The sequence below is a fragment of the Leptolyngbya sp. CALU 1928 genome (assembly GCF_056784215.1).
In genome coordinates this window covers 57,085-287,770 of the sequence record NZ_JBXBCE010000018.1, presented here as the reverse complement: position 1 = coordinate 287,770, position 230,686 = coordinate 57,085, and the positions used below count along the sequence as shown (strand labels likewise).

Genomic DNA, 230,686 nt, shown 5'->3' with positions numbered 1-230,686 from the left:
TGGGGATGGCTGGCATCCCACCAGCGTTCAATATTAAACTTGACCGCTTCGGCATTAAAGGGCGTGCCATCTTGAAACTTCACCCCTTGCCGCAGTTTGAATGTCCAGGTTTTGCCATCGGCTGAGGCGTTCCACTCTGTAGCTAAGGCAGGCTGTATGTCAGTTGTTCCCGGCTTAAACTCCATCAGGCGATTGTAAATTTGGTTTTGCACAATCACCGAGTTGCCGTCGGTCACATTTCCCGGCTCCAGGTTTACGGGCTGTCCCGTCGATCCATAAACCAAAGCGGATGACGAGGAGGCAGCAGTTCCACTAGAAACGGGTGCAGACGATTGATTCTTCGCGGTGCAGTTGGTTAAGGCGATCGCGACGATGAATGCGATCGCCAGCCACCAACCCCGCCATTGTTGCAGCCGCCATTGTTGCCAAATCATTGTTTCCCTTTCCACGCCGTGCCAGCAAAGAACCTTACTTAATATAAGTCCTGATGCGGAATTCGTCTGACACAGGATTGATTTGGTTTAGCTACCTTTTTTTATGCGATCGATTTCCTGCTGGAGTTGATCAATTTCGTCGCGCAAAACATCCACTTCTGTTTGCTTTGGGGAGGGTGCAGTAGGCGATTCAACGGGCACTTCGACTGAGCCTGCGGCACCCGCACGGGCATAGTTCCCCTGGCGGATTTGGCGATAATCATTGGAAACTGACCATTCGCGCAAATAGTGAACTCGCTCAACGGTGAACGGATGGCTGAGAAAAACACCTGCCGACAGGTTGTTGTAGAGCAAAAACTTATAGATTTGGTTGAGTCCGTCGGCATCTAAGTTCTGGTAGCGCTCCGATTGCTGAATAAACTCATCTGCGCTTAACTCGTGAGCGTATTTGCTGCTGCCGCCAGCAATTCGCATCATATTCGTCAAAATAGGCTGGAGATCATCGGTAACCAACAGGGCAGCGCGATCGGCAGAGAGTTCTGCTTTTCTGAGCCATTCAAAAAACGCCGCAACCAACCCCGTGCTGATTAAAGTACTTAGCCCAAAGGTGCGATCGGCTAGCCCAGACACCACCTGAGTCGTCCAAATTGCCATCTGAATCAGAATCGTGTGTTCACATTTGAGATGACCCAGTTCGTGGGCAATCACCGTTCGTAGTTCGGCTTCGCTAACCAAATCGAGTAAGCCAGAGTTGAGCACAATAAACGGAAAATCTCGCCCTAGCGCAAAAGCATTTACGGCAGGGTTTTGGGAGATGAATAGGCTTGGCTCTGGGTAAATATCTAAATCCCGCAGGCATTCTCGAAAAATTTGGTGAATCGAGGCATATTGGCGGGGACCCACCTGGATGCTGTTGCCTAACTGATAAACAAACTGAGGGCGCTCAGTCAAATATTCAACAAACTTACTGGCAACCAAATCAAAGCCTGGAACACTGCGAAGAGCTTGTTCTGCTTGGCGATCGAGGGGATGTCTAAAGGCTTCACTCGAAATTCCGGGATAAGTTGGCATAAAGCAAAGGCGCTAGGATTTTTGGGATATTGACTCGATGGTGGGCGTTAGTTTTTCATCGATCTTGTTCTTTTGTAGCGTATGCACCGGATTATTGACGGCAGCTAGATAATAATTTGCAACAATACAGATTTTCTGGAGCGTCCTTGATTTCTGTTATCTAAGTTTCCCTTGGTTGTGTGCGGAACAAACCCTTTGGCGTAAAGCTGGAGGGTTTTTTGTGAGAAAAATTAGAGCAAGCGATCGCGGGATTATTGATGGATCAATCAAGTCGCCACCTGATTCTGAATACCAGCCTGTGAGTCAGAATCAAGATAAGTGGGAATGCTGAGCTATCGTCCAGGGGACTTTTCAGACATCCTCTTAGCTCGACTTTATCCAATTCAGGCAGCGTAACACAGCAAGCTGAACCAGCAGTCCAATAAGGGTTTAGGTATTTTCACCATATCGGTTGTTGAGCTAGAGATCTGAAAAAGTCGGGTTTGCCAAAAGCGCTGACGAACCAGCGCTAATGCATCGACAAACGTTGGGAGAGACTTGTCGTACCAAGCAGAGTGCGGAAGTGAGAACTCGATGTGAGATTGAAGTTGATGAGCCCACAACACCACAAGGGAGAACAGAGCGAATAAAGCAGGAGTCGTTCGTAGGATCGCTAAATCAGACCATTGCCTTTGGGTTTCCACGCCTCAATGAGCACGGACTTCCTCAAAGGTCACTTCCACCTGCCAACGTTGACGAAACCATAACAAGATTTGCTCAGCGGTGGCATGGATGTCTGTTGAGAGAAAGGCTTGAGGCTCCAACTTACCCGTTGGGTCTGTGACCAGTACCCAACGAATCGGAACCGCAGGCAATCCAGTGTGATACCAAACAGCCGTGTCAGAGGTCACCTGAAGTTCACACGTGCGCCCACCGTACCACGCCTCCATTGTTACAGTTCGCCAAGTCGTCTCAGGCGTGTCGAGCATTGATTTGAGGGTAGGTAAGCGTTTACCCACTTTGCGGGGGCGACCTAGTTGTTTGGGTTGACGCTCAGGTGCAGGTTCATAGAGCGCCGCATCCAGCCGTAAGCGGGTAACGACAGAAACTGCCATCGGCAGTTCTCGGAGGTCATCGAGAAACTCTAGAGCCGCAAAGCTACTATCAGCAACCAGGACAATTGCTCGCTGTGGTGTCCATCGCCTCACTTGGGTGAGCATCTGACGGGTCCAATCCAGCAGGGTTTTGTGGCGTTGTTTGCGAGTTTGGTGGTAACGCTCAGACGGTGCTAGAACCGTGAAAAACGGTAGGACCCAAACCCGTTGTGCCCAGGGGATCTCGACTAACAGCATCAGCGATAACCACCGTAATCCACTGGTTTTGACAAAATGGCTATCGCTAGAACGCACGGGGTCACGGTAGATCCCTCTTGCGGCAATGCGTTTCCCCCAGCGACGCTCAATGGTGTCATCAATGCCCATGACTAACACTCCAGTGGGGGCAAAAACGGTGACCAGTTGGTGTAGCAGGATTCGACTGGCCTGACGACTCGACCAAAGCGCCCGACTCAAGACGCGATGATAGTTCTGAAAGTGGGACTCATGCTGCCTTCCCATCACCCGTAACATGGCACTGACGGTGCGTTTGCCGGGTGCTACAATGGCACCCACAAGCAGGACAAGCGCCGATTCCCAGACGGGTTTGGAAAATAACGGGGCAAACGCCAGAATCCACGGGATTAATTCTTTCGGTAGCAAGTTCATCAGGAGAAATCAAATAACGCTTTCCTGATTTTGCTACCTTTCCTCCTCTTCAAAATGGATAAAGTCGAGCTGAGAAGTCGGCATTAGTACGAGATTTTTATAGGGTAGCGATGTCTTTCATCGGCACCCTTCACGCTGATCCTCACGGTTTTTCTGAGGCGCTAACGGATTGACAAAGCGACCTTAAGTCATGGGCAACTACACCACGGGTAACTTGAGTACGTTGATGCTGAAGGTAATCAGCGAAAGGAAAAGGATAAAGCCGATCGTGTCGAGGGTGGTGGTGACTAGAGGACCGCTGACTAATGCCGGATCAAGCTTAAGGCGTTTCATGCCCATGGGTAGTAAGGTGCCTAGGGTTACGGCTACCAAAGTATTGGTAAACATCACCAGTCCGGCAACCAAGCTGACCCACCGCTCTGTGGGTCGAGTCCAAATGAGTGACAATAGCACCATCGTGGTTCCTAAGGCGATCGCGGTGCCCAATCCCGCCAACAGTTCTTTTCGCAGAATCTCCCCAGTGTCTTCAGGAGTGACCTCACCTACGCCCAGAGAGCGAATGGTTACGGTTAAAGCTTGAATGCCCACGGTGCCACCCGTATTGGAAAATAGCGGCATAATCACCGCAAGCACTGGAACGGCTGAGATAGTGCCTTGAAAGGGAGAGATCGCGCTAGAAGCGCCAATGTATAGCCCCATAATGCCCACGAGCCAGGGCAAGCGATTCCGCAGCTTTTGCAAGGGATGAGATAGAGAAGATTCATCACCGCTCGTCACCCCAGCAATTTTCTGAATATCTTCGGTGGCTTCTTCTTCTAGCACGTCCACCATGTCATCAATGGTGATGATGCCCACCAGCCGATCTTCCCGATCTACTACAGGAGCCGCTAATAGGTCATAGCGCTTCATCAGTTGCGCCGCTTCCTCTTGGGGGGTTTCAGTATAAACTTTGATCACGCGATCGCTGGCAATATCGCCAATCAGCGCCTCTGGCAACGAAAACAGCAGTTGCCGCAAAGATACCACCTGCAACAGCTTGCGGTTGTTATCGGTAACGTAAGCATAGTAAATCGTTTCTTTATCGCGGTCATTCAGCCGAATTTTGCTCAGGACTTCGGCAACGCTTAACCCTTGCTGCAAGCGCACATACTCTGTCGTCATCAGCCGACCTGTGGTGCCTTCGGCATAGCCCAAAATCGTTGCTGTTGCCTGTCGTTCGGTGGGGCTGAGATTTTGGATCAGCCGACGCACTACACCAGCAGGCAGTTCATCAAATAATTCGGCGCGATCGTCTGGGCGCATTTCTTCAATAATTTGGCACACCTGAACATCGTGCAATGCGCCAATCAGTTCTTCGCGCACTTCCGGCGGCAAATATTCAAATACGTCGGTCGCCTGGTCTTTTTTGAGCAATCGAAAGGCGATCGCGCGGCGCTCTGGTGGCAGGTCAACAATAAAGTCGCCAACATCAATTGCGGGCAATTGATTTAACTCAAATTTCAGCCGATTCCAATCGGAAGTTTCCGACAGGGAAGTACGCCCTTCCTGTGTAAGCATGGTGTTCTCCTCAATCTCCCCCGCGCTGGGAGGTTGAGCCTCACCAGGCTAAAGGAGGATAATACTACTGTGTGGGAATGGACTACTGTCCATGGATAGTGCAGAATTCAACATCAATGTTTGTGGTAAACATTGCTAATCCTATGCTACCGCTTAAACCCTTAATTTCACCATGTCAAAGGCGGTAGATCTCCATTGAATCAACCGTGCCCAAACAGTAAAGGTGCTGGAGTTAACCGTCAAACCTTAGAAAAGCGATCGCACCGTTGAAATAATCGGCTTGTGACGAATCGAACCTAGATTCTCTAGTCCGTGACCTTTCCTTCGCAACTCAGATCAAGAGGAGAAGTTTGGTTCAAACTCCAGTTAGGATAAAGAAGGTTAACAAATGTAAAGTGTGGCATGACTGGCAAGCGAGTTGTAGTGATTGGCGCAGGCATCGGTGGACTGACGGCAGGGGCATTGCTTGCCAGTCGTGGCTACTCTGTGTTGATGGTAGAGCAGGCGTTAGTACCGGGTGGTTGTGCGTCTACCTTCAAGCGCCAAGGGTTTACGTTTGACGTAGGCGCAACTCAAGTTGCAGGGTTAGAACCGGGCGGCATTCATCATCGGATTTTTGCAGAGCTAGAGATTGAGCTACCTGCTGCGACTCAGTGTGATCCGGCTTGTGCCGTCTATTTGCCGGGAGAAACGCAACCGATTAGCGTCTGGCGCGATCCAGAAAAGTGGCAGGCAGAGCGATCGCGGCAGTTTCCAGGCAGTGAACCCTTTTGGCAATTGCTTGCAGGGTTATTTCATCATAGTTGGGCGTTTCAGGGGCGTGATCCAGTGTTACCGCCGCGCAGCGCGTGGGATTTGCTGCAATTGGTGAAGGCAGTTCGTCCCGATACGCTGTTGACGCTACCCTATACTTTCTCGACGGTGGGGGATGCGTTGCGAGGGTTTCGGTTGGAGGGCGATCGCCGCCTCAAAACCTTTCTCGATATGCAGCTAAAGCTTTACTCTCAAGTGGATACAGACGAAACGGCTTTGCTCTATGCCGCAACGGCACTCGCAGTCTCACAAGCACCCCACGGACTGTTTCACTTGCAGGGCAGTATGCAAGCATTGAGCGATCGCCTTGTTTCCGCTTTGGAACGCGATCGCGGCAAATTATTATTGCGCCATACGGTTAAGCAAATTCACACTCAAAACGGTCGCACTACTGGAGTGACCATTCGCGATCAGAAAACAGGCGAAATGTGGACAGAACCCGCCGATCATATCGTGGCAAATGTGACGGTGCAAAATCTGATGCAGCTATTGGATGATGACGCTCCTAAAGGCTATCAGCAGCGAGTGGAGAAATTGCCGCCGTCATCGGGTGCCTTTGTGATCTACCTGGGTGTAGACCAAAACGCTATTCCGGCAGACTGTCCGCCCCACCTGCAATTTTTGTATGACTATGAGGGGGCGATCGCTGAAAATAATTCCCTGTTTGTGTCTGTCAGCAAACCGGGGGATGGTCGGGCACCGAATGGCAAGGCAACCATCATTGCCTCTTCGTTTACTGAGACAAAACAGTGGTGGAACACTGATTACGATGCATTGAAACGGCGCTACATGGATGAAGCGATCGCCCGTCTTAGCCAGTTTTTCACGCTCAACGACCAAACAATTCAAGTGATAGAAGCCGGAACTCCGCGCACTTTTGCCAGATATACGGCACGCGATCGCGGCATTGTGGGCGGCATTGGGCAGCGCATCCCCACCTTTGGACCTTTTGGCTTTGCCAACCGCACCCCGATCCAATCCCTCTGGCTCGTGGGCGACTCCACCCACCCCGGTGAAGGCACCGCTGGAGTCAGCTATTCTGCATTAACCGTGGTACGGCAAATCGAGAAGTGCGATCGCCCTCAAGACGACAGATAGGTATAGCGGCTGAGGCTGCGTTCATAGTTTTGCAGCAGCAGTTGAGAGTCTTGCAGCGTAATCCGCTTTTCTTGCAGGGCGTGTTCGGTTTGCTGGCGAATGCTTTCGACCATATCTTCTGAGTCATACTGGACATAGCCCAATACCTCTGTCATTGTGTCGCCCTTGACCACATGGTCAATCTGGTAGCCTTTGTTGGGCGTGAGGGTAATGTGAACGGCGTTGGTGTCGCCAAACAGGTTGTGCAGGTTGCCCATAATTTCCTGGTAGGCACCGCCCAAAAACATTGCCAGATAGTAGGGTTGTTCAGGCTTGAGTGGGTGCAGTTCTAACACATGTTTGACATCGCGCAGGTCGATGAACTGATCGATTTTGCCGTCGCTGTCGCAGGTGAGGTCTGCCAGGGTCGCTCGTTTGGTTGGCTCTTCGTCGAGTCGATGAATCGGCATGATCGGGAACAACTGGTCGATCGCCCAGCTATCCGGCGCAGACTGAAACACCGACAGGTTGATGTAGTAGATCGATGCCATGATCTTTTCTAGATCTTCCAAGTCATCGGGCACATAGTCTTGCTGACGGGCAATCTCTAAAATCTTTTGGCAACACGCCCAAAACAGCCGCTCGGCACGGGCGCGTTCTGGCAAACTCACATAGCCAAAATTAAACAGGCTGACCGCTTCTTCTTTGAACTGAACCGCGTCGTGGTATGCCTCTTGATAGTTATCCACTGTGAGGGCGTTATAGGTTTCCCACAAATTGCGGATAATCAGATGTTCCTCTTCGCGCACGGGATCGGGGGCACCAGTGGGCACATCGCTTGTCCCCAGCACATTGAAGACCAGCACCGATTGATGAGACGCGATCGCCCGTCCACTTTCGCTGATCAACGTTGGCATAGCTAAACCGCGTTCAACGCAGGCTTCCTTTACTTCTGCCACAATGTCGTTTGCGTAGTTCTGCACGTTGTAATTTTTGGAAGCGTAGAAATTAGTTTTAGAGCCGTCGTAATCCACACCCAAACCGCCGCCCACATCCAGGTAGCGCATTCCTGCGCCCAATTTCGCCAGTTCCACATACACCTGACTCGCTTCTCGAATCGCATCTTTAATCACCGAGATTGCCGAAATCTGGGAACCAATATGATAGTGCAAAAGCTGGAGCGAATCGAGCAAATCGGCTTCCCGCAGCAACTCTACGGTTTGAAGAATTTCAGGAATCGTTAAGCCAAACTTCGCGCGATCGCCTGCCGAAGTGCCCCAGCGTCCAATCCCTTTACTGCTGAGTTTCACCCGCACCCCAACCACTGGAGAAATGCCCAACTTGCGGCTTGCGGCAATCACCATGGGCACCTCTTCAACCTGCTCCAGCACAATGATGGCAATTTTGCCTAACTGCTGCGCCAGAATCGCCATCTCAATATATTCCCGGTCTTTGTAGCCGTTGCAGATCAGCAAGGCTCCCGGCGTTTGCAGGGTTGCCAGGGCAATCATTAGTTCGGGTTTGGAACCCGCTTCCAGACCAAACTGGTAAGGCTTGCCAAATTTAACCAGCGACTCGACTAAGTGGCGCTGCTGGTTGCATTTCACCGGAAACACGCCGCGATAGGCACCCTCGTAGTTATACCGGGCGATCGCTTTTGCAAATGCCGCATTCAGCCGCTCGATCCGATCTTCTAAAATATCTGAAAAGCGAATTAGCAGAGGCAGATTTAGGTTCCGCAACTTGAGGGAATTCACCAGTTCATACAAATCGAGGGAGCCACCGCGATCGCCTTGGGGAGAAACGGTGATATGCCCTGCCGCATTGATCGAAAAATAAGGTTCTCCCCAGCCATTGATTCGATACAGTTCTTCGCTGTCTTCAATGGTCCAACGTGAGGAAGCTGCCACCATCGGGGCTGGATGTCCATTAGAACGCTTTTGGCGATCGCGCTTCTTTTCGCCCTGTTGCGATCGTGCCTTTTGCTCCGCTTCAACCACTTTGGACTGATTTTTTGCCGTCGTTGACTGATCCAATGACTCCTCAGTATCAGCATTCATCGCAGTTGAGCGTCTTCCCATTCCTTTTTCCTCTGACTGTTATAGCTTGGCAGATTTGATAGTCTAGCGTACCCATGCAAGAACTGCGCGTCGAGCAGACTACAGTCAGTGATTATTTGACCTGATTTTGAAAGGATCGAATAAAACCGATCTTAGGCTGCTGACTTCCCAGTGGACACGCTTAATGCGATCGCTCAGTTGCCTTGAATAGCCCAATTGTTTTCGTAAATAGCTTTAGCGGACAGACACAAAACCCGCTTTTTCAAGCAATGCTTGCCCCTGATTAGACAAAACAAAGTTGCCATAGGCTTCTCCTGCCTGCTGCTCTTTTTGATTATTTTGCTTGATCACTACAAATAAATTGCGCGTTAGGGGATATTGTCCTCCTTTGATTGCCGCTTCATTGAGTTTGCGCTTAGCGGGGCATTCAGCTGGAGAAAGCAGAGAGCCTTGATGAGGAGGCACTAATTCGTTGGGAGTGCGCCCGATCGCGATCGGCTTCACCGTACATTGATCCACTATTTCAGGCGCAGAGGCAAAGTAAATACCACCGGGAGTTTGAGCCAGTTTCCGCACGGCTTCGGTGGTCGTTGCCACTGTTTGCACCGTTGCCCCAAAGCCTTGCCCTTTCATAACTTGCTCTACAAACAACTCAATCGTTCCCCCTGCACTGACTGGGCGGGCGATCGGTTGAATCGGCAAATTCGCCCCACCCACCTGACTCCAATTAATGAGTTTGCCTGTGTAAATGCCGCCTAGTTGATCCATGGTTAGCCCTGAAATATTTAAGCTGGGATGGACTGCCACCGCTAAAGCATCGATCGCCACAGAAACTTGCTTCAGCTTCACGCCTCGTTGATCGGCTTGTTGATATTCTTGCTCGGTAATAGGGCGAGAAGATTGAGCAAAGGCTAACTCATCACGCATCAACATCCGAATGCCGGTTGCCGACCCCGGTGCCTTGCCCGTCGGACTCACATACCGTAAGCGAAACTCAGGACGAGCCGCTTGAATAGCCGCATCAACATCTCGGCGAATAGGTGCCCAAGAGGTACTGCCGCCATAGGTAAACAGTCCACTAGGCACATTTTCTATCTGGGAGAAATCTTGAATGCTTGATGAGTTGGAGTTGCTTGATGAATTCGTTGAGGATGATGTTGAACTGGAGCCTTGAGGAAACAGAGTTCCTACATTCAGTCCAGATTTTTGGGTCAACCACCAAAAACCGCCGCCGACCAAGCCAGCCGTAATCAAAAATGAGAAGAGGAGCGCAGGAACATCATTTTTCTGAGTCATAGTTTTTATCTTTTTAGCGGTTTGCAATTCTTATCGTTTCCAATAGTTTTCCTCAGCGATTCCACAGGCTCTCCACAGATAAACCCAGAGTTTTCCACAAAGAAGATGAGGTTTTCCACAGGTAGAAACGGAGCGACGGGATTGTGAGCTATTTAGAGTCGGTTGGCATCCAAAAGCAGTTTGAGTTCATTCATTGAAAAAATAATGAAGAACTGTAACGGGGATCAGGCTCAAATGGCGATTCCTTCGTAGGTCGCTTTTTTCTCAATGAGGAACTAGCGTTTCTATTAGATTGACAACTCATTTGAGGCTATACACAATGAGGCGAATTACCTCTAGAGGTGTTCTGCCGATCACTAAGTCAATGATTGGGGTCTAGGCATTGGGCATTAAACGCGCGGCGCTACTGTGTAAGTTTTTGCAGATTAGCAAGATTCATGGCAGCTTCCTCTCACTTTTTGGGTGCAATGTTTTCATCTGATTCAGCACAATGAGGGTTTATAAATGACTATTAGTATTTTGGCAGAGATTCCTGAGGAACTTTATGGGGCGCTTTCGTGCTACCTAGAAAACCATACTAGTTGGGATCAAGATCGGCTATTTGCGGCGGCTTTATCTCTTTTTTTAGTCCAAAATGGAGAGGGTGATAGGACTGATGCCAATTTGTTATCCCAACAAGCTGCACAAGTGTATTTAGATTCGGTATTTCAGCATCCAGTTTAGGGATTGTAGAGTTTGATTTCAAATTATGGATAATCTTGCCACTGCAATCCAAAATCTGAAACTCTAGAAAAGGTGAATAGAAGCGATGGGTTGAGGATCTGAGTTTTGGCTGGATGGGTAGTCATCAATAGACACTCATGACGCTGCGATCGCTCAATCTGAAGTTCTAAAAAGGGTTTTAAAATGGCATATTTTTGGTTCAAAGCGTTTCATATTGTTGGAATTGTTTGCTGGTTTGCAGGCATGTTTTATTTGCCTCGGTTGTTTGTCTATCACGCAGAAGCCTATGAGCAGCCAGAACCCGCGCGCAGCATTTTAACCAGCCAATATCAGGTAATGGAAAAGCGGCTGTATAGCATCATCATGACTCCGGCAATGCTGCTGACGATCGCTATGGCGATCGGGTTAGTCACCACTGAGCCAGCCGTGATGAAAGAGCCGTGGATGCACATTAAGCTAGGTTTTGTACTGTTGCTGGTGGGCTATCATCACTACTGCAAGCGGATTATGAAAAAGCTAGCGGCGAACGAGTGCAAAATGACCGGGCAGCAGTTTCGCTGGTTTAATGAAATCCCTACAGTGTTTTTTGTGATTGTTGTGATGCTGGCAGTGTTCAAAAACAGCCTGCCCATGGATCTAACGACTTGGCTGATTGCAGCAATGGTGATTGGTATGGTAGCGGCAATTCAACTCTATGCCCGTAAGCGTCGGCTTGCTAGTGAGCAGGTAGACTCAACTGCGGCAATCGGCAGCCCTGAAGGATCGGTTTAGATTCGTTGATCTGATTTTTTGGTAACTCTGGGCGATCCCCTCACACACCAAAACTCAATACAAGCATTGCCCTCTCCAAGCTCAAGTTGAAGGGGCAAGTCACAATGAGGTTAACCCTATAGCAATGGGTCAACGACGTTGCAGCAAAGAAAAGTTGGCTCACCGTGGATAAGCGCTCTACGACTCCAGCATTCGGCAGCAAGTCGAAGCAGGAAACGAAGGTAGAATTGTGGCGATCGCCCACCCAAATCACCGTCGCCACTCCCGAATCCACTTGACGCGCCATTGATTCAGGGGCGATTGGCTTGAGTCTCAACGGCTAGGGCGATCGCCGCAACTTTTCCAATATCAAGTTTATTTTCATTTCTCTCACCAGCAACGCAATAACCCTCTGAGGGATTACAAATCTCCAGAAGACTACTTTATGGAAAGATTCTGTTCTTAAAACGGCACACTATTCAACAGAAAAACTCAATTCAACTTCTTTTCTTTTGGCTAGTATGCAAACGAATTTATCCGATCAACAGCTGAGGCTACTTTTGATTCACGATCGCCTTTGTGTTGAATATGGTTGCCCAATTGCCTACTTTCACAACCTTGATCCATTGAGTGAATTAGTTTCAGCCTTGCTGTCTCACCGCACGAAAAATAAGGACTCTCATCAAGCGTTTCAGCAATTAGTCGAACGGTTTCCAAGTTGGGAGCTAGTCAGAGATGCAGAGACTAAAGAGGTGGAGGCGGCGATCGCACCTTGTACGTGGGCAGATTCCAAAGCGCCTCGGCTTCAACAAGTGTTGCGCTTGATTGGAGAACGATTGGATGAAAACTGGTCGCTTGATTTTTTAGGTGAAATGCCCGTTGCTGAAGCCCGTGCTTGGTTAGAATCCTTGCCAGGAGTGGGACCCAAAACGAGTGCAGCAGTGTTAGCTTTTAGCCGATTGCGGGGTCGTGCCTTGCCTGTGGATAGCCACCATCATCGCGTTGCCATCCGTTTAGGCATTTTGCCTGCAAAGGTGGATGTTGGTAAATCCCATGCCATTCTAGAAGCTTTACTCCCCGCTGATTGGACAGCCCAACAGGTTTACGACCATCACGAAGTATTGATGTTGCATGGACAAAAATGCTGCTATTACCGCAATCCTGCTTGCGATCGCTGTCCATTGCTTGATCTATGTCCCTCAAAACGTGAGCAGTATCCGTGATGCGATCGCATCTGATGAATTAGCAATCCCAACTAACCGATCAGTATTCCTACCACTCCTGAAGCAACCTTATGCGCGATCAATCAGGTGCGATCGCTCTAAGAATCAGCCTTCACTTGAACCATCTTTCAGTAAGCGAGACACCAGGCTCTAGAAGCCCTATTATCTAAGGAACTGAAGGAAGTTGCTCGCTTGCTATAGTCATCTAATGCGATCGCTAAAGTACAATTCATTCGCACGATACAATGGGTTGAAGCATCTGCATTGTTTATGCAGCCTAGGGGAGATGGATTACGCATGGGAAGAGTCGTCGGCATAGACTTAGGAACTACGAACTCTGTGGTTTCGGTAATGGAAGGGGGGAAGCCAGTGGTAATCGCCAATGCAGAAGGCATGAGAACAACCCCTTCTGTCGTTGGCTTTAGCAAAGATGGTGAACGGCTTGTGGGGCAAATGGCACGCCGACAGTCAGTCCTCGACCCCCAAAACACCTTCTTTGGCGTAAAGCGATACATCGGGCGAAAGTATTCAGAACTAACCCCCGAATCTAAACGGGTGCCCTACACCATTCGCAAAGACGATTTGGGCAACGTCAAAATCAAGTGCCCCCGGCTGGAGCGAGATTTTGCGCCGGAAGAAGTGCAATCAATGATTTTAAAGAAGCTAGCGGATGAAGCAAGCCGCTATTTAGGGGAGCCAATTACGGGCGCAGTGATTACTGTACCCGCTTATTTCAATGACTCCCAGCGACAAGCCACTCGTGATGCGGGGCGGATTGCCGGACTGGAAGTGAAGCGAATTTTGAATGAACCCACGGCGGCTTCCCTTGCCTATGGACTCGATCGCCAAATTAGCCAAACGATTCTGGTGTTTGATCTAGGCGGCGGCACGTTTGATGTCTCGATTTTGGATGTGGGCGATGGCGTGTTTGAAGTGAAAGCGACCTCTGGCGACACCCAGCTAGGCGGCAATGATTTTGATAAAAAAATTGTGGATTGGCTGGCAGAGAAGTTTATTGAGCAAGACGGCATTGATTTAAGGCGAGATCGCCAAGCTCTGCAACGTCTGACGGAAGCCGCTGAAAAAGCCAAAATCGAGCTTTCGGGTGTGACCATCACCGAAATCAATTTACCGTTTATTACTGCCACCGCAGACGGACCCAAACATCTCGAAACTCGCCTTACTCGCGCCGAATTTGAAGGCTTCTGCGGAGATTTACTCACCCGGATTCGAGGACCCGTGCGGCAAGCCCTCAAAGATGCCGGCATGAGTCCGGCTCAAATTGATGAAGTGGTTTTGGTGGGTGGTTCTAGCCGGATTCCCATCGTGCAGCAATTGGTTCGCAGTTTTATTGACAAGCAGCCCAACCAAAACGTGAATCCCGATGAAGTCGTGGCGGTTGGGGCGGCAATCCAGGCAGGCATTTTGGCAGGCGAAGTCAAAGATATTCTGCTGCTTGATGTGACACCGCTTTCCTTTGGGCTGGAAACCATTGGCGGCTTGATGAAAAAGCTGATTCCCCGGAATACCACCATTCCGGTACGGCGCTCTGACATTTTTTCCACAGGCGAAGATAACCAAACCTTAGTAGAAATTCATGCCCTACAAGGGGAACGCGAGATCAACACAGGGAACAAATCCCTGGGTCGGTTTAAGCTGACGGGCATTCCGCCTGCCCCCAGAGGCATTCCTCAAATTCAGGTGTCTTTTGACATTGACGCAAATGGCATTTTGCAAGTCACTGCTATGGATCGCACCACGGGCAGAGAACAAGGAATTACCATTCAGGGCGCTTCTACGCTGAGTGAAGCAGAAGTGCAGCGGATGATGCGGGATGCTCAGGAATCTGCGGCAAGCGATCGCACGAAGAAAGAAAAAGTCCAAAAGCGCAATGATGCTGAGTCCCTGATCTTTAAATCGGAACGGCAACTGCGCGAAGCCACCTTAGATTTTGGGATGCAGTTTGTCAGCAGCTATCGCAGTCGGATTGAAACCGCCTCTCGGCAACTGCGGGAAGCTTTGGCTCAAAATGACGAACGCGGCATCGATCGCTTTCAAGCCGATCTGCAAGATGCGTTGTCTGATCTAACCCGCGAAGTCTATGCGCGCAATAAGCAAGAGGAAGAAGAAGATAGCCTGCTGGGTGCGATTAAGAGCTTCTTCACCGATGACGACGATGATTACTATGACTACGACGATCGCCGTGGCAATAGCAATGACCGTTATGGCACGAGCTATGGCACAAACTATGGCTATGGCAGTTTGTCCCGTGGCGGCGAACCTCCGCGATATGGTGGCAATGATCGGCGGGACGATCGCTGGGATAGTGCCCCCCGTAATATGCCTGCGCGTGACTTAAACCGAGATGTAAATCGGGGGGGCGATCGCTGGGATACGGCTCCTCCGCGCGATGTTAGTCGGGATAGTAATCGGGATGCCAATCGGGGCTATGGTACTCCTTCTAATCGCACGGATAACCGGGATAGAAATCGGGATGGCAACCGTTCCAATAGCTGGGACAATGAAGATCGCTATGAAACCCGCCAACCATCCGACCGTTCCGCTTATGATCGAGATCGCCCCAGTGCTCCCCCGCGATCGCCCAGCCGAGATAGCCGTGATCGCTATGCACCGCCCCAAGATCGCAATAAGCCAAACCGTAATCCCCGTCCCAACCTGAATCAAGATAATTGGGATGACGACGATGACTGGCTTTAATTTACAGCAATTCGCGATTCGCGATTAAATAGCAACCAACAGCGAGCAAATAACCGTTTCTCTATGCAAAACTTCCGCAACTATTACGACATCTTAGGAGTTCCGAAAGAAACGACTGCCGAGGATCTTAAAAAAGCCTTTCGGCGGCTAGCTCGGCAGTTTCACCCTGACTTGAACCCCAACGATAAATCGGCGGAAGAACGGTTTAAAGACATTAACGAAGCTTACGAGGTGTTGTCTGACCCCACCAATCGCAGCAAATATGACCAATATGGGCGCTATTGGAAACAGCGCGGGTTTCAGGAAGCCGCTCGATCGCCCAGCAGTCGCGGTTGGAATGGTCGTAGTGGCGATCGCACGGCATCTGAAGGGATAAATTTTGATGAGTTTAGTGATTTCAACAGCTTTGTCGATCAACTGCTCAATCGCCGCGATGCGCCGCCAGCCCCCGGCACCCCTAGAGAATCTTATCGTCCCGGCACCTCCAAAACCAGCTATACCGTCCCTCGCACCACCCGACGCGATGCGGAAGCCAGACTGACGGTTCCGCTCGAAAAAGCTTACACAGGCGGTCGGGAGCGAATTCGGCTAGAAGACGGGCGATCGCTAGAAGTGAATATGCCGGCTGGAATGGTGACTGGGCAGCGCGTTCGCCTCAAAGGACAGGGCGTAGGCGGCGGCGATCTCTATCTCAAAATTGATGTATCGCCCCACTCATTCTTTCAGCTAGATGGCGCTGATATTGTCTGTGAGTTGCCCCTAACTCCCAGTGAAGCCGTGTTAGGCAACCCGGTGGAAGTGCCAACCCTAGATGGGTTAGTCAAAATGTCGATTCCGCCCGGTGTGCGCTCTGGGCAGCGGTTGCGTTTGGCAAGCAAGGGCTACCCCAAAGCCAACGGCACACGCGGCGACCAAATTGTCGAAATTCAAATTGTCATCCCCAAAGAAATCAGCGAACCCGAACGAGAACTTTACGAAAAACTGCGCCAGCTTGAAACTGCCAACCCCCGCGAGAATTTGCTGACGTAATGGGATGCGCCCAATACTGAGCGGCATGAAAGAGCAGAAACACCTCGATAGATGAAGCAGGAAATCTCAAGAGCAATCTTGGTGAGCCAGCGATCTGCCCGCAAGGGTAAGCCTCTGGAGGACATCACATTAAGGTAAATCTCTACCGCTTGCATTGGTATCCCTTAAGTTTTACGCTTGAGACATTAAGCGAGGTTTCGCTGATCACAGATTGCTTTTGCATAGGAGAACTCATGACCAATCGCCCCATTATCCTAGGCATCGTCGGCGACAGTGCGGCTGGCAAAACAACTCTGACACGAGGAATTGCCCAGGTATTGGGAGTTGAAAATGTCACCACGATTTGCACAGATGATTACCATCGATACGATCGCACTCAGCGCGCCGAGATGGGAATCACCGCATTGCATCCTGACTGTAATTATTTAGACATCATGCAGCAGCACTTATCACTGTTGCGAACGGGGCAGCCCATTCTAAAACCGATCTATAGCCACAAGACCGGAACATTTACAGCGCCCGAATATATCAAGCCGAATAAGTTTGTGATTGTGGAAGGATTACTCGGCTACTCCACCCGTGGTGCCCGCGACTGCTACGATGTCAAAGTTTATCTGGCACCCCCTGAACCGCTCAGAACCGAATGGAAGGTCAAACGAGATACTCAAAAGCGTGGGTACACCGCTGAGCAAGTCATCGCAGAAATGCAAAAGCGAGAGCCAGATTCCGAGCAATTCATTCGCCCTCAGCGGCAATGGGCAGATATGGTAGTCACTTTTTATCCTCCCAGTGATTCGCCGATTGAGGGGAATGGACATTTAAATGTGCGGCTGGTTCTAAGACCTAATATTCCCCATCCCGATTTAACCAAGGTGGTTAGCAGCAATGCGGCTTATTCCAATGCCGCGATTCGGCTAGGGCTAGATCGAGATATGGGTAAACCCGTCGATGTGCTGGAGGTTGATGGACATGCAACCGAAGAGCAGGTGATTCAGCTAGAACATTTTATTTGTAGTGAATCACCGGATTTGCTTTCGTTCTGTAATCGCGACATCAATCCAGGGTTAGGCAAAGTCATGGGGACAACGGGAGAAGCGCTCCAGAGCTATCCACTGGCAATTACTCAACTGTTAGTTGCCTATCATATGCTGAGAGCAACTTAAGGCAGATTGACTTGTCTGAATAACCGCTATGGCATTCAGCGAAAGGCAGATGGTTAAAGCGACTTAGGGAAGACTGGAGAAAGATACAATTTCTTCAGTCTTTATCATTTATGCTAGCTGTGCAATCAATAATACGGAATCAACGGAGAGGCAGGGATTTGAACCCTGGGTTCCTTTCGGAACTCTCGATTTCAAGTCGAGTGCATTCGACCACTCTGCCACCTCTCCAAAAAGCGACCCTATTAGTTTAACCTTTTCAGCGCCAATGGGCTTCTATATCCTCAAACGTTTGTTTAGTTTGCTGCCTGTTTTATTGGGCATCACGCTGTTGGTGTTTGGATTTTTGCATTTGATTCCGGGTGATCCGGCGGTGGTTTTACTAGGAGAGCGTGCCACACCGGAACAGCTTATTGCAGTTAGAACGCAGCTTGGGTTAGATAAACCGCTCGTGGTGCAATATCTGGCATTTTTGAATAGTCTATTTCATTTGGATCTGGGCACTAGCATTATTAGTGGAATCCCGATCGCTGATGAGTTAAAGGTGCGGTGTCCGGCGACGTTTGAACTGGCGATCGCGGCAATGGTTATCGCTTTGATCATCGGCATTCCCGCAGGTGTCATCGCTGCGGTTCGTCGGAATAGCTGGGTTGATAATGTGACCATGACCGGATCATTGCTCGGCGTTTCCGTCCCAGTCTATTGGTTAGGGCTGCTGTTGATCTATCTATTTGCTGTAAACTTGCACTGGCTGCCGCCCAGCGGACGAATCAGCGTGGATGCAGGCTTTACCTTTCAGCCGATCACAGGGTTTTATATTCTAGACGCGGTGTTGCAAGGCAATGGTAACGCTCTAATAGACGGGTTGGCGCATCTCGTACTGCCAGCCGTTACCTTAGGCACAATTCCCCTAGCAATTTTGGCACGGATTACCCGAAGCTCTCTGTTAGAAACCCTGTCTCAAGACTACATTCGCACTGCCAAGGCAAAGGGAGTGCCCCAGTTTTGGGTCATCTGCCGCCACGCTTTAAAGAATGCGCTGTTGCCTGTGACGACGATCGCCGGATTGCAATTTGGCACGTTGTTGGGCGGCGCAATTCTGACAGAAACTATTTTCGCGTGGCCCGGAATTGGATCTTGGATTTATCAAGGTATTTTGGAGCGGGATTATCCTGTGGTTCAAGGTGGAGTCATATTTGTGGCGATCGCCTTTGTGTTGGTCAATGCCTTAATCGATATTTCCTACGGGTTTATCGATCCAAGAATTCAGCTTCGTTAACCGTTTGTGGCTTTATTTAGACTCATGCTGACAAGCCGCGCCCAACAGCGATTTTGGCAATCTACTTCTGGAAGAATTGGCGCAGTCTTGGCGATCGCCCTGATCGCGCTGGCATTGCTTGCCCCAATTCTGCATCCTTACGATCCGACGACCGATCGCGATTATCTCGCCCGTCTTGCGCCTCCTAATCCCCAACATTGGTTTGGCACCGATGCCCTAGGGCGAGATGTGTTAACTCTCATCTGGTACGGCATTCGCACCTCTCTATTCATCAGTATGGTTTCCGTCAGCCTCGGCTTTTTGATCGGTGTGGCATTCGGGTTACTCGGCGGTTATTTAGGTGGACGAGTCGATGGATTCATTAGCTGGTTAACCGATATTTTGCTGGCGTTTCCCTCAATTTTGCTGGCGATCGCCATTGTCACCGTCACCGGACCCAGTTTGCAAAGTGCCATGGTTGCGATCGCGATCGTCCAGATTCCTATTTATATTCGCCTGACGCGATCAATGGTTTTATCGCTGCGTGTGCAAGAATTTGTCCAGGCTGCCCGTGCCCTTGGAGCCACTCCATTCCAAATTATTCTCCATCATATTCTGCCCGCTAGTCTTGCCCCTCTGATCGTGCAAGCCAGTCTTTCGATCGGCACCGCCACTCTAGAAGCCGCCGGACTTGGTTTTTTAGGACTGGGTGCCCAACCCCCAACTCCAGAACTGGGCAGCATGTTAGCAGACGCATTCAAAGGAGGCTACTCCCTCACTGCCCCTTGGACTACTCTCTTTCCGGGGCTATTCATTACCCTGATGGTGTTGGCATTTAACCTATTGGGAGATGGGCTAAGAGATGGGCTAGATCCAAAAGGCTAATAGAGGATGGCATCAGTCCGTTAAAGGGTTTTGAGTTTGAAGGCTATTTAGGGATCATCTTCATCGGTGGAATCGCTTGAAGAATTTTCCTGATCAGTGAGTCGCATGTCCGTATCAGGTATCAGAACCTCTGAAACGGATTTTTACCTATGCGTCGACTTACGAACACTTTACTGGGCGGCTCACTGCTAACTCTAGTTGCAGTCACTGCCTACACCGATAATGTTCAATCGATCAGTCAATATTCTGAAACTAGTAGCTCTCATCCAGTTGTAGAAGCGGTTCTACAAAACGGATCTCCTAAGCATCGTGGAAGTGGTCGCTGTGAACTGGCTTCGCTATGATGCCTAGGGTCAAACCGTATTTGCAAATTGCGACTAGTGAAGCGATCAAGCTTCAACAAGAAAAAAGTAGGTGATAGGAGAAAACGACCCTTTAGAACGCAACTCCCTTAGAATGCAATCCTAATCTATCGTTGAACGACTATCACCCACTCATTATTAGCGAAAACTATCAAACTCTCTGTCAACTACGCGAAATTCAATGCCAGTTGTAGTTGAGGTTTAGATCGAGTGTCTGGCACAGGAGCGGGGTTTGCGGTTATTGAAGGGCAATATCTGGCAAAGGTACAGCGATCGCACTGTTTACCCGGTGTTGGCTCCCAGTCGCGATCGTGGCGCAGTCGCACCGCCAAGTCTCCAATCATCGTTTGCACCTGTTTTCGGTGTTCCCCTGTTGCTTTAAACCGAACCTTTTCACCAGTGCGTAAAAACAACAGACTTAGATATTGCAAACTTTGGCGATAGGTTTGCTCCAACGCAAGGTAGTAAAGCCCAATCTGGATATCCATCTCCGACGCATCGGGCAACCGAACCTCACGCCCTGACTTATAATCAATCAACTCCAAGCCGCCATCCTGTAAAAAGTCAATCCGGTCATAACGACCTGATACGACAAACTCCAGATTTTCTACTTGCAAATACGCCTGAATTTTGCCCTCCACCGCCAAAGGTGGATGGATGGAAATTTCGCTAGCAATACACTTTCGATAGTATTGCTCTAAAATTTTTGTGCCTTCAATCACTTGACCCTCACTTAACCCAGCAGAATGCTCTTGCCAGCACTGATGCACCCATTGAATAGGCGGCAGTGGAAAACGATAATGCCAATCCCGATGACATTGTGCCAAAGCTTGGTGCAGTGCATTCCCTAGAGCGGCTGACCCAAAAAACTCAGGGGTCGTTAGCCGATGCTCATAGCGAAGAGAATAAGCGTAAGGACACCGATGATAAGTCTGGAGCTTAGTTGCTGAGATCTGATAAGTCATGGGGCATCGGATTACAAAAAAGCCACAGCAGTGTTCTATTTGTGAGTCTTAAATGCTGTTAAGACAGGATTGACTAAGGCTGACTGCAAGCTAGTTTTGTCCAATTGGGCGCTTGAACAATGCATCTAGATAAATTCGAGAGGCTTGCCGATGGTTCAATTTTTCGGGGGATGCTTCAGTTTGATTTTGCAATAAAAACAGTGACAATGCTGCGGTGATAACTCGGTCTTGATCCCAATCGGGGCGCATTTCTAAATAACCTTGAAGCGATTCATGCAAAATTTCGGGTACTTCAACAAGCAAACTAACGGTGGGATCCATAGATTTTCTACTCTTGCACAGGTAAAGAGGGTTAGACAGAGACAATAACTACACCGACAGCAAAGCCAGCCAAACTCCTTAGCGAATCTGAACAATCCACAATATCTGATTGCAACACTGTGGATTTTGCTTTTGGAGGTCAGGCTTATATTAGGTGTCAGTCGCCCCATTCTCAGTTGAATTGCTTGGGTTGTCAATGTTGAGAAATATTGCAGGCTGCTTTCGATTGAAAAAAGATTTACGAGAAAGTGGGCTTTTCAGCCATTTTTTGTTACTTAAGTTTACAAAAACTCCGCTTAAAGGAGGCTGTTGAAAAAGAAAAGTAAGAGTCTGACGCTAACATGGGAAAGTCCGATTCCTTCGTACTGTCTGTGGAAAACAAATCAAAATCTGTGGAAAACCTGTGGATAGGATGGGGAAAAAAAGGAGGTTCGCTGTGGAAAGGATGTGGAATAGGTCGAGAAAAATAGGGCGAATGCTAAGTTATGTAATTTTTTTAGAAATGCCAAAATTTTGGCATTTCTAAACACTTTGAGTGGCTCAAACTGGATGAGATAGGGTCGGTCGGCGCTGCCGCTAAAAGGAATGAGTTAGGAAGCAGGGATTTGTGAAAAGCCGGTGCAGAAGGGATTTGCATCCGCTAGAGTAGAAGTCAGTTGTGTAACAAACTGTTGCGATGAATCCTGAGTCTACTGAAGTGGCAAACGTACAAGACTTTAAAGTGAAAGCTCCGCGATCGCTGCAAGCGCTTCCTGCCAAATTGTTTCACTGGGTCAACATCATTAGTTTGACCCTGATGCTGATGAGCGGTTTACAGATTTATAATGCGAACCCGGTGTTTGGTGGGCGGGAAGGCTGGCATATTCCCCCATTTTTTCTGCTGGGCGGTTGGCTGGCAGGGGGACGGCATTGGCACTTTGCGGCGATGTGGGTGTTTTCATTAAACCTGCTGTGGTATGGCGTGTACGTGCTAGTTACCCAACGTTGGCAACATCGGTTTGTCGGCAAAAATGATGTGAAGGCACTGCAAGTCGGCAAAAATCCTAAGCGCAAGATTTACGCATGGCATCGAATTGTCTACACGTCCATTATTCCCATCTTGCTGCTAGCGCTGTTTACGGGACTGGGGATGTATAAACCGGCTCAATTTCCCTGGATTGTAGACTGCTTTGGGGATTGGTTTGCCCTGCGCGTGGTGCATTTTGCCTCAGTGCCGCTGGTGATTGGGTTTGCGATCTCCCACTCTCTTTTGGCGCTCAAAGCAGGCGGGGAGCGGTTGGTGAATTCGATGCTGTGGGATGAAATGCTTTGAATGAGTGGCGAGTGGCGAGTAGGAAATAAAGAAAAGACATGACAGAGTTGAATTCGAACAGTCCAATTAATCGCCGGAATCTGTTGCGATTGTCGGGCTATTCGCTGGGTGGAATGCTGGTGGGTGGTTCGGTGCTAACGTTGGCGGAGAGTTTGGCGGGGAAGGCAACTGAGCCGTTGAATCAGAAGGTGGAAGAACTTTTGCTCAAGCCCCAAACTCTGGTGCCGGAGTTTCCGGTAAGCGCGATCGAACCCAACGCGCTGATTGTAAATACCTATGATTTCACGCCAAACATCAACCTGAATGAGTTTCGGCTGGTGGTGGATGGGGAAGTAAACAATCCGCTGAGCTTGGATATGTCGATGATTCAAACGATGCCGAGGAAGTCGATGGTGATTCGGCATGTATGTGTGGAAGGTTGGGCGGCGATCGTTCAGTGGGGCGGAGTGCCGTTACGGGAGTTGATCCAACTGGCACAGCCAAAACCGGATGTAAAGTATGCCTATTTCATTTCTGCCGATCGCTACTATGAAAGTTGGGATCTAGCGTCCTGCCTGCATCCCCAAACCATGCTGGCGTATGAAAAAAATGGCGCACCCTTACCGATCGACCATGGGGCACCGCTCCGGCTTGCCTCCCCCATTAAGCTAGGCTACAAGTTAAGCAAATGGGTGGTTCAGGTGACGTTAGTGAGCAAATTGCTACCCCGCCGAGGCTTTTGGGAAGACCAAAGCTACGAATGGTTTGCCGGACTTTAGGGTTGCAAGGTGAGTCGCCATTCGGCAACTTTTGGAGTCCAAGCAGGACTGGAGGTTTCACCGACGACATAAGGTCCCCAATAGCGACGAGAGCCATCTTGGGCAAAGGCAACCAAAACATCACCTTTTTTAAGTTTGATTTGGCGATTGGGTAGGGACAGAAGCAGACCTGTTTCGCTGCCTTCCCCCGGATCGAAATCCCAGTGGGCAGGGGCTTCGTAGCTTGTTTGATTTTGATCGGCAGACTCCTTAACGCCGGGTTTCTTTAGCAAAACGGCAACTCGTACCGGATGCTCGGTTGGATTACCCACGCGGAGTAATCCTTGTACAGCCGCGATCGCGTTGAGATCTGTTTTGGCGGCTGTAATACTTTTTGGGGCGATCGCGCCCACAGGTTGCCCTTGAGCCAGCGAGGTTGAAACTACGGTTGGCTGGCTAATCTTGTTGGGCGCACTTAAGGTTGCGTCTGGCAAAGAATTAACTTGTGCCGCGGGCAATAGTTCAAAGAGCCATTGAGCAGCCCCCCAGCTACCCAGAATTGTCAACAATATTACTCCTGCTAAGGTTGCGATCGTAGAGACTCGTCTAACCTTTATATCCCTGATAATTTCTCGCATTGCCCGTCTGCTAACCATGCTACTACTCTAGTAATAACAACTTTCTCGATCGCTCGCCCATAGAGTTTTGTATCCCCAAAAATTCAGGATGTTTTAGGGATGAGAATAGATAAAAGTTAAAAAGGTTCCGAATTCAAGCCCTGATTTTGTAGTGCTCCCATGCAAAATACTCGAATTACTACACTGCTTGACAATATCGTGGGTGGATTGGGTAATTTCTTCCTTAATCCTTGGCGGCGATTTTCTTTGCTGCTGATTAGTTTGCTATTAGGAAACTTTTTAGGAATTGCTGTTTCTAGCATTTCTGGACAAAGAGCAGACTTGGATATTGTGGCATCGGCAATCTTGGTGGCGATCACGGAAACCATTAGCCGCTTTGCCTACAGCATTCCTTCTGCCGCTGCCCGATCGCTGCCCATGCAAGTTCTGAATGCGCTAAAAATAGGGCTAATCTATAGCTTATTTGTAGAAGCCTTCAAGTTAGCTTCATAACTTCAAAGCAGTGCTGGTCTCTCGCTTACCCAAGCCGATGGGATGCGGCTCCAAGAGCGTTATCGCAAGTTACAGGACAACTTATTTCTGTTCTTGGATGACGACTTGAGCATTCCACCGACCAATCAATGCCAATGAACAAGCCCTGCGGTGGAGTGTGATTTTTCGCAAGGTCACGAATGGTTTCCGTCTTGATTGGGGCAGAGATCTCTTTGCGGCAGTGTGTTCTGTGGTCAGCACGGGAAAACGACAGGGTTTATCTGCTTTTGAATCTATCCTGGCTGCCTTAGCCAGATTTGCCTCCTATGACAACACCAGACAGTCCTCCTGAAATTACGCTTAGAGTTCCATCGATTAGTTCCATCGATTTAAGTTGTGATCGCTTCAGTTTCAAGGCAGGCACACCATTTTTTCAGAAGAAAGCTACCTATGACGCAATTAGTTCACTGTAAAGTGCTGGTCGCGTCATTTTTGGATATAAGCAGTCTTTAATCTCAAGAAAAATCTATTAAGTAGTTTTTGATACAGAATTAATTCTATAATTATAGTGGAGAGGAAAATTTTTGTTGCTCATTTCCTCGGTAGAATTTTATGGCTAATACTCTTCATGTCTACGATGACCCGCTTCTTTCTCGGCATCGGGACAATATCATGACCTCTCTGGCTCAACGGTTGCAAAGAGCTAGAAATTCCAATGACTTGCAACTTGTTCAACTGTTGGAGCAAGAAAAAAGACAGGTAGAACAAGAAGTTCTGCCCTTGGAACCGCGATCGCACTGGTTAACTACTATTCAAAAACGATTGGACAACATTCTATCTGGCAAAACTGAACTGCAAGTTTCTCAGTTTGTTGATAGTGCTAGAGATGCCTGGTGGTATGCCTTCGATCCACAAACTGGCAACTGTGTTTATGCAGAGTCTGAAGCCGAACTTCGGCTGTGGATTAAAGATAACTATCAAGGTCGATAGACGATTGCTCAGAGTGCATCCCATCTTTGTAGCTTCACCCTAAATTTCTCTCGCTCTGGGAGAGGGACTTTGAAGCCAATTCCTCTGCTCTCCAGGGAGAAGGGGCTAGGGGTGAGGGCAAACTTGCAAGACTGGGATGCGCCTGATTGCTTGCCTCTTTGGATCATTGAGATCGCTGATTCTTAGAGGCATCAATACAAAAACCTGGAGTTTCGTAATCATCAGGTAAATAGTTTTCGGGAATCGTGCTGTGATTGCCATCCCTTAAGGCAAGAAAGCTTGGAGACATGATTTCAATATCTACTTCGTTGCACTTGTCTTGAATGTTCTTATGTAAGTCTGAATAGATGAAAGGAGAATGTTCAGGACAATCAGTGAAAGCGTTTAGTTCATAGCTGACGTTAAAGTCGTTCAAGCTAGTTTGCAGAACAAAAGGCGCTGGCTCACTTAAAATTTGAGGAGTTGCTTGAGCCGCCTCAATGAGAACTTTATGAACTTTCTCCCAGGGTATGTCATAGCCTAAAGTGATGGTTGTATGTAGAACTAAACCCGTAGTATCTCCTAGGTCTTTTGCTAACGTACTGTAGTTGATCACATTGCTGCTTAAGATGGTTGAGTTTGGGATTGTGATGACTACATTTTTAGGGGTGCAAATTCGAGTCACTAACACATCTTTTTCAAGCACAATTCCGACGAGTTCACCAATTTTAATCATATCTCCAATTTGAAATGAGCGAGTATAAACCACGATGAATCCGCCGATAATGTTAGAGACTGCGCTGGCGGCTCCTAAGGTTAATAACGCGCTAATGACGAGTGAAACTCCTTGAAAAGCGGGTGACTTAAACCCTGGCAGAAAAGGCATTGCGATCGCCAGTGCTAGTGCAAAAACGAAAAAGCGTATTAGTTGAAATGTAGGCTGCACCCAATCTGCATAAAACCAAGGCAATGAGATATTACCAAGTTTTATTTCTTTGAAAAACAGATGAATAAATGACAGAATTTCACGGGTGATAAACACAATTAAAACTAGGGTGAACAGGTTGGGCAAATATCCAACAATTGCTCGTTCAGTCTCTGCCAAAGTTGCGCCAATGATTGCCCAAAAGTTACTGCTTAAACCTTGAGTCCAAGGGAAAAAACCGAAAATCATAAATAGATAAACGCAAGCTAAAAATAGGTACAACACACTTCGCCCTATTTCTGCAAAATGTAGAATCATGGTGATGAAAGGTGTAATTGCCAAGACCCCTCTATTGGAGTTCTTAAGGCGATCGCTGCATTGTTCCAACCAGATTTTTGAGCGGTCTAACGTGACTGCAAACAATTTGTTTAGAAGCTGAATTGTTAACCAAAGCAATAGTGTCGCTAAAATCGCATATCCAACTCCACGCAAAATCTTTTCAGCACTGCGTTGTTCTCGGAAAGTGATGATAGAAGATCGAATTGCCGCCACATAGTCTTGGGTCAGAGCTTCCTGAGTTTGCCCTTCAGCCTTGGCATCATCTGGCGTGATTGTTGTAATATGAATGTTCTTTTTGCCCGCCACAATTAGCGTAATACCTTGAGCTTTTTCTGCTCGAACAGATTCAGGCAAAATTTGTGAGTTACTCGCAACTTTTGTGAGTTGTTCATTGGCTAGATTTGCCCGTTGCAGTGCAGAAAGAGGACCAAAGTTACTGCGAATTTCAAAGAGAGTTTTACCATCTAACACCACAGCGCCGGGTTCAGCCCCGATTTCTTGCTGAGTGTCAGCACCCGGAAGCACTTGAGATCGCCCTGGAGCCGCGCAAATCAAGTGCAATCCGAGAATACAAATAATGCCAACCATTAAGATTTTAGTCAGCAGCAATGAAAACCGATTGAGTAAAAACGACACAGCTAGCATTAAATAATTTGAATACTGATCACTATAGAAGCTGATGTTAATCAGCTTGGCAAAATATTAACTCTCACCCTCCCAAAATTAGGAAAGAACTCAATCAAAGATGGTAAAGTCCCCTTCTTAAGGTCTACTGAGTCAAGTCTGAAGCCATTGTTATGTTTGTATCGCTGATGATTGCGTTATGAGCAATTTATCTCTAGTATTATTCTCTGTCAGAACTATACGAAAAAAAGGAAGTGATCCTATGGCTAACTGGGAGGGTGTTCTTCAAATGCGCCTAAGACTCTTGCTTGCTATTGCAGTAACCCCCGTTTTCTTCTTCTCTTCATTAAGCGGGTTAGAGCCACAAAAGATCGCAGCACAGACTACTCCAGCCGCGCCAACCTTGAAGCTGCCCGAATCTCTTCCAAGCGGCACTCTCATCAAAGTGGATGGCTCCAGCAGCATGGTGTTGGTGAATGAATCTCTTAAAAAACGCTTTCAAGACAAATTTGCAGGAACGACCGTTGATTTAGCTGCAATTGGCACGAATAAGGCGCTGAAAGATTTGCTCAATGGCAAGGTAAGCATAGTAGCAGTGGGTCGTCCGCTGACTCAAGCAGAAAAGGCTCAAGGGTTAATTGAAACTCCCATTGAGCGAGAGAAAGTTGCCATTATTGTTGGCGCGAATAATCCATTTAAAAAGAGCATCACATTTGACCAATTTGCTAAGATTTATCGCGGTGAAATCACAGATTGGTCGCAACTTGGTGGCGCACCCGGTGCTATTCGCATGGTCGATCGCCCTGACTTCAGCGATACTCGGCGAGCGTTGAGCCAATACACGGTATTTCAAGGTAAACCGTTTAAAACGGGCGGTAATGCCACCACAGTTGCGGAAGATAGTACAGCGGCGATCATTCAAAAACTCGGTAAAGACGGCATCGGTTATGCGATCGCAGATCAAGTCGTTGATCAACCCAATGTAAAAGTGCTGCCGTTGCATGAAACCTTGCCCAGTGACCCACGCTACCCGTTCTCTCAGCATCGTGGCTATGTCTATCAGGGTGAGCCAGATCCCGCAACACTCGCTTTTTTGGGCATTGCGGTTTCCCAACCAGGACAGGCAGTCGCTCAAGCAGCCAAGTCTGCTGAAACTAAGCCTCCTGTTGGTGTAATCAGTATTCCCAGTCCAACTGCCGCTGCAACCGTTGAACCCTCTGCCAGCGTTTCTCCCACCGGTGAGCCTGCCGCAACAGATCCTACTGTTACACCCACCGCTGAAACTCAAACCGCTGATGCCTCTGCCAGGGTGGCTACCGAGACCCGTCCATTTCCCTGGTGGTGGTTGGTGTTGCCGCTGGTGGGATTGGGCGGTTTGTTGGCAGCAATGAAGGGACGGTCTTCCGCCGCTCCGGTTGCCGCGCCCATTGCGGCTGTGGATCGCGATCGCAGCCGAATCGTTTTGACTCCTCAAACCTGCCGTAATGCCTACGCCTACTGGGAACTATCTGACAAGGATAAGGAAGCGTTTCGCAGTCAATCAGGGCGCACCCTAGCATTACGTCTCTATGATGTCACCAGTGTTGATTTGACACGGCAGTCAGCCGATAGTGCCGATAGTATTAAACAGTTTGATGTGCAGGAGAATGAACAGGATCAGCATTTGCCCATTGCTTTAGACGATCGCGATTATGTGGCAGAACTAGGGTATGTAGCTGAAAATGGGGACTGGCTGAAGCTTGCCCGTTCTGAGGCTGTGCGGGTTCCTGCCTGCACCCCTGCGGAAAAGATTGGTTTTGCCGCAAACGCAGCAGCAGGCGCAGCCTCTCCAGTCAACACTTCAATGAGCACTGAGGCGATCGCATCAGGAGCAGGAGCCGCTGCGGTAGGGAGTGTTGCTGGGTTGAGTTTGGCAGGTGTATCCCCGCCTTCTGTGGCACCTGGAACAGTGGCTCCAGTGGTAGCCGCTAACCCTGATCGAATTATTCTGGTGCCTCGCAACGCTGACAGCGCCTACGCCTATTGGGAAGTTTCTGAGGAGAGTAAGGCAACCTTAAAACAGCAGGGCGGAGAAAATTTGACCCTGCGGGTGCATGATGTGACGGATATAAATTTCGATCGCTATCCCGCGCACAGCAGCCAACAGCATCTTTGCAACGACTTGGATACTGATAAGCGGGTGCCAATTTCCCGAAGCGATCGCGACTATGTTGCAGATTTAGGCTATTTCACTCCAGACAATCGCTGGCTTCAACTTGCCAAGTCTGATGCAGTTCGGGTGCCTGCTGTGCCAGTGGCTACTCCCCCTAGCGCACTTGCTGCTGCTGCCGCTGCTGCCGCTAAGATATCCACCTCGAACCAAGCCGCGTCGCCGTCTCCAGGTATCGCCGCCAACTTGGCTAGTCGGTTAGAAAACGCAGCCGACAAAGTGTCTGAAGCCGCATCTAATAGATTTGACACGGCGACCCAAACCACTTCTAAGCTGACAGAAGATGTTAAGAGTCGGGCGGGTACAGCGCTGGCGGGTGGAGCCGCTGCTGTTGCTGGGGTGGGAGCGATGGCAAAATCCTTTTTAGACAAAGGAAGCTCAACGGTAGAGGGCGATCGCGTCGAAACCGATTCTTCCACATTCGCACCCGATCGCCGCATTATCCTAGTGCCTCGCACTTCAGATCAAGCCTACGCCTATTGGGAAGTCGCCAATTCCCATAAAGAATCCTTGCGACAACAAGGTGGAAAACAGCTAACCCTGCGGATTCACGATGTCACCAATATCGACATCGATCATCAAACTCCCCACAGCACCGAAGCCTATCCCTGCCTAGAAACCGACCACGATAAACACATTCCCATTCCGACAGGGGGAAGTTCCTATGAAAATTTGGGATACCGCGATTACCTTGCCGAACTGGGCTATTTTACCGACGATCACCACTGGCTAACAATTATCCGCTCTCTCCATGTGCGAATTCCTCAAAATGATGAATCACTCACGGTATTAGGTAAAGATGGCGGTGAGAGCTAAGCAATTAAGGCAGTGCTGCATGGCGCATAGTGAGCGTAAAACTTAATGCTTCCCGTGCCCATTCACGTAATAGTCCCGTGTACCCTTGGCGCTGATTGCTTCTCCTAAACGGCTGATGGCGTGGACATAGGCGGCAGTGCGGAGTGAAATGCCGATGTCGCGCGAGACTGACCAAATGCGATCGGCTTCTTCCACAATCCGGCTTTTCAGCTTTTGGTTAACTTCATCTAGCGTCCAATACAAGCCACTGCGGTTTTGCACCCATTCAAAATAGCTGACGGTTACACCGCCCGCATTTACCAAAATATCTGGAAAGACGTAAATGCCTTTTTCTTCTAAGATTTTGTCGGCAGTGGATGTAATCGGTCCATTGGCGACTTCAAATACGAGTTTGGCTTTGATTAAGTGAGCATTGGCTTCTGTAATCTGGTTTTCCAGGGCTGCCGGAATCAGTAGATCCACATCTAGCCCTAGCAGTTCTTCATTCGTCAACACTTCCTGGGCGGGGGTGGTGCAAACGCTGCCATCGCAATAGGGCGCTCGAATTCCACGAGTTAGTTCTTTATTGTTGCGAATCGCGGGAATATCTAGCCCATTTTTGGCATAAATTGCCCCTTGAGAATCGCTGACTGCCACCACTCGATAGCCCGCCTGGAACAATAACTCTGCCAAAGTGCCGCCAGCATTGCCAAACCCTTGAATGGCAACGGTGGTGGCTTGAGGCGCTTGATCAAACTTAGGCAGCATTGCCTGGATGACAAAAAAGGCTCCAAGAGCGGTGGCGGCTTCTCGTCCTACGCTACCGCCCATGCTGATGGGTTTGCCGGTAACGACTGCCGGACAAATGCAGCGCTTGATGATGCTGTATTGATCCATCATCCAGCCCATGATCATGGAGTTGGTGTAGACATCGGGCGCGAGGATATCGACATCGGGTCCAATGAAGTCAGCGATCGCGTCGATATATCCCCGACTTAACCGCTCCAGTTCCAGCCGCGACAGCAACTTGGGATTCACCGTAATCCCGCCCTTCGCCCCGCCAAACGGCAATCCCAGCGCCGCGCACTTAAAGGTCATCCAAAATGCCAGCGACTGCACCTCATCCATGGACACATTCGGGTGATAGCGCACGCCGCCCTTGCCGGGACCGCGAGTATCGTCATAGCGCACCCGATAGCCCTGAAATACTTGCAAAGAGCCATCATCCATCCGTACGGGAATCGAAACACTGAGGCTGGCTTTAGGAAATTTCAAGGACTCGATCGCATCCTCAGAAATGGAAGTATGCTTCAACGCTTCTTCCAGTCGTTGGCTGGCATCCGACAGCAAAGAGTTCGCCATAGCTAATACGTCTTTTATCTAGAAAATAAATGAATGTTCGATAATTTTGTATCTTTCGATACCTTATCTTTAGGATGCCCAACAATTCGAGCCTCAGCCGGGGATGCCCTCAGAAAGACACAAAACAACATATCTTTGTTGCGTCAAGCAGAACGCAGACTGCAAAACATTTTCACGGTTCAACTGCTGAACTGGTACAGTCTCATCGGTAAGATAAAGAGTGTGCGATCGTCCGAGGGGATAAGCACGACGATCAACGGAGCTTTTAAAAAAATGGAACCACAAAAAACTTCAACAGTAATTATCACCGGAGCCTCCTCTGGAGTGGGTTTATATGCCGCCAAAGCTCTTGCCAAGCGGGGATGGCATGTGGTCATGGCTTGTCGAGATTTACCTAAAGCTAAACAGGCGGCTGAATCTGTGGGCATGGCACCCGACAGCTACACCATTTTGCACATTGACTTAGGTTCTCTAGACAGCGTCCGCCAGTTTGTCCAAACCTTTCGTGACAGTGGCAAGTCGGTCGATGCGTTGGTGTGTAACGCTGCGATTTATATGCCCCTAATCAAAGAACCGCTTTACAGTCCCGAAGGCTATGAACTGACCGTCACCACCAATCACCTCGGTCATTTCCTGCTGTGCAACCTGATGATGGAAGATTTGAAACACTCCGCTGATCCGCGCTTGGTGATTTTGGGCACCGTCACCCATAACCCCGACGAACTGGGCGGCAAGATTCCACCCCAGCCCGATTTGGGCAACTTTGAAGGATTTACCGCAGGCTTCAAAGCGCCAATCACGATGATCAACGGCAAACAGTTTGAACCCGTCAAAGCTTACAAAGACAGCAAAGTCTGCAATGTGTTGACCATGCGGGAACTGCACCGCCGCTATCACGATTCCACGGGCATCACCTTCACCTCACTCTATCCGGGTTGTGTGGCAGATACGCCCTTGTTCCGCAATCACTATCCCCTATTCCAAAAAATCTTCCCCTGGTTCCAAAAAAATATTACAGGTGGCTATGTATCCCAGGAGCTATCTGGTGAGCGGGTGGCAATGGTGGTTGCCGATCCAGAGTATAAGCAATCGGGTGCCTACTTTAGCTGGGGCAATCGTCAGAAGAAAGATGGCAAATCGTTCATCCGACAAGTTTCACCCCAAGCCCGCGATGAGGAAAAGGGACAGCGGATGTGGGATCTGAGCGCTAAGTTGGTTGGCGTGGCGTGAGGGTGGCGATCGCGCTTGCTTCAATCAATGCCAGGGCGATCGCGGTTGCCTCACACCCATCTGAAAATGTGCGGAAATTTTCCACTGACTCACCTATTCCAGCGTACTGTACGAAAAGTTTCCGCTAATCCAACCAATTTGAAGTGATGGTAGTGCTTTTTCGTAAAGGGTGAGGGAAAATAGAGCCAACGGCTTAAGTAAACCGAGATCAACCATGAAACCATACTTAATCTGTCCGAATTGTGGATCGGATGACATCATGAAAAACGGGACAACTCGCCGGGGCAAGCAAAACCATAAATGCCGAGACTGTGGTCGTCAGTTTGTCGAAGATCCCCAGTGGAAGCCCAAGGATCAAGATACCAAGGCTCTAATTGATCGGTTATTGCTAGAGCGGATTCCTTTAGCGGGGATTGCTAGAGTCCTGAAGCTGTCGGAAAGTTGGTTGCAACAGTACGTCAATCAGACCTATGAGCAGGTGCGCCAACAAGCTGAGGTGCTGCCCAAAACAACCGCAAGGTTGACGGTTCAGATGGATGAGTTGTGGTCTTTGGTGGATGACAAAGGCAATAAACAATGGGTTTGGTTAGCAATGGATGTAGCGACCCGCAAAATCATTGGGTGTCATGTCGGTGATCGTTCTGCCGAGTCAACGCAAGCCCTATGGGATAGCCTGCCGCGCCGCTATCGACAATATGCCCGGATCTACACCGACCACTGGGAAGCCTATGCCTGTGTGCTACCGAGCAAACGACATTTTGCAGTAGACAAGGATTCTGGGTTAACCAGCTATATTGAGCGGTTGAATAACACGTTACGACAACGCATTTCACGCTTAGTGCGCCAAACTTTATCGTTCTCGAAGAAGTTAGAGAATCACATTGGAGCGATTTGGAATTTCATTCATCACTACAATCAAAAGATTCGAGAGCAATTGCGACGGGAGCAGATGGTTTCTTTTTCTCCATCCTTTACATAATGATACTACCGAAGTGATATACAGAAGCCATCTGCCAATTCACTCAATTTGAGATTATGTGTAGAAACTCTTCTTGCAAAAGAGAAGGTGCTTACAAAAATACTTCAAAGGCAAAATCTTAAAATGCTAATCAAAATCTTAAAATGCTAATTTATATAAACATGCGTTGAGACTGCTTAATTAGTAAGTGATGCCACCTAACAGGCATAAGCTGTACTGGCATGAAAGTTGAAAGCCTAAAACTGAACCACTATGCACTTGAAAGTGCATAGGTTCCTCAAGGGCTAAAGCCCAGTTCTGGGGCTTCGTTGAATGCATCGTGGAGTGTGAGATTGGCAAATAGCGAACTTTACTCCGACAAGCTATCTAACCCAGAAGTGTGTAGCAACTAAAGTCTTGCACTGAAAGTGCATAGTTTAGGACTAGCGTGTTTGGGACAATGAAGTCTTATCGTGGAATTATAGAGAGCTAACCACTTTTGCACAGTGCCTCGATGTCTACCAATCGCCACCGCAATCTGACTGATACTTGGGGCTTTCGCTTGTTTGAGCCAGTACAGCACTTGTAACCGCTCTTTGGAGTCTCTGGCTGTTCTGTGTGTCGTAAACGTTCGCCTAACTCATCGAGGCTTTCTTTAATGGCGACTCGTGAAACGATCCCTACGGGAATCGCACTTACTCTAGCCATTGTTAGGCTCTCCAACTTACGTCACTCAGTTGATCGGATTTGTAATCTCTCTAATTTAATTTGGTATCAGATTCAAATCCTGCTTCTGCTTCTGCTGTGGTTTTCAACCAGCGATAGCTTTCTTTCTACTCAATGGGCATGTGCGTCGTTGTTCTCGCTTGCCACGGCGCAGTGCTCACATCCAACAAGATTGACTCAACAACCCTAACGGTTCTCCTGCTCTACTCACCCCTAAGCAACTAGGCACCTGGATTTTGTGTTGCTCACTTTGATTGATGTATCCCAGTGCTTCGGGATGTCGGTGGCTGCTGAAATCAAAATCCGTGGAGTCCTGAGTGGTGTCCTGAATCGCCAACATCATCTCTGCCTGCTGCCCTCATGCCCCGACTGCCGCTCGGTGACTCTCTAATCTCTCGCTGTTCTTCACCTACTCGTTCGACCAGAACCCATAGACGCTTTGACTCTCTGGCGCACTGCTTGCTGCTTTTGGTATGCTCTCACTGGGATATTAGCTCCATACTCACACCTTTTTTGCCAACCGCTTTGAGTGCCGCAAGTCTTGAAAATACTGCGGATTCACTTCTTCGCTGACCCAATCCCTCATGAGTTGGTTCGTTTCAGCCAAACTGAGCGGCATAATCCCACAGCTACCGCCTAAAGCTTAAGCCCAGTCATATTTTTTACATGCTTCTGTCTAGCAGATAGCTTTAAACACGATAGCTTTACACATTCACCAGATAAATTAACGGTCAAGATACCCTAACTACTGAGAATTTCAAGATACTGTTGCCATTTGTCCCCTTAGTTGGGCAGTAGAAGCTTGAGATGACTGCACAGAAACAGTTGCCAAACCGCCTGCCGCCAACATGAAAATTGGATTGATCATGGCATTTAACACAGAATCAAACATATAAAGCGTAATACATACTGCTAAAGCCGCAGCCGGAGCTACTATTGGACGTAACCATAGTCTTGCAGGATAGCGTATGCAAAAACTGATAACGGGCAACAAGATGGATGCTGTTAATGTTGCTAAACCATAGGCACCCTGAAGTCCAAATGCAATGATCCATAAGCTATCGGTAACGGAAATATCTTTTCCATACTCATCAAACACTCGATTTTTGCCAAAACCACCCCACCCAAATAGCGCTCTTTCACGCGCTCTAGCACCTAATATGTCTTCATTGTCAAATCGGAATTTGACGGAGGCGACTCGTTCGGCATCAAATGCTTGGGATAAGGTATCAGTGACTTGCTTATTGGGAAAAGTTCCGGCAACACCCATGTATAGATACCAGCAAATTCCCAAAATGAGTATCCATAGCAAAATAGCGGTACGAAATTGCCAAGCAACGACAAGAATGGCTAGCCCTATCAGAAAAAGCGCGTAGGCTCCTGTTGAGCGCGAAATGATAAAGGTAATTAATAAAATCACCATTAATAGCCCCATTGGCTGGTTGAGTATTCGTTTGACGCCTGTTCGCCATAATGTAATACCCATAAGGCAAGCAGTCATTAACCATACACCGAGCATCAAACCATGTTCTAAAAATACTTGCGGTCTATAGCCTCCGTAGCGAATAGACTGACCGACCTCCCGCCCTGTATCCAAGCCATAGACGAGAATATGGAGACTGGAAAAGGTGCGGCTTTCATACCAGCAAAAGGGAACATAAACTAATCCACCGATAAATAGCCCAATCGCTAATTGACGCAATCCAGCAAAACTATCTAGATAAATGCGCCCTAAAAAGTAGGGGACTCCCCACGTTACAATTTGCGTCTGCGTGGTTGAAAAGCCATCATAAGCTCCAAAGCCATTAGTAACGGAGCTAATAAAAGGGCTAGTGCACCATAAGACCATGGGAATATCAATCCAGCTAAATTTAAATGACCTGATTCGTTTGGGATCGAATAGAAATGTTGCTAGCAAAATTCCATAACAAGCGGCTGACATCTTTGTGTAAGCCGGAATTCCAGGAAGTTTGAAACTTGCCACCGGCAGGAAGAGCCAAGCAAATATAAAGCTCATGATCATTGCCTGTCGGGCTGGATACCGCTTGAAAATATACAAAACGGCTGGAATCCAAGAAAACATCATCAAGGAAACAAACGCATTACCACCCATAAGTTAGGCTCAGATAAGTTAGGCTCAGATTAGAGGGATAAAGTAGGCAGGTAAAATCTATTGAGTAAGTCAGAAGTAGTTCTGCATTATGAAAACAGGGTTAGTAAATATTCCCTAAAGCATTGATTGGCAATTTGATGAACGGGTGCTTATAACCATTCAACAGACGCGATCTTAGGGCGATCAGCCGACCTAGAGAGTCCAAACAATAGTTTTGTTAAAGATATATAGAGTATCGACACATCAATCTCGAATTTAGCAGAACCAATCAAACCTGTGCGTAGAACACCCTAGAAAACTCGTCTGCTGCATCTTAGTCTCAGCAACCATATCAAGAATACTTGATCAGATATTGTTAAGCAGATCTTTATCTATTCTTTTTATGCCGTGGGATATGTTAGAAGTGGCGTAAATTTTACATAAAGTAGTACTGTCAATCTGAAATCTTCTTATAGAGAAACTCCATACTGAGTGTAGGCTGCTTTCTCAGTGCAGCAGAATTTCCCAAAATATAGTAGTTTCACGGGTGTATCGATCTGTTTTTTTCAATAAGGTTCAGATATTTCAGATTGAACAACTAAGTTGATCCACATAGTGAAATAGTGAACCAACTGGAGCAAGCTATAAAATGAAGCATCTGTGACCGTTACCCAAGTAAATTCTTTACACCTTGTCACCTTTAGACAAAACATGATGATTAGGAGAAACCCTCGCTCTATTGCAGGAATCGTTTTGTCATCTCTGATTGGAACAACTCAGCCTTTGTCTGTTTTGGCTCAGAGCATGCCCCCGCCAAATCCTATACCTTTTGAACAAAGAACTCCACTACCGGAGTCTGCGCCTCCTTCAGATATTAAGCCAGGCACGATCTTAGGGGATGCTTATACCCTAGGGGCCGGAGATATTGTCAGGGCTGAAATCTTTGATATTGCTCCAGAGCTAGCATTGGAGCCACGATATACAATTTTATTAGATGGCACCCTTAACTTACCTTGGGTCGGAAGTGTTCCGGTTCAAGGGTTGACGCTAACACAAGCAGCGGCGGTAATTTCTGCAAAATATGGTCGTTTCGTTCGTAACCCGCTAGTGACGATTAGTTTATTGGCTCCTAGACCGCTTAAAGTTGGTGTGATTGGAGAAGTTAATCGTCCTGGCTCCTACATTATTAGTGTCATTAGTAATGAAGTTTCTCAGGCAAGTCTCAATCAGAGAACAGCATCTGAAGGCGGCAACCAGTGGCCTAGGGTGAGTCAAGCGATTCAGTCGGCTGGGGGTGTCACTCAAATTGCTAATATTCGTGAAGTAAAAATTCGGCGGTTGCGAACTGATCGCGAAGAAATTGTTGCGATCGACCTGTGGAAGTTTTTACGTGAAGGCGACCTCAATCAGGATATTTTGCTGCGCGATGGCGATACCATTATCATTCCCAAAGCCAGTAAGCTCGATGCAGCAGAGGCAACTCAAGTTGCGGCAAGTAACTTTTCTCCGGAGACTATTTCAGTTAGCATTGTTGGCGAAGTTACCGCCCCAGGCTCACTTAAGCTCAGACCCAATACTACTCTAAACCAAGCTATTATGGCAGCGGGTGGTTTCAAAGTGGGGCGAGCTAGTAAGAAAGGAGTAGATTTAATCCGTCTTAATCCAGACGGCACCATCACGCGCAGCAAGTATTCGATCGATCTGGATCAAAATTTGAGCGCAGCGCGAAATCCTGCACTCCATAATAACGATATTGTTGTTGTCAATCGAACCTTCATTGCCTCAGCGAATGACTTTTTAATCAATGCGATCGGCGTTCCCCTCACTATTTTCGGCGGAATATCAGGATTCAGGAACGTATTATTTCCAAATGGGAATCGGTAGCGCTTCAGGGTGGCGTAGTGTGAAGTGTTTGTTTATCAACAAACTTAATTGACAACAGACTTAATCGACTGTAGGTGAGGTACCCCATGCAAGCCGGACAAAATGCACAGAATCTAACTTTCAACGGGCAAAACCATTTGGAAGAGGTTCAGTCTACTCCCAGCAATTTGGGCGGAGAAGCTAATGATCCTAAGCCTAAAAGCGGTGGCTCTAAGGTGCAACCTTTGGTGGGGGCTATTTGGCGAAACCTTCCAATTGTTCTAGGGTTGACCCTGCTGGGGGGCGCTGGAGGCTGGGCAATGTCTAGAACATTTCCGCTAATTTACGAAGGCAACTTTGTTGTTTTAGTTGAGCCAATTACTTCACAAGGGCGCTTGTCAGATCCCTCTGCAATTTCACGGGCACAGGTTCAACAAGACAATAACGCCAGTGGTATTGACTATCCAACCTTATTGCAAGTTTTGCAAAGTCCTGACAGACTCTCTAAGATTGCCAGAAGCATTCAAAGTCGATATCCTGAAGTGACAGCCGACACCTTGGCTAGAGATTTAAGGAATCAAGATTTCTCAGTAGCTCGGATCGGCACCAATCTGCTCGACTCTACCCGAACAATCGAAGTTGGGTATAGGGGGTCTAGTCCAGAAAAAGTTCGTTTTGTCCTTGACCAAATCTCTCAAGGCTATCTCAAATTTAGTCTTGACGATCGCAAAGTGCGAACTGAAGCTGGCGTAGAGTTCATTGAACAGCAACTTCCAACCTTGCAACAACGAGTCACGGGGTTGGAAAGTCAAATGCAGGCTCTTAAACAGCGGTATCGATTAACCGATCCAGTGCTTGAGAGTAACCAAGTGTCAGATCAATTGAAAGGTGTCAATGACAAAAAATTGGAAGCCGACACGCTTTTACGAGAGCAAACAACCCTATATTCAGTCTTGCAGAAGCAACTTGGTTTTACTCCACAGCAGGCATTAGGAGCCGCGACCCTTAGCCAAGATCCTCGCTATCAAGACTTGCTGACGGAGCTTAAAAAAGTAGAGGGAGTCATTGCAATTAAACTTGCTCGATTCAATGAAGACAGTCCTACTATTAGAAGCCTGCGTAATCAGCAAAGAAATTTGAAGCAGCTAGTTGCTCAAGAGTCTCAACAGAATCTGAGTGCGTCCTCGCCTGGAGTTTCAGAGACTCCTCAGATCTTAGCGTTTCAAGATCCAGTACGGTTGGATATGATTAAGCAACTGGTTCAGTCTGCTAATTTAAGTCAATCGCTGCAAGCGCGCGTACAAGAAACGGCTCGAAATAAAGCAGCTTTAGAGAGCCGACTCAATCAGCTTCCTGCTATCACTCGACAATACAATACGTTGCAGCAGCAATTAGATATTGCGACTAAGACATTAAATCAGTTCTTGTTACAGCGTGAGACGTTGCGAGTTGAAGCGGCTCAAAAGGAAGTTCCTTGGGAAATTATTGCTCAACCCAAACTAGTCACGGATCTCAAAGGTAAGCCGATCGCCTCACGCGGTAAAAAGGCACAGCCCATGATTCCAGGGGGGTTGGCTTTTGGTGCATTTCTGGGTGTCGCTGCTGCTTTGCTTAGAGAGAAAATCCGCAATCAGTTTGTAACTGTGGCCGACTTACAAAATGCCATACCGTTCCCTCTGTTTGGAATGATTCCAAGCCAAAAAACGGGGCTAAGTCCAGCAGCCGACATCAAGCCAAAAAGTGCTGACTCATTTAGTGATTCATTTTGTTCGTTGTATACCAATCTACGATTTTTATGTAATCCACCTGTGCGATCGCTGGTGGTTAGTTCCGTAGAACTTGGAGACGGTAAAACAACAGTTGCTTTGAATCTTGCTTTAATGGCTGCAATGATGGGACAACGGGTTTTATTGGTAGATGCAAATTTTTACTTGCCTCAATTGCATATGCATTTTAACTTGCCGAATCAAACAGGCTTAATTGATGTCTTGCAACAACGGATTGATGTATCTGAAGCGATCGAGAAGATGCCTGGGGAAAGCAATCTGTCAATATTAACCGCAGGCTCTGCTCAACCTAGCGCTACTCGATTATTTGCTTCTAATGAAATGCAACGGTTAGTCAAGCGATTGCAAAGCAGCTATGACTTGGTGATTTATGACAGTCCATCTTTAGGCGCATCTACCGATAGCAATTTCTTAACGGCACAAACCGACGGACTATTGTTAGTAGTTAGCCTAAATAAAACTAAGCAGAGTCTTGTCAAAGAAGCCTTGCTTGGTCTAGAAAAATACCATTTACCAGTAATAGGTGTGGTGGCAAACCGGACTGGAAAGAGCAAATCTGCGCCTTATGCTGTACCCATTAGCGCTCAACAAACTCAGGCATCTGAAGCTCATCCAGCTTTTTTTGGCAAGCTCAAAGAATCGAGTGATGTAGTCCAGTAGGGTTGGAGTATTGGGAGTAAGGTCTTGACGAGAGAAGGGGTTGCCATCAAATAGCAAGCTGACGAGTTTTCTATCTGCTTTGTTAAAACGGAGATCAGGTTGCTAAATCATTTGTTAAATAGCTCTCAAAGGATAACGAACTTGATAACTAATGATTGGGGACTTTTGATAGTTGGAATCATCCTATTAGTGATTTCAATATTGCTGCTGATTCCAAGCTTAGTTCTAATGGTTGAATGTATCGCCGCGCTTTTTCCGCCAAGAGCGCTGCTTTGGCAAAATTCGCCGCGCCCTCGTATTGCGGTTTTAATTCCTGCTCATAATGAAGCCGTTGGTATTGGAGCAACCTTAGAAACCTTGGTAGGGCAAGTGACAAATTTGGATCAACTCGTGGTTGTGGCTGATAATTGCACGGATGAAACAGCCGCAGTTGCACGAGGAATGGGTGCGATCGCGATAGAGCGCTTTGATGAAACTCTTCGTGGTAAAGGATATGCGCTAGACTTTGGCATGAATTTTCTTGCTAATCATCCGCCTGATGTGGTGGTGGTGGTGGATGCCGATTGTATCGTTGCGCCCGGAGCCGTCGAACAAATTTCACGCTTGGCGATCGCTCGTAATCGTCCTGTCCAAGCAACCTATCTGCTCAACCAACCGGCTCAGCCCTCTCCAAAAGATGCTGTTTCGACGCTGGCATTCACCGTCAAAAATTTAGTTCGCCCGCTGGGGCTAGATCGGCTAGATTTGCCCTGCCCGCTAACGGGTGCAGGTATGGCATTTCCGTGGGACGTGATTCACAAAGTTTCTCTGGCGAGCGGCAATATTGTTGAAGACATGAATTTGGGACTGGATCTAGCGCTAGTAGGGCATCCACCAACTTTTTGTTATGAGGCGCGGGTGACCAGTGCTTTGCCCCAACAAGCCAGTGCTGCTAAAAGCCAACGAACCCGTTGGGAGCATGGACACCTACAAACTATTTTGACTCAAGTTCCTCGATTCCTCAAAGCAGGGTTTCAAAAACGGCGATTTTATCTGTTTGCGATCGCCCTTGATTTGCTGATTCCGCCCCTTTCTTTGCTGGTAATGCTGTGGGCATTGGCAATGGCTGTTGCGCTCGCTGCCACCCGCCTTGGGATCTCTAACACTCCTGCCGTTGTCTTAGGTAGTGCTGGAGTCATGATTCTAGTTGCGATTGTCTCTGCTTGGGCAAAGCATTGTCGAGCAGAAATCCCTGCAAAAGTGCTTTTAACCATCCCCCTTTACATTTTGTGGAAAATTCCTTTGTACTTTAGTTTTCTGTGGAAACCTCAAACGAAGTGGGTTCGGACAGAGCGAGACGGTAGTAACTCTTCTGGGTCTTGATTAAAGGGCTTACCAGATACAGGTTAAATAGATGGGCAGCTAGTATTTCCTGAGGGCGATCGCTTGTGCTGTAAATTAGGGTATGACCCATTATTAAACTGCGGCAACTTTTTGCGATCGCTTTCGTCTGAGTTCAAAGATAAATCTTAAAAATTCACTAAAAACCTATTCGCTAATTTTTATTCACTCTAATTTCTACGACTTTTGATTAAAATCAAGCTGGGAATCTATTTTCCACAGATCTATTTTTTACGGTGTCTCATTCCTTTTGCAACGGAACGCTGAGCTATGTCTTCTCCTTCATTACCCAAAAGCTTTCCATCCCTGTTTGATACAGAAAATAGAGCCAAGGCTGGGGCACTATTATTGCAACCGATGTCTCTGGCAGTTTTGGCATCTTTGGGAGTGCATGGGTTACTGTGGTTTGGCTTGCCGTTGATGTCTGCTTCAGAGCCAAAACAATCTGATACTCAGCAATCAGTGCCTCTGGTAGAGCTTAGCCCAGTGGAACAGGCTCGGTTACCTCAACTCTCTGATTCACCCCTCCTTGGGCTACCTAAACAGTCAGCCTTGCCTCAGCCTCAGTCCATCGCGCCTGATTCCCTAGCAATGGTTCCAATAAACCCTGAAACGCCTCAAGATTCAACATCGTATTACAGTGTGCCGTCTCAGCCTTCTGCTTCGACTATCATTCAGTATTCGGTTGCGCCACTGAGACAACGATCGCCTCAAAAAAGCAATAACGAAAACCCAAAAATTGAACCATCCTCCAAGGAAACAGACGCAGAAACTGAGCCAGTAGGAAAAGAGAATTCTGAGCCGCCCATCTCTTCAAAAGCAGAAGATTTATTACCGCCTAAGCAACAAGAGGATCAAGCCAAAATAGCGTTGCAGCAAAAGTTTGCCTACAATACGGCAAATACCTCACCAGAGGATTTTGACAGTAATGCTAAGTCCTTTAGTAAAGCGGCACAGGAGGTTTCTAAGGGAGACCTGAGCGAAGATTGGAAAAAGTTAGATGCGATGACTGCACCCTATCCTAAAGATGCTTGCCAGTTTAAATATGATGACAAAGCGATCGCGGGGGAAACTTGGGTTGGGGTGATTGTGCAGCCCGACGGCAAACTAGCGGCAAAACCAATCTTACTGAAATCGTCTGGCTTTAAGGGCTTAGATGAAGCTGCCGCAAAATTTATGACCCAACATCCTTTTGAAGCAGGAAAGCAATATCGCGGGTTCTATGTTCCGATTAAGTTTGAACTGAATAAAACAGATTGTGTTGCAGCAGATGAGATCGCTCCGACTTCATAAAATTTGGAAATTGAACCCGATATAGCTGTGAGATTTTCAGAAGAAATTTCTTGGGATTATTCTCAACTTTGGGCAGGGTAGGCACAAGACATGACTCTCACAGCCAGAAATCAACCGACCCAAACACTGCGTTAAAGCCTTATGCTTCCTCTGAATTAAGACTTTGAGGAATGGTGATGGTATATCGAAAACCGGTATCAGAGCCACTCTGGATAGTCACTTTGCCGCCATGCAATTCTACTAAATGCTGACTGAGTAATAAGCCTACATTTTTGCGCGGTGCGAGATCCATCGCTGCCTCGCTTTGTATTAGAACCCGATTTGCAGTTGTTGAGTGATCGGCGATCGCGGTAGTTGCTCTATCCAATCCCACAGTTGAGTCTGTGCCATTGCTGCTGGCTGTACTGACTGAAACAGATTGAGCATATAAATCTGCATAGGGCAATCCTTCTCCTAGCCATGGGTGAGATACCCAAACGGAAAGATTGAGGCTAGTGTTTTGTCGAGACACATGTAAGCGTACAAGGCTACCCGCTGTAGAACTTTGAATAATACTGAAGATGAGGTGATAAAGCATCTGGCGAACTTTTTCTTTATCCAGTAGCCAAATGCGACGACCCGGCTCCACGGTCAGGCGAACTTGTTGATCTCGTCGCTGGGCTACCTGTTCTAGAGTGATGATTGCCTGTTGGCAAAGCATTTCAATATCGACAGAGCTCAGGTTTAAGGTCTGATCAATCTCTTTTAAGTCAGATAATTCTACGATTTCATTCATCAGCGACAGTAAATACTGCCCGCTGTGATGAATGATGTCTAGGTACTCTTTCTGTTTAGTGGTCAAAGGTCCATAAAATTCACGGCTTAACACACTTGCCATGCCCATTACAGAAGTGAGCGGAGTGCGAAGCTCTTGGGCAAGCTGACCGAGTAGATCGACTTTAAGCTGATTAGTCAGGGAAAGATCGGCGGGTTGAGATGCATTTCCTAGGGCGATTGATCGCACCGATTGGGTTTCTGGCAAGAGCGATCGCTGGCGCTCAAACTCACTCATGCTCCAGCGTGCCATCAGTTGCAAAAATGCTACCTCTTGCTGGCTAAAGTTACGAGGCACCACATCCATTGCTGCTAAAGTCCCAATGCACTCGCCATCGCACGTCAGCAAAGGAACACCCAAATAGGCACGAATGCCATACTCATATACCAAAACACTGCTCGCAAAAACAGGCTGAGTCAGAGTATCGGTAATGATCAACGTTTGACCGCTATCGACTACATAAGCAGCAAAGGATTCTTGGCGACTGAGTTGGCGAGTCGTTGCCAGTTGATTCATTAACCCCAAAGTCGATAACCCTACTGCTGATTTAAACCGTTCTTGCACTGCGCTCATTAATCCCAATATGCAAATTGGCACATCAAGAGAGTGGGCGGCGGCTTGGGTAGCTTCTTCAAAAATTGGAATGCTATCGGTGTCTAATAACCCTAGCCGTTGGATGATGTGCGATCGCTGCTGCTCTCGTGCTGAAGCAGTTAATCCATCAAGGCGACAAAACAATCGATTCTCTTGGCTGCTCATGCCGACCCATAACTCCGTGTGCGTCCGTGTATCTCTGTAAAAAATTAAATTTTTCACTATACACAGCATTCCCTCACATTGAGAAGAGTGAACGCGAAAGAGACAGGGGAGAATACTGATTTTTTGCCTTTTATTAAGACAGTAGGCTGAGTAAAGGTAAGAAAGATTACTGATTACCCTCCCCCGTTTGGCTGAGCGCTCACACCTAAGCCCTCGCCCTCTCTTTATGGGAAAGAGAGCTAAAAGTGTTTAAAGATGCCATTCTTTCGGTGACAGGGTTGACAGGTTTGAGGTGAAAGCAATTAGTGTCTGGAGACCGCAGCTACTGGGACTGAGTCCAAGCGGGATGGGCTAACAGGGCTGAAATCATCCGAACCCCGCGAAGCTGATTTGAGAGGGGTAAATGTCCTTTAGGAGCCGTTAAATCCCAGGTGAATTCTTGCGGATAGCGAGTCCAGATATTGCCGTTTTTCCAACCAATTTTTGACCATAGCTTGATCCAATTCTTGCCCACGCTCAGCCAAATGTCGCGCTGAACAGAGAAGCCAAATTTGCCTTCGGAATGAACGAGCCATAACGCATTGAGCGTTTGTAGGTCGATCGCGGGGAACTGCTCAACTTCTGTAAAGTAAATCCAGTTGCGCTGCATAGCGGCGGCTCCCGCCAATTCGCACATTTTTTCGAGAGTGAGTTTATCGGCGGCTTGAAAATCTTGTTGAGCCAATAGCTTTTGCAATGGGCGGTAATCAATGCTGGTCTGCGATCGCAGCGGCACGATGCCTTCAGGAAAATGCGTTTGTAAAAAATCAGCACAAGCCGGAGATTCTGCCTGATACAAAGCCTGATACGCCTTCCCTGCCGCCAAATTGGATACTGTTCCCGTCACCAGTTCTTCTCGCTGCTCAAACAAAAATTCCATTAACACTGTCCAGCCAACCTCTCCTAGCTGATCTAGCGTTTGCATTTGAGACAGTTGAGCTTTTTCGGGTGCCGTTTTCAAGGTGGCTAGAAGTTCCAACGCGTCGGGCGATGTTGGCATAGAAGCGGTTGCAGGATCGGTGGAAGAACTATTCATTGAAAAGATCATTTCGAGCAGCTTTGATCAAAAACAGGGAGAAATCACGTTTGAAATTAAATAGGCAAGACTCCAAAAATCTTAAGCCAACCTCTATGCTATCTTGTGGTGATGATTTTTTGGATTGAATGCCTAACCAGCAGTGAGAATTTGGCGAATAATAGCAGAAGTGGAGCTTGGCACTTCAATTTGCACTAGCTGAATGATTCCCCCGTAGGCTTGCACGGCAGCGGCTTCGGGCAACGTGGCAATTTGGTAGTCGCCTCCTTTCACATAAATATCCGGCTGCAAAGCTTCAATCAATTGGGTGGCAGTCGGTTCCGAAAAAATAACGACTCCATCTACGGGCTTGAGCGCTGCCAAAACTTCTGCCCGTTGCAGTTCTGGCACGATCGGGCGGGGAGGCGCTCCGGCTGCCTGGGGTTTGATGCCTCGCACGGATGCATCGCTGTTTAAGCCAATCACCAGCGATCGCCCCAACAATTTAGCCGCCTGCAAATAGCGCACATGCCCTGCGTGCAGCAGATCAAAGCAGCCATTAGTCAACACCAGCGGTCGCCACTGCTGCGGATTCGCCGCGATCGCTTGCTGAAGTGCTTCAACTGTGTAGAGACTGGAAATCATTTGGTTACATTTAGAGTCATAGAGTATCGTGACAGAAATTGGGATTGCTAAGTAAGAGAACTAAATGTTGCTGATGTAAGCATGATTTCTGGCGGTAGGAATTAGATTTTGTGCCTACCCTGGTAGAACTCAAGGGGAACCACAAGGGATTCCCCCCTACAAATGCCATTCTCATCCATTGACTTTCAGGAATGTATCCTATGAACGAGCAGTCAGCCGAGCTATTTGAAAAAATCCGCCAACAATTTGATAGCGCCCCCTACCCCAGCACACCGCTTGAGCAAAATCCCCAGGATTCTCACGATTTACTGTATGCCCATAATTTAGTCACACCCCATTATCTCCGTAACCAAAGCCTAATCTCTACGGACGATAAAGTTATTTTGGATGCTGGATGTGGCACAGGCTTTAAATCCTTAGTATTGGCAACAGCAAACCCCGGAGCCAAAATTGTTGGCATTGATTTATCCAAAGAAGCCATTGACTTAGCAAAACAACGCTTACAGTTCTATGGGTTTGAAAATGCAGAGTTTATAGTTGCATCCATTGAAGCCTTGCCCAGCTTAGGCATGGAATTTGATTACATCAATTGCGATGAAGTTTTATATTTACTGCCCGACATTGCCAGTGGTTTGCAGGCGATGAAAGCCGCGCTTAAGCCAAACGGCATTATTCGAGCAAACCTTCACAGCGCCACGCAACGAGTTGACTTTTTTCGGGCACAACAAGTCTTCAAAATCATGGGGCTGATGGACTTTAACCCCGAAGAAATGGAGATTGAAATTGCCAGAGAAACCTTTGGGGCGTTGCAAGATTGGGTCAATCTGAAAGTTAAGGTTTGGCAAGATCCCGCCCATCGAAAGGCGGTGGAGTCAAAGGAATGGGTATTGATGAATTACCTGTTTCAGGGTGACAAAGGTTACACCATTGCCGACATATTTGCGGCATTGAGATCTGCCGACCTGGAATTTATCAGCATGGTGAACTGGCGAGATTGGGAAATCTTGGATTTGTTTAAAGATTCTGAAGATTTACCGATCTTTTGGGCAATGAGCCTGCCAGAGGTTTCTACTGAGCAGCGGTTGCAGTTATTTGAACTATTGCATCCTATGAGTCGCCTGCTAGATTTTTGGTGTGGTCATCCTGATCAGGCTAATTCTTTTACCCCGATCGCTGAGTGGTCAGAGGACGAGTGGAAAACTGCAAAAGTCCGCCTACATCCCCAACTGAAGAACTCGAAGCTGCATGAGGCATTGCTTGAAAGTATTGAAAAGCATCAACTATTTAGCTTAAGCGGCTATCTTCCAGGACAGGTAAATGCTGCTGTCACCTTAGAAAGCGCAGTGGCAGCAACTTTACTCCCGTTGTGGGATGAGCCACAGTCGATCGCGGCACTGATGGAGCGATCGCGCCAGATTCAACCGCTTAACCCAGCCACTTTAGAACCTCGCACCCCAACCGCAATCTTAAATGACGTGGTGGCGCTGATCACTCAGCTAGAAGTGTTTTTATATGTGCTTCTAGAAAAGCCCTGAAAAAGGGCGATCGCGAAGCAATGCCCTCCTCCTTAATTACCCTTTTCCTTAGAAATGTGACCTATGAACGAGCCGTCAGCCGAGCTATTAGAAAAAATCCGGCAGCAGTTTAATAGCACTCCTTATCTCAATGTGCCTATTGATCTAAGCCCCAAACATAACTCCAGCTTGCTATATGCCCAAAACTTGACAACTCCTTATTATGTGCGGAATCAAGCTTTGCCGATAACTGAAAATAGAGTCATTCTGGATGCCGGATGTGGCGCAGGGTTCAAATCATTAATCTTGGCAGAGGCAAATCCTGGTGCAAAGATTGTGGGGATTGACCTCTCTCAGGAGTCGGTTGATTTAGCCAAGCAGCGGCTCCAGTTTCACGGCTTTAAAGATGCAGAATTTATCGTTGCTTCCATAGAAGACTTACCGACCCTAGGCTTTACGTTTGATTACATTAACTGTGATGAAGTGTTGTACCTGTTGCCCGATGCAGCCAAAGGCTTGCAGGCAATGAAAGCGGTATTGAAGCCTGAAGGTATTATTCGAGCAAATTTACATAGCTCTGCTCAACGAGGCGATTGTCTTCGATCGCAGCAGCTTTTTAAACTCCTGGGCTTAATGAATGGCAATCCTGATGATTTAGAAGTTGGAATTGTCAGAGAAACATTTGAGTCATTGAAAAATGGAGTTGATTTAAAAGTAAAAGTTTGGCAAGCCGCGGCTCAGCGGGGCGATGTCGAGGAGAAAGACTGGATCTTGGTCAACTGTCTTCTTCAGGGAGATAAAGGCTATACCATTGCTGATTTGTTTGCCGCTTTGCGAGTGGCTGACCTGGAATTTATCAGCATGGTGAACTGGTATAACTGGGAGATCCTACATCTCTTTCAAGATTCGGAGAATCTGCCGCTTTTTTGGGCGATGAGCCTACCCGAAATTTCGATTGAACAACGGCTGCGACTGTTTGAGCTATTGCACCCTGCCAGTCGCCTTTTGGATTTTTGGTGTGGTCATCCAGGGCAAACCCGCACCTATGAGTCTGTTGCAGCATGGACAGAAGAAAAATGGCAAACAGTCAAAGTGCATTTGCATCCGCAGCTAAAAAACTCTCGACTTCATGAAGACTTGATCCAAAGCATTGATCAACATCAGCCTTTCAGTTTAGGGGGATATCTTCCGGGGCTGGTAAAGAATTCTGTGACCTTAGAAAGCACAGTCGCAGCAACTTTACTCCCGTTGTGGGATGAGCCACAGTCTATCGCGGCACTGGTGGAGCGATCGCGTCAGTTGCAGCCGTTAAATCCTGTCACACTAGAACCACGAGATCTAAAAGTAATCTTTGATGATTTAACAGCGCTGTTAACCAAGCTAGAAGTCTTTCTCTATGTCCTTTTGGAATCTAGCTAGACAGTAGAAATCCAGAAAAACAAAGAAAATCTGGGGCGATTGATATAAAAGTGCAGAAGGGTGGGTAACTTACGTTTATGGAGTTAGACACCGACCCCCGCGCCCTTAAAGGAGAAATCTCATCATGAATACCGAATTTAAAGCGAAGTTCCTCAACCACTTGAACCAACGTAAACAGAGCGACAAAGGCTTCACTCTGATTGAGTTGTTGGTTGTAATCATCATTATTGGTATTTTGGCTGCCATTGCCCTCCCTTCGTTCTTGAACCAAGCAAACAAAGCAAAGCAATCTGAAGCAAGGCAGTATGTAGGATCGCTGATGCGCTCTCAGCAAGCTTATTACCTCGAAAAAAGTACCTTCGCAACGAGCATTGATGCATTGGGCAAACCCATCGCCTCTCAAACTGAAAACTACAAATACCCGATGACTGTTCTGACCCCGAATACAACGACTGAAACAGTGATTATTGACGGTGAGTCGTTGAAGGCTGCGCTCAAGCCCTATGTAGGTGGTGTGGCGCTGTCTAAAGTGACGGCTACTAGCGAAGCCACCACTTCAGCCCTGCTATGCGAAAACAACGCGCCACTAATAGGAAAAGCAGCACCTCCTACTCAGGCAGGTATCACCTCTAGCCCCCAAGCATGTGCTGGTGGTACAACTCCACTTGGTAAGTAGTTTACTGTTATCAAGCTAAGTTCAGTCTCCGATTGCTGTTGAGGAGTGAGTAGAACATTCTACTCACTCCTCAGTGGTTTTGGTATCGTTTTACAAAGTCAACTGTTTTGGCACTGGAATGAATGCATAAGTCCGGTGACTTATGCAAGCCAATCGAAATTTGCCCCCTAACCCCCAATTCTGGGGGAGCCGGAGTTCAAAATCCCTCAGTTCTGTGGGGCTTAAGGGGGCGAGTACGTGAGTCCTAGGTAAGTATTGTGCGTTCACATCAATACAGCACTAATCAACGTGTTAGCCCGTAATCCTATGAATTGTCATATAGAAGCGTTTCAATCCCTAATAAATAAGGAATACGATCGAGCAATTTCACTCTATGACCAGGCAATAGTCGCAGAACCCAATGTGAAATCTCACTGTTGGTTTATGGGATTGGCACTATTGCTGCAAGGTCAAGAAACTGAAGCCCATCTTACCTGGCTGATGGCAATGGCAGACGGTGAACCAGAACAGATTGATGACTGGACTGGTGAACTGGTGCAGGTGCTAGAGGATGAGGCAATCCGTCAGACTGATTTAGAAGAAATAGAGGTAGCTTGGGCAATCCGGCAACATATTCGGGAGCTACACCCGCAAAATCTTAATAATTTACTTCAATCCCTGCTGCTTTCAATTCGCCTCAAAACATTTAGTCCAGAGGATTTGGCAACCTCTGGGCTACTTGAAGGCCTGCAGGATGAGCAAGCGAACGTTGATAGTTCGCTGTTGCTGCAAGCAGTGGAAGTTGTCCTCAGTCTACCTGTTCATCCCTTGATGGTGGATTTTACAGAGTTAGTGTTGCCCCATTGCAGTGAAAATCTACATCAGTTTGTCGAAGTAGTTTTGATTGGAGCGCTTAGGGTTGCCCATTTCAGCAAGCAGCCTCGTTTAGCGGCTCACTTGGCAGAGTTTTGTTTGAGGGCACAGCCAGATAATGTAGAAATTTTGTTTGAATTAGCGCCTTTTTATCAAAAAGCTCAGCAGTACGATCAAGGGATTGCAACAGCGAGACAATCTATAGCCCTAACAACTCAGTTGCCTGATCGGGCTTTTGCCAGCTATTTGCTTTTGCGGGGTTTGATGACTGCCGGGGGGTATTGGGAAGAAGCAGTTTCTGTATTGACTCAGCACGAGGCATTGCTATTGCAGTTGATTTCGGAGTGCCCTGTCCCGTTAGATTTGGTTCGCAATTCGCGATTGCATGTGGTCAGCTATTTCTTTGCTTATTTCCGTGATGAACCAATAGGGAATCGCTGGGTGCAAAGCCAACTGCTTGAAATATGCAGGGCAAATATGCAGTTGCATAATCAGCAGGCGTTTGAGCGCTATCAACAGCGAAATTTGGTGGCGCGATCGCAGCCTAGTCCGCAGCGACTCAAGCTTGGTTATATTTGCCATTGTTTCTATGAACACTCAGTAGGCTGGCTGGCGCGATGGCTGATTCGGCACCACGATCGCGATCGGTTTGAAGTCCATCTTTTCTTTTTGAACTACCAAGAAATGAATGATGTAGTGCAGCAGGAATACTTGCAACTGGCAGATTATGTCCATACCTTTGGGGCTGATCGAATTGAGATTGCCGATTGCATTGCCGATACCAATATTGACATTTTGATCGATTTGGACAGCATTACCTTAGACGTAACCTGCGGTGTCATGAGCCTGAAACCTGCGCCCATTCAAGTGACCTGGTTAGGGTGGGATGCGTCTGGTATTTCTACAATTGATTACTTTATTGCCGATCCTTACGTGCTGCCAGAAGCGGCGCAAGAGTACTACACCGAAAAAATCTGGCGCTTACCCGAAACCTATATTGCTGTGGATGGGTTTGAGGTCGGAGTGCCCACCTTACGGCGCGATCAGTTGGGTATTCCCGCCGATGCCGTGGTTTACCTGAGCGCTCAACGGGGCTATAAGCGCCACCGCGATACGGCACAACTGCAACTGAAAATTTTGAAAGCAGTGCCCAATAGTTATTTTCTAATTAAAGGATTAGCCGATCAAGATGCCGTTAAAGCATTTTTTACCCAACTGGCAGAAGAAGCCGGAGTAGAGCGCGATCGCCTGATCTTTTTGCCAGATGTGCCCTCGGAAACTATTCACCGGGCAAATTTGGCGATCGCGGATGTCGTCCTAGATACTTTTCCCTACAATGGTGCCACCACAACCCTCGAAACCCTGTGGATGGGCATTCCCCTCGTCACTCGTGTGGGTCAACAGTTTGCCGCTCGTAACAGCTACACCATGCTCAAAAATGTGGGCGTAGAAGAAGGCATCGCTTGGACTGACGAAGAATATGTCGAGTGGGGAATTCGCTTAGGAACTGATGCCGCCCTACGCCAACAGATTCATGAAAAACTACGGCGATCGCGTCAAACTTCGCCCCTGTGGAATGCCAAACAATTTACCCGCGAAATGGAACGCGCCTACGAGCAAATGTGGGCAAATCGCTAAGAGCGCGGTAGAAAACTAGCGATCGGCTGGGTCAGAAAAGGCTGCAATCTGGCAACGGTTGGTAAAGACTCTAGACCTGCCTGTACTAATTCAGGAACCTTAGCAAAATTGCTGATTAATATATCTGCAAAGTTGAATCGGCGATCGCTTTTGCCATAGGTCACAGTCAGGAATTCCAAGAGTTCAATCTCATAATCTGTAAAATCTAGAACATCCGCAATGCAGGCAAGTTTGAAGAGTTGTTCTGGTTGTTTAAAGCAATCTGGGCAACTGTCCTGAAGCGGATCGCGCAAGTAAATTGCATCTGCCCACAACACCTGTCCTGGATGGCGAGTGGAGAACAGACTAGAGCGAAAACGCCGCGCCATCGGTTCCAATTCAAATAAGACAAATCCCTTTTTCCTCAAGTAGCTATCCACATCGGCGAACAAGGGTTGATTGAGGTATAGCTCAGAAAATTCCACCTCAATTTGAATGGCAAACACGCTGCGATCGAGCAAGTTATCAGCCCCTTCTAAAACTTGCAAATCGGCTCCTTGGACATCAATTTGCAAAAAGTCAATTTCTGCAATGGTTTCTTCCTGACAAATTGTATCTAACGTAGTCGTTTCTATTTCAATCGAAAAGTCCGATCCTGCCATTTCTGGTAGGTCAAGAAAGCGATTTAGAAAAGGATCATTAGGCGGGTAAAGCGAACTACAAATGGGGCTGTTTGTGACATATAAAGTTGCCTCACCAATTTTATTTGCCAAGGCATAGGGGAAATGCTTTTCCTTCCAGCTTACCTGTCTCGCCTCAATATCAGCATTGGCAAACTCGCAGGCATCAGCATCCGCATCGAAGCCATAAATCGTCAGGTTTGGCGCAAACAATTCCCAATCTTGACTGCCATAATCATTCGCATCACTGAGCTTACGTGAACCAACGCTACAAATAGTCATAGGCATTGACTTGAGATAGTTCTTTTCTTTTAATTCAGGCAACAAAAAAGTCATATCAATTTTCCGATAAGGAGGAAACAATAATGAGGCGATTTCTTAAGCAGGAAGGGCGATAATATTGAGATTGCCTTGGAGTTCTGTGAGGGAATCCAAAGGAATTAGCTGTTTTACAAATGGCTGATAGCGAAATAATTGATAGCCATTTGCGATGAGGAATTCTGCAACAGGCAAGTTGCTGCCCTGACTTCCCGCAATATTTTCATAGAGGATGATGGGCGTATGGGCTTTAAGGAGGCGATCGCTGCCTTTTAACACCTGCAACTCATGCCCTTCTGCATCAATTTTGAGTAAATCAACCCGCTGCAAGCCTTCTCGCTCCATCAGAGTATCCAATGTGAAACAGGGAACGGCTTCGGTCGCGATCTCAGACGCATCTGCTTCAGTCATCACTTGATTCATTTCACTAGCGCTGTGGAGCGCAAGATGGGCAGTTCCATTGCGATCGCTCGCGGCACCCCGACAAACAGTCACCCAGTCCAATTGATTGACGCGGCGGGTTTCTGTCAAACACTCTACACAGCCAGAAAAGGGTTCCACTGCCAGCACTCGCCCCGTCACGCCGACCCGCTGTGCGGCGCTGAAGGTATACACGCCCACATTTGCACCCACATCAATCACCGTCATTCCTAGTTCAGCCTGATCGCGCCAAAACTCCATCTCTGCCTCAAACCAATCGCCTGATGCCAATAGCACACCCGTAACCACACTGCGAAAGCTTGGTTCCACCGCCAGCGCCAAGGTTTGCTCAAACGGAACGTAGGTGAACGGGTTAGAACTTGGCAAAGTAAGCCATTGCCACTCTGGTGTAGAGTCTGATTTGACATTTTGCGCTGTATCTTGCCAGTAACTTGCTTGTTCTGGCTGCTCCAAATCTTGGTATGCCAGATAAAGCGCTTGCAAAAATAAGGGATTGTTAGGCTGCTGCTGTTGGGCACGATGGAGAAATAGCGCCCCTTCCCAGCGACCGTTCATCAGGCTAGAAATGCCGAGTTTGTGCTGTAGGAAGGCTGATTGGGGAAATAGGGCGATCGCCAATTGCAAAAAGCGTAGCCCAACTGCGTTATAGAACACAAACTGCGTCTGCTGCAATATTTCTACCAGCAGCCGCAAACTTTGGTCAACGCTGTGAGTAGGGTTTAATAGGTCGCTTAGTAACTCGTGACGCGCGTTGGGTTGGGCATACCATTGCAGGGGCAAGTAAACTAAACCAAGAGGACTAACGCTATTGGTATGAAAAGATTGCAAGCTAGCCATAAAGCTAGAAAACGATCGCTGAATGGCTTCGTCTCCGTTCCCTAAAAGGCTTTGGATGATTGCTAGATGAGCCACACAGAGAAGATTCGTTGCGGCACCTTCGCTCAAAGCCGCGATCGCCAATTCTAGGTACATTTCACGAGTCACGCGATCGGGGCTATTCTCTGCCTCAATTAATGCCAGCACCGCATAATTGTTCAACTCTAGCGCTGACTGAGGCTCCTCCCAGCTAGTAGCTTCCAGCATTAGGTGAACATGAGCCACTGTTTCCTGAGGTAGCTCAAGACCGCTGCATTGAAGATATTGCCAATAGGAAGTGGTGTAGGATAAAGGTGCCATTCAAAGACTCTATGGATGCCGAACCTAATGAGTTTGCCCAAGGATCGAGCATTCAAATCGATTGCTTATATTTCATCACATTCTGCTAAAACTCGCTTCATTTTTGCCGAATGTGACATTATTAAAGCCGCATCTCGTTCAAAGAACGAAGCACCGCTTGCATTGTAATGGTTGATCGTTTCACTGTGTCTATTCCGACCGAATTATTATGGGCGCTGATTGGCTTACTGCTGACGATCGCAGGTACTTTTCTGCCCGCGTCAGTAGCGGTTCCTAGTCGCGATTGGGGACACCAAGCCATTCAAATGCACGCTTTGGGCATTACTTACCAGTTTGGGGCGGGTTTGCTGGTGGGTTGTGTCGCGGGTAAAAATCCGGCAACCTTGTCTCAAGTCGCTTACGTGCTATTGGGGCTAACGCCGTGGTTTCCTATTTTTTCAAAGGGCGGTGGCTTGGGATATCTAGCAGAACCTAGTTTTGGCTACATTTTGGGATTTATCCCCGGTGCCTGGATTTGCGGCTATTTAGCATTCAAAGCTGTTCCAAAGTTAGAGATACTCCTCATTAGCTGCTTAGCAGGATTACTGAGTATTCACATCACTGGATTACTGTATCTGGGGGGATTGAGACTGTTGGGGGTGGTCAACTCGGTAGACTTTACCCGGTTGTTGCTAAAATTTTCGGTGGAGGCATTGCCAGGTCAGCTTGCTGTCGTTTGTGCAGTGACGATTTTGGCGTATGGATTGCGCCGTTTGCTGTTTTACTAAAACTCAAGACCTCTCTCAATAAAAGCTCTAGCTTCCCGCTACCTTAAAACTTGCTTATTATGCGATCGCTCTTTCTCGACCTTGTTTAAATAATTCAATGTTTTCTAAAAATCGCTTTTTTTGGTTGGCGGCTTTAGTGGGCTTAGTGCTCGATCGCTTGAGTAAGTTTTGGGTCGTCTACACCTTTCCCCTTACCGATCCACCACAAACGTGGGCGCTGATCCCTAATGTGTTTCATTTTACTTACGTGGTCAATACCGGGGCAGCCTTCAGCTTTTTTTCCCAAGGGGTGGGGTGGCTGCGCTGGCTGTCTCTGGGCGTGAGCGTGGGGCTGCTGCTGCTGGCGTGGTTTGGTCCAACGCTGAGCAAGTGGGAGCAGGCTGGCTACGGGTTCATTTTGTCGGGAGCGTTAGGCAATGGCATTGATCGCTTCATCCTGGGTCAGGTTGTTGATTTTTTAGACTTTCGCCTCATCCGATTTCCGGTGTTTAATCTAGCAGATGCTTTTATCAACGTGGGCATCGTCTGCCTGTTAATCAGCAGTTTTGCTCAACCCTCCAATACCAATAGGGATAAATCCTCTTGATAACTATCAACCCGCCTTTAATCGGCATTATCATGGGCAGCGATTCAGATTTGCCGACGATGCAAGCCGCGATCGCGGTCTGTGCCGAATTTGGAGTACCCCACGAAGTGGCGATCATCTCTGCCCATCGCACCCCAGAACAGATGGTAAATTATGCCCAAACTGCCCATCAGCGCGGCTTAAAGGTGATCATCGCGGGCGCGGGAGGAGCCGCTCACTTGCCCGGAATGGTTGCCGCGCTCACGCCGTTGCCTGTGATTGGCGTTCCTGTCGCCAGTCGCCATTTGCAGGGTATCGATTCTCTCTACTCAATTGTACAAATGCCTGCGGGAATTCCAGTGGCTACAGTAGCGATCGGCAATGCCAAAAATGCCGGATTACTCGCTGTGCAAATGCTGGCAATTTATGACCCGGTCTTACTCGAAAAAGTCCAGCAGTATCGCCAAAGCCTAGAGCAAATGGTGATGGGGAAGCAGGCGAAGCTAGAACAGGTGGGGGTTGAGCAGTATTTGGAGGAGATGTAGAGCAGGTTTCAGGTTTCAGGTACCGGGGGGAAAGATTAGAAGAAACTCCGAACTCAAAACTCCGCCCTCACCCTTGGCTGGCTTCTAACCGTTTTACTAACACGGCTCGATTTTGTTGGGCTTTGGTGTCATTGGGATTAATTTCGAGGACTTTATCAAAGCAGGCGATCGCGTCTCGCAACTTTCCCAGACTCACCATTACCCCACCTCGATTGTTCCAAGCTCGGTGATCATCGGGGCGCAGTTCTAACGCTTTGTCGTAGCTGGTGATGGAGTCTTCTGGGCGGTTTAGATTTTTTAGCGCCACGCCTCGGTTAAACCAGGCTTCGTAGGAAGCGGGATTGAGGTCTAAAACTTGATCGTAGCTGGCGATCGCTCCCTCAAAATCACCTAACTTCATCTGAGAACCACCCTGACCATACCAAGCCTCCCAATGGGTGGGTCGAAAGGAGATCACTTTTTGATAGCCATTGAGGGCTGCTTGAAAATGTCCTACCTGCTTCTGCCCATTTGCCCAACGAAACCACAAGTCGCCATCATCCTCTCGTTGCTCTAAGGCTTTGCCATAGCTGACAAGGGCAGCCTCCCAATCTCCCAATTCTTTGAGGGCATCTCCTCGAAAAACGAGCGCTTCGTAATAGCTAGGGTGCAGCTTTAAGGCAGTATTAAAATGCTGAATCGCCCCTTCATATCGATGAGTGGCATAGAGACAGTATCCTTGGCAAAACCAGATATCTTCGGAATCTGGCTGGCGTTCTAAAGCGGTACGAAAATACCCGATCGCCGCTTCATACTGCTGGGTAGCATAGAGCGCTAATCCTAAGCTATGGTGAGCCGTTTCTATATCCGGCTGCAACGCTAATGCCGCTTGATACCCCTGAATCGCGGTGTCGTATTGCCCTAAAGAAAATGCTGCCCAGCCAAGATGGGAGTGCAACACTGCATCCGTGGGATTTAGCTGAATGGCTTGATCAAAGCAGGCGATCGCGTCTGCATAATTGCCTTGTTGGGTCAACTCTAATCCCTGCTGGAAAGCATTCCCCGCACCAGCCACATCAAGTTGAATTGTCTGACTCATGGGACGACCTCTCTGCTTCCATAATCTCTGTCTGCTGCACCCAGAATACCCAGATTTGTAGACTGGATGACACTAACTGAAAAATACTCCGTAGAGCCACTGGAATATCAGGCTGTTCCATTAGACTTCCATGAAGCCATATCCGAAGAAAGTAGTTTGTAAGAAATACCTAGTTAATTTAAGGTTTGCTTCAGCCGTTCAACTTAGCTTTACGGTTAGAATTGTGTAGCATCAGTCTCGCTTGTGCACCACACTTTAGTATTACTTATCTATGGCATAAAGATTGCTAATTACCACTAGCAGCTACTTTCAAAAAAAGTCATGGGCTTTCAAAAAAGTCGTGATGTTGTTGTTTACTCCTCTTTCAACATTCATATCTGAGGAGTAAAGATTTAAATAAATTTATGAGTTCTAAACCTATCAATAGCCATCAATTTGTCATTACAACGCCGCTTTACTATGTAAATGCGCGCCCTCATGTCGGTAGTGCTTATCCGACGATCGCGGCTGATGTGCTTGCCCGTTTTCAGCGATTGCGGGGAAATTCTGTGCTGTTTATCACTGGCACCGACGAACATGGTCAAAAAATTCAGCGCACTGCTGAAGGCTTGGGACGCGATCCCCAAGCTCATTGTGACCAGATTGTGGCAGAATTTCAGGCTCTATGGAAACTGCTAGACATTCAGTTTGATCGCTTTATTCGCACCACCGATCCCCGTCATGAAGTGATTGTCAAAGAGTTCTTTCAGCGGGTTTGGGATCAGGGGGATATCTACCTGAGCCAGCAAACAGGCTGGTATTGTGTCGCCTGTGAAGAGTTCAAGGAAGAGCGCGAACTGCTGGATCATCACCGTTGTGCGATTCATCCCACGATTGAAGCAGAATGGCGCGACGAGCAAAACTACTTTTTTCGCTTGTCAAAATACCAAGATCAGCTTGAACAGCTTTATCGCGATCGCCCCGATTTTATCCAGCCAGATACTCGCCGTAATGAAGTCATTAGCTTCGTTAGCCAGGGATTACAAGATTTTTCGATTTCCCGTGTCAACTTGGACTGGGGCATCCCCGTTCCGCCTGATCCTACCCACACCCTTTACGTTTGGTTTGATGCCCTGCTTGGCTACGTGACTGCCTTGCTGGAACCAGACGATGAGCCGAGCTTGGACAATGCGCTAGCCCGTTGGTGGCCCGTTAATTTACACCTGATTGGCAAAGATATTTTGCGGTTTCACGCCATATATTGGCCTGCCATGCTAATGTCTGCGGGGCTTGCTCTGCCCGATCGCATCTTTGGACATGGCTACCTCACCAAGGATGGACAAAAAATGGGTAAAACGCTGGGTAACGTTCTAGACCCGTTTGCGATTGTGGAACGCTATGGATCGGATGCGGTTCGATATTATTTCTTAAAGGAAATTGAGTTTGGGCGAGATGGCGATTTTAACGAAACGCGCTTTATCAATATCCTCAATGCTGAACTCGCGAATGATTTGGGCAATTTGCTCAACCGTACCCTCAAAATGGCGCAAAAATACTGTCAGGGTTTGGTGCCTAGCCCATGGGTAGACTCAAACAACGATAATCCTCTTGCCCTTTTGGGGACTCCCTTAGGCGATCGCGTCACTTGTGCTTATGAAACACTTGCCTTTAGTGAAGCCTGTGATGCCATCTTGGCGTTAGTGCGATCGGGCAATAAGTTCATTGACGACAAAGCTCCCTGGACTTTATACAAACAGGGAAACCAACCTGCCGTTGAACAGGTCATATATACCGTGTTGGAATCCGTTAGGCTAGCAGCTTATCTGCTGTCGCCCATTATCCCAAACATTAGCAACGCCATTTACCAGCAGTTGGGTTTCTCAATAAACTTTACTCACCAACAAACTGAGTCTGCTCCCTTTGCGATTCATTCGACTTGGGGAATACTTCCTATAGGACAACCCTTAGGCGATCCGCAGCCCATATTTCAACGTCTAGAGCTTTTAGAACCTGTTTCTTAGCGATTAAAACAACTGAATAAATCGCCGCAAAATTTCATTCTCATAACTAATTTTCATAAAAAAGAGGCAATACGCCATGCTAGATAACACTTCCAATTTTGAAATGAGTGAATCTGTTTTCACACCCCAGCAAGTCTTAGAAAATCGGGGACGAGTTGCTATTTTTATTGATGGCTCCAACCTCTTTTATGCCGCTTTGCAGCTAGGGATAGAAATTGATTACACCAAGCTGCTATGTCGGTTAACAGGGGGATCGCGACTGCTGCGATCGTTCTTTTATACCGGAGTCGATCGCACCAACGAAAAGCAACAGGGTTTCTTGCTATGGATGCGGCGCAACGGCTATCGGGTGATTTCCAAAGATTTAGTGCAGTTGCCGGATGGCTCCAAAAAAGCCAATTTAGACGTAGAAATTGCGGTAGATATGATCTCGTTGGTGGGATCGTATGATACGGCTGTTCTAGTTAGCGGTGATGGAGATCTTGCCTATGCCGTGAATGCTGTGAGCTATCGGGGGGTGCGCGTTGAAGTGGTCAGCCTGCGGGCAATGACGAGCGATAGCTTGATCAATGTTGCCGATCGCTATATTGACCTGGATGGAATTAAAGAAGATATCCAAAAAAATCCTAGAAGCTATACCTATCGTCCGCTGTCGGGTATTGGTTTAGTAGACGGCGACCTGGAATAAAGCCAGTGCGGTATCAGCCGAAAGCCTACAATGGAGCGTAGTGCTTGATCCCCGTGAACTTTTCTTGGATTATTAGAGTCTTTGGATTGTAGAGTCTAGTGGATCTCCTCGGCGAATCATTTGCCCTCACTCTAAATCCCTTTCCCAATCTGGGAGAGGGACTTTGAAATCGGTTCCCCTTCTCCCAAATTTGGCAGTCCAAAGGGCTTGCATGGCAGGGGCTAGGGGATGTAGCTTGCTTCCCGCAGGGCGGGCTGTTTTTGTATTCAGGCAAGAGGTCTAATGACTAAATTTGCTCACGCTGGGTCTACTTAGGAGTTTGCCTGTGTCGTTCTTTTTATTTTCCTCTCAGCGATGGGCACGGCTTGCCCTTGTGCTTCTGATTGGGGGATTGCCCTTTGGGGCGATCGCCTGTGGTGGGCAAAGCCAAACTGAAAAACAGCTTGCTCAGGAAGCCAAAAACTTTGAGAAGGAAAGTTTTGACACTGACTTAACCTTTGCTTTTGTCACCTTAGAAGAATTTGATCAAAAAGGGCGACTGTGGTGGAAGGTTAAGGCAAAAGAAGCAACCTATAGCAAAGATAAAAAAAATGCCCGGATTCAAGAGCCTAAAGGTGAATTTTTTCAAGATGGCAAGGCAATTCTGAGGGTGTCAGCCCAAAGTGGCGAGGTGCAACAAGACGGTCAGCGCATTTTTTTGCGGGGCAACATTCTGGCAACCGATCTGCGGGATGGGTTAGTGATTAAAGCGAATGAATTGGAATGGCGACCGAAAGAAGATTTAATCCTGGTGCGAAATAATATGACCGGGACGCGCCAAAAAATAGTGGCGACCGCAAAAAACGGTAAGTATCTAACCCGTGCCCGTCGATTAGATCTAGAGGGCAGTGTGATTGCCGCGTCGAAAGACCCTAGCTTTCAGGTGACCACCGATCGCTTGGCGTGGCTGGTGGAAAAACAAAAATTGGTGGGCGATCGCCCCCTGCAAATGCAGCGCTATGAAGGCAAAACGGTGACTGATCGCGCCAGCGCTTCTAGCGGTGAAATGGATATTAAGGCAGAAACCTTGACCCTCAAACAATCTGCTCAACTGAATATTGCCGACCCGCCGATCTTGGTTACTGGCAACCAAATTATTTGGAAAATTAAAGACCGGAAGATTGCTTCTGAGCAGCCCATCACCTTTTTTAATAGTAAAGATACGGTGACTCTGACGGGCAATCAAGGGGACTTAGATTTAACAACCAGAGACTTAAATCTGGTAGGAAATGTGAACGGTGGGGGCGGATCGCGCCAGTCGTCACTCAAATCCGATCGCCTGAAGTGGAATCTGACCAGCCAAGCGTTTGAAGCAGAAGGCAATGTGATCTATCGTCAGGCAAAACCGCCCATCAGTCTATCGGGTCCTAAAGCCAGCGGCACTCTCAAAGATCAGCAGGTGGTGGTCAGTGGCGGCGTGAATGGTGGCAGAGTCGTGACCCAGTTTGTCCCTTAAGGCTGAACTGGCAGCCGGAGCGAGAGAACTTGAGTGGGTTGCTGAGTCATCGTTGTGCTGATTGTCGCGCCAGTGGGGTTACCTAATCCAGCATAGGTAGAACCTACTACACTGAAAACCACTGTTGCGATCGCCGCTTCGATAATCAAAGTCCCTTTCATTGCAAAACCTCCAGCAGCATATCCATCTAAGGATCTATACAGTTGCCACCAGAGGTTTTATGCAAATTCTATGCCCAATCTAGTACTCTCAACTATTACAACCGTTTTGGGTGCCCTCTGCCAAGCGAACCGATCCTAAAAGGGTTTCCACGATCGCGCATCGCTGGGTTTCAACTCCCGCCCCTTTCGGCTTTACCTTGATCACAAATTGACTGGCTGAATCGGTTCCAGGTTTTATCCAGTCTCGATCAACTGCCCCTTTATTATCAAATAGGATGTAAGTTGTATTGGCATCAGATGGAGATGCCGCGTTAAACTCCATGGCTCCTACTTTCACTTCTCCATCTCCCAGAGTTCTCCAGTTGTTGATTGCTATAATGTCTGGAAAAGTAGCCACACCCGCTTGAGGCACAATTGCAGCACGAGCAGGTGTTGTAATACCATCACCATCAAAAACTGCAAACCGTGCAATTCGGGTCGTCCGCGCTTGATTTTGCGCTTCTCGAATCACCTGCACTGACTGTTCCCGAATAGTATTAATTCGCTGACGATTCATTAAGGCAGTCCAGCTAGGAGCCGCGATCGCAAACAGTACACCAACGATGATAATTATCACTAACATTTCTATTAGGGTAAAGCCAGCGATCGATTTTCGGCGGCGAGAGCGTAACTTGTATGCATTCATGGTGGTTGCTCAAATCTAGAAGACTGAAATCATACTGAATTAAAACTACGCTTGAATACTAATCTTTTTTGCCGACGATGCCCCGCACCAACACTCGTGTTTGCAAAGGTGAAATCCGCTCACTATTATCGTTTGCCTTGACAAACCCACCTTGCCCAGTCACATTGCCCTTCAGTACCAATAAAACATCCTGGTTAGTTGTGGGGGGATTAACTTTTTTGCCCGTTACCGGATCAGTGATTTGTGCAACGATGCCGCCATCTCGCACGCAGGCATAAAAACTGCGGAACGGCGGAGCGCTAGCTTCAGTCGGGCTAAGCGATCGTTTTCGGGCATCATCATCGGTTCCAAACTCATCGCATTTTTGCGTAGAAGCATCACCTGGGGTTGTCGTATCCACAAAATCCACCAGTGCCACTGCCTGCCCCGTTGGCGGTACTGTCTGCCGAGAGCCAACTCCATCTTTGAGGGGCCACTGCTGAAACGTTAGCTCTGGCTCCTCCAACGGATCTACAAATCCTGGAGTTTGATCTTGTTCATTCGTGGGATCGGCTGGAAACTGGCTCAACTCATATCGTGTTAATCGTGCCTTGCCGTTCCAAATGCCAGTGTTGGTGCTATCTAGCCCATACACCACCAGCGAGTAGGAATACCCTGCCAGACAGGGCACCTTTGCCACTGTCATGGGGTTGTTTGCCACGACGGTGTCGAGTGGGCTGCCTAAATCATCAGCATTAGCTTTACATAGATCCCTAATTTTCTGAGGCAATTCTTTGGTTCGCCAAAATGCCAGCACTGCCATTTTATCGGGCTTTGCGTTAAGGGTGGCTGGGATATGGTTGACAATTCCAGGGCAGCTTTTCGCAAATATTGGATCATTCTTGCCCTCTAAGCACTCCCCATTGTAGACAAAGACTGCCGATCGCAGATCTTGAGCAACGTAATCCATTGCCGCTTGCATATCTTGCTGCACTTGAGTACGAGCCGCATCTTTTTGGTTCGTTTCGGTTAACTGCACCACGAGCGTCAGCAATGCCACCACAATCAAAGAGCCAATGATCATTGCCACCAAAAGCTCTAGCAGTGTGAATCCCTTGGCTCGGCGACCTTTTAGCCTCCCTTGAAGCACTGTTCGCAGCCGCTTGTGTCGATTGTTGGAGAAAAAGTGATGCATAGAAACTCTGCTGATTAAAAAGATGGTTTAAAGATAGGTTCAACTAAGGCTGTCCATCTACACAAGTAACTGAATCTGCCTGTCCCACACGAGAGACCTTAGTCGTCAATACTTGCATCGGTTGTCGCCCTGCGGCTGCCGCTGGATTATCCCCTGCCCTACCCGTGGTCAAGCCTAGACGCATCCGCGTTTCTGATAAATTGGTCATCGCATTACCCTCTTCATAGCCATACACCCGCACTGTTAAGTCAAACGAGTAAGGCACAACGACTGTTGGATCAGGTCTACAATCTTTTGTTCGCACGACTTGCATAGCAAATTTTGGTTTGCAATCGCCATTCACATCTACCGGAATCACTGTGCTTCCGGGTGCCTGCGTCGATGGGTCAGCAAAAGGATATTTGTTAGGGCAACCATCCCCGACAGAGGCAATTGCTCCAGCGACTCCACTTGCTGCCTTAGCAACGTCCTTACCGTCTACTGTAACGATCGTTCCTAATCCAGGTAGTTGGGTTTCTTTCGCCACCCCCCGCTCCATTAGGGTGCGAACCCGATCGACTTCTGCCTGAGCGATCGCGTTTGCTTGTTCTGCGCGGCGGGACTGAATCCGGCTGGCAGTGGCAACAAAAATTGGCGGTGTAATCGCAACGACGGTAATTGCAATAATCACGATCGCAACTAAACATTCAATTAACGTTAGCCCTGATTCACCCTTGCTGCGAGAAAGCAGAGGGGCAAATAGTTGCCAGGAACCGGGAATTGGAGAGGGGGTAGGACGCGATCGCATCGGGAGTACCTGAGAGAAACGGCAGAGCAAACAATGACAACAAGAACTAGGTGGGGCAATTGAGCGAATTGAGCGAAGTGGCATCAAAGCCTGTGGGTGGTTGAGCTTTCAGAGCAGTACAGAGTTTTTTCATGTATTCATCGGAACCAGGGGGTTCTGTATAAAACTCGTTTTTCTCGTTGCTGAGGGAGGTAAAGCGAGAAGCGGCTGGGCTTGCCTGAGCCAGTTGTAGCCCAACATCATAACCCCAGAGACGAGCAGGCGGACGGTAGGGAAGCACTTCTCTCCCAGCGATCGGCGTTTCGCCCGGTTCCCAGCTATCGTCATCAAAGGGCCCCGTTGCATAGTTGCTAAAGTTAAGCTGTAAAAACGAGCCGGAAAAGCGAAGTCGGGCGTTACCATCACCCCAGTTTTCCAGAAAGCGAGGGAAGTTACTCAAGGCTCCATAGCCCTGGAATTTTTGGGCAGGCACCACCCCACTGACCATGATTACATTTACGCCTGTTTCAGCATCTGTCGGAACTCTTTGTAGGGTACGCGCTCCACTGTTTGTGGAGTTTTTGTTGTCCATATAGTCACCCCTAATCGCTGTGTCGTTAGTGGAGCTATATTCCACCGGAACCGGGGTTTTATTGGCAGTGGTTGGGTTAGCAATAATTAGCCCGTTGCCGTTGCGAGAGATTTTTACGGGTGACTGGAAGTCGCCTGGATTTTCCCGTTCCCAGTTCCAGCCAGAAGCGTTGGTTAAATCGACCACGGGGCGGTTTTGGTTGAGAAAGGAGGTTGCTCCGGCATTGGCATCATTCAAACAGCCACTTGTACCCGTTGCTGCATCAAAACTGCCAAATAGAGCCTTGTCTGTATCGTTATAAACCTCTGCGCCTTGTTTAGTGCCGCTAGTATAAACAGCACGAGTGGCATCGCTACCCGACGAGGTGGTGTTACTAATGCCGCCTTCGTTTGAACTGGCGCGTGGTCCTGCGGACAGGAAGGTGTCGATCGCGCTGCCATCACAGAAGCGATCGCTCAAAATCGAAACGCTGTCTGCCAAAATTTCTGAGGGTCGCCACAAATCTTCTTTGGGGTCTGCGAATTGTGTTTCAGGGTTAGTGTCAGCGGTGGCATCCCGATTCGTGTAGAAGGTGGCATCGTTGTAGGCTGCGGGATCATTAGGCAACTTCGCTTTGAACTCTTCCAATCTATCGTCCGATTTATTGGAACCGTCCAGTCCAGAACCTGGCTGGTGCAGGTTGAAGTTGCCCATGATGTAGGTGGGTTGGTCGGAGATGAAGGATAGCCCCCGGAAGTTGTCAGTATCCGGCACGGAACCTCCCCGCTTCAGCGTTGCCCCGTTGCGGAGGCGGAAGCCATGAGGACGGCGATCGGGGTCAGCAACAAAATCAACAGGCTTGGGAGAAACCCCAAACCTTGGATTCACTGCCGGATCTTTTTCTGCACCAGGAATAGTTGCATCGGTATAGGCTAGGGTTCCCGGTTCACGGGCGATCGCATCTTCTCGCACGGCATCTTCCCGGAAAGCGTAGACAATGCCACTTGCAGGAAGCCAAGTATCATCACCAATCGCGGTTTTTCGCAGCATATCCAGGTCGATATCCAAGGCACGAGTTGGCATCCATTCCCGCCCGTTAAATATCACCTTATCCTGGAACGGAATTGCAGCGATCGCGCCATTGGGAGTAATGATCCGGTTGGGGTTAGGAACAGTGGCAGCCGGAGCCGCGATCGTGGGTTGCACCCAATTTGCAATGGGTAGAGGTGTCACGCCTAAATTAACCGATTTTTCTGCTGGAAACCCTCGAAAAGGCTTGTAGCTGAACTTCTCAATTCCCGTTGGAGCAGTGTTAGCGGCACTTGTATAAGAAGGAAAAGGCGCAGCATAATTTTCACTGAGCCTATCCGTCGTAAGTGGTGCAGTGCTAACTGGCTGATAGGTAAATGCGTTAGGAGTTCCTGTGATGTAAGGCTCTGCCCAAGGCTGAAATGCAGCGGGAAGTGTGGCTAACGCAGGATTTCCTGGTTGACGATGATCAACCAATACCCCTCCAACAGTTTCAGTGGCTCCAATTCGATCATGGTTAAATTCAGGAAAAATGTAATACAGCGAAGGAAACTTTGGGGCAACGAGGGCACGCTTCAAATCTGGCGGTATAGTAGTAGCGGTCAGTGCAGGGTCACTAAATACTGTGTTTGGAGTCCCAGAACCTGCCACCTTTTTAAATTCGACATCGGTGGTGGCTGGAACCTCAGGCTTCAAAGTGTCGGCAGGGGGAACTCCTGCTAAGACTTCCAAACCTCCAGCCGCCCCAGAAGGATAGTTATTATCACCCGGATAATCACGAACAGCACCGGGGGGAATTACGGTTCCACAGAGGCGAGATAAAGCTAAGCGCCGTCGAGCCTGTATACCCCGTAAATTCAAGGCGGCTGCGTCAGCAGGACCCGGCGTGTTTGCACCAGTGATGCTAAAAATGTTCGGATTACAGGCTGAAGACCAAAGAGTCGGCTTATCAGTTACGAAACCAGTTACACCTCTATAAGAAACCAGATAAGGATTGTAGTTCCAAGTGTTTGCCGCAGGAGAGGGACGGAACCCATAGGTTCTGTCTCGCCGAATCTGATAATGCTCGTGAATTAAGAGTCCTAGCTGATAGCGCCCATACAGTGGATCGTTCTCTAGGTCAACGGTTGCTCCAAGAGTCGCTTGCAGTTGCTTACGCAATTCTGCCAGAAACATATCTGGGGTAACGCGATCATAATCACGCGGATTGTAATCTGCGATGGCAGTAGGCGGTGTACCAGCAGGAACATTAGCGGCTGGGTAGCCATACGTGGCTAAAGCTGTAGAAGGTAAAACTTCACCATTTCTAATGTCACCATCCATCAACTTATATAAGTCCTCCCCTAGATTAGATTGTCTCGTGGCGTTAGTAGCGGCGCTATTAGAAGGATCAAAATTTTGAACTTGGTTGATGTTGTATGCCAACATACCCAACATGCAGCCTGCGGTTTCTAGATAGCTTTGATCCGCTGGGCTTCGATCTGCAACGGGTATAGCAATGGCACGTTGCAGGTTAGAAAAGTTTCCCCACATGGTAAGGGTCGGGTCGGGGTGAATTTTCCCAGCTTCTTGCTTCGGCGGGAAGGCTCCATCTAGTTCTCCAGCAAAGTTTGCTAAGTTTGCCAGCGCTGTCGTCATGGCAGCAGACGTAACATCAGGGGGAGTAAATTCCCAACCGTTCGTGCCTTTGCCGTAAAAGAAATCAACTAAAGGATCTGAACCTCCGGTAGCTTTGGAAGACGAAAAGTTGACTGATTGGCGTAGGGTGTAGGGTGAGCCGGGATGAGCGGTCAGCGCAAGGCAAGCAGCGGGAGCGCGTCCATCCGCAATTCTATAGTGATAGACGGTTGCGGCTTGAACTGCCGCTAGGTTATCTCGCAGTGCCCGTCGTTGCTTGGTTTCATGCTTGCGATTAGCATTGGCAGTACCCGTGTAAGCATAGGGTGGGTAAAGCGGATCACCCGGATCGTCGCTTTTATCCTTGCTTAGGTTGGCATCTGTAACTGGCACATTAACGTAAGTAGTTTTGTGTCTCAAGTCGTCAAAGGTTCCGTCTCCAGCGGTGACTGCTCCGGTAGCAGTTAAAACTTGAGCAGTAGTATCAGGGCGATCTTGGGGGGCGACCCAGCCGTAGGGGTTGCCGAGTTCTAGGCGCTCGCCCACCAGGATTCTCATGCCGCCTGTGTATTTCTTGGAGGTGGCGGTATCTGAATCTTTGAAAGTGCGGCGCTCCCAGTAACCATCCAATCCGGGCTTATCGCCATTGATGGGAAAGTCAGCGATCAGGTCAGATTCGCTGGCATTCTCGCCCACTTTTTTTCCATCGGGAATTGAAATTGCAGCACTGTAACGCACCTTGGGCCCGTAGCGGTTGTCTGCTCGGTAGAAATCATCCACATAGGGTTGAGTCGTAGTGGCATCGCTCGCAAATCGACCAGGGTTGAAGTCGGTGGGCTTGATTGGGGCAACGATAGCGCCCTCATTCGTCACGTCTGGGGTTCTTGCCTGATGAATGTCTTCCGTTAACAGCTTCACCGGATCGGTAGAAATTCCAATCACATCTTTAGATTCGGTTGCCCAGTCATTGCCAGTGGTGATGGTGCCTGAAGCAAAGGTGCCACCATTATATTTATCAACCCGCTGACCGTTTTGATAGGTAGTATCCTGTCCTAACTCTGCTGACGCAATGATGCCCTTAAATGGAACACCACCATTCACCTGTTCTGGAGCATTTGCAGGCAGGGATGGGTTGACCACGAACTCGCGTACCGAGATCTCTGAGTTGCTTTCGGGCTTAAATAAGCAAGATTTGGTAGCGCTAATCAAAAAGCTGTTGAACTTGCCTGTTGCCCGCGCCATGAAGATGTTGCCCTCGCTGTGCATGGCACCATTCCAGTTCATCTGTGAACCAGAAACCGCGTCTAGATCATACTTAAACCAGGCTCCCCATTTGTTGCCTCGGTCTAGCTTATAATCTTGCAAAAATTCTAGAGTGGTGAAATTAACCGGGTTCCCACCTTTGATTTTTGTTTGATCCACCACAAAGGCATCCACTTGAAAGCGCTTCCGCAAAATGGAGGTGTTGGAAACATCCTGAAACCAGCCGCCCTCTACCTTGGAGCCACCGCCCTTGGTGCGACACTTCACCGCAGAGCTATTGCTTTGAGGTCCAGACCGCACATAAGGACCATCGTTTTTTCTATCTAATGTGCCATCTTCTGCGACACCATTAGCTTTTTCCTGATCCGACAGTTGAAGCAACGCCACAGGACCAATTGGATTCGCGTCAGTGGTATCGGGGGTGGAAAGGTTGATGGAATACACGATCGCATTGTCGCCATCCTTATAAGTCCAAGCGTTGTCTAGCTTCCCATCGGCATTAATGTCAATCCGGGTTTCATCATCTAGTTTGTAAGGGTTTACACCCGGCAATGCAGCTACTTCAACATCTGCTTCACCCACCTTGCGGGTTGATTCATTCAGTAGCATCGCAATCATAAATTCTTCGGAAGGGGTGCCGCTGGGCAATCGGGCATCTTTGCCAAACAGGTAGTCGAGCTTAGAACGGGCGCGGTCGATCGCGGGGGTTGCCGCATTATAAATCTGGCGACTTTGGACATTACCAATCGTGCGAGTGGTGCTGTTAAACGAGCGGAAGGTCAGCGCTCCCGTAGTCAGCGTCACCACCAAGATCAGAAAAACTGCCGTGGGCAAGACAAACCCTGCCGATCCGGGGCGACGGTTTAGCAGAAAGACGGTTCGCAGCAGCCAGTTCATCATGGCTTTGGTGAGGCGGCGAGAGAGCTTCCAAACCTGTTTCAAGATGGGTTGAAGTTTTTTGGCTAACTTGCGATCTGACATGGCTGCGTCCTGAGGGTAGTGGGGAAGGAAAAGGGAAAAAGAAGAAGCAGGAAATATAGAAGAAACAGGAAATATAAAGTTAGCGAGTGATGAAACCGAAAGAAAGGTTCCAAATCCAGTAAATTATGAACGAGTTTTTGGGAAAAGCTACCGATTTCCAAAGCTGCTGAGGGGAATGATTCAACTAATCGATCAGTAAAGTTTTAGTTCGCGAGTCGGATGAAAGTTGAATCTAAGGCAACAGGGAAACGGGCTTGAGGGAACAGGAGGGATAAACGGTTGCAAAGGGACTATGGATGATCACACTCTAATGCAGCCATGTTACCCACTCTGTGTGAAAAAGATATCAACCTAATATAACAATTATGTGAATTGCCTCTGTGTGAACTAGGTCACACGCAAAAAACAAAAAAGGACATACTGATGTGTGCCCTTTTCAAAAAAACGCGATCGCGTTTTTCCTTTGGTCCTAATTGTTGTTATCTAATGTGCAACTAAAGTCAGCCCACCTTGGGGGAAGCAAGAATTTCTCAAAGTCCCGCTCCCACTCTGGGAAAGGGATTTAGGGTGAGGGAGATTGGGAAAGTCGCCCATCGCGCATTGTTTTGATATTAATACTTGTTCAGGTCTATTCCGGCTTCTTTTGCAAAGGCAGCAATCGTTTTCTTCTCTAGGGTTTTAATTGCTTTAGTCGAAAGGTGTAAGCGTACCCAGCGGTTTCCTTCTGCCCACCAAACGCGCTTCCACTGCAAATTTACGCCTTGCAGCTTCTTAGTACGGCGATGAGAGTGAGAGACAGCATAGGCGTTATTTGCTTTTTTTCCAGTTAATTCACATCTGCGACCCATACCAGCCTCCAGCTTTTCATATCTTCGGTTTATTCAGTCCTTCATTATATAGAGGGAAGGGAAGATAATGCAATGACTCGCACCTCAGGGCAAACGCATCTTAAATTTCGCTACCTTCAAACACTTCTTTTAAAACGACATTTTTGACCCGTGGAGACGGTTTTCAGTTCCCCACTGTCCGCGAATACCGACGGTTCCTTGCTCGATAATTGTCTTTAGTTGCACATTACCTTTAGTTGCACATTAGGTTAACTATGAATTCGAGGTTCAGGATGCAGCACGGAGAGTAGCTCACTTTCGATCGCTGCCAGTTCTGCTAGTCGCTGATCGACCAAATCGCGATCGCAATAGGTTGTTGCCAAAACCCAGTAAATGCCATAGTGTTGTGCTTCCGATGCCATTAGCCCCCGATAAAATTTTGCCAGTGACCGATCTGGGCAATGGGTTCCCAGCAACCCTAAGCGCTCGTGGCTGCGGGCTTCAATGAGCGCCGACACTAGCAGCGAATCCAGCAGGCGATCGGGTTCTTGCGATCGAATTTGCTTGCTCAAACTAGCGCCATAGGGAGAAGCCGCCAAAGGTGCTAAGGGAATGCCCCGCTGCTCCAAAATCTGGTTGACCTGATCGAAGTGTTCCAGTTCTTCTTGGGCAATGGCAGTCAGCGATCGCACCAGTTTTGTATGTGCCGGGTAGCGAAACATCAAATTTAGCGCCACTCCTGCTGCCTTGCGCTCACAGTGGGAATGATCCAACAAAATCGTGTCTAAATTTGCCAACGCCTGATCTAGCCATGCGTTTGAAGTGGGGTTTTTCAAAAATTTAATCGTTGGGGCGATCGAAGTCATCATGGGATCAGGGTTCAGGGTGTTTAATCTAACAGCTTAAGGGTTAAGAGACTTGCATAAAGATAAAGTGGCAGCCCTGTCTAGCTCACATAATCCGCGATTTCCAAGCTATTTTTTGATGCAGCTATAAAAATGAAATGCTACGCTCCTTACCCTTTTATAAAAGATCCTTCTCTCAAGCCATGCTACGACCGGAAAACCATCCGTTTCTGTTGAACTTGTCTTTATCTTCCTGCTTTTAAACTCGCATTTGCTCTTATAATCGCCTCATCAGTTGATTTGGTTTCCATTGGTGTTTGCAATTTACCCTGGCAGTTTCGACCCAATCACCCTTGGGCATTTGGACGTAATTGAACGGGGTTCTCGCCTGTTTGAGCAGGTTATCGTAGCCGTTCTACGCAACCCAAACAAAACACCCCTGTTTACTATCGCAGAGCGCATGGATCAGATTCGGCGTTCTACGGGTCATCTCACCAATGTTGAAGTGGACAGTTTTGATGGGCTAACGGTGACTTACGCAAAAATGCGACAGGCAAATGTGCTGCTGCGAGGTCTGCGGGTGCTATCTGATTTCGAGATGGAGTTGCAGATGGCGCATACTAATGAAACGCTTTCAGAAGAAGTTGAAACCGTTTTTTTGGCAACCTCCAACGAACACAGCTTCTTAAGCAGCAGTTTAGTCAAAGAAATTGCTAAGTTTGGCGGTCCAATAGATCATCTTGTCCCTCAACCTGTCGCCCCAGATATTTACAAATGTTACGCCAAGATTCTTCCAATATCGAGCCTCAAGCAGGATTCAATACCAGTGTTGGAGCCTCCCAAAACGGAGTTTCTTCCAGGGAAGGTGGACGAACCGGAGTAGACATTCAGCGGGAGTTGAATCGTCTAGAGGAGATGATTCTTGATAGTCCTCGCTTTTTTGGGCGAACTTTTTTGGATGAAGAGCGCATTATTGAGCAGCTTGATCAGATTCGTTTAAGTCTGCCGGATGCGTTTCACGAGGCGGATAGCATTGTGCGTCATAAGGAAGAAGTCTTTTTGCAAGCAGAGCAGTATGCTCAAGAAATTATTGATACTGCCGATCGCCGCTCGAATCAACTAATGAACGAATCAACGATTGTGCGGCAGTCGGAGATGCAAGCGCAGCAGATTCGGCAGCGGGTGCAGCAAGAGTGTGAATCGATTCGGGAGCAGACGATCGCCGAAATTGATCGAATGCGGCAACAGGCACAGCAAGAGTTGGAAGAAATGCAGCGGATGGCGATCGCGGAATGTGAGGCAATTCAAGCCGGAGCCGATGACTACGCCGATCGCACCCTGCTTGACATGGAGTCTCAGCTTGGCGAAATGCTGCGGATTGTCCGCAATGGTCGCCAGCAGCTACAGCCCGAATCGCCTACTCGTGGCAACTTTGGGCAGGGTGGAATGCGTCCCTCTCAACGCAGCAAGTAACCTAGGCTGCCTAGATCGGTTCAAAATTTTCAGAGTGGGAAAGTTGAATGGCAATAGGGAAGGCTATCGTTCAACAGTTTCTACCGCCGAGATCAGCCGCGTCTTAAAGCTGAGTAGATCTGCACTTATCTCAGTTCCTAACCGCTTTCAACTGAAAGATGAGCATAATCATGTGTTATTGGGCACCTGGCTGCCTAACGGATTACGCGAAAAATATGTGCTGCTTGCTTCCAAAAATAAGCGCTATGAACGCTGCTGGGAACGATCGCGACTTGGATGGAAACGATTGTTTGAAGATCAAGGGTTACACGTTAGGTTAGAAGCGCTTAAACCTAGAATATTGAGTTCCTTGCTGCCTGCCACTCGATACAATTTGTATCTTAAGAAACCCAGCGTTTAAGGGCTGAAATCGCTATTCAAACTTATACACTTGCCGGATTTGAATGGAAGTATGGAGAATGCGATCGCTGACGGCGGGCTGCTGTAAGGACGACTCTGAATTAAAAGCTCCATGCTGTGATTAATTGTAGAGTATTTCAAAGACACGATTTTAGAGCGATCGCGCCATTCTGCCCACCAAAGCCAAAGCAGAGGCAAAGAGCATGATCCAGTTTGGCAGAGCGGGTTTGGGTGACAAAATTTAGGTCGAAATCTGAGTGCTGTAGCCCCACATTCGGCGGCAACTGTTGGTGTTTGAGCGCCATTAGGCAAAATGCGGCACCTATGGCACCAGATGCGCCGATCGTGTGTCCGGTTGCACCTTTGGTGGAGCTAACTGGAGCATTGGGCAAAAGCTGCTGGATCAACGCGGCTTCGTTGAGATCGTTGAGTTGAGTGGCGGTTCCGTGGGCGTGGATGTAGCCAATGTTTGAAGGAGTTAACCCGCTACGATCGAGGCATTGTTTAACCGCGATCGCAGCCGCCCGACTATTCGGCTTCGGGGCACTCATATGATATCCATCCGCTGTGAACCCCCAGCCCATAATTTGACCGTAGGGTTTGACTTGGCGCTGGTGGGCTAACTCGGCAGATTCCAGCACGAACACGGCACCGCCTTCACCCAAAACCAACCCCTCGCGATTGCGATCAAACGGATAGGCTCCTGTCTTTGCCAAAGCTCCCATCTGGCGAAATCCGGTCAGGGTGAGTGGCGTAATCGGGGTTTCCGCGGCTCCCGCCAGCACGCGATCGCACTGCCCCGTTTTGATCAGTTCATAGCCTTGGACGATCGCCCATAGCCCAGTAGCACAGGCTGCCATCGGCGATAAGACTGGAGCCTGGGTGCCAATGAGTCGAGCCGCTGCGATCGCTGCCCCATTGGGCAACGTATTCAGCCATTCCCGCAGTCTATCATTTTGGTAACGCTGATCAATAGCTTGCCCTGCCAAAGTTTCCCACTGTGCTTGATGACCCCGACTAGACCCGATTACCACACTGCAGTCAAGCAAAGGTGGTTCTAATCCTGCGTCCTCAATTGCCGCGAAGACAACCTGCTCAGTTAAAGCATTTAGGGCGATCGGCTGGGTGTCAATCAATGCAGCAGGGAACGGATCGAGATCCCTAAAAGGCTGATGAAATTTAATACCAGAGTTTCCTGCAAGCAAATGTTGCCAAGTGTACTCTAAGGAGCCAAGGGCAGAACCTAGCCCAATTCCCGTGATTACAACATCCATATATAAATCCGCAGCCAACCAGTTAACCGCGTAGAACCATCAGTTCGTCCGTTCATTTCTGGCTAGTTGCTTAGATCACGCGCCTTTTTTCAAATCGCCGCCACTGACCACTTTGATCGATTCGATGCGATCGCCCTGCTGAATCTTATCAACCGTTTCCATGCCTTTCGTCACATAGCCAAACACTGCATAGTCGCCATCCAAAAAGCTTAAGTCAGTCAGCGCAATATAAAATTGCGAAGATGCAGAATCAGGGAGAGAAGACCGAGCCATCGCGATCGCGCCACGAGTATGACGGAGTTTGGGTTTTACGGTAATACCTGCCGTTGCAAAGGTTTGAGAATAGATTGGCTTGTCCGCGCCTACAGGCTTAATTTCTAAAGGAATGTAACGAGGTTTAGACGTTGCAGGATCAATAAAGCTGCCAGTTCCCAACCGTTCAGATGGGAAATTAGTATCCTTGCTTTGGGGATCGCCTCCCTGAACGACAAACGGTTGAGGCTCACGCACAACCCGATGAAAAACCAAGCCCGTGTAGACTCCTTTTTGTGCCAGATCAATAAAATTCCCGGCTGTCACTGGAGCGTTCGCGCCATCTATTTCAAGGGTAATCGGCTCACCTTTGACAACCATCTCAACAGTCGCCTTGCCCTCCAGTTTTGGTAAGTTAGTCGGCTGCGTACCCGCTGCGATTCCCGTAGGGATCGTTTCACGAATCGCCGTTGGGGTATCTGTTGGACTTGATGCCGGACTCGCCGATGCTTCAGTGGTTACCTGAGATGAACAACCCACGATCGTCAAAGCACCTAGCACTAGAAAAAATGACAATAAACGCCGAAAAACCTTCATAATCGCTATCCAATTAACAAATCCTACCAATTCAGTCAAAATTGAGTGAATCTCACTTTACAAGCCTAGCCTGGAGCTTAATGTAAGAGTCTGAAAACAGTCCAGACGCTTTTTCCCAGACTACAGCCCTTCCAAGGGAACACCCAAGAAGCGTGCTAAATCAGCGCCTTGGTTTTCTAGTGCCGAAAGCGCCAACGGTTGTCCCACTCGTGTTAAGGGCACGTCTCGCAACCCTTTGACGCGCAAATATAAGGATCGTTTTGGATTAATCCCTTCTCTCAGATCCACTCGGATGGCTTGGACATCTTCAGTCTTACAGGTCACCTCAATCTGGCGGTTTTTGCCAGGAAACCCCCACCGAAAAATTTTGATTTGACCTGTGGCACGATCAAACTCGTTATAGCCACCCCCCACATCCAAAAAAATAGTTAGCCATAAGTACAGCGCAAACAAAGTGCCAGCGGTGCCATAGAAGCCCATTGCAATTCCTTGAGGGATGAAAATCAGACGGGTAGGATCAGAAAATGGTAAGAGATTTACTTTGAGATAGCTAGAAATGCCAGCCAGCAGAAAACCTACTCCCCCAATGGTGACAACAACAGCCGATAAGTAGTTGCTGGCGCGACGAGAGCCGACCACAGTTTGCCGTAGGAGTTGCTGTTCTTTAGACGGTGTTTGTGCGGTCATAAATACAACCAGTTCGTGTTAGCTAGATAAATAGATATTCTTTCTCCCTCATCTTATCGGATAGGAAGCCTCCCGCAGCTTTGTTGTATCAGAAGCCACAGCTTGACAGCTTATCCCTGTAAAGTTTAAACCTGTGAAATTTAAACATTGATGTTGAAATATTAATGAGAATCTTCGTATCAGTTTGTAAAATTTCTGATTTCTCCTATGATGTATAGACATATGAGCCTTTCACTCTAGATTTTTTGCACTTTTAGTAACCCTAGAGGATTTGAATCCATGACCGTAGCACTGGGGCGCGCGCCTGCAAAACAAGGGCTGTTTGATGCTCTTGACGACTGGCTGAAACGCGATCGCTTTGTCTTTATCGGCTGGTCTGGCTTACTGCTCTTCCCCTGCGCCTACATGGCAATTGGCGGATGGCTAACCGGCACCACCTTCGTCACCTCCTGGTATACCCACGGACTGGCATCATCCTATCTTGAAGGCTGCAACTTTCTGACCGCAGCCGTTTCCACTCCTGCCGATAGCCTAGGGCATTCCCTGTTGTTCTTGTGGGGACCCGAAGCTCAAGGCGACCTGACCCGCTGGTTCCAACTCGGCGGCTTGTGGGCATTTGTTGCCCTCCATGGCGCATTTGCTCTGATTGGCTTCTGCCTACGCCAAATCGAAATCGCTCGGTTGGTCGGCATTCGTCCTTACAACGCGATCGCCTTCACCGGTCCGATTGCCGTCTTCGTCTCCGTCTTTCTAATCTATCCCTTAGGACAATCAAGCTGGTTCTTTGCCCCCAGCCTAGGCGTTGCTGGCATCTTCCGGTTTATCCTGTTCGTCCAAGGGTTCCATAACTTCACCCTCAACCCCTTTCACATGATGGGCGTTGCCGGAATTTTGGGTGGAGCCTTGCTCTGTGCCATCCATGGAGCGACGGTGGAAAACACCTTGTTTGAAGATGGCGAAGGCTCCAATACCTTCACCGCCTTCTCCCCTACCCAAGCCGAAGAAACCTACTCCATGGTGACGGCGAACCGCTTTTGGTCGCAGATCTTTGGGATTGCATTCTCCAACAAGCGCTGGCTGCACTTCTTCATGTTGTTTGTGCCCGTCACCGGACTGTGGATGGCATCGATTGGCATCATTGGTCTAGCGCTCAATTTGAGAGCGTATGACTTCGTTTCTCAGGAAATCCGAGCCGCAGAAGACCCTGAGTTTGAAACGTTCTACACTAAGAACATTCTGCTCAATGAAGGCATTCGCGCTTGGATGGCTCCTCAAGACCAGATTCACGAAAACTTTATCTTCCCTGAGGAGGTTCTTCCCCGTGGTAACGCTCTCTAATAATTCAGTCATTGCCGGCGTTGGTCGCGACCAACAATCCTCTGGCTTTGCATGGTGGTCTGGTAACGCTCGTTTAATTAATTTGTCTGGTAAACTGCTGGGCGCTCACGTTGCTCATGCAGGTCTGATTGTTTTTTGGGCTGGAGCAATGACCTTGTTTGAGGTCGCCCACTTCATTCCTGAAAAACCTATGTATGAGCAAGGAATGATCCTGCTTCCTCATCTAGCCAGCCAAGGATGGGGCGTTGGCGCGGGGGGTGAAGTTCTTGATACTTTCCCTTACTTTGTCATCGGCGTTCTTCATCTAATCTCTTCGGCTGTACTTGGGTTTGGTGGCATTTATCACGCTATTCGTGGTCCTGAAGTTTTGGAAGATTATTCCAGCTTTTTTGGCTACGACTGGAAAGATAAAAACCAAATGACTAATATCATTGGCTATCACCTAGTTCTGTTAGGCTTGGGTGCATTCTTGCTCGTCGCTAAAGCCATGTTTTTTGGTGGTCTGTATGACACTTGGGCACCGGGTGGGGGTGATGTGCGTGTGGTTACTAACCCAACCTTGAATCCTGCTATTATCTTCGGCTATTTAGCTAAGTCTCCTTTTGGTGGCGACGGCTGGATCGTCAGTGTGGATAACCTGGAAGATATTGTAGGGGGTCACATTTGGGTCGGTTTGATCTGCATTGCTGGCGGTGTCTGGCACATTTTGACAAAGCCCTTTGGCTGGGCACGCCGCGCTTTGGTTTGGTCTGGCGAGGCTTACCTTTCCTACAGCATTGGCGCTCTGTCGTTGATGAGTTTAATTGCTGCTTGTTTCGTGTGGTTTAACAACACTGCATACCCCAGTGAGTTCTATGGTCCTACAGGTCCTGAAGCGTCTCAAGCGCAAGCAATGACTTTTTTGGTTCGTGACCAACGCTTGGGTGCAAACGTGGGTTCTGCACAGGGTCCTACAGGTTTGGGGAAATACCTGATGCGATCGCCGACTGGTGAGATCATCTTTGGTGGAGAAACCATGCGCTTTTGGGATTTCCGTGGACCTTGGCTAGAGCCATTGCGTGGACCTAATGGTTTGGATCTGACCAAGATTAAGAATGATATTCAACCTTGGCAAACTCGCCGTGCGGCTGAGTACATGACCCATGCTCCCTTGGGTTCGATCAACTCTGTAGGCGGCGTAGCGACGGAGATTAACTCATTTAACTACGTGTCGCCTCGTGCATGGTTGGCATCATTCCATTTCCTGATGGGATTTTTCTTCCTGGTGGGTCACCTTTGGCATGCAGGGCGCGCTCGTGCTGCCGCTGCTGGTTTTGAAAGAGGCATCGATCGCGAAGATGAAGCGGTTCTATCAATGCCAGATCTTGACTAACTCCCAGATCTTGACTGACTCTTAGTCAATCGAGGCATCTTTTCATAAAAATGGCTCCTGTAATTTACGCAGGAGCCATTTTATTGTGTCTATTCAGTGAACTAAGATTGTGGACTTGAAACTTCAGATTTTTCGGTCGGCTCCATACTAGCAATGGATTGAGAACACATCCAATGGCTAGGAACCGAAGCGGGCCAACCCATTCTGAGAGCTTCAGGGCAAATAGTATAAATCGTTAGTTGGCAATCGATCATTTGAAATCCGGCTCTATCAACTTGTTTCAGCCCTTGCTTCCAAATGGAGTCATTTTCAAATTCAATCGTGCGGTTGCATTGCACACACACTAAATGGTGGTGGTGGTGAGGTGAGGCAGAGTTTAATTCATAGTGTTTATGCCCTTCAGCAAGTTCAAGTTCACGCAAAATGCCCATGCGCGCCATCAACTTGACAGTGCGATAAACCGTAGAAAGGCTGATTGGCTCCCCACGCTGACCTAATATGTCGTGCAGTTCTTCTGCACTGAGGTGATTACCTCTAGGCAGCGTTTGAAACACCTGTAGGATAGTTTCCCGTTGGGGGGTCAATCGCCAGCCCTTTGAATTTAATTCCGATTTGAGTGAACCAGCCGTGTAGGAAAACATAGTCGCCTCTGAAGCTAAGGCTTGCATTTGATGTTGCCATGATAATTCTAACGTCATTCAATTTCAAGAAGACAGCTTATTGAGAATCTATTGCAGAGATCTGATGGCATCCCCTTTAATGTGATTCGGCAGTCTATCCGAACAACACTGCCGAAGAGGTGGCGATGGGTGTTCGTTGTTTTGTGAGATGCTATAGCTTTAAGAAAGCGAACGATACAATTTGCGATCGCGCCTATGACGCAAACCTAGTTGATGATTTTAATTCCTATCAGATGGTAGTTTTTAAAAAATTATTTGAAAAGTTCCCAAGACAATGCACCTTGATTATCTAGCCTAAACTAACCACCGAATAGGTAAAACAGACTGACTGCATACATCCATTGTTGCGTTTGCATCGTACCTTTGAAGGAATCTAGGATTATCATCTCTACTTTTACGACCAATATTCTTATCGTGGAGCAGAACTCGGTATGAACTGAATGTTCCGCATTATGAATGTTTTAACTTGTCTAGCAAAACTTAAAGAGGTGCTACTATGCTCGACTTTGCAGATGTTCTGCGGTTAGTCCATCCAGCGATCGCAGTCACAGTTGTGTTTCCAATCATCGGCATGGTGCTGAGGATGGCGTGGTTAACCCGTGAACGGCGGCTCAAAGTGGCTGAAGAAGGAAAAAGTAAAATTCCGCCTGGTGTAGGGCAAGACCATTTGAAATTAGGACGCTGGTTAGCTGGATCGGTCGTTGGAGTAGAGCTACTCGGCATTACTCGCCCGATGTTTAGCAAAATTCTTAAGGATCAATTGTGGAACACCGACCCGTTCAAATTTATCTTGATTTTATTGATGTATGTCGTCACTATTAGCTCTCTGGTGATGCTTTATAGAGTGCAGAAAAAACTTTGGCGCGGCATTTTTGCAACCTTGTGTGGTGCTTCATTGGTGGTTCTTAGCCTGCAAGACGGCATCTATCGTCGAGATAATGAATGGTTTGTTTCCCATTTCTATTTTGGTGTGACTGCTACCTTGCTAATGATTTTTTCCCTCGCAATCATTCAAGACATTTATCAAGACCGTAGCCACCGCTGGCGGATTATCCACGCAACCTTAAATTCGGTTGCTGTGTTGCTGTTTATGGCTCAAGGCATAACTGGAACCCGTGATTTGCTCGAAATCCCGCTTTCGTGGCAAGAATCTCATATCTATCAATGCGACTTTGCCAATCGGAAGTGTCCAGAACCTACACCTCAAAAATAGAAGAGGGAGCAAGGCTAACAGCACTGAATTCTCTATTTAGAATGTTTAGTCATTGCTGAACATAAAAAACTAATATATGTTAAGCTGTGTGCATGGCAAAAATTCAAAGGTGCTGTGAACTTGAACCCCGTAATTAGCGCACAACGACATGGAGTAGAACAGTTGCCAGTGGCGATCGCACCAACTGAGCAATTGACTACAGAAGAGCATTTTCAGTTTATTGAAGCCGTAGGACTTTCGTTTGAAGGGGTGAGCTTACCTCGGATGGCTGGGCGTGTTTTTGGCTGGCTACTAATTTCCAATCCGCCTCACCAGTCCCCCACCGAACTAGCAGAAGTATTGCAGGCAAGTAAGGGTTCCATTAGTACGATGACCCGACTATTGGTGCAACTTAGCTTAATTGAGCGGATTAGTCTGCCAGGGCAACGACGCGACTATTTTCGGATTAAGCCCAACGCTTGGTCTGAACTCAGCAAACAGCGTTTGGCACAAATTGCTGCTTTTCGGCAATTAGCTGACCAAGGCTTGAAATTGTTGGAGCAAAATGATCCGCTTCTACGTCAGCGGTTAGAAGAAATGCGGGATATTCATGCATTTTGGGAGAAAGAGCTAACCCTGATGAGCCAACGCTGGGAACAGCATCAGCAAACCCTGCTCTAGTGTTTCTCCAATCTATCTCCTAACCAGTAATCGCTCCAAACTCTGTTTTTTCTTGACTCTTCTCTCTTCTTTTTCTCTCTTAACTTTTAACGACTATGCAACTTCCACTTATTGATAAAGTCAGCAAAAAATCTACTCCCTGGACGGTTGGGCTATTGGCATCTGGATTGGTTGGCGTTTCGACGATCGCTTACTTTGCCATTAATGGGCAAGCACCTAAGCAAAATTTATCGACCTATACGGTGCCTGTACAGCAAAAAGATGTGACGGTGCGAATTGCGGCAAACGGTGAGGCAGTGCCCGTACAGCGGTTAAATTTGAACCCGAAAACAGCGGGTCGATTAGCCAAGCTTTATGTAGAGCAGGGCGATCGCGTGCAGCAGGGTCAAATCATCGCCCGGATGGATAGTCAAGAACTTGAGGCAAGGCGAGATCAAGCCTCAGCAGAACTGGCGCGAACTCAAGCAAACTTGGCGTTGTTGAAAGCAGGGAATCGTCCTGAAGCAATTGGGCAAGCGCAAGCATCGGTTAGCCAAGCCCAAGCAGAAATCGCCGCTGCCCAAACCCGGCTAGACTTGGCAGGTACACGAGTGCGGCGAAATCAATCGTTGGCAAATGAAGGTGCTATTAGCCGCGATCGCCTGGATGAAGTCCTCAACGAAGAACGCAGCGCCAGAGCGAATCTGGAACAGGTGAAAGCGCGCTATACCAGTTCGCAACAACAGCTTACCCAACAGAAAAACGGCTCTCGAATTCAAGAAATTGAGCAAGCTGCCGCTCAAGTTGCTGCTGCCCAAGCCAGCCTACGACAGATCGACACTCAGATGGAAGACACGGTGATTCAAGCGCCCTTTTCTGGCGTAATCACTCAGAAAAATGCCACCGAGGGCGATTTCGTCACTCCGACCAGTTTCGCTTCCAGCACCTCTTCGGCAACGTCTATTGTCACTCTAGCCAACGATTTAGAAATTCTCGCCAAAGTACCCGAAGTAGACATTGGACAAATTAAGCAGGGTCAAGCCGTGGAACTGCGAGCAGATGCATTTCCTAGCCAAACCTTTAAAGGGGTTGTTCGCCTTGTATCCCCTGAAGCAAAAGAAGATGCAACCCAACGGGGCGTGATCACCTTTGAAGTGCGGGTCAAACTACTGACTGGTAAAGATAAACTGCGCTCTGGCATGACGACCGATCTGGCTTTCTTAGGCAAACAGATTAATAACTCGTTGATGGTGCCGACGGTAGCGATCGTCACGGTAAAAGGTCAAACAGGCGTACTGCTACCGGATAGCAACAACAAGCCTAAGTTTCAGCCTGTGACGATTGGTCCCAATATTGGCAACGAAACTGAAATTATCAACGGCATCAAATCGGGTGACCCAGTATTTGTGCAGTTGCCTGAAGGCCAGAAGCTTGACGACATTGTGAAGGGATTGGAGAAGAAATAAGCGCCATGGATTTTTTAGAAAGCACTAAGATGGCGGTGAAAACGTTGACCGCCAATAAACTTCGCAGCACCTTAACCATGCTGGGCATCATTATTGGGAATGCGTCGGTGATTGCGGTGATTGGCATTGGTCAAGGCGCTCAACGGCTAGCTTCAGAGCAGTTTGAATCTTTAGGACCCAATGTCTTGTTTGTTTCTCCAGGCACCAACCAAGCGCGCAATGGTCCTCGTGGTGATTTACCCAAAACGTTGGTGTTGGAAGATGCCAAGGCGATCGCGTCCCAAGTTCCCTCTGTTCAAGCTGTAGCCGCGCAGCGACAAAGCCAGTTTCCTATCGTCTACCGCAACCTCAACACCAATTCTACAGTGGTAGGAACTACCCCCGAATTTCTGTCTGTTCGCAGCTTTGATATAGCAAAGGGGCGGTTTATTACCCAGCAGGATATGGAGCGAAACACTCAGGTCGTAGCATTAGGAGCAGATGTGGCGACGCGCTTTTTTGGCAATCAAGACGCGATCGGGCAGGAAATTCGGATTAAGGGCATTACCTTTCGCGTGATTGGAGTGATGCAACCGAAAGGAGCATTTTTGGGCACTAGTCAGGATGATTCAGTCTATGTGCCAATTACCACTCAGGCAAATCGGCTGTCGGGGCGCACTTCCCCCTATGGCTTAGATGTCAACATCATCTCGATCGCCGCAAAAAACGAAGCCAGCATTCCTGCCGCAGAGTTCCAAATCACCAATTTGCTGCGCCTCCGCCACAAAATTACTGGAGATGATGATTTTACCGTTCAAACTCAAAAAGATGTGCTGGCGATTGTAGGCACGATTACCGGAGGTCTGACGGTGATGCTGGCAGCGATCGCCGCAATTTCCCTGGTAGTAGGCGGCATTGGCATCATGAACATTATGCTCGTTTCCGTCACCGAACGAACCCAAGAGATTGGCTTGCGGAAAGCGATCGGAGCTTCCCAGCAAAATATCTTGATCCAGTTCATGATCGAAGCCGTAATCCTATCTGCTGCTGGTGGACTATTGGGTACAGGGGTTGGCATTGGTGCCGTGACGCTGGTTGCTGCCATCTCACCCCTGCAAGCGGCGGTTTCTCCTGTGGCGATCGCGGTTGCAGTCGGAGTCTCCGGTGGCATTGGCTTATTCTTCGGCGTAGTTCCTGCCCGTCAAGCCGCTAAACTTGACCCGATCGTTGCGCTCAGAAGCGCTTAAACAATTTTGAAGAGGAGGAGGGCGTAGCATTCGGGCAAAACCCTTTGCAACGAACCAAAGATTGTTGCCCGAATGCTATGCCCCTACAATTCAAACCTCAAATACAATTCAAACCTCAAACCTTCCCACCCCTCCTCCCATGCCTAAATCCACTATCATTCGGCTTGAAGACATTTATAAAATCTACGGCTCTGGCGAAACAGAAGTCCGTGCATTGGCTGGAGTCAATTTAATTGTAGAAGAAGGAGAATTTTGCTCAATTATGGGTGCCTCTGGATCGGGCAAATCTACGATGATGAACGTGATTGGCTGTCTCGATAAGCCGTCATCAGGTCGCTATTACCTAGATAATGTAGATGTATCTCATTTAGATGACACTGCTCTGGCTCACGTGCGGAACCGCAAACTAGGGTTTGTGTTTCAGCAGTTTCACCTATTATCCCAACTGAGTGCCCTAGAAAACGTGATGCTGCCATTGGTCTATGCCAATGTTCCTGATCGCGATCGCCGAGATCGCGCCACTGAAGCTTTAACGAAAGTTGGGTTAGCGCATCGGCTCAACAATAGACCCAATCAGCTATCTGGTGGACAACAGCAACGGGTCGCCATTGCCAGAGCGATCGTCGGGGAACCGGTGGTGCTACTGGCAGACGAACCCACAGGCGCACTTGACTCCCATACGACCGAAGAGATTTTGCAAATCTTCTCAGACCTTAACGCTAGTGGCATGACTGTTGTCATGGTCACTCATGAACCTGATGTTGCCCGCCGCACTCGTCGTATTATTTGGTTCAAAGATGGTGCTATCCTGAATCCATCTCTCGCTCCAAACGAACTCAACCAAACTATGGCACTAGCATAATCAACCAAAAATAGACATGAAGCGGTCTTTTGTCACTATGCTATGATGCTCCAATAGGTGATTATGTTCGGCTGTTCAAAGCGCTTCTGTTCATGAGTGTCTCTCTCCGAATTTAACCCTCATCCACTTTTCTATGTTTCGGAGACGATCTTTATGTCGATTTATGTTGGTAATCTGTCCTATCAGGTTGCAGAAGATGACTTAAAACAAACTTTTGGTGAGTATGGCACCGTTAAACGTGTGCAGCTACCTACTGATCGCGAAACAGGTCGTGTTCGTGGTTTCGCATTTGTGGAAATGGGAACAGAAGCCGAAGAAGCGACCGCCATTGAGGCGCTGGATGGTGCCGAATGGATGGGACGAGATTTGAAAGTGAACAAAGCCAAGCCTAGAGAAGAACGAGGTTCGTCAGGTGGCGGTTGGGGTGGAGACAATAATAGAAGCCGCGATCGCAGATTCTAAGCTCTACTCGGCAAGCAAAATTTTAGAGTTCCAGCAGAGCCAGTTAGCTGCATCACTCCGCTGGAGCATTTTATGTTTTTAGTTCACAGTCATATGAGGGATAGCTAGAATGGCTCAAGTAGTTCTAGGGGAAAATGAAGGAATTGAATCTGCTTTGCGCCGATTCAAGAGACAGGTTTCAAAAGCAGGGATTTTTCAAGACATGCGAAAAAATCGGCATTTTGAAACACCCTTAGAAAAAGAAAAACGCAAAGCTGTTGCCAAGCATAAGCAGCGTAAACGGAACTCTCTATTTCGCTACAAGTAAATGCTGCATTGAGTTCATCCATTGCCTTGTTTGTACCTTGTATCACTTAGCCAATAAAAGACTTAACGGCAATCAGTCTGGGTGGTAATAATCGAACTCATCCAAGATTTCACGATATGACTCCAGAATCTATCCGTGTCCTTTCCAGTCTTAGAACTGAGTTCTACACTCAGTTTGTGTCTGCAATGCAAGTACCTGTCAAAATTAGTGGCAGTTCTTACAACAGCATATCCTTCGTTGCATCTTGGCTAAATGACCGAGAACAGCTTAATTATCTAAACATCTATGCTTACACGGCTCCTGATGAGCTAGCGGTTAAGCGTCCCTTTATTCTGCGGGTTGCAATTAATAAAGGGGCTGGCAACATGGGTTTTGCTCGACAGGCGCAGGCTTTTAGGGGTGTCAATCAGAAATGGCAATTGGAACTGACTGTTTTGCCCGATCAACTCCTAGATTTTTTGCCTTGGATTGTTGATCTGGTTCAGGCTCATGCTAAGGGGGACTCGTCGTTTATGCAAGAACCTCCTCACCCCGTAACGCTTGAACGTTCTAACTGGCTCCTGACTGACATGATTTGGAGTACGCAGGCTGAACAGAAGCTAGAATTACAGGCGCTAGAAGAGCTTGCCGAACCTCCCATCACTAACCTAAGCGAAAAAAGTAATCCGCCTGTGAACGCCGCTTTTTGGTTGAGTTGAAAGTTCTATAAAGCCTATCTATAGAACGTTTGACTTCCTGTACTCAGCGACTTGAAAACTTACACAACTGCCGTAGAAGTAATATTTTGATACTTCTACGGTTTTTTAAAGAGTTACAAAGATGCGCTTAAGCACCGGGATAATAAATCTTAAAGCACCACATCACACCTTAATTAAGGTAGACGATTCTTAGAAAAAATTATCCATTTGAGATTCTTCTCTTCTACTGTTCTCTCATGCAATCTGGGAGCTTGTTCCGTTTTAATTGATTGGCTTCAAAATACAACTTGGTGATAAAAAGTCATAATTACTAGGCACTGAGTTTCAAGCGCCGAGGAGTTTACCTAAGAAAATGAGTATAAAACGTAAATGTAGTAGTTATATTTTGTATGGGCATGAGACAAAAATTCTTAGTCCGATAGAGTGAGTGAAAATTAGAAGTCAACTGAAATCCTTGTGGATCTGAACAATGATTGTTTTGAAAGTGATGTTTGGACTATTGATCATTGGAGGAGTCGCGTTTTATTTGGGATGTGCCTTTTTTACCAGTCGGTTCTTTGGTTCGAGTGCTGCTTTACCTCAAGCAACGGCTGTTAGCCAGACTCTAGAGAACTTTTCCCCTTTCAATCCTGCTGCTTTTTCTCCCGTTTCTATTTTGGTTCCCGTCTGTGGGTTAGATGCAGGAGCTTGGGAAAATTGGTCATCCCTTTGCAATCAGACTTATACCAACTATGAAGTTTTGTTTGGAGTTGTTGATCCACACGATCCGGCGATTCCAGTTCTTAAGGCTCTAGCGGATAGTTTTCCAGACAAAGTGAGGGTTTTTACCGGGCTGAAACCCCGTGGGATTAACTACAAGGACAGTAGTCTCAGTTATTTGTTAGAAGAGGCTCAGCATGACTGGATTATTTTTGTTGATAGTGATATTCGCGTTCCGCTTAATTATATTGAAATTGTAACTACTCCCCTATTAGATGCAAAGGTAGGCATGGTGACTTGTGCCTTTATTGGTCATAATCCACGATCGCTGGGTGCCGCGATCGCATCATTTGGGCGCTGCTTTGATTTTATTCCAAGTTTATTGATTGCACAGGCTATTGATGGAGGGTTGAAGTGTGCTGTCGGAACCACGATCGCAACTCGCCGGGATGCGTTGATTAACTACGGCGGCTTGCATTTGAACCGGATTGGGTCTGATTATAATATTGGTAAACGAGCCGCCACCGCAGGCTATGTTGTGGAACTATCGCGCTATGTTCTGGAGTCAGATACGGGCACAGAGAGCGTTGGAGATGTTTATCAACGAGAATTACGCTGGGCACGGACGATTCGATTTAATCGAGGCGCACAGTATTATTCAATGATTTTTTGCCATGCTACTGTGTTTTGCTTGCCCTTATTGTTGGTATCTCGCTTTGCAACGTGGGCGAGCGCCCTTACCCTAATTTGCTTTCTGGTTCGCTATGTTCAAATACTGATTTCCATCCGCAGCATGGCTGCCCCTAATCTAATTCCCTGGCTGTGGGCAGTGCCACTACGCGACTTGCTAAGTTTCACAATTTGGGTGATGGGTTCATACGGACAAAATGTTTACTGGCGTGGGCGGCGACTGCGGGTTTATAGCGATGGGCTGATTACTCAATCAGAATCTTAGAATGGGGATAGATGAAACATCCAAATAACTATTCGTTAATTGCAGCCTAGGTTTGGTATGATGCACCTCACCCAACGCCGTTCCGAAAACATTGATGGTGTATTTCTATGTGGATTCCAGTTGCATTAATTGCGATACATACCACTAGATGGCTCCAAATACATTCTATGAAGTAAGCGCTCGTCTGTGGTGTCGCATCAGCCGAGCGATATCCTAACGAAACCAGCCTATTCAAACAAGCGAAAGTAGGGGTATCGGACGGGGGCACCCGGTTCTTTTTCTAGATCAAAGTTAATCACGTCCCAGCAGGGATTTTGTTCGGCATCGGAGCTAAACTCTACAGGTAGACCATAGAGACGAGGTTTCGTCGGTTCATTTTGACCCCGCCAAGGCGCACTGCGCTCTAAGTAGATGTTAATCAGTTCTTTATAGCGGCTAGCAATAATGACACGGGTTGCTCGATAGCCTTGGGTATAAAGTCGATCTAGAGCTTCATGAATTTCAAACCGAATCCCATCAGGATGGGTGTGTTGACGATACCATTCGTTATCCCACTGTTTCCAGTGCCGTCCAGACTGTAGATGAACGAGTTCACTGGTTTGAGAATCTGCTTCAAATGCCCCGTGACGCTGGCAAAGATAGGTATCTGTCAGCGTTAGCGCCTGAATTGTTTGGCGGCAATGGGGGCACTGAATTTCAGGACCAAAAATCGGATATTGCAATGCAAGGTTTATCATTGATGGCGGGTTTGCCTGTCTATGCATCAGTGCCAATGGCTCTATTATATTACTCAGAAAGGTTTGCAGCCTTCCTAGGCAATCTAACGACACTTTTACTCAAATTTGGAAACTTGCGTGGATGATTTTAGCGATCGCGGCTCACTTTTTGCCTTAGGGCATTCTCCCGATCTTTTGGCAGCAGCCTTTGTTGCTGAGAATGCAACCGTCATAGGTCGGGTCATTGTTGGGCAGGGAGTCAGCATTTGGTATGGCGCAATCATTCGCGCAGATGTTGAGGAAATCCGAATTGGGGCAAGCAGCAATATTCAAGATGGAGCGGTGTTGCATGGCGATCCAGGAGAACCAACGCTGTTGGAGGAGTATGTCACCGTTGGGCATCGTGCTGTAATTCATGGCGCTCATGTAGAACAAGGCTGCCTGATTGGAATCGGCGCGATCGTGCTAAACGGAGTAAGAGTTGGGTCTGGCAGCATTATTGGTGCGGGAGCCGTAGTCACCAAAAATGTTCCACCGCGATCGCTAGTCATGGGCATTCCCGGCAAAGTAGTTCGCGAACTGGCGGAAACAGAAGTTGCTGATCTAATTAAACACGCTCAAACCTACGAGAAACTCGCCCTTGCTCATGCTAGTAAAGGAGCAACCCTAGGGTTTAATGCATGAGTGAACCTCAGTAGGCAAAATAACGGTATAGCTGTATAGCTATCCATCACCTTTAATAAACCAGTCTTTTTATAGAAATGCTAGTAAAACGAACTCACATACGATAAAACAGAAGTATGAGAATCATTCAAAAAACTTTATTAACGGGCTGAGAGGTATTTTATGGACTGGCGTTTACTCATTGTTGTTCTTCCCTTGGCACTTGCTTTAGGGTGGGTGTTCAGAAATATTGGTCAGCAAGCGATCAAACAGGGACAAGACTTCATCTCCAAAGAATAGTCTTGGAGCTTATTTGTACCTCAATCATGACACCTTGCCTCCTGAAATGGAGGCATTTTTGTAGGCAAGAATTTAGCAGTTGACACGACGAGCGACTTTTCTAAAATAATTTCTGGTAGTTGACAAATCACAATCGCAAATGGTCTTCACTGCGATCGCCTCCTCGTTAAACCATGAATCAAGTAAAGAATTATTGAAGTTAACAGGAATTGCCCCTTGGAACAAAGTAGGGATGAGGGTTAGCTGCGTGAGTTAACGCGATCGCCTGTTCACTGTGGGGAGAGAGTATGAGATTGGGCAAACGCTTCTTGCTGCCGATTCTGTTTTTATGTGGGATCGTCATCACGGTCAGCTTTTCGGGCTGTAGCACGACGACCTTAACGAAAGCGCCAGAGGTGCTAACGACGGTGGCAGCCTTAGAAAAGCCCACTCTACCGGACTGGATTGAGGAGATTAGCCCCACTGGAAATGCCAAACCCCAAGCGCAGATTCGGGTTCGATTTAAGGACGCGCTGATTCCGGTGGAAAGCCTGGAAAGCAAAGATCAGCAACAGCTTTTGCAAAAGTTTGAAGTAGTCCCCGCATTAAAAGGACAGTTTCGCTTTCTTACACCCCGCATGGTGGGGTTTCAAGCAGACGAGGCGATTCCCCAAGCAACACGGGTGCGGGTGACTTTAAAAGCAGGACTGGCAGATTTAAAGAATCACAAGCTAGCTCAAGATCTTGCCTGGACGTTTCAAAGCGATCGCCTGAAACTCACTGACCTACCCACGTCTTACAGTGCGGACAGCCCCAAGGTGGCAACCGACCCTGTGGATACTAAACCTGTGCTAAAAGTTTTTTCTAACGTAGAACTCGACCAGACTTCACTGAAAGAACACGCCAAGCTGAAAGAAGCGGGACAAACGGACGGTGTAGGACTGAAAGTGGCATTAGAGAAGCAGCCGGAAGGAACCGACACGCCTAACCCAGAAGCCGAATTTGATCCCTCCACTCAAAGCTGGGTCTATACGCTGGAGCCGGAATCAGCCTTGAACAAGGCGACCCCCTACACGCTGGAAATTACGCCCGGTCTGCGTCCGCTGAAGGGAAATTTACCCAGTGAAGAATCGTTTACTAGCCGAGTGGAAACCTACGCGCCGTTGGCGTTTCAGCAGCAAACTGCCTTTGGTTTGCCGGATCAAAACTCTGCGTCTGGGCGGTTTGTTCAGGGGACGGCACAGTTGGAGTTTAACAATCCCTTGGAGGCGGAGTCGGCGATCGCCCAGATTTCCATCTCCCCTGAACCGAAAAACAAAACGGTGCCGCTGGTCAGAGCTTATGAGGGCGATCGCGTGGTTAGCTTGAACCCGTGGGCACTGGAGCCAGCAACGAACTACAGCATCACCATTGGGGCAGACCTGAAAGATAAATTTGGGCAAACCTTGGGCAAGCCAACAACGGTGAATTATCAAACGAGCGACACCGCACCCGATCTGTGGGCACCCTCCGACTTGCATATTTTCCCTACGGCGACGAACGGCACGACTCCACTGCAATTGAATATCTCAACGGTGAATTTGTCTGAGTACCGATCTGCGTTTGCGATCGTCCAGCCGACAGATTTGGTCTATGTCAATTCTGCTTATCCGCCAACCAACGGCAAAGGCTTCCTGCCCAACTTGTCTAACTGGAAGACGAGCAAGGTACAGAGCCAAAAGAATCAAGCAGTAGACTCCACGGTGCCGCTGCAAACGCTATTGAACAACTCGACGGGAATGCTGGCGTATGGAGTGCAGGCGCGCATCACTGATGCGGAAAAGGAAAAGCGGGAGCCAACGTTCTATGGCATGGTGCAGGTGACCAATTTGGGTGTGTTTGCTCAGTGGTTCCCCGATTCTGGCTTGGTACGGGTGCATCGTCTTTCAGATGGCGCTCCGGTTGCCAATGCAACGGTGCAAATTTATAAATCCCAACTGGAGGCAAAAGAACGCTCCACGCCCACAGCTTGCGCCACGGGTAAAACCGATGCGGCTGGAATGCTGAGCTTAAACGCAGATCAGTTTCAAGGATGTCGAACGTCTGGTGCGGAGGCGGCACCGCCCTTACTGGCGATCGCTCAGTCAGGCAAAGACTGGGCATTCACCCGCACCGATGAATATAGCGGCGCGTATGGCTACGGCGTGGACGGTGGCTGGGAGAGCGGCAAGCCCTTGTCGCGGGGGACGATTTTTAGCGATCGCCAGCTTTATCAACCGGGCGAAACGGCTCACTTTACAGGAGCCGCCTACTATCTTCAATCCGGCACTTTGAAACAAGATAAAAACGCTCGCTATGCCGTCACCGTAGAAAGTCCCGATGGGCAGAAGAAGAAGCTAGATAACCAAAGCACGAACGCTTTTGGCACGTTTTCATTGGAAGTACCGCTCGAAAAAACGCAGCCATTGGGGACTTATACCATTCGGGCAAAAGGGGACAGCGGTGCTGAAATTACTGGAGATTTTCGGGTTGCCGAGTTTAAGCCGCCCAATTTCAAGGTGAAACTATCGCTCAGCGGCGTGAGCGACGGCAAAGGCACCACCACCACCCGAGAGTTGATCCCTGAACCCGATGCGCCCTCGGCTCCTGTAGCGATCGCGCTCCCGGATCAAAAAATTGACGCGAACGTGCAAAGCAACTACTTGTTTGGCGCACCCGTGGAAGGCGGCGAAGCGAAGTATTTTGTCACCCGTCAACAAACCGAGTTTGCGCCCCAAGGCTGGGATGGCTACTCGTTTGGACGACGTTGGCTGTGGCCCGAAGAAGCGCCGGAAGTGCCGAGTGATGTGCTGCAAACCACTCAAACTTTAAGCAAAGAGGGGCAAACAACCCAGAACTTCACGATCGCGAAGGACTTGCCCTATCCGATGACCTATCGAGTCGATGCTCAAGTGTCGGATGTGTCAAATCTGTCCGTGGCAGATTCCCAAACCTTTGTGGCGCTGCCCAGCGATCGCCTGATTGGTTTGAAAACCGATTTCGTGGCTGAAGCAGGCAAAGAGTTTCCGGTACAGGTGATTGTTACCGATGCAGCAGGCAAACCCATCCAAGAGAAAGTGCGGTTAGAACTGCAATCCATGACCTACAGCAACATTACCCGTGTGGTGGAAGGCAGTCGCACTGCCCAAAACCAGGTGGAATATAAAACCGTTGCAACGACCGAGGTGCAGTCTGGACAGGATGCCAAAGCGACTGAAAAAGCGCAACTAACCGCACCTAAGTCTGGCTCCTATCGGATTCGGGCAACCCTAGCAAACAACAGTAACGAAGCGGCGGCAACTGAGGTGCAACTGTGGGCAACGGGCAACGAGCCGACCTTTTGGGGCGATCGCTATACCAACAATCGATTGGAAGTGAAGCTGGATAAGAAAAGCTATCGTTTGGGCGAAGTGGCAACGGCGATCATTCAGTCGCCCTATCCTGAAGCCGAGTTGTACTTTGCGGTCGTACGACACAACACGCTCTATCAAACCGTAACGAAGGTCAAAGGCAGTGCGCCCCAAATCCAGTTCACCGTCACACCGGATATGGTGCCCAATGCCGCTGTGGAAGCCGTGTTAATCCGCCAAGGCAAACCCTTAGAGCAAACGGAACCGGGTAGCCTGAATGGTTTAGTGAAAATCGGCTTTACGCCGTTTAATACGGAACTGGACGATCGCTACCTCAACGTTGAAATTCAGCCCACCGTTGGCTCGGAGGCATCGTCACCCGCGCAACCTGGCAGCGAGCAAACCCTGAACCTGATGTTGAAAGATGCGGCAGGCAACCCTGCCAAAGGGCAATTTACCGTCATGGTGGTGAATGAAGCGGTGCTACAGCTCAGCGGCTACCGTCCGCCTGATTTGGTCAAGACCATTTTCGCCGAACAGCCCATTTCCACCCGCCTTGCGGATAATCGCCCTGATGTCGTGCTGAGTCCCATGACTTCACCCCTACAAAAAGGCTGGGGCTATGGCGGTGGCTTATCTGCTGGAGCCGCGAACACTCGCACTCGCACCGATTTCAAACCGCTGGCATACTACAACGGCGCAGTTCTCACCGATGCCAACGGCAAAGCTCAGGTGAAATTCACCCTGCCGGATGACTTAACCACTTGGCGAGTGATGGCGGTGGCAACCGATGGCAACCTCAACTTTGGCAATGGCGATACGACGTTTATCACCAGCCAGCCCGTGGTCAGCAATCCCATCCTGCCGCAGTTTGCCCGACCGGGCGATCGCTTCCAGGCGGGAGTGTCTGTCACCAATAACACGGGGCAAGCTGGAACGATGGCGGTGAATGGAACTGTCACCGAGCCGCTCAAGTTTGATAACTCCAATGGCTCCCAGCAGACGCAGGCAAGCACCGGAACCAGCGCTACCCGTTTTCCCGTAATCGTTGGTCAACCGGGCACCGCTCAAGTAAAATTCACCACTCAACTGAACGGTGAAACAGATGCCTTTGAGGTGCCGCTGGAGGTGAAACCCATTACCGTAACGGAACAAGTCGTAGAGACAGGCACCACCGAGAATCAGGCAACCATTCCCTTAAATGTTGATAACAACATTGCCACGGATGCTGGAGGATTAGATATTTCCCTGGCAAGTTCTCTAATTCCCCAACTGACCGCTCCTGCCCAACAGGGATTAGACGATCCGTTACCCTTTGCCGAACCTGCCGCCAGCCGACTCGCGATCGCTGCCAGCCTGCAAACCCTCTCCCAAACCTATGGACAAACCTTCAGCGACTTTAACCCCAGTCAACAAGTAGCCAGTGCTATCGATCAGCTAAACGCCTTACAAAAACCTGATGGTGGGTTTGCTGCCTATCCAGGTGCAGAAAAATCTGATCCCTTTGCGACCGCCTATGCTGCCGAAGCGATCGCCCAGGTAAACCAAGCGCAAACCTTCCCCACACTGCGGAATTATCTTAGTAAAACTCTCGCCGATCCAGGACAATACGACTTCTGCAAACAGACCTTGTGCAAGAACCAACTGCGCCTGCAAACCCTGATTGCTCTGGCAGATTTAGGCGACAAGCGCACGGAGTTTTTGGCAGATATTTATGCCCAACGCGCTCAGCTTGATCCGATTGATCAAATCAGACTAGCGCGGTATCTATCCCAATTTCCCGACTGGCAGCAAGAGGCAAACGCCATTGCCGCAGAGTTTCGAGAAATCACCACCGAAACCGGGCGATCAGCGCAGGTCAATTTACCCCAAGGCTGGCGTTGGTTGAGTTCGCCCACGGCAACCCAGTCAGAGGCGCTAAAACTGGCGATCGCTCAAAAAGCGAAACCTGACGCGATTGCTAAACTCACCCAAGGACTGCTCGACCAGCGGCGCAACGGCACCTGGCACAGTACTTATGACAATGCCCAGGCGCTGACGGCTTTAGTTGAAACCAGCAAACTTCAACCCACGCCGCCCAACTTTACGGCAACAGCAACACTCGCCGGGAAAACCCTGGCAAACGCTCAGTTTCAGGGCTACCAAAAGCCAAACACCAACGTTACAGTCCCCCTTGCCGAGTTGCCCCGTGGCAAAAATGACTTAACCTTGAAAAAGGCGGGTAACGGCATCCTGCACTATCTCGTCGCCTATCGTTATCGACTGCAAGGCAGCCAACCCGGTCGGCTGAATGGGCTGCGAATTACCCGCAGTATGCGCCCTGCCAATCAAGAGCAAGCGATTCACACCACCGGACTCTACGCGATCGATTCGCTGAAAGTGCCCGTGGGTCAGGTGTATGATATCGGACTGGAAATCATCACCGATCATCCGGTGGATCAAGTGGTGATCACTGATCCGTTGCCTGCCGGATTTGAAGCAGTCGATAACAGCTTTCAAACCTCCACGCCCTACTTCAAAGCGAAAGGGGACAGTTGGGAGGTGAATTACCAAACCATTTACAAAGACCGAATTGTTGCCTTTGGCGATCGCCTCAATCCGGGTGTGTATACGCTGCACTACCTAGTGCGATCGGTTACTCCCGGCACTTTTATCTATCCCGGTGCCGAAGCTCACTTGCAGTATGCACCAGAGGAATTTGGGCGATCGGCTTCTACGACCCTAATTGTGGAGGAAGGCAAGGGTTAGTACCCATGAAACCCCACAGAATCCACGCGGCGAGCGGGGTATCGACCAATCAGACCTTATCCTGGCACCTCTGGCACCGCTCGAAGCAAGTCGGGTTCGTTGTGGATAAAGGTAATTTGCAATGTCCCTGGTAGCTCCTCCTGTTTCAATGTCGATTCGTCAGCCAATCCGAATTTCTCTAAGCTCTCCTGGCTTAAATGCAAACCTGTCTCTTGCAGCGATGCCGCGAGGCTATACAAGTTGGCGATCGGCACTTCAAACTGGAGTTTAGACTAAACGAGAAAAGAGCGATCGCCTGCATTGTTGGAGATCGCTCAATAGTCGATGCTGAGGTTAACTACAAATTCAGCTTTGACCATGAATAGTTTGAATCAGCTTGAGGAATTTCGTCCTTCTTCAAAGTTTTAAGACTTAGCCTGCAACAAATGCATTCAGCAAGGTCTGAGCAAGCATGACTGAACTTAAGCCTTAGTCTACTAGTCGTAAAGGCGATCGAGTTTCAAAAAGGTTTTTAGCAGGACATTCGCGCCTTGGGTACATTCTTCGGGAGTAGTGTATTCGTCTTGAGAATGGCTGATTCCGGCGCGACTGGGGACAAAGATCATGCCCATATCGGTGATGCGCCCAATTTCTTGGGCATCATGTCCGGCGCGGCTGGGGAGATGAGTGTAGGCTAGGTTCATTTCCTGACAGACCTCTTCGATCACATCCATGATGTGGGATGCGGCGAGAGTGGGTAAAATGTGCAAGGTTTGGCGCAGGGTGATTTCGGTGCCTGTTTCCGCCGCGATCGCCCGAATTTGCTGCTCAATCTGCCCTTTCAAAAACTCCAAATTTTGCTGAGATAAATCACGCAGGTCAATCCGAAAATCCACCTTGCCGGGAATCGTGTTGGTTGCATTGGGATACACATTCATAAACCCTACTGTTGCCACCTGATCCCCTGGAGTGTCTACGGCAATTTTGTTAATCGCCACCACCATTTGAGCGGCAGCAAACAGGGCATCTTTCCGCATATGCATGGGTGTTGTGCCCGCATGATTAGGGCGACCCACCACATCCACGGCAAACCGATATTGCCCGACTACGCCCGTGACCACGCCGAGAGGAACCTGTCGATGCTCCAATACGCCGCCCTGCTCTACATGAAGTTCCACAAAAGCTGCAATATCACTGCGATCGCGTTTAGCCTGAGCGATTTGCTCCCAGTTTCCGCCTACTTTTTCTAAACAAGGCTGGATCGGGGTGCCATCCAAACGACAGTAGTGTTCTGGTGCTTCCTTAATTTCCCCTGCCATCGTTTTAGAGCCAATCACCGATCGCTCTTCATCGCTAAACACAATCACTTCAATCGGATGGTTCAAACGAATTTTATTGTCGTTTAAGGTTCTCACCACTTCGAGTCCGGCGAGTACACCCAGACAGCCATCATACCGACCCCCGACGGGTACTGTGTCAATGTGAGAACCAGTTGCCAAGGAGGCTGCGCCTGCTTTCGTTCCGGCATAGCAACCGATAATATTGCCCGCCGCATCAATCTGCACAGTCATGCCAGCCTCGATCATCCAGGACTGAATTAACTGACGGGCGAGTAAATCCTCAGTGGTAAAGGCAATCCGGCAAACACCGCCATTTTCCAGTTTGCCGATCGCGGCTAATTCATCAATACTTTGGTTTAGGCGATCGCCATTCACCACCAGCGGCATCGTTGCAATCATATACACCTCCATTTATACAAAGTGAGTCAATCAAGCAGCCTATCAAAGCAAGAAATTGTTGAGTGATCCTGCTTGGATGATTGGGGAGATGGAGATTAGCAAGATACCGCTGGAGCAAAGACATCACATCTCCCTAAAATTTGAACTGAGCGCGCAGATTCCCCACAAAAACCGTGGGATTTGCATCAAAATTATTGGGGTTGATGATGGCATAAAAGGCAGGCACCAGCGCCAAGTTGTCGGTTAAGGGATAGTAGTAAGAGGCTTCAATTTCATACTGAATGCCGCGATCGCCAGCCCCAGACAGTAAAAACCGAGTTCCCGCCTTATAATCTTGCGGCACTACAAAGGAAAGGACTCCCAAAGCTCCCTTTTTGAGCAAGTCTGGAAAGCCCAAACCAACCTGGAATGATTGCACTCTCACATCTCCCCCTGCCCGGTTGAGGTTTCTAGGATTGATATTGGTAATTCCATAGGAATAGCGTCCAAACAACCCAAAGTTTTTGGTTACAAGCCAATCAAAGTTTGCGGAAAACGTGTTGGCGGTGGAGTCTCGCAATCTTCCGCCAAACCCGTCATCTGCCAGTCCGTAAGGCAGAGGTTCCCCAGCCGCACCGCCAATAAAACCGTTATAAGGTCTGAGATTCGTCCGGGCATAGATCAACCGTAGCGTAAAGTTACGGGTTGGGGTGAAATCTAGCTGGGTTGAAAGGGTGTTGGTTCCTCTGAATAGCCCTTCCGCCGGATTGCTAGACGTGTTGAACGCCACATTTTGGTTGATAGAAGGATTGAGAAACTCAGTATTTTCTGCCATGTAGGCAGCGGTGAACTTGAACTGAGGATTGAACGTGTAGATCAGTACTGCACCCGACCCGCGATCGACGGCATTGAGCAGGGTGCTGCCATTGGAGTTAAAGCTAGTTGCCCCCGTCATAAAGAAGGTAAAGCGATTGCCATCAAAATATTTGTAGTAGTTTAAGCGAGGACCGACGGCAACTCGCAGTTTTTTGCCCACAGGAAAGGTGTAGGACAATTCGCGAATCGCTACGGTGCCAGCGCTCGGAACCCCTGTTTGATCGAGAAATGGGGTGCCCCAAGAGTTGAAATATCCAGCAGAGACATACTGGTTTGCTGGAGAAAAGCCATTTCCTGACACCAGTTGAGTGACTAGCTGATCTTTACCCGTGAAGGAGGTGTTTAAGGTTAAGAAGGTGTAGAACCCAAACGTGGTTTCGGGTGCATCTCGCAAAGTGCGGGAGGGGCGACCATTGATGCGAGATGGAGGAGCGTTAACGTTATTGGGGTTCGCCAGCGATCGCTCTGCTAGCACATCTCGTCCAGCCCCCGCCGCCGTCAAGTTAAACCAGACATCGCCGTTGAGCCGGGTTGTAGTAGAAAACTGCTGTTTTTCTAAAGTTGCGGTTCGCACTTCCAGAGACTCTACCCGACCGCGCAGGGCTGCCAATTCAACTGCAAACTCTTCTTGCAGTCTTTTAACCACTTCCAAGTCTTCTTTTTTAACAAAATCTGCGGTGGCGGCGGCAATCAATTCTTGAATTTTGTCGAGACAGGCGTTTAGACCGGCGGCAAATTCAAACCGAGTGGTGGCGCGGTTGCCGCGAAAGGTTTTATCGGGATAGCCGACAATACAGCCATAACGCTCGACTAAGGATTGCAATGCTTGAAACGCCCAGTCGGTGGGTCTGACATCCGTCAATTGGGATACGGAGGTGACTTGAAGCATTCCGGGTGCGACCGGGATCGAGCTAGACGATGCTTCGTCCAGTGGAGCGATTTGGGATACCGATCTCACCTGTTCCATGCCATCTGTAGGCGCTATCCGCATGGAATCGATCGGAGTGATCGAATTCACGATTTTTGCTTCAGGCTCAGCGGCGATCGCCCCAGCCCCTAGCAAAGTCATCCAGGGAATTGCTCCGACTAATACCAATTTCCGCCCAATATTCGTTCTCACCATAAATCCTCACACCAAGATGTAATTTGCACAATTGTATACAGGATACAGTTGTGATTTTTATCTATTAAAAAACAGATAGTAAGGCAAGTTCTGTATTACCGCATACTTAGGACGCTTAGTTAGGGAATCAAACTATGCAAGCGAAAACGAGCGATTTCAATAATTTCTGCTAGTGCCTGCTGTTGTTCTATACCAGCATCATTTTTTAAGCGTTGCTCAAAGGCTTGCAGAATGCTGGCTTTGGTGTGATTTTTCACCGCAATGATAAACGGAAAGCCAAATTGATTTTTATACGCCTGATTAAGCTGATGAAACCGATCGTATTCACTGGCAGTCAGGCGATCGAGTCCAATTTCTGCTTGCTCTTCCACTGAAGCATCCGCCATTTTTGCCTTGCTACCCAAATCTGGATGCGCTTGAATCAGCGATCGCTGTTCAGCATGGCTTAGTCCATTCACAACCGCGATCATTGTCTGATGTAGATCAGATCGATCAACAAATGGGCGCTGATTCCAGGCTCTCTCAGCGATCGCGGGAGTCTCTTCAAACACGGCTCCTAGTGCGGTCACAAAATCTGACTGGCTCATTTGGTTTAGGTCGGCGATCGAGTAGGGCATAGGAGCAGGGGGCAGGGGGAAATGTTCCTACTGTTTTACACTCAGAACTCAAAAACTGAGAACTTAAAACTCAAAACTCAGAATTCTTACGCACTTACGGTTTGGGATTGTGCTTTGTAGGCTGCCCAGCCGCCGAGGTGAGAAATGTCGAGCCAGTTGTATTGCTTGACAAGTTCTTGAGGATAGAGAAAGGCTGTCAAGATTTCGCCATCTTGCAAGACAATATCGCTGGGATACATGTTGGGTGGCTCGGATGCCGCGAGTTGATTAAACTCATCCAGCGTGATTTCATAGACTTCACCTGGAATGGAAATGCCGTCTGCTTCCACTTCGTAGATAGCCGGATGCCAACCCTCGCCAGCAGCATGAAGCCGATAGCGGGGTTGAGTTGCTGCCTCTTTAATAAATTGGGCAGATTGCAGATTTTGGTGATCGGGCTGCCCACGTAGAGCAGAGCCACAGATAAAAATGCGCTTGGTCGCAGCGGTGTTTATTGTCATCTGGATTCTCCTGACTTAAAAATAAAAAACTTGAAGCGCTTTGAGACTTTAAGGATAGCGAATCGCTGTTAACTAGAATCGGCTGAGTCCAGCGATCGCGGTTCTAGTGTTTTGATCTCTTGAACCACTCGTTCTTTGCTCGAAATCAAATGGTATTGAATCGCTTGGGTGGCAGCAATGGGATTGCGATCGCGCACCGCTTCATAGACCCGACGATGTTCGCCCCGAATTTCTAATACTCCCGGATTGCGCTGCATGGTACGCAAGCGCAGCAACGCCATTTTGTCGAATACCTGATCTAAAATTTGCACCAGCCAAGCATTTGCAGAACCTTCAGCCAGCAAGCGATGGAATTGGTAATCCATATGCAGCAATTGAAAATTGGTCAACTGATTAGGCACTTGCCCAAAGGCTTTTTCTGCCTGCACTATTGCTTGTTCAAGCCGTTCAAGCTGCTCATTCGTAACATTGCGACAGGCTTCTGATACAGATAGTTGTTCTAATGCAATTCGACAGTCGTAAAGCTGCATGGCATCCGCCACCGAGAGCATTGCCACTCGAACCGCTCCAGATGCATCCGTAACAATCAAATTTTCTCGTTGCAACTGCCGAATCGACTCACGAACCGGAGTTCTGCTCACTTCTAACAGGTCTGCAAGCTGCGTTTCCACGAGCCGCGACCCTGCCGCTAAATCTCCCGATAAGATAGCAGTCCGCAGAGCTTGGTAAGTCTGTTCATGCAAAGATTGATTGCGCTGAAGAGGGCGCGAAGACAAAGCCACTATGGAAAAACTCCCAAGTAATCAAAATTAGGTTATTTTTTGCCTGCATACAGTATATCTGGGGCATGCACTAGATGACTCACCCATTAGTCGATTCAATCGATAAATTAAGCGAATCACTTCAAGAACGTAATCTAAATGGCAATTAATTCCAAACAATCATGCTGGTTTGAGAATTTATCAGCAATTTTTTCAAAAAGAAACCTATCTAAAGAGTGACTGTTCTTTTCTAATTTCTCTTTGTATCCAAGTGTACAGAACCGATTGGGCTACTAAACTTCAATAGTGCAAATACTTAGAAAAATGTATACAGGATGCAAAGCCTGTATAGCGTGATTGGCAAAGCTTGCGGCGTTGTATGAACTTATCTGCTTGTTGGCGATCGCAATTCCTAAGTCATAGCGCATTCACTAAGCTGAAAATTTCTAGATCATAAGTTCGGAGAAAGACTGTGAAACCAATGAATTCAAAACATTTTTCTAAGCTATTGCTGATCATGGCATCGGTTGCGCTGTTTTCAGGCTGTGCTTCTCCATCAGCCACAACTACTAGCAGCGGCGCATCACCCACAGCCAGTCCAGCAATGGGCACCGATGCAAAAAAACTGAAAGACGTTCGAGTCCAACTTGCCTTTTTGATGCAGAGCATCGATGCACCCCTAATTGTGGCAATTAATAAAGGCTATTTTGCTGAACAGGGTTTGAATGTCACTTTTGAGCGTGGCTTTGGCAACTCAGATACGATCAGCAAATTGGGCACCGGCAAGTTTGATTTCGGTTTTAGCGACATGTACAATGCCCTCGACTTTAACGAAAAAAACCCTGGAGACAAAATCATCGCGGCTGCCATCACTCAAAACGCCGCGCCTTTTTCCATCATTTCGCTCAAAGAAAAAGGGATTAGTTCTCCAAAAGATCTGACGGGTAAAAAGCTAGGTGCCCCGGCGGGTGATGGACCTCGTAAGTTGTTTCCGCTCTTTGCAAAAGAAGTTGGGATTGATCCTGCTTCGGTGGAATGGACAACCATGGAACCAAAACTGCGGGAAACCTTCTTGATGCAGGGTCAAGTGGATGCCATTAGTGGATTTTCAACCTCTGCTCTGCCTGCTTTGCTCAAAGGCGGCAAGAAAATGGAGGACCTCAACGTTTTTTACTACAACGAAAATGGGCTTGATTTTTACGGCAATGCCATTTTGGTTAAAGAATCCTTTGCAAAGCAAAATCCTGATGTAGTGAAAGCCTTTACAGCAGCATACATTAAAGGCTTACAGGATGTTTTGAAAGATCCGACAGCAGGATTAGATGCAGTGTTAGCGGAAGATAAAAGCAAGCTGATGAACCGTGAGGCTGAGAAAACTAGGATGCAGATTGCTTTAGAGCGGCTGTTTATTACGCCAGAAGCCGAAAAGTTGGGCTTGGGTTCCGTCGATCCCAAACGCTTAGAGAAATCCATTGAACAAACTATTGTCGGGTTCAAGTTGAAAGGCAAGCCAACCGCCGCAGATATTTATACTGACGAGTTTTTGCCCGCGAAAGATCAACGTGCAGTTCCAGCGAAGGGCGATCGTAAACCTCTGACCTAAGCGCGATCGCCGATTTCTACCTCAATCGTCCCTTCTACTCCAATATCTTTCTACCCATTCACTTTTCACTGTCTTATGACACAGCCTATTACTGATTCTTCTTCGACCCGTTCAGCGTTAGCCGATGGTTCTCCCCTGTTGGAATTTGACCATGTTGGGCTGGAATATCCGTTTGAAGGCTCCATGCGTCGGATTATTGAGGACGTTCACCTCAACATTCAACCCGGTGAGTTTGTCTCATTTGTGGGTCCCAGCGGTTGCGGTAAAACCTCAATTCTTCGCATGGTGTCGGGGTTAAGTCCGGCTCCTTTGGGGGTAATTCGCTATCGCGGACAAAAGATTTCTAAGCCATTAACCAATGTAGGGATTGCCTTCCAAAATCCGGTGATGCTGCCTTGGCGCAATACCTTGAACAATGTCATGCTGCCTTTGGAAATCGTGCCGCCTTATAAGCATGAGTTTGGGCAAAAGAAAGATCAATTCATCCGCATGGCGCAAGATTTATTGTCAACGGTACGGCTGCAAGACTTTCAAAAGCAATATCCTTGGCAGCTATCGGGTGGAATGCGGCAACGGGCTTCCCTCTGTCGATCGCTGATTCACCAGCCTGAAATATTGCTGCTAGATGAACCCTTTGGCGCGTTAGATGCCTTCACGCGGGAAGAAATGTGGTCGATGCTGCAAGCCCTATGGATGCGGGTCAAATGCGTTGCGATTTTGATTACCCACGATCTGAGAGAAGCAGTGTTTTTGTCTGATCGCGTGTTTGTCATGAGTCCTCGCCCCAGCACCATCATCTACGAGGTGAAAATCGACTTGCCACGCCCCCGCACCTTAGAAATGGCACTGTCAGACGAATTCAACCACTATTTTTCCAGCATCCGTAGCCACATTCATCACAACTAGATTACTCGGCTCAAACCTTGGCAGATTCGATAGCCCCATTCACCGACTTCAACCATGGAAAAATTTCTTAAATCAAAATCAGCAGGATTTGTGCTGCCCTTCATTGCAACAGTGCTGTTGTTTGTTGTTTGGGAGTTAGTCGTTCTGATCTTCAAGATTCCAGCGTTTAACTTGCCTGCGCCATCTAATATTCTTCGGTCAATGATAGAGTTTGCTCCTCAACTTGCAGCAAACTCCCTGCGGACTTTATGGACAACCCTTGCAGGCTTTTTTCTGGCAATTATAGTTGGGGTTGTTTTGGGATTTATGATCGGCTACTCCAAAGTGGCATATCTGACGCTATATCCTCTACTGGTCGCGTTTAACACGATTCCTAAAGCCGCGATCGTGCCCCTGTTAGCAATTTGGTTTGGTGCGAATGCAATTCCAGCCGTTGTTACTGCGTTTTTACTGGCATTCTTCCCGATCGCCGTTAACGTTGCTCTTGGTCTGGACACCGTTGAACCAGAGATGAAAGATGTCCTGGCATCATTGGGAGCCTCTAAAGTTGAAACCTTTCAAAAAGTGGGCTGGCCCCATACATTGCCTTACATCTTTGCCTCATTAAAGATTGCGGCTTCTTTTGCCTTTATTGGAGCCGTGATTTCTGAATCCGTTGCTTCCAATGCTGGATTAGGTTATTTGATTGTTCAAGCAACCTCTGACTTTAATGTGCCGCTTGCCTTTGCCGCCCTTTTAATTCTGGGCGTATTGGGTGTAGTGCTCTATGGCTTCTTTATTTTTATTGAGAAAAAGGTGATCTATTGGGCAAGATGAGCCAAGATCCATGGCCCCAAGCGGACATAATTTCGTGCGAAAAAGCTGCCGCGTCTTCAAAAAGGGCAATTTTTGCGGGGGACAAAAGCTAGTTCAAAAATGGGGCGCGATCGCTAAATTGAAAAATAAAGTCATGGTAATTCACCACGACTTTTAGCAATCAACTAGCTTGAGGCACCGAGATTAGTGCTTGTCGCCCTGCGAATCAGTGGGACGAAACCATGCCCAATGACGATAGTTCGGATGGACATGTCCGGCTGGTTCAGCATGAGTTTCAGGTTCAATGGTGCGGTTGGTTTGAACGGGTGCGATGCGATCGCGGTTAAAAAGTTTCATAGAATCGACTCCTAGGCAATGAAGTGAGGTAAGGAGCGTTCCTATTTCGGAGTATGGTGCGACTGAAACAGTAAAAATCTCAAGACTGATTAGAGTGATCCACCGACGCTATATAAAACCGAAAATCGGACGCTTTTATTTATATCTGTATTATAAGCTACCGTTTTCTTTTTTGCCACACAAAGCAATGGCTGTGAGTTTTATAACAAGTTGCTTAGAATCACCACTGATTAATAAACGATAAGTCTAATGTGCTGAAGTTGGTGCTGAGCGCCAAGTTGAGATGTTCCATTGCTTGAACCAGCCATTGCACATTTTCACGTTTGCTAGATTCGTAATGGTTAAACAAAATAGAAAAGCGTTTTTCTAGGTTCGGTTTGACCTTACGACAAATCAGGACAATTTTAAGCAACAAGCCGGTTGCCATAGCGGGTCCAATATTGGATAGCAAATCGACAAACACAAAATGGCTCGGTTTTTGAGCACTCTCCACAACCAAGAAATTGAGTAACTGGCTACAAGTCCTGACGATGAAAAAGTCATTGACGCGATGAGAGTTGCTTTCTGGCAGGGATGCTTTTAGTTGAGCATAGAGTTGGTTGTTAAACTGGCGATTTCCATACTCTGGATCGACGGATGCCGTCATGTATTGGTACAGATCATCCTTAAACGAATTAAAAGAAGGAGTCTGAGAACTGTGAGTTAAAAAGCGTTGCGCTAAATCTCGATAGGTATCAGTTCCCTGGGATCTTCCGGCAAAGTGCTTCACTGCCACACAAAGCTCTTCATCGCTCAGCAGCGTCGGGTTTTTGACAGGCTGTAAAATCCGATTGGCAACATCGGGTAAATTGCTACGAATAATCTGCGATCGCCGCACTTGGTAAGTCACAAACTGGGACAGGTCAATTTCGTATTGACGCTCTGCCCTAGCCTTTAAATGGCGGATGGTTTGCTGTTGCTCAAGGGTGCTGCCCTCTGCAACCAAGCAATGATCGTACAAGTAAGGATACCGATGAATCAGTTTACCTAACGGAACGCCTAAAGGATTGGCTTCGGTCTTTTGGCTAGTAACCTGAGCTAAACGCTGCAACGCTAGATATTGATCGCTCTCTGCAAAATCTTTAACGAGTTCCCGTAACCGACGAGCAGAGCGCGATCGTCCATACTCTTGTGTCGAGCGAGTTGCTACCGGCTCAAAGATTTCTATTAGGGTCGGAACATAGGTTTGATACTGAGGACGAGCTTGCCAGCGATTAATTAAAATATGGCAGCATCGGTTTAATATGAATCGAAATTCTTGATCAGCCGATTTACTCGCCGTCATCTTTTCGAGTGCTGCACTGACTTCTGCATCAGGATACCCCGTTCCGTCAATAAACAATAGCTGAAAGCGCTGCACTAAATCACTGGGGGTTTCTGACTGCACGAGGCGCAAAAAGTGATTGTACAAGTGCTGTTCATCCTGTTCAGCTTGTCTTGTGTGGCGGGTTGTCCAAGTATTCACGGTAGAAGTCCCAAATTCAGGCATGGAATAGAACAAGCTTAGTTTCTTTTAAGAATTTAACTGAAATTATGGTTTCAATCGTAAATGGAAGCCGCAGGATTACCAAGTGACAGTTGACCAATTTAGGGACTAACAGTCAAATATATTAGCTTTAGCTAAACAATACTTTTCAACTAACTTTATTAGTGAATAATACTTAACTGAAAGGTTTTATGGATGTATTGTGAGTCACTTTAACAAGCGACCACTACGGGTTATCTTTCATGTATAGAACTTTTGAGAAACAAAGCTTGAAGATCTGATTCTAGTCGATGTCATTACTGCTGCGGCTGTTACATAGACTTTTCAAGCATAACTTTGCATACACTACACACAAACCTTGGGGGGGATCACGATTCTTTAATAAAAGGGCTTAGTCTTCACTCTGGCTGAGGCGGTGTAGGTTTAGAACATCGCTCAGCTTTTTGACTTGAGCAAAAGTACGCTCAAGCTGATCATGATTCCGAACATCGATCCCCAAATCAATCACTGCTGTTTGGTCAGGAAAGGTTCTGACTTGGGCATTGCGAACATTAATATTGTTATCGGTTAGCCGAGACAAAATATCTTTAAGTACCCCCACTCGATCAATCACTGTAATTTGTATATCAATCGGATAAGCTGGGGGACGCTCTCCCTCTTGGATAGGATTCCAACTCACTGGAACTAGGCGATCGCCCGGAACTGGCTCAAGGTTTGAACACCCTTGGCGATGGATAGAAATTCCTCGGTTACTGCGAGTCACCACGCCAATGATGCGCTCACCTGGAACCGGAGTACAGCAGCCAGCTAAGTGGTATAACAACCCTTCTACGCCAATAATCGGGGATTTGCAAGGCGAAGGCAGCAGCGCTTTGGAGGGGGTTGCTGGCAGCAATAATTGTTGAGGTGCAGAGGCGATCGGCTGTTGGGCTTTAACGGTTTCTCGGAGGCGATTGACTACGTGGTTGAGGGTGATTTCTCCATAACCCACGGCGGATAGCAAATCATCGACGCTGTGGTAATTACATCGTTCTACCGTTGCCAACATGGGCGCTGATTTAAGTAATGCGTCAAACCCGTTTTTACCTAACTCGCGCTCTAGCATTTCGCGTCCACGCGCTAAGTTTTCGTCGCGGTGCGATCGCTTATACCACTGGCGAATTCGATTGCGGGCACTCGCGGTCACTACAAAATTGAGCCAGTCTAAGCTAGGATGGGAACTTTTATTCGTCAGAACTTCAACAATATCGCCATTTTTTAACGGAGTATCTAAGGTCATCATCCGACCATTAATCCGCGTACCAGCACAGTGATTGCCGACTTCGGTATGAATCCGATAGGCAAAATCTACCGCCGTTGATCCCCGCCCTAAAGACACCACATCCCCTTGGGGCGTGAACACATACACTTCCCCGTCAAACAGATCATCTTTGATGCTTTCTAAATATTCCTGAGCATCTTTTAGATCACTTTGCCAATCTAATAGCTGCCGTAGCCAGGTGAATTTTTCGTCTGTTCCGGTCATATTGCCGTTGGAATTGCCTGCCTCTTTATATTTCCAGTGGGCAGCAATCCCATATTCGGCAATGTGGTGCATTTCTAAGGTGCGAATTTGCACTTCTAAGGGTCTACCCGTTGTGCCAACCACAACCGTATGCAAGGATTGGTAGCGATTGGGTTTGGGTAAGCCAATATAGTCTTTAAACCGTCCAGGAATGGGACGAAACACATCATGGACGATCGCCAACGCCCGATAGCAGTCTTCATTGGCTTCTACAATAATCCGAACTGCTGCAACATCATAAATTTCGTCATAGCCCTTTTGTTGCCGCTGCATTTTTTGATAAATGCCATACAGATGTTTGGGTCGTCCGCTGAGTTCAAACACCCGAATGCCAATATGTTGCAAGCGATCGCGCAGATTATTGGCTAATTCATTAAGCTGGGTTTCGCGATCGATTCGTTTTTCAGCCACTAAGTCTTGAATGCTTCGATACGCTTCTGGCTCTAAATATTTGAACGATAGATCTTCCAGTTCCCACTTCAGCCGCCCGATCCCCAAGCGATTTGCCAAAGGTGCAAAAATTTCTCGCGTTTCTAACGCAATTTGACATCGCTTTGCGTCTGATAAATGCTCCAACGTTCGCATGTTGTGTAAGCGGTCTGCCAGCTTGACCACAATCACTCGAATGTCTTGCGCCATTGCGAGGAACATGCGGCGAAAATTTTCTGCTTGCCGCTCAGTTTTACTGGAAAAGTTAAACTTAGAAAGTTTGGTCACCCCTTCGACTAAATGACGAACTTCCTTGCCAAATTGTGCTTCTAACTCATCAGAGGTAATCTCCGTGTCTTCCACCACATCATGCAGGAATCCCGCTGCAATCATGGCGCTCCCACCCCCCAAATCGCGCAGCAGCCCTGCCACAGCGACCGGATGCATAATATACGGTTCTCCTGAAGCGCGATACTGTCCCTTATGGAGGCGATAGGCAAACTCAAAAGCGCTACAAACTAGCTCAGCATCGGTGCGGGTCGTTTGCGCCTCACTACAATTGGCAGCGACTTGGCGGGTGTTTAAGCACTCTTGCAGCCATTCGGGGACAGTAAACTCAAAGAAAGATGCTGGAGCCGTAAGGTTCATGGGATCGAGCAAGTGTTAATAGAAGGCTCAACTACGATGAATAGCTATATTAACTAATCCAGTTTGAGAGATTAGCTAGCTATGCAGAAAAACTGCGAGGATATGGAATCAGAAGCGATCGCGTTGGAAATACCTCTGGATTATGCCGCCAATTGTCTAAAAAAGAGCTAAAGACAAAGATTCTAAAGCTTTAGCTAAGCAATGCTGAGGAGGGGAGAGGTAAAGTACCTTTTAACATATCTTAGCAACACAAGTAAAATTTTCCACAGTGAACCTATAAGTTTTCGGTAGCTTCCTCTACGTTGCTTTCAATCAAATCGATGGGCAAGTCATCAATTAACCCAATTGGTGGCGTAATTTCGAGACGGCGGCGATGCAAATCAACAAGGGGCACGATCGCCATGACAAATGGAATCAGTACCGTACTTGCTTTGGGGTCAGGACGTTGTACTTCTAATAAGTGATTTCCAGCAGGAATTAAGCTGATCACAATTCCGATCAAAGTTTGTGTAACTTGATCAAACACCTCTAGCCCAATTAAATCTGGAATATGAAATTCACCGTCTTCTAAAGCAGGGCGATCGCCTGTGGGCACCATTATTTTAGAATCGCGTAGCCCTTCAGCATCAGTGATAGTGATAATTCCTTCTAGCTGAACCACATATAAACCCTTCCCATCTAAATAACGTCCCCGCAGCAGTTTGATTGGCTGAGGCTCTTTGCTTCCGGGTCGAAGTAGCCAGCGCGTACCCGGTTCCAAAAAGCGTTCGGGAAAATCGGTGTTGGGATACACCCGCATTTCACCTTTTAGCCCCTGTGGTGCAACAATTTTGCCAACTTCAATAAAACGCTCGGTCATAGTAACAAGTCAAAAAAGCATGATAGCGATCGTAGTATGAGTTTTGTGGTTTGACTGCAAGAATATTCGCGTCAAACTTTGGCACTAGAGAAAGACTACACTGCTATTATTTTTCAAACTTCTTCGCCTAACTGCCGCAGTCGCTCTGCTAGTTGGTCTGCCCGTTGCCGTTCTATTTCTGTTCGCTGCCGTTCTATCTCGCCTTCATTTAGGTAGCGATCGCCTTTGCCATCATACCAACTCAAAATTTCTCGCTGGAGCGGATCATCCGGCAACTGACAACGCCCAAGCCCTAACCCAATCTCCGGCATCCACAACGGTTCGCCCACTTGCAGCACATAGGAAGCGTCTATCAACTTATAACCTTCAAACGGTAAATGCCCATCGCGCCGCCAAAACTGCGGATTGTAAACGATGTAGTACAACACCCCCAACTGGGCATAAATTGCCAGCTTGTCGTCATACTCACCGCCTGGAGTTTGGGAGACGACTTCCAGGGTCAAAATCGGTGGAATGCCGTTTTCTTCCCACAGCACATAGCTCTTGCGCGACCTACCGCCCTTGCGACGCTCGACTCCCAGACTCAAAAAGCCGTCAGGCACCACCGGAACTCTAGGATGCGCTCCTGTGGTGTGATACACGCCCATATCCACTGCAAAAAACCAATCAGCTCGATGTTTCCAGAGGTATTCCAGTAAAAACAGCAGCACATTGGGGACAAAATTTTGATCCTCATTATCCACAGGAAAGTCATCCGAATCGATTAATTCATCGCTGCTTGGCAATGTGGATTGCAGGTCAGATGACAGCATAGCCGCGTCTTGATAGTTAGGTTCATTCTAAAAGATTTTTGAGAAACTCCCGTATTGTTCCTAATCAAACCCTGCCAAGGAAACCGTGATGGTAGTTTGCCAACCTTAAGTCCAAGCGATCGCTTGCCCATCGCCCCAAAAAATCTAGCTAGAACCAGGCTCCGTAGCGATCCAGGCTCGGAGAATTTCGGCAACTGTCCAGGCTTGGGAGATGCAGCCACGGGGTTGCATAGGAGCATCGCCATCACAAATTTCGCCGAGACTGCCCACGCCGTAATCAATCAGGTGATTGATCATCGGGTCTAAAAACTCACGCGCTTTAGCAGGGTTGTTGTAAACCCGCAAATGGGCGATCGCAAACGGTCCCAACAACCATTCCCATACAATGCCTTGGTGATAGGCTCCATCCCGCTGAAGTGGAGAACCCAGGTAGGTGCCTTGATAGCTGGGGTGACTGGGAGCCAGCGATCGCAGCCCGTGGGAAGTGAGTAAGGTTTGGGCGCAGGTATCCACCACGCCTTTTTGCTGAGCCGCTGTCAACGGACTTTCGGGCAGAGAAACGGCAAAAATCTGGTTTGGGCGCAGGGAGGCATCATCGCCCTCTGGACTATCGAGCAGATCGTAGCAGTAGCCTAAATCAGGATTCCAGAAGCGACTAAATCGGGCAAGGGCGCGATCGGCGATCGCTTCATATTCTTGATGAGGTTTGCCCACCCGCCGCGCCAAATTTGCGATCGTTCGCAGTGCGTTATACCAAAGAGCATTCACCTCCACAGGTTTGCCAATTCGGGGCGTGACCACCCAATCGCCCACCTTTGCATCCATCCAAGTGAGTTGCACCCCAGCTTCTCCGGCATACAGCAAGCCATCCGCCGGATCGAGGTGAATATTAAAGCGAGTGCCGCGACAGTGCCAATCGATGATATCTGCCAAGACCGGAAAGAGTTCCTGAACTAGGTCGTCATCTTCGGTGTCGGCATAGTAGGCGCGCAGGGCTTCAAAGTACCACAGGGTCGCATCTACCGTGTTGTATTCTGGCAGTTCTCCAGCATCAGGAAAACGGTTGGGAATCATGCCCTGGTCGGCGTAGCGAGCATAGGTACGGAGAATCGATCGAGCGATTTCGGGTTGTCCGGTGGCGAGGGTCAGTCCTGGCAAGCTGATCATGGTGTCTCGCCCCCAATCGCTAAACCAGGGATAGCCGGCAATTACGGTTTTGCCGTGGGGATCTGCGGGAGAGGCACGGTTAACAATAAATTGATCGGCTGCTAGCACCAATCGGCTGGTAAATTCTTCCTTGGCTTCAACGGTAGGGTTAGAACGCCATAAGCCCAGCAGCTTATTGTCATGAGTGCGCCGATTTTTGAGAGCATTTTCTCCATTCAAATCGGGCTTACGTTCAGTGCTAGCGGCGATCGTTAGGGACTCTCCAGGCGTCAAAGTTGCGTGCAAAGTCGCCACATGCAGATGATCTTCGCGATCGCTCAATCCCCTTTCTCGCTCTAGGGCTAAATCAAAGCCGTAGTACCACTCATGGGCAGGAGTCACCTCGGCGCGATCGCTCAGCAGCGTCAGTTGAGTCGCCTCTGGAAACGCCGCCACACAGATCCCCCGATCCAATGGCACCACCGTCATCTGCCATCCCGATCCCTGAGTTCGACTGTGATAGTCTCGGTAGTTTACTAGCGCCTTCAATACTAATTTTAAGGGTTGTGATGCCCGTAATATCTGGTATTGCACATAAGTCGTATTCGCGCCTATCTGCATCCAAATTCGTTTTTCAATCAGCGCATCCCCACAGGCATATCGCCAAGTCGGAATCGAGCTTTCCAATGCAAAGCGTTCAATCTGCCGAAATCCTTCAGGTTCAACCGATCCGTCTATCCATCGATTGGTATGTAATGGATAGAAGTGAGGCTCATTGTGAGCCGTGCCGCCATATTCCACCGTTTCGTCTAGTTTCGTCAGCATCAGCGTTCGTCCCAGGGGCGGATTCAGTGCCGCCACCAGCAACCCGTGATAGCAGCGGGTTAGGATGCCTGACACTGTGCCTGCCGCATAGCCGCCAATGCCATTAGTCACCAGCCACTCTCGCGACTCTGCCAAATCTAACTGTCCACAGATTTCTCGCCCAAATTGCAGACTCATCGGCATAATGCCTTCTCCGTTCCCTCAACCGCCCATCCTAAACTATCGCCCATCCCGATTATCCGCAAATCCTAATTAGGTTTCAGGTTTCAGGTTTCAGGTTTCAGGGAGCAGGAAGGAATTACAGGCGAGTTACGAATGGCGGGTTACGAATGGTGAGGTACGTATGGAGAGCTATGAAGCATAAAGGAAAAACACTATCGAGAGCATAAAAGGGAAAGCGCTATTGAGCTTGTGTTAATCGACCCTCGACCCTCTGCATCTCTCACCCGAAACCTGTAACCCGAAACCTGTCCCGCTGCTTTTTGCAATTTTGTACCTTCTCTGACAAGAAAAAGTACCCATTCGCTGGATAATGATTCAGTTGTTTCGGTAAGCCAAGAGAGAACATGGGTCGCGCTAATAAAGTTGTGCTGGCATACTCCGGCGGAGTCGATACTTCGGTGTGCATTCCTTATCTAAAGCAGGAGTGGGGCGTACAAGAGGTGATTACGCTGGCGGCAGATTTGGGGCAGGGATCGGACATGGAGCCAGTCCGTGAAAAAGCGCTCAAGTCTGGTGCTTTAGAGTCTTTGGTGATTAATGCGACCGAGAGCTTTGTTAAAGATTATGCGTTTCCGGCAATTCAGGCAAATGCGCTTTACGAAAGTCGCTATCCGTTGTCTACGGCGCTTGCCCGCCCTCTGATTGCGAAGCTATTAGTGGATGCGGCAGAAAAATATGGTGCGGATGCGGTCGCTCATGGATGCACGGGCAAGGGGAATGATCAGGTGCGGTTTGATGTGTCGATCGCAGCCCTAAACCCTAACCTAAAAGTACTCACTCCAGCGCGGGAATGGGGCATGAGCCGGGAAGAAACAATCGCCTATGGAGAACGGTTTGGGATTGCATCCCCGGTGAAAAAATCGTCGCCCTACAGCATTGATGAAAACTTGCTCGGACGAGCGGTAGAGGCTGGCATCCTGGAAGATCCGTGGATTGAGGCACCGGAAGATGTTTATACCATGACGACGGCGATCACCAACACGCCCAACGAGCCAGAATATGTGGAAATCGGCTTTGAAAAGGGCATTCCCGTGAGTATTAATGGTGCAACACCCGACCCGATCGCCTTGATCACCCAACTGAATGAAATGGCTGGAAAGCACGGCGTGGGTCGGCTTGACATGATCGAAAACCGCTTGGTGGGAATTAAATCCCGTGAGATTTACGAAACCCCGGCGATGTTGTTGCTGATTGATGCCCACCGCGACTTGGAAAGCTTGACGCTGACGGCGGATGTTGCCCAATACAAGCGCGGGATTGAACAAACCTACACCCAACTGGTTTATAACGGGCTTTGGTACAGTCCTTTAAAAGATGCATTGGATGCGTTCATCCTATCAACCCAAGAGCGAGTCACGGGAACGGTGCGGGTAAAACTGTTTAAGGGCACCCATAGCGTGGTCGGGCGCAAGTCAGTTCACTCGCTGTATACGCCCGATTTGGCAACCTATGGCAAAGAAGATGTCTTTGACCATGAGGCGGCGAAAGGGTTTGTCTATGTGTGGGGGTTGCCGACTCGCGTTTGGGCAGAAACGGGGCGCAAGTAACATGAGCGATCGCCCTTCCGTCATCTTTTTAGATGCAGTGGGCACGCTGTTTGGGGTGCGGGGCAGCGTGGGAGAACAATACGCCAAAGTGGCAAGTGGCTTTGGCGTAAATCTTCCTGCGGTCGCGCTAAATCAGGCATTTTTCAAAAGCTTTCAGGCGGCTGGTTCTCCGGGGTTTCCAGGGTGCGAGTCCTCTGAACTCAAAGCCAAAGAATACGCCTGGTGGTTTAACATTGCGGTGCAAACCTTTCAGCAAGTCGATGCCTTGCACCAATTTGCTGACTTTGAGGCATTTTTTGCTGAACTGTTTGCCTACTTCGCCGCGATCGCCCCTTGGGAAGTCTATCCCGATGCGCCGATCGCCCTCAAACACTGGCGGCAGTTGGGTATTCCTCTAGGCATTCTCTCCAATTTCGACTCGCGCATTTACTCGGTGCTGCAAGGGTTGGAATTGCTGGATTATTTTGAATCCATTACCATTTCAACTGAAGCTGGCACCGCTAAGCCCAATCGCCAGATTTTTGAAGTGGCGCTGCATAAACATACTTGCTTACCGCAAGACGCTTGGCACATTGGCGATAGCTACATAGAAGACTACCAGGCAGCACGAAACGCAGGCTTGCGCGGCATCTGGCTAAGCAGAAATAAAAAACCGTAAAAAAACCCCTCTCCTCAGATGAGAAGAAGGTGGCAGCAGGGGATCATCTCTTTTAAGCGCTGATAGTTGGCTCGTAGAGTAAATCGCGGGCTTTTGCCATGCTGGTCACTAAGCGATCCATTTCCTCGCGAGTATGCAGCGCATTCACGGTAATTCGGACGCGGGGCTTGGCGATAAACCAAATCGGTGAAACCCAAACGCCATAGTCTAATAGCTCTCTGGCGTAGATTTTAGGGTTGATTTCAGGGGGCAGCATCACAGGTACGACATTGGTTTCGCCGATCGCCAGAAAATCGTGTGCTTTAAGGCGCGATCGCAAATATTGCGTATTTTCCTGCAATCGAGTCACCCGTTCTGGCTGATCACGCACAATCCGAATGCATTGCAAAGCGGCGGCAGTCAACGGGGGAGCCAGAGAGCAAGTGCCAATGGAGGTCGGCGATACACTGAGCAACGGCTTAAGCTCAGCAATATGGGTGCTAATTGCTGCCCCGACTGATGCGCCAAACTTTGAGAACGTCGTCATAATCAGCGGAATGACCCCGCGATTGATTGCATCTTGAGGCTTCAAATTAAAATACTCATAAATACCGCGTCCCGTGGCACCCAACGCCCCACTCGCATGAGCTTCGTCCATCACCAAGACGCTACCCGGATAATTAGACAGCACGTCAATCATGCTGGGTAACGGCGCAATGTCGCCATCCATGGAAAACACCGCGTCGGAAACAACCATGATGCGATCATCTGGACGAGCATATCGCTGAAGTTTACGGGCTAAATCCTGCACGTCGCAATGACGATAGGCACGCACCCGCACCCGTGGACTATGCCCAAACAGCTTGCCAGATCGGGTTCCGGCATTTGCGATCGCTGACACGATACAGCCGTGGTTCAAAACATCGGTCAAAATCAGCGTTTCGCGAGTGTGCTGAAAGCCTGGAACCGGAATCGCCAAATGGCAAAAAGCGTCCATCAATGCCTGCATTGCCATCCATGCATTCAAAAATAGCTGGGTGTGGGGTAAATGCTTAAACGCCGATACTTCCTCTTCTAATTGACGATGCAAATCAATCCGACCGCTGAGAACTGAGCAGGAACTATTAGACGTTCCATATTGCAAAATGGAGTCGATCGCCGCCTGCTTAACTGACTCGTCTTGCGTCAAGCCCAACACATCATTGGTGCAAAAAGTTAAAACAACTTGGCGTTTGCCCGTCGCATCCTCAATTTCAACAAGGTTTCCATTTTTGCGATGGCAAATATATTCATCCGGGTCAAGACCGCTCTCATACCATCGTTGAACGTATTCTTTTACAACTTGCACAATAAACTCCTCTCACCTTTTTAGATAGCCTACCGCCTCTAGCTGAATAGTATAAGTTTCTCTGTCAATTACTTCTAGACACACTGATGCACTCTGGATAGTTAGAGATTATCTGAAACTTGCTGGGCAGTTCGATTCTAACGCTCTCAACTAAAGTTTTCAGGTCGGTTGATTGACTGCCCTGCGCCAGATCAAAGACGGCTGCGATCGCTTTTTGTGCCCAATTAGGGATCAGTAGGGGTTAAGGAATAATGAACAGGGGTTAGGGTTTTCCCATCATCTAAAGCCCGAAACCTGAAACCCAAAACCTGGTTCTTGAAATCATTCTTGCCTTTGCTCTTGCACAACGTGGTTGAAGGAAGGATGATTTGGGAGGTAAATTTTTCCTGTGCAAGCATGACTAAGCTCACTCGGCGGAAGGTGTTGTTCACTGGTTTGGCAGCGGGTACGGCAAGCGCGATCGCGGCTCAGCAGCAGGCTATCCAAGCGGCTGAACCCCTTCGTGCCCCTGCAAAGACCGTCACAGAACCGCCAAGACCCTCTGCTCTATTTGATTATGATGGCGATCCTAATACTCCTCCTACTGTTGAGAATGGCTTAGTTCAGCCGCCTATTCCCTACGATCGCGCTCAATCTAAACTTTTGATTCAGTGCTGCGATATTGCTTACGAGCAATTTGCGGCTGGCATAGTCGATCCTACCTATAACGGCTCGATCAAATCCCTCAAAAGCTATACTCCTCTGCTGGATGGCTATACCCAGATTGCCAGTTTCAAAGCCCAAGACGATCTGCTAGGCATATCACTTCAAGGCACCGTAATTCCCGAAATTTTGAGGCAACTGCCCCTTGACGAAATCGAACGCCGATTGCCTCAAGAAATTCGCGATCGCCTACCAAGAGCATTGCAGCGAGTCGCAAATCCTAGAATGGTGTTTCTGGGCTTTGCCTTAACCTCCAAACAGGGCAGCATCATCGTGTTTCGCGGTTCCCAAACTTCGGATGACTGGATTTCTAATCTACAAGTTAGACAAACGGATTATGTCCGAGGTAAAACGCCAGCCGGCAAAGTTCACAGAGGGTTTCTGTCGTTTTATAGCAACGTGCAAGCCCAAGTGCAAGCAGCAACCAAACTGTTGAATCCTTCTGCACCTTGCTACCTGACGGGGCATAGTTTAGGCGGTGCCCTTGCCACCTTCGCCACCTCAGATTTATCCCTTTCTAAACTGAAGCCCCAACTGCGGCTTTATACCTACGCATCTCCTAGGGTGGGCAATCTCGGCTTTGCTGAATATTTAAGTAGAGAAGTGCCTAATATGTATCGAATCTTCAACTTGGCAGACTCGGTGCCAGAGGTGCCGCCTTCCAAAACCAGAAATACTGCGTTTCATCATGTCGGACAAAATTGGTCTTTTCTGCACTACACCGGCGATGTTGCACCTAATCACTTTACAAGTGTGTATCGGGCTGCGATCGCCAAACAAGTAGAAACCAACACCCTGCCCAATTTTCCAGTATGACGCTGCGTGATCCCCAAAAACTGGGAGAAATAACCTATCTAGAGGTTATTTCTTAGCCAACCCGCCTTAATTTTCAATAAAAATTCTGCTAAGGATTTCTCTGCTGCGAGGTCTTTTTCTTCTTATCCTTTGTCTGGCGGCGGATTAATCCATGGTCAATCGGAAAACCTACTACAGGAATAACTTGATAGGCTCGTTCTTCTTCACGCTGCTTCAACTCGGTATAGTCTAGCCAGTGAATGCAGTCTACAGGGCAAGTATCGATCGCTTCTTGGATCATTTCTTCTGAGTCGCCGTCTTGACTAATCACCCGCGATCGCCCGTAATCTGGCTCTATGTAAAACGTATTTCGAGCCACATGAGCGCAGTGCTTACACCCAATGCAGGTAATTTCATCGACATAAACCCCTTTTTGCCGCAAGACTCCGCCCAGTTCTGGCTCAAACCCAGTCAGTTCCGATTCATTTCTTAAAGAGCCGCCCAGTTCCGGTTCTAGCCCCGAACGATTTAACTCGCTATATGCGTCTACACTACCGATGAAATCATCCATATGGGCACACTCACTATCAATGTGACTTAAAGAGTGGGTTCAAGATAAACAGACAAAAGCGAAGCATTATGTCATGGCGATCGCCAAACAAACGATTCATCCACAATGCTTCGCTTTCAAAAGTTGTCCCCTAAAAATTAGGCACTCCAGCGCTGTAGAACCAAGCGAATGGAGCCATCGACCTTTTGTTCTTGCTCAGAAACCTGAAAACCTTGCTGGGCGGTTTCAGTCAAAACGGTTTGAACTGCATAACGCTGAGTGATTTTGCTGAGGAACAGTTCAACTGGAATGGGTTGGTTCCAAAACTGCAAATCGGCAACCAACTCATATTCACTGCCATTCCAGCTAAAACCGATGTCGTAGCCGTTTGCTTGGGCGATCGCCACATCCGCTGTATGAGTTTGTCCGCGATAGCCAGACACCGCTTGCGGTCCTGGTTGCCAATCAATTTTGAGATCAGTTAAAGCCTTTTCTAAAGCAGGAAGATTCCGAATTTGGGTTTTAATTTGACTAAAGTGTGACATGGCGATTTTTTAATAGACTATACAACTGGAGAAAAATCGAAAACTGGTAGTTCTTGCAAAACTACCAGTCGGCGATGGTGGAATGAGTATTGATGACAGCCGACTGTTCCACTTTTTGAGCGAAATATTCAGAAGTCACCTCTTGGCTTAAAACCTGACCTAGCTGAGCTTCGATCGCAGCAGTCACCTCAGCGCAAGACATACCCACGATTCCGGTTACTGTTTCTTGCACACGACCATCTGGATAAATAATAAACTCTAGAGTTTCCATGCTTGAGTCCACTAGGGGTGTACGACTGTTTTTGAGATTGAGCCAAATCCTCACCACAGCAAGACGAGAATTGTTCAGCGTATGAAATGCTTATTGACTAAATTAAGGCTGGGAAATAACCCTGAGTCCTTGAGTTATAGAACTTAATAAAAATTACAGATGCCGTCGGTGAAGGCTCCGCTAATTGTCAGTTTCCCTTAACTTAAAAGTGCAGTCAAGTCAAAATCAAAAGCAATTTCTCAACTCACTCAAAATACAGGTTAAATTTTAGTAATTTTTGTAACATATATTAAAAATCTACAGGTTTCTAGCAAGGGGTTCCTCTGTCTTTGGATGGATAATCGGCAAGATTCAGTTGGATAATGAGAGTCTATTTAGTTTGGGTAGTAAGTAACCAATGGCTCAGCAACACATGACACAAGTCCTCGCATCACCCAGTAATTCATCAGAGGCACCGATTCGGGTGGGGATACTAGGGTTTGGTGGTTTGGGGCAAGCTGCCAGTCGAGTATTGGCTCTTAAAGCAGAAATGAAATTGGTCGCGATCGCGGATCAGAAAGGGTATGCTCACAATCCCCATGGCTTAAATGCCGATGCCAGTATTGCCGCCTGTCAGTCGCACAACTCCATTGGCTACTTAGAAGATGGCAGCTTGAGCAACGACAGCATTCACGAATTGATTCACTGTGCTTCTAAGGTTGAAGGCTACTTTTTGGCATTGCCTAACTTGCCCAACACCTTTATGGCATCGGTTGCTCAGCAGTTTATAGAAGCAGGCTGGCAAGGGGTGCTAGTGGATGCGATGAAACGGACGAGTGCAGTAGAACAAATGCTGGCACTCTCTGACAAGCTAAAAGCCTGCGGCATTACCTATATGACGGGCTGTGGTGCCACACCAGGCTTACTCACGGCGGCAGCGGCACTGGCAGCCCAGAGCTTTAGCGAAGTCCACAGCGTTCAAATCACTTTCGGCGTTGGCATTGCCAATTGGGAAGCCTACCGCGCCACGATTCGAGAAGATATTGCCCACATGCCGGGATACGACGTGGAAGCCGCTAGAGCGATGACGGATGCCGAAGTGTCAGCCCTTTTAAACCGGACAAATGGGCTATTAACCTTAGAAAATATGGAACACGCGGATGATGTGATGCTGGAATTGGCAGGCATTTGCGATCGAGATCGCGTCACCGTGGGCGGCATTGTTGATACTCGCAACCCCAAGAAACCTCTCAGCACGAATGTACGGGTGACGGGGCGCACTTTTGAAGGAAAGCTGTCAACCCATACATTTACTCTGGGAGATGAAACTAGCATGGCAGCCAATGTTTGCGGTCCCGCGTTTGGCTACCTCAAAGCAGGAATTGAACTGCATCGTCGAGGGCTGCATGGCGTATTCACGGCGGCTGAAGTCATGCCTAAGTTCGTTCGTTAATTTTTGACGTAGGATATGCCAGCACAGCGTGATTCATTATTTTCCGAGATTAACTAATCTAAAATGTGCAACGAAGATCAGCCCACGCTACGGAGGTCAAGAATCTCTCAAAATCTCTCTTCCGCTCTGGGAGAGGGATTTAGGTGAGGGGAATCAGCAATCGTTGCACGTTGGGTTAACCAGTGTCTCACTGTCATGGGATATTGTCATAGGAACTTGACCGATTCATTAGATTGCGGCTGAATGAGAATGAATGGGCTATTGTAAAAGCTAAGAATGAGAAAACTTCGGGCGCAAATATTTTTGTTTTGAATGAGTTGCGTCGATTCAAAGTTTAACTGCATTGTGTAGTCTTTTAAGCATTAAGGATTAGTTCCAGTGAGTCTAGAAACATTACTCCAAGTCCCGTCTCCTATCGTTGAATCTCTGCCGGATGTTGCTAGCCCATTTTCCCCAGCAGAATTTGATGAGTATGTCATGAAAACTTACGCTCGTTACCCGATTACGTTAGACCGGGGTGCCGGGTGTCGGGTTTGGGATACGGACGGACGAGAGTATTTGGATTTTGTGGCTGGAATTGCAACTTGCACCTTAGGACATGCTCATCCAGCTATGGTTGAAGCGGTCACAAAACAGATTCAAACGCTGCACCATGTCTCGAATCTTTATTACACAGCGGCTCAAGGTGAGTTGGCAAAGTGGCTGGTCGAAAATTCTTGTGCAGATCGCGTCTTTTTCTGTAACTCTGGCGCGGAAGCAAACGAGGGCGCAATCAAGCTAGCGCGTAAGTATGCCCATACCGTTCGTGGGATTGCCGATCCGGTGATTATCACGGCTCATGCTAGTTTTCATGGTCGGACTTTGGCAACCATCACCGCAACAGGGCAACCCAAATATCAGAAAGGCTTTAGCCCACTGGTGCCGGGGTTTGAGTATGTGCCTTATAACGATATTGCTGCATTGGAGCAGGCGATCGCTGACTTGGATAAAGATCAGCCGCGAGTTGCAGCAATTTTGCTAGAAGCGCTTCAGGGTGAAGGAGGCGTGCGTCCGGGCGATCGCGCTTACTTCCAGCGGATTCGGGAGATTTGCAGCGATCGCGGCATTCTTCTAATCTGCGATGAAGTGCAGGTGGGTATGGGGCGTTCTGGTAAACTTTGGGGCTTTGAGAATTTAGGCATTGAGCCAGATATCTTCACTTCCGCAAAAGGGTTAGGTGGCGGCATTCCCATTGGTGCGATGCTCTGTAAAGAATCTTGCAATATCTTCCAGCCCGGTGATCATGCCAGCACCTTTGGCGGCAATCCCTTTGCCTGTGCCGTGGCATTAGCAGTCTGCCAAACCGTGGAATCCGATCATCTGCTGCAAAATGTTCAAGAGCGCGGAGAACAACTGCGAACGGGATTACAAGCGATCGCCCAGCGCTATCCTGAAAAAGTGGCAGACGTGCGCGGTTGGGGGCTAATTAACGGACTGGAGATTCAAGCCGAAATAGATTTAACGTCTGCCCAAGTGGTGCAATCTGGGATTAATCAGGGGGTATTAATGGTTCCTGCGGGTCCGAAAGTCGTTCGCTTTGTGCCCCCCCTGATTGTTACTGCGGCTGAAATCGATCAAGCTCTCTATGCTGTAGACCAAGCATTTGCAACGTTGTAGTTTCTGTAACGCTTGTTTGCAAATAATCTCTTAGCGGTGAATTGGGATAGCCAAGCTTACCCAATCTAGAATCAGATCTGGTGGCAATTGGCTGAATGCCTAACGGCAGTTTCCTAGGAGAAGTTTATGGATGGCGTGAAGTTCTTCTTCGCTCTATTTCTTTAGGGTTCTGACCGTGAGGATTTGAGGTGGGGTGGAGTCGGGCGGATAGAGAAAATCGAACTGGACGAGGCGGCGATCGCCCGGTTTCATCGTCATCACGGCTAGAGGTTCGCCCTGCTGCCCCCGTCGCTGCACTAGATGCACATAGCGGGTTTGGGGAAGGCGGCGATCGTCGGTGTAGCGTAATCGCACAGTTCCTCGAAAAAAGACTTGACGTGGTACAGGCTCAAAAAACCGCAAATTTCCATCCTTGGGCTGGTCTTCCTTAATCGGCGTTTCCAGCATCACGGCGACGGTCTGGGTTTGATTCGTGAGATTTTGCAGGGGAAGCGTCAGGTTGTATTCGATCGCATAATTGCCATGGGCTTGATAGGCGGTATCTGGGTAACGTGCCACCATTGGCGCAGTTTGATTTTGCCCCGTGCCCAACGTGCCCCGCAGTAGGGTACTCAGACCATAGGAAAACGCTTCTCCGGCTGGGGGAATGGTGAGAGACCAAGTTGCCGGATTGTTAGGCTGAATACCAGGAGGATCAACCACCTGGGTTGTCCAACGTGATCCTTTCGCCACTCCTGCCACACGCCCATAGATAATCTGCCCCTTAGTCTGCTCCGGCGGTGTGGGCATTTTGTCGCGAGGTGCCGCCAGTTTGCCAGACTCTACCACTGCTTGCCATTCGGCGATAGTGGGAGCGCGTTCTGTGCCATTGGCATCGGTGGGAGCAAACAGCGCCAAACTCGCCGTATACACCGGGGCATTACTGGAAAGCCGCATCAGGGTCGATCGCCCATTGATTGGTGGCTGTAGCTCCTTCACCGGAATCGGCAAATTCAGCAACATGCGGCTTTCACCGGGTGGAATCACAATTTGAGCCGGAAAGTCGGGCGATCGCTTTCCGCGCAAAATATCCAGCATGGCGCGACTTCCCGGTCCTGCAAACACCGTACCCAGTGGATTATCAACATAGGCAGGCAGGTCGATAAAGGGGGCATCGGGCTGGCTCAAATAGCTGGCGGCTTGCAAAATATCCATCGTCACGGGTTTGCCACCGGGATTGTGCAGCAGCACCCCAAGATACAGCGTCCTCAAATCCTCTGGCGTTTTAGCTTTAGCAATGTGGTGAGCAAATACATCAAAGCGCCCTTGCAATGGCAGATTCAAATGGGCGGCAGGAGTGCGTTTGCCAGCCGGTGGGAAGGTAGATAGCAAAATGCCCTCGGTTTGTACCAACTCTGGGCTGTTGCTATTAAACACCAATACAGAATCTAGCTTTCCCGGCAAAACTCGCACCGCTTGAGGCACTTTGATTTCTTTAGAAACAGGCGCAGGAGTGATTTGGGCAAGCAGAATAGTAGATAAAATCGACAGCATAGGTATGGATAATAGAACGATTCAAGCTAACTTGCGGCGATGGGTTGCAGCAGTTTGAGGATGGTTGAAAAATCTTGTACAGTCACCTCTAAGGTTTCCGGTTTTAACGGCGGCACATGCACGAACAAACAGTGAGTTTTAAGCTGATGCAACTGAACGTATTTGAGGATCGAGTAATACAAATAGTTGCAGACAAAGCGCCCGGTGTTGTGGCTGATGGTGGTGGTTTGAGTCTGTTCAACTAAGGGTTTTAGGGGAATGCTGGTGTAGAGAATGTCACCCTGGTGTTTGCCGTTGGCTTCGACGGTGAGGCGCGATCGCTTTTCTGCCATGCCGCAACAAACAATTAGATCGGGCTGCAACGTCTCCACCACAGACAACACTTTTTCGGGGGCAAGCTGAAAATCGACCGGAATTTTTCGGGTTAGGTGAGTGTGTCGTGGCAATAACTTACGCCGCATCAACTCGGCAATCAAATCATCCGACGAGTTTGAAGCTTGATGCGGTTTCCAGGTGTCGAAGGTTGTGATTAGAGTGGACATTGGGCGGTGATGTTAGGTTAGCTGTGGATATAGCTTGTTGGGAGTGAAGGAGATTGTTGCAGAAGAGATATCACTATTGCTGGGGCAGGTGCAGCCGAGATCTAAGATTCTGACAGCAAATCAACTTCAAAATCCGCCTATACAAGCGGCTAGGCAATCGCGGGTGCTGGGTGGTCAGTTCATTGCTAAGTAAAGCAAGAGTTTGTTATTCAGATTACAATTCTACTGACGAAGGTCACAAAGGATGCAAAAAAATGCCGACGATCGCCGTAATAGATTACGACATGGGCAACCTGCACTCTGCCTGCAAGGGGTTGGAGAAAGCAGGCGCAACTCCCCACATTACTGATTCACCCATTGCCATTGATCAAGCTGACGCGATCGTGCTGCCCGGTGTGGGTTCCTTTGATCCGGCAGTCCAACACCTGCGATCGCGCCAGTTGGAAGCCCCAATCAAACGGGCGATCGCCAGCGGCAAACCTTTTTTGGGCATTTGTCTGGGCTTACAAATCCTGTTTGACTCCAGCGAAGAAGGACAAGAACCCGGTTTAGGCATCATTCCGGGCATCGTCCAACGCTTCACCCACGAACCCGGTATTACGATTCCCCACATGGGCTGGAATCAGTTAGATTTCACTCAGCCAGAGCTTACCCTGTGGCGACAACTTCCCGCGCATCCCTGGGTCTACTTCGTCCATTCCTATTACGTTGCGCCGATTGACCTCACTCTGCAAGCCGCCACTATCACCCACGGGAGCCAAACCGTCACTGCCGCGATCGCCCGTGACAACCTGATGGCAGTCCAATTCCATCCCGAAAAATCTTCCACGGATGGGCTGCAAATCCTAGCAAATTTTGTCAACCTGGTGGCAACCGGCCAAGAAGTAGCCGTTGGCAACCCGATCTCAGCCGTCAAATGACTCTCCGCATCTACGGCAACCGTGCCCTCAAAACGCTATCTGGTAAAGATACTCGCCCGACTCAATCCATCGTTCGGGAAGCGTTGTTTAACATTTGGCAACCCGCGATCGCTCAATGTCGCTGGCTTGATCTCTGTGCGGGCACGGGTGCCATGGGTGCAGAAGCGCTGTGTCGCGGAGCTTCTACCGTTGTGGGGATTGAACAGTCGTCTCGCGCTTGGGCAGTGATTCAGCAAAACTGGCAGCAGGTGGCGACAGAGGAGCAAGCTTTTCAATTGATTCGTGGCGACGTAATTAAAAAACTGTCCAGCTTATCGGGGCAGCAATTCGATCTGATTTATTTTGATCCGCCCTATGCCAGCGAGTTATATCAACCCGTACTAGACGCGATCGCACATTACAATCTGCTGTCTACAAATGGTGAACTGGCAGTAGAACATAATCCCAAGCGATCGGATTTTTCTGCCCCAGCCGCTTTAGAAGTATGTCGCCAAAAGAGCTATGGAAATACAGCATTAACGTTTTATCAATTAAAAAATTGAGTTGAGCGATCGCCAAAATCGAGTTTAATCCTCCAAAAAATTGAGTCAGTTTGGCAAAAAATCGTTAACAAAGTGCAGTTAAACTAAAGATCGATCGTACTAAAGTTCAATCGTACTGCTACGCTAAAACTGTGTAGCATCTAAATTGCTTACCGTATGATTCCTCAGCGGCTTGTTCTTAAAAACTTCCTTAGCTATCAAGCGGCAACTTTAGATTTTCAAGGGTTGCACACCGCTTGTATTTGTGGTGCAAACGGAGCCGGAAAATCGTCCCTGCTGGAAGCGATCGCTTGGGTGATTTGGGGTGAGAGCCGCGTCACTTCGGAAGATGACGTGATTCATATGGGCACTCAAGAAGTCCAAGTCGATTTTATCTTTACGACCAATCAGCACACCTATCGCATCCTTCGCACTCGCCAGCGCGCTCAAGGAACGTCGCTAGAATTTCAGGTAGCGATGGAAGAGAACAGGGCACAGGGAACAGGGGTCAGGGGTCGGGGGTTGGAAGAGGAAACACAAAATATTTCCTACGGAGACGCTACGCGAACAGAACCTAGAATATCTTCTAGGTCAACGCTACGCGAACAGAACTCTTTCTCCTCTTCCTTGCGTTTTCGATCGTTGACCGCTAAGGGCGTTCGGGCAACGCAGCAGTTGATTGTGGAGCATTTGAAGCTGGATTATGACACCTTCATTAATTCGGCGTATCTGCGGCAAGGGCGCGCCGATGAGTTTATGGTGAAGCGCCCAACGGAACGGAAGCAAATTCTGGCAGATTTACTCAAGCTCAATCAATATGATGAGTTGGCGGAAAAGGCGAAAGATCAATCGCGGCAGCTAAAAGGACAAATTGAATTGCTGGAGCGCAATTTGGCGGTGATCGCAGAACAATTGCAGCAGCAAACCGCGATTGCTACGGAACAGGCGATCGTCGAAGCAACCCTGGCGGAGATGCAACGCCAGCAGATTGAGGATGAAGCAACGCTCCAGTCGCTGCAAGCTAGCCAACAGCAGCGACTTACTTGGCAGCAACAGCTTACTTGGCAGCAACAGCAAGAAAAAAACCTAGAGCAAGACTGTCAGCGCTTTCAGCAAGAACTGATAGCCGCTCAGCAGCAACAGCAGGAAATAGAAGCCTTGTTAGGACAAGCCGCCGCGATCGCCGCTGGATATGCTCAGTTTCAAACCTTACAGTTGCAAGAAGAACAGTTTTCTGCCAGGTTTAAAACTTATCAATTGGTTCAAACCCAGCAGCAGCAGTATCAGCAGCAACAGCAAGAAAAAATTGCTGAACTGGATCGCCACCTCCAGCAAGCCCAAGCGCAGCTTGAAGCTTTAGCTCAACAAGCGCAAGAAATTCAGCATAGTCTTCGCAAAGCCCCAGAGGTGGAAAAAGCGCTGAAAGAATTGCAGCAAGCCCGGAATGATTTAACCCGGCTGGATCAGCTTCAATTTCAGGCAGCCCCTTTATTCCAGCGTCGCCAACAGATTCAGCAACAGCTTGATCGCAGCCATACGCGATTATCGGCGCGGCTAGAAGAACTGCGCGCTTCCGCTCATCAACTCAGCCATCAACAAAAGCGTCAGCCCGAATTGCAGCAGGCGGTCATGTCCATCAGCGATCGCATTGCTCAGCTAGAATCCCAGCGCAACTATTTGCAGCAAGTGCGAGAAAAAGGCGTAGAGCGGCGCAACTTCATGGAGAAACTACAAGAACGCCAGCGCGACTACGAAACTCAATTGGCAGAAGTAGATCAAAAGATTGATTGGCTAAAACAAGAGGCGGTTGATCCGGTTGCTAATCCTGAAGACAAGGGTCACGCTCATGCGTACCCGCCCTGTCCGTTGTGCGATCGCCCGTTGGATGAGCATCACTGGAGTTTGGTTTTAGACAAGCATCAGACGACGCGATCGGATATCTTGCAGGAAATTTGGGTGATTCGAGAGCAACTCGCCGCCTCGGAGCGAGAAATTCAAATTTTGCGCCAAGAATATCGCGAAGTAGACCAAGGGTTAGGCGAATATAGCACCGTCTTAGAACGTCGAGGGCAACTGCAAGAGCAACTGCAATCTACTATTTCGGGACAGGCAAACCTGAGCCAGCTTGAAATGGAGGCGGCAAAGCTAGAACATACCCTGAGTATGGGTAGCTATGCCGTAGATCTCAGCGAAGAGTTAGCGCAGATTGATCATTGCCTGCACCAGCTAAACTACGACGAAAAAGATCACGCCCTCGCCCGCGGGCAAGTCGATCGCTGGCGGTGGGCAGAGATTAAACAGGCAGAGGTTAAACAGGCACGGCAGCGGCAAGCAACCCTGACTCAGCGACAACCCGAACTCCAGGCTCAACAGGTCGAACTAGAAAATCAAATTGAGCAATTTACAACAGAGTATGTAACAGCTTTAGCCCAGTTTAATCAACAGCTTGCTGACATTGGTTATGACTTAGATCAGCACAATGCTTTGCGAGTTGCTCTTAGACAAGCCCAACCTTATCAACTGCACTATCAAGAACTGTATAAATATCAGCAGCAGTATCCACAATTTCAGAGTCGATTATCAGATTTGAAATCGAGTTTAAACAAGCGTCAAAGCAGTCTAAAAATTTCTCAAGCACAAGTCAAAACACTAAATCAGCAGCTTCAAGAAACGTGCGATCGCCGCCCTGCTATTCAAGCTATTGAAGACCGTATTAGAATTCGTCGCAGCGAGTTAGATCAGCAACTTTCAGCCTTAGGTCGACTCCAGCAGCAGCAGCAACAGCTTGTCGTTTTAACTCAGCAGCAAGCCGCGATCGCCCAGCAGCTTCAAACCCTGGCGCATCAACAGCGTGTTTATCAAGAAGTCGCCCAAGCATTCGGTAAAAATGGCATTCAGGCATTGATGATTGAAAACGCCTTGCCCCAACTTGAAGCCGAAACGAATCGGATTTTAGGACGGCTCAGCGCGAATCAACTCCATATCCAATTTATTACGCAACGGTCGGGCGCTAGTTCTAAGGCAAAACTGAAACAGGCTAAGTGGAGCGAAACCCTGGACATTGTAATTGCCGATACCCAGGGGACGCGCCCCTATGAAACCTACTCTGGCGGGGAAGCCTTTCGGGTTAACTTTGCGATTCGGCTAGCGTTGGCACGGTTTTTGGCACAGCGATCGGGTACTGCCCTGCAAATGCTGATTGTGGATGAAGGGTTTGGCACCCAAGACACCGAAGGCTGCGATCGCCTGATTTCTGCCATCAACGCGATCGCCTCCGACTTCGCCTGCATCCTCACCGTCACCCACGTTCCCCACTTTAAAGAAGCCTTTCAATCTCGCATTGAAGTAATCAAAACAGACCAAGGCTCCCAATTACAGTTTGCAATGTAACGGTTCTGGTCAGCGGTTGCCGATGCCTTTGTCACTCCATAAGTAACTTCCATCAATCCGCTGCACCAGAATTGTTAGCCTGCTGGAAATGATATAACCTCTGCGAAACTCTTTGTAAATGCTGTTATGACTGGTGTGTTATTCAATGTGCGACGTTCTGGATTTTCAGCATCCCCAAACCACTTCTGAGAAATCGCTCCAACTGCATGTAGCTCCAATAAACAAGCATCTACGAGTGCTGGCTCCCAACTCAGTTTTGATGCGAGGTTACGAACTGAGATACCTTTATGCTCTGGAAGAATTTGTACTATTTTCACTAAAACTTGCAAAGCCGGTCGAGACAATAAGCGAACCATCTCAACATATTTGAAACGTTCAGCTTCACCATTTTCCAGAGTTACACTATTAACAAAGAGATTAGCAATAAAATCAAGTTTATCGACATATTCAGCATTTAATGCTGTGGCAATAACTTTTCTTGCAAAACAATCGCCTTCATCAGTTTTATACCAATCTAAATTTCGCTCAAAGTACTCTAAGCGTTCCAATATCTTCTGAATAAATTCTCTCTGTTGTTGTTCTTCAATAGATTCTCTGTATTTCCTTACACTTTCAATGAGGATGCCCATACCTGGCACGAGTTTCAAGGCTTCTATTCCTGCCTCAACCCCCCCAGTTATCAAGGCTTCTTTCTTGTCCGGCAACATGAACACACCTGCGATAAGGAACCTTTACAGATAATCTCACTGAATTGCCTCAATCTAAAACCGAAGCAGGTAGGTAGAAATCTTGCTGCAAGTTGCAGCGATCGCGTCAAACAATCCCCGCTCTCTCAACGGTTCTGGCTCTCTTAGGTTGTTTAGGTGTTCTCACCATACCCACATTCATTTTGGGAGCTTTAACAGCTATTTCCTATAATGAGAATTGCTGTATCCACCAAATCAAAGTTGACAGACTACTAGGCTGAATTACTTGTGTGCCGACCGCGAGTTCATTGGGCAAGCTTGGGTGCGCTATCTGCTGCTTAAACCATCTCTCGCCTTTCGGTTACGCATTCGTAGCGGTGACCAGATTGAGCACGATGGCAAACTGCTTGCCGCACGGGTCGTTTTTGCCCATCTACAAGTCGGTCAATCCCAACGACTCACCGGCACTTGCCGGGTCTGGGGCTACCCAGTTGCCGTGGAAGCTCTGCGACAGGTCGATGGCGCGTTACTCGTGGTGATTACGCCCCTCAAAACTCAAGATTTAGTCAAAGATTATGCTATGCCTTGGGGATTGCAACCTTGTTTGGCATTTTCAAAATTCGCGGGTTCTGTCTGGAATCGACTCGCTTCAGCGATGATGAGCGGTTGAGTAAGGTATTCGCATTGTTGACTCTAGCTTTATGTTGGGCGATGCGACCGTGCCAAGAGTCTGTTTCGCTTAGGTCTCGATTACTTGCGCCATTTGGTACTTATCCATCCCCAGCTAACCACTCCGACTTTTTGCAATCCCTACAATTTTTGTCCTGTACTTAGGACTTCTACCTATTCATCAGTGTTTAAGTTGCTGATGCTCGCTTATTGGCGATTCTTTATGTCAAAACTCTGGGATATTTCCCGCTAGGGATAGTGTAGACTGAGAATTTTCTATCCTATATCTGGTTATATCCCGTTCAACTTCCATCAAAAGCGAGACCTTACTATGGTTCGACTTAAACCCATTCATCAAGAAAAAACTGTCGCTACAGATGCGATCGCAAAGTCTCCTTCCTCCACCAACCCCTTTCCCAAGACAGCACCCACAGCCAATCCTGTTTTCTATCGTACTTATAGCCGCCGCAGCGATGCTGGACGTGAACCCTGGGATGTGGTTGTTGAACGCACCACTCGCGGACTGATAAAGTTAGGCAAACTCACTGCTGCGGAAGCTGCCTTGATTAAGCAGATGCAGCAAGAGTTAAAAGCCTTGCCATCAGGACGGTGGCTCTGGGTGGGCGGCACCTCCTGGATCGAAAAACCGGAGAATTTTTCGGGTTCCTACAATTGTACTAGCACCAACGTTGTAGACTGGCGTGCCTTTGGGTTAATGATGGATCTTGCCATGATGGGCTGTGGCACCGGAGCGATTCTTGAACCGAAATATATCGAGCATCTCCCTGCAATTCGCAACCCGATTTCAGTCTCTGTGGTTGGCGAAGTGGGCACGACTGACCCAGAAAAGCGGCGCGATCGCACCGAAGTGATTATTCAAGCCAACACTGTTCAAATTCATGTGGGCGATAGTCGTCAGGGCTGGGTTTCTTCCTATCAAACCCTGCTTGAGCTTTCCACAGACGAACGTTTTAATGGCACAGTTCAGGTAGCAGTGAATGTTAGCGATGTTCGCCCGGAAGGAGAAGTGCTGAAAGGCTTTGGGGGCGTTGCCAACCCAATTCGACTCTCTGGCTTGTATGCTCGTTGTGCCGCGCTGTTGAATAAAGCGATCGGACGACAACTGACCTCGGTAGAATGCTGCCTGCTGATTGATGAAGCCGCCGCTACTGTAGTTGCTGGAAATATTAGACGTAGCGCGGGAATGCGTCAGAGCGACAGCGAAGATACTGCCTTTGCCAGCGCTAAAGATAACCTGTGGCAGCAGGATGCTGAGGGCAATTGGCGAATTGATGCCGAACGGGATGTGCTGCGGATGGCGAACCATACCCGTGTTTTTCACCAAAAGCCGACGGAGCAAGAGTGTATTGATGCGGTTCGGAAGCAGTTTTATTCCGGTGAGGGCGCAATTCAATATGCACCAGAAGCGATCGCCCGCTCCAATAGCGACCTGCTCACCGATGCCGATTTGAGAACCGATTTTCTCAACGCATACAATCAGGGCGTTGCTCCAGCATGGTTGCAACAGCGCCATCCACAGATGTCCACTGCCGAATTAGAGCATCGCCTCGGACGCTACGGATTAAATCCCTGCGGCGAAATAATCGGAGCGGATTTTCACTGCAATTTGTCAGAGGTGCATCTCAATCAAATTGATCCATTAGACTATGCAACTCAGGAAAAAGCTTTCACCGCTGCTGCCCTATCGGTTGCTGCCTTGCTGAATCATCAATTTGGCGAACCCCGCTATCAGTTTTCTCGCGAACTAGACCCGATTGTCGGAGTTTCGTTTACAGGACTATTTGACTTCTTTGTTCATGCCTTTGGCGTGGAATGGTTGCACTGGTGGCAGGCAGGCAGACCCAGCACGATCGCCGGGTTAGAGTTTCAGCAACGAGAGCAGGCATACCTATTGCGCTGGCGAGAGACAGTTCATCAAGTCATCTGGGAGTATTGCGATCAGCGTGGCATCAAGCGTCCCAATCGCTGCACCACCGTGCAACCTGCCGGCACTAAGTCATTGCTCACGGGCGCGAGTCCGGGTTGGCATCCCCCCAAAGCTCAGCGCTTTATTCGGCGGATTACCTTTCGCAAGAGCGATCCAGTGGCAATGGCATGTTTGGACTACGGCTACAGCGTTGTGCCATCTCAGTCAGATAAAGATGATAATGGCAATTTGCTCAACGATCCGTTTGACGATCGCTGTACTGAGTGGCTCGTGGAAATTCCCGTAGAGGTATCCTGGGCAAACTTGCCGGGAGCCGACGAAATTCCGATTGAGCAGTTTTCGGCATTGGCGCAGTTTGATTTCTATATGCAGGTGCAGAAACATTACACAACCCACAATACCAGCGCCACGGTGGAACTGACCGAAGCCGAAGTGGAACCCTTAGGACGGCGAATTTATCAAGCGATCGCCAATGACGAAGGCTACATCAGCGCGGCGTTGCTTGCCCGGTTTGATGCACCCTTTCCCCGCTTACCGTTTGAGAAAATCGACAAAACTACCTTCGATCGCCTTGAAGCGGAAGTGAAAACCCGCCAGCGCACCACTGATTTTTATGGCGCACTCAGCCGCTACGACCTTGGCTTCAATCTCGCCGAAGGTCCTGCTGGATGTGATAGCGACAAGTGCATGATGCCGGAAAAAAAAGGATAACCTTGCGAAGTGTGAGTGCTTAGTTTTTCTTGCATAGCGCTTTCGCTGGAAATGAGGTTCAGGCGATTTTTGTGTCTAAGTAGCGGTAAAGCATCCTCGTTAAAAAAGCCCTAAGATTCATTCTCAGGGCTTTTTTAAACGGGCAATCACTCAGGAGTATCAAACATACTTTATGTACAGTGTGAGTCTGGTTTGAGGCTTAGGGTTTTCTGTCGATCTATTTTGCCTATTTCCTATTTTGGACTCAGGCTAATTCAGTACCCAGTTGACTAGAGTACGAACACCGTAACCCGTTGCTCCCACACCGTTATAGCCATTTTCCTTGTCTGTCCATACCGGACCTGCCACATCCAGATGTGCCCAAGCAGTTTCTTTAATAAACTGCTTTAAGAACAGCGCTGCCGTGATGGCTCCCCCCATCCGTGGACCCGTATTTTTCATATCGGCAACCACAGACTTCATGCCATCAAAGTATTTTTCTTCCATTGGCATCCGCCAAATTTTTTCGCCGGAGCTTTCAGCCGCTTGAGTGAGTTCAGCCGCAAGCGCATCGTTGGGACTCCACAATCCAGCAATGTCATCACCCAAGGCAACGACGCACGCTCCCGTGAGGGTGGCAAGATCTACGATCGCGTCTAGTTCCAGCTTTTCAGCAAACACCAGTGCATCTGCCAACGTCAAACGACCTTCAGCATCGGTGTTGTTGATTTCAATCGTTTTACCATTGGAAGCCGTCAGAATGTCGCCGGGATGGATCGCATTGCCGCTGATCATATTTTCGGCAGCAGCGCTGATGAAGTGGACTTCCACATCTGGTTTAAGCTGGGCGATCGCCTTGGCAGCCCCCAAGGTGGCACCCGCTCCGCCCATATCGGTTTTCATCATTTCAATCCCACTGCCAGCCCCTTTAATATTCAACCCACCGGAATCAAACGTGACTCCTTTGCCAATAATTGCGACTTTACGGCGCGGGGTGCCTTCCGGTTTATAGATTAGGTGAATAAACTTGGGCGGCAGATCAGATGCTTGAGCCACGCCTAAAAACGCACCCATGCCGAGCTTTTCGCACTCGTCCCGTTCTAAAATATGCACTTCTAGCCCGTGATCATGAGCGATCGCCAAAGCAGTATCTGCCAAAGCACCCGGTGTAACGACATTTGCCGGAGCCGCGACTAGTTCTCGCGCCAAAATCACTCCAGAAGCAATTTGACGGGCACGGGCGATCGCGGCTTCTTGCCCTGCTAAACCCAACAAATCGATGCGTTCCAGTTTTGTCACTTTGTCATCAGGTTCTGATTTAAACCGCGTGTCTTGATATAGCGCCAGTTCAACTCCTTCCGCGATCGCCTGAGTCGTTGCCGCTGCATTCGCATCACAGACAGGGAAGCTGATCCCCAAAATCTTACATTTTTCTTTTCGAGCAAGTTTTGCCGCTGTTGCTGCCGCCCGTCGCAAGCCTTCCAGTTTCAGGCTATCCGGCTTGCCTAACCCAACCACAATAATTTTACGAATGCTGCTGCCACTGCCAACCCGCGTTGCCGCACTGCTGCCCTCTTTACCCTTAAAATCAACCTCGGCGATCAGTTCTTTCAGGGTGCCGGATAGCTTGTCATCTAGGGCTGCTAGGTCACCCGCCAATTCCACTTGGTCTTCAAACAAACCGACCGCTAAGGCATCACCCGACCATTCCACACAAGAAGTATTGATTACTCGCAAATCCATTCAAACCGTCCTCTAAATTCCGATTGATTCAACTGATTTCCAGTATCGATCATAAAGATGGGAGTACGCAGAATTGAAGGGTCACAATCCTTCGTCCACTTCTTGATAAAAGTGCTAGAGTCGCTAAAGATTTGCCTGATTAAAGACTGCTTCGTTAAAGAATTCCCCATTCTGGTATAGCCCCATGCAGAAGCGCGGAAGAAAACAAGTGTATCGGTTCGTTGGTGCGGGTTTGGGTGTGTTGGTAGTGGGCAGCGTTTTTATGAAAGCGTTATCCGATCGCCAACCTGAAGCCACGCAGTTTATGGAATCTGGTGCGGAATTGCAATCGGCAGCCGTTCAGATTCAAGATATCAATGTGCTAAAAGCATTATCGCCAGCGAAACGGACGGAAAAGCTGACCGCGATCGCCCAAGCCAAAAAGCCCATTGAAAGCAGCCGCGCCCGCTATCTACTGGCAACCGATTTATTACAGCAAGGGCAGGCAAGAAAAGCGCTAGAGCAACTTAAGGGTCTGGATGCGGATTATCCTGTGCTGGCACCTTACGTGCTGGTCAAGCAAGCCCAAGCCTTAGAGAAAGCCGGAGATGGGGTAAAAGCTCAAGCAACTTGGCAAGACTTGCTCAAGCGCTATCCCAAAAATCCGGCGGCGGTAGAAGCGCTATTTACATTGGGCAAAACGAATCCGCAGTCCTGGGATCAGGCGATCGCCCAATTTCCTGCCCATCCCCGCACGATCGAAATTGCTCAGCAGCGCCTTCAAAAAAATCCGAATCAGCTAGATGCGCTCCAAGCGATCGCCCGACATGGGCTGTATCTAGAGAAATACACTACCTACTTGGATCGGCTAGTCGAGAAATATAGCAACCAGTTAACACCCGCCGACTGGGAAGCGATCGCTTTTGGCTATTGGGAAAAACAGCAGTATGGCAAAGCGGGAACTGCCTACGCCAAAGCTCCACTCACGGCGCGAAATGCCTATCGCACGGCGCGAGGGTTGCAACTGGGCGAAACGGGTGGAGCGACCGAAGCCTATATTCGCACCGTTAATACCTTTCCCATGGCTCCTGAAGCGGGGTTAGCCCTGATCCGCCTATCGAAGATTGTGCAGCCAGAGACGGCGATCGCTTACCTGGATCAGGCGATTGCTCGTTTTCCTGATCGTGCAGGTGAAGCCTTGCTGCAAAAATCCAAATTGCTAGATCAACTGAATAGCAAAGAATCTGCGGCTCAAACGCGGCAATATCTGCTCAGTCGTCATGGTAAATCGGATGCAGCCGCAGAACTGCGCTGGCAGCTTGCCACCGAGCAGGTAAAAGCTGGAGATATCCAAACCGCATGGAACTGGGCGGCTCCCATTGTCACCCAAAACCCTGATAGCGAATTTGCTCCAGAAGCTGCTTTTTGGGTAGGTAAATGGGCGACTCAACTGGGCAAGTCTAAAGAGGCAAAAGAAACCTTTGAGTTTGTGCTGGCAAAATATCCCCAGTCTTACTATGCATGGCGATCGGCGGATCTGTTGGGCTGGAACGTGGGCGATTTCTCCTCCGTCCGCGATCTCACGCCTGCGGTTGCTCGTCCAACTGCTCGTCCTCCTTTGCCCGTCGGTTCCGATGCCCTGCGAGAGCTTTATCAACTAGGACAAGATCAAGATGCCTGGAAGCTGTGGCAAGTAGAATTTCAAAATACCGCAACACCTACTGTCGAGGAGCAATTTACCGATGGCGTAATCCGGCTTGGCATTGGCGATCACCTAGATGGTATTTTTATGGTGTCTCACTTGAGCCAGCGCGAAACCGCCGAAGATCTCCAGCAGTATAAAGCGCTAAAGCAGCAAATGGGCTACTGGTATGCGCTGTATCCCTTTCCTTACCTAGAACCGATCGAAGCTTGGTCGCAAGAACGCCAACTGAATCCCCTCCTTGTCACTGCGCTGATCCGGCAAGAATCTCGCTTTATGGCTAATATCACCTCATCAGCCGGCGCAAAAGGCTTGATGCAAGTCATGCCCGAAACAGGAGCCTGGATCGCCCAAAAAATCAAGCTGAAGGAATATCAACTGGCTGAGCCGGATGACAATATTAAGCTAGGTACTTGGTATCTGGATTATACCCATGAGGAGTATGCCAACAACTCAATGCTGGCAGTTGCAAGCTACAACGCAGGTCCCGGTGCTGTGGGTGGCTGGGTTGCCAAGAGAGGCTTGGGTGACCCTGATCAGTTTGTGGAATCGATTCCTTATGATGAGACTCGCGGCTATGTGAAGTCGGTGTTTGAAAATTATTGGAACTACCTACGACTGTATAACCCTGAAATCGCTCAAAAGCTTGCTCAATCTCAGTCTTCATCTGCGAATTAGAATTTTATTCTCTGCGATCGCGTTTTCCTCCATTCGCGATCGCTTCTGAATTTAGGTAGCCTTCTGCTTCATGAGAGCCTTCCGCGCCAGGACGAGGAGAAATCCCAGACCTGTAAAGGCGGTTGCCAAAAGGTGACTTTCTTTAGATGCGAAGGAGATCAGCACAAGGTTTGAAACAAGTGCCAAAATTGGAATGATGAAAGGCACTCGAAACCCATCAGCATCCCCTTCTCGGCGCTTAATGACGAGGAGCGACAGATTCACCAAACAAAATAGGGCAAGAATCAGTGTTGCAGTGGTGCCTGCCAAAAATTGTAGGGTGCCCGATAGCGCCAGAAAGATGGCGATCGGTAGAATTACAATAATCGTGCGATAAGGCGTTGCGCGTGTCGCGTGTAGTTTGCTAAACCAAGCAGGCAGCAATCCATCGCGCGACATGCCAAAAAGCAACCGCGAGGCTGTGATAAAGTTCAGCAGCGCTGTGTTGAGCACTGCAAATAGGGCGATGAAAGTAAACACCACGCCTGGAAAGTTTGGTTGTGCTCGAAGAACCACATCCAGTAGCGGCGCTTTAGAAGCAAACAGTTCCGCCGGACTTAAGACCTGAGTAGCAAGCCAAGAAACCAGAATATAAATGACTCCCGCAATACCCAGTGACAGCAAAATGGCTCTAGGGACATTGCGCTCAGGATTTTTGACTTCTTCCGATACATTCACAATATCTTCAAAGCCAATAAAGGCGTAGAACGCAAGGGCTGCCCCTTGAAAAATGGCAATCCACATTGCTTGTCCACTCACAACAGGAGCCACCGCCGCCGCCGCATTGCCTGCGCCACCGTTGATAAAAAGGACTGACACCACAATGACGACCAGCAGCCCTGAAACCTCAAGCGTGGTACAAAAAATGTTGAGATTTGACGATTCCTGCATTCCTCGAAAATTGATGAAGGCAAGACCACAGAATAGCGCTAGGATAACCGACCAGTCTGGAAAAATGGGAGCAAAAGTAGTCAAATAGCCTGCAAATGCTTTAGAGAGAGTTGCCATGGAAACAATGCAGGTGCAAAACATCAGCCAACCGACAATAACGGAAAGCCAGTCGGTGCGAAAAGCCCGATGCACAAAGGCAGCAACGCCTCCACTGAGGGGAATGCGGCTACCGAGTTCGGCGTAGCTCAAGGCAGTCAACGCTGCAACGGACATCGCTACTAGAAAAGAAGCCCAAACAAAACTACCAGAAAGTCCGGCAATTTTGCCCACAACGGCGTAGATGCCAGCGCCCAGAATATCACCAACGCCATAAATCACGAGGGTAGATAAGCCAAACACTCGTTTCAAAGACGCTGTTTCTTCAGTTGTTTCCATACTCTTTTGTTGGATAGGTTAGTTCAAGGTATCGTCAGTTGTAGAAGCGGTCAACTAAACTACTACGCACTAAGAGCACTGCAATAAAAAAGCCATCCAATTACTGGGCACTGCTTGCTGGGGTTTCGACAAACCATTTTTCCAGTCCTGACAAGGGGTGAAACTGCTGCTCTAGTTCTGCCATTTCGAGTGTACTCAACTTCACACCTGTTGAATAGACTTGCTTGACTAATTGAACAATGGGGCGATCGCTCCTATAGGTAGGATATTGAGAAAATTCCAGGCTCCCACAATGATTAGATTGACAACACCTGATGACGCAAATAAATTACTTGCTTTAGCAAAAGCGACAGGGCTTTTCGAGCCAAATCAAATTGAAGAGCTTGCTCAAATGCTGGGTCAGTATTTCCGTGGTGGAGATAATGAAGGTCTGTGGTTTACCGACGACGACAATGAGCCAGTGGGTGTTGCCTACGTAGCGCCAGAACGAATGACTGAGGGGACATGGAACCTTTACCTGATTGCTATTCATCCCGACTTTCAAAGACAGGGACGTGGCGCAGCCTTATTGAGCCATGTTGAGCAAATGTTAGCTAAACGCGGTGAGCGTGTGCTGCTAGTAGAAACGTCTGGCTTGGACGATTTTGAGTATGTCCGCATATTTTATCGAAAGAGCGGTTATGACGAGAATTCGAGAATTCGAGAATTCTATAAGGCTGGAGACGACAAAATTATTTTCCGCAAAGCACTGAAAAGCGTCACCGCATAACAACCCTAATGCACCAGAACAAAGTCAAGTAATCGGTGAGTTGCCAAGTTTGTCTGTGTCCGGTGATTGGAAACGTTGAAACGCATAGTTTCGGTAATACCTGTCAGTGTTGCAGCTTTCAGCGATCGCAGTTTTCCCGCCTATGCACCTTTGGACATCTTGGGTTCCAAGCCAGTTCCGGTTAAACACGCGCCTGCTAGATTTGCACTTGCTAGGTTGGCATTCTCCACCTCAGCACAGAGGAGATTCGCTCCTGTCAGATTCGCTCCTGCTAAATTTGCGCCTGTCAAGTTCACTTCTTCCAAATTCGCCTCGCTGACGATCGCGCCTTGAAGGTCAGCCTGCATCAAGTTCGCACTGTGCAGGTTGGCACTGCTGAGATTGGCACCGCGTAGGTCAGCGCCGCGCAGGTCGGCTCCTTGCAAATTACAGCCCATTAGGTTTGCGCCGCTGAGGGATGATCCGGCGAGGGTGGCTTTGGTGAGACGCGATCGCTTACCAGTCAGGCAGAACGGTTTATCAGATCAAGCAGGGAATGCTCTCAGATACTCAAGCATCCATCTGTTCAAATGACTCTTGCGTAAGTCCTGTAGTCCTTCAGAATCTCAAACTCAAACTCTTCAATCCTAAAATCTAATCGTTTTTTCATTTATTATTCTGGTTAGCTGCCGTACGATAGTACTATGAAAGCCAGATACCAATAGAAAGCCAGATACCAATACCGATTCCACCCAAGTGACCAACAGCGACAGACCTTATCTCAGTTGTTTGGTTCCGTTCAGATGGTTTGGAATCATGCCTTGGCGATTAATAAGAACAGTGAAAAGCCACCCAGTAATAGTGACTTACAAAAATGGGTCATCACTTAGGCAAAGAAGACTGAATAGAGAGAAGGATTGGCAAGTGTTTCTAATATCCCGTTACAGCGATCCGTAGGGGATTTAGGGACTGCTTATCAACACTTTTTCAAGTCTCGCAATGGAAAACGGAAAGGGTCAAAGATGGAGTTGCCACGGTTCAAAAAGAAGCAAGATCGTCAGTGTGGGAGGTTTAGAATCGGCTATGTATTGCCAAAATTCAGTGTAATTAATCGGTGGGAGCCAACCAGTCAGATCGGTTCTGATTGCGGGTTTAAGTGGGGCAAGCTTGATCTCAAGGTCAAGACTATCACTTGTGCGAGTTGTGCGTCTGTCCAGGATAGGGATGAAAATACGGCTAGAAATATTGAAAAAGTCGATATTGGGCGCGGGTACGACTCTCAATGGTCGGAGCGGGCAGGGCAGATTACTTTGGTAGCACTGCCCATTGAGCCGTCAAAAATCATCGCTCTTTTAGGATGATGAGTATGTCAATGAGTACTTTGGCGATCAACGAAATTCTTCAATCCTTTAACCATTTTGGTGTTCGATTGGGGCTGGATTCCATTCAGCAACTCCTCAAAAATCTAGGCAACCCCCACGAACAAGTCCCGATTATTCATGTGGCAGGCAGTAACGGTAAAGGTTCCGTTTGCGCTTACCTGTCCGCCATTCTAACCGAAGCAGGTTATACCGTTGGACGATATACTTCGCCCCACTTGATCGATTGGACAGAACGTATTTGCTTAAATGAGCAGGCGATCGCCCCAGAAACGCTGGACTCTATATTGCGAGAAGTGATTGCCGCAATTCAGCCAGATGATTTGCCCCCGACCCAGTTTGAGGTGATCACAGCGGCGGCTTGGCTGTATTTTGCTCAGCAGGAAGTGGATGTGGCGGTGGTGGAAGTGGGGTTAGGCGGACGGTTGGATGCCACTAATCTATGTGACTATCCGCTGGTGAGCATTATCACCTCGATCAGTCGGGAGCACTGGCAGCGATTAGGTCCAACGCTGGCAGATATCGCCTGGGAAAAAGCAGGGATTTTGAAACCGGGTTGTTCAGCGGTGATCGGGCAGGTGCCTCCAGAAGCGGGGACTGTGATTCATCGACGGGCTTCAGAGTTGGGTTGTGTAGCGACTTATCCTCAGACTGCGCGAGATTTGGGCAATGGTTGGGCTGAATATCAAGGAGTTGAGGAGTATGAGCTAGAGTCGGATTCACAAGATCCTGAAGAGCGGAGCATGGTGCATTTACTCAAGGCAATCCGTTACCCGCTACCGCTTCAGGGTGCAATTCAGCTTCACAATTCGGCGATCGCGATCGCGGCAATTCAACTATTGCGAGAGCAGGGCTGGCAACTCTCAGACGACGCGATCGCCCAAGGAATTGCCAAAACTCAATGGGCAGGACGCTTACAGTGGGTAACGTGGCAATCCCACAAAATTTTGATCGATGGTGCCCACAATCCCGCTAGCGCTAGGGTGTTGAGAGAGTTTGTAGACGCTTTGAACCCCCTGCCCACCACAATCCATTGGGTGATGGGAATGCTGTCCACGAAAGATCATGGCGATGTATTTCAGGAATTGTTGCGATCGCGCGACTCGCTTTACCTAGTGCCCGTCCCCGATCACAGCACTGCCGAACCCGCCGAGTTAGCGGTTTTAGCCAGCACTATCTGCCCTGATTTAGCCCAGTGCCACCCTTTTGCGGATGTAGTAGAAGCACTTGAAACTGCAACCCATCAAGCCAACAACCAAGACCTCGTAGTCTTGTGTGGCTCCCTCTACTTGTTAGGGCACTTCATGGCATACTCCCTACATGGCAAATTGTAGTTGAGAGCCTTGGTCTGTTTTGCCTACTTCAATCCGAGATTGAAAGGCTTCTTTGAAATGGGGAACATGGGTGACGGTGAGGATGCAGGCGAAGTCGGAGGCGATCGCATCTCCTAAAGTCATTCGTCTTTGTTGTCGCAGTGCTACCGCTTGAATCAACACATTTTGCGATATGGGTAGAACTTGAGCAACCTGAAAAAACTCCTCAAAATACTAACGTTGCGGCTCAGTCAGTCGGTGATAGCCCAACACCTCAAGGTAACTGAGGGCTGATACCGCAGGTGAGTGTTCAGCAATTAACTCTCGCAACTGAGGATGTTTTGGCTGTGCAGCATAAATAATATTGCTGTTGAGAAGCACGTTTTATCGTCCCGGCAATGAGCGGTCTTGCCGAGTTTCTTGTTGCCACACAGTTGGATCAATATCACCCAATACTTGAGTAGCTGCAAGATTAGCTAATACTTCAGCGATCCTGCGCCCGCGTGTTTTGGGTTCTAAAATGGGTTCATCGTCTAAAACCGTGACATGAACTTGGTGGTTTTGTTCTCCCAGTTCTGGCACATCACCAACCCAACTTAAATGGTTACTGATCAACCCAGCCTTAAATGTTTTCAGCGTCGCTGTCTCTATAAATGATCAGCAAATTTAGATTAACCCGCACTTCTAGCTACTCCGCCCCAAATAGCGCAGAATTCCACGGGCGATCGCGTCTGCCATCCGACTGCGAAAGCCAGCATCCCGCAATCGTGCTGCATCTGCTGCCCCGGTGACAAAGCCCGTTTCGACCAAAATTGAGGGCATCGATGTTCGGCGGAGAACGTAGAAGCGAGCCGATTTCACTCGGCGATCAGGAATCCTTAATTCTTCCAAAATGGTGCGATGGACTACATCTGCGAGGGCTTTTCCAGAATTGTAGTAGTAGGTTTCCAATCCATTAACATCTGGTCGAGCCATGCTAATTGCATTGGCATGAATACTGACAAATACCGCAGCATTTGCCCGGTTTGCCATTTGCACACGCGGTTCTAGACCCAAATCGTATTCTGCATTGCGCGTTTGAATCACCGTCACCCCTTGACGCTCCAAAAACGCGGTCACTTGGCGACCAATATCCAACACAATATCTGTTTCTTTCAAGCCGCCAATACCCACGGCACCCGGATCAGGTCCTCCATGCCCTGGATCGATCACCACGACTAAACGACCGTTGGCAGGTTGAAAAACAGGGCGCGTGGTTGTCGGTGGGGGTGGGCTTACGGGCATCGGAGGTCTAACAGTACGATTGGGCAGAGATAACCCAGAATTCGGCGAGGGTTCAAACACTGCGGTATTAGGCGATGTTTTTGTTGGGTTTGCTGGAGTGATCACATAGCCAGGATTGGGCGATGGCACTGCCGTACTAGAGTTGAATAGTGCACTGCTAGCCGCGACTCCGGGTGCTTGGGGCACCGCGATCGCCTGAGTCGGTAAATTATTGATATCTGCAATCAACGGCAGCACCGTAGGTTGAGGCAATTCCACGATCCACTGACGGGCGTTGCTATAGCGAAACTTCACCTGTGCTGGGTCAAGGGTGTAGCCCCGTGCCAATTCCAGCACAATCCGGGTCGTATCACGCTCAAACTGGGCAACCCGCAAGGAAGTAATGGTGCCGCGATAGGTTTCAGTTTGCTTGGGACGACCAAGCCGCGTTCCAGGAATATCAATCACCAGTCGGGCTGGATTTTGCAATAATTGGGCGCGGGGCTGAATGCCTCGATCTGCTTGTATTTCTAGCCGATTTTGTGCCTGAGTAAACCGCCAGAACTGAAGTGTAGCAGCTTCTGCGGCGGCAGATAATAATAGAAAAAAGCCAACGATACCGGGAAGTAACCAACGCGATTTCACTCTCAAGGATGACCTCGTCTAACTACCTTTTGAAGCTGACAAATTGAAAGGTGAATGATACCTAATTGATTGAGTTGACAGCTTACCATGTTCCTAAACTCTCTCAAAAAATGGATGCAGCAGAAAAGAAAAGAGAACAGGAGCTAGGCTTAATAAAAGACAGCCAGAAGGTGAAATGATATTCTTCCTGATTGCTTGCCCTGCGTGACTTGGACATTTAAAGATTAGATTCATGCCAGAAGGACCAGAGATTAAACAAGCGGCGGATAAGATTGCGATCGCGCTTGTGCACCAGCCATTAACAGAGATTTTCTTTGCATTCGACCATCTCAAGCCCTACGAAGAACTATTAGTCGGTCAGCAGGTTATTTCAGTTAAGCCTCGTGGCAAAGCTTTGTTAACTCGATTTCAAAATCAGATTAGCCTCTACAGCCACAATCAGCTTTATGGCAAATGGGTCATTCGGACAGCGCATTCCTATCCCACAACCAACCGACAGCTACGGTTAGCGCTACACACCCAGAAAAAATCAGCCTTACTTTACAGTGCGTCAGATATTGAAGTGTTAACAGATGAGCAGGTGGCAACTCACCCCTTTTTAAGCCGATTAGGACTGGATGTATTAGATGAAGCAACAACAGTAGAACAGGTGCAGGAACGCTTTTTAAGCAAACGCTTTGCCCGTCGGGGGCTAGCCGGGTCGTTGTTGGATCAGCAGTTTCTTTGTGGTTTGGGCAATTACCTACGGAGCGAGGTGCTGTTTGTGGCGGGAGTGCATCCCTCTCTCCATCCGGTGGATTGTACGTTTGAACAAATCACAAAGCTGGCAATGGCAGCGATCGCGGTTAGTCGCCAGTCTTACCAAACTCACGGCATCACCAACGATTTAGATATTGTCGCCACACTCAAACAACAAGGCTACCCGCGCCGTGCCTATCGTCATTTCGTCTTCAGCCGCGACGGGCAACCCTGCTTTGTCTGCGGCACAGAAATTTTAAAAGTAACCCTAGCGGGTCGCCGTCTTTATTACTGCCCCACCTGCCAATCCCAGTAGACTAATGGGCATCAATCCAAGCGATGCAGCAGACTGATTTCTGGCGTTGCTGAATCCACCTATGATTTTCCCTCATCCCCAATCCTTCTCCTTAATGGATAGCAAATCAGGGTGAGGGATTTAGGATGAGGGCAATTTAGCGATCGGTAAGGCGAGTCAACACTTGGTTCGAGCGATCGACGAAGGTTTTCATGCCATCGGCATCAAAGCCTTTTTGTGCCATCAGTGCCAGATCATAAATTTGGTTGCAAATGAGGGTGCTTAACTCGGCAGAGGGCGACTGTCCGCTGGTTTGCAGAATAGTTCCTTGATTCAGGCTCAGCAAATTTTGGATCAGTGGATGAGCAGTGTTCACCAGCAAAATGTGTTCTTCGGGAAACTCCACCGCTTGCTGCTGCATCATGGCGGTCATTTCGCGCATCCGACGCAGATGTTCGGGCAACAGTACCACCGCAGGTGGGGCACTTTGGGGATCTCCGGCTTTGAGGGCTTCCGTGCGGATGGTGACCTTTGGTTTGGCGATCGCGCCTTGAAAAAGCTCCTTAATCTGCTCACTGCGAGTTTTGTTGGTAGCAGGATCGACAATTTCAGTCTCTTTGTCTTTGTCAATCAGCGTCTCATCCAAATCTGCATCCACGCGGGAAAACCGAATCGTGGAATACTCTTGCTCCAAAAAGCTGATGAAATGGGTATCAATGAAAGAATCCATAAACAAGACTTCGATGCCCTGCTTTTTGTGGAGTTCTACATAGGTCGCCTGGGTGATTTCATCGTTGCAGTAAAAAACACGGTTTTCGTGATGGGTTTTGTTGCGCTCTAAATACTCTTTGAGAGTCGTATAAGTAGGGCTAGAACTGGGGTTCTGGGAGCTAGAAGCCGCCGCCGCAACCGGAGAAGACACCTCTTGCCACACATCACTTTCACCCGATTGCACCTGCACTTCTGGGGTGGTGCTATCTTCACTTTTCGTCTCCTGGCTGGCTTCCCAAGTGGTGCGATAGATCAGAATATCTTCAACCTGCTTTTTGAACTTGTCATCGTTGAGGGAGCCAAATTTGACAAAGGTACTCAGGTCTTGCCAGCAGCGGATATATTCGTCGCGATCGTCACGATACAGCTCCTTCAGGCGATCGCCCACTTTCTTGGCGATGTAATTGGCAATTTGACGAACGGTGCGATCGGCTTGCAAGAAGCTGCGAGACACGTTGAGTGGAATATCAGCGCTGTCAATCACGCCACGCAAAGGCAGCAAAAACCGGGGGATCACTTCTTCGCAGTTATCACTGACAAACACCTGATTGCAGAACAGCTTAATCTGGCTTTTGGTCACATCCACATCGGGCTTCAGCTTGGGGAAGTAAAGAATGCCGTTAACCACAAAAGGATAATCCGTATTCAAATGTACCCACAGCAAAGGCTCTTCCTGATAGGGATAGAGATAGCGATAAAACTCTAAATAATCCTCTTTGCTGAGATTGCTAGCGGGTTCCTTCCAAGGTGCTTTTTGGCGATTGACCTGTTCCGGCTCTTTGGGCAAAATTGCAGCTTCACTAACTTCTTCAGTAGCCTGCTCTGGTGCAATTTCTGAGTCTACTTCTGCTTCTGGCGATACTTCTGAAGGCGGTTCTATAACGGCTAACTTGATCGGCACGGGCAAGAAATCACAGTATTTGGTGATCAACTGCCGCACCCGGTAAGGCTCCAGATATTCCAATTCTTCGTCTTGCAAGGTCAGAATAATGGTGGTGCCGCGCGTGGTGCGGGTCGATTCACTCAATTCAAATTCCGTGGAGCCATCACATGACCAATGCACGGCAGTCGAACCGGGTTGGTAAGAAAGGGTATCAATATCTACATGAGCAGCGACCATGAAAGAGGAGTAGAATCCCAGCCCAAAGTGACCAATAATTTGCTGATCGGTGCTTGCCTTATATTTATCAATAAATTCCTCGGCGCTGGAGAAGGCAACCTGGTTGATGTATTTCTTTACTTCATCGGCGGTCATGCCAATGCCCGTATCTGACACAGATAGAGTTTTTGCTGCTTTATCTAAGGTGATGACAATCTCAGGTTCGCCCAAATCGCCAGAATAGTTGCCAGAATGAGATACCATTTTCAGCTTTTGAATGGCATCTACTGCATTCGATACCAACTCTCGTAGAAAAATTTCATGGTCTGAATACAGCCATTTTTTAATGATCGGAAAAATATTCTCGGTATGAATGGAAATATTGCCTTTTTCCAACACGGTCGTCATAGGGAAAACTCCAGAAGAATAGGGGTGAGGGTTAAACAATGAAGGGTGAGGGGTGAAAAATGCCTCAACGCTATTTTGGACAAGCCGCTTCAATTGTAGTCAGGGAAGGGGTTTCCTTCGAGATGTGGATTTCCCTACCTTAAGAGGGTGAAGGGGTGGAGGAGTGGAGGGAAGGGAGTTTGAGTTTTGTTCGCGTAGCGTTTCCGCAGGAAGTAGTTTGAGTTAGTTGAAATCAGGCGATCAAATGGAAGCAAGAAGCTAAAAGCGCTGGTTTATCGATAGTTAAGGGCGGCGATCGCTAAACAAACCCAACCCGCAATCAGCGCGGCTCCACCCATGGGGGCGATCGCGCCGAGCCATTTGATGTCGGTCAGGCTGAGCGTGTAGAGACTACCAGAAAAAATTAGCACACCTACAATGAAACAATATCCCGCATTGGTTAGGGTGGGCGGCGGCGACTCAGATTGATGAATCAGTAGGGCAACTGCCAACAGTGCAAGGGCGTGATACATCTGATAGCGGGCACCTGTTTCAAAAATCTCTAAGGCGCGTTCGCTGAGTTGAGGGCGCAGGGAATGAGTCGCAAAGGCTCCGGCGGCAACAGAAAGCCCACCAAAAACAGCGGCGATCGCGAGGAAGAGTTGAGTCATGGGAAGTTTTGAATTTTGTAAGTCCTTCGGACTGGCTTTGCCAACGCGTAGCGTTGACCTAGGAGATATTTTAAGTTCTGACTGTAAGACACGACCCAGAGTATTGGAACAAGCAATAGGGCTAAACTTGGGCACACGAATCTCTTTATCCCTACAATCCGAAACCTAAAACCCGAAACCTGATGCTTAACTGCCGCCCAGTTCTTTAGGGGCTTCGAGATTGAAGTAATAGGAAAAGCTACCTTCTTCGGTGACGTTATAGGCGGCGTTGAATTCTTTGGCGCGGCTATCGAGATAAGCTTTGGCAGCCTCGCCTTCCAAGCCGGTTTCCATGGAAAAACGCAGGACAGTAAGATGTCCGTTGTTTTCTTGCAAGAGCCGAAAAAATGCAGCCCGGAGGCGATCGCGTTCTTCCTGCTTACTTCGCCGCACATTTGAGAAGAGTAGCCAGCTACCAAAAGCGGTAGGTGGTAAGCCCAAGATGACTAGAGCCGTAAACGCCCCTTCGCGATCGCCAGCCGTATTCTTTGGGTTGAGTGCTTCACTAATGCCTACCAAGGAGATGGGAATGCCAATTCCCAATAAAACGCCGATGGCAATTTTGGTGAGTAACTTCATAGTTTGCTGCTTTAGATGCGATCGCGATATTAAGCTTGGTTAAACTTTCCCACATGAAACCGATAATTGACGTTTCCCTGATCATCCACATCAAAGTTGGCATCAAATTCTTTCGCCCGTTCATCCAAGTAGACTTTTGCCATGTTCCCTGCCAACCCAGTTTCCAGTGAAAAAGCAAGGGTTGTAATGCGTCCATCGCCCTGGGTCAGCAACTTGGAAAAGGCAGCATTGAGGCGATCTCGTTCGTTCTGTTGTTTATCTTGACGCAGACCTAAAACAATCCAGCCGCCCCATGCTGCTAGAGGCACCCCAAACACTAGACAAGCGATCGCTTGTTCTTTTTGCTCTTGCTTACTAATATCCCCATTGAATGGCGCGTAAATTCCAGAGCCAATTAGGACAATACCAAGACTTAGCAAGACAGTTGCCCAAATAACTTTGAGAGGTTTCATAGTCCAACTCAGATTGAAGTTGCTAAATCCTAGCCTTGTTGAGGAGAGGTTGTCACTATTAAGCGCTCAGCGTTGAGAAAAACAAATATGGTTCAGAGAACACAATTATGTCCGAACGGCTTCTAGCAAGCGAGAAGAGTAGAACTGGGTTTTGGTCACGGCATTGCGCTCAATCTTCCAGCCTTGGCTTTCCAAAATTTTCACGACTTGAGCTTCGCTATGCAGGTCAGCGCGAGTCGCTTTGCTGGACCAAAAAACTTTTAGTGCTACGTTTAACGCTTTAAAACAGAAAAAACGCCGACGACTTTCCGTGTTTCGTCTCGGCGTTTTCTCTGGTTCGCTCCTCACACTCCATGAGTATATAGTACCGACACAGATCTGTCACTCCTTTGAAACATCAGAAAAAGTTATCCAAGTCAGCGCCATTCATTTCAAGCGTCCCCGCTTCGAGCAACGTCGTTGTGCCTCTAAATTTGCACAAGCGATCGCTTGTGAAATTAGATGGATTGCGATCGCTTAACTGAGTCGAATGATGAGCGGCGTGAAGGAGCAGAAACAACTCGATAAAGGTCTAAGCTACGCCATGCTGTTTGAACCAGGCTTGCAGCCGTTTCCAACCGTCTTCTGCGGGTTCTTGGCGGTAGCTGGGGCGATAGTCCGCAAAGAAAGCATGGGGAGCTTCTGGGTAAACGATTATCTGCGAGGGTGCCGAAAGCTCTTTTAATGCCGATTGCATTTGCTCTACAGTTGCCACGGGAATGCCCGTATCCTGTCCGCCATAAAGTCCGAGAACGGGGGCTTTAATCAAAGACACTAAATCAATCGGGTACTGTGGCTGGAGCGGAGTGCGATCGCCGACTAATCGTCCATACCAAGCCACGCCTGCCTTCACCTGCGGATTGTGGGCAGCATAGAGCCAGGTAATCCGTCCGCCCCAGCAAAACCCAGTGATCCCCAAACGGGCAGCATCCCCTTTGCTCTTCTGTTTTGCCCAGGCTACGGTGGCATCCAGATCAGATAGCACCTGAGTATCTGGAACTTTGGCAACAATGGGGCGGATCTGATCGACACTGCTGAGCTTGGCAACATCGCCCTGGCGGACAAACATCTCAGGCGCGATCGCAAGATAGCCCAGTTTGGCAAAACGGCGACAAACATCTTGGATGTGCTCGTGTACCCCAAAAATTTCCTGAATCACCAGAACGATAGGGAAAGAATCCCCTTTTGCAGGCATCGCCCGATAAGCTGGGATCGTGCCACTCGCCACTGGAATTTGTACCGATCCCACGGTTAATCCCGCAGAACCAGTCTGAATCGTTTTCGCAAGAATAGGCTGCACCGCGAGCGCAAAGCCAGAGGTGAGAGTTGCGGTAACAAGTTGTCTGCGAGTTAAGGGCAGTAAGGGCAGCTTGAACCGAGAAAATGATGAACGATCGCTCATGATTGTTGACGCATGAAAAGGTGGATACAACCCAAATTGTAGAAGACCACAAAAAGTTTGGTTCGTTGAATCAGCCGTCGTATCAGCAGCAATCATCGACTTTACACTTACCTTCACTGCTTGAGTCAGGGCTTGATTCAAGCAGGAGCCTTGGTGTTAGCGCACCCAGATATTAGCGCACCAATTTGACGGGCGATCGGCTGGGAGTTAGCCCAAACTCAAGCGGTAAGAACATCGATCGCCCAGTCATTTCAGGAGGCTGAGGCAGTTTCAAAATCTCCAGAATGGTGGGAGCAATATCTGAGAGGCGACCATCCTCACGCAGGGTAACATCGGTGCCATGTCCGGGAATTTTCCGCCCTTCCCCTTCGACTAAAATAAAGGGCACCGGGTTGGTGGTATGGGCAGTCCAAGGATTACCGTTTTCATCCCACATCACCTCAGCATTTCCGTGGTCGGCAATGATGATGGTGGTTCCACCGACGCGAATGATGCTTTCCAGTAAGCGACCTAAACAGCGATCGACGACTTGCAGTGCGTCAATGGTGGCATCCATTTTACCCGTATGTCCCACCATGTCAGGGTTGGCGTAATTCAGCACGACCATTGAGTAGATCTGCTTTTCAATCGCCGCGATCGCCACATCTGTTAACGCTGCCGCAGACATTCCAGGAGCGCGATCGTAGGTTGCCACTGGTGGACTGGGCACCATTTCCCGGTCTTCTCCAGCAAACGGGTCTTCAATGCCGCCATTAAAAAAGTAAGTGACATGAGCATATTTTTCGGTTTCAGCCGCGCGGAACTGGCGTAATCCATGCTGAGAAACGACCTGACCCAAAATATTATTCAGATTTTGCGGCTCAAAAGCAACTAGCACCGGAAAATGGGAATCATATTGGGTAAAAGTGGCAAAGGCAAGCGACTGGATGAATTCCCGCTCAAAACCCTGAAACTTGGGATCAACCAAGGCTTGAGTGAGTTGACGAGCGCGATCGGGGCGGAAGTTATAGAACACGACCCCATCTCCTGGCTGAATTGCTCCCGGTGCAATCCGCGTCGGCAAAATAAACTCATCATTAATATCGGCATCATAGGAAGCCTGCATCACGTCTAGCACCGATCGCCCATCTCCCTGACCATCTTGAGTCATAACGCGATAGGCTTTTTCCACCCGATCCCAGCGATGATCTCGATCCATTGCATAATACCGACCGCTCAGGGTCACGATTTGCCCAACCCCTGCGGTATCGATATAGTCCACAATTTGCTGCACATAGGTCTTGCCAGAATCGGGCAATGTGTCGCGCCCATCGGTCACTACATGAATGCAAACATCTGTGAGCATCTGATCTTTTGCCATCTCTAGCAAGCCAAACAAGTGAGACAGATGAGAATGCACCCCTCCATCCGAGCAAAGACCCATTAAGTGCAGCTTGCCATTATTTTGCTTGACGGTTTGACATAGCTTAACTAACGCTGGATTGCTCAGCAGGGTGCCATCTTCCACCGCATCAGAGATTCGCACCAGTTCTTGAGGCACAACCCGCCCCGCCCCGATATTCAGATGCCCTACTTCAGAATTGCCCATCTGACCATCGGGCAAGCCAACATCTTTGCCAGCCGTGCGAATGGTTGTGTGCGGATAGGCAGCCCAAAGACTGTCGATTACGGGAGTTTTGGCGGCGACTACAGCATTACCATCCACATCTTCACGATATCCCCAGCCATCTAAAATGACCAGCACTACTGGAGAAACGGACGCTTGAGCCATAGAATACCAAGCCCTTTTCAATCAATTGATTTTCTCCGAAATCATAGCATTGCTGTTGGCTATCACAAATTAGCTAAGTCACTTTGAGGTCAAGTCATCTTGAAATCATGACAATACTTTGCCGGGGGATCGCTTTGAAGTCACTTTCTGTTCTGGCGTAAACTGGAAGTCCGAATTCTCTGCTCCTTAAAAATAGGTGCCAGCATTGTTTATACTTCGATTCGTGAAGCGATCGCTACGGGAATCGCGCCGTTCTAACCCATTAGCTGCGGGGTCATTAGCTACGGGGTCAACTGCCCGATTTCGCAACTTCAGCCTCAGTCTCATGATGATAGGAGGATCGGGATTACTGGGTGTTTTGGCAACAGGATTTGAGTGGAACCGGACGCAACGATGGGAGCAGCAGGTTCAAACCCTGTTTTTTGAACTGAGAGGAACCGTATCACCGCCGCCGCAGGTTGTAATTGTGGCGATCGATGATGCCTCGTTGTCGGCTGCCCAAACCTATGGAGATGATGCCAAAAATCAGCAGGTTGTGCGCTTATTGAGCGGTGGGTTTCCTTGGCGGCGTGAGTCATACGCTCAGGCGATCGCTTATTTGATGCAGGCAGGGGCGCGATCGGTGTCAGTTGATTTACTATTTGATTCCCCCAGTCGGTTTGGAGCGGCGGACGACGATCTATTTCGTCAGTCGCTCTTGCGGTATCCAGGAAAAGTCACGTTAGCCGCTTCCTATACAGATGCCATGCAAGGGACATTGGATTTTATTCAGCCGACCCCAGCGCTCCTCGCTCCTTCGGTTCAGCTAGGATTAGTAAACTTTTTGAAGCCCGAAGCGGATGGATTAGTGCGTCGGTTCGGTAGCGCCTATCAACAGCAGGTGCTTGATCCATTAAATCTGGAAAGTGTGCCTTCATTTGCGGAGGCAGCGCTGCAATCGGCTAAATTGACTTATCCCAAGCCTAAAGGCGATCGCATCTATTTTTATGGTGACACTCATACGATTCCACACATCCCGTTTTGGCAATTGTTGGCTCCCGACTGGCAGCAGGTGTTTCGTCAAAACCAGACGTTTCAAAACAAGATTGTGTTAATTGGCACCACCGGAAACGTGTCTGACCAGGATTTGTTTCGCACCCCGTTTGACGATCGCTTACCGGGCGTGGAACTTCACGCCAACGCGATCGCGACCCTCCTAGAAGGACGGGCGATCGCGGAAGTGTTTCCCAATCCTTGGGCAGGAGCAGGGCTGGTGGCTGGCTTGGCGGCTGGCTTGGGGGTAATCTTGCTGCGACTGGCTCAACGCCCAGTTTGGCAATTACTGGTGGGCTGTGGGTTGGCGATCGCCTGGGTCGGGGTTTCATACCTAGCATTCACCTACGGCTATTGGATTTTACCCACTGCTGTGCCCTTCATCGTCATGGTGTTGAGTGCTTTTTCAACCTTCACGGTCGGGTTTGTCAGCGATCGCCTTGAAACGTTGCGCTTACGCCGAACTCTAGAGCGATATATCGCCGCACCCATTGTTCGAGAAATCTTGAGACGACCGGAAGCGATGTCTGCGGGAAAAACCCTGAAAGCGGCAGTCTTATTTGCTGATATTCGCGGTTTTACCAGCCTGTCTTATAAACTACCGCCGGAACAGTTAATCGCCCAACTGAACCGCTATTTCAACGTCATGGTAGGCGTGATTTTGCAGGAAGGCGGCACCGTTGATAAATTTATCGGCGATGCGGTCATGGCAGAGTTTGGCTTTCCGGTGCCCCAAGGAGACCAGCAGGATGCCTTAAATGCGATTCGGGCGGCATTGGGGATGCGGCGTGCCCTAGCAGATCTGCGATCGCAGTTTCACAGAGAAGGACTCGTCCCCTTTTTTAACGGTATTGGCATCAGCTATGGCACTGTAATCGCAGGAGATTTAGGGGCGCTAGAACGGCGCGAGTATGGCGTGATCGGCGATACGGTGAACGTTGCCAGCCGAGTCGAAGGATTAACCAAACAACTGGGCACCGACATCGTGGTGACTGAAGCGGTCTATCAACTGGTGGCAGATGACGTAGACGGGATTGACTTGGGCGAACATCAACTCCGGGGACGAGATGAACCCCTGCGGCTATTTGGCATCATTGGGTTAAAGGGAGATGACAGGACGTTGTATCAGCAGGTGGCAGAAGACATCCGCAACTATTTAGAGCCATAAGCCTCAGGTCAGCAAGCATTAATTAGCGATCGCGAATCCGCCCAATCGACAAACTGCCTTGATAGATCTGACCCGATTTAGGTTCTTCAAACCCTACATCAAACACCTCAATCCGCACTGCTCGTCCCGTTTGTGTCGTCGAACTTCCAGGAATCGTCAACGTTTGAACGGTATTGAGAATAACAGTCCCAGTAGCATTTTTGCCGCTTAAGCCTAAAGAACTGGTAACGCCGCTAAAGCCCCCGATCTCAACAGTACGATTATCAAAGTTGACTGAGATCGGAATCTGAAAAGTTGTTCCGGTAGGGTTGAAAAATCCGCTAGTTTCACTGGTACGAACAAACGTGCCGAAAACAGGATCACCCGCAAAATCGATTGATGCTCCACCTTTTTGGGGATCAAAATCTCGATTGAAACTATCCCCGCCACTGATCGCTTCTTGCAAAAAGGTGCTAGCAAAGCCTCGATCTCGCCGTGAAATCTGGATCTTCTCCAAACTCGGCAAAATTTGTTGAAATCCCTCTAGCAATGGTGTCGCCAATTTATTTAATTGATCTTGAGGGACTTGAAACGCAGCGCCAACATCGCCGCTAATCGCGGTGTTCACAGCTTGTCCGGCTGACAGCGCAATCTGTTGAACATCAGGACGCTCTGGGTTAGAGACCGCGATCGCGCCTTCCAAAACCGTGATCCGTCCCTGTCCGCTATCCTCCAGTTCCATAATGTAAACCGTGCCTCGCGTTGCCGCCACCACCGATTTCAAACAGCCGCGATTGCCTGCCGTTGCCCCCGCCACCAAAACCTTACCTCGGTTAAGCCGAATACAACCGCCACCCACCACCACCGATGAGTTACGCCCTAGCCGAATGCCTGCCCCCACGTTAAAGCGTAGCCCTGCTCGTGCCTGTTGGGTTCGCACCTGTTCGCCCAAATTTGCCACCTGATTCACACGAGCTTTACGATTTTCAATAAAAACCTGATCGCTATCCAGAATTTCAACAAGGGTTGCCTGCCGAATCTGTTGAGCGTGAACGGGCAATGTCATCCCTATTCCCCCCAAACTAATGAGACTTAGACAAACTAGGCGGAGAGGAATGCAGAATTTCAGGATAGACAGCATAACGGCTTCAGGGGGGGGATTAAAAGTTGAATGTGGCACGAACCGTACCGATGAAAATATCGTTGTTGCGGTTGATTTGTCCTGGATTGGTGACGTAGAAGAAACCCGGACTGATGGCGATTTGATCCGTCAGACGGAATCGGTAAAAGCTCTCAAAGTGAAACGAGTTACCTTCATCCACTCGCTCGATCAATACCCCCGCTTGAAGCTTGGGAGGTTGCCCAATCATGATAGCCAGTTGATCGCCTTTGCGTCCAAAGGGGTCATCGACACCCAGGGAAAGCAGGTAAGTGGTGGACAGGGTAACCGCGCCAAAATCTTTTAGATCGATGTCGCGATCGAAAACAGCTTGGAACACTTTGCCAAACGTGCCATCCGTCAACACGGCACCCCCCCAAAAGCCCAGCGTTACCTGGGGAGACAACCGCCAGCGCAAGGAAGCCGCCAAAGCATGAATCTTCGCGGGTTCATCGAAGCCACCAGAAAGGTCGGCGTTGGCACTGCCCGTGAAAGTGTCTAGTCGTCCATCCAGGGAAAAGGAATTGACATAGGCAAATCCTAACGTCACGTTGCGGTTAGGGCGATGGAGAAACTGCAAGCCAAACGCTTGATGTCCAGAACCCAATATTCCCTGTTCTGGACTATTGGCAGTCCGTGCGCCATAGGCACCTTGCAACCGCCAGCGATCGGAGATTAACCAGTCAAACCCAACCCCCGCATCTAGATTGCCAATTCGCAAGACCGGGTTGAGTGCGGCAAAGCGGGATACTGCGCCGGTGCCGCTATCGAGGTAGGAACTGTTGGGGCTGAGCACGCTATGGAGGCTGAATCCAACGGGTTGCACGGTTAGCACTAGGCGATCGCTGACGGCAAAGCGGTAGTCTAGAGAACTTAGCTCAAAGCGGCTATTCAAATCTGCCTGATAGGACAGCAGCGCCATGTAGGTGTTGAGCGATTCAAACCCCGAAAATCCCTCGTTACCAAAGTTGGCAGAGGCAAAGCCAATCCGTAATAAATCGCGCCCTGTGAAGGAAGACGTTAACTGCAACTGCAACAGGTTCGTGAACACCGTGTTGGTTTCGCCCTGTCCCGGTGGGTCGCCACCTGCGGCAGTTGCCAAGCCAAACACCGCCTGTCCGCGTAGCACTGCGGTGGTGGAAAATTGCTGTTTCTCTAGCTGCGCCGTGCGGATGTCTAACGCCTCTACTCGACCTCTGAGTGGGGCAAGTTCAGCGGCAAAGTCTTCTTGCAGTCGCTTAATCGTGTCTAGGTCTGCTTGGGTAACGCGATCGCCTGTTGCCGCTGCTAACAACTCTTGGATCTTGTCTAGGCAAGTATTCAACCCGGCAGCAAACTCATACCGAGTAAGTGCCCGGTTGCCACGAAAGGTTTTGTCAGGATAGCCGACAATGCAGCCATAGCGCTCGACTAAGGATTGCAATGCCTGAAATGCCCAATCCGTCGGTCGCACATCGGTTAGCTGAGACACAGACGTAAGCTGTTCGATGTCATTCTCTATCTCAAATTCCTCTGTCCTAGCAGCCAGATCAGGGTTGGGGAGATCGGGCACCTGACCTAGCGGGGCAATTTGAGGGGCGATCGCGGCTGTAGGAAATGGCGGCACTGCCTCTACCGGGGGCGGCGGACTAAGAGCGAGCAGTGATCCAGATAGCAATAGTGAAAGCATAGAGGGGAAATTTGGAGAGTTCAGACAAACCTGAGATCAATGCCGTACCCTGCTAGTGATTATTCTGATCAAATGGAAGCGATCGCTATTAGGATATTTTGTCTTTGAAGAAACGCTGCTCAACTTTCCCAAAAATTCACAATTTATCTAACTTGTCGTTATCCGCTTTAGTTGGATACCCTTGATCCTAATTGAAATGGACTGTGAAGGAGCGATCGCTGGCGCTGACTTGTCAGTTCGCGGTTTAGCAAGGGCAATCAATTAACATAAACATATTGGCTCGACCCCTCTAAGCTGAATCAATTTCAGGAGGGAAATCCGACATGACCCTAACCCCGCCAAATGGACGCTCGACGAATACCATCGTTTGGCTGAGACCGGCATTCTAGACGATCGCCGGGTGGAATTATTAAAAGGAGACATTGTAGAAATGGCATCGGAAGGAGAGCCTCATGCATATTCTTGCCATGAGGCTGGTGAATATCTAACAGAGTTGTTAAATCAGCAAGCATCTGTTCGACAAAATCATCCAGTGACGCTGCCTAACGATTCAGAGGCGGAACCTGATTTAGCGATCGTGCAGCGACTAGGGCGGGAATATCGATCGCATCATCCCTATCCTGAAAACATTTTTTGGTTAATCGAATATGCCAACTCTAGCTTGGATAATGATCTGACAGTAAAGAGCAAAGTCTATGCAGAAGCAGCAATTCCAAATTCAAAACTTTGACAACTCGCTGAATCAGACTGGAGGATAAGGAAACACCTCGTGGGAGCACGGTGATGGAATCATTGCCTTTAAGTTTTGGGGTGTTGTTAGGCTATCTGCATCAAGCCATCAGTCGGATTGAAGACCCAAGGCAAGCGAGTAACGGCACCCGCTACAGCGTGAGTGACGCAATCTTGGCAGCGTTTAGCGTGTTTTTCATGCAGTGCGAGTCTTTCCTGGAGCACCAACGGCAAATGCAGAGTCGGCAGGGCAAGGATAACGCTCAAACATTGTTTGGGTTAGCTCAAATTCCGAGTACACCGCAAATCCGCAATATTTTGGATCACCTGGCTGCACCTGTCCTAACGGGTGTGTTTGAGCAGGTGTATCGAGGTTTGAGGCAAGGGGGATACTTGCAGGCATACCACTGCTTGGGAGGGCATTTGTTAGTCACCTTAGACGGGACGCAATATTTCAGTTCGCAGAAAATTCAGTGTCAGCAGTGTTCAACTCGAACGCATAAAAATGGGCGTGTGACCTATTTTCATAGCGCGATTCTACCCGTGATTGTCGCTCCTGGTCAGTCGCAGGTGATTGCCTTAGTCCCCGAATTTATCAGTCCGCAAGATGGGTCTGTGAAACAAGACTGCGAAGTGGTGGCGGCTAAACGCTGGATGCAGACCCATGCGGGGCAATTTGCCCAACACCCAATAACGCTGCTTGGGGATGACCTCTATAGTCGTCAACCGATGGTTCAGCAGTGTATAGAGCTTGGCATAAACTTCATTTTTACCGCTCTACCCGACTCTCACCCTGCCCTGTACGAGCGCTTGCACGTGCTTGAGGTTTTGGGGGCGCTCGAGACCCTAGAAATCCGGCAATGCCACCAGCGCACTCCAGCGATTTATCACTACCGCTATGCCAATCTCGTGCCGATTCGGGACACTCAACCCGCCTTGCTGGTCAATTGGTGCGAACTGGTCGTTACCCGGGAACACGACGCTCAGGTGCTCTACCACAATGCCTTCATCACCCACCATCGCTTGGGTCATACCACCGTTGCCTCAGTGGTCGCTGCTGGTAGAAGTCGGTGGAAGACCGAAAACGAAAATCACAATGTCCTCAAAACCAAGGGGTACCATCTCGAACACAACTTTGGGCATGGGCAACAGCATTTAGCCAACTTTTTGCTCACGCTCAATCTCCTGGCTTTCCTGTTCCATACAGTGCTTCATCTAGTGGACACGTCTTATCAGAAAATTCGCCACCAACGGGGCACTCGCAAGGGTTTCTTTCAAGACATCCTCAGCCTGACTAAGTATTTGCTATTCAATAGTTGGCAGCATCTAATTGACTTTATGCTCTCCGATGCAGACCCCTCTCCTATCACTGATTCCTCTTAAATTTTTGAATTTGGAATTGCTGATGCAGAAGTTGGTATTTCTGAATATTGGGTGATAAACCTGAAAGCAATGCAGCTTGTCGTATTTCGTGACCCGCAAAACGGTGAATACCTCTCAGAAACCATTCTCACTGGCGGCACCATTCAGCCTCTCGCCTTTCCCAATGTTGATGTTTCTGTTGATCTAATCCTTAATCGTTAGAGATAGGGGTATGCAATGTCGGCAGTGGGTAAATCACGATAAGCTTGAACCCTATTAGCGGATTGCATAACGGTCATGATTCAGAGTTTGCGAGCGGTTCAACAACAGCAGGGTGCCCGATTTGAGGAAAGCTCTATTGCACCGATTGATTTTGGCAATGATGTAGAGGCGATCGCGGCAGCCCGAAGTAGTGTAGTCCTGTGCGATCGCACCCATTGGGGCAGACTGCAACTCAGCGGCGCAGACCGGAAAACCTTTCTACACAACCAAAGCACTAATGATCTAAAAATCTTACAGCCCGGTCAAGGTTGCGACACAGTGTTTGTCACTCCTACCGCCCGGACGATTGATTTAGCCACTGCCTATGTGCTGGAAGATGCAGTGATAGTCATCGTTTCGCCCAATCGCCGCGACCAACTCATGCAATGGCTCGATCGCTATATTTTCTTTGGCGATAAGGTGGAACTAAAAGACCTGACTGCGGAAACGGCGCTGTTTAGCCTAATCGGGCTTGAGAGTTCGGCACTACTAGAAAAACTGGGTGTGGATGCTATGAAAACTCAGCCTTATGGTAATCATTGCCTAGTAGAGATCGCCAATCATCCAGTTCGGGTGGCGGTCGGGAATGGATTGGGGGTGGAGGGCTATAACCTGATGGTTGATCGGGATCATGCAGCGGCAGTGTGGGACGCGATCGCCCAGGCAGGAGCCGTACCCATAGGCGATCGCGCTTGGGAGCAACTGCGGATTGAACAGGGTCGCCCCATGCCCGATTTTGAATTAACCGAAGACTACAACGTTGTAGAAGCCAGTCTGTGGCAGGCAATTTCTATCAATAAAGGCTGCTACATTGGGCAGGAAACGATCGCCCGGTTGGATACCTATAAAGGCGTGAAGCAGCAGATTTGGGGAATTCGATTGGATGCAGCGGCGGCTCCCGGCACCGTGATCACTGTGAACGACGAAAAAATCGGCATCCTCACCAGCTTGACGGAGACTGCCCAAGGCGTATTTGGATTAGGCTACATTCGCACAAAAGCAGGCGGCGCTGGCTTAAACGTGCAGATTGGCACGAGTCAGGGGGAATTAGTAGAAGTCCCCTTTTTGCAGCGAACGACCTCGTCGCGCGAAGCGCTATCGCGCGAGTAGGAGCAGGTTTACCTGGTATTTAATGATTCTGCCAGCAAATCTCAACTGCAAAACCTGCCCCTAAAGATATTTTGTTCGGTTTCATTTGAGAAAATCCGGGAGGTTAATGCCCTGCTTCTGCAAAAGTTCGCGAACGGGTCCTAGGTTGTTCAATATTCCTTCAAGGGGTTTTTGATACTTTGCCAGGGTGTTGTAAGTTTTGATGATACGTTTAGCATCCAGATGAATTTCATCAGCGGGATAGTTCTGGATGATTTCTAAAATCGAAACTTGATTATCTTTGGCAGTGGATTGAATCATCGCAGTTCGCAATGCATCCCGGTTGCCCTTACCCTCATTCTCTGGGGTCTGAATCATCCGACCCAGTTCATCCAACATGCGATCGCCCAAGGGATTATTCAACGCCGTGCTAACGGTGCCGCTGCTAATATCAATTGGCTTGGTCAAAACTTGCCGAATCTCCGCCGGATCGCTTTTACTCATATTTAAGTAGCGTTCTACCTTTCTAGACATTTCGCCTTTTTCAGCAAAATTTACGAGTTCTGCGACTGAAAGTGACTGACGCAAAATGCCGTAGCGCACCACCACTTTATCCGCCGCTTCAGCAGCCGGGGTATGCATCAAAAGAAAGGAACTGGCGATCGCCACTCCCATTGTGCGATAGAGCGAAGACATGGAAAATGGCATAACGAAACCCCAGAACCTAACTTATCAATGTAGACGGCAACTCAATCTGCTAAGTTGCCTATCCACCCTAACAAATCACATCCCGGTTCTGAAGTAATTTTTTTGAGGAATTTAAAGGGGAATGACTGGTCAGTTAAGAATCGTCATAAACCCAATGAAATTTGAGCAATCCCTTTAAAGTGCTTCAGTGGAGCGGTGAAAATTCTCTGAGATCGCCCATCCCTTGACACGCCATTCTTACACTCTGCGAACTCCATGAATCGACCCACGCCTTTTCTTCGCTACCCCAAACATCTAGCTCTGCCATCCATTTTTTTACTGTGCAGCCTTAGTCATCGGGCGATCGCACAAGTCCCAGTGGGTTCCCCCGTTCAAACGCTAGCCCAAACGCCGCTGAGTGCTGCGATTCTCTACGTTGATTCCAGCATCGGGCAGGATGGGGCAGACGGCAGTTTGGCACGTCCACTCCGAACGATCGCCGCCGCATTGCAACGGGCAAAATCGGGAACCACGGTTAAACTGGCACCAGGCACCTATAGCCAGCAAACGGGAGAAACCTTCCCGCTCGTGATTCCTGAAGGCGTGATTTTGCAGGGTGACGAAGTGTCGCGGGGGCAAACCACGATTATTACAGGTAGTGGCTATCGGATTAGCCCCACCTTTGCCGGACAAAATATGACCGTGTGGATCGGCAAGACGAGCCAAGTTCGGGGCGTAACCGTGACCAACAAAGTGACTCGCGGCACGGGCATTTGGATAGAGTCCGCCAATCCCATCATTGAAAACTGCACCTTCACCCAAAACAATCGGGAAGGAATTTTTGTCACGGGCACGGCAAATCCGATCATCACCAACAACATCTTTACGCTGAACGGTGGCAATGGGATGGCGATCGCCAACAACGCCAAAGGACAAATCGAAAGCAACGTGTTTCAAAACACTGGTTTTGGGTTAACCCTGAGCGAAAATGCCCAGCCCGTCATTACCCGCAATCAAATTACTCAAAACGTGGATGGGCTGTATATCAATGGCGGGGCGCGTCCAGTGCTGCGGAGCAACCTCATTGCTAACAATCAACGGGATGGGATTGTGCTGACGGCGCGGGCAAAACCCGACTTGGGCACGGCGGCTAATCCCGGCAATAATGTCTTCCGTGACAATAGGCAATATGATATCAACAACGGCACGCCTGAGACAGTGACTTCCTACGGCAACACACTCGATATCAAAAAGATTGCGGGACTCGTTGATTTTACTGGCTCGACGAATGTGGGTTCCAGTGGATCGCCCTTTTCGGATATTCAAGGCAACTGGGCACAGGCATATATTGAAGCCCTCGCTAAGCGAAATGTGATCAGCGGCTTTCCGGGCGGTGTTTTTTTGCCGAATGATCGGGTCACACGAGTGCAGTATGCGGCGATTATTAGTCGGGCATTTGCGCCCGCACCCCGGCGATCGCCCATAGAATTCAAAGACGTAAACGCCGCCTTTTGGGGCTATCCATTCATCCAAACTGCGGTGCAAGGGGGATTTATGAGCGGCTACCCAGAGGGTGATTTTAGACCCGATCAGCCGATTCCCAGAGTTCAAGTCTTGGTTGCTCTCGCCAGTGGGTTGAACTACGGCAATGGTAGCCCTAGCCTACTCACGCGATATCAAGATGCGAGTGGCATTCCCTTTTGGGCAAAGGGCTACGTCGCGGCAGCAACCCAGCGTCAGGTAGTAGTGAATTATCCAACGTTGGCTCAACTTAATCCCAACCGTGATGCAACTAGGGCAGAAGTATCCGCGATCGTGTATCAAGCTCTCGTCAATGCCGGAAAAGCAGATCCAATCATCTCGCCCTATGTAGTCAGTCCGTAATAAATTTAACCCACCATGACGAATCGGAACTATGCAAATCAAAACTTAGAAAATTCCTCTTTTAAAGGGCAAGATCTGGCAGGTGCAGATTTTAGTGGCTCCGATTTACGGGGGTGCGATTTTAGTAAAGCCAGTTTGATTGGGGCAACCTTTGAGGATTGCCAAATGGGTCAAAGCCTTCGTCAGCATAATAGTCTGATCATTACTGCGATAGTCGGTCCAATCGCGTTAGTTGGTTTCAGCGCGATCGCCGTTCAAGTGTCCGATATTTTGTTTCGCAATCTGCCCACTCAAGTGACCAACTTCTTTTGGAGAATGCTGCCGTTTCTGGCTTTAATCGCTAATCTCTTCCTGCGAGATAGTATTACCGTTCTGTTTCCCGCCGTGGCAACTTTCTTTAGCATTGGGGCGATCGCCACTTTCTTTGCCGTGATGGTTGCTTTGACCGTTGGGCTTATGGGTGTGAGTCTCTCTAGCTTTGGGGGTGGCGGCGCTACCCAGGGATTCTTTCTGTTATTGCTTATGGTCATTTTCGCGCTCCTCACCTTCCGCATTTTCAACTGGGTGGTGCAGGCGATTCAAAGCCATCCTGGCACCTCGTTTAGAAAAGCCGACTTAACAAATGCCGATTTTAGTCGAGCTAGGGTGCAAAATACTGATTTTTCCCTGGCATTGCTCACGGGTGCTTGCATCTTTAACTGGTCGATGAATGGGCATACTCAATTGACAACGGCTCAATGCGATTATCTCTATCTAGAGCCAGAGCAGCAAAATCGACGACCCAGCGATCGCACGTTCCAATCGGGTGAACTTAATCGTTTACTCACGCAATTCATCCAATGAATATTACTCAGCAAACATCCACTCAACTAACCTTTGAAAACTCGAATCGACATCGATTGTTTAACTCAAAGAGGATGAATCAATACCCGCTGATTGATATGGAACAAGTTCAGGTGAAGCAGTTACCCATATTCAATCGATCTTCGATTTATACAGTGCGCCTCACATTGAGAATCGTCTGATCCGTCAATATATTCCATAGTTAGCCAAGCGTATCGTGCGACTTTCCTGAAATATTTGCCACGACTGCCCGTCCTGCGCGAAGCAGTCTACATCCTAGTCTCTCCAAGCGATAGAGCGCCAGAAATGTCTAAAAGCCTTGTTAGCTGAACTTAGTTGAAGCTGCACCAGCTAGAACTTCATAGTTAGATATACAGAAGTTTACTGAGTAAATCCTAGAGGGGCATCCAGTCTTCTGTATATTTGCTGTTTATCTGGTCGGCGGGTTAGGGCACTTTAGAGATACCACATTGATTACTCTTCACATTGACGGCAAAGACCATGACAGACGTTCAAGAAATAGAAGTCATTTTCTTTTTTCAGAAAGGACTGCATCTAAATAAACAGAATGATTATAGTTCTGCGATCGCTAGCTATGATGCAGTTCTAATGCGACAGCCTGATTATTCCGATGCTTGGTATAACCGGGGAAATGCTCTTTACCGTTTAGGGCAATATCACGCTGCCATTACTAGCTATGACCGGGCACTCGAATATGAACCTGGGTTTTCGGAAGCCTGGAATAATCGCGGGAGTGCCTTGGATGATTTGCACCAATATGAAGCGGCGATCGCTAGCTACGATCAAGCCCTAAAGTATCGCCCCAATTACTGCTGGGCTTGGTATAACCGGGGAATTGCCCTACGCAACTTAGAACGCTACGACGAAGCCATTAACAGCTACGATCGCGCCATTGAATTTAAGCCTGACTACTACTGGGCATGGTACAATCGGGCGCTTGCGCTGAAGCAACTGGGTAATCTAAAAAGTGTTGTTGCATCCTATAACAAAGCGGTAGAGTTTAAGCCTGATTTTGAGGAAGCTTGGACAAATCGTGGTAACGCCCTCTATCATCTTGGTTATCTAGAAGCTGCGATCGCCAGCTACAATAAAGCCCTGGCTTTAAAGCCCAACAGCCCCAATACGTTTTATAATCAGGCGTGTTGCTATGCGCTTCAAGAAGAGTATGATTTGGCACTTGCTAGTTTGCAACGCGCTGTAGAACTCAGTCCTCAAGAATATCGAGAAATTGCTAAAACCAACTCAGACTTTGATGGGCTACGAGCCGATGAGCGGTTTGCAACCTTAATCTTGCAAGCGAATTAATCAGTGATTTTAAGAAATAGATTCTAGAATTTGGGGCATTCTATTGGCGTAAATCCTAATCAATCTCTACAAGTCAGCGCTGTGGATACATCGAGTTGAGTGTGAATATCTGAAAGTTCCTATGAATCACAGCGAAGACTCCCAAATTTTGTATAGCCATGGGCATGTTCTCCGCGAACTAGGACACCATGCCAGCGCAGTAGACAAGTATGATGCGATTTTGACTGCTCAACCGCGCGACCATCGAGCATGGAATTGTCGGGGCTATGCCTTGGAAAGTGCAGGACAGTATGAAGACGCACTGGTGAGCTTTGATCGGGCGATCGCGCTCCAGCCCAAGTATGCGCTCGCTTGGCAGGGAAGAGGCATTGTCTTAGCAAAACTGGCTCAGTATGAAGATGCCATCATCAGTTTCAATCGGGCATTAAAGTTTCAGCCCGAAGACTATCGGGCATGGCAAAACCACGGTAAAGCCTTGATGGGGTTGTGTCGCTATAAGGACGCGATCGCGAGCTTTGATCAAGTGCTGACCTTCAAATCCGACAGCTACAAGGCTTGGTATAACAAAGCAGTCGCCTTAAGCTGCCTGAACCGCTACACGGAAGCGCTGACCAGCCTGAACAATGCGCTGATCATTAAGCCTAGCTGCCACTATGCCTGGAACTATCGTGGACTGGTGCTTTCTAAACTAGAACAGTTTCAAGACTCTCTCGCTAGTTTTGATAAGTCCTTGCGGGTGAAGCCAAATAATGCGAATGCCTGGTATGGCAAAGCCTGCTGCTATGCCCTGCAAAACAACGCAGATCGGGCGATCGAACACTTAAAGCAAGCGATCAGCTATAGCCCCTATCTTTGTCAACTGATGGCAAAAACTGATCCTAACTTCAATCGCATCCGCAGTGATCAACGGTTTCAAGCACTATTGCGGGATAAAACTTAACATGGGCACTTTTGAGCCAACGCCTAAACAGACCGAAATTTTGAGCGCTGTACAGCAGTTAGTCGAAGTGGTTGCTCAGTTGAGATCGCCGGATAGCGGCTGTCCGTGGGATCTTGCCCAAACTCCAGAAACCCTGATTCCCTACGTAATTGAGGAAGCCTACGAAACGGTAGATGCGATTCAGAGTGGAAACACGGCTGCAATTTGTGAAGAGTTGGGCGATTTACTATTGCAGGTAGTGTTGCAAGCTCAAGTTGCAAGTGACTTAGGACAATTCACCCTGCAAGATGTGGCTGAAGGAATCAGTCAAAAGTTGATTCGTCGCCATCCTCATGTATTTGGGGATGTGCAAGTGCAAACGATTGACGAGCTACATCAAAACTGGGAACAAATTAAAGCGATTGAGAAAGGTGAAGATCCCAATGCAACGAAGCCCTTAAGTCAAAAATTGAGTCGCTATGCGCGATCGCTGCCGCCAATCATGGCAAGCTTAAAAATCTCTCAAAAAGCCGCTGAGGCTGGCTTTGAATGGGAAACCGTAGATGGGGTATGGGATAAATTTAACGAAGAACTGACGGAATTCAAAGACGCGATCGCCAGTGGAGACAAAGCCCATCAGGAATCTGAACTAGGCGATCTATTATTTACTGTTGTCAATCTGGCACGCTGGTATGATCTCGATCCCAGTGCCGCACTCCAAGGCACCAATCAACGCTTCATCCAACGGCTGCAACTCATGGAAACCGTCGCCGATCGCCCCCTAGAAAGCTATACTCTGGCAGAACTAGACACTCTGTGGCAACAGGCAAAAGCAACTTTAAAGCAGAGATCAGAGAAGTAGAGGTAAGAAGCGCGCGATCGCCATTCAACGACTGCAACTCACCTAGGATGATGGGCTAATCCTATATTTTTCTAGAGACGTAATATTGTGCTACATCACGTCTCTAGACAATTAACTTACACCCGATCGCGAACTTTTCTGGCGGCTAGCGCTTCCACCAAACTCCGAACCACGGCGATCATTTCAATTTCGCTGCTAAGTTTGTTGATCGCGGAGCCGATGCCTACACCCGAAGCACCCGCCGCGATCGCCATGGGCACCGTCACGCTGGACAACCCAGAGGCACACAGCACGGGCACATTTACCACACGCGAGATCTCATAGGCTGCTGCTAGGGTAGGAGCCGCTTTTTCAATCAAGCCTAAAGTTCCTGCATGAACCGGGGCGCTGCTCGTGCCGCCTTCAGTTTGAATAATATCTGCACCCGCCTTCACCAGTGCTTCTGCCAGTTGAACTTGCTGGTCTAGTTCCAAAATGTGGGGAACGGTCACCGAGAGCGTGACGGAGGGCAGCAAGCGGCGCGTTTCATGGGTGATTGCCAGCACTTCGGCGGCTTCAAACCGAATGCCTTGAGCATAAAAACTATCGAAGTTGCCAATTTCTACTAGGTCGGCTCCGGCTTGCATGGCGGCAACCAGTTTGGCAGACTCTACCGCAGAGACACACACAGGTAGACTCGTTAAGCGTTTCACCATCTGGATCAATTCTGGATCGGCGGCAATATCGACAAAGGTGGCTCCACCCTGATCGGCAGCATTGACCACGGCAGCCACGCGATCGCGATCAAAATTGTTTAGCCCACTAATTACCTTCAAAGTACATCTCTGCTCTAAAGCAGCATTCAACATTGCGATCGTCATAGTTAGTCTTTGTTAATTACGGTATGACCATTTTGCCACTGTAACTGGATGGGAAACCAGCAAAAATAAAACCTGTGGACTTCGCCATACGATCGAGTTCATGCGTTCCGGCTGCTTTGATGCATTTCTTTGTATTCAACACACTCCTTAAAACTTGAAACTCAAAACCTTTCTCTGCTTTCAACTCGCTAAAGCGTTACTCTATCGGAAGTGGTGCGTGGTTGTTCTTTTGGATTGAAGCTGTTTTTCTTTTGTGAGTCAATTACTCTTTTCTATATGGGCATTTTGAAGTGCAGGCGCTCATCAAACGTTTATGAACCGCTACGTTTTTTGGCAGGTTAGGACGATAGAACGAGTGATGATCTGGTGTAAATGCTGCCATGACGTTTTTTCACTACGAAATTTATGGGCGACTTGCTTTATCCGCTAGAAACCGTACCCTTTTTTCAGGGCGTTAATCTCGTTTCAATGGCGATCGCCTTTAGCATTGCGGTTCTATCTATTGTGGCGATCGCCCAGTTTTTGTTAGTGCGCCAGACCTATGAACGGGCATGGAAAAAAAGCGAAGAACAATTTTGCCGATTGGTACAGTCGATGCAAGTGGGAGTGCTGCTATTAAATGCAGATGCAGAGGTTTTGGTGTGCAACCCGATCGCCAGTGAACTGCTAGGAATTAGTGCGGAGGCAAAGCAATTTGAGCTTCCTACCGATCCAGACTGGCAATTGTTAGATGAAAATGGACACCCTTTATTCGCTGCCGGGTTTCCGATTCATCAGGCGATCGCTCAGTGCCAACCCATTCGCGATCGCGTATTAGGAGTCGTTTGCCCCAGTTTTTCTGGTTGCCGCTGGCTTCTAGTCAACGTGAACCTTCACCGGTCCGCCGATGGCACTATTGAGCGTGTCGTTTGCACTTTAAGCGACATCACTCACCAAAAACAAACAGAAGATGCCCTCCAGCGCAGCAACTCGCGCTATAAAAATCTGGCAGAAAACGTGCCCGGTATGATCTATCAGATTGTGCTGAAGCCGACGAAGGAAATGTCGTTTCTGTATGTCAGTCCGGGAAGCCGAGACCTGTTTGGCAGGGAGCCAGAAGTGTTGATCCAAGATATTAAAGTAGGCTGGAATTTAACTCACCCGGATGATATCGCGCCTTTAAATCGTTCCATCATGGCATCTGCCCATACTTTGCAGCCGTGGGATTTTGTCTGGCGGATTGTGGTTGACGGACAAATAAAGTGGCTACGTGGAAATTCTCGACCGGAGTTACAGCCCGATCGCAGCATTATTTGGGATGGGGTTGTCACGGATATTACTAAGGGCAAAGAAACAGAAGAGCGGCTACGAAAAAGTGCGGAACGGGAACGGACGATCTCCCGTGTGATTCAGCGAATGCGCCAAACCCTCAAGCTAGAACGAATTTTTGCCGCCACTACTGAAGAACTGCGGCAAGCTTTACAGTGCGATCGCGTGGTCATTTTTCGCACTGCCCCACCTAACCAGGAACATATTGTTGCAGAATCGGTGGCAGAGGGATGGATTCCACTCGTCTCAAATCCTCTGCTAGAGGCTGAAAAAGGCTCTATTGCTTACTTGCAAGCGGCAAACGACAGCATGGATACTCTAGGAGTAGTCTACTATTCTATCGCTGATATTTATCAGGCTGGGCTGCGATCGCAAGATATTGAGCGGCTAGAACAATTTCAGGCGAAAGCCTATCTCAGCGTGCCAATCTTCTCTGGCAATCAACTATGGGGTTCACTGATTGCCTACCAAAACTCTGCCCCACGCAAATGGGAGTCTACCGAAACTAAAATCGTCTTACAAATAGGGTCTCAATTGGGCGTTGCCGTGCAGCAAGCAGAACTCTTTGCCCAAACTCAGCGCCAAGCGACCGAATTGCAAAGCGCGAAAGAAGCCGCCGATGCCGCAAACCAGGCAAAAAGTGAATTTTTAGCCAACATGAGCCATGAACTCCGCACGCCACTCAATGCGATTTTGGGCTTTACTCAATTGATGAGCCGAGATGCTTCTTTGTTGAAGGAACATCACGAATATGTCGAAATCATCAGCCGCAGCGGTGAGCATTTACTGGCGCTAATCAATAATGTGTTGGAAATGTCCAAAATTGAAGCTGGACGGATCGCGCTCAGCGAAGCGAACTTTGATCTCTATCGTCTTCTCGATAATTTAGCCGCGCTGTTTCAACTGGAATGTCAATCTAAAGGGCTGCAACTAGTGTGCGATCGCGATAGTGCCGTGCCTCGTTACATTCGCACCGATGAAAACAAGCTCAATCAAGTCCTGATCAATCTGGTGAGTAATGCAATTAAATTCACTCCAACAGGCTATGTCTGGGTGCGAGTAAGCCTAGGAAAGGGGGAGTGGAGAATTACGAATGGCGACTGTTCAGCAGATCTGACTGCCAACCTAGCACCGCCACCCCCGCCCGATCCCCGCCCTGCTTTCCATTCTCTAATCTTTACCGTGCGTGATACCGGTCTTGGGATGACATCGACAGAAATTAGTCGTTTATTTCAACCCTTTGGGCAAACTGAGACAGGAACAAAATTCTCGGAGGGTACAGGGTTGGGGTTAGCCATTAGCCAAAAGTTTGTGCAGTTGATGGGTGGGGCTATCACGGTAGACAGTCAACCGGGTCAAGGCGCTGAGTTTGCGTTTGAGATTCCGGTCACCTCAATTACCGCCGACCAAGTAAAAGAAAAAGACATTCAGGATAAGCAGGTTGTGGGGTTAGCGCCCGGTCAGCCCAATTATCGAGTGCTGATCGTGGATGATGACCCAACCAATCGATTGATTTTGGTGCGCTTTCTCAAAGGCATTGGGTTTGATATACAAGAAGCAAAAAATGGACAAGATGCGATCGCGATCTGGCAACATTGGCACCCCCACATCATTTGGATGGATATGCAAATGCCGGTAATGAACGGGCTTGAAGCCACTAAACACATAAAATCAGATCCAATGGGACAAGGCACCGTCATTCTTGCCGTCACCGCCAGCGTGTTTGAAGAGCAACGCCAAAAAATTCTCGAAAGCGGCTGCAATGATTTCGTCCGCAAGCCCTTTCAACGAGGCGAAGTGCTTGCCAAGATGGCAGAGTATCTAGGAGTGAAATACTGCTATGAACCGAGTCAACCGCCGCCTGAGCCACCCACTCTCCCATCGCCCTCATCCAGTTTCACTTTAGATGCCCAGTCTTTAGCCATCATGCCTAAAGACTGGCTCGAAAAGCTCTACTCCTCATCCGCCCAAGGGAGTGATACTCTTGTACTGCAATTGATTGAGGAGATCCCCCCCGATCAAACTGAATTCATCCACGCATTAACCAACCTGGTCAATCACTTCCGGTTTGATCAGATTATGAATCTCACTCAACTCGCGCAGAATTTGGGACTTAACCCGTAAAAATCACATGAGTCACAACCACTTCGATACTCAACCCTTTGATACCCAACCCTTTGATATTCTCGTGGTGGACGATACTGCCGAGAATGTGCGCCTGCTCTCAACCATGCTGACCCGTGAAGGCTATCAGGTTCGCAAAGCGATCAATGGTCAGCTAGCGCTGACGGCGGTTCAGGCACGAGTACCCGATTTGATTTTGCTGGATATCATGATGCCTGATATCGATGGCTATGCGGTATGCGCTCACTTAAAAGAAATGCCTCATACAGCGGAAATTCCAGTCATTTTTTTAAGTGCTTTGGACGATGCCTTTGACAAAGTGAAGGCGTTTAAAGTGGGCGGGGCAGATTATATGACCAAGCCATTTCACTTTGAGGAAGTGCTGGTACGGGTGCAGCATCAATTGGCGCTCCGAGCCGCAGAACAGAAAATCCATCTGCTGAATGCTTACTTAGAAGAACGGGTGATTGAGCGAACACAGCAGCTTGAAACTGCCAATGCGCGGATGCTTGAGATGGCGCTGTGTGATTCGCTTACCCAACTGGCAAATCGTGCTGCCTTTATCGATCGCCTAGCTCAAGCCCTCAGCCAATTGCAAACCCATACCGATTTGCCCTTTGCGGTATTGTTTTTAGATTGCGATCGCTTCAAAATTGTCAACGAGTCCTTAGGGCATTGTGTGGGCGATCAGTTAATTGTGGCGATCGCTCAACGGCTCAAACAGCATCTCAAACAAACTGACACCTTAGCCCGACTTGGCGGCGATGAATTTGCCATTCTGCTCACCCACGTGATTGATCCAGACAGCACCATCCAATTTGCCGATCAAATCCTAGCGGCGTTTGCTGAACCGTTCACTCTAGAAGATCATCAAGTCTTCATCAACATCAGCATTGGGATCGCCTTTGGCAAAATCGACTACGACAAACCCGAACACTTGCTGCGCGATGCTGACACTGCCATGTATCATGCCAAAGCGGCTGGCAAAGCTCAATATCGCATCTTTGAAACCACCATGCACCGGATAGCGCTGCAACTGCTGCAAACAGAAAGCGATCTGCGTCGGGCAATTAGCCAACAAGAGTTTTCCCTCAACTACCAGCCCATTGTGGCACTCGATTCTGGCAAAATTGCCGGGTTAGAAGCACTCATCCGCTGGAACCATCCTGATCGCGGGTTTATTCCACCCTCTAGCTTTATTCCCGTTGCCGAAGAAACTGGATTAATTGGCGAAATTGGCACTTGGGTACTCAGAGAAGCCTGCTATCAGATCCGAAATTGGCAGAAACAAGGCGTGATCGACCCAGACTTTAGTGTGAGTGTGAACCTATCTGCCCGTCAGTTTGCCCAACTGAATTTGATGCAGCAGATTACGCACATTTTGGCAGAAACTGGGCTGTCTCCCCGTTGCCTCAAACTGGAAGTTACTGAAAGTGCCATTATGGACAATCCTAGATCCGCAGCCGATATTTTGGCTCAACTGCGGCAACAGCAGATTCAACTCAGTATGGATGACTTCGGCACGGGCTATTCTTCACTCAGCTATCTGCAATCTTTTCCAATGGACTATCTCAAAATCGATCGCTCCTTCGTCATGTCGTTAGATGGCACCGAAGAACAGCTAGGGCTAGTTCCAATCATTGTAAAAATTGCCCAAACTATGAATATGCAAGTAGTTGCAGAAGGCATTGAAACACCAGAACAGTTAGCTCAACTGCGATCGCTCAACTGCGATTTTGGGCAAGGCTACTTTTTCTCCAAACCCCTCACAGCCGAAAAAATAGTTGAACTAATCGCATCGCGATGTCAGTGGTGAAGGTCGGGGCGCAGGGGGCAGGGGGCAGCGTCTTTTCATCAACTGAAACCTGAAACCCGAAACCCGAAACCTTTCCTCTTCCCTGCCTGATACTCTAAAGATAGCGATTGGAATGGAATGGTTGAATTTATGAATTATCTTGTGGCTGTGCTGAGCGATCGCATTCAAGCGGAGGCGGCGTACTCTGCCTTAGAAGCAAAAGGGCTGCCGATGACGGGCATTACGATTTTAGGTCGGGGATATAAAAGTGCCGATGAGTATGGCTTGATTGATCCTAAAGAACAAGCTGCTCGTTCTGCAAAACTGATGTCCTTTTGGGTAATTCCCTTTGGGTTCGCCGCCGGATTCACTTTCAGCCTCATTACCAATCTAAACACCTTTCCTTGGGCAGGAGAAATCGGCAATCATGTGATTGGCGGCTTATTAGGCGCGGCATCCGGGGCAATGGGGAGCTTTGTTGTAGGCGGTGGCGCAGGGCTTGCTTTTGGCAGTGGTGATGCATTGCCCTATCGAAACCGCTTGAGTGCGGGTAAGTATTTAATAGTGGTCAAAGGGTCAGAAGTCTTGACACGCCAATCGACTGCAATTTTGCGACAGTTTGAACTAGAGAATATTCAGGGCTATGAGGAGATGTGATAGACATCACTATAAAAACGCCAAAATATCACTGGTAATCTATGAGACAAGAGCCACACTAAGCATAACGATGTTCCTAAAATCGGTCTTGTTGCTATGTCTGATTCACTTCTAAATCGCTATTCTGTAATCATTCATGCGATCGCCATCACATCTGCTTTAGCGATCGTCTCCGGCGCAATTCCATCTAACTTAAATTTCTCTAGCAACCTGCAAGCATTCCAGATCAATCTACACAGCAGTCAGCCCTAAACATCAAAAATAATTTCTTTCGGTTATTTTTCTCTCTTGCTACACCCAAACAATCCTAGACTGGGAAGCAGATGAGTCATAACAAAAACCAATGGTGCGGTTAAAGCTTTGGCAGTGGGCAGTTTTAGGGCTTCCGATCGCGGGAATCGTTAGCTTTTTGCTAATCGCCTCAGGCGTTCAGATTCATACTTGGGGGCTGAGTTGGGTTTGGGCACTATTCACCCTGCTGCTTGTGGGTTGGCGATTTTTGCTTGTGCAATGGATTCGCCCAGCGATAGATCCGCTAGAAGCCGTGATTTCAGAAGTGAAGGAAGAACTGCAAGCTGCGTCCGGTAACCCTTCCACCGAGTCTGGAGGCGTATCTGAAGGCGTAGGGCAACAGACAGAAGCCGCATTGCAGCAGATTTTGGAGTCTGTGCAGACCGATCCGCCGATATGGGAAGATTGGGCAACTTTTTGGCAGCGCTGCCAAGAACTGGTGACCGCGATCGCCCAAGTTTATCACCCTGAAGTCAAGCGACCGCTGCTCAATATCTATATTCCTCAAGCCTATACATTGATTCGGGGCACCGTGGACGACATGGATCAATGGATGAATAAACTCTCTCCTGCATTAAACCAGGTCACCGTTGGGCAAGCAGTGCAGGCGTATGAGGTCTACCGCAAGCTAGAACCGTCGGCGCGAAAACTATTACGCGTCTGGAACTGGGCACAATGGTTTTTAAATCCAGCGGTGGCAATTGCAAAACAAGTCACTCAACGCTCTGACAATCAGGCAAGTCAGCAGCTATTGATCAATCTAAGCCAGCTTTTGAAGCAAGCTGCACTACGCAATTTGAGCAATCAGGCGATCGCCCTTTATAGCGGCAAACTGCCCGATTTAGAGTCCGTTGCTCCCATAACGATTCCCGCTGTCAAAACGCAAACCCTGCAAGAGATTCTTGCCCAAGCGGAGCCTCTAGACCAAGTTGAGCAAAAGCCAGTCAATATTTTGCTCGTGGGAAGGACTGGAGCCGGTAAAAGCAGCTTAATCAACACGCTATTTGTGGAAACCAAAGCTGCTGTAGATCTATTACCCAGCACCGATGCCATTCAAGATTATCACTGGAAATCCACAACGGGCGATGCATTGACCCTGTGGGATACTCCCGGCTATGAGCAGGCAAATCGCGCTGACTTTCGAGATCTGGTCCTCGATCGCGCCACTCAAGCCGATGTGTTGCTGTTGGTCACGCCTGCCCTCGATCCCGCCTTGCAAATGGATGTAGATTTTCTGACAGATGTGAAAGCTATAATCCCCGACCTGCCCGCGATCGCCGCTGTTACCCAAGTAGACAAACTGCGTCCGATTCGCGAGTGGAACCCACCCTACGATTGGCAATCGGGCGTATCGCTTAAGGAAATGGCAATTCGGGAGGCAACCCAATATCGAGCCGAGCAACTAGACAAATTTTGTGATTGGGTGCTGCCTGTGGTGGCTGGAGATCCTGAAATTGGACGAGTTGCCTGGGGCTTGGAAGCCTTATCTTTGGGTTTAGTAGACGCGATCGCCCCTGCCAAACAACTTCGCCTTGCCCGCTTTCTTCGCAACTTGGAAGCCCGCACCAGCGCCGCCGCGAAAATCATCGATCGCTACACCTTTCAAATGGCAACCACTCAAGGATTAACCGCCCTGCTCAAAAGCCCCGTTCTTAGCTTTATCGCCACCCTCACCACTGGCAGTCCAAACCTCGCCTACCTTCTAGCGGAGCAAATCCCGGTTGAACAATTGCCCATCGTCATTGGCAAACTTCAAATGGCATACGATCTATTTTCCCTGCTGAGCGCCAATAACCCCAACGCCCGTAACTTCGACCTGCTAGCCCTCTGGTCAATTTTGCTAGACAACAACATCTCACCCGAACTCAACGCCTGGGCATTTGGTCATGCAATCACTGAATATTGGACACAATCACTCACCCCAGAACAGCTACAACAGCGGTTTCAGCACTATTTGCAGGAAGCAGGAAGCGGGTGACAGGTTTCGGGTTTCGGGTTTCAGACAGTGTTTGTTTGGGTGTAAAACCCCCTGCTCCCTGTTCTCTGACCCCGGCTCAAATCGGCAATTCCAACATAAAGGACGTTTGCTGATTGGCACTGGAAACTGAAAGCTTAGCCCCTAAATGCTCGGACATTTTTTTGGATAGCGCTAAGCCCAGCCCTGTGCCGCCGTGCTTCCAAGGGTCACTATTAGGGATGCGATAAAATTTATCAAACACGCGATCGCGCTCTTCTTGAGAAATTTCAACCCCGGTATTGGTCACACAAATTTGTAGGCTGATGAGATCAGGGTTAGCACGATCGTCTTTAGAATTCGGAATAACTTGAGGTGAGTTTTGACGGGTCTTTTCAGAAATTACTTGGGCTGAAAGGGTGATGCTTTCTTCTGCTGGAGTATATTTGCAGGCGTTGTTCAGCAGCTCAGTCAAAATTCGCTCTAGATAGTGCAGATCTGTTGACAGGACAGGAAGATGGCTCGGAATGTTTATGTGAAAGTGTTGATGTTGTGAGTGAATTCGAGCGAGGAAGGGTTCTGCTAGATGACTAATCCACGGGGCTAAATCAATTTTGATTAATGTCAGCGGTTCAACTCCAGCATCGAGGCGCGTCAAATCTAATAAATCATTAATCAAATGGATTTCGCGGTGGCATTCATCTTGCAAGATGCGAAAGTAGTTTGCCGCTTTGGTAGAGGTATCTTCAAGAATGCCAGTGGATTTAAGAATCACTTCTAACATCTGAGTTGCCAGTTTGATATTAGAAATCGGCGATCGCAACTCATGGGAAACCGTGCTGAGAAAATCATCTTTTAATAAATGCATCCGTTCTAACTCTTCTACCTGCTCTTGCACGGCTTGATAGAGTCGGGCTTGACGTAGAGCGATCGCACATTGATTGGCAACCTGCTGCACCAACCGAATTTCTAAAACACTAAACTCTTCTTCTCGCGGCTTAAATAACCAAAGATTGCCAAATACACCTTGATCATCGATTAAAGGACAGCTTAAAATCGCAAACTGACCTGAAATGTTGCGAGTCAGTGATACAGCCAATGGCAGTATACAAAATTGAATAGGATTTCCTTGCAAGATTTGTTGATAATGCCCAGGCAATCGATCAAGGCTGACGACTTCCCCTTGAGCCGATGCAATTCCGGCACAACAATATTCGTAGCGAATCGTTTCTGTATGGGCTTCATAGTCGAAAATGCCCACATCACAACAGAGAATTCGTAGCCCTATTGCCAGTTCTTGCACCGCCGCTTGCAAAATTTGCGCTTCATCAAAACTATCCCGCACGCGATCGGTAATCCCTTTCAGCAATGCCTCATACTCCAGCATGGTTTGAAGTTGGCTGGTGCGCTCTGCGACTCGGCTTTCTAAAACGGCGTTGTGTTCTTGAAGCTGTTTTTGGAGGGTGCGAATGGTGAGTTGATTTTTCACCCGTGCTAAAACTTCTTCGATCTGAAAGGGCTTGGTGATGTAATCGACTCCGCCCACTTCAAACGCTTTAACCTTGTCAAATACGTCACTGAGAGCGCTTAAAAAAATAATTGGAATATCACTAGTTTGGGCGGAAGCCTTGAGGCGCTGGCAGACTTCATACCCATCCATCCCCTCCATGCGAATGTCTAGCAAAATCAGATCGGGAGGAGCAGAACTTGCTGCCGCGATCGCCAATCGTCCGTTTAGCACTTTTCTGACTTCATATCCGTGTTGACCCAGCATTACAGACAAGACCCGCAGGTTGTCGGGTACATCATCGACGATTAGAATGTCTGCTTTTGGCGCAAGCTGCATGGTTTAGAGGTTGTGGAGTAGGAGCATCCACTTTGATGGTAGTCTTCAAACATTATTTTGGAAACTGCCATGGAGGTATCAATATAGTCCCTAAGCCCGTTGAATAAATCACTATGCCAAGGTTGTATGACCGTTGAAGTAATCTTGCAGTTGGCGATCGTGGTCGTGAGACAGAGTGCCAATGGGTACTGCATCCGGTGCGAAAGCTTTGATGTCTAAAACTTCGTTTGGATCTTGAACTTGCATTGCTCCTGTAGCATCCACTTCTACGACAACGCAAATTGAATGCACCCGTCCATCCCGTTCTGGGGATGAATAAATTCCCACCAAGCGGCGCACCTTGGCAAGGTTAAGTCCGGTTTCTTCCTCTAGCTCGCGCTGCACGGTGGTTTCAATATCTTCGCCCCAATTAACCATGCCGCCAGGAAGTGCCCATTTCCCGTTGTCTCGCCGTTTTATCAACACAATCTGACCATCGGGCAATAGAGGAATGATGCTGGTGCCTGTAACAGGATGGCGGAAAATAATGCCCAATACTGTCTGTGCAAAATGCCATAACTGACCCATACGCTAAAGTAACTGCTACCGCAGAATAGTGAGAGAACAATGGACGGAATAGCACTGCGATCTCGGCAGAGGGCAATCACTCAATCCCGCTTTGATTGACTGATGACAGAAAACAATAGATGCTTGCGATCACGGTGTTATCTGCCATTCTAAGGGGGGTTACTGCTTCAGCCAATATCTGCGAGAACCTGTTCGATGTGAGTTGCAGGTTTTACTTTTTTATAAATCTTTGCGATCGTTCCATCTGGGTTAATCACATAGGTATTGCGCGTGATACCTAGATATTCTTTGCCCATGAATTTCTTTAAGCCATAGCTCTCATAGGCGGTGGCAACGGTTCCCGCTTCATCGATCAACAAGGGGAAGGGCAGATTGAATTTGGTAGTGAATTTGTCGTGGGATTTGGCATCGTCGGTGTTGACTCCTAACACGACAATATCCCAATTCTGAAATTCGGCATAGGAGTCGCGAAAGTCGCAGGCTTGCTTGGTGCAGCCTGGAGTGTTGTCGCGGGGATAAAAGTACAACACAACCAACTTACCTTGCAAATCAGCCAGACTAATAATATTGCCTTGGGCATCCGGCAGGCTGAAATCAGGAGCGCGATCGCCAACAGTTAGAACCATAAGAGTGAAAGATTTAGAAGGATTAATCCAACGGGACTGGCAAATGAAGAAGCAGATAGTCTGTGACAGGCTATCTGCTTCTTTACGAAATCCCTCTAATAACTACACAGCCGCTAGTTCAGGGCGCTTGCTATGACGGATGCTTTCGATCGCCGCTGCATAATCTGGCGCATTGAACACCGCCGACCCTGCCACGATCGCGTTTGCCCCCGCTTCAATCACTTGCCAAGCATTGTTCCCTTTCAAGCCGCCATCCACTTCAATCCAAGGGTCAAGACCCCGCTCATCGCACAGTTGACGCAGTTTGCGAATTTTGGTTAGCGTTGAAGGAATAAAGCTCTGTCCGCCAAATCCAGGGTTGACGCTCATTAGCAAAATGATGTCGCAGAGATCTAATACCGGCTCTAGTAGCTCTAACGGGCTACCTGGGTTGAGAACCGCTCCCGCCTTTTTGCCCAATTCCTTAATCTGCCCTAATGCCCGATGGATATGAATCGTAGAACTCGATTCTGCATGGACTGAGATGTGATCGGCTCCGGCTTTGGCAAAATCTGCGACATAGCGCTCTGGTTCCACAATCATCAAATGCACATCCAACGGTTTTTGGGTGGTTGGGCGAATCGCCTCCACAATTAAGGGACCAATGGTGATGTTTGGGACAAAGCGACCATCCATTACATCCACATGAATCCAATCTGCGCCAGCCGCATCCACGGCACGAATTTCATCTCCTAATCGACTAAAATCTGCCGATAGAATGGAAGGGGCGATCGCGATCGCTTTCTGGGATGGGGTCATGGTGTTCTCTATCTCCTGCGTCCTGGAATGTAGTTATTTTAACAATTTGAAAATGTCTGACAAGCGATTGATTAAGCCTTTATAAAGGATTGTGCCATGATCTTGCTGACATCTAGCTGTTAATTTACGCAATATGCAGCTTAAATAAGCCGAGGGCAAGGGCAGCAAGGTTAGGATGACTCAAAAAAGCGGATACTAAAACAAAGCCATTTTTGATGAATGAATTGGGCGTGTGAATAGGTAGAGGTGAAGTCGTGGTACAAATCAATCCAGTTCATCGGTGTTTTCATCAAATTGGAGCGATAATTCTGGGAGCGAGCATCGGTTGGAGCGGAATTTCGACTGTTTTAGGGCAGACAAAAACGCTGCCTAAATCACTCCGATCGAGTTCGGTTGGCGAAACTGGGATTGATGCTCTACGCCTACAGTTGCCGCCCTACAATCTTACGGGAAAAAAAATTGCGATCGGACAGGTAGAAATCGGTCGTCCGGGGCAGTTTGGCATTGATAAAGCGGTTGCCCAAAATCGATCTATGGCGTTAACGCGAGTATTTTATCGGGATGCTCGCGCCCGGACGAACGTCAACGTGGATAGTCATGCCCAAAATGTTGCCAGTATTATGATTAGCGCGGCAAAAATGGCGAGAGGGGTGGCACCTGGGGCACGGCTTTATTCCTCTGCCTCTGGCACTCCGCGTCGCTATGGGCAGCCAGAAGAATGTTTATCCACTCAGTTTGTAGCGTTGCAAAACGGGGGGGATATTCGGGCAATCAACTTTAGTTTTGGTGAATCATTACGCTTCGATCCACGTGCCAAACCTCAGCTAGATGGAAATGCGTTGTTAACTCAGTGCATTGACTGGTCGGCACGGGTGCATAATGTGCTGTATGTCATTGCTGGAAATCAGGGAAAGGGCGGCATTTCGATTCCAACAGATAATTTTAATGGCATCAATGTTGCCTTCACAGCGCGGGTACAGGAGGTATTTGCGCGGGTGGATTTTGCCAATTTGGGCGACCCAACCAGTAGCGCAACCAAAGGGCTAGAAAGCAATGTGGGACCAAGGCGGGCGATCGCGTTAGTGGCTCCAGGGCATGATGTTTCGTTAGTCAATCCCAATGGCAGCATTACCACGTCTAGCGGCACCAGTTTTGCAGCCCCTCACGTCACGGGAACCATTGCACTGCTACAGGAATATGGGGACACTGCCATTCGGCGCAGCCTCCGCGATCGCTCACGTTCTTGGACGTTGGATGCTCGGCGATCCGAAGTGATGAAAGCCGTATTGCTGAATGCCGCTGACAAACTCAAGGACTCAGGAGACGGGCTTTTGTTGGGTATGAGCCGGACGATCGCGGACAAAAATAACCGCACTTGGCTAGACTCGGATGCCTATCGCGATTCCCAAATTCCGCTTCATGCTCATATGGGCACCGGGCAACTCAACGCCTTTCGTGCCTATCAACAATTCAGTGCTGGACAATGGAATCCGGCGGAAACGATTCCCGCGATCGGTTGGGATTACCGTACTGTGGGATTGCTGCCCACGGCATCTACACCTGCCCCCCTGTATCAGGACTATATCCTCGAAAAGCGACTGCAAAAAGGTAGCTTTGTGGCAGTGACGCTCACCTGGAATCGGTTGGTAGAACTCGTGGACAAAGACCAAAATGGAAACTATACTCTAGGCGAAGAATTTCGCGATCGCGGCTTAAACAACCTGGATTTATATCTCCTGAGAGCAGAAGACACCGATACTCGGAAAGCCATTCGCTCCTCAATCAGCGACGTAGACAGCACTGAGCATATCTTTAATAAAATCCCAGCCACAGGACGCTACAAAATTCGAGTGCAGTTTAAGCAGCAGGCGAATGAACCCGTGCAGCCCTACGCGATCGCATGGTGGACAGTGCCTAAGCGCTGAGTGGTGAAGGGCAAATAGCGAATAGCGAGTAGCAAATGGGAGACTCTATAGTCTTTATTTTACTGGAATAAAAGGTAGGTATTTTTTAACAAACTTCCGTAGCTTTAAGAGCCTCACAGTGTTCACCAATTTGCCGGAAAGCTCGACAGGCTGCTCAATGGGAGCGTTGAGTTTGTTTTGCAATTCGGCATAGTCTGCGGGTGTCATCGGTCGTCCATCAATCGGCGATCGCGCATCTAAAATAATCTGCGTCCGCAGCACCTCCTCTGGTGTATCTTCCGCAGGCGGCAGTGCCAAAGCCATGCTAGCCCACGATTCCACTAGCAAGAATAGACTCAATGCGATCGCCCCTTTTGCTTGCCATCCCTTCATTGCTTTCCCTATGTCTAATGCTACCAGCGAGTCCTCTGCTAAATTTTAGTCCAAGCTTTAAAAACATAGACGCAATGTGCAACTTTCCTGATTTTTCCCTCACCCTAAATCCCTCTCCCAGAGCGGACAAAGGACTTTGAGAGACTCTGGCTTCCGCAGGGTGGGCTGATCTTAGTTGCACATCAAAAAACTTATAGCTCCTACAATAATGACTAAATGATGCTTCCTTGAAAAGCAGGGAACACTAGGCTCAGTATCTACAAACGCTTGGTAGCTTTTGCTGTTATGAATCCAGTTCTAAAGGATATAATGCCCCCCCATTTGCCTGCTCCAGTAGTCATTCCGATTAGCGAACAACGCATCACGGTTCTGCTAGTGGATGATCAAGCGACTGTCAATGAAGCAATTCATTGCATGTTAGAAGCGGAAGCAAACCTCACCTATCACTATTGCTCTAGTGCAGAAAAGGCGCTCCAAATCGCAACAAACGTTGTGCCAACAGTGATTTTACAGGACTTGATCTTACCGAATAGCAATGGCATGACGCTGGTTAAGCAGTTTCGGGAAGATCCGGCTACGTGTGATGTACCCATCATTATGCTGTCTACTAATGATGACCCCCAAACAAAAGCAGAGGCATTTGCGATCGGCGTGAATGATTATTTAGTCAAACTGCCGAACCAAATTGAGCTAGTCGCCCGAATCCGCTATCACTCTCAGGCCTATCTCAATCGACAGGCACATACCGCAGCATTAGTTGCTCAAGCTCATGCTAAGGAACTTGAACAAACCCTGCAAGAACTTCGTCAAACTCAAGCTCAACTGATTCAAACCGAGAAACTATCGAGCTTAGGGCAAATGCTGGCGGGAATTGCCCACGAAATTAATAATCCAGTCAACTTTATTTTTGGCAATCTAACTTATATTGATGCCTATGTCCAAGACCTGATGAAGCTACTACAGCTTTATCAAGAAAAATATCCTGAACCAGATAGCGCAATTCAAGCGCATCTTGAGGATATTGATTACGACTTTGTGATGGACGATTTGCAAAAAATGCTCAGGTCTACTCGCATGGGGTCAGAGCGGATCATTCAAATTGTGCTGTCGCTGCGGAATTTTTCACGCCAAGATCATCAAGAGATGAAATTGAGCAATATTCACGATGGCATTGATAGTACCTTACTCATCTTGAGTCATCGGCTTAAACTTGGAATTAATGTGGTCAAAGATTATGGAAACTTACCGTTAATAGACTGCTATCCCGCCCAACTGAATCAAGTATTGATGAATATCATAAACAACGCGATCGATGCTTTGTTAGACCAGGCTAATCAACCTAAAAAAGAAATTATTATTTGCACAACCACACTGAATAAAGACTCTATTCAAATTCAAATTAAGGACAACGGACCCGGTATTCCAGGCGCTTTGCAAACTAAGTTATTTGAACCCTTTTTCACCACTAAACCGATTAATAAAGGAACAGGTCTAGGGCTTTCTATTTGCCAACAAATCATTGCGAATCATCAAGGAACTATTCAAGTCACTTCCGAAGCTACCGAGGGCGCTGAGTTTACAATTCAGCTTCCTGTGAAAAGCGTCTCAGCTTAACGGTTTAGCCTGTTCTAAAACCGTTGCCCAAAGCCAAACTGAAAGCGCGTATCCCCTTGCCCACTGAAGCCAAAATCTGCCCGAATAATGCCAAGTGGTGAGTTGACCCGCACTCCTAATCCATAGCCAATTCCTGTACCAGGAGTGCCGCGCACGACACCGGGCTGACCCAGCACGTCTTTATTGCTTCCCAAGTCAGAGGCGAAATCTACAAAAGCGGTGCCGCCAATGAATCTGTAAATTGGAAAGCGGTACTCAGCCGTGGCTTGAATATAGCTGCGAGGAGTGGCAATCGCGCCCGTATCCCAACCGCGCACTGAGTTTGGTCCGCCTAAGATAAACGCATTGTAAGGCGGTAAATCTCCTACATTCGTCCCACCTTGCACATTCAGCGCCACCACTTCTGGCTGACGTTCAGTAGGCGGTGCGGCTTTTTGGTTTGCCGTAATCCACGTCACCGGAAAATATACCGCGTGTTCTGCCTGAAGCTTGGTGCCAAACACTTGCCCGCGTCCAATTGGGATATACTGCTCAGCGTTAAACCGAGTGACAGTGCCTTGACGAGGGTTTAAGGCATAATCGCGCAGGTCTTGAATGGCGGTAAATGAAAGACTGAATAGATCATCAATTCCGGTGCCGCTAAGACTCAGTGGGTTGCCTAAAGCATCGTTGCTAAAAACTTTGCCGCCATCGCCCCGAATGCTGACGTTGTTATAGTTAAACCCAAGATTGCCATTCCAACCATTGCCAATGGGTCGCTCTAACCCAACCCCAACCCCTTGTCGGCGCTCTCGAACGCGATCGCCATTGGGCAAATTCACCTCATCGGTAAACACTTGTGAAAACCCCTGTTGCCGATAGATGTTGGCGTTGTAGCCTGGAACATTCGGTTCCGTGTCACGGTAAGGGCTAACGAAGCGTCCATCAAACTGCACATCTCTAGTGCCAACCAACACCGTGCCGCCTAGCCGCTGCCCCAATCCACCAAAGTTAATATCCTGTACGCCAACCGTGACATAGAGTCCTAAGGAATCGTTAAAGCCACCGCCAAACCGCAGATCGCGGGGCGCACGCTCCGTCACGTTATAAATCACCGTCACTCGTCGGGCATCGCCCTCAAACGCAACGTTAACCGTTTCAAAAATTCCCAGTTGACCCAACCGCTGCAAGTCTTCCTGCGCCACAGTTGCCCGAAACGGTTGCCCCGGCTGCACCTTAATCTGCCGCTGAATAAAGGCATCTTGAGTGCGATACCGAATCGGCTGCCCCTTCTCATCTACCGACTTCCCATCCCGATTGAGAAAGCGTACTTTGGTTTCGCCGACTACGCCTTCTGCAACCTCAATTGTGATAATGCCATTGCGATCGGGGCTTAGAGAAATCACCCGCGCCAGAGTATATCCATTTTTGGCATACCAAGCGTTGATGTCTTGCGTTGCCTGATTGAGTGCTGCTGGGCTAATAGGATTGCCAAACTGGTTTCTAAAGATCTCGTTTGTGGCGGTGAAGGTGAGCGCTTGGGCGCTGGGCAAGGCGATCGCCCTTACAATCGTTGGAGTGGCAAAAAAAGTAACGCTCACGCCTTGAGGATTGGGGCTAGTGGAAACCGTTGCCGATGTAAAAAAGCCTGTATTCAGCAACAGCGCCACATCATTCTGAAGCTGACTGGAAGTTGCCTGCCCTCCTGGTTTCGTTTGAATTGCCAGCAACCCAAATTCCTGTAAATCCGGGGCAACTCCCGCAATTTGCACATCAGTTACAAATAACGCGAGATCGTTGGAACTCCCCGATCGCCCCGGCGAGACTGGACTCTGACCGGGTGGCGGCGGCGGCTCTAGCTTGGGCACCACAACTGGCTGGGGAGAGGTAGATAGCGCCGGGGTGATCGGCAATATCTGGGGTGCGGTTTGCACGGGAACCGGGGCAGTAACAGGCACAACCGTTGTCGGCATCACCCACACTGGCTCATTTAACGATGAGGGTTGATTCGGCGGCATTGCCGTAGACGGTTCAGGCTGCACGAGGTTGGGCGGCGGGGGCGGTTGTACCAAACTAGAAGGCGGGGGCGGGGGCGCAATTTGCGGTTGAGCCAAGGCAACTTCAGATTGGGCGATAGATTGGGCGATCGCGGCTAGAATACCCACGGCGATCGCGGGTAACCGTTGCTGTCTGAAAGATTTATAAGTCAAAAAAAGTGCGTTCAATGGGTTTCAAAAACCAAACGTGTGAGGAAGTTGCGATCGCCCTAGTTTTAGCTTTGCAGTTTGCTACAGCTATCCAGGTTGCAAGTACATTCTGCACAGGATTTTAAGAATGGCTAAATTCTTTACAAAAGAATGTGTAATGTGGGGTGTAGATGCCGCACCATGATTCATCTGAACCTTTTGGCGAGTGAACGGGTCTAATGACCGTAACTCCAAATTTGACGGAGGAGTGTTTTGCAGGGGTTCGCTGTGTCAACTGCACCTTACGAAAGCCTGCCCGAAAGTGACGATAGTCATCTCGTGCAGCAAAGCCTTCAAGGTGATACCCAAAGCTTCCGGCTTTTATATCGTCGCCATGAAAAACGGGTCAGAGCTATTTTGTATCAGCTATGCGATGTCAGCGTGTTGGATGATTTAGTACAAGATGTTTTTTTGCGGGCGTGGAGAGGACTGCCCAAATTTCGTCAAACTGCCAAATTTTCGACTTGGCTGTATCGAATTGCCTGGAATGTCGCCTCAGATTATCGGCAAACCGCAGCCAGAAGGCGAACTCAACTACAAGAGCTAACAAAACAGGCTCCCATGCAGCAAGAATCCCCGGATGTGATGCATCTCCATTACCAAGATTTGGTGCAGCGCGGATTAAACGACCTGAGCGCTGCTCACCGGACTGTTTTGGTTTTACACGACTTGGAAGAAGTGCCTCAAAAAGATATTGCTGAGATTTTAGAGATTCCAGTGGGGACAGTGAAATCTCGACTATTCCACGCTCGCGCCGCAATGCGCCAGTTTCTTGACCACGAAGGAGTTCAGCTATGAGTAGATTTTCAGAAGATGACCGACCGCTAACAGAGTTTCTCAAGCGGTATCAACCCGTTGTGCCTTCAGCGAATCCTGATCTAGAAGAGCAATTGATGTCCGCGATCGCGTCTACCCCTCAAGCACGATTGACTCTCGTTTCTAAGGCACCTGTTCAACGACGGATTTTGTGGGCAGTTCCCGCCGCGATCGCAGCCGGGTTAGTCGCCATGGTCGTCAATCATCGCACTTTTGCCCCAGTCTCCCAGCCCAGCCCTGCTGAAGTCGCTGAACTACAAACGTTCATTGAAAGCACTTGGCAAGATGCAAGCACGGAACAAGCGGTTACAGAAAGCGATCTGTTTCCTGTAACTGAGGATTCAACTTTAAATTAGTTTTTGCATCGTATTGTCCTATGTCTCATTCTTCTGTTCCTGTCACTGTTGTGCTGCTGCTCACCTTGGGAAGCGCGATTCGCGAAACGATCCCGATGGCGATCGCCCAGCCCCTTTCAACACCCGCTCGTATTATCCTGGCTCAAGCGGATAATCAATCTCCCCGGCAATTCCCGCGTTCGGCGAGAAAAGAAAACTGGCTTCAAGAATTAAACCTCAGCAAAGAGCAGATTCAAAAAATTCAGCAGATTCGCCGTCAATATCAAGCCCGTCTAACTCAGCAGCGACAGTCTGCAAAGCAAGCGCAGCAGTCCTTAAAAGACATGATGGCTTCAGGAAATGCATCATCTGAGCAGATTCGGCAGAAATTTAGCCAAGTCCAAACCTTACAGCAAACGCTAGCAGATACTCGGATGGAAAGTATGCTGGCAATCCGCAATGTGTTGACTGTAGAGCAACGGCAAAAACTAACTGAGTTGATGCGTCAGCCCGGAAAACCTGGACGAGGGCAAGGCGGTTTCTAGCAAACCAATCTCCCTTCAAAACGGATGAACTAAACCGCCCCGCACATTCAAGCGATCGCTCAGCATCGTTGAGATGGCGCTTTAAAGGCGATCAGAGTTACAACAAGACAGATATTATGCTCTGTTTTTCCATGGATGACGATCGCATTGAAAGTTTGCTGGTTGACCGCTATCTGCTGCTTGAAAAAATTGGTCAAGGTGCCATGGGGCAGGTGTATCGCGCCCTAGATAGACGGCTAGACAGCATTGTTGCGATTAAGCTTTTGGCGCAAACCCTGAAAAGTCCAGAGATGTGCGATCGCTTTGAACTAGAGGCCAAAGCCTGCGCCCAGCTAAACAGCACTTTCATTGTGAATGTGACGGACTACGGGGTAGATGAACAGGGTATTCCCTTTTATGTGATGGAATATCTAGAAGGGCAAAACCTGAAAGAGGTCATGCAGCGTCAACCGCTGCCCCTAGCTCGTTTTTTCAACCTGAGTCAACAAATTTGTTTGGGCTTGCAGTGCGCTCATCAAGGCATTCGGCTCGGAAGCCGCGATCGCCTCTATCCTGTGATTCACTGCGATATCAAACCCAGCAACATTTGGATTGTTCCCGATCCGCTGATTGGTGAACGAGTAAAAATTTTGGATTTTGGCATTGCGAAACTAATGACTGGCGAAACTGGAACGGGTGGTTCCGTCGGTGGCACGCCTCAATACTGTTCGCCTGAACAATGGGAAGGAAACCCCGAACTTGACCCGCGATCGGATATTTACAGCTTTGGCACCGTCATGTTTGAGATGATCACTGGGCGATTGCCACTGCGGCCTAGAACCTATGATTCGCTCGATTGGTTTCGTGCTCATCGGGATCAAGTGCCCGCTACATTCTCAGCGGTTTCCCCTAATTTGAATTTGCCTGATGCCTTAGAAGCTTTGGTGCTGAGTTGTTTAGAAAAATTATCTAAAAACCGTCCCGGCTCGGCGGGGGAAATTTTGCAGTCGTTAAAGACTATCGGTCAGCCCTATGGAGCTTACCTATCTATCCATTCAGCCGCGCCTGTGACCCAACCCCTCTTGGTCGATCGCGAAGCCACGATCGCTAAACTGCGTGATGCGGAGCCGCTCCCCATGTTTCCCAAGGAGATTTCCTTAGAAAGGGTTTTGGTCAAGCCGCTCTCAATTAAGCAGGAAACGTTGGCGATTGTAGGCAAAGTTCTCCCTAAAGGGCTAATCCGCAGACTACAAATCCACCAGCTTTATACCGTAATCCAGCCAGTCTTTTTGCACATCCCCTATTCCTATCCCTTGCTGCTTTGGCAAACCGTTGTTTATACACCCGGCTTCAAATTCCTTTGGATTCCTTACTATTTCGATTTGAAAAAGGCGGAGGATCTAAAATTGGTTCACTTGTTGTGCCAACAAGAGCGCTATCAGTTGATGTTGTTTGATCGGGAAGAACCCCACTGGTGTTCCTATAGCCTTTCCATTAAAATCATGCCCGAACGCAGATTGGATCTACAGCAATGGGCGATCGCCGCTCAATCCCAGGTTGCGGTGGGGTTGTCCCAGGAAAGCAAACGGCGATTGGAAGAAGAATTCCAACGGTTGCAGCCCATGATTGAACAGCAACTTAGAGCCAGAAAGTCCTAGGTTTATACGCATTGCTGTACTTCGATGTCGGGCTGAATCCTATTCAGTTTTGTCAAAGGCAAGGTGACGGTAAACGTTGAGCCTTGATCGTTTCCCTTGCTGCTGACGCTCACGGTGCCCCCATGAAGTTCTACCAAGTGACGAACGATCGCTAATCCTAACCCCAATCCGCTATGGGTGCGTGTACTGGAGCTATCGGCTTGACGAAAGCGATCAAACACAAAGGGCTCAAACTCTGGATCGATGCCTTTTCCGGTATCCACTATGATCAGCTTGATGTGGGCAGGATATCGTTCTATAAAAATGTTGATCCGCCCATTTTCGGGCGTAAATTTAATCGCATTGGATAATAAATTCCAGACGACTTGTTGTAAGCGATCGCAATCGCCAGAAATCAATCCAATATTAGGTTCAAATAAAAACTGAATCTGAATTTTTTTTGCTTCGGCTGAGGGTTGCACCGTGGCGATCGCCGACTGAATTGCGATCGCACTTTGACGCGCAGGACTATATGGAAAGCGGCACTCCAGGCACAAAATCGACTCAAGATGGCTGGATGAATCGCCTGTTGGCAAGCCTGAATACGGGGCGGAATCCGATCCAGGCAGTCAATGTCGGCAACACTACGCCTCGGATCTTAGCGGGCAAACTGTCCGTGGCAACCCTCGCATTGGGACGTGCGGCTGATAATCCCCTCCCAATCGATCGCCCTCAAGTGGCTGTGGCGTTCGATCGCCTCTATGACCGCAACGATAAACTGGGGCAAACTTATCAAGAATCGCGAGAAGCACGGCAGGCGTTGATGGGTGACCTGGCACCTGATTTAACGACAGAGATGAAAGCGGCAAACAATGGCGCTCAGTCTGCCAATGGATTTGGGCGGGATGCTCAGCGACTTGCCAAAATTATGGTGCGGGATAGCCAGGTGCAGCTAGCATTTCTGGCGATCGGGGGGTGGGATACTCACATCAATCAAGGCGCTAGCCAGGGACAGTTTGCCCGCAACTTGCAGCAGTTGGGACGGGTTTTAGTTGCCCTGCAACAGGGGTTAGGCGCTAGTTTCAACGACACCACTATTCTCGTCATGTCTGAATTTGGGCGCACAGTCAAAGAAAACGGCAATGGCGGCACCGACCACGGACACGGCAATGTCCTGTGGGCGATGGGTGGCAGGGTTCGCGGTGGCATAGATGGTAATTGGCACGGGTTGGCAGCAAATCAGCTTTACCAGGGGCGTGATGTGCCTGTGACCACGGATTTTCGTGATGTGGTCAGCAATGTGCTAGCGCGCCATGTTGGGCTGAGCGACTCCAAGTTGAATCAAGTGTTTCCCAATTACGCCCCCAATCAAGTTTAGAGGTTGGCAGTTGGCAGTTTAGCGCCGATTCAAGCTACAACAAGACAGACATTGCTCTCTGCTTTTTCATAGATGAGGATCGCATTGAAAGTTTAGTTGTTAACCGCTATTTGCTGATTGCAAAAATTGGTCAAGGTGCCATGGGTCAGGTGTATCGCGCCCTAGATACACGGCTGGGAAGCATTGTTGCGATTAAGTTTTTGGCGCAAACCTTGAAAAGTCCAGAGATGTGCGATCGCTTTGAGCTGGAAGCCAAAGCCTGCGCTCAGCTAAACAGCGATTTCATCGTGGCAGTGCGCCCATCAAGGCATTTGGCTAGGAAGCAGCGATCGCTGGTATCGAGTCATTAGAGAGTGTTTGTAAACACTCTCTTAATCAGGTTAATTTGAAAGAGGTCTAGTGTTAATCGCATTAAAAAAGCAGACACTGTAAGTTCTAGTGCCTGCTGAATTAAAACTATGGGCAGAGCGAGACTCGAACTCGCACGAATTTCTTCGCCGCATTTTGAGTGCGGTGCGTCTACCAATTCCGCCACCCGCCCAGATTCGCCTATTGAGTATATCAGGTAAATCAGATGTGAAGCAATTTTTTCAGCAAATGTGGATCGGATGAAAACCTGTAGACAGCAGTTTTGTCAGCGCAGATCGAAAGCCTGAAACCCGACTCCTGGAACCCGAAACCTGATTAAGCAGACAACAGCAGCTTTGCCAAAAAGCCAACGACCCCGCCTGCTAGCACCAACCAGGCAGAATTAATTTTGAACCGAAAAACCGCACCTACTAGCATCAACAAAGTCGAATTGGTAGAAGTTTGGTAGAAAAGGTCGGAATCCATACCTAACAAAGCTTCCAGGTTTTGCCTAGTTCTAACGTTCTAGGTGAATTATGAAATTTAATTTAGGTCTTGACAAAGAAAATTACCGTATTGACTTTACTTTAGATGGGAAACGTAATCGCTTCTACCCTGGAACATCAAACGAGTTAGCAGCTAAAAATCTTCTGAGAAGGATGCAGTTCGATTGGGAGCAAGGAGACTTCGATTTAACTTTACAGTCCTATAAGGTTAAGAACCGTATTCAAACTGCAAGAGTTGAGGCTGCTATATCAAAACAAGCTAGTAAGTCTAACCCAAAACTCCTGTCGCTTTGGGATCAATGGGTAGAATCACTCAATCTACCGCTCAGAGTTTTAAACGATCATTATCATTGCTGTAGAGTCATGATTATGAAAGTTAACCCAGACTGGAATGACACTATATGGTTTACTCAGTCTGACCTTAGTGCTTCTACCTGGAACACACGCAGAAGGTTTATCAAGTCCTGTATAGGATGGGCATTAGCTGAAGAATTAATAGAAGGCAAAAATCTTTGGAATAATCTAAAAGCAAGGAGAGAGAGTAAATCTTGTGCAAATCCCTTGACAAAAGCAGAAATTTATTTGATCGTCCAAGCTTTTGAAAGCAATCAATTCTGCTCAAGTCAGTCACCTTGTAAACATTCCTACTATGCTCCTTACCTTAAGTTTCTTTTGTACACAGCCGTAAGACCAGGAGAAGCTATTGCACTTCAATGGAAGCACATCGACTTTGAGAGAAATTTAATTGAAGTGTCAGAAGCAATGGGACGGGATTTAGAATCCTCACCTTACACAACAAGAAAAGTTAGAAAAGACACAAAAACTGGCTGTACTCGTTATCTGCCCATGAATTCTGCTCTTAAGGATTTACTAATTACTCTTAAACCACAAGACGTTAGAAAAGACTCCCTCGTATTTATTGGAGCAAGAGGGAAAGGAGTTTTAGATACACGATCTTTTCGAGAAGTATGGAAAACGGTTTTGGAAGGTTTGGACTTGGAATATCGTAAACCCTACCAAACAAGGCATACAGCTTTGAGCCATATTGCCCAGAACCACGGTTTATTAGCTGCTGCGAAAGTTGCAGGTCATAAATCATTGGATATGGTTTCTCGCCATTACGCAAGATTCACTGGTGAATTGAGAGATGTTATGCCAGATTTCTAAGTTCCCAGCCTTCTAACAAGAAACCTCAAACCCACATAAAAACTATGTGGGTTTTGCTTTTTGAATAGAATCAGCTTTTTTATAAAAATATATTTAGTACTCCAGTTGCTTGAGGATTATTTAAGTAATCTTTTTTTCTAAAAACCTTCTTTTTATGTTAAAGATTTCTTCAAGTTTTGCCCACTTTATCATTTTGTTAGAAATGATATTATAGATGTATAAGAAAAAGTTATACATCTATATTTTTATGAAATACAAACCAACTTTATATGAAACTTGAATTAGTCCAACAATACGAAAAGAAAGATAAACAATTTAACTTTAGATTAAGCAAAGCTGAATATGAAACTATCTTTAAGCTCTGCCAAGCTCACGATTTAAGCACTGGCGAGTTTATGAGACGGTGCATTAATGAATATGCAAGAAATTTTTACTCTGATTATTGTAAAGCTAGAGTAACTGCATAGTTTTTCAGCTATGTGAACTAATAGAAATATAGGTCAGGCTAAAACCTGACCACTGATTGATTATTAATAAATTAAAAATACTATGATGAAACACCAAATTTTACTAGACTCCATTAAATATCAAAATAAACCAAGTGGAATAGAAGTTAGAAGCATTAATAATAGGATTGTCAGTCATCCAACAGAGATAGATATTGTTGAATTTAGTAGACAAATAACATACCCCAATAGTAAAACCTGGATTCCTGCCTACTTAAAAGATAAAAGGAATAATGCAAACTGGCAATATCAATCTATTTTCGCTTTAGACTTTGATAAGGGAATCACTATTGAACAAGTTCTTGAGAGACTGAAAGAGTACGGGTTAGATTGTACTTTTGCTTATTCAACTTTCTCTAGCAGTCTAACAAAGCCAAAGTTTAGAGTTGTCTACCAGCTAAATCATGTAGTCATTGATTATGACTACAGAGAAGAAATACAACTAGCTTTAATGATTCTATTCCCTGAAGCTGACACGGCTTGCAAAGATGCTTCTAGAATCTTCTTTGGAGGAAAAGAGCTAATTTATAAAAGTTATGAGTACTACCTTGATGTATCGAAACTATTGTTAGCCTGTAGAGTTTTTTCTGTGGCACATGTTAAATCTGAACATGTGAGTCAAAAATTAAGTAGGGTAGATAAAAAGTTTGAAAACTGTGTGAAAAGTGGAAGCTCCTTTAATATATATAGAGGAGACTCCAGCTTTCACACAAAATCGAAAGAATATTCAGAACTAGTCAAAGTAGATTTTGATTACCTTAGAAGTGAAGTAAAGATTTTAGATGACTTCATGAACGGTGAATGGTTATATCACATGACCTTGTTTGGGCTAGCCACTAATCTGATTCACATTCATGGAGGTAAAAAATTGTTTAAAGAGTGTTTAGCTTTGAATTCTAACTACACACAAGAGAAATACTATCTCACAAATATTGCTAGACACTATAATTACAGACCTATGCGATTAGAAAACTTCAGCGACTATGAAGAAGACTGGGCTTATATCAATCTTCTTGAGGCAGCTAAAAAAGGAAAGATAGTAAGACTAGAACCATATGAAACTATCAGTCTTGGAGAAGCTGAAGAAAAACTCAGTAATGCGATACAAGAGGCTTTAGCGGATAGCAGCAATAGCATTTGGATAATCAAAAAAGCTACTGCTCTTGGAGGCACTGAAAGTTTACTTAATTTAGAAGGTGTAACTCTTGCCCTTCCCAACCATGCTTTAAAGTCTGAAATCTCTGAACGATTTAGGGCAGAGCATTTAGTAACACCAGAGTTACCATTTGATTCTATTAATGCTGAGTTAGCAAAGAGATTGAAACATCTATTTTCTATCGGCTCCTATAAAACCGCACATGATTTAGTTAGAAATGAAGGCATTAAAAATGCTGCTCTAGCTAAATATTTGGATGCAACTCTAAAAGCTTATAAAAGTAGAAAAACCGTTTTAACTACTCATAGTAAGGCTTTATTTATAGGTTTCGAGAATCATAATACTGTGATATTTGATGAAGACCCTCTGAACAATATTTTAGAAGTGAATAATATTACTCTAGACGACCTTAATCGATTGGCTAGGGCTACCCCTGATGAGAAAGACAAGCAAAAGCTAGAAAAATATGTGAGAATTCTTACTGAGAATATGGAAGACTGTGTTGAGTCTACGAAAGAAGTAAGATTCAATGATATTGAGAAAATTGTTACTGATAGTAAACAGTTCGATTCCAGTGTCCTTAAATTCTTGTCCAGTGAGCATTATGTAAAAGACACTAAAGATGAATCAAAACTAAATTTCTTAAAGCATAACTCTCTTGATTCTGACGTTTTGGCTCACAAGAAGATTGTAATCATATCAGCCACAGCAAATGAGTGGATTTACAAAAGGCTGTATGGTGACAGAGTTAGGTTTGTGGACATAAGTAATGTTGCGTTGAAGGGTATTATTGTTCAAAATACTGATTACTCTTACAGTCGTACAAGTTTGAAGAGCGAAAGTGTTTATAAAAAGGTTCAAGAGAAAGTAAAAGATATTTTAACTATCACTTTTAATAGCTATAAAAACCTATTCAGTAATTCTGTGTCAGATATTCATTTGGGAAAGTGTTCAGGTTTCGATGAGTTGAAAGGAAAAAATATAGCTGTTGTAGGAACTCCCCACCTTAGATCTGCCCATTACCTGCTATATGCGAAAGCGCTTGGCATTAAAGTATATCCTCAAGATTTCAAGTTGGAATACTTGAAAGTAAAGCATAAGGGTATTGAATTTAGATTTCCTACCTTTACTAGACCAGAGCTACAACTTATTCAATTCCACTTTATAGAAGAGCAATTAATACAGGCGATTGGGAGAGCAAGAGCTTTAAGGTTTCCAGTTGTGATACAAGTTTTTTCTAACTTTCCTTTAGCTGAAGCTCGTCTTTCTAATGAAGTGAAGGAAGTAGAACTAGAGCGAATTTACTTAGAACAGTGTCTTGAAACTTCTCCACTAGATTTAGAAGTTATATCCACCGTATTGAATTAATGTAAATAAGGACTCCCTACTTAATGTTTGGAGTCCTTTTTTTAACACTTCTAACGACGATGTTTCACTGAGGGTGCTCGCTCTTCTTAGTCACTCTGGTAGTACGTATCGGAGCAAGATACTGATTACTTCACTCGATTGACCTAGTGAACCTGCGTTTTGAAGCTTAGACCACTCTCTGAATTCAGCATAGCCCACACTATGTAAAGCCTGGATGGTTCTTTTAACGACTATTGGAGAGCCGATCAGAAGGTGTTTGATCCCTTCCCTGCCTGAGTCTGGCTGATCGCTTAGAGTGGTTAGGTTGTCACTGTCAGTATTTTCTAGCGATAAAAAGTCTTCTGGCATCTAAATTACCTGTTGAATGCAGTAACGCTGACTAGCTTGAAATCATAGAGGGAGCTTTAACGGTCATCGGCTTTCATCCCTTCTCATTGCCGAGAGGATCTCATTTGCTAGTTGATTCATAGTCCAGCGCTCAAGGGGGCAGCTTACGGCTTGCTCTCCTGGTTGCTGTAACCAAAACAGGCACTCTTCAATTTGAGACACCCTATACGGCTCATTAATCAGCACCTTGTTCAAAACATCCGATAAAACTAATACTTGTGAATCAGTCAAAACTATCATAAGAACATTGCCTTATAGATTGCACTACAAATGTAAGGCATTTGCCTTTCAAAGGCAACATGCTTATGTGCGTTATGTCATGCCTGACAATAAAGGGAGTTAGCCTACTTTCAGGATGCCTAAGCCCCAAAAACCGCAAATTAGAGCGTATATCTCAGAAGAGACTGACAAACTTCTGAAAATTATTGCTGCTTTCAAAGATTCCTCTGTCAATGCCTTAGTAAATGAGGCGATAGAGCATTGGCTGGAGGAGTCTGAACAGCAACGGATTATTGAACGTCACCGATTAGATGACCTAGACGAGTCAGACTAGCTGCACTTTTAAGTATCTTGTTGTCTAATTGTTAACTAAGTGCTTGCAGAAGCAAAAGAAATGATTCAGATGATGCTAATAACCTAAAAAGTTGTCTCTAATCCTTTCTGGCAAAGCAGCAGAATAGGAAAAGGCAGTAAATCTCTTAGTCACTACATCACATATTTAACTGTGGGCAAAGGTTCTTTATAGCCACTCCTGCTATTTCCTTCTTTTGTGCAGAGTTTTCCTTAGTTATATTTTGAGCTGCATCTTCAAGCGAGACTTTGTTAAGTACCATATAATTTCTAAATTGTTGACACATTTTATATCCCTCTTCCAGAGCGCCTGGAATTTTATTGTCTATCTTACTTCTAATGTACTCCTCTGAAGAAGACTGAAAATTTATTGAGTCATAACTGCCAAATTGCCCATTAGCAAATACTAAATAGCCTAATTCTGAGTTTTCATCAACTTTTTCAATATAAGGATATTTTTTTGAAAAATCAGCATTTGAGAATGAAATAGTATTGTTTTCCGTACTACATTCTTTCTCTTCTAAGATACGATTTAATACGGCTTTAAGATATTCTCGATATAGTTCAGGTTCATTTGACGGAGAGTCTTGGTTGATTAATTTAATACTCTCTATTCTTGTAATAAATGCTACTTCCCATTTCTGCTGCGCTTCCTGCTCCTTTTTACGTTCCTCTTCTATCCAGTTATGATTTAGCTGAGAACACAAAATCCTGTCTGAACCAAAAGCTTTTTTATAGTTTCTAGCTAAATCATCTAGTTTTTGAAAGCCCTCTGCTGCTTTGTCTGTTTCCCTCCTCGCAATGTACAAATTTGCAAAATTTACTACTGAATTCTCAAGATTTTGATTAACTTCTTTGGTTTTTTCATTTGCTTGAAATACATCTATTGCTACCCAAACTAAAAGGGCTAGAGTTAGCCCCGAAGTAGATAAAAGAATAATACGTAATTTTTCTGACATCCCCCTTTTTATAGAAACTAACTTTCTAGGTAGTTCAGAAATAGCTTTATTTTTTACCCAAGAATCTTTATCTTTCGCTCTAATTTTATTTGCATTACTTATCTTAGAAGACTCGCCAACAGTTGGAAGAGCCGGAGTATTTTTTATATCACTATGATCAAGAAAATTTTCAAATGAATGGCTAAGTTTATCTTCTACAACAGGAAAATTTTGACTCCAAGATATTTTTTCTGCACCTTCTTTCTTTCCATAAATCCTGACACTTTTTATATTTTGAGATTGCAACCCTAAGATGCTTTTCTTTAGAAAATCAACTAAAGCCTGTTGATTTAGAACCTGTTTTGATTCCAGCAAAATCTGTAAACAATCATTTTTGAGAATTACTTTTGCTGTAATATCTTTGGACTTTAGTGACCGATTTAACAAAACTGAGATAGCTCGTGCATTACCCTGCTTCGCAAGAGCTACAAGCTTGGCGTGTTCAGTAGTCATAGTTGTCGATCTCGTTGGAACAATTATTACTCTCTTCTAGAATTCGCTGGAGAATCAGCTTAGAATGCGCCCATAGTTCATCTACTGCTTTCCACAGGCGTAGAATGCCCAATTAGGAGAACGGTATAACCTTATTTTTTCTACCAATCCCATCATAATTTCTGATTTAAGGGGTGTCACTATTGACAAGAAACCTTTCTGAGAATAAGTGAGTGAAAAATGCTAGGGAAGTATATGTATATCTATAGGTTTATTAGGAGGATATTACATAGGGCTATCTCAATGTCTATGAAGTCATTAAGCTAAGAGTTAATCAGCACTGCATTTGTTCTCTAGCTGGCAATCAATCACTTCTATCACTTTTATTCGATTGCTTTTGAGCGAATCATAGACAATAGTCTATATTTGTGTCGGTATGTCGAATGACTACATCAAACTGAAAAAGTCAAGGCAATGGTTGCTATTTTTGATGAGGACAGTGATAAGAAAACTAAACTCAAAACAGGGCATCGAGTAGTCTGATGACTTTAGTTTAGGATGTGCCCATAGTTTATCTACTGCCTCCCACAAACGTTTTCAATTGAGGTGTTTTAGACTCAATTAAAGGTATTTATATACTTAACTCACTACACTAAATAGAATTTATTGGTATCGTTAGCACTCTAAAGTATCAGGACTGAAAAAATTGAGCTAACATTTAAGCACCGCTGAATGCAGTCTTACATTGAGATAGCCCCTACAAAAGCATTGGTAGTGCTTCTGTAAGGGCTATGAAGAGTTTTATACCAAGAGTATAAACCTAAGTTGCTTGAGCGGGTTAGCCTAACCAGATAAGCGTCTAAACAGGTTTTATGCTCTGCGCTATACAGTAGCGTAACACAGATGTTTTAGGCGCATTAGGATTTTGCGCGGAGAACATATTGTGAAAGAAAAAGTTCGGTTTCGTATGTATACAGTCAGTCAGTGCGGATATTACAAGCGTGGAGAGCAAACACCTGAATTTGGCAGCCTTGACGAAGTTTTTAGGCAGATACAAGAGTGGATCAAAGGTAAAAGCATCAAGCAGTCTGGAACATATGAATTTCGAGAGGGTGATAAGATTTATCCAACCTTTTGCCACAGCATTCTATCGAATGATTTTGGTGACTATCTTGTAACTACTTGGAACCAAGTTCCATCTGGAGAAAAGTTCTTAGCATCAATAGCAGGCAATGACTTAGTTGGCAAAGCTCAAGTTGATCTTGCTGAAGTCCCCCATGGAAACATTCCGGGATATCCAACCTATTTTTGGGTACTACCTTCTGAAAACAAACTGATAACTTTACAGTTTCCCAAAGGTGTTAATGGGATACGAAATCTTAGAAAGTATGTTTCAAACTTCATGTTGTTTTACTCAATTTTTGCAATGAGAGGAGACGCAAAAAAAACACCTGAAGACGATAAATACATCGATGCTTCTTTAGATGGTTACTCTCCAGATCCAATAAGCATTCCTCCACAAAAAGATGTTAATCCAAGGTTTGAAACGTTTTTATTTGAAAGAAGTGACCAAAATATTAAATATGTTAAAGAAAGACTTAAATTAGTCATAAGACTATGCCAGAAGCGTGAGCTTCATATTGACATTCCATACGAAGCAGATCTAATGGAAAGATTTTTTTCTTTGCTTGGTGTTAGAGAAATACCAAAACTAGAAAAACCAGCCAGAATGAACTATGAAATAAATTTTGAAAGCCCATCAGAAGAGGAATTTGATACAATTATTAGTAGTTGGAGAAAGCATGTAGAGGAGATTGATGATGACAATTATTGGGACGATATCGGATTTAAATTAATAGGTCACGAAAGAATATTTTGGCTTAACCGCTTCCTTATGTCAAAGTCATTTGATCTATCGGTTAAAAGAGAAAACGAGGAAATGATTAAGCCAGAATCTTTGATGAAAGAAATCTCTGAGAGACGTGCCGAACTTTTGGCAGGTTTAATAATATGAGAAAGATATTTAGAGCCTTAACTAAAATAAAATTTAACTATTTGAAAATCGCTCTTCTTTTAGGTGTGATCTTCTTTTGTTTGATAGCATTCCTCTGCGGTAAAAATATACCTTACTCAGAACAATCTTCCATATACGAAGGCTTAAGAACGACATCAGGGATCGTATTTGGAATTATGGGTGCGTGGATAGCTATTGTTCATCCTGGAAGCCTTGGAGATTTTTTTGGTGACCGTAAAACGGCAAGCAATCAAATGCTAAGACTGCTAAGCACAATGCTTATTGCTGCGTTTATACTTTCTACTGTTTTATTGATTGGTTTTATTGTTCCAGCCTTGAAACAATTCTATTTAATTGCAGTTTATAAGCCTGTTTTTCGGGGTCTATCGTATTCGATAGTGTGTTTTTTAACAATGCTTCAAGTATGGTCTCTTTTCTTAGTTTTACTTCCAAATTATATTGTTAAAGAGAAGTTGAAAAAGGCAGAAGGGGAAGAGGAAATAAAGCAATATTTAACAGGAAAGAAATAATTTTATATGTAGTGCTGTGTCTCACATGCCATTTGTATATGATGTCTTTTAATCTTTATCTCGCCATGCAACTGATGAGCAATTATATCTGTTGGCAGGCTAATGCTTTGTTATTGTGAGGGTGTAAGAATCCATACGCTGTGACTTTATGGCTGATTTATCTAAACCAGAAACCAGTGAAGAATTTCAACGCTTTGATGACTTAGTGAGTAAATTGCTGAGATCTCCAAAAGCAGAGGTCAAGAAGATAGACCTGACTTTACCCCCTAAATGACCTAAGCAAGACCGTAAGGGGATGGCAAGGCTTAACCCTTGCTGATTCGTGCTTTCAGTTGCTTGTAAGTGATGCCTAATGCTCTATGAATCTCACAAGAGCTAATCCCATTCTTTGCATTCGCAATCAGCCAAATAGCGACTAACCATTTATCCAGTCCTAAAGGGCTATCTTCTAACTTTGCCTGTGCATCTTCAGCTAGATTAGTCAGGCTTATATAAATAAGCTGATAGATCAGTACTTTCAATCTTTTGAAAAGCACTGGTAGAAATATGGTAGAAAAGGATTAGGCAGAACCTTGAAAACTTTATGGTATGGGAGTCGCGCACTCCTTTTTGAGTGCGGTGCGTCTACCAATTCCGCCACCCGCCCAGATTCGCCTATTGAGTATATCAGGTAAATCAGATGTGAAGCAATTTTTTCAGCAAATGTGGATCGGATGAAAACCTGTAGACAGCAGTTTTGTCAGCGAAGATCGAAAGCCTGAAACCCGACTCCTGGAACCCGAAACCTGATTAAGCAGACAACAGCAGCTTTGCCAAAAAGCCAACGACCCCGCCTGCTAGCACCAACCAGGCAGAATTAATTTTGAACCGAAAAACCGCGATCGCGCTGAGAATGGCGACTGTAATCGTAATCCAATCTACTAAAGCAGTGCGCGCCAATACATAGGTGACTGCTGCCATTAGCCCCATGGATGCCGCATTCACCCCATCCAAAAAGCCACTTGCCCAGGTCGATTGGCGCAGTTTGGGCACCCAAGGATTAACCAGCGCCACCAACGCAAAAGCAGGCAGAAAGATTCCGACCGTTGCCGCGATCGCGCCACTATTCCCTGCCAGCAAATAGCCAATAAAAGTTGCTGTGGTAAACACTGGACCCGGCGTGAACTGCCCAATGGCGATCGCGTCGAGCAATTGTTGAGAAGTCAACCACTGCCGCTGATCCACTAGCCCAGTTTGCAAAAATGCCAGCAGCACATAGCCACTGCCATAAAGCACGCAGCCAATTTTGAGAAAAAACAAAAAGACGCTGAATCCGGTGGGGGCTGATACCGTTGATGCAACCGGGGTCATAGCGATCATTGGCACCATCCATGCCCCCATTGCACCCAAATCACGGCGACGCTGCCAATTTTTAAACAGCATCACGGCAATGCCGCCCAGCAGCAATAGCAAAATTTCGTTGATATTCCAGAAATAGGCAATCGTAACGGCGATCGCGGCAATTACGGTTGGTGTATCCTTCAGCGCCTTCTGTCCCAGCTTGCATAGCGCCTGCACCACGATCGCTACAATCACCGCCTTAATGCCATAAAGCAACCAGCTCACCTGGGGAATTGCCTGAGTCTGGACATAGACCGCCGCCAATCCCCAGACAATGAGCATCGCAGGCAAAATGAAGCAGACACCCGCGATTGCCAAACCCCACCATCCACCGCGCTCATAGCCAATGTGAATTGCCAGTTCCGTCGAATTTGGTCCTGGAATCAGGTTCGTGATACCTAATAAATCCAGCAATTTCTCACGACTGAGCCACTGTCGCCGTTCCACAATCTCCTCATCCATCATGGAGATGTGAGCAGCCGGACCTCCAAAGGCGATCGTCCCCAGCTTTAAAAAAACTATCGCCAGTTCCTTGAGTCGTTGTCGCTGTTGGCTAGAAGATAGATCAGAATAAGCGGGGTCTTGATGTTCCATAAGGGGGTTGGCAGGCTGGATTTGTCCACTGAGCCTATCAAACCAGATTTTTTTAATAAAGTGTTTCGGATACAAATCCTACTTCTGTTTCTGACACGATGCCCAATTTGCCTGTACGCTATACCCTAGGTTTCGTACTTATGTAGTGCCCTCACCCCCACCCCCTCTCCCCGTGGGAAAGAGGGGGTCAAAGCCTAATCTTGTTCTTTTCCCGCTGGGAGAGGGCTAGGGTGAGGGCATTGATCTCATTTTGGAGGCGCTTATGTTTGGTTTGGGATGGCCTGAAGTTATTATTATTGGCATTGTGACGGTGCTGATTTTTGGTCCTAAAAAGATCCCTGAACTGGGTGGCACCATTGGCAAAACCCTACGGGGATTTAAAGATGAACTGGGTAAGCCAGAGGATGAGGACATGGATCGCGATGAAGACGATCGCTAAGCAGACCCACACAGAATCATCAGCGTCAGCCTATTTAACAATTCCGTTACACTAAAACTGACAGACATGGCATGATTTATGGCTCTCTTTTCGCTGCGATCGCTCAAAAAAGACTTTGGCATTAAGGAAATTCTGCGGGATGCCAGCTTTAGCCTGGATGAAGGCGATAAGGTCGGGCTGATTGGCACCAACGGTTCCGGCAAATCCACCCTGCTAAAAATGATCGCTGGATTGGAACCGATCGACGGCGGCGAACTGTGGGTCAACTCCAGTGCCAAAATTATTTATCTACCCCAACAGCCCGACCTGGATGATAGTCTGACTGTGCTTGAGCAAGTGTTTGCCGACAGTGGTGAACAACTGGCACTGGTGAAGCAGTATGAAGCTATTTCGGACAAACTCGCCCATGGGGATGGCGACACCGACCTGCTGCTATCTAAACTCTCCAGTGTGTCAGAGCGCATGGATACCTTGGGCGCGTGGGAACTGGAAACCAACGCTAAAGCCATTTTGACCAAGCTGGGAATTCACGATTTTGAGGCAAAGATTGGCGGTTTATCGGGGGGATATCGGAAAAGAATTGCGATCGCCACGGCGCTTCTGTCTGAACCAGACGTGCTGCTGATGGATGAGCCAACGAACCATCTGGATGCAATTTCAGTGGAATGGCTGCAAAGCTACCTGAATCGGTTTCGGGGTGCCTTGCTGCTGATCACCCACGATCGCTACTTTTTGGATCGGGTCACCAACCGCATCCTCGAAATCGATCGCGCCGATTTATTTTCCTATGCCGGAAACTACGCCTATTATCTTGAGAAAAAAGCCCTGGAAGAAGACTCCGCTGCCAGCACTCAGCGCAAACATACCGGAGTCTTGCGGCGCGAATTGGAATGGCTAAAACGGGGACCCAAAGCCCGGAGTACCAAGCAAAAAGCCCGCATCGATCGCATCCGCGAGATGCAAGATCAAGAGTTTAAGCAAGTGAATGGCAAAGTGGATATCACCACCGTGGGGCGGCGGATTGGCAAAAAGGTGATTGAACTTACGAATGTGTGTAAAGCCTACGGCGATCGCGTTTTAATCAAAGACTTCACTCATCTATTCACGCCCGAAGACCGCATCGGCATCATTGGCAGCAACGGAGCCGGAAAATCGACCCTGATGGACATCATCACCGGACGCATCCAGCCCGATTCTGGCACCGTCGAGATCGGCACCACGATTCACATTGGTTACTTCGACCAACACTCCGAAGATGTCGGCATGAATGACAGCCAGCGCGTGATCGAATACCTCAAAAACGTCGCCGAACTGGTCAAAACCTCTGACGGCAGTGTGATCACCGCCTCCCAAATGCTGGAGCGCTTCCTGTTTCCGCCCGATCAGCAATATGCCCCGATCGCCAAACTCTCCGGCGGCGAAAAACGACGGCTATTTTTGCTGAAAGTGCTAATGGAAGCGCCCAACGTGTTGATTTTGGATGAACCGACCAACGACTTAGACGTGCAAACCCTGGCAGTGCTAGAAGAATATCTGGAAGACTTCAACGGCTGCGTCATCGTCGTTTCCCACGATCGCTACTTCCTTGATCGCACCGTCGAAACCATCTTCGCCTTTGAACCCAACGGCACCCTCAAACAATATCCCGGCAACTACTCCGTTTATTTAGACTTCAAAAAAGACGAAGCAGACGACCAAAAACAGGCGGAGGCAGGAGTTCAAAAAGCAAAAAAGCAAAACGCCACTAACGAAGCCAAAACCCAATCACCCGCGCCCTCACCTTCAACCCTGAACTCCGTTCGCGTAGCGTCTCCGAAGGAGTTACTCCGAACCTCGAACTCTTCCAAAAAAAAGCCTTCCTTTAAAGAAAAGCGCGAATACGAAACCCTAGAAGCAAAAATTCCCCAGTTAGAAATCGAAAAAGCAGAGATCGAAAAAGTGCTGTATGGCGGCGTAAATAGCGGCTTTGTCGATGTTCGTAAACTCAGCGATCGTTTGGCAGAAGTCACCCAAGAAATTGACCAGTCAACCGACCGCTGGATGGAACTAGCAGAACTGATCGGCTAGTTTATCAAACTGAAGAACATTAGAAATCGAAACTAGATTATCGGGATCAGTGGATAAGACCTATCCAGCCGCGATCGCCTGATTTGCTTAACGTAGAAAGCTAAGCCTACAAAATTGTTAGGCTCGTTTGCCCAATTCGTCACAAATCTGATGAAAGGCTAGCGCCGGATCAACCGCTGCCGTGATGGGGCGACCAATGACTAAATAGTTGGCTCCAGCCGCGATCGCAGCCCGTGGCGTGAGAGTGCGGCGTTGATCCCCGGCATCTGATCCAACAGGACGAATGCCGGGACAGACTAATAGAAAGCGATCGCGGCAAGTTTGGCGGAGTTGCTCCACTTCTTGGGGAGAACAAACGGCTCCAGCCAATCCGCTTGATTGGGCAAGCAGTGCCATATGGAGGGCATATTCGGGCAATTCCAACGGAATTTTTAGGTCAAACGCTAGGGCACGGGTATTTAAACTTGTTAACACCGTAATTGCCAATAGGTTTGGCACCGCATTGCCCGATTCAGCGGCACCTTCAACAAGCGCAACTTGGGCAGCCTGCAATGCTTCCTTGCCGCAAGTGGCGTGAATCGTGAGCAAATCTACGCCATAGTGAGCCGCCGCCCGACACGCTCCCGCAACCGTGTTAGGAATATCGTGAAACTTTAGATCGAGAAAGATCCTCTTTCGGCGCTGTTTGAGTTCCGTTAGAATGTCGGGTCCGGCGCTAACAAATAGCTCTAACCCCACTTTCCAGAAGGTAACTTGAGGCAACTGATCGAGTAACGCGATCGCCTGTGCTGTTGTCGGCACATCCAACGGCACAATAATCTGATCCGCAACAGTTTCAACCACAACTTTTTCCAAATGACGAACAATGCGCTACAAACCGATATCTGACATCTGAATATCTGATACCCGATACCTGATACCCGATACCCACATCTTGTCCCCGTCCCGTTACTTTTGCTCTATGCAGTAATTATTAAAGTCTGCCACTAGGCGCCCTTCTTCGACTACTAGATTTTGAATAGTAGCAGCAGATCGGGTCAACTCAGCCGCCGCTTTTTGCTGATCTTTCAATCCTTGAGGAGAACTTTCGATCGTGCTAAAGGTGGTTAACGCGCTGCTGTTCTCTTTAAAGGCGCTATTCATGGCGATCGTGTTTTGCAGATAGCGAGTTTTGAGGGCAATTAAAGTTTCATCTTTAAGGTCGATCGCCTCAATTTCTTTAATCAAGCTATCTAGGTCGGTAATTAAACGGTTAAAACCACTGGCAGAGCTAGCAGAAGCTGCTTTGAAAGCATTGAAATCATTTTTAGCGGCAGCGGCTCTCACAGCCGTTTCATAGGTTTTGCCTTCTTGCTGAAAGTTGCTAGCCAAGGGGCGCATTTTGTTGACTGAATCGGACAGCTTGCTACATTGAGAAGCTTTGCTCGCACTACAACCTGCAAGGGATACGGCGATCGCGATCGCCATTAGCCACCGCTTCACACTCAAAACATTCATACAGTATCGACCTTACCTTGTCGCTTATTTGCAAAAATCAACTAAGGAACCAATCGCACAAACCGTTTCGTTCCCACGCTCAACGTTCGCCCAGCTAAGGCTGCCGCTGATTCAAAAGTTAGATCCACTTGGTCAACGCGATCGCCATCTAACTTCACTGCTCCGCCTTGAATTTGGCGACGGGCATCAGAACTACTTTTGCATAAACCACTCGCACTGACGACATAGAAAATTTTTGCAGGAAACTCGACCCCAGCGAGGGAAAACTCTGGCACCACACTCTGCTGCGTTTTGCCACTTCCTTGCACTAATGCGATCGCGGCTGACTGCGCCTGCAACGCCGCCTCTCGACCGTGATATTGAGTCACCACATCCAGCGCCAGCAGCTTTTGACACTCACGCGGATTATTGGGAAGTTGATCCAAGGGCAGGTTGGTTAAAAGCTCAAAATATTGCTCTAGCACTGCATCAGGAGTTTTTTCCAATTTGGAATACATGGTCAATGGGTCTTCCCGCAGCGCCACATAGTTATCTAAGGATTTTGACATTTTTTGCGTCCCGTCTGTCCCTACCAAAATTGGCAGCAGCAAGCCAAACTGCGGACGTTGCCCAAAATGCCGCTGCAAATCGCGTCCCACGGCAATGTTGAACTTTTGATCCGTGCCGCCTAGCTCCACATCAGCTTGAACCGCCACAGAGTCATAGCCCTGCATTAACGGGTAAAGAAACTCATGCAAAAAGATGGGGTTGCCCTTGTCGTAGCGATCGGCAAAGCCTTCTTTTGCCAGCATTTGCCCAACGGTCATCGTGGTGAGCAGGGACAAAATCTTGGTCAAATCCAGCGTAGCTAGCCACTCGGAGTTATAGCGAATTTCTAAGCGACCAGACGTATCAAAATCTAAAATAGGACGAACTTGATCTAAATAGGTTTTAGCATTCGCCGCCACATCCGCTTCGGTTAACTGACGGCGCACTTCTGACTTGCCTGTGGGGTCGCCAATTCGGGCAGTAAAATCACCAATAATCAATACGGCAGTGTGCCCTGCATCCTGAAAGGCGCGCAGTTTCCGAAACACAATGCTGTGTCCCAAATGAACATCAGTACCCGTCGGGTCTATGCCAAACTTGATCCGTAAAGGTTTATCACTTTTGGCTAGGCGCTGGTGTAAGTTGTCCTCTACAGAACTGGAAGAAGGCTGATCGGGGAAAATCTCGCTGGTGCCGCGCTGCAACCAGGCAACGTTTTGATAAGTGCCCGACAATGAATCATTCATGGAATTTTTGGTAAAGTCTGCTAGTTTAGTGGGCTAATATCCATTCTTGGCAAAAGAACCTCGCTATAATTCAGGCGATCGCCTTCCCTAGCCCATAATCTTATCTTTTTATTCAAACCCCTTATTGAAACCCCATGAACCGATTGATCTTACCCTAACTTTAGTTTCCTCCTATTTTCCTGTCTGCCCGAACTTTTCTTCCTCTGAGGTATGCTGGTCATCCTAGTTACCGACCAGGTTGTTAGATAAAGCGATGCCAAAGTAAACGCTAATCTAAAGATTTCAGTTCAAATTAGCTAGACCGGATAGAATATCAGCCTTGACTGCTCACTCAGGAAATTGCCGCCGTGTCGTCTAACACTTTTCAGCAGAAGCCCAATACCAATCAAGAACCCGTTTTTCAGTTTATTAGCGCTGTTAGCAAAATCACTGGCGGCACATTGTTAGGGGTCACGATGCTGACCAGTTCTATCGTGGCAGGCGGACTAGTAGGCTTAGCAATTAGTTTTCGCAATTTGCCCGATGTCCGAGTATTGCGAACCTATGCCCCGACAGAAACCACCCATATTTATGATGTTAAAGGGAAACTGTTAGCGAGTTTACATGGCGAAGCAAATCGAGAAGTGGTGCCGCTCAATAAGATGTCGCCTCACCTGAAACGAGCAGTGATGGCGATCGAAGATAGTTATTTTTATCAGCATCATGGCGTTAATGCTGGAGCGCTTGCCCGTGCCACCCGTGCCAACTGGATCGAAGGCAGAACCGTAGAGGGCGGTTCCACTTTGACCATGCAGCTTGTCAAAAATTTGTTCCTCACGCCCAAACGTGCCTTTAGCCGCAAGCTCGCTGAATCAGTCTTATCATTGCGAGTCGAGCAAATTTTTACCAAGGACCAAATCTTGGAAATGTACCTCAACCAAGTCTATTGGGGACATAACACCTATGGGGCACAAACAGCAGCGCAAAGCTACTTTGGTAAACCAGTCGCCAATCTAACGCTAGCAGAATCCGCCATGATGGCTGGGCTAATTCAGTCTCCCGAAACCCTCAGCCCGTTTGTTAACTTGAAAGGGGCAAAGCAACGCCAGCAAGAGGTGTTAAACCGAATGGTAAATCTGAAATGGATTACCCCGGAAGAAGCCCAAACTGCCAAGAAACAACCCATCAAGCTAGGCACAATCACTTCATTTCAAACCAGTCAGTCACCTTATGTTACTGAAGCGGCAGTCCAAGAACTGACTAAGCGCTTTGGGCGAGATGCGGTGCTGAAGGGCGGAATGCGCGTTCAAACAACCATCGACACAGACTTTCAGCGAATGGCGGAACAGGTCGTCAAAGAGGGGCATGAGTCGCTGATTGCTCAAGGCGTGTATGCCGATCAAATGGCATTAGTTGCCGTAGACCCGCGTACCCACTTTGTGAAAGCAATGGTGGGAGGCGTGGATTATCGCAAGAGTCAATATAATCGTGCAATTCAAGCGGTGAGACAACCGGGATCGGCATTCAAGCCATTTGTTTACTATGCTGCCTTTGCATCTGGGAAGTATGCGCCTGATTCTATAGTTAACGATAGCCCAGTCGGGTATCCTGACGGCTACGAGATGTATTATCCACAAAACTATGATGGCTCTTTTTCGGGTCCCATTTCGATTCGTCAAGCACTTGCTGTTTCACGCAATGTTCCTGCTGTCAAACTGGGGCAAGAAATAGGGCTGAATAAGGTGATCGATATCTGTCGGACGTTGGGTATTCGCAGCCCGATCGAGCCTGTAGTGTCTCTGCCGTTGGGCGCGGTGGATTTGACTCCAATGGAAATGGCGGGAGCGTTTGCCACTTTTGCTAGCGGCGGTTGGTATTCGGAGCCGACGTTTATTGTGCAGGTGACCGATAGCTCTGGCAATGTGTTGTTAGACAATACGCCAAAGCCACAGCTTGTTTTAGATCCGTGGGCGGTTGCGTCGTTGAATAGTGTGATGCAGAGCGTAATCAATAATGGAACGGCTACGGCGGCGAATATTGGTCGTCCGGCAGGGGGTAAGACGGGAACGACTACATCTGAACGAGATATTTGGTTTGTGGGCTATGTGCCTCAATTGGCGACGGCAGTCTGGGTTGGAAATGATGACTACACGTCTATTGGGCATGGGGCAACGGGGGGAACTTTTGTGGCACCCATTTGGCGAAACTTTATGTCGCGGGCGTTGCAAGGTGTTCCGGTAGAATCATTCCGTCCGGCTTCGGATTTTCCAAAACCATAGGTGTATCTAAATACTACAGTTTTGAGTTGCAATTTTTTGGCAGCTAAAAACTGCGATCGCAGAATAGCCTTCATAGGGCTTTATGATGCGATCGATTAATCGTTCATTAAACATTTCTGCGAGTATTATGCAGTTGCAAGACTTGCTAATAGCTCTGAGAGGTGGTTTTCGGCTGCTGTGATGTCGTCCTACATTGGTTCATTGCCTAATTTTCCTGGGGGGAACCAATTCAGCGTTTAGGAGCAACTAATTCGCTGGTGGTGCGTCTCTAGCTTTAGAAGCACCAGGCGATCGCCCAACAGAAACTCCAAAATCACAGCATTTTTGCTAAATAATCGCCAGTTTCTGCCGTGATCTCCTGAGGAACCTTCTTACCTTGTGTAAGGTCTATATATCTAACGAATAGTCGATGTTTCTTTGGAGAGTCCTCCCATGTTGAATTCTAACTCTTGGAAGTCTGGGGCTACTGCATTAGTAGCCTTAGGACTCGTAACCGGAACGGTTGCGCCGATGGTAATGATGAGTACTCCAGCGTACTCTCAGTCTTCTTTCCCCGATGTGCCGCCTAATTACTGGGCAACTCCGTTTATTAGCGAACTGGCTGCCCGTGGTGTAATTGCAGGCTTTGAAGACGGAACTTTCCGCCCTGAACAGCCTGTAACCCGTGCCCAATTTGCGGCAATGATCAATAAAGCCTTTAACAAGCCACGAGTGCGCGAACCCATTACGTTTGTGGATGTCCCCTCAAATAACTGGGCGGCGGCTCCCATTCAACGGGCTTACACCATGGGCTTTATGGCAGGCTATCCAGGGAATGTATTCAGACCCAGTGAAAACATTCCGAGATCGCAGGTGTTGGTTTCTCTCACTAGCGGCTTAAGCTATGCCCCAACTGGCTCCGTAGATACGACCCTGGGTATCTTTGCCGACGGTAATACCGTCCTTCAATATGCTCGTAATGGCGTGGCTGCGGCAACTCAACGACGGATGGTCGTTAACTTTCCCGATATTCGGCTCCTCAGACCCAATGAGGTCGCAACACGGGCAGACGTAGCAGCGTTCCTGTTCCAGTCTTTAGTTAGCACCGGACAAATTGCTCCAATTCAATCCCCCTTCATTGTGGGTGATGCTCCCTCTGCCGGAGTGAGAATTCCAGCGGGCACGTCTATACCAGTAAGGTTTGAAGGGGCTGACAAGGTTCTGTTGGCTAAGAATGAGGCACCCACTCCGTTCACCATGAAGGTTGCTCAAAATGTGGTGACCTCGCAAGGACAAGTGCTAATTCCGGCTGGCAGCGATGTGGTGGGTCAGTTGATCACGACTCCTAACGGCGCTCAGTTTACGGCGGGTGAAGTTGTTCTACCCGACGGGAAGCGGTTGCCGGTCAATGCGGCATCTAGCTTGATCACCAAAACTGAAACCATTACCAAGTCGCCTTCAGTTGGCAAGATTGCAGCAGGTACGGTGGTAGGCGCAGGTGCGGCGGCTGGAATTGCCGGAGTAACAGGCGATCGCAACATTAAATTCTATGAAGTTCTTCCTGGCGCTTTTGTCGGTGCCGGTTTAAGCTTCCTCTTCCGCGATCGCATTGATTTGTTTGCCATCAATCCAAACACCGACTTGTTGCTAACGCTGAATTCTGATTTGGTGATCCCTTAAGGAAATGAAACTGGTGATCGGTTTGAGGTGACCGGTTTGAGCATCTGTCTTGGGTGATCGGATGAGTCTATGGTTCAAAGCTAGAGGTTTAGATAATCTAAATCTCTAGCTTTTTTTAGTATTTATATGTTTGACTGAAACCGATCCTCTGAATGGTCGATCGCGATCGCAAGCTGCACCACAAAAGTAGTACCGGGTCTATTCATAAACATTGACGCAAATTTAGACGTGGATTCAGCAGTATCGACTCTAGCTAAATCAGCCGGACTCATCACCTGAATTGTGCCATGCATCTGTTCTATCAGCGTTTTCGCGATCGCCAACCCTAACCCACTTCCAGGAATAGTTCCTTCAGCCTGTACTCCGCGATAGTGCCGCTCAAACAGATGGGGCAAATCTTGCTGGGGAATCCCAAATCCGGTATCCGTGATCGCAATTTCTAGCCAAGATAAATGACCTTCAGATTCGACCCTAAGCTCAGTGTCAGACTCATTTTCAATTGTTGTAATGAAAATATGACCACCACTAGGCGTATACTTAACCGCATTTTCAAGTAAATTATGCAACACTTCTCGCAACGCTTGAGGATTTGCCCAAACAGGCGGCAGATCCTCTGAAATTTGACTGTGTAACATTTGTTTTTTGCCCTCTGCCAACGTTCTCATAGAGGCAACTAAAGGCTCGACTACAGACTCGATTAAACAGCGCTCTAACGGAAAAGAAGTGCCTATCAAAAAACCTGCTGTTGGCAAGAGGGGAAGAGTTTGCACTTCAATGACCGCATCTCCTAATGGCTGAACCAAAGTTGCGATTTCATCATCCATGCTAGAAGAAAGTGCTAGCTGGGGGGCATTAATGCCAGTGACTAACTCAATTTGCTGGGAGAGTTCTTTAAGGCGCGTGGCTTCTCGCACCATATTCGTAGCGATATCCTGGGTCTGCCCTGGTATCATCCGTTTGATCAGCAGTTTACCAAAGGTTTGTAAGGCGGTGAGAGAATTGCGAAATTGATGCAGCAGATTATCCATCATGTCGTGCTGTTGGACTCGCAAGGCATGTTCTCGCTGCCGATCGCGATTCATCCATTGATACCGCTGATCTAAAACACAAGCAATCGCGATCGACGTTGCAACTTCTTCTACCTGAGTCTCTTCACAGACCGTCCAAGCGCGATCGTCTCGCTGCGTCACCAGCAATCCCAACATCATCTCTTCATGCATCAATGGCAACACAATTTGGCGCTGATTTGCCAGAGATGAGTTTTCTGCGATCGGTTGGAATGAATGGGGTATCTCTAACGGCAAAAGGTTCGATTCTCCAGCCGCTACAAGGTCATTACTTCCAGTTTCCCCGGCTTGAGGCAGCATCTTCCCTCTCGGCAATTGCACAGACGATGAGGATACACTGCCATCAGACACTAGCGACGCTTCAAGTTCCCGTAGATCAACAGAGCCATCAGGATAAACAGCAATGGGCACTAACTGAGTTGAAGTCCCCTCTTCTCGCTCTTGGTTAATGTAAACCACACTCATCGACGCACCAACCGCTTGGGTCAGCAGCAAAATCTGCGATCGACATAGGGCAATAAACTCAGGACTAATGGGCATTAACATGCCAATAACCGCTTTTTATTCTTGTAAAATGCTTATCTTAAAAAGGTCAGAAATTACTTTACTAAGTACAAGTATTTTTACCTGTTTTTAGGGAAAGATGTAGTCTTTGTATCAATGGGTTAAAACAAATTGTAATTTTTGAGCTAAATCGATATACTTGCGACGGGTTTTGTAACTAAAACTACACTTAAATAGAGTCATTAGTTAAGGGGGTAGCGGGATTGGCAAGGAGACGCAAGCGTAAAAGCCGCCGTCGGCAAGAGGGTCGCAGAATTTTGGAGCACATACCACAGTTCAGCATCGAGTGTGGGGAAGACAAGCCAGTAACGGCAGCCCGCAAGTTTATTCATTCAGAAGGGATTCTTCCGCCTGCTCTATTACTCGTTAAGCGAAACGAGCATACCACGGATCGGTACTTCTGGGCGGAGAAAGGGCTTTTTGGAGCGCAGTATGTCGAAGAAAATCATTTCCTTTTCCCTAGCTTAAGACCACCTGAAGATGAAGTTCCGCTGGAGATGGTGATGTCTGCACGGAAAGCTTGAATAAAGCAGAGAAATTTTTCTCTAAAAAGTAGTCCCGCTCAGAAAGATTCCGAGCGGGACTACTTTTTGGGAAAGATGAAAACAAAACCTATTCAGCGAGTTTCAATGGAAGTGCCCGCTGTAACTCTAGTAATTCATCACGATGGGCAACCACAGTCAGTAGACTTTGAGAAGTCGATAGATCCTTTGAGGCGGCTTCAAGTTTAAGCACGACTTTCTCAGGACGCTTCGCGTTTTGCCAATAAAAGAACCCTGCAAGCGGAGAGAGGACTATCGGCATAAAAGCGCCCCTAGACAAGCTAGGAAATGAGATCACTAATATAAGTGATAGACACAGCATTCCAACTACCGCTAGCATCACTACAAACATTGCTAGAAAAACGCTAGGACGAACGATCCCTTCAAATGTAATCTTGTCCTCCTCTCTATCAACCGCTGTCACTTGATAAGCACGCTGAGTGAAATAGCGTTGTAACTGACTTGCCAAGGTTGCTTCAGGTTGCTCCGACGTGAATGAAAGCGTCTGAGTTCGATCTTTCACTGAAGCACGAATGAAGAATACTAGCCCAATTAACATCAGCACGGTCAAAAAGACCGTGGATGACAGAACAGGAACACCCATAACAGAATTTACCTATCCATTGCTAGCTGTGAGCTAACTCAGACGCTTGAGGCGTACTGTTAGAGCGATTAACATATTCTTGCCAAAGATGTGAAAGCTCTTTAGCATGTTGCTGGGCATCATCTTGAATTTGATACATCCGGCGTGGGCGACCTCTTCCCTCAACCTTTTTCCAATATCCTGCAATAATTCCTTCCTCTTCCAGAAACTTTAAAGCGCTATAAAGAACCGTGTCGGAAAGGCGATAGGCATTACTTTCATTTTCGAGAAGCTGAATGAGTTCAGTTCCATAGGAATCCCCACGAACAAGAACGGCAAGAACATAACAGACTGCCAGTTCTTTGTTGAGATAGAAAGGAGGCGGTGCTTGGAAAAAGCGATAAATATCTTCAAACTTCATGTTTTTTACCATCTAAACAAGCGATGAGCATTGAGCGTAAACTGCGAGAAAACCCAGTGAATGTCTTTGTTCCCTAACCTTAGCAATAGCGATAGAAAACAACATCCACTCAATGGACTAATTTTACTTACTGAGGGAAAACAGTTTTTCCGGGTGATGCCTGAAAATCTCTTACATTATGCATTTTTTGGAGATTAGTCAGACGAGGGGCGCAACCTTTTCTGACGATTTTTATTAAGATTCCTTTTATTAAGACTCCATAGAGTTGTAAATGGGTCACTCTGCCCGATCGCTTGATCAGACAAGTCCGGCTCGTAGGGCAACGACGGCTGCCTGCACTCTGTCATCCACGGCGAGCTTATTCATGATTCCTCGAATGTGGGTTTTGATAGTGTTGGGACTCAGATACAGAGCAGTTGCGATTTCAGGGTTGCTGTAGCCATCGACCATGAGTTTGAGTACTTCCATTTCACGCTGAGAAAGTCGTCCAACAATTGTTGGGGATGTGGGTGGCTTCAGGTGTTCGATAACGCGACGGGCAATTTGAGGATCGAGGTAGGTGGCTCCTTCTTGAGCAGCAGCGATCGCTGCAATTAATCGCTCCACATTCGTTCCTTTAATGCAAAACGCATCTGCACCGCTAGAAAGTGCCGCAATCACCTCTATCTCAGTCATATGGGACGTAAGAATAACGATATGAATTTCAGGCAAAATCGCCTTAATCTGCTGGGTGGCAGCAATCCCATCTTGGCGCGGTAAGCCAATATCCATCACAATGATATCTGGCTTCAAAGATTTTGCCATTTCAACCGCGACATAACCGTCGCCAGCCAGCCCTGCGATCGTTAACTGGGGATACTCTCCTAGAGTTTGCTCTAACCCCAACTGCATCATCGGGTCATCCTCCACAATCAGCACTTTTAAGGGGGGAAGCTCTGGGGCAAGGTTTTTAGGAGAAAGTGTAGTGGACATAAATCAATCTGATTCCCACAAACAAAAAATCAAAGCTTTCAATCAAACCATCAATCAGAATTTTTATCGGCAGTTTAAATAACGGCTCACGAGATAAATATCCTGCCCACATCCTAATGCAAACTGCTACGAAGCTTTCTAATTTGAAGCTGAAGAATTTTTGATTGAACTGAATGAACGACCTGAATAGACCAAAGGTTCTGTCTCCATGCGACACTATAGCCATGCAGGTTTTGCCCATCTAATGGCTAACATTCGCTAGGATGCTTTGGGTGGAGCGCTTACAACAGAGGGTATGAATAAAACAGGTTTCTCTGGTGGTCCGTCACCCACCATTCAGCAAATAGCTAAAGCTTTTAGACTCACAGGCTGGGTTAGCTTTTGGGTGCAATTGGTATTAACGGTGGTTTCTACGATCACGTTAATTTTTGCTGTGGCAGCCGGTCGCAGCGCAGGTTCTTCGGCAACCAACCCAGGTACAGGGGTTGGGGGCATTTTAACAGTAGTTGGGCTTGGGCTTTTAGGCTTCAATATGTTTTGGGCGCTCAGTCGCTATGTCTCCTATGGGCGCAGGCTGGGCAGTGATAAAACGGTTCGTCCTAGGAAATCTGAAGCAGTTCAAGCGATTCGCTTTGGCTTAATGGTTAGTTTGGTGGGGATGCTGCTGGCGATTTTAGGTGCCGAGACGGTGGTGGGCTTGCTGGTGAGCAAGGCGCTCAGCCAAGGCATCGGTGGTTTTGTGAATACTGACCCATCGCGTTTTATTCAACCAGCAGATACGTTTGTCGTGCAGGCAAGCATCAATGTGATTTTGGCGCAGTTTGTCGGGATTGTGTCGGCGTTGTGGCTGCTAAACCAGATGAATAAATAGTGACGTGAGCAGTGATGCGATCGCGTTGTTTTCTTCCCTCTTAGATTAATAGAACTTAATTCACTTCGCCTGAAAAGGGCTGAAAGCAATGCGCTTCAGTAGATTATGGCAAATGCCGCGCTTAATAATCTGCGGTATATGTGGCTTTTGATACAGCTTCAATTTTGTAGGGTTGGTATGCCTAATCTAAGAAATTTTGAATAATAAGCCTCTAGGGTTCCGGTTGAATTAATTGACTAATTGAACGCCTGGTCCGAGAGAGGCAAGCCCCACTAATTTGCTAATCGCACTTTAAGAAGGGTTACACGGCGGGAAAAAAGCCCGGGAGAAGCTGGCAATCGCTCAACAGATTGTGGCTCTCTTGGGCTTTCTTATTGAAAATCTTATTGGAAAATCTTTTTCTCGCGACGGGAGATAAATTGAGCGAAAACTGCTGTATCCCTTATGAAGAGCTTGAGTGATGAAATATCCAGATTCTATAGCCACGCCAGACCATGCCGACAGATCGATCTCAGTTGCAAAACTGGAAATTCAAAACATCAGCAAAGCCTACCCAGGAACAGGTGGACAATTGTCCGTTTTGGAAAATATTCAGTTTCAAATTTATTCCAGGGAATTGGTCTGTTTAGTCGGTTCATCAGGCTGTGGCAAGTCTACGCTGCTGAATATCATTGCGGGTCTGGTTGCGCCCTCATCTGGACAGGTGCTGGTGGATGGGCAATCGGTTACGGGTCGTCCTGGTTCCGATCGCGGCATGGTGTTTCAGGGCTATACGCTTTATCCCTGGCTAACGGTGGCTAAAAACATCGCTTTTGGATTGCAACTACAGAAGTTATCCAAAGCAGAACAGCGCGATCGCGTCCATTATTTTTTAGACGTGGTTGGACTGGTGCCCTTTGCCGATGCCTATCCCAAACAGCTATCGGGCGGGATGAAACAGCGAGTGGCGATCGCCCGTGCCTTGGCAAACGAACCCGCCGTTTTGCTGATGGATGAACCGTTTGGCGCGCTGGATGCTCAAACCAAAGAGCAAATGCAGCAGTTTTTACTCAATCTCTGGGAGCAAACTCATGTCACCATTCTGATGATTACCCACGATGTCGAAGAAGCGATTTACCTATCCCAGCGGGTTTACGTGATGAGTTCCCGACCCGGACGGATGCACTCGGAAATTCCCATCCTTCTACCTGAACACCGAGAACTGGATATCAAACTCTCGTCTGAGTTTGTCGCCATCAAACGCCAGGTGATTCATGCGCTACGCGGCGACCCGACTGCCGTTTAATTTGACCCATTCATTCCTTAAAAGTACTGCTGTTATGCCTAAGTTCTCTGCCATTGTGCGATCGCTCTCTCTTGCCTTCGCCTCTTTGCTTCTGGTCGTCGCCTGCTCTCAGCAGCCCAACGCTACCCAATCTCAGCCCCTCGTCTCTGCCACCAACAACTGGGTTGGCTATTCAGGACATCATGTGGCAGTCGGCAAAAACTTTTTCAAAGACGAAAAGCTCGACGTTCAAGATCTCTTCTTTCAAAGTAATACCGAACAGATCACTTCCTTTCTCGCTGGCAAAGTTGATCTCGCCTGGTTGACCTCCGGGGATGCCATTCAAATCTTGGCAAAAGATCCCACCGTCAAGATTATTTATCTAGTGGACTACTCCAACGGCGCAGACGGCATTCTGGGACGAGATATCAAGTCTCCCCAAGATGCCAAAGGCAAAACCGTGGGTCGTGAAGATATTTTGTTTCAAAAGATTTTGCTGGCAGCCTATCTACAAAAAGCAGGGCTAACCGAGAAAGATGTGGTCATCAAAAATCTAGCCGCCGCCGATGCCGCCGCTGCCTTTGGCGCAAAACGAGTAGACATGGCGGTTTCCTACGAACCCTATCTCACCAAAGCCGCAAAACAAGGCGGTGGCGAAGTCGTCTTTTCCACCAAAGGAACCAACCTAATTGCCGATGTGGTGATTGCTCGTGACCCGCTGATTCAGTCGCGCAAAACCGATCTGCAAGCCTACTTTCGGGCAGTCGATAAAGCGGTGAAATTGTTGAACGCCAACGATACAGAGGCATTTAATATCGCAGGCAAAAAATTAGGTGTTTCGGGAGACGAGGTGAAAGCGCAGCTGCAAGGCGCAAAATTGTTTGACCTAGAAAGCAACCAAACAGTTGCTTTCAACAAGGCAAATCCCAACAGCTTGATTGGTAACCTCGAACTCACGGCAAAAGCGGCTTATGAATTCAAAATTGTGCCTCAACCGCTCAAAGTCGAATCCTTATACGACGACTCAATTGTTAAATCGATGAGTTGAAGGAAAAGGCAAGAGGCAAGAGGTTAGGAACCAGAAGATTCTCTCACTGTTTCCTACTATCTAACCCAAGTTGCGGGTTATCTGGAGATGGGAGATGACTGTGAAGCGCACTCCGGTGAACGAGTCAAACTTTCTCGCGAAAGCAGTTAGTACCCGATTGAGCAGGAATGAAGGACTAGTCGATAAAAGCAGCTTTAAGGGTGAAACCAACGATAAAAGTAGAAACTTTCAGCAAAAAGCCATCCATCGTCACTGCATGAATTGATTTGGGAAATTGAGCCGTAATGCCACTGAAAACAGTTTCAATGAAGTGGCGAGGGTTTGCTTGATGTAAGCGAGAGTGGGAGAATCAGGGCGTTTGGAATTGCGTTTACGAGCCACTTGCAAAGTGATGGCATCGGTCTGCTCAAGACTATCTTCAACTTGATAGTTCGTATAGGCAGCATCGGCATAGATTGGAGTGTGGGCAGGCAAATTCAAGGGCAAGGCATTGAGTCCCCGGACATCATTGGCTTCACCGGGCAAAAAGGCAAACTCCACTGGAATGCCATCGGTGATCGCGAGCAGTCGGCGATCGCCCAGTATATCGAAGAGATTATTTACAGAATACTGCATTGCTTTCGCGACTCAAATCGTTGCATGGATTCACGCAGACTAGCGTAGCCGATGCTTTCTAAAACGGCGATTTTTCCAGGAACGCCAATTAAATTCGCAACGAATCTTAAAAGGAGCAGGACTTATGCAGTTGCACGACAAATAGTAAAAAAGGGAAAAAAGACGGAAATGGAGGGGCGATCGCTGAAATCATCAGCCTCTGGCGTATCTGTTACACTAGGCGATCATTTTTCAGAGAACCCATGACCGGATCGCGTGACGAGTTTGATAGCCCTTGGAAGGAGATTCTGGAAGCCTATTTCCAAGACTTCATACAGTTCTTCTTTCCCCAAATTCACGCTGATATTGACTGGAGCCGAGGCTATGACTTTTTGGATCAAGAATTGCAGCAAGTTGTGCGGGATGCAGAACTGGGCAAGCGGCTAGTCGATAAGCTTGTAAAAGTCTGGAAACTCAGTGGTGAAGAGACTTGGGTCTTCGCTCATATTGAAATCCAAAGCCAAGAAGAAGAACAGTTTAGCGATCGCATGTTTGTGTATTACTACCGATTGCGCGATCGCTATCACCAAAAGATTGCCAGCTTAGCGATTTTGGGAGATGAGCGAGCCACTTGGCGACCCCAGACATTTCAAGATGCCCTTTGGGGGTGTGAGGTGTCTTTTCGCTTTCCCATGATCAAGCTGCTGGATTATGCTTCACGTTGGGCAGAGTTAGAGTCTAGCCGCAATCCTTTTGCGATCGCGGTCATGGCACACTTGAAGACGAAGGAGACGCGCAATGATGCCGTGGCGCGGAAGGACTGGAAGTTTCGGCTGACGCGGCGGTTGTATGAACAGGGTTATGAGCGACAGGATATACTCAATCTATTCCGATTTCTCGATTGGATGATGGAGTTACCGGAGGGGTTGAAGCAGGTCTTCCGCGATCAACTTGAGCAGTATGAGCAGGAGCGCCAGATGCCTTATATCACGTCGATTGAACAGTTAGGGATGGAAAAGGGACGAGAGCAGGGACGAGAAGATGAGCGCCGATCGCTGGCTCTGAAAATGCTTCAGAAGAGCTTACCTCTGGAGATGATTGCTGAAATCACTGGCATAACGATCGCTCAACTCCAACAACTTCAATCTCAGCCCAACCAAAATTAGAGCGCGATCGCTTTGCGTGGGATTTCATGAACTACTCTGGTGGATCTGGTAGGGGTGCGTCGAGTGAAATGCCCAACGCTTCACAGTCTCGATTTGGGTTCAAGTTGCACCCTTCTGGCAACAGAGTGTTACAAAGTTTGGCTGCGGCAAGCTGTGCTTCAGTCCAGTTTTTACCATCACTGAGGTTGGCACCGCTGAGGTTTGCATCGAAGAAATTGGCACCGCTGAGGTTGGCATCGAAGAAGCTGGCACCGCTGAGGTTTGCACTGCTGAGGTAGGCACCGCTGAGGTTTGCACTGCTGAGGTAGGCACCGCTGAGGTTTGCACCGAAGAGTTCGGCACGGTTGAGGTTGGCATCGATGAGATTTGCACCGCTGAGGTTAGTACGGAAGAGGTTAGTACGAAAGAGGTTGGCATCGATGAGGTAGGCACCGCTGAGGTTTGCACCGCCGAGGTAAGCCCCGCTGAGGTTGGCACCGATGAGATTTGCACCGCTGAGGTTGGCACCGATGAGGTTTGCACCGCTGAGGTTGGCATGGCTGAGGTCAGCACCGAAGAGTTCGGCACGGTTGAGGTTGGCACCGCTGAGATCTGTCTGCTTTAAATCAATGCGTTGATGAGGTTCTTCCTTTTTTCGATCTCCCCGTCCAATTACGGTTAATGCCGCTTGGACATCAGTAGCGATTTTATGCTGTGTGTTGTCTTCGCTAGGCTGAGACTGAGGCAGAAAATCAGTCAGAAACGTTTGTTTTGGATTGCTCTTTTGCAGCTTGGAATGCTCCCTCACGAACGCCGTCATGACTTCCATGATCGTCCAGTGGTCTTTCGGCGAATCTTTAGCGATTCGCTCTAGGGCGTAGATGCCGCCTAATCGGACTTCGATCTTCTCACTTCCGAGTTGGTTAATGGCTTGAGTGAACCGTTCAGTGATTTGTTTTGCATTAGCAACTTGAAGGTTTCCCCAAGTAAAATAGGCAGTGATAAAGAAAAATCCACCCGTAAGGATTTGAGCCAGAGTGCTTGTGAGCGTACTTTCTAGTGCAATGCGCTCTTTCTCTAATTTAAGTTTCTCTTCAGGGGGAACCGATACTGGCAGTGATTGAATCTGCTTGCCAAAGTCTTGAAGCGTCTGGTGCTGTCCATATAAACGGTAGCCCAAGCCACCTAAAATTAGAATTCCTAGTGCGATCGCGATTGGTGTAAATACCTTCGGTGAAACTTTTACTTTGCTGGCTAGCTGGTGCATAGTCCCTAGAGTTATTTACCACCCCCAATTACAGCATTTTAGGGCAGTATTTCTGAAAAACATCAGGGCTTACAGGATACACAGGGTTGTTGAACTGGTTATGTTTTTGCGGTTTTTTAGATTTCTCTTTTTGCTGATTGCGTTTGGCTTCCGCTTTCGCCGCTCTTTCGGCTGCGATCGCGCCTAGTTTCGCCTGCTCTTTTCCGCTAAAAAGCATTCTATCCCGGCATAGTTAGACAATCATGAGGAGGGCTAGGGTGTAGATTGCTTACTCTTGAATAGTGGGCAGACTTTGCAATCCATCGCGCTTTCAGCAACGCCCGTTTTTCCTCTCAGCCCTGAAGTGAGTGAGTTTCCAAACGTATCAGGAGTTTTTTGTGAGTCAGCCTGTTGATATTTTGATTTTGTCGAATGGTCCTGGAGAATTAGCAACGTGGGTGCATCCCGTAGTTAAGGAACTACGCCGACAACTGGGGGACGACCGCACCCAAGTAAGAATCTCAGTGGTGCTGTCGCCCTGCGCGAATGCTAGCGGTCAGGAAGGCGCGATCGCCCGTCGCTTTACTGAAATTGATCGCGTTCAGGAAGCCGCTCAGTTTTTTCCATTTTTGCTATTGGGTAAAACCCAGGAAAACTGGGACTGGCGATTAAACGGGATTGTGCTGTTTTTGGGTGGCGATCAGTTTTTCCCAGTGGTGATTGGCAAACGGTTGGGGTATCGCACTGTTGTTTATGCAGAATGGGAAGCGCGTTGGCATTCCCTCGTCGATCGCTTTGGCGTAATGAATTCAACGATTTGCGATCGCGTTTCTCCTCAATATGCTCATAAATTTACTGTCGTTGGCGATCTGATGGCAGAAGCCGGCAAGCTTGAAGGCAGCCAGGATAAGCAAATCGCTGAACTCAATGCTCCACTTTTAATTGGACTGCTTCCCGGCTCTAAACCGATGAAGCTGATTTTGGGAGTGCCCCTGACGCTGGCGATCGCCGACCATCTGCATCAAACCTATCCCGCTGCCCAATTTGTGATTCCAGTAGCCCCCTCCCTCGATCTGAAAACCCTTGCCAGCTATGCCGATTCAGCGCAAAATCCGATTATTCAAAAGCTCGGTTGGGCATCTGCGGCTCTAATTATTCCCGATGCCGCCGACCAATTGCCCCGATTGAAAACGTCTGCCGGAACCGAGGTGCTTCTATGGAGCCAATTTCCCGCCTATGAGGTGCTGTCGCGCTGCACTCTTTGCCTGACTACAATTGGGGCAAACACGGCTGAATTGGGTGCCTTGGCGGTTCCGATGCTGGTGCTGGTGCCCATGCATCAACTCAACATTATGCGAGCTTGGGATGGGCTGCCCGGATTATTGGTCAATCTGCCTGCGATTGGAACGAGTATGGCAACATTAATTAGCTGGCTGGCTTCTCTTCGTCCAAAGCTGAGGGCGTGGCCCAATATTTGGGCAAAACGAGAAATTGTCCCCGAATGGTATGGCGAGTTTCAGCCCCAAGAGGTGGCGGCAAAGGTGACGCACTACTTGGAGCATCCTGAAACATTACAAACAATGCGGAGTGAACTCCGAGCAGTACGCGGACAGCCGGGCGCGGCTGAAAAATTAGTGCAGTTAGTGCAAGAGGTATTGGGGGGGAGAGAAGAGGGAAGAAAGAAGAGAGGAGAATCTTAGGAAAACTGAGAGTTCAAAACTCAAAACTTTCTCATTCCAGTCCGTCTCTTCGCCCCAGTTCATAAATGGCACAACTCAAACACGCCAGAGTTCCAGTGCTGATTGCCCAGCTTTGTCCTAAGGTTGCTTCCACGCCAAAGTTGCACAATCCGCCGAAGATAAAGAAGGGGAAAATACTAAGAATGGAGGCGTAGAAAGCATTTTGAGCTTCTCGTCCTAGGCGATCGCGTTCAAATTCTTCTTGTGATAGGTAAAGCGATCGCTCGGCGAAGTTAAACCAGCGATTTAGTTGCAGAATCACCCATTCACTGATCGGAGATAAGCCGAGATAAAGCGCCAACGACCACAAGCTAGTTCCCGCGATCGCGACGGGGCTAATCTCGAAGGTAAAGGGAACAATTTCGATCATCATGGCAGAGGCGGCATGGAATAGAGCGGATGAGAGGGTAATCCATAATTACCGAAAAGTCTTGGATTCGCAAATGTTTCAACGTGTCAAGTGATATTGACCCTGTTTTTTGCGATCGCTCACAGAAGCGATAGACTAAACCTGTTCTTTCATCCCGGTATCAGGAGATGATTATTGACTAGCTCCTTTCCGCTGAATCCATCGTCTGTGAATGCCGCTGAAGTATTCAATCGCGCGATCGCCCATCACCAAGCCGGAAACATTGCCGCCGCCGAGCAGTTGTATCGTCAAATTTTGCAGCAGCAGCCGCAAAATGTAGATGCGCTCTCCATGATGGGAGTGATTTGCTGTCAGCAGGGCAACTTAGAGCAAGGAATTGTGCTGTATCGGCAGGCGTTGACCATCCGCCCAGAGCATCGAGAAGCGCGAGAAAACTTGAACTTGGCGCTATGGAAACAGGGAAAACGCTTGATGGATGAGGCGATCGCCAATTTCAATCTAATCATTAACTTTGCGCCAGCGAATGTGCAAGCTCACAATGTTTTAGCAAGCATTCATTTAGAGCAAGGGCAATATGAACCCGCAATTACGCTCTATCAACAATCTTTAGCCACAAATCCTAGCAATATCGCTGCACTCCACGGCATGGGATCGGCGCTGCAATTGCAAGGAAAATCGGGCTTTGCCATCCATTTTTATCAACAGGCGCTTGATCTTCAGCCCGATCACCTAGATAGCCTTATTGGACTCTCTAAAGCGCTGCTCGATCAGGGCAATTTGGCTGAAGCGCTGAGCATCGTAAACCGCGCCCTTGCCCTTAGCCCTAATCATGCGATCGCCCGATATAACCGAGCATTAATGCTGATTCAACAAGGCAATTTTCAAGAAGGGTTTGCGGAATATGAATGGCGGTTCAAAACAGGAGAATTTCCACCCTGTCCGTTTAAGCAGCCCGTGTGGGATGGAAAGCCATTGGCAGGGCGAACCCTGTTACTCCACGCAGAACAAGGATTGGGAGACACCCTGCAATTTATTCGCTATGCCGCGATCGCCACTCAAAGCGGTGGACGAGTCATTCTCACCTGTCATCGCCCCCTTATTCGCTTGCTGTCTGCGTTACCAGGAATCGAGGAGTTTATTCCCATGGGCTTGCCGCTGCCTGCATTTGATGTATATGCGCCACTCCTAAGCTTGCCGACCATTCTGGGCACCACGTTAGAAACAGTGCCGCACTCGGTGCCCTATATTGATCCGCCTGCATCGAATTGGCAACTGCCGATCGCCGCGACTTCCCTAAATCCTCCTGCTCAAACCTTACCTGCTCAAACCTTAAAGGTGGGCATCGTTTGGGCAGGCGGCAATCTCTATAAACAAAACTATCGGCGATCGCTCTCTCTAGAACAGTTTGAGCCAATTTTAGCGATGCCAAACATCGCGTTCTATAGTTTGCAAAAAGGCATTCCCCAGATAGAAATTGCCGAGCTTGGCTGGAAATATCGCCTACAGGATCTCAACAGCCACCTAAACGATATGGCAGATACCGCCACCGCGATCGCCCAATTGGATCTGGTCATTACCGTCGATACCTCCGTCGCTCACCTGGCTGGGGCACTGGGCAAACCCGTCTGGCTGTTGCTTTCCCACGTTGCAGATTGGCGCTGGCTCAGCGATCGCGATGATACGCCTTGGTATCCCACCATGCGCCTGTTCCGCCAACCTCAACCGGAAGACTGGCAAGCCTTGATGCAGCAAGTGGCAGGGGAGTTAGAAAAATGGAACGGTTAGCCAATACTAATCTCTAGTTCAAATACACTACCATTCAGGGCTAGCCGATTAGACTGACTCCTGAATGGTAGTGACTTCTACTTTTAATCAGGTTTGAAAGTTTAAGCAGCCCACTTTTGGGCTACGATTTCAGCCAAATCTACAACTCGCTGACTGTAGCCCCATTCGTTGTCATACCAGGCAATGACTTTGACTAGATCGCCGCCCATGACGATGGTCAAGTCTGCATCAATGATCGCCGATTCAAAGGTGCCTGCATGATCGCTAGAGACAAGAGGCAAATCGCAATATTTGAGAATGCCTTTCATAGACCCTTCCGCCGCATTTTTCAGAACCTCATTCACCTGTTCGGCGATCGTGTTCTTCTCAACTTGAATCACGAGATCCACAATCGATACATTGGGAGTAGGCACCCGTAGGGCAATGCCGTTTAACTTGCCAGCGAGTTCAGGCAGCACTAAAGAAACGGCTTTTGCAGCACCCGTTGATGTTGGAACAATGTTGATTGCGGCAGCTCGTGCCCGTCTCAAGTCGCGATGGCTGGCATCTAGCAAGCGTTGGTCGCCAGTGTAGCTGTGGGTGGTGGTCATCGTGCCTTTGATGATGCCAAAGTTATCGTTGAGTACTTTAGCAACAGGGGCAAGACAGTTGGTGGTGCAGCTTGCATTACTGATGATGTTGTGCTTGTCGTGGTCGTAGTCGAGATGGTTCACGCCAACGACAAAGGTGCCATCTTCTCCTTTTCCAGGAGCCGTAATCAGCACCTTTTTAGCACCTGCTTTGAGGTGCTTAGAGGCTCCTTCTTTGCTGATGAAAACCCCTGTAGATTCGATGATTAGGTCAATACCCCACTCTTTCCAGGGTAGATTTTCGGGGTTGCGATCGGAGGTACATTTAATAACTTTTCCATTCACCGTAATACTGTTGTCATCGGCATCAATTTGAACGCTTTCGTCCATTTTGCCGAGCATTGAGTCATATCGAAGAAGGTGGGCATTTGTTCTAGGGTCAGACGTGTCATTGATGGCAACGAGGTCAATTAGACTGTTCTCTCTGCCTAGCCAGCAGCGCATGAAGTTGCGCCCAATACGCCCGAAGCCATTAATCGCTACTCTAATCACTGCGTCTTGCCCTCATTAAATAAATCTTAGTTATTAAGAAAATCATAAGATGCGAGGTGATCCCAGTGCAACAAAATACTTCGATATTTTGCGCTGAAAGCATTGAGCCAAAGCCCTTTCAAGACTTAAGAAATTTGTTTTTCAATTAAAGTTTTTTCATCTGAAGAAGCCAAATTAGGCAGAAACGGACAATTTTGTGGTGAGATAGTGTCGCACTGAGTCGGGCACAAGATAGCGAAGCGATCGCCCTTGTTGCCAATAATCTCGAACTAGGCTAGAGGAAATTCCGACCTGTGGCATAGTGAGCAACTGCCAATGGAAAGAAATATCCTGCTGGATAAAATGATCTGCTACAGACTGGCAGAGGGTAGAAGAATTTTGAGCATTTCTGGGGGCAACCAACCAAGTACATTGAGCGGCGACAACAGTGCTTTCGTACCAGTGAGGCAGAGATTGAAAAGCATCTAAGCCAATGATCCAATGCCAATCTGATTGTGGGTGTAAGGCTTCTAACTCAAGCAATGTGGTCAATGCATAGGAATTTCCTTGCTGCGGTTCTATATCGGAAACCCAAAAGTTTGGATGGGGCGCGATCGCGAGTCTTACCATTTCCAGTCGGTGTTCAAATGCGAATAGTTCGACCGATTTATGGGACGGGCGAAACGTTGGCACCCAAATAATACCCGTCAATTCAAACTGATCTAGGGCAGTTTCAGCAACTAAAAGATGTCCCCAATGGATTGGGTTAAAGGTTCCCCCAAAAATTCCTATCTTTAGTTTTGATTTGGGTAAAGGTTCCACCACTTAAAAGCCAGTTTAGGATTGAAAGAATGCACGTTTCAAACCCTACTGTAATTTGCAGAAAATGAAGATGTGCTGGAAGAAATAAACTCGCAAGATAGCCTCAACAGCCTATCGAACAGACATTCTCACCCAAAAAATCTGGAAAAGTCTTGCCCGATCAGAACGCTTCAGCATGAAAAAGCAGAGCGTTTCATTTTAAAAAGTTTTCGAGTAAAAGAATGAAAACCTGTAGAGGGTGATATAACTTTCAGGACAGCAGTTAATCAGCAATTAATCTTTTCGGAGACACTAATATCCGGTAGGTAGGTATGCTGAAAAGATTATTCCTGATATGATAGCGCGTGTTATTGGTGTGGTTTGTGAGGATACTACGATGCCGGTTTCTATAGACTTAAGCGGCAAGCCTTTCCACTTTATTGGTGTTGGTGGAATCGGCATGTCAGCCCTAGCATATGTGTTGGCAAAGCGAAATTTGCCGGTGTCAGGGTCAGATCTTCGCCTTAGCCACATTACTCAACGCTTACAGGAAAACGGAGTTCATATTTTTTGGACTCAAGATCCGAGTAATTTAGAGTTTTTTCAATCGAGTTCTGCTGTTGAAGCGATCTCGCCCGCCGTGGTTGGAGCCACTTCTGCACCCAATATGTCCGGTTCTGCTAAGCATGCTGCATCGAACCGCAGTCAAATATCAGAGACGCAATTAGCCACGCTTCCCCAAGTCATTTGCTCTACTGCCATTCAATCTGCCAATTTAGAGTATCAAGCAGCCTGTGACTTGGGATGTGCTATCTACCATCGCTCGGATGTGCTGGCTGCCCTGATTCGTGAATACCGAGGAATCGCGATCGCCGGAACTCATGGTAAA

General features: G+C 48.0%; 199 protein-coding genes, 2 tRNA genes, 5 pseudogenes and 1 riboswitch (2 of these 207 running past the window's edge). Of the genes and pseudogenes, 108 read left to right on the top strand and 98 right to left on the bottom strand.

Annotated elements, in window-relative coordinates; genetic code table 11:
* The 4 genes from AC1S5B_RS24075 to mgtE form a co-directional block, all read right to left on the bottom strand.
* Positions 1-434 carry the beginning of an ABC transporter substrate-binding protein gene (locus tag AC1S5B_RS24075; RefSeq protein ID WP_482038196.1) on the bottom strand. Its footprint begins 1,228 nt before the window's first position, so the window shows 434 of its 1,662 coding nt (coding positions 1-434); its start codon is at positions 432-434; its stop codon lies beyond the left edge, outside the window.
* A gap of 87 nt (positions 435-521) precedes the next feature.
* Positions 522-1,505, bottom strand: coding sequence for a M48 family metallopeptidase (locus AC1S5B_RS24070; protein WP_482038195.1), 984 nt, complete (start codon positions 1,503-1,505; stop codon positions 522-524).
* A 686-nt stretch (positions 1,506-2,191) separates the two neighbouring features.
* Positions 2,192-3,247: an IS701 family transposase gene (locus AC1S5B_RS24065; protein ID WP_482038194.1), complete on the bottom strand. Its 1,056-nt coding sequence runs from the start codon at positions 3,245-3,247 to the stop codon at positions 2,192-2,194.
* Positions 3,248-3,445: 198 nt separating this feature from the next.
* Positions 3,446-4,804: a magnesium transporter gene (gene mgtE / locus AC1S5B_RS24060; RefSeq protein ID WP_482038193.1), complete on the bottom strand. Its 1,359-nt coding sequence runs from the start codon at positions 4,802-4,804 to the stop codon at positions 3,446-3,448.
* Positions 4,805-5,206: 402 nt separating this feature from the next.
* Here mgtE and crtD point away from each other — a divergent pair, with 402 nt between their 5' ends.
* Positions 5,207-6,715, top strand: a complete 1,509-nt coding sequence (crtD, locus tag AC1S5B_RS24055) for a C-3',4' desaturase CrtD (protein WP_482038192.1) — start codon at positions 5,207-5,209, stop codon at positions 6,713-6,715.
* Here the strand turns inward: crtD and speA are convergent.
* On the bottom strand, positions 6,700-8,775 hold the full coding sequence (gene speA, locus AC1S5B_RS24050) for a biosynthetic arginine decarboxylase (RefSeq protein WP_482038191.1): 2,076 nt from the start codon (positions 8,773-8,775) through the stop codon (positions 6,700-6,702). The two genes, crtD and speA, sit on opposite strands and share 16 nt — an antisense overlap.
* Before the next feature lie 213 nt (positions 8,776-8,988).
* Positions 8,989-10,050, bottom strand: coding sequence for a PstS family phosphate ABC transporter substrate-binding protein (locus AC1S5B_RS24045; RefSeq protein WP_482038190.1), 1,062 nt, complete (start codon positions 10,048-10,050; stop codon positions 8,989-8,991).
* Positions 10,051-10,554: 504 nt separating this feature from the next.
* On the opposite strand from AC1S5B_RS24045, the gene AC1S5B_RS24040 reads away from it, so the two are divergent.
* Positions 10,555-10,773, top strand: a complete 219-nt coding sequence (locus tag AC1S5B_RS24040; RefSeq protein WP_482038189.1) for a DUF2811 domain-containing protein — start codon at positions 10,555-10,557, stop codon at positions 10,771-10,773.
* Positions 10,774-10,796: 23 nt separating this feature from the next.
* On the opposite strand, the gene AC1S5B_RS24035 is transcribed toward AC1S5B_RS24040, so the two are convergent.
* Positions 10,797-10,976 carry a hypothetical protein gene (locus tag AC1S5B_RS24035; RefSeq protein WP_482038188.1) on the bottom strand — a complete coding sequence of 60 codons (180 nt, stop codon included), beginning with the start codon at positions 10,974-10,976 and terminating at the stop codon, positions 10,797-10,799.
* On the opposite strand from AC1S5B_RS24035, the gene hemJ reads away from it, so the two are divergent.
* Positions 10,957-11,544 (top strand): protoporphyrinogen oxidase HemJ, encoded by a 588-nt coding sequence (hemJ, locus tag AC1S5B_RS24030; RefSeq protein WP_482038187.1) that lies wholly within the window; start codon positions 10,957-10,959, stop codon positions 11,542-11,544. The two genes, AC1S5B_RS24035 and hemJ, sit on opposite strands and share 20 nt — an antisense overlap.
* Before the next feature lie 40 nt (positions 11,545-11,584).
* On the opposite strand, the gene AC1S5B_RS24025 is transcribed toward hemJ, so the two are convergent.
* Entirely contained in the window at positions 11,585-11,830 is a 246-nt protein-coding gene (locus AC1S5B_RS24025; RefSeq protein WP_482038186.1) for a hypothetical protein, read from the bottom strand.
* Positions 11,831-12,149: 319 nt separating this feature from the next.
* Between AC1S5B_RS24025 and AC1S5B_RS24020 the strand changes: the two genes are divergently transcribed.
* The 4 genes from AC1S5B_RS24020 to AC1S5B_RS24005 all read left to right on the top strand — a co-directional run bounded on the left by AC1S5B_RS24020 (position 12,150) and on the right by AC1S5B_RS24005 (position 17,656).
* A complete protein-coding gene (locus AC1S5B_RS24020) occupies positions 12,150-12,746 on the top strand; it encodes an endonuclease III domain-containing protein (RefSeq protein ID WP_482038185.1) in 597 nt (198 codons plus the stop codon).
* A gap of 297 nt (positions 12,747-13,043) precedes the next feature.
* Entirely contained in the window at positions 13,044-15,464 is a 2,421-nt protein-coding gene (gene dnaK / locus AC1S5B_RS24015; protein ID WP_482038425.1) for a molecular chaperone DnaK, read from the top strand.
* 63 nt (positions 15,465-15,527) lie between these two features.
* Positions 15,528-16,493 carry a DnaJ C-terminal domain-containing protein gene (locus tag AC1S5B_RS24010; protein WP_482038184.1) on the top strand — a complete coding sequence of 322 codons (966 nt, stop codon included), beginning with the start codon at positions 15,528-15,530 and terminating at the stop codon, positions 16,491-16,493.
* 233 nt (positions 16,494-16,726) lie between these two features.
* Positions 16,727-17,656: a phosphoribulokinase gene (locus AC1S5B_RS24005; protein ID WP_482038183.1), complete on the top strand. Its 930-nt coding sequence runs from the start codon at positions 16,727-16,729 to the stop codon at positions 17,654-17,656.
* Positions 17,657-17,799: 143 nt separating this feature from the next.
* Here the strand turns inward: AC1S5B_RS24005 and AC1S5B_RS24000 are convergent.
* Positions 17,800-17,884: transfer RNA gene (locus AC1S5B_RS24000), tRNA-Ser, on the bottom strand.
* A gap of 37 nt (positions 17,885-17,921) precedes the next feature.
* On the opposite strand from AC1S5B_RS24000, the gene AC1S5B_RS23995 reads away from it, so the two are divergent.
* From AC1S5B_RS23995 to AC1S5B_RS23985, 3 genes are all read left to right on the top strand, one after another.
* Positions 17,922-18,932 (top strand): ABC transporter permease, encoded by a 1,011-nt coding sequence (locus tag AC1S5B_RS23995; RefSeq protein WP_482038182.1) that lies wholly within the window; start codon positions 17,922-17,924, stop codon positions 18,930-18,932.
* Positions 18,933-18,956: 24 nt separating this feature from the next.
* Positions 18,957-19,796 carry an ABC transporter permease gene (locus tag AC1S5B_RS23990; RefSeq protein ID WP_482038181.1) on the top strand — a complete coding sequence of 280 codons (840 nt, stop codon included), beginning with the start codon at positions 18,957-18,959 and terminating at the stop codon, positions 19,794-19,796.
* A gap of 149 nt (positions 19,797-19,945) precedes the next feature.
* On the top strand, positions 19,946-20,140 hold the full coding sequence (locus AC1S5B_RS23985; RefSeq protein WP_482038180.1) for a hypothetical protein: 195 nt from the start codon (positions 19,946-19,948) through the stop codon (positions 20,138-20,140).
* Between the two features lie 185 nt (positions 20,141-20,325).
* Here AC1S5B_RS23985 and AC1S5B_RS23980 read toward each other — a convergent pair whose 3' ends face one another.
* On the bottom strand, positions 20,326-21,123 hold the full coding sequence (locus AC1S5B_RS23980) for a RecB family exonuclease (protein ID WP_482038179.1): 798 nt from the start codon (positions 21,121-21,123) through the stop codon (positions 20,326-20,328).
* A gap of 90 nt (positions 21,124-21,213) precedes the next feature.
* On the bottom strand, positions 21,214-21,444 hold the full coding sequence (locus AC1S5B_RS23975; RefSeq protein WP_482038178.1) for a DUF2811 domain-containing protein: 231 nt from the start codon (positions 21,442-21,444) through the stop codon (positions 21,214-21,216).
* 676 nt (positions 21,445-22,120) lie between these two features.
* Here AC1S5B_RS23975 and AC1S5B_RS23970 point away from each other — a divergent pair.
* Positions 22,121-22,756 (top strand): cytochrome b/b6 domain-containing protein, encoded by a 636-nt coding sequence (locus AC1S5B_RS23970; RefSeq protein ID WP_482038177.1) that lies wholly within the window; start codon positions 22,121-22,123, stop codon positions 22,754-22,756.
* Between the two features lie 38 nt (positions 22,757-22,794).
* Positions 22,795-23,514 carry a molybdopterin-dependent oxidoreductase gene (locus AC1S5B_RS23965; RefSeq protein WP_482038176.1) on the top strand — a complete coding sequence of 240 codons (720 nt, stop codon included), beginning with the start codon at positions 22,795-22,797 and terminating at the stop codon, positions 23,512-23,514.
* Here AC1S5B_RS23965 and AC1S5B_RS23960 read toward each other — a convergent pair.
* A complete protein-coding gene (locus AC1S5B_RS23960; RefSeq protein WP_482038175.1) occupies positions 23,511-24,149 on the bottom strand; it encodes a hypothetical protein in 639 nt (212 codons plus the stop codon). The genes AC1S5B_RS23965 and AC1S5B_RS23960 overlap by 4 nt on opposite strands.
* Before the next feature lie 141 nt (positions 24,150-24,290).
* Here AC1S5B_RS23960 and AC1S5B_RS23955 point away from each other — a divergent pair, with 141 nt between their 5' ends.
* Positions 24,291-24,623, top strand: a complete 333-nt coding sequence (locus AC1S5B_RS23955) for a DUF565 domain-containing protein (protein WP_482038174.1) — start codon at positions 24,291-24,293, stop codon at positions 24,621-24,623.
* Positions 24,624-25,214: 591 nt separating this feature from the next.
* The gene (locus AC1S5B_RS23950; RefSeq protein WP_482038173.1) at positions 25,215-25,592 is read left to right on the top strand and encodes a hypothetical protein; all 378 of its coding nucleotides are present in this window, start codon (positions 25,215-25,217) and stop codon (positions 25,590-25,592) included.
* A gap of 163 nt (positions 25,593-25,755) precedes the next feature.
* Here the strand turns inward: AC1S5B_RS23950 and AC1S5B_RS23945 are convergent, their stop codons facing one another.
* The gene (locus tag AC1S5B_RS23945) at positions 25,756-27,471 is read right to left on the bottom strand and encodes a mechanosensitive ion channel family protein (RefSeq protein WP_482038172.1); all 1,716 of its coding nucleotides are present in this window, start codon (positions 27,469-27,471) and stop codon (positions 25,756-25,758) included.
* Positions 27,472-27,721: 250 nt separating this feature from the next.
* Between AC1S5B_RS23945 and AC1S5B_RS23940 the strand changes: the two genes are divergently transcribed.
* Positions 27,722-30,484: a DUF4912 domain-containing protein gene (locus tag AC1S5B_RS23940; protein ID WP_482038171.1), complete on the top strand. Its 2,763-nt coding sequence runs from the start codon at positions 27,722-27,724 to the stop codon at positions 30,482-30,484.
* A gap of 42 nt (positions 30,485-30,526) precedes the next feature.
* Here the strand turns inward: AC1S5B_RS23940 and AC1S5B_RS23935 are convergent, their stop codons facing one another.
* Positions 30,527-31,825: a Glu/Leu/Phe/Val family dehydrogenase gene (locus tag AC1S5B_RS23935; RefSeq protein WP_482038170.1), complete on the bottom strand. Its 1,299-nt coding sequence runs from the start codon at positions 31,823-31,825 to the stop codon at positions 30,527-30,529.
* 273 nt (positions 31,826-32,098) lie between these two features.
* Here AC1S5B_RS23935 and AC1S5B_RS23930 point away from each other — a divergent pair, with 273 nt between their 5' ends.
* Both AC1S5B_RS23930 and AC1S5B_RS23925 read left to right on the top strand, forming a co-directional pair.
* Positions 32,099-33,055 carry a protochlorophyllide reductase gene (locus AC1S5B_RS23930; protein ID WP_482038169.1) on the top strand — a complete coding sequence of 319 codons (957 nt, stop codon included), beginning with the start codon at positions 32,099-32,101 and terminating at the stop codon, positions 33,053-33,055.
* 214 nt (positions 33,056-33,269) lie between these two features.
* Positions 33,270-34,034 carry an IS1 family transposase gene (locus AC1S5B_RS23925; protein ID WP_482038168.1) on the top strand — a complete coding sequence of 255 codons (765 nt, stop codon included), beginning with the start codon at positions 33,270-33,272 and terminating at the stop codon, positions 34,032-34,034.
* A gap of 388 nt (positions 34,035-34,422) precedes the next feature.
* Here AC1S5B_RS23925 and AC1S5B_RS23920 read toward each other — a convergent pair.
* From AC1S5B_RS23920 to AC1S5B_RS23910, 3 genes and pseudogenes are all read right to left on the bottom strand, one after another.
* Positions 34,423-34,605, bottom strand: a pseudogene (locus AC1S5B_RS23920) (helix-turn-helix domain-containing protein); the annotation flags it as partial.
* Between the two features lie 291 nt (positions 34,606-34,896).
* Positions 34,897-35,082, bottom strand: coding sequence for a hypothetical protein (locus AC1S5B_RS23915; protein ID WP_482038167.1), 186 nt, complete (start codon positions 35,080-35,082; stop codon positions 34,897-34,899).
* 414 nt (positions 35,083-35,496) lie between these two features.
* Complete coding sequence (locus AC1S5B_RS23910) at positions 35,497-36,825, bottom strand: O-antigen ligase domain-containing protein (RefSeq protein WP_482038166.1); 1,329 nt, start codon at positions 36,823-36,825, stop codon at positions 35,497-35,499.
* A gap of 810 nt (positions 36,826-37,635) precedes the next feature.
* Here AC1S5B_RS23910 and AC1S5B_RS23905 point away from each other — a divergent pair.
* From AC1S5B_RS23905 to AC1S5B_RS23890, 4 genes are all read left to right on the top strand, one after another.
* Positions 37,636-38,715 carry a polysaccharide biosynthesis/export family protein gene (locus tag AC1S5B_RS23905; RefSeq protein WP_482038165.1) on the top strand — a complete coding sequence of 360 codons (1,080 nt, stop codon included), beginning with the start codon at positions 37,636-37,638 and terminating at the stop codon, positions 38,713-38,715.
* 86 nt (positions 38,716-38,801) lie between these two features.
* The gene (locus AC1S5B_RS23900) at positions 38,802-41,141 is read left to right on the top strand and encodes a GumC family protein (RefSeq protein WP_482038164.1); all 2,340 of its coding nucleotides are present in this window, start codon (positions 38,802-38,804) and stop codon (positions 41,139-41,141) included.
* A 228-nt stretch (positions 41,142-41,369) separates the two neighbouring features.
* Positions 41,370-42,503, top strand: a complete 1,134-nt coding sequence (locus AC1S5B_RS23895) for a glycosyltransferase family 2 protein (RefSeq protein ID WP_482038163.1) — start codon at positions 41,370-41,372, stop codon at positions 42,501-42,503.
* A 288-nt stretch (positions 42,504-42,791) separates the two neighbouring features.
* Entirely contained in the window at positions 42,792-43,814 is a 1,023-nt protein-coding gene (locus tag AC1S5B_RS23890; protein WP_482038162.1) for a TonB family protein, read from the top strand.
* 139 nt (positions 43,815-43,953) lie between these two features.
* On the opposite strand, the gene AC1S5B_RS23885 is transcribed toward AC1S5B_RS23890, so the two are convergent.
* The 3 genes from AC1S5B_RS23885 to AC1S5B_RS23875 all read right to left on the bottom strand — a co-directional run bounded on the left by AC1S5B_RS23885 (position 43,954) and on the right by AC1S5B_RS23875 (position 47,086).
* Positions 43,954-45,387, bottom strand: coding sequence for a GAF domain-containing sensor histidine kinase (locus AC1S5B_RS23885; RefSeq protein WP_482038161.1), 1,434 nt, complete (start codon positions 45,385-45,387; stop codon positions 43,954-43,956).
* A 322-nt stretch (positions 45,388-45,709) separates the two neighbouring features.
* Entirely contained in the window at positions 45,710-46,462 is a 753-nt protein-coding gene (locus tag AC1S5B_RS23880; RefSeq protein WP_482038160.1) for a GUN4 N-terminal ARM-like repeat domain-containing protein, read from the bottom strand.
* 132 nt (positions 46,463-46,594) lie between these two features.
* A complete protein-coding gene (locus tag AC1S5B_RS23875; protein ID WP_482038159.1) occupies positions 46,595-47,086 on the bottom strand; it encodes an adenylyltransferase/cytidyltransferase family protein in 492 nt (163 codons plus the stop codon).
* A 200-nt stretch (positions 47,087-47,286) separates the two neighbouring features.
* Between AC1S5B_RS23875 and AC1S5B_RS23870 the strand changes: the two genes are divergently transcribed.
* From AC1S5B_RS23870 to AC1S5B_RS23855, 4 genes are all read left to right on the top strand, one after another.
* Positions 47,287-48,621 (top strand): class I SAM-dependent methyltransferase, encoded by a 1,335-nt coding sequence (locus tag AC1S5B_RS23870; RefSeq protein ID WP_482038158.1) that lies wholly within the window; start codon positions 47,287-47,289, stop codon positions 48,619-48,621.
* Between the two features lie 63 nt (positions 48,622-48,684).
* Complete coding sequence (locus AC1S5B_RS23865; RefSeq protein WP_482038157.1) at positions 48,685-50,019, top strand: class I SAM-dependent methyltransferase; 1,335 nt, start codon at positions 48,685-48,687, stop codon at positions 50,017-50,019.
* A gap of 124 nt (positions 50,020-50,143) precedes the next feature.
* A complete protein-coding gene (locus AC1S5B_RS23860) occupies positions 50,144-50,695 on the top strand; it encodes a type IV pilin-like G/H family protein (protein ID WP_482038156.1) in 552 nt (183 codons plus the stop codon).
* A gap of 306 nt (positions 50,696-51,001) precedes the next feature.
* Positions 51,002-53,185 (top strand): O-linked N-acetylglucosamine transferase, SPINDLY family protein, encoded by a 2,184-nt coding sequence (locus tag AC1S5B_RS23855; RefSeq protein WP_482038155.1) that lies wholly within the window; start codon positions 51,002-51,004, stop codon positions 53,183-53,185.
* On the opposite strand, the gene AC1S5B_RS23850 is transcribed toward AC1S5B_RS23855, so the two are convergent.
* Positions 53,182-54,180, bottom strand: a complete 999-nt coding sequence (locus AC1S5B_RS23850) for an FkbM family methyltransferase (protein ID WP_482038154.1) — start codon at positions 54,178-54,180, stop codon at positions 53,182-53,184. The genes AC1S5B_RS23855 and AC1S5B_RS23850 overlap by 4 nt on opposite strands.
* Before the next feature lie 42 nt (positions 54,181-54,222).
* Positions 54,223-55,779, bottom strand: a complete 1,557-nt coding sequence (locus AC1S5B_RS23845) for an FkbM family methyltransferase (protein ID WP_482038153.1) — start codon at positions 55,777-55,779, stop codon at positions 54,223-54,225.
* 167 nt (positions 55,780-55,946) lie between these two features.
* On the opposite strand from AC1S5B_RS23845, the gene AC1S5B_RS23840 reads away from it, so the two are divergent.
* The 3 genes from AC1S5B_RS23840 to purE all read left to right on the top strand — a co-directional run bounded on the left by AC1S5B_RS23840 (position 55,947) and on the right by purE (position 57,656).
* Positions 55,947-56,546: a biotin transporter BioY gene (locus tag AC1S5B_RS23840; RefSeq protein WP_482038152.1), complete on the top strand. Its 600-nt coding sequence runs from the start codon at positions 55,947-55,949 to the stop codon at positions 56,544-56,546.
* A 97-nt stretch (positions 56,547-56,643) separates the two neighbouring features.
* Positions 56,644-57,132 carry a signal peptidase II gene (lspA, locus tag AC1S5B_RS23835; protein ID WP_482038151.1) on the top strand — a complete coding sequence of 163 codons (489 nt, stop codon included), beginning with the start codon at positions 56,644-56,646 and terminating at the stop codon, positions 57,130-57,132.
* Positions 57,129-57,656, top strand: a complete 528-nt coding sequence (gene purE, locus AC1S5B_RS23830; protein WP_482038150.1) for a 5-(carboxyamino)imidazole ribonucleotide mutase — start codon at positions 57,129-57,131, stop codon at positions 57,654-57,656. Before lspA ends, purE begins: the two co-directional genes overlap by 4 nt.
* A gap of 67 nt (positions 57,657-57,723) precedes the next feature.
* Here the strand turns inward: purE and AC1S5B_RS23825 are convergent, their stop codons facing one another.
* Positions 57,724-58,734 carry a tetratricopeptide repeat protein gene (locus AC1S5B_RS23825; RefSeq protein ID WP_482038149.1) on the bottom strand — a complete coding sequence of 337 codons (1,011 nt, stop codon included), beginning with the start codon at positions 58,732-58,734 and terminating at the stop codon, positions 57,724-57,726.
* Between the two features lie 404 nt (positions 58,735-59,138).
* Here AC1S5B_RS23825 and metG point away from each other — a divergent pair, with 404 nt between their 5' ends.
* The 3 genes from metG (at position 59,139) to lptC (ending at position 62,917) form a co-directional block, all read left to right on the top strand.
* The gene (metG, locus tag AC1S5B_RS23820) at positions 59,139-60,734 is read left to right on the top strand and encodes a methionine--tRNA ligase (protein ID WP_482038148.1); all 1,596 of its coding nucleotides are present in this window, start codon (positions 59,139-59,141) and stop codon (positions 60,732-60,734) included.
* Positions 60,735-60,810: 76 nt separating this feature from the next.
* Positions 60,811-61,422 carry a LabA-like NYN domain-containing protein gene (locus AC1S5B_RS23815; protein WP_482038147.1) on the top strand — a complete coding sequence of 204 codons (612 nt, stop codon included), beginning with the start codon at positions 60,811-60,813 and terminating at the stop codon, positions 61,420-61,422.
* 325 nt (positions 61,423-61,747) lie between these two features.
* On the top strand, positions 61,748-62,917 hold the full coding sequence (gene lptC, locus AC1S5B_RS23810) for an LPS export ABC transporter periplasmic protein LptC (RefSeq protein WP_482038146.1): 1,170 nt from the start codon (positions 61,748-61,750) through the stop codon (positions 62,915-62,917).
* Here lptC and AC1S5B_RS23805 read toward each other — a convergent pair.
* The 7 genes from AC1S5B_RS23805 to AC1S5B_RS23775 all read right to left on the bottom strand — a co-directional run bounded on the left by AC1S5B_RS23805 (position 62,914) and on the right by AC1S5B_RS23775 (position 72,860).
* Positions 62,914-63,078, bottom strand: a complete 165-nt coding sequence (locus AC1S5B_RS23805; RefSeq protein ID WP_482038145.1) for a hypothetical protein — start codon at positions 63,076-63,078, stop codon at positions 62,914-62,916. The genes lptC and AC1S5B_RS23805 overlap by 4 nt on opposite strands.
* Before the next feature lie 88 nt (positions 63,079-63,166).
* Positions 63,167-63,763 carry a pilus assembly FimT family protein gene (locus tag AC1S5B_RS23800; protein WP_482038144.1) on the bottom strand — a complete coding sequence of 199 codons (597 nt, stop codon included), beginning with the start codon at positions 63,761-63,763 and terminating at the stop codon, positions 63,167-63,169.
* 58 nt (positions 63,764-63,821) lie between these two features.
* On the bottom strand, positions 63,822-64,937 hold the full coding sequence (locus tag AC1S5B_RS23795) for a prepilin-type N-terminal cleavage/methylation domain-containing protein (RefSeq protein WP_482038143.1): 1,116 nt from the start codon (positions 64,935-64,937) through the stop codon (positions 63,822-63,824).
* Positions 64,938-64,980: 43 nt separating this feature from the next.
* Positions 64,981-65,724 (bottom strand): type IV pilus modification PilV family protein, encoded by a 744-nt coding sequence (locus tag AC1S5B_RS23790; protein ID WP_482038142.1) that lies wholly within the window; start codon positions 65,722-65,724, stop codon positions 64,981-64,983.
* Between the two features lie 46 nt (positions 65,725-65,770).
* On the bottom strand, positions 65,771-71,164 hold the full coding sequence (gene hpsA, locus AC1S5B_RS23785; protein ID WP_482038141.1) for a hormogonium polysaccharide biosynthesis protein HpsA: 5,394 nt from the start codon (positions 71,162-71,164) through the stop codon (positions 65,771-65,773).
* Positions 71,165-71,775: 611 nt separating this feature from the next.
* Positions 71,776-72,012, bottom strand: coding sequence for a 50S ribosomal protein L28 (rpmB, locus tag AC1S5B_RS23780; protein ID WP_458651937.1), 237 nt, complete (start codon positions 72,010-72,012; stop codon positions 71,776-71,778).
* A gap of 248 nt (positions 72,013-72,260) precedes the next feature.
* Complete coding sequence (locus AC1S5B_RS23775) at positions 72,261-72,860, bottom strand: MiaE family protein (protein ID WP_482038140.1); 600 nt, start codon at positions 72,858-72,860, stop codon at positions 72,261-72,263.
* Between the two features lie 289 nt (positions 72,861-73,149).
* On the opposite strand from AC1S5B_RS23775, the gene coaD reads away from it, so the two are divergent.
* Genes coaD through AC1S5B_RS23760 form a run of 3 tightly spaced genes read left to right on the top strand, consistent with a single transcriptional unit; the run spans position 73,150 to position 74,709 of the window.
* Positions 73,150-73,719 carry a pantetheine-phosphate adenylyltransferase gene (gene coaD, locus AC1S5B_RS23770; protein WP_482038424.1) on the top strand — a complete coding sequence of 190 codons (570 nt, stop codon included), beginning with the start codon at positions 73,150-73,152 and terminating at the stop codon, positions 73,717-73,719.
* Positions 73,611-74,309, top strand: a complete 699-nt coding sequence (locus AC1S5B_RS23765; RefSeq protein ID WP_482038139.1) for an ATP synthase subunit B family protein — start codon at positions 73,611-73,613, stop codon at positions 74,307-74,309. The genes coaD and AC1S5B_RS23765 overlap by 109 nt, the downstream gene beginning before the upstream one ends.
* Before the next feature lie 34 nt (positions 74,310-74,343).
* A complete protein-coding gene (locus AC1S5B_RS23760) occupies positions 74,344-74,709 on the top strand; it encodes a hypothetical protein (protein ID WP_482038138.1) in 366 nt (121 codons plus the stop codon).
* Positions 74,710-74,845: 136 nt separating this feature from the next.
* On the opposite strand, the gene AC1S5B_RS23755 is transcribed toward AC1S5B_RS23760, so the two are convergent.
* The 3 genes from AC1S5B_RS23755 to AC1S5B_RS23745 form a co-directional block, all read right to left on the bottom strand.
* Positions 74,846-75,982, bottom strand: coding sequence for a beta-ketoacyl-ACP synthase (locus AC1S5B_RS23755; RefSeq protein WP_482038137.1), 1,137 nt, complete (start codon positions 75,980-75,982; stop codon positions 74,846-74,848).
* A 75-nt stretch (positions 75,983-76,057) separates the two neighbouring features.
* Entirely contained in the window at positions 76,058-76,831 is a 774-nt protein-coding gene (locus AC1S5B_RS23750; protein ID WP_482038136.1) for a peptidylprolyl isomerase, read from the bottom strand.
* Between the two features lie 120 nt (positions 76,832-76,951).
* Positions 76,952-77,518, bottom strand: a complete 567-nt coding sequence (locus AC1S5B_RS23745; protein ID WP_482038135.1) for a photosystem I assembly protein Ycf4 — start codon at positions 77,516-77,518, stop codon at positions 76,952-76,954.
* Between the two features lie 279 nt (positions 77,519-77,797).
* On the opposite strand from AC1S5B_RS23745, the gene psbD reads away from it, so the two are divergent.
* A complete protein-coding gene (gene psbD, locus AC1S5B_RS23740) occupies positions 77,798-78,856 on the top strand; it encodes a photosystem II D2 protein (photosystem q(a) protein) (protein ID WP_482038134.1) in 1,059 nt (352 codons plus the stop codon).
* Positions 78,840-80,228 carry a photosystem II reaction center protein CP43 gene (gene psbC, locus AC1S5B_RS23735; RefSeq protein WP_482038133.1) on the top strand — a complete coding sequence of 463 codons (1,389 nt, stop codon included), beginning with the start codon at positions 78,840-78,842 and terminating at the stop codon, positions 80,226-80,228. Before psbD ends, psbC begins: the two co-directional genes overlap by 17 nt.
* 101 nt (positions 80,229-80,329) lie before the next feature.
* On the opposite strand, the gene AC1S5B_RS23730 is transcribed toward psbC, so the two are convergent.
* Positions 80,330-80,926 (bottom strand): Fur family transcriptional regulator, encoded by a 597-nt coding sequence (locus AC1S5B_RS23730; RefSeq protein WP_482038132.1) that lies wholly within the window; start codon positions 80,924-80,926, stop codon positions 80,330-80,332.
* A gap of 478 nt (positions 80,927-81,404) precedes the next feature.
* On the opposite strand from AC1S5B_RS23730, the gene AC1S5B_RS23725 reads away from it, so the two are divergent.
* The 9 genes from AC1S5B_RS23725 to AC1S5B_RS23685 all read left to right on the top strand — a co-directional run bounded on the left by AC1S5B_RS23725 (position 81,405) and on the right by AC1S5B_RS23685 (position 89,435).
* A complete protein-coding gene (locus AC1S5B_RS23725) occupies positions 81,405-82,121 on the top strand; it encodes a DUF4079 domain-containing protein (protein WP_482038131.1) in 717 nt (238 codons plus the stop codon).
* Positions 82,122-82,235: 114 nt separating this feature from the next.
* The gene (locus AC1S5B_RS23720; RefSeq protein ID WP_482038130.1) at positions 82,236-82,781 is read left to right on the top strand and encodes a GbsR/MarR family transcriptional regulator; all 546 of its coding nucleotides are present in this window, start codon (positions 82,236-82,238) and stop codon (positions 82,779-82,781) included.
* 95 nt (positions 82,782-82,876) lie between these two features.
* Positions 82,877-84,226, top strand: coding sequence for an efflux RND transporter periplasmic adaptor subunit (locus tag AC1S5B_RS23715; protein ID WP_482038129.1), 1,350 nt, complete (start codon positions 82,877-82,879; stop codon positions 84,224-84,226).
* A gap of 5 nt (positions 84,227-84,231) precedes the next feature.
* Positions 84,232-85,452 carry an ABC transporter permease gene (locus tag AC1S5B_RS23710; protein WP_482038128.1) on the top strand — a complete coding sequence of 407 codons (1,221 nt, stop codon included), beginning with the start codon at positions 84,232-84,234 and terminating at the stop codon, positions 85,450-85,452.
* 139 nt (positions 85,453-85,591) lie between these two features.
* Positions 85,592-86,314 carry an ABC transporter ATP-binding protein gene (locus tag AC1S5B_RS23705; protein WP_482038127.1) on the top strand — a complete coding sequence of 241 codons (723 nt, stop codon included), beginning with the start codon at positions 85,592-85,594 and terminating at the stop codon, positions 86,312-86,314.
* A 153-nt stretch (positions 86,315-86,467) separates the two neighbouring features.
* Positions 86,468-86,776, top strand: a complete 309-nt coding sequence (locus tag AC1S5B_RS23700; RefSeq protein WP_482038126.1) for an RNA recognition motif domain-containing protein — start codon at positions 86,468-86,470, stop codon at positions 86,774-86,776.
* A 109-nt stretch (positions 86,777-86,885) separates the two neighbouring features.
* Positions 86,886-87,083 carry a 30S ribosomal protein S21 gene (gene rpsU / locus AC1S5B_RS23695; RefSeq protein ID WP_171573384.1) on the top strand — a complete coding sequence of 66 codons (198 nt, stop codon included), beginning with the start codon at positions 86,886-86,888 and terminating at the stop codon, positions 87,081-87,083.
* A gap of 116 nt (positions 87,084-87,199) precedes the next feature.
* The gene (locus tag AC1S5B_RS23690) at positions 87,200-87,781 is read left to right on the top strand and encodes a hypothetical protein (protein ID WP_482038125.1); all 582 of its coding nucleotides are present in this window, start codon (positions 87,200-87,202) and stop codon (positions 87,779-87,781) included.
* 469 nt (positions 87,782-88,250) lie between these two features.
* On the top strand, positions 88,251-89,435 hold the full coding sequence (locus tag AC1S5B_RS23685) for a glycosyltransferase (RefSeq protein WP_482038124.1): 1,185 nt from the start codon (positions 88,251-88,253) through the stop codon (positions 89,433-89,435).
* Positions 89,436-89,662: 227 nt separating this feature from the next.
* Here AC1S5B_RS23685 and AC1S5B_RS23680 read toward each other — a convergent pair whose 3' ends face one another.
* Entirely contained in the window at positions 89,663-90,172 is a 510-nt protein-coding gene (locus AC1S5B_RS23680; RefSeq protein WP_482038123.1) for a TIGR02652 family protein, read from the bottom strand.
* Between the two features lie 117 nt (positions 90,173-90,289).
* On the opposite strand from AC1S5B_RS23680, the gene AC1S5B_RS23675 reads away from it, so the two are divergent.
* The 3 genes from AC1S5B_RS23675 to AC1S5B_RS23665 all read left to right on the top strand — a co-directional run bounded on the left by AC1S5B_RS23675 (position 90,290) and on the right by AC1S5B_RS23665 (position 97,209).
* The gene (locus tag AC1S5B_RS23675) at positions 90,290-90,835 is read left to right on the top strand and encodes a gamma carbonic anhydrase family protein (RefSeq protein ID WP_482038122.1); all 546 of its coding nucleotides are present in this window, start codon (positions 90,290-90,292) and stop codon (positions 90,833-90,835) included.
* Between the two features lie 162 nt (positions 90,836-90,997).
* Positions 90,998-91,114: a photosystem II protein Y gene (locus tag AC1S5B_RS23670; protein WP_458651255.1), complete on the top strand. Its 117-nt coding sequence runs from the start codon at positions 90,998-91,000 to the stop codon at positions 91,112-91,114.
* A 287-nt stretch (positions 91,115-91,401) separates the two neighbouring features.
* Positions 91,402-97,209, top strand: coding sequence for an alpha-2-macroglobulin family protein (locus AC1S5B_RS23665; protein ID WP_482038121.1), 5,808 nt, complete (start codon positions 91,402-91,404; stop codon positions 97,207-97,209).
* A 56-nt stretch (positions 97,210-97,265) separates the two neighbouring features.
* On the opposite strand, the gene AC1S5B_RS23660 is transcribed toward AC1S5B_RS23665, so the two are convergent.
* From AC1S5B_RS23660 to AC1S5B_RS23635, 6 genes are all read right to left on the bottom strand, one after another.
* Positions 97,266-97,463, bottom strand: coding sequence for a hypothetical protein (locus AC1S5B_RS23660; protein ID WP_482038120.1), 198 nt, complete (start codon positions 97,461-97,463; stop codon positions 97,266-97,268).
* A 222-nt stretch (positions 97,464-97,685) separates the two neighbouring features.
* Entirely contained in the window at positions 97,686-98,927 is a 1,242-nt protein-coding gene (locus AC1S5B_RS23655; protein ID WP_482038119.1) for an allantoate amidohydrolase, read from the bottom strand.
* Positions 98,928-99,060: 133 nt separating this feature from the next.
* A complete protein-coding gene (locus tag AC1S5B_RS23650) occupies positions 99,061-100,905 on the bottom strand; it encodes an iron uptake porin (protein ID WP_482038118.1) in 1,845 nt (614 codons plus the stop codon).
* A gap of 119 nt (positions 100,906-101,024) precedes the next feature.
* Positions 101,025-101,522 (bottom strand): 2-oxo-4-hydroxy-4-carboxy-5-ureidoimidazoline decarboxylase, encoded by a 498-nt coding sequence (uraD, locus tag AC1S5B_RS23645; protein WP_482038117.1) that lies wholly within the window; start codon positions 101,520-101,522, stop codon positions 101,025-101,027.
* An 86-nt stretch (positions 101,523-101,608) separates the two neighbouring features.
* Positions 101,609-102,022 carry an allophanate hydrolase-related protein gene (locus AC1S5B_RS23640; RefSeq protein ID WP_482038116.1) on the bottom strand — a complete coding sequence of 138 codons (414 nt, stop codon included), beginning with the start codon at positions 102,020-102,022 and terminating at the stop codon, positions 101,609-101,611.
* A 68-nt stretch (positions 102,023-102,090) separates the two neighbouring features.
* Positions 102,091-102,804 (bottom strand): GntR family transcriptional regulator, encoded by a 714-nt coding sequence (locus tag AC1S5B_RS23635; protein WP_482038115.1) that lies wholly within the window; start codon positions 102,802-102,804, stop codon positions 102,091-102,093.
* A gap of 460 nt (positions 102,805-103,264) precedes the next feature.
* Between AC1S5B_RS23635 and AC1S5B_RS23630 the strand changes: the two genes are divergently transcribed.
* The 3 genes from AC1S5B_RS23630 to AC1S5B_RS23620 all read left to right on the top strand — a co-directional run bounded on the left by AC1S5B_RS23630 (position 103,265) and on the right by AC1S5B_RS23620 (position 106,108).
* Positions 103,265-104,386, top strand: coding sequence for an ABC transporter substrate-binding protein (locus AC1S5B_RS23630; RefSeq protein ID WP_482038114.1), 1,122 nt, complete (start codon positions 103,265-103,267; stop codon positions 104,384-104,386).
* A 75-nt stretch (positions 104,387-104,461) separates the two neighbouring features.
* Positions 104,462-105,292 carry an ABC transporter ATP-binding protein gene (locus tag AC1S5B_RS23625; RefSeq protein ID WP_482038113.1) on the top strand — a complete coding sequence of 277 codons (831 nt, stop codon included), beginning with the start codon at positions 104,462-104,464 and terminating at the stop codon, positions 105,290-105,292.
* 54 nt (positions 105,293-105,346) lie between these two features.
* Positions 105,347-106,108 carry an ABC transporter permease gene (locus tag AC1S5B_RS23620; protein ID WP_482038112.1) on the top strand — a complete coding sequence of 254 codons (762 nt, stop codon included), beginning with the start codon at positions 105,347-105,349 and terminating at the stop codon, positions 106,106-106,108.
* Positions 106,109-106,291: 183 nt separating this feature from the next.
* On the opposite strand, the gene AC1S5B_RS23615 is transcribed toward AC1S5B_RS23620, so the two are convergent.
* From AC1S5B_RS23615 to AC1S5B_RS23590, 6 genes are all read right to left on the bottom strand, one after another.
* Entirely contained in the window at positions 106,292-106,444 is a 153-nt protein-coding gene (locus tag AC1S5B_RS23615; RefSeq protein ID WP_482038111.1) for a hypothetical protein, read from the bottom strand.
* A 220-nt stretch (positions 106,445-106,664) separates the two neighbouring features.
* On the bottom strand, positions 106,665-107,972 hold the full coding sequence (locus AC1S5B_RS23610) for a hypothetical protein (protein ID WP_482038110.1): 1,308 nt from the start codon (positions 107,970-107,972) through the stop codon (positions 106,665-106,667).
* 388 nt (positions 107,973-108,360) lie between these two features.
* Positions 108,361-110,610, bottom strand: coding sequence for a RelA/SpoT family protein (locus AC1S5B_RS23605; protein WP_482038109.1), 2,250 nt, complete (start codon positions 110,608-110,610; stop codon positions 108,361-108,363).
* Positions 110,611-110,884: 274 nt separating this feature from the next.
* Positions 110,885-111,469, bottom strand: a complete 585-nt coding sequence (gene rimM / locus AC1S5B_RS23600) for a ribosome maturation factor RimM (protein WP_482038108.1) — start codon at positions 111,467-111,469, stop codon at positions 110,885-110,887.
* Between the two features lie 113 nt (positions 111,470-111,582).
* Complete coding sequence (locus AC1S5B_RS23595; protein WP_482038107.1) at positions 111,583-112,281, bottom strand: Uma2 family endonuclease; 699 nt, start codon at positions 112,279-112,281, stop codon at positions 111,583-111,585.
* A 144-nt stretch (positions 112,282-112,425) separates the two neighbouring features.
* A complete protein-coding gene (locus tag AC1S5B_RS23590; protein WP_482038106.1) occupies positions 112,426-114,435 on the bottom strand; it encodes an amylo-alpha-1,6-glucosidase in 2,010 nt (669 codons plus the stop codon).
* A gap of 383 nt (positions 114,436-114,818) precedes the next feature.
* On the opposite strand from AC1S5B_RS23590, the gene AC1S5B_RS23585 reads away from it, so the two are divergent.
* Positions 114,819-116,021 (top strand): argininosuccinate synthase, encoded by a 1,203-nt coding sequence (locus AC1S5B_RS23585; protein ID WP_482038105.1) that lies wholly within the window; start codon positions 114,819-114,821, stop codon positions 116,019-116,021.
* A gap of 1 nt (position 116,022) precedes the next feature.
* Entirely contained in the window at positions 116,023-116,679 is a 657-nt protein-coding gene (locus AC1S5B_RS23580) for an HAD-IA family hydrolase (protein WP_482038104.1), read from the top strand.
* 52 nt (positions 116,680-116,731) lie between these two features.
* On the opposite strand, the gene AC1S5B_RS23575 is transcribed toward AC1S5B_RS23580, so the two are convergent.
* Positions 116,732-118,006 (bottom strand): aminotransferase class I/II-fold pyridoxal phosphate-dependent enzyme, encoded by a 1,275-nt coding sequence (locus tag AC1S5B_RS23575; RefSeq protein ID WP_482038103.1) that lies wholly within the window; start codon positions 118,004-118,006, stop codon positions 116,732-116,734.
* 396 nt (positions 118,007-118,402) lie between these two features.
* On the opposite strand from AC1S5B_RS23575, the gene AC1S5B_RS23570 reads away from it, so the two are divergent.
* The gene (locus AC1S5B_RS23570) at positions 118,403-119,524 is read left to right on the top strand and encodes a lipase family protein (protein WP_482038102.1); all 1,122 of its coding nucleotides are present in this window, start codon (positions 118,403-118,405) and stop codon (positions 119,522-119,524) included.
* An 88-nt stretch (positions 119,525-119,612) separates the two neighbouring features.
* On the opposite strand, the gene AC1S5B_RS23565 is transcribed toward AC1S5B_RS23570, so the two are convergent.
* The 3 genes from AC1S5B_RS23565 to AC1S5B_RS23555 form a co-directional block, all read right to left on the bottom strand.
* Complete coding sequence (locus AC1S5B_RS23565; RefSeq protein ID WP_482038101.1) at positions 119,613-120,074, bottom strand: ferredoxin; 462 nt, start codon at positions 120,072-120,074, stop codon at positions 119,613-119,615.
* A gap of 137 nt (positions 120,075-120,211) precedes the next feature.
* A complete protein-coding gene (locus tag AC1S5B_RS23560) occupies positions 120,212-120,598 on the bottom strand; it encodes a DUF1257 domain-containing protein (RefSeq protein ID WP_482038100.1) in 387 nt (128 codons plus the stop codon).
* 61 nt (positions 120,599-120,659) lie between these two features.
* Positions 120,660-120,869: a DUF2997 domain-containing protein gene (locus AC1S5B_RS23555; protein ID WP_482038099.1), complete on the bottom strand. Its 210-nt coding sequence runs from the start codon at positions 120,867-120,869 to the stop codon at positions 120,660-120,662.
* Positions 120,870-121,281: 412 nt separating this feature from the next.
* Here AC1S5B_RS23555 and bioU point away from each other — a divergent pair, with 412 nt between their 5' ends.
* Together bioU and AC1S5B_RS23545 are read left to right on the top strand one after the other, a co-directional pair.
* On the top strand, positions 121,282-122,301 hold the full coding sequence (gene bioU, locus AC1S5B_RS23550) for a (S)-8-amino-7-oxononanoate synthase BioU (protein WP_482038098.1): 1,020 nt from the start codon (positions 121,282-121,284) through the stop codon (positions 122,299-122,301).
* A gap of 378 nt (positions 122,302-122,679) precedes the next feature.
* Positions 122,680-123,957: an acetylornithine/succinylornithine family transaminase gene (locus AC1S5B_RS23545; RefSeq protein ID WP_482038097.1), complete on the top strand. Its 1,278-nt coding sequence runs from the start codon at positions 122,680-122,682 to the stop codon at positions 123,955-123,957.
* Between the two features lie 153 nt (positions 123,958-124,110).
* On the opposite strand, the gene AC1S5B_RS23540 is transcribed toward AC1S5B_RS23545, so the two are convergent.
* Both AC1S5B_RS23540 and AC1S5B_RS23535 read right to left on the bottom strand, forming a co-directional pair.
* The gene (locus AC1S5B_RS23540) at positions 124,111-125,490 is read right to left on the bottom strand and encodes a DUF3370 domain-containing protein (RefSeq protein ID WP_482038096.1); all 1,380 of its coding nucleotides are present in this window, start codon (positions 125,488-125,490) and stop codon (positions 124,111-124,113) included.
* A gap of 26 nt (positions 125,491-125,516) precedes the next feature.
* On the bottom strand, positions 125,517-126,032 hold the full coding sequence (locus tag AC1S5B_RS23535) for a pyroglutamyl-peptidase I family protein (RefSeq protein WP_482038095.1): 516 nt from the start codon (positions 126,030-126,032) through the stop codon (positions 125,517-125,519).
* 254 nt (positions 126,033-126,286) lie between these two features.
* Between AC1S5B_RS23535 and hisH the strand changes: the two genes are divergently transcribed.
* The 3 genes from hisH to AC1S5B_RS23520 all read left to right on the top strand — a co-directional run bounded on the left by hisH (position 126,287) and on the right by AC1S5B_RS23520 (position 130,863).
* Positions 126,287-126,952, top strand: a complete 666-nt coding sequence (gene hisH, locus AC1S5B_RS23530; protein WP_482038094.1) for an imidazole glycerol phosphate synthase subunit HisH — start codon at positions 126,287-126,289, stop codon at positions 126,950-126,952.
* A complete protein-coding gene (rsmD, locus tag AC1S5B_RS23525) occupies positions 126,949-127,494 on the top strand; it encodes a 16S rRNA (guanine(966)-N(2))-methyltransferase RsmD (protein WP_482038093.1) in 546 nt (181 codons plus the stop codon). The genes hisH and rsmD overlap by 4 nt, the downstream gene beginning before the upstream one ends.
* 156 nt (positions 127,495-127,650) lie before the next feature.
* On the top strand, positions 127,651-130,863 hold the full coding sequence (locus AC1S5B_RS23520; RefSeq protein ID WP_482038092.1) for an AAA family ATPase: 3,213 nt from the start codon (positions 127,651-127,653) through the stop codon (positions 130,861-130,863).
* Positions 130,864-130,937: 74 nt separating this feature from the next.
* On the opposite strand, the gene AC1S5B_RS23515 is transcribed toward AC1S5B_RS23520, so the two are convergent.
* A complete protein-coding gene (locus AC1S5B_RS23515; RefSeq protein ID WP_482038091.1) occupies positions 130,938-131,570 on the bottom strand; it encodes a hypothetical protein in 633 nt (210 codons plus the stop codon).
* 253 nt (positions 131,571-131,823) lie between these two features.
* On the opposite strand from AC1S5B_RS23515, the pseudogene AC1S5B_RS23510 reads away from it, so the two are divergent.
* Positions 131,824-132,383 (top strand): annotated as a pseudogene (locus AC1S5B_RS23510) (transposase family protein); the annotation flags it as partial.
* Positions 132,384-132,549: 166 nt separating this feature from the next.
* Positions 132,550-134,877, top strand: coding sequence for a ribonucleoside-triphosphate reductase, adenosylcobalamin-dependent (nrdJ, locus tag AC1S5B_RS23505; protein WP_482038090.1), 2,328 nt, complete (start codon positions 132,550-132,552; stop codon positions 134,875-134,877).
* Positions 134,878-135,126: 249 nt separating this feature from the next.
* Here nrdJ and AC1S5B_RS23500 read toward each other — a convergent pair whose 3' ends face one another.
* Positions 135,127-136,599 carry a leucyl aminopeptidase gene (locus tag AC1S5B_RS23500; protein WP_482038089.1) on the bottom strand — a complete coding sequence of 491 codons (1,473 nt, stop codon included), beginning with the start codon at positions 136,597-136,599 and terminating at the stop codon, positions 135,127-135,129.
* A gap of 184 nt (positions 136,600-136,783) precedes the next feature.
* Here AC1S5B_RS23500 and AC1S5B_RS23495 point away from each other — a divergent pair, with 184 nt between their 5' ends.
* Positions 136,784-138,958, top strand: a complete 2,175-nt coding sequence (locus tag AC1S5B_RS23495) for a lytic transglycosylase domain-containing protein (protein ID WP_482038088.1) — start codon at positions 136,784-136,786, stop codon at positions 138,956-138,958.
* A 51-nt stretch (positions 138,959-139,009) separates the two neighbouring features.
* Here AC1S5B_RS23495 and AC1S5B_RS23490 read toward each other — a convergent pair whose 3' ends face one another.
* Complete coding sequence (locus AC1S5B_RS23490) at positions 139,010-140,323, bottom strand: APC family permease (RefSeq protein ID WP_482038087.1); 1,314 nt, start codon at positions 140,321-140,323, stop codon at positions 139,010-139,012.
* 292 nt (positions 140,324-140,615) lie between these two features.
* Between AC1S5B_RS23490 and AC1S5B_RS23485 the strand changes: the two genes are divergently transcribed.
* On the top strand, positions 140,616-141,092 hold the full coding sequence (locus AC1S5B_RS23485; protein WP_482038086.1) for a GNAT family N-acetyltransferase: 477 nt from the start codon (positions 140,616-140,618) through the stop codon (positions 141,090-141,092).
* A 140-nt stretch (positions 141,093-141,232) separates the two neighbouring features.
* On the opposite strand, the gene AC1S5B_RS23480 is transcribed toward AC1S5B_RS23485, so the two are convergent.
* Entirely contained in the window at positions 141,233-141,598 is a 366-nt protein-coding gene (locus AC1S5B_RS23480) for a pentapeptide repeat-containing protein (RefSeq protein ID WP_482038423.1), read from the bottom strand.
* A 213-nt stretch (positions 141,599-141,811) separates the two neighbouring features.
* Between AC1S5B_RS23480 and AC1S5B_RS23475 the strand changes: the two are divergent.
* From AC1S5B_RS23475 to AC1S5B_RS23465, 3 genes and pseudogenes are all read left to right on the top strand, one after another.
* A pseudogene (locus tag AC1S5B_RS23475) lies at positions 141,812-141,961 on the top strand (helix-turn-helix domain-containing protein); the annotation flags it as partial.
* A 27-nt stretch (positions 141,962-141,988) separates the two neighbouring features.
* A complete protein-coding gene (locus AC1S5B_RS23470) occupies positions 141,989-142,432 on the top strand; it encodes a zinc ribbon domain-containing protein (protein ID WP_482038085.1) in 444 nt (147 codons plus the stop codon).
* A 5-nt stretch (positions 142,433-142,437) separates the two neighbouring features.
* Positions 142,438-143,784 (top strand): bifunctional folylpolyglutamate synthase/dihydrofolate synthase, encoded by a 1,347-nt coding sequence (locus AC1S5B_RS23465; protein ID WP_482038084.1) that lies wholly within the window; start codon positions 142,438-142,440, stop codon positions 143,782-143,784.
* Here the strand turns inward: AC1S5B_RS23465 and AC1S5B_RS23460 are convergent.
* From AC1S5B_RS23460 to AC1S5B_RS23450, 3 genes are all read right to left on the bottom strand, one after another.
* On the bottom strand, positions 143,767-143,907 hold the full coding sequence (locus AC1S5B_RS23460) for a hypothetical protein (RefSeq protein ID WP_482038083.1): 141 nt from the start codon (positions 143,905-143,907) through the stop codon (positions 143,767-143,769). The two genes, AC1S5B_RS23465 and AC1S5B_RS23460, sit on opposite strands and share 18 nt — an antisense overlap.
* 240 nt (positions 143,908-144,147) lie before the next feature.
* Positions 144,148-144,378: a hypothetical protein gene (locus AC1S5B_RS23455; RefSeq protein WP_482038082.1), complete on the bottom strand. Its 231-nt coding sequence runs from the start codon at positions 144,376-144,378 to the stop codon at positions 144,148-144,150.
* A gap of 69 nt (positions 144,379-144,447) precedes the next feature.
* A complete protein-coding gene (locus AC1S5B_RS23450) occupies positions 144,448-145,671 on the bottom strand; it encodes an N-acetylmuramoyl-L-alanine amidase (RefSeq protein WP_482038081.1) in 1,224 nt (407 codons plus the stop codon).
* 232 nt (positions 145,672-145,903) lie between these two features.
* On the opposite strand from AC1S5B_RS23450, the gene nei reads away from it, so the two are divergent.
* Complete coding sequence (gene nei, locus AC1S5B_RS23445; RefSeq protein WP_482038080.1) at positions 145,904-146,725, top strand: endonuclease VIII; 822 nt, start codon at positions 145,904-145,906, stop codon at positions 146,723-146,725.
* A gap of 136 nt (positions 146,726-146,861) precedes the next feature.
* Here nei and htpG read toward each other — a convergent pair whose 3' ends face one another.
* The 9 genes from htpG to AC1S5B_RS23400 all read right to left on the bottom strand — a co-directional run bounded on the left by htpG (position 146,862) and on the right by AC1S5B_RS23400 (position 154,241).
* Complete coding sequence (gene htpG / locus AC1S5B_RS23440) at positions 146,862-148,982, bottom strand: molecular chaperone HtpG (RefSeq protein WP_482038079.1); 2,121 nt, start codon at positions 148,980-148,982, stop codon at positions 146,862-146,864.
* A gap of 272 nt (positions 148,983-149,254) precedes the next feature.
* Positions 149,255-149,632 (bottom strand): DUF423 domain-containing protein, encoded by a 378-nt coding sequence (locus AC1S5B_RS23435; protein ID WP_482038078.1) that lies wholly within the window; start codon positions 149,630-149,632, stop codon positions 149,255-149,257.
* Between the two features lie 186 nt (positions 149,633-149,818).
* A complete protein-coding gene (locus AC1S5B_RS23430; RefSeq protein WP_482038077.1) occupies positions 149,819-150,250 on the bottom strand; it encodes a hypothetical protein in 432 nt (143 codons plus the stop codon).
* A gap of 29 nt (positions 150,251-150,279) precedes the next feature.
* Positions 150,280-150,702: a hypothetical protein gene (locus AC1S5B_RS23425; RefSeq protein WP_482038076.1), complete on the bottom strand. Its 423-nt coding sequence runs from the start codon at positions 150,700-150,702 to the stop codon at positions 150,280-150,282.
* A gap of 105 nt (positions 150,703-150,807) precedes the next feature.
* On the bottom strand, positions 150,808-151,050 hold the full coding sequence (locus tag AC1S5B_RS23420) for a hypothetical protein (RefSeq protein ID WP_482038075.1): 243 nt from the start codon (positions 151,048-151,050) through the stop codon (positions 150,808-150,810).
* A gap of 49 nt (positions 151,051-151,099) precedes the next feature.
* The gene (locus AC1S5B_RS23415; protein ID WP_482038074.1) at positions 151,100-151,261 is read right to left on the bottom strand and encodes a hypothetical protein; all 162 of its coding nucleotides are present in this window, start codon (positions 151,259-151,261) and stop codon (positions 151,100-151,102) included.
* Positions 151,262-151,273: 12 nt separating this feature from the next.
* Entirely contained in the window at positions 151,274-152,143 is an 870-nt protein-coding gene (locus tag AC1S5B_RS23410) for a dienelactone hydrolase family protein (protein ID WP_482038073.1), read from the bottom strand.
* A 172-nt stretch (positions 152,144-152,315) separates the two neighbouring features.
* Positions 152,316-153,914 carry a 2,3-bisphosphoglycerate-independent phosphoglycerate mutase gene (gpmI, locus tag AC1S5B_RS23405; RefSeq protein ID WP_482038072.1) on the bottom strand — a complete coding sequence of 533 codons (1,599 nt, stop codon included), beginning with the start codon at positions 153,912-153,914 and terminating at the stop codon, positions 152,316-152,318.
* Positions 153,915-154,100: 186 nt separating this feature from the next.
* The gene (locus AC1S5B_RS23400) at positions 154,101-154,241 is read right to left on the bottom strand and encodes a hypothetical protein (protein ID WP_482038071.1); all 141 of its coding nucleotides are present in this window, start codon (positions 154,239-154,241) and stop codon (positions 154,101-154,103) included.
* On the opposite strand from AC1S5B_RS23400, the gene AC1S5B_RS23395 reads away from it, so the two are divergent.
* Positions 154,240-156,114 (top strand): CHASE2 domain-containing protein, encoded by a 1,875-nt coding sequence (locus AC1S5B_RS23395; RefSeq protein WP_482038070.1) that lies wholly within the window; start codon positions 154,240-154,242, stop codon positions 156,112-156,114. The genes AC1S5B_RS23400 and AC1S5B_RS23395 overlap by 2 nt on opposite strands.
* 22 nt (positions 156,115-156,136) lie before the next feature.
* Here the strand turns inward: AC1S5B_RS23395 and AC1S5B_RS23390 are convergent, their stop codons facing one another.
* Both AC1S5B_RS23390 and AC1S5B_RS23385 read right to left on the bottom strand, forming a co-directional pair.
* The gene (locus tag AC1S5B_RS23390) at positions 156,137-157,159 is read right to left on the bottom strand and encodes a FecR family protein (RefSeq protein ID WP_482038069.1); all 1,023 of its coding nucleotides are present in this window, start codon (positions 157,157-157,159) and stop codon (positions 156,137-156,139) included.
* A gap of 94 nt (positions 157,160-157,253) precedes the next feature.
* A complete protein-coding gene (locus tag AC1S5B_RS23385; RefSeq protein WP_482038068.1) occupies positions 157,254-158,921 on the bottom strand; it encodes an iron uptake porin in 1,668 nt (555 codons plus the stop codon).
* Positions 158,922-159,219: 298 nt separating this feature from the next.
* Between AC1S5B_RS23385 and AC1S5B_RS23380 the strand changes: the two genes are divergently transcribed.
* The 4 genes and pseudogenes from AC1S5B_RS23380 (at position 159,220) to ygfZ (ending at position 162,383) form a co-directional block, all read left to right on the top strand.
* Entirely contained in the window at positions 159,220-159,651 is a 432-nt protein-coding gene (locus tag AC1S5B_RS23380) for a Uma2 family endonuclease (RefSeq protein ID WP_482038422.1), read from the top strand.
* Positions 159,652-159,734: 83 nt separating this feature from the next.
* Positions 159,735-160,949, top strand: a pseudogene (locus AC1S5B_RS23375) (ISNCY family transposase); the annotation flags it as partial.
* Positions 160,950-161,033: 84 nt separating this feature from the next.
* Positions 161,034-161,234, top strand: coding sequence for a Uma2 family endonuclease (locus AC1S5B_RS23370; RefSeq protein WP_482038421.1), 201 nt, complete (start codon positions 161,034-161,036; stop codon positions 161,232-161,234).
* A gap of 75 nt (positions 161,235-161,309) precedes the next feature.
* The gene (gene ygfZ / locus AC1S5B_RS23365) at positions 161,310-162,383 is read left to right on the top strand and encodes a CAF17-like 4Fe-4S cluster assembly/insertion protein YgfZ (protein ID WP_482038067.1); all 1,074 of its coding nucleotides are present in this window, start codon (positions 161,310-161,312) and stop codon (positions 162,381-162,383) included.
* An 81-nt stretch (positions 162,384-162,464) separates the two neighbouring features.
* On the opposite strand, the gene AC1S5B_RS23360 is transcribed toward ygfZ, so the two are convergent.
* A complete protein-coding gene (locus AC1S5B_RS23360; protein WP_482038066.1) occupies positions 162,465-163,070 on the bottom strand; it encodes an alpha/beta hydrolase in 606 nt (201 codons plus the stop codon).
* Between the two features lie 255 nt (positions 163,071-163,325).
* On the opposite strand from AC1S5B_RS23360, the gene AC1S5B_RS23355 reads away from it, so the two are divergent.
* The 5 genes from AC1S5B_RS23355 (at position 163,326) to mazG (ending at position 168,883) form a co-directional block, all read left to right on the top strand.
* A complete protein-coding gene (locus AC1S5B_RS23355; RefSeq protein ID WP_482038065.1) occupies positions 163,326-164,933 on the top strand; it encodes a DUF1565 domain-containing protein in 1,608 nt (535 codons plus the stop codon).
* Positions 164,934-164,948: 15 nt separating this feature from the next.
* Positions 164,949-165,776: a pentapeptide repeat-containing protein gene (locus AC1S5B_RS23350; RefSeq protein ID WP_482038064.1), complete on the top strand. Its 828-nt coding sequence runs from the start codon at positions 164,949-164,951 to the stop codon at positions 165,774-165,776.
* 501 nt (positions 165,777-166,277) lie between these two features.
* Positions 166,278-167,102 (top strand): tetratricopeptide repeat protein, encoded by an 825-nt coding sequence (locus AC1S5B_RS23345; protein ID WP_482038063.1) that lies wholly within the window; start codon positions 166,278-166,280, stop codon positions 167,100-167,102.
* Positions 167,103-167,223: 121 nt separating this feature from the next.
* Positions 167,224-168,042 (top strand): tetratricopeptide repeat protein, encoded by an 819-nt coding sequence (locus AC1S5B_RS23340; RefSeq protein WP_482038062.1) that lies wholly within the window; start codon positions 167,224-167,226, stop codon positions 168,040-168,042.
* A 1-nt stretch (position 168,043) separates the two neighbouring features.
* Positions 168,044-168,883 (top strand): nucleoside triphosphate pyrophosphohydrolase, encoded by an 840-nt coding sequence (gene mazG / locus AC1S5B_RS23335; RefSeq protein WP_482038061.1) that lies wholly within the window; start codon positions 168,044-168,046, stop codon positions 168,881-168,883.
* A gap of 116 nt (positions 168,884-168,999) precedes the next feature.
* On the opposite strand, the gene AC1S5B_RS23330 is transcribed toward mazG, so the two are convergent.
* Positions 169,000-169,743, bottom strand: a complete 744-nt coding sequence (locus AC1S5B_RS23330) for a DUF561 domain-containing protein (protein ID WP_482038060.1) — start codon at positions 169,741-169,743, stop codon at positions 169,000-169,002.
* Positions 169,744-170,148: 405 nt separating this feature from the next.
* On the opposite strand from AC1S5B_RS23330, the gene AC1S5B_RS23325 reads away from it, so the two are divergent.
* The 5 genes from AC1S5B_RS23325 (at position 170,149) to AC1S5B_RS23305 (ending at position 177,896) form a co-directional block, all read left to right on the top strand.
* The gene (locus tag AC1S5B_RS23325; RefSeq protein ID WP_482038059.1) at positions 170,149-173,175 is read left to right on the top strand and encodes a response regulator; all 3,027 of its coding nucleotides are present in this window, start codon (positions 170,149-170,151) and stop codon (positions 173,173-173,175) included.
* Between the two features lie 7 nt (positions 173,176-173,182).
* A complete protein-coding gene (locus AC1S5B_RS23320) occupies positions 173,183-174,991 on the top strand; it encodes a putative bifunctional diguanylate cyclase/phosphodiesterase (RefSeq protein ID WP_482038058.1) in 1,809 nt (602 codons plus the stop codon).
* Between the two features lie 129 nt (positions 174,992-175,120).
* Positions 175,121-175,627 (top strand): hypothetical protein, encoded by a 507-nt coding sequence (locus AC1S5B_RS23315; protein WP_482038057.1) that lies wholly within the window; start codon positions 175,121-175,123, stop codon positions 175,625-175,627.
* Positions 175,628-175,723: 96 nt separating this feature from the next.
* Positions 175,724-175,879: a hypothetical protein gene (locus AC1S5B_RS23310; RefSeq protein ID WP_482038056.1), complete on the top strand. Its 156-nt coding sequence runs from the start codon at positions 175,724-175,726 to the stop codon at positions 175,877-175,879.
* Positions 175,880-175,970: 91 nt separating this feature from the next.
* A complete protein-coding gene (locus AC1S5B_RS23305; RefSeq protein WP_482038055.1) occupies positions 175,971-177,896 on the top strand; it encodes a GTPase family protein in 1,926 nt (641 codons plus the stop codon).
* Positions 177,897-177,972: 76 nt separating this feature from the next.
* Here the strand turns inward: AC1S5B_RS23305 and AC1S5B_RS23300 are convergent, their stop codons facing one another.
* The 4 genes from AC1S5B_RS23300 to rpe form a co-directional block, all read right to left on the bottom strand.
* Positions 177,973-179,718 carry a hybrid sensor histidine kinase/response regulator gene (locus AC1S5B_RS23300; RefSeq protein WP_482038054.1) on the bottom strand — a complete coding sequence of 582 codons (1,746 nt, stop codon included), beginning with the start codon at positions 179,716-179,718 and terminating at the stop codon, positions 177,973-177,975.
* Positions 179,719-179,829: 111 nt separating this feature from the next.
* Positions 179,830-180,285, bottom strand: a complete 456-nt coding sequence (locus tag AC1S5B_RS23295; protein WP_482038053.1) for an NUDIX hydrolase — start codon at positions 180,283-180,285, stop codon at positions 179,830-179,832.
* Positions 180,286-180,452: 167 nt separating this feature from the next.
* Entirely contained in the window at positions 180,453-180,911 is a 459-nt protein-coding gene (bcp, locus tag AC1S5B_RS23290; protein ID WP_482038052.1) for a thioredoxin-dependent thiol peroxidase, read from the bottom strand.
* A 102-nt stretch (positions 180,912-181,013) separates the two neighbouring features.
* Positions 181,014-181,709 (bottom strand): ribulose-phosphate 3-epimerase, encoded by a 696-nt coding sequence (rpe, locus tag AC1S5B_RS23285; protein ID WP_482038051.1) that lies wholly within the window; start codon positions 181,707-181,709, stop codon positions 181,014-181,016.
* A gap of 254 nt (positions 181,710-181,963) precedes the next feature.
* Here rpe and AC1S5B_RS23280 point away from each other — a divergent pair, with 254 nt between their 5' ends.
* Positions 181,964-183,634 (top strand): S8 family serine peptidase, encoded by a 1,671-nt coding sequence (locus tag AC1S5B_RS23280; protein WP_482038050.1) that lies wholly within the window; start codon positions 181,964-181,966, stop codon positions 183,632-183,634.
* 54 nt (positions 183,635-183,688) lie between these two features.
* Here the strand turns inward: AC1S5B_RS23280 and AC1S5B_RS23275 are convergent, their stop codons facing one another.
* Positions 183,689-184,006: a hypothetical protein gene (locus tag AC1S5B_RS23275; RefSeq protein ID WP_482038049.1), complete on the bottom strand. Its 318-nt coding sequence runs from the start codon at positions 184,004-184,006 to the stop codon at positions 183,689-183,691.
* 309 nt (positions 184,007-184,315) lie between these two features.
* Between AC1S5B_RS23275 and AC1S5B_RS23270 the strand changes: the two genes are divergently transcribed.
* On the top strand, positions 184,316-185,620 hold the full coding sequence (locus tag AC1S5B_RS23270; protein ID WP_482038048.1) for a hybrid sensor histidine kinase/response regulator: 1,305 nt from the start codon (positions 184,316-184,318) through the stop codon (positions 185,618-185,620).
* Between the two features lie 14 nt (positions 185,621-185,634).
* Here the strand turns inward: AC1S5B_RS23270 and AC1S5B_RS23265 are convergent, their stop codons facing one another.
* Entirely contained in the window at positions 185,635-187,809 is a 2,175-nt protein-coding gene (locus AC1S5B_RS23265; RefSeq protein WP_482038047.1) for a BamA/TamA family outer membrane protein, read from the bottom strand.
* A gap of 264 nt (positions 187,810-188,073) precedes the next feature.
* On the opposite strand from AC1S5B_RS23265, the gene AC1S5B_RS23260 reads away from it, so the two are divergent.
* The 4 genes from AC1S5B_RS23260 (at position 188,074) to AC1S5B_RS23245 (ending at position 191,178) form a co-directional block, all read left to right on the top strand.
* Positions 188,074-188,643 (top strand): sigma-70 family RNA polymerase sigma factor, encoded by a 570-nt coding sequence (locus AC1S5B_RS23260; RefSeq protein WP_482038046.1) that lies wholly within the window; start codon positions 188,074-188,076, stop codon positions 188,641-188,643.
* Positions 188,640-189,017: a hypothetical protein gene (locus tag AC1S5B_RS23255; protein WP_482038045.1), complete on the top strand. Its 378-nt coding sequence runs from the start codon at positions 188,640-188,642 to the stop codon at positions 189,015-189,017. Before AC1S5B_RS23260 ends, AC1S5B_RS23255 begins: the two co-directional genes overlap by 4 nt.
* Positions 189,018-189,037: 20 nt before the next feature.
* The gene (locus tag AC1S5B_RS23250) at positions 189,038-189,541 is read left to right on the top strand and encodes a Spy/CpxP family protein refolding chaperone (RefSeq protein ID WP_482038044.1); all 504 of its coding nucleotides are present in this window, start codon (positions 189,038-189,040) and stop codon (positions 189,539-189,541) included.
* Between the two features lie 116 nt (positions 189,542-189,657).
* Positions 189,658-191,178 (top strand): serine/threonine protein kinase, encoded by a 1,521-nt coding sequence (locus tag AC1S5B_RS23245; RefSeq protein WP_482038043.1) that lies wholly within the window; start codon positions 189,658-189,660, stop codon positions 191,176-191,178.
* A gap of 2 nt (positions 191,179-191,180) precedes the next feature.
* Here the strand turns inward: AC1S5B_RS23245 and AC1S5B_RS23240 are convergent, their stop codons facing one another.
* Positions 191,181-191,639 (bottom strand): sensor histidine kinase, encoded by a 459-nt coding sequence (locus AC1S5B_RS23240; RefSeq protein WP_482038042.1) that lies wholly within the window; start codon positions 191,637-191,639, stop codon positions 191,181-191,183.
* Here AC1S5B_RS23240 and AC1S5B_RS23235 point away from each other — a divergent pair.
* Complete coding sequence (locus AC1S5B_RS23235; protein ID WP_482038041.1) at positions 191,618-192,535, top strand: DUF1501 domain-containing protein; 918 nt, start codon at positions 191,618-191,620, stop codon at positions 192,533-192,535. The two genes, AC1S5B_RS23240 and AC1S5B_RS23235, sit on opposite strands and share 22 nt — an antisense overlap.
* A 110-nt stretch (positions 192,536-192,645) precedes the next feature.
* The gene (locus tag AC1S5B_RS23230; protein WP_482038040.1) at positions 192,646-192,885 is read left to right on the top strand and encodes a protein kinase domain-containing protein; all 240 of its coding nucleotides are present in this window, start codon (positions 192,646-192,648) and stop codon (positions 192,883-192,885) included.
* A 109-nt stretch (positions 192,886-192,994) separates the two neighbouring features.
* Here AC1S5B_RS23230 and AC1S5B_RS23225 read toward each other — a convergent pair.
* A tRNA-Leu gene (locus AC1S5B_RS23225) sits at positions 192,995-193,076 on the bottom strand.
* A 143-nt stretch (positions 193,077-193,219) separates the two neighbouring features.
* On the bottom strand, positions 193,220-193,369 hold the full coding sequence (locus tag AC1S5B_RS23220; protein ID WP_482038039.1) for a hypothetical protein: 150 nt from the start codon (positions 193,367-193,369) through the stop codon (positions 193,220-193,222).
* Positions 193,370-193,419: 50 nt separating this feature from the next.
* Between AC1S5B_RS23220 and AC1S5B_RS23215 the strand changes: the two genes are divergently transcribed.
* From AC1S5B_RS23215 to AC1S5B_RS23200, 4 genes are all read left to right on the top strand, one after another.
* Positions 193,420-194,556, top strand: a complete 1,137-nt coding sequence (locus AC1S5B_RS23215) for a tyrosine-type recombinase/integrase (RefSeq protein WP_482038038.1) — start codon at positions 193,420-193,422, stop codon at positions 194,554-194,556.
* A gap of 269 nt (positions 194,557-194,825) precedes the next feature.
* Entirely contained in the window at positions 194,826-195,023 is a 198-nt protein-coding gene (locus AC1S5B_RS23210) for a plasmid mobilization protein (protein ID WP_482038037.1), read from the top strand.
* Between the two features lie 82 nt (positions 195,024-195,105).
* Positions 195,106-197,586 (top strand): hypothetical protein, encoded by a 2,481-nt coding sequence (locus tag AC1S5B_RS23205; RefSeq protein WP_482038036.1) that lies wholly within the window; start codon positions 195,106-195,108, stop codon positions 197,584-197,586.
* 742 nt (positions 197,587-198,328) lie between these two features.
* Positions 198,329-198,526, top strand: a complete 198-nt coding sequence (locus AC1S5B_RS23200) for a hypothetical protein (RefSeq protein WP_482038035.1) — start codon at positions 198,329-198,331, stop codon at positions 198,524-198,526.
* 157 nt (positions 198,527-198,683) lie between these two features.
* On the opposite strand, the gene AC1S5B_RS23195 is transcribed toward AC1S5B_RS23200, so the two are convergent.
* Complete coding sequence (locus AC1S5B_RS23195) at positions 198,684-199,994, bottom strand: hypothetical protein (protein WP_482038034.1); 1,311 nt, start codon at positions 199,992-199,994, stop codon at positions 198,684-198,686.
* Between the two features lie 922 nt (positions 199,995-200,916).
* Here AC1S5B_RS23195 and AC1S5B_RS23190 point away from each other — a divergent pair.
* On the top strand, positions 200,917-201,987 hold the full coding sequence (locus tag AC1S5B_RS23190) for a hypothetical protein (RefSeq protein ID WP_482038033.1): 1,071 nt from the start codon (positions 200,917-200,919) through the stop codon (positions 201,985-201,987).
* Positions 201,984-202,517, top strand: coding sequence for a hypothetical protein (locus AC1S5B_RS23185; RefSeq protein ID WP_482038032.1), 534 nt, complete (start codon positions 201,984-201,986; stop codon positions 202,515-202,517). Before AC1S5B_RS23190 ends, AC1S5B_RS23185 begins: the two co-directional genes overlap by 4 nt.
* 789 nt (positions 202,518-203,306) lie before the next feature.
* Here the strand turns inward: AC1S5B_RS23185 and AC1S5B_RS23180 are convergent.
* The gene (locus AC1S5B_RS23180) at positions 203,307-204,491 is read right to left on the bottom strand and encodes a chromate transporter (protein ID WP_482038031.1); all 1,185 of its coding nucleotides are present in this window, start codon (positions 204,489-204,491) and stop codon (positions 203,307-203,309) included.
* A gap of 262 nt (positions 204,492-204,753) precedes the next feature.
* Here AC1S5B_RS23180 and tatA point away from each other — a divergent pair, with 262 nt between their 5' ends.
* Complete coding sequence (gene tatA / locus AC1S5B_RS23175; RefSeq protein ID WP_482038030.1) at positions 204,754-204,930, top strand: twin-arginine translocase TatA/TatE family subunit; 177 nt, start codon at positions 204,754-204,756, stop codon at positions 204,928-204,930.
* 78 nt (positions 204,931-205,008) lie between these two features.
* Positions 205,009-206,997, top strand: a complete 1,989-nt coding sequence (locus AC1S5B_RS23170) for an ABC transporter ATP-binding protein (RefSeq protein WP_482038029.1) — start codon at positions 205,009-205,011, stop codon at positions 206,995-206,997.
* Positions 206,998-207,114: 117 nt separating this feature from the next.
* Here AC1S5B_RS23170 and pyrF read toward each other — a convergent pair whose 3' ends face one another.
* The 3 genes from pyrF to tyrS all read right to left on the bottom strand — a co-directional run bounded on the left by pyrF (position 207,115) and on the right by tyrS (position 209,768).
* Positions 207,115-207,840, bottom strand: a complete 726-nt coding sequence (gene pyrF / locus AC1S5B_RS23165; RefSeq protein ID WP_482038028.1) for an orotidine-5'-phosphate decarboxylase — start codon at positions 207,838-207,840, stop codon at positions 207,115-207,117.
* 105 nt (positions 207,841-207,945) lie between these two features.
* Complete coding sequence (locus AC1S5B_RS23160) at positions 207,946-208,494, bottom strand: hypothetical protein (RefSeq protein ID WP_482038027.1); 549 nt, start codon at positions 208,492-208,494, stop codon at positions 207,946-207,948.
* A gap of 41 nt (positions 208,495-208,535) precedes the next feature.
* Positions 208,536-209,768: a tyrosine--tRNA ligase gene (gene tyrS, locus AC1S5B_RS23155; protein WP_482038026.1), complete on the bottom strand. Its 1,233-nt coding sequence runs from the start codon at positions 209,766-209,768 to the stop codon at positions 208,536-208,538.
* Positions 209,769-210,115: 347 nt separating this feature from the next.
* On the opposite strand from tyrS, the gene AC1S5B_RS23150 reads away from it, so the two are divergent.
* Both AC1S5B_RS23150 and AC1S5B_RS23145 read left to right on the top strand, forming a co-directional pair.
* Positions 210,116-212,026 carry a transglycosylase domain-containing protein gene (locus tag AC1S5B_RS23150; protein WP_482038025.1) on the top strand — a complete coding sequence of 637 codons (1,911 nt, stop codon included), beginning with the start codon at positions 210,116-210,118 and terminating at the stop codon, positions 212,024-212,026.
* Between the two features lie 432 nt (positions 212,027-212,458).
* The gene (locus AC1S5B_RS23145) at positions 212,459-213,685 is read left to right on the top strand and encodes an S-layer homology domain-containing protein (RefSeq protein WP_482038024.1); all 1,227 of its coding nucleotides are present in this window, start codon (positions 212,459-212,461) and stop codon (positions 213,683-213,685) included.
* 122 nt (positions 213,686-213,807) lie between these two features.
* On the opposite strand, the gene AC1S5B_RS23140 is transcribed toward AC1S5B_RS23145, so the two are convergent.
* Both AC1S5B_RS23140 and AC1S5B_RS23135 read right to left on the bottom strand, forming a co-directional pair.
* Entirely contained in the window at positions 213,808-215,298 is a 1,491-nt protein-coding gene (locus AC1S5B_RS23140) for a sensor histidine kinase (protein WP_482038023.1), read from the bottom strand.
* A gap of 200 nt (positions 215,299-215,498) precedes the next feature.
* Entirely contained in the window at positions 215,499-215,648 is a 150-nt protein-coding gene (locus AC1S5B_RS23135) for a hypothetical protein (protein ID WP_482038428.1), read from the bottom strand.
* Between AC1S5B_RS23135 and AC1S5B_RS23130 the strand changes: the two genes are divergently transcribed.
* The gene (locus AC1S5B_RS23130; RefSeq protein WP_482038420.1) at positions 215,583-215,840 is read left to right on the top strand and encodes a DUF3155 domain-containing protein; all 258 of its coding nucleotides are present in this window, start codon (positions 215,583-215,585) and stop codon (positions 215,838-215,840) included. The genes AC1S5B_RS23135 and AC1S5B_RS23130 overlap by 66 nt on opposite strands.
* An 88-nt stretch (positions 215,841-215,928) precedes the next feature.
* Here AC1S5B_RS23130 and AC1S5B_RS23125 read toward each other — a convergent pair whose 3' ends face one another.
* The 3 genes from AC1S5B_RS23125 to AC1S5B_RS23115 form a co-directional block, all read right to left on the bottom strand.
* The gene (locus AC1S5B_RS23125; RefSeq protein ID WP_482038022.1) at positions 215,929-216,462 is read right to left on the bottom strand and encodes a cofactor assembly of complex C subunit B; all 534 of its coding nucleotides are present in this window, start codon (positions 216,460-216,462) and stop codon (positions 215,929-215,931) included.
* Between the two features lie 22 nt (positions 216,463-216,484).
* A complete protein-coding gene (locus AC1S5B_RS23120; protein WP_482038021.1) occupies positions 216,485-216,862 on the bottom strand; it encodes a PadR family transcriptional regulator in 378 nt (125 codons plus the stop codon).
* 297 nt (positions 216,863-217,159) lie between these two features.
* Entirely contained in the window at positions 217,160-217,834 is a 675-nt protein-coding gene (locus AC1S5B_RS23115) for a response regulator transcription factor (RefSeq protein ID WP_482038020.1), read from the bottom strand.
* A gap of 295 nt (positions 217,835-218,129) precedes the next feature.
* Here AC1S5B_RS23115 and AC1S5B_RS23110 point away from each other — a divergent pair, with 295 nt between their 5' ends.
* The 3 genes from AC1S5B_RS23110 to AC1S5B_RS23100 all read left to right on the top strand — a co-directional run bounded on the left by AC1S5B_RS23110 (position 218,130) and on the right by AC1S5B_RS23100 (position 221,017).
* Positions 218,130-218,705: a DUF3611 family protein gene (locus AC1S5B_RS23110; protein WP_482038019.1), complete on the top strand. Its 576-nt coding sequence runs from the start codon at positions 218,130-218,132 to the stop codon at positions 218,703-218,705.
* A 200-nt stretch (positions 218,706-218,905) separates the two neighbouring features.
* A riboswitch (guanidine-I (ykkC/yxkD leader) is annotated at positions 218,906-219,035 on the top strand.
* Positions 219,036-219,165: 130 nt separating this feature from the next.
* Entirely contained in the window at positions 219,166-219,990 is an 825-nt protein-coding gene (locus AC1S5B_RS23105; RefSeq protein ID WP_482038018.1) for an ABC transporter ATP-binding protein, read from the top strand.
* Complete coding sequence (locus tag AC1S5B_RS23100; RefSeq protein ID WP_482038017.1) at positions 219,959-221,017, top strand: ABC transporter substrate-binding protein; 1,059 nt, start codon at positions 219,959-219,961, stop codon at positions 221,015-221,017. The genes AC1S5B_RS23105 and AC1S5B_RS23100 overlap by 32 nt, the downstream gene beginning before the upstream one ends.
* Positions 221,018-221,192: 175 nt before the next feature.
* Here AC1S5B_RS23100 and AC1S5B_RS23095 read toward each other — a convergent pair.
* Positions 221,193-221,587: pseudogene (locus tag AC1S5B_RS23095) on the bottom strand (transposase family protein); the annotation flags it as partial.
* Between the two features lie 287 nt (positions 221,588-221,874).
* Here AC1S5B_RS23095 and AC1S5B_RS23090 point away from each other — a divergent pair.
* Entirely contained in the window at positions 221,875-222,777 is a 903-nt protein-coding gene (locus AC1S5B_RS23090) for an Rpn family recombination-promoting nuclease/putative transposase (protein WP_482038016.1), read from the top strand.
* A 31-nt stretch (positions 222,778-222,808) separates the two neighbouring features.
* On the opposite strand, the gene AC1S5B_RS23085 is transcribed toward AC1S5B_RS23090, so the two are convergent.
* The gene (locus AC1S5B_RS23085; RefSeq protein ID WP_482038015.1) at positions 222,809-224,023 is read right to left on the bottom strand and encodes a pentapeptide repeat-containing protein; all 1,215 of its coding nucleotides are present in this window, start codon (positions 224,021-224,023) and stop codon (positions 222,809-222,811) included.
* Positions 224,024-224,051: 28 nt separating this feature from the next.
* The gene (locus AC1S5B_RS23080; RefSeq protein WP_482038014.1) at positions 224,052-224,240 is read right to left on the bottom strand and encodes a hypothetical protein; all 189 of its coding nucleotides are present in this window, start codon (positions 224,238-224,240) and stop codon (positions 224,052-224,054) included.
* Between the two features lie 160 nt (positions 224,241-224,400).
* Here AC1S5B_RS23080 and AC1S5B_RS23075 point away from each other — a divergent pair, with 160 nt between their 5' ends.
* Positions 224,401-225,702 carry a glycosyltransferase family protein gene (locus AC1S5B_RS23075; RefSeq protein WP_482038013.1) on the top strand — a complete coding sequence of 434 codons (1,302 nt, stop codon included), beginning with the start codon at positions 224,401-224,403 and terminating at the stop codon, positions 225,700-225,702.
* 31 nt (positions 225,703-225,733) lie between these two features.
* Here AC1S5B_RS23075 and AC1S5B_RS23070 read toward each other — a convergent pair whose 3' ends face one another.
* Positions 225,734-226,114, bottom strand: coding sequence for a hypothetical protein (locus AC1S5B_RS23070; RefSeq protein WP_482038012.1), 381 nt, complete (start codon positions 226,112-226,114; stop codon positions 225,734-225,736).
* A 171-nt stretch (positions 226,115-226,285) separates the two neighbouring features.
* Between AC1S5B_RS23070 and AC1S5B_RS23065 the strand changes: the two genes are divergently transcribed.
* A complete protein-coding gene (locus AC1S5B_RS23065; RefSeq protein WP_482038011.1) occupies positions 226,286-227,896 on the top strand; it encodes a tetratricopeptide repeat protein in 1,611 nt (536 codons plus the stop codon).
* Between the two features lie 101 nt (positions 227,897-227,997).
* Here AC1S5B_RS23065 and AC1S5B_RS23060 read toward each other — a convergent pair whose 3' ends face one another.
* Complete coding sequence (locus AC1S5B_RS23060) at positions 227,998-229,017, bottom strand: type I glyceraldehyde-3-phosphate dehydrogenase (RefSeq protein WP_482038010.1); 1,020 nt, start codon at positions 229,015-229,017, stop codon at positions 227,998-228,000.
* 174 nt (positions 229,018-229,191) lie between these two features.
* On the bottom strand, positions 229,192-229,818 hold the full coding sequence (gene nadD / locus AC1S5B_RS23055; protein WP_482038009.1) for a nicotinate (nicotinamide) nucleotide adenylyltransferase: 627 nt from the start codon (positions 229,816-229,818) through the stop codon (positions 229,192-229,194).
* 376 nt (positions 229,819-230,194) lie between these two features.
* On the opposite strand from nadD, the gene murC reads away from it, so the two are divergent.
* Positions 230,195-230,686: the 5' portion of a UDP-N-acetylmuramate--L-alanine ligase gene (murC, locus tag AC1S5B_RS23050; RefSeq protein WP_482038008.1), read on the top strand. The gene runs 1,059 nt beyond the window's last position; only the first 492 of its 1,551 coding nucleotides appear in the window; its start codon is at positions 230,195-230,197; its stop codon lies beyond the right edge, outside the window.

Bases quoted from the DNA above. Each gene is read 5' to 3' on its own strand.
- AC1S5B_RS24070 (WP_482038195.1), bottom strand. From the start codon at position 1,505: ATGCCAACTTATCCCGGAATTTCGAGTGAAGCCTTTAGACATCCCCTC.
- AC1S5B_RS24065 (WP_482038194.1), bottom strand. From the start codon at position 3,247: ATGAACTTGCTACCGAAAGAATTAATCCCGTGGATTCTGGCGTTTGCC.
- mgtE (WP_482038193.1), bottom strand. From the start codon at position 4,804: ATGCTTACACAGGAAGGGCGTACTTCCCTGTCGGAAACTTCCGATTGG.
- crtD (WP_482038192.1), top strand. From the start codon at position 5,207: ATGACTGGCAAGCGAGTTGTAGTGATTGGCGCAGGCATCGGTGGACTG.
- speA (WP_482038191.1), bottom strand. From the start codon at position 8,775: ATGGGAAGACGCTCAACTGCGATGAATGCTGATACTGAGGAGTCATTG.
- AC1S5B_RS24045 (WP_482038190.1), bottom strand. From the start codon at position 10,050: ATGACTCAGAAAAATGATGTTCCTGCGCTCCTCTTCTCATTTTTGATT.
- AC1S5B_RS24040 (WP_482038189.1), top strand. From the start codon at position 10,555: ATGACTATTAGTATTTTGGCAGAGATTCCTGAGGAACTTTATGGGGCG.
- hemJ (WP_482038187.1), top strand. From the start codon at position 10,957: ATGGCATATTTTTGGTTCAAAGCGTTTCATATTGTTGGAATTGTTTGC.
- AC1S5B_RS24025 (WP_482038186.1), bottom strand. From the start codon at position 11,830: ATGGCGCGTCAAGTGGATTCGGGAGTGGCGACGGTGATTTGGGTGGGC.
- dnaK (WP_482038425.1), top strand. From the start codon at position 13,044: ATGGGAAGAGTCGTCGGCATAGACTTAGGAACTACGAACTCTGTGGTT.
- AC1S5B_RS24010 (WP_482038184.1), top strand. From the start codon at position 15,528: ATGCAAAACTTCCGCAACTATTACGACATCTTAGGAGTTCCGAAAGAA.
- AC1S5B_RS24005 (WP_482038183.1), top strand. From the start codon at position 16,727: ATGACCAATCGCCCCATTATCCTAGGCATCGTCGGCGACAGTGCGGCT.
- AC1S5B_RS23995 (WP_482038182.1), top strand. From the start codon at position 17,922: ATGGGCTTCTATATCCTCAAACGTTTGTTTAGTTTGCTGCCTGTTTTA.
- AC1S5B_RS23990 (WP_482038181.1), top strand. From the start codon at position 18,957: ATGCTGACAAGCCGCGCCCAACAGCGATTTTGGCAATCTACTTCTGGA.
- AC1S5B_RS23985 (WP_482038180.1), top strand. From the start codon at position 19,946: ATGCGTCGACTTACGAACACTTTACTGGGCGGCTCACTGCTAACTCTA.
- AC1S5B_RS23980 (WP_482038179.1), bottom strand. From the start codon at position 21,123: ATGACTTATCAGATCTCAGCAACTAAGCTCCAGACTTATCATCGGTGT.
- AC1S5B_RS23975 (WP_482038178.1), bottom strand. From the start codon at position 21,444: ATGGATCCCACCGTTAGTTTGCTTGTTGAAGTACCCGAAATTTTGCAT.
- AC1S5B_RS23970 (WP_482038177.1), top strand. From the start codon at position 22,121: ATGAATCCTGAGTCTACTGAAGTGGCAAACGTACAAGACTTTAAAGTG.
- AC1S5B_RS23965 (WP_482038176.1), top strand. From the start codon at position 22,795: ATGACAGAGTTGAATTCGAACAGTCCAATTAATCGCCGGAATCTGTTG.
- AC1S5B_RS23960 (WP_482038175.1), bottom strand. From the start codon at position 24,149: ATGGTTAGCAGACGGGCAATGCGAGAAATTATCAGGGATATAAAGGTT.
- AC1S5B_RS23955 (WP_482038174.1), top strand. From the start codon at position 24,291: ATGCAAAATACTCGAATTACTACACTGCTTGACAATATCGTGGGTGGA.
- AC1S5B_RS23950 (WP_482038173.1), top strand. From the start codon at position 25,215: ATGGCTAATACTCTTCATGTCTACGATGACCCGCTTCTTTCTCGGCAT.
- AC1S5B_RS23940 (WP_482038171.1), top strand. From the start codon at position 27,722: ATGGCTAACTGGGAGGGTGTTCTTCAAATGCGCCTAAGACTCTTGCTT.
- AC1S5B_RS23935 (WP_482038170.1), bottom strand. From the start codon at position 31,825: ATGGCGAACTCTTTGCTGTCGGATGCCAGCCAACGACTGGAAGAAGCG.
- AC1S5B_RS23930 (WP_482038169.1), top strand. From the start codon at position 32,099: ATGGAACCACAAAAAACTTCAACAGTAATTATCACCGGAGCCTCCTCT.
- AC1S5B_RS23925 (WP_482038168.1), top strand. From the start codon at position 33,270: ATGAAACCATACTTAATCTGTCCGAATTGTGGATCGGATGACATCATG.
- AC1S5B_RS23915 (WP_482038167.1), bottom strand. From the start codon at position 35,082: ATGATGTTGGCGATTCAGGACACCACTCAGGACTCCACGGATTTTGAT.
- AC1S5B_RS23910 (WP_482038166.1), bottom strand. From the start codon at position 36,825: ATGATGTTTTCTTGGATTCCAGCCGTTTTGTATATTTTCAAGCGGTAT.
- AC1S5B_RS23905 (WP_482038165.1), top strand. From the start codon at position 37,636: ATGCCCCCGCCAAATCCTATACCTTTTGAACAAAGAACTCCACTACCG.
- AC1S5B_RS23900 (WP_482038164.1), top strand. From the start codon at position 38,802: ATGCAAGCCGGACAAAATGCACAGAATCTAACTTTCAACGGGCAAAAC.
- AC1S5B_RS23895 (WP_482038163.1), top strand. From the start codon at position 41,370: ATGGTTGAATGTATCGCCGCGCTTTTTCCGCCAAGAGCGCTGCTTTGG.
- AC1S5B_RS23890 (WP_482038162.1), top strand. From the start codon at position 42,792: ATGTCTTCTCCTTCATTACCCAAAAGCTTTCCATCCCTGTTTGATACA.
- AC1S5B_RS23885 (WP_482038161.1), bottom strand. From the start codon at position 45,387: ATGAGCAGCCAAGAGAATCGATTGTTTTGTCGCCTTGATGGATTAACT.
- AC1S5B_RS23880 (WP_482038160.1), bottom strand. From the start codon at position 46,462: ATGAATAGTTCTTCCACCGATCCTGCAACCGCTTCTATGCCAACATCG.
- AC1S5B_RS23875 (WP_482038159.1), bottom strand. From the start codon at position 47,086: ATGATTTCCAGTCTCTACACAGTTGAAGCACTTCAGCAAGCGATCGCG.
- AC1S5B_RS23870 (WP_482038158.1), top strand. From the start codon at position 47,287: ATGAACGAGCAGTCAGCCGAGCTATTTGAAAAAATCCGCCAACAATTT.
- AC1S5B_RS23865 (WP_482038157.1), top strand. From the start codon at position 48,685: ATGAACGAGCCGTCAGCCGAGCTATTAGAAAAAATCCGGCAGCAGTTT.
- AC1S5B_RS23860 (WP_482038156.1), top strand. From the start codon at position 50,144: ATGAATACCGAATTTAAAGCGAAGTTCCTCAACCACTTGAACCAACGT.
- AC1S5B_RS23855 (WP_482038155.1), top strand. From the start codon at position 51,002: ATGAATTGTCATATAGAAGCGTTTCAATCCCTAATAAATAAGGAATAC.
- AC1S5B_RS23850 (WP_482038154.1), bottom strand. From the start codon at position 54,180: ATGACTTTTTTGTTGCCTGAATTAAAAGAAAAGAACTATCTCAAGTCA.
- AC1S5B_RS23845 (WP_482038153.1), bottom strand. From the start codon at position 55,779: ATGGCACCTTTATCCTACACCACTTCCTATTGGCAATATCTTCAATGC.
- AC1S5B_RS23840 (WP_482038152.1), top strand. From the start codon at position 55,947: ATGGTTGATCGTTTCACTGTGTCTATTCCGACCGAATTATTATGGGCG.
- lspA (WP_482038151.1), top strand. From the start codon at position 56,644: ATGTTTTCTAAAAATCGCTTTTTTTGGTTGGCGGCTTTAGTGGGCTTA.
- AC1S5B_RS23825 (WP_482038149.1), bottom strand. From the start codon at position 58,734: ATGAGTCAGACAATTCAACTTGATGTGGCTGGTGCGGGGAATGCTTTC.
- metG (WP_482038148.1), top strand. From the start codon at position 59,139: ATGAGTTCTAAACCTATCAATAGCCATCAATTTGTCATTACAACGCCG.
- AC1S5B_RS23815 (WP_482038147.1), top strand. From the start codon at position 60,811: ATGCTAGATAACACTTCCAATTTTGAAATGAGTGAATCTGTTTTCACA.
- AC1S5B_RS23805 (WP_482038145.1), bottom strand. From the start codon at position 63,078: ATGAAAGGGACTTTGATTATCGAAGCGGCGATCGCAACAGTGGTTTTC.
- AC1S5B_RS23800 (WP_482038144.1), bottom strand. From the start codon at position 63,763: ATGAATGCATACAAGTTACGCTCTCGCCGCCGAAAATCGATCGCTGGC.
- AC1S5B_RS23795 (WP_482038143.1), bottom strand. From the start codon at position 64,937: ATGCATCACTTTTTCTCCAACAATCGACACAAGCGGCTGCGAACAGTG.
- AC1S5B_RS23790 (WP_482038142.1), bottom strand. From the start codon at position 65,724: ATGCGATCGCGTCCTACCCCCTCTCCAATTCCCGGTTCCTGGCAACTA.
- hpsA (WP_482038141.1), bottom strand. From the start codon at position 71,164: ATGTCAGATCGCAAGTTAGCCAAAAAACTTCAACCCATCTTGAAACAG.
- rpmB (WP_458651937.1), bottom strand. From the start codon at position 72,012: ATGGGTCGCAGATGTGAATTAACTGGAAAAAAAGCAAATAACGCCTAT.
- AC1S5B_RS23775 (WP_482038140.1), bottom strand. From the start codon at position 72,860: ATGATGACTTCGATCGCCCCAACGATTAAATTTTTGAAAAACCCCACT.
- AC1S5B_RS23765 (WP_482038139.1), top strand. From the start codon at position 73,611: ATGTTACGCCAAGATTCTTCCAATATCGAGCCTCAAGCAGGATTCAAT.
- AC1S5B_RS23755 (WP_482038137.1), bottom strand. From the start codon at position 75,982: ATGGATGTTGTAATCACGGGAATTGGGCTAGGTTCTGCCCTTGGCTCC.
- AC1S5B_RS23750 (WP_482038136.1), bottom strand. From the start codon at position 76,831: ATGAAGGTTTTTCGGCGTTTATTGTCATTTTTTCTAGTGCTAGGTGCT.
- AC1S5B_RS23745 (WP_482038135.1), bottom strand. From the start codon at position 77,518: ATGACCGCACAAACACCGTCTAAAGAACAGCAACTCCTACGGCAAACT.
- psbD (WP_482038134.1), top strand. From the start codon at position 77,798: ATGACCGTAGCACTGGGGCGCGCGCCTGCAAAACAAGGGCTGTTTGAT.
- AC1S5B_RS23730 (WP_482038132.1), bottom strand. From the start codon at position 80,926: ATGACGTTAGAATTATCATGGCAACATCAAATGCAAGCCTTAGCTTCA.
- AC1S5B_RS23725 (WP_482038131.1), top strand. From the start codon at position 81,405: ATGCTCGACTTTGCAGATGTTCTGCGGTTAGTCCATCCAGCGATCGCA.
- AC1S5B_RS23715 (WP_482038129.1), top strand. From the start codon at position 82,877: ATGCAACTTCCACTTATTGATAAAGTCAGCAAAAAATCTACTCCCTGG.
- AC1S5B_RS23710 (WP_482038128.1), top strand. From the start codon at position 84,232: ATGGATTTTTTAGAAAGCACTAAGATGGCGGTGAAAACGTTGACCGCC.
- AC1S5B_RS23705 (WP_482038127.1), top strand. From the start codon at position 85,592: ATGCCTAAATCCACTATCATTCGGCTTGAAGACATTTATAAAATCTAC.
- AC1S5B_RS23700 (WP_482038126.1), top strand. From the start codon at position 86,468: ATGTCGATTTATGTTGGTAATCTGTCCTATCAGGTTGCAGAAGATGAC.
- rpsU (WP_171573384.1), top strand. From the start codon at position 86,886: ATGGCTCAAGTAGTTCTAGGGGAAAATGAAGGAATTGAATCTGCTTTG.
- AC1S5B_RS23690 (WP_482038125.1), top strand. From the start codon at position 87,200: ATGACTCCAGAATCTATCCGTGTCCTTTCCAGTCTTAGAACTGAGTTC.
- AC1S5B_RS23685 (WP_482038124.1), top strand. From the start codon at position 88,251: ATGATTGTTTTGAAAGTGATGTTTGGACTATTGATCATTGGAGGAGTC.
- AC1S5B_RS23680 (WP_482038123.1), bottom strand. From the start codon at position 90,172: ATGATAAACCTTGCATTGCAATATCCGATTTTTGGTCCTGAAATTCAG.
- AC1S5B_RS23670 (WP_458651255.1), top strand. From the start codon at position 90,998: ATGGACTGGCGTTTACTCATTGTTGTTCTTCCCTTGGCACTTGCTTTA.
- AC1S5B_RS23665 (WP_482038121.1), top strand. From the start codon at position 91,402: ATGAGATTGGGCAAACGCTTCTTGCTGCCGATTCTGTTTTTATGTGGG.
- AC1S5B_RS23655 (WP_482038119.1), bottom strand. From the start codon at position 98,927: ATGATTGCAACGATGCCGCTGGTGGTGAATGGCGATCGCCTAAACCAA.
- AC1S5B_RS23650 (WP_482038118.1), bottom strand. From the start codon at position 100,905: ATGGTGAGAACGAATATTGGGCGGAAATTGGTATTAGTCGGAGCAATT.
- uraD (WP_482038117.1), bottom strand. From the start codon at position 101,522: ATGCCCTACTCGATCGCCGACCTAAACCAAATGAGCCAGTCAGATTTT.
- AC1S5B_RS23640 (WP_482038116.1), bottom strand. From the start codon at position 102,022: ATGACAATAAACACCGCTGCGACCAAGCGCATTTTTATCTGTGGCTCT.
- AC1S5B_RS23630 (WP_482038114.1), top strand. From the start codon at position 103,265: ATGAATTCAAAACATTTTTCTAAGCTATTGCTGATCATGGCATCGGTT.
- AC1S5B_RS23625 (WP_482038113.1), top strand. From the start codon at position 104,462: ATGACACAGCCTATTACTGATTCTTCTTCGACCCGTTCAGCGTTAGCC.
- AC1S5B_RS23620 (WP_482038112.1), top strand. From the start codon at position 105,347: ATGGAAAAATTTCTTAAATCAAAATCAGCAGGATTTGTGCTGCCCTTC.
- AC1S5B_RS23615 (WP_482038111.1), bottom strand. From the start codon at position 106,444: ATGAAACTTTTTAACCGCGATCGCATCGCACCCGTTCAAACCAACCGC.
- AC1S5B_RS23610 (WP_482038110.1), bottom strand. From the start codon at position 107,972: ATGCCTGAATTTGGGACTTCTACCGTGAATACTTGGACAACCCGCCAC.
- AC1S5B_RS23605 (WP_482038109.1), bottom strand. From the start codon at position 110,610: ATGAACCTTACGGCTCCAGCATCTTTCTTTGAGTTTACTGTCCCCGAA.
- rimM (WP_482038108.1), bottom strand. From the start codon at position 111,469: ATGACCGAGCGTTTTATTGAAGTTGGCAAAATTGTTGCACCACAGGGG.
- AC1S5B_RS23595 (WP_482038107.1), bottom strand. From the start codon at position 112,281: ATGCTGTCATCTGACCTGCAATCCACATTGCCAAGCAGCGATGAATTA.
- AC1S5B_RS23590 (WP_482038106.1), bottom strand. From the start codon at position 114,435: ATGCCGATGAGTCTGCAATTTGGGCGAGAAATCTGTGGACAGTTAGAT.
- AC1S5B_RS23585 (WP_482038105.1), top strand. From the start codon at position 114,819: ATGGGTCGCGCTAATAAAGTTGTGCTGGCATACTCCGGCGGAGTCGAT.
- AC1S5B_RS23580 (WP_482038104.1), top strand. From the start codon at position 116,023: ATGAGCGATCGCCCTTCCGTCATCTTTTTAGATGCAGTGGGCACGCTG.
- AC1S5B_RS23570 (WP_482038102.1), top strand. From the start codon at position 118,403: ATGACTAAGCTCACTCGGCGGAAGGTGTTGTTCACTGGTTTGGCAGCG.
- AC1S5B_RS23565 (WP_482038101.1), bottom strand. From the start codon at position 120,074: ATGGATGATTTCATCGGTAGTGTAGACGCATATAGCGAGTTAAATCGT.
- AC1S5B_RS23560 (WP_482038100.1), bottom strand. From the start codon at position 120,598: ATGTCACACTTTAGTCAAATTAAAACCCAAATTCGGAATCTTCCTGCT.
- AC1S5B_RS23555 (WP_482038099.1), bottom strand. From the start codon at position 120,869: ATGGAAACTCTAGAGTTTATTATTTATCCAGATGGTCGTGTGCAAGAA.
- bioU (WP_482038098.1), top strand. From the start codon at position 121,282: ATGACACAAGTCCTCGCATCACCCAGTAATTCATCAGAGGCACCGATT.
- AC1S5B_RS23540 (WP_482038096.1), bottom strand. From the start codon at position 125,490: ATGCTGTCGATTTTATCTACTATTCTGCTTGCCCAAATCACTCCTGCG.
- AC1S5B_RS23535 (WP_482038095.1), bottom strand. From the start codon at position 126,032: ATGTCCACTCTAATCACAACCTTCGACACCTGGAAACCGCATCAAGCT.
- hisH (WP_482038094.1), top strand. From the start codon at position 126,287: ATGCCGACGATCGCCGTAATAGATTACGACATGGGCAACCTGCACTCT.
- rsmD (WP_482038093.1), top strand. From the start codon at position 126,949: ATGACTCTCCGCATCTACGGCAACCGTGCCCTCAAAACGCTATCTGGT.
- AC1S5B_RS23520 (WP_482038092.1), top strand. From the start codon at position 127,651: ATGATTCCTCAGCGGCTTGTTCTTAAAAACTTCCTTAGCTATCAAGCG.
- AC1S5B_RS23515 (WP_482038091.1), bottom strand. From the start codon at position 131,570: ATGTTGCCGGACAAGAAAGAAGCCTTGATAACTGGGGGGGTTGAGGCA.
- nrdJ (WP_482038090.1), top strand. From the start codon at position 132,550: ATGGTTCGACTTAAACCCATTCATCAAGAAAAAACTGTCGCTACAGAT.
- AC1S5B_RS23500 (WP_482038089.1), bottom strand. From the start codon at position 136,599: ATGGATTTGCGAGTAATCAATACTTCTTGTGTGGAATGGTCGGGTGAT.
- AC1S5B_RS23495 (WP_482038088.1), top strand. From the start codon at position 136,784: ATGCAGAAGCGCGGAAGAAAACAAGTGTATCGGTTCGTTGGTGCGGGT.
- AC1S5B_RS23490 (WP_482038087.1), bottom strand. From the start codon at position 140,323: ATGGAAACAACTGAAGAAACAGCGTCTTTGAAACGAGTGTTTGGCTTA.
- AC1S5B_RS23485 (WP_482038086.1), top strand. From the start codon at position 140,616: ATGATTAGATTGACAACACCTGATGACGCAAATAAATTACTTGCTTTA.
- AC1S5B_RS23465 (WP_482038084.1), top strand. From the start codon at position 142,438: ATGTCAATGAGTACTTTGGCGATCAACGAAATTCTTCAATCCTTTAAC.
- AC1S5B_RS23460 (WP_482038083.1), bottom strand. From the start codon at position 143,907: ATGACTTTAGGAGATGCGATCGCCTCCGACTTCGCCTGCATCCTCACC.
- nei (WP_482038080.1), top strand. From the start codon at position 145,904: ATGCCAGAAGGACCAGAGATTAAACAAGCGGCGGATAAGATTGCGATC.
- htpG (WP_482038079.1), bottom strand. From the start codon at position 148,982: ATGACGACCGTGTTGGAAAAAGGCAATATTTCCATTCATACCGAGAAT.
- AC1S5B_RS23435 (WP_482038078.1), bottom strand. From the start codon at position 149,632: ATGACTCAACTCTTCCTCGCGATCGCCGCTGTTTTTGGTGGGCTTTCT.
- AC1S5B_RS23430 (WP_482038077.1), bottom strand. From the start codon at position 150,250: ATGAAGTTACTCACCAAAATTGCCATCGGCGTTTTATTGGGAATTGGC.
- AC1S5B_RS23425 (WP_482038076.1), bottom strand. From the start codon at position 150,702: ATGAAACCTCTCAAAGTTATTTGGGCAACTGTCTTGCTAAGTCTTGGT.
- AC1S5B_RS23410 (WP_482038073.1), bottom strand. From the start codon at position 152,143: ATGAGCGATCGTTCATCATTTTCTCGGTTCAAGCTGCCCTTACTGCCC.
- gpmI (WP_482038072.1), bottom strand. From the start codon at position 153,914: ATGGCTCAAGCGTCCGTTTCTCCAGTAGTGCTGGTCATTTTAGATGGC.
- AC1S5B_RS23395 (WP_482038070.1), top strand. From the start codon at position 154,240: ATGATGATAGGAGGATCGGGATTACTGGGTGTTTTGGCAACAGGATTT.
- AC1S5B_RS23400 (WP_482038071.1), bottom strand. From the start codon at position 154,241: ATGAGACTGAGGCTGAAGTTGCGAAATCGGGCAGTTGACCCCGTAGCT.
- AC1S5B_RS23390 (WP_482038069.1), bottom strand. From the start codon at position 157,159: ATGACATTGCCCGTTCACGCTCAACAGATTCGGCAGGCAACCCTTGTT.
- AC1S5B_RS23385 (WP_482038068.1), bottom strand. From the start codon at position 158,921: ATGCTTTCACTATTGCTATCTGGATCACTGCTCGCTCTTAGTCCGCCG.
- ygfZ (WP_482038067.1), top strand. From the start codon at position 161,310: ATGATTCAGAGTTTGCGAGCGGTTCAACAACAGCAGGGTGCCCGATTT.
- AC1S5B_RS23360 (WP_482038066.1), bottom strand. From the start codon at position 163,070: ATGCCATTTTCCATGTCTTCGCTCTATCGCACAATGGGAGTGGCGATC.
- AC1S5B_RS23355 (WP_482038065.1), top strand. From the start codon at position 163,326: ATGAATCGACCCACGCCTTTTCTTCGCTACCCCAAACATCTAGCTCTG.
- AC1S5B_RS23350 (WP_482038064.1), top strand. From the start codon at position 164,949: ATGACGAATCGGAACTATGCAAATCAAAACTTAGAAAATTCCTCTTTT.
- AC1S5B_RS23345 (WP_482038063.1), top strand. From the start codon at position 166,278: ATGACAGACGTTCAAGAAATAGAAGTCATTTTCTTTTTTCAGAAAGGA.
- AC1S5B_RS23340 (WP_482038062.1), top strand. From the start codon at position 167,224: ATGAATCACAGCGAAGACTCCCAAATTTTGTATAGCCATGGGCATGTT.
- mazG (WP_482038061.1), top strand. From the start codon at position 168,044: ATGGGCACTTTTGAGCCAACGCCTAAACAGACCGAAATTTTGAGCGCT.
- AC1S5B_RS23330 (WP_482038060.1), bottom strand. From the start codon at position 169,743: ATGACGATCGCAATGTTGAATGCTGCTTTAGAGCAGAGATGTACTTTG.
- AC1S5B_RS23325 (WP_482038059.1), top strand. From the start codon at position 170,149: ATGGGCGACTTGCTTTATCCGCTAGAAACCGTACCCTTTTTTCAGGGC.
- AC1S5B_RS23320 (WP_482038058.1), top strand. From the start codon at position 173,183: ATGAGTCACAACCACTTCGATACTCAACCCTTTGATACCCAACCCTTT.
- AC1S5B_RS23315 (WP_482038057.1), top strand. From the start codon at position 175,121: ATGAATTATCTTGTGGCTGTGCTGAGCGATCGCATTCAAGCGGAGGCG.
- AC1S5B_RS23310 (WP_482038056.1), top strand. From the start codon at position 175,724: ATGTCTGATTCACTTCTAAATCGCTATTCTGTAATCATTCATGCGATC.
- AC1S5B_RS23305 (WP_482038055.1), top strand. From the start codon at position 175,971: ATGGTGCGGTTAAAGCTTTGGCAGTGGGCAGTTTTAGGGCTTCCGATC.
- AC1S5B_RS23300 (WP_482038054.1), bottom strand. From the start codon at position 179,718: ATGCAGCTTGCGCCAAAAGCAGACATTCTAATCGTCGATGATGTACCC.
- AC1S5B_RS23295 (WP_482038053.1), bottom strand. From the start codon at position 180,285: ATGGGTCAGTTATGGCATTTTGCACAGACAGTATTGGGCATTATTTTC.
- bcp (WP_482038052.1), bottom strand. From the start codon at position 180,911: ATGGTTCTAACTGTTGGCGATCGCGCTCCTGATTTCAGCCTGCCGGAT.
- rpe (WP_482038051.1), bottom strand. From the start codon at position 181,709: ATGACCCCATCCCAGAAAGCGATCGCGATCGCCCCTTCCATTCTATCG.
- AC1S5B_RS23275 (WP_482038049.1), bottom strand. From the start codon at position 184,006: ATGAAGGGATGGCAAGCAAAAGGGGCGATCGCATTGAGTCTATTCTTG.
- AC1S5B_RS23270 (WP_482038048.1), top strand. From the start codon at position 184,316: ATGCCCCCCCATTTGCCTGCTCCAGTAGTCATTCCGATTAGCGAACAA.
- AC1S5B_RS23255 (WP_482038045.1), top strand. From the start codon at position 188,640: ATGAGTAGATTTTCAGAAGATGACCGACCGCTAACAGAGTTTCTCAAG.
- AC1S5B_RS23250 (WP_482038044.1), top strand. From the start codon at position 189,038: ATGTCTCATTCTTCTGTTCCTGTCACTGTTGTGCTGCTGCTCACCTTG.
- AC1S5B_RS23245 (WP_482038043.1), top strand. From the start codon at position 189,658: ATGCTCTGTTTTTCCATGGATGACGATCGCATTGAAAGTTTGCTGGTT.
- AC1S5B_RS23220 (WP_482038039.1), bottom strand. From the start codon at position 193,369: ATGGATTCCGACCTTTTCTACCAAACTTCTACCAATTCGACTTTGTTG.
- AC1S5B_RS23215 (WP_482038038.1), top strand. From the start codon at position 193,420: ATGAAATTTAATTTAGGTCTTGACAAAGAAAATTACCGTATTGACTTT.
- AC1S5B_RS23210 (WP_482038037.1), top strand. From the start codon at position 194,826: ATGAAACTTGAATTAGTCCAACAATACGAAAAGAAAGATAAACAATTT.
- AC1S5B_RS23205 (WP_482038036.1), top strand. From the start codon at position 195,106: ATGATGAAACACCAAATTTTACTAGACTCCATTAAATATCAAAATAAA.
- AC1S5B_RS23200 (WP_482038035.1), top strand. From the start codon at position 198,329: ATGCCTAAGCCCCAAAAACCGCAAATTAGAGCGTATATCTCAGAAGAG.
- AC1S5B_RS23195 (WP_482038034.1), bottom strand. From the start codon at position 199,994: ATGACTACTGAACACGCCAAGCTTGTAGCTCTTGCGAAGCAGGGTAAT.
- AC1S5B_RS23185 (WP_482038032.1), top strand. From the start codon at position 201,984: ATGAGAAAGATATTTAGAGCCTTAACTAAAATAAAATTTAACTATTTG.
- AC1S5B_RS23180 (WP_482038031.1), bottom strand. From the start codon at position 204,491: ATGGAACATCAAGACCCCGCTTATTCTGATCTATCTTCTAGCCAACAG.
- tatA (WP_482038030.1), top strand. From the start codon at position 204,754: ATGTTTGGTTTGGGATGGCCTGAAGTTATTATTATTGGCATTGTGACG.
- AC1S5B_RS23170 (WP_482038029.1), top strand. From the start codon at position 205,009: ATGGCTCTCTTTTCGCTGCGATCGCTCAAAAAAGACTTTGGCATTAAG.
- AC1S5B_RS23160 (WP_482038027.1), bottom strand. From the start codon at position 208,494: ATGAATGTTTTGAGTGTGAAGCGGTGGCTAATGGCGATCGCGATCGCC.
- tyrS (WP_482038026.1), bottom strand. From the start codon at position 209,768: ATGAATGATTCATTGTCGGGCACTTATCAAAACGTTGCCTGGTTGCAG.
- AC1S5B_RS23145 (WP_482038024.1), top strand. From the start codon at position 212,459: ATGTTGAATTCTAACTCTTGGAAGTCTGGGGCTACTGCATTAGTAGCC.
- AC1S5B_RS23140 (WP_482038023.1), bottom strand. From the start codon at position 215,298: ATGTTAATGCCCATTAGTCCTGAGTTTATTGCCCTATGTCGATCGCAG.
- AC1S5B_RS23135 (WP_482038428.1), bottom strand. From the start codon at position 215,648: ATGAATAAACTTGCGGGCTGCCGTTACTGGCTTGTCTTCCCCACACTC.
- AC1S5B_RS23125 (WP_482038022.1), bottom strand. From the start codon at position 216,462: ATGGGTGTTCCTGTTCTGTCATCCACGGTCTTTTTGACCGTGCTGATG.
- AC1S5B_RS23120 (WP_482038021.1), bottom strand. From the start codon at position 216,862: ATGAAGTTTGAAGATATTTATCGCTTTTTCCAAGCACCGCCTCCTTTC.
- AC1S5B_RS23115 (WP_482038020.1), bottom strand. From the start codon at position 217,834: ATGTCCACTACACTTTCTCCTAAAAACCTTGCCCCAGAGCTTCCCCCC.
- AC1S5B_RS23110 (WP_482038019.1), top strand. From the start codon at position 218,130: ATGAATAAAACAGGTTTCTCTGGTGGTCCGTCACCCACCATTCAGCAA.
- AC1S5B_RS23105 (WP_482038018.1), top strand. From the start codon at position 219,166: ATGAAATATCCAGATTCTATAGCCACGCCAGACCATGCCGACAGATCG.
- AC1S5B_RS23100 (WP_482038017.1), top strand. From the start codon at position 219,959: ATGCGCTACGCGGCGACCCGACTGCCGTTTAATTTGACCCATTCATTC.
- AC1S5B_RS23090 (WP_482038016.1), top strand. From the start codon at position 221,875: ATGACCGGATCGCGTGACGAGTTTGATAGCCCTTGGAAGGAGATTCTG.
- AC1S5B_RS23085 (WP_482038015.1), bottom strand. From the start codon at position 224,023: ATGCACCAGCTAGCCAGCAAAGTAAAAGTTTCACCGAAGGTATTTACA.
- AC1S5B_RS23080 (WP_482038014.1), bottom strand. From the start codon at position 224,240: ATGCTTTTTAGCGGAAAAGAGCAGGCGAAACTAGGCGCGATCGCAGCC.
- AC1S5B_RS23070 (WP_482038012.1), bottom strand. From the start codon at position 226,114: ATGATGATCGAAATTGTTCCCTTTACCTTCGAGATTAGCCCCGTCGCG.